The following is a 230686-nucleotide window of genomic DNA, read 5'->3' on the forward strand; positions in this document are numbered from 1 at the left end:
CTGCACGAGTTCGGCAGCGTGCCCGAGGGCACCATGGCTACGTACGAGTTCAAGTTCAAGAACACCGGCAACCAGCCCGTCGTCATTGCCAACGTGCAGGCCAGCTGCGGCTGCACCACCCCCGACTGGACCAAGACGCCGGTACTGCCGGGCAAAATCGGCATCGTGAAGGCCGTGTACAGCAGTGCCGGCCGGCCGGGCATCTTCAACAAAACCATTACCGTGACCAGCAACGCCGCCACGCCCAGCACGGTGCTCACCATCAAAGGCAACGTGCTGACCAAGGAGGAGATGAAGAGCAAGCTCACGCCCCAGCAGCTGGCCCAGTCGCCCCGCCTGACGCTGGACCGCACCACCCACGACTTCGGTAAGCTGGAAATGGGGCAGTCGGCCACGGCACGGTTTACGGTGAAGAATACCGGCAAGCAGCCCCTGGTGCTGGGCACTATTACCTCGTCGTGCTACTGCGTGGGCTACAAGCAGGCTCCGGCACCTATTCAGCCGGGCCAGAGCGCCGTGCTGGAGCTGGTGTACGCCGACCGGAAGCTGGGCCAGCTCCAGGAGCCCGTTACCATCAGCAGCAACGACCTCACCGGCGACGCCAAGCTCACCCTGAAGGCAAACATTGTGAAGGACCTGAATGCCGCCAGCATGGTGAAAGAAAGCGGCGCCTCGGTGCCGTTTAAGTAAACCACCGTCATTGCGAGGACGCAGGACGAAGCAATCCGTCCTTCTCCAAGCTCTAAACTCTGACCTACTCAAAAGCCCCTGGCGTCTGCATGACGTCAGGGGCTTTGTGTTTGTCATCTGACTGCCCTTTCCCTAAAAAAAGAGAAACTAAGGGCAAGAAGGATAAGGCTTTTGAGCAGGTCAGAGTTTTTTCCCCTGAGAAGGACGGATTGCTTCGTCCTGCGTCCTCGCAATGACGGAAGCGTAGCTTATCTTTGTCTCACTTTTTCACACCACCCATCTTCACCACCCGCATTCAGCCATGATTATCGGCGTTCCGAAAGAGATTAAAAACAACGAAAACCGCGTGGGCCTGACGCCCGCTGGCGTTGCTGAGTTCCGCAAGCACGGCCACCAGGTGTACGTGCAGGCTTCGGCCGGCACGGGTAGCGGCTTCGAGGACGCCGAGTATCAGCAGGCAGGCGCTACCATCCTGCCCACCATTGCCGACGTGTACGGCCAGGCCGAGATGATTGTGAAGGTGAAGGAGCCGATTGCCGAGGAATACCCGCTCATCAAGGAAAACCAGCTGCTGTTCACCTACTTCCACTTTGCCAGCAGCGAGGAGCTGACCCACGCCATGATTGAGCGCAAGGCCGTGTGCCTGGCCTACGAGACGGTGGAACTGCCTTCCCGCGCCCTGCCCCTGCTTATTCCGATGAGCGAGGTGGCCGGTCGTATGGCTCCGCAGGAAGGTGCCAAGTACCTGGAAAAGCCCCTGAAAGGCCGCGGCATTCTGCTGGGTGGCGTGCCCGGCGTGAAGCCCGCCGAAGTGCTGGTGCTGGGCGGTGGCATTGTAGGTACGCAGGCGGCGAAAATTGCCGCTGGCCTGGGCGCCCGCGTCACCATCATGGACATCAGCCTGACCCGCCTGCGGGAGCTGGATGACATCATGCCCAAGAACGTAGTGACCCAGTACTCAAACGAGTACAACATCCGCGAGGCCATCAAAACCGCCGACCTCATCGTGGGCGCCGTGCTGATTCCGGGCGCCAAGGCTCCCCACCTTATCACCCGCGAGATGCTGAAGACCATGAAGCCCGGCACCGTGCTCGTGGACGTGGCCGTGGACCAGGGTGGCTGCATCGAAACCTGCAAACCTACCACCCACGAAAACCCCACCTTCATCATCGACGACATCGTGCACTACTGCGTGGCCAACATGCCCGGTGCCGTACCCTACACCTCCACCCTGGCCCTGACCAACGCCACGCTGCCCTACGCCGTGAAGCTGGCCAACCTGGGCTGGCAGGAAGCCTGCCGCCGCGACGAGGCCCTGCGCCTCGGCCTGAACGTGGTAGGTGGCAAAGTAGTTTACAAAGGTGTAGCTGACGCCTGGAACCTGCGCCTGGAGGCCGTAGAATCGGTGATGGAAGAGGCGGCTGTTGTTTAATTAGTAATTGAGAATTAGTAAGTAAGAATTGGGCGTTCTGGCGGCGTGATGCTGCCGGAACGCTCAATTTTCTTTACTATCCACATTCTGACTGTCCTGATTAAGCGAAACGAATCAGCAGGTGTCAATTACTCATTATTAATTCCTACTTATTCATTCTCACATGAAAGGCATCATCTATACCGGCGGGGAGCTGACGGACTTGGTGAGCTTTGCGCGGCTTCCCTCCTACTTGCAGGCGTTTTTGCGGGAGCAGAATGGGGTGGTAGCCTACTTCGGCGGGCTGCACCTGCGGGGCTGCGTGCAGGAGCCGGGCTGGCACTCGTTGGCCCAGGCTTGGCAGGGCGCAGCCGCTTTCTGGCGCACCTACGATGCCGTGCTGGAAACCGACGTACCGTTTGCCCAGGACTGCGTGGGCAACCAGTTTCTGCTGCGCGGCGACGCGGTGCTGTTCCTGGACACTGAAACCGGTGAGCTGGCCGACCTGGAAGTGGACTTCAAGCACTTCCTGTTCGGGGCCGAGAAGTTCCCGCTGGATGCCCTGGGTATGGAGCCGCTGCGGGCATTTCAGCAGCGGGGCGGCGGGCTGGCGCCGGGGCAGCTGCTGCACCTCTATCCGCCCGTGTGCGTGGCCGTAGCCGGGCAGCAGCCGCAGGCGCAGCCTCAGTTGGTGGCGGAGCGCCTGGCCTGGCTGGCCGCTTTCTACCGCCAAATCAAAGACCTACCCAGCGGCCAGCGCATCAAGCTGGGGTAAAAAAGCTGCAAGCCGTAAGCTACAGGCTGCAAGCTGACGTTGAGACATCAGCTTGCGGCTTACAGCTAGTAGTCTATAGCTTTACTAAATGATTTCTCCGCTTCTGCGCTTGTTGCTGCACCGGTTTCTGCTGGTGCTGGGCGTGTATGTGCTGCTGCGGCTGGGCTTCTACCTGGCCAACTATGGCGTGTTTCGGGAGGCTACGGCCGGGCAGGTAGTGCTGGCGTTCTGGTACGGCTTGCGCTTCGATATTGCGGCCCTGCTGCTGCTGAACGTGCCGTTTCTGCTGCTGTCGTGGGTGCCGAAGTTCGGGCGCGGGTGGCAGGGGCTGGTGCGGGGCGTGTACCTGACGCTGAACGCCACGGGCATTGCTCTGAACCTGATTGACACCCAGTATTTCAAGTTTATCGGGCGGCGCACCAGCAACGAGCTGTTCACCATCACCGGCGACATTCAGCGGCAGGCCGGGCAGCTGGTGTGGCACTACTGGTTTCTGCTGGTGCCGTTCGGGGTGCTGTTTGGGCTGGTGTGGTACTTCTACCCCATGCCCACGGCCGCCGATGCGGCGTATTACCAGAACCCGGCCGGGCGGGGCCGGCGGGCGGCCTGGGCCGGCGCTGAGTTTGCCCTGCTGGCTGCCCTGGCGGCCTTAGGCATTCGGGGTGGCTTGCAGCTCAAGCCCCTGCGCACGGGCCACGCCTTCATGCAGACGCCGCCCGTGCTAGGGCACGTGACGCTGAACAGCACCTATACTTTCCTCAGAAGCCTGGGCTACGAGCCCCCGGAGCGCCGCGCCTATTTCGCTTCGCCCCAGACTCTGCGCCGGGCCCTGGCCGCCCGCCCGCCCCGGCCCCGCCCCGGCTCCGCCCGCCGCCCCGACAACGTGGTGATTCTGCTGGTAGAAAGCTTCTCATCGGAGTACAATGGCATCGAAAACGGGGGCGGAACGAGCTACACGCCGTTTTTCGACTCGCTGGCCACGCGGGGGCTGCTGTTTCGGCACCACTACGCCAACGGGCGCCGCTCCATTGAGGCCCTGCCGGCCGTGCTGGCGGGGCTGCCGGCTTTGCTGGAAAACTCCTTTATCACCTCCAACTTCCAAACCAACGAGCTGCATGGCCTGGGTGAGCTGCTGGGCCGAGCGGGCTACGCCACCTCCGTGTTTCACGGGGCCCAGAACGGCACCATGGGCTTCAACACGTTTGCCGGCAAAGTGGGCATTCAGCAGTACTACGGGTTGCAGGAGTACCCCGGCGGCGCCCAAAGCCCCGACTACGACGGCAACTGGGGCGTTTTCGATGAGCCGTACTTGCAGTACTTTGCCCGGCAGCTGGGCCAGCAGCGGCAGCCGTTTTTCTCCACGGTGTTTACCCTCACCTCGCACGAGCCGTTTCCGGTGCCGCCGCAGTACCAGGGGCGGTTTGCGCCGGGCCAGCTGCCCATTCACGCCTCCATCGGCTACACCGATTTTGCCCTGCGCCAGTTTTTCAAGACTGCCTCTCAGCAACCTTGGTACCGCAACACCTTGTTTATCCTGCTGGCCGACCACACCTCCCAAACCCTGCGGCCCGAGTACCAGAACACGCTGGGCGCCTACAAAACCCCGCTCCTGCTCTTCCACCCCGGCCACCCGCTGCCTGCGGCCAACGTGGAGCGCATCACCCAGCACGCCGACGTGCCCGCCACCGTGCTCGACTACCTGAACGTGCCCGCCCAGGGCCAGCTGCTGCCCTTCGGCTACTCGGCTTTCGACGGCGGCACCACCGGCCGGGCCCTGTTTCTGAGCGGCGGCAGCTACTTCCTCGTTCACCGCGACTACGTGACCGAACTCACCGCCGACAATCGGGTGCGCCTCTACCCTTACCAGCGCCACCAGCTGCCCGCCACTCCCCTCCAGAACCCCGACCCGCAAAAGCTCCGCCAGTACGGCGACGAGCTGAAAGCCTGCGTGCAGTTTTACATCAACGGGTTGGCGGATAACTCGCTGTACCGGTGAAAAAGCCTCAAGCTGTAAGCTACAAGCTGCAAGCTGATGTTCTGATAATGAGAATTAGAGCTTGCAGCTTGTAGCTTACAGCTTTAGGCTCCTGGAAACCACCGCCAGCAATTCCAGCGCCTCGGCGTAGGTGGGGATGAACGTGAGGGCCTGGGTGGTGCGCTCCAGGGAGTGCACGCGCCAGCAGCAGTGCTGCACGCCGTTGGTGGCCAGCAGCAGCGGGGCGCCTACCGTCTGGTTGTAGGTGGCAATCTGCATGGCTACGGCGGGCGTGAGAGGCACGGAGGCTGCCTTGCACTCCACCAGCAGCAGGGGGCGGCCGTCGGGGTCGAGGGCGTGCAGGTCGGTGCGCTTGCGGCGCTGGTTGTAGACGTGGCTGCGCTCCAGGCTGAGCAAGCCTTTGGGGAAGCCCAGGTGGTCGATGAGGTAATGCACCACGTGCTGGCGCACCCATTCTTCGGGCGTGCACACCACCTGCTTGCGGCGCAGCACGTCCCAGATGAATATAGTTTCGCCCGATTGCGTAAGTTTGTGGGCGAAAGGCGGCAGGTTCAAGGCTTGCATCACCTCCAAAGGTACGGCCCCCGGACTTCGTTTCCGCTTTTCACTTCCGTACCGTCGAACCCGAACCACACCGGGGCCGGCGGTTTTTTTGTATAGGAACTTAGGGTCTTGGGGGTTTAGGGACTTAGAGTTGTTCTGGCGATTCATAGTCGATTTTTAGAACGACGCTGGTGCAAAGAGACATCAGAACGCAAACTAAGACCCTAAGACCCCAAGCCCCTAAGTTCCTAACCAAGTCCCCAAGTCCCTAAAAAATGAAAACCAAATCTGACATTGTCGAAAACTGGCTGCCGCGCTACACGGGCGTGCCGCTGAAAGAGTTTGGCCAGTACATTCTGCTGACCAACTTCATCAACTACGTGCACATGTTTGCCGAGCAGTTTGATGTGGAGGTGCACGGCTACGACAAGCCCATGCAAACGGCCACGGCCAACGGCATCACCATCATCAACTTCGGCATGGGCTCCCCCATGGCGGCCACGGTTATGGACCTGCTGGCGGCCATCAAGCCCAAAGCGGCCCTGTTTCTGGGCAAGTGCGGGGGCCTTAAAAACAAAACCAAGCTCGGCGACCTGATCCTGCCCATTGCCGCCATCCGCGGCGAGGGTACTTCCGACGACTACCTGCCGGCCGAAATTCCGGCCCTGCCCTCGTTCCGGTTGCAGCGCGCGGTAAGCAGCATGATCAAGAAGCACGAGAAAGACTACTGGACCGGCACGGTGTACACCACCAACCGCCGCGTGTGGGAGCACGACGAAAACTTCAAGGAGTACCTGCGCCAGATCCGGGCCATGGCCGTGGACATGGAGACGGCCACCATTTTCGTGGTCGGCTTCGTCAACGAAATTCCCCACGGCGCCCTGCTGCTGGTTTCCGACAACCCCATGACGCCCGAGGGCGTGAAAACCTCGGAGAGCGACAAGAAAGTGACTACCGAGTTTGTACGGTCCCATCTGCAAATCGGCATCGACTCGCTGCTGGAGCTGAAAAACTCCGGCGAGTCGGTAAAGCACATGCGGTTCGAGTAAATCACAGATTGTGCAGATTAGTCTGATTGCACAGATTTCTGCGTAGCGGCATAGCGCACCCGCTTCCCGTTTCCAGTGAAAGGCACGCTTTTCAGCGTGCCTTTTTAGCTTTACCGGCCGCAGCTAGCAAACCACCTCTTTCTTGTTGCTCGTCCTTCGCCGCCAATCAGCGAAATCCATTTAATCTGCACAATCTGCGATTCTATGCTCCCCCGTCTCCGCCCGCTCCTCCCCTTGCTGCCTGTGCTTAGCAGCCTTGCAGCCTGCCAAAGCACCAACCGCCAGTCCGCCGACCTGCTCGTGTACAATGCCACGGTATACACCGTAGATTCGGCGTTCAGCAAGGTCCAGGCGTTTGCCGTGAAGGATGGCAAATTTGTGGCGGTAGGCTCGGCGGCGGAGCTGCGCGGCAAGTTTCAGGCGAAACAGGAAATCGACGCCCAAGGCCAGTTCATCTACCCTGGCTTCTACGATGCGCACTGCCACTTCTACCGCTACGCCCTGGGCCTGCGCGACGCCGACCTGGTGGGCACCGCCTCCTGGGCCCAGGTAGTGCAGCAGCTGCAACGGCAGCGGCAGCAGTACCCGCAGGCCGTCTGGCTCACTGGCCGCGGCTGGGACCAGAACGACTGGCCCGTCAAGCAGTTTCCGAGCAAAGACACCCTGGACGCCCTGTTCCCGAACACGCCCGTATTCATCGTGCGGGTGGATGGGCACGCGGCGCTGGTCAACCAGAAAGCCCTGGACCTGGCCGGCGTCACGGCGCGCACTCCCATCAGCGGGGGCGTGATTGGGCGCGACGCGCGGGGCCGCCTTACCGGCCTGCTCGTGGACAATGCCGTGGACCTGGTGTCGGGCAAGATTCCGGAGCCGACGGCCGCGGAGGCCGAAGCGGCGCTGCTGGAAGCCCAGCGCCGCTGCGTGGCCGTGGGCCTCACCAGCATGGCCGATGCGGGCCTGGAAAAAGCCAACGTGGACCGCCTCGATGCCTTACAGCAGCAGGGCAAGCTCAAAGTGCGCCTCTACGCCATGCTGGCGCCTACGAAAGAGAACAAGGATTTCTACCTACGGCGCGGCCCCGTGTTCAAGGACCGGCTTACAGTGTGCTCATTCAAGGTGTACGCCGATGGGGCCCTGGGCTCCCGCGGGGCCTGCCTGCTCCACCCCTACTCCGACCGGCCCCAGGAAACCGGTTTTCTGCTTTCCTCGGTGGCAGAGTTTCGGGCCTTGGCGAAAGAGCTGGCGGCCAGCCGGTTCCAGATGAACACCCACGCCATCGGCGACTCCTCGAACCGGCTTTTGCTCGACATCTACGGCGAAGTGCTGCGCGGGCAGAAGGACCGGCGCTGGCGCATCGAGCACGCCCAGGTGGTGAGCGGGCCCGACGTGGCCAAGTTCGGGCAGTTCGGCATCGTGCCTTCGGTGCAGCCCACCCACGCCACCTCTGATATGTACTGGGCCGGGGAGCGGCTGGGCCCGGAGCGCCTCAAAACCGCCTACGCCTTCAACGACCTGCGCAAGCAATACGGCCAGGTAGCCCTGGGCTCCGACTTCCCGGTGGAAGACATCAACCCGCTGTTCGGCTTCCATGCCGCCGTGGCCCGGCAGGACGCTAAGAACTACCCGGCCGGCGGCTTCCAGATGGAAAACGCCCTGAGCCGCCCCGACGCCCTGCGCGGCATGACCACCTGGGCCGCCCACGCCGCCTTCGAGGACCGGCAGAAAGGCAGCATCCGCCCCGGCCTCGCCGCCGACTTCGTGGTGCTGAACACCGATTTGCTGGAAGCCCCCAAGGAAAAGCTGCGCGCCGCCCAGGTACAGCAAACCTGGATAGCCGGCGAGCAGGTGTTTAAATTGAAGTGATGGGGTGATGGGGTGACGAGTAACAGGTAACAGGTAACAGGAAGAACGTCATGCTGAGCTTGTCGAAGCATCTCTACCGAGGGTACCTCTCCTCATGTGCAGACGAAACGGGAGAGATGCTTCGACTGCGGCTACGCCTTCGCTCAGCATGACAGACGTGTTACCTGTCACCTGTCACCTGCCACCTGTCACCTGTCACCTGTCACCTGTCACCTGTCACCTCTTCACACGCTGGGCGAGGCGGCCTTTGCTGCGGGTGTAGCGGCTCGGGCGTTTGGCGGGTGGGGTGATGTTGGGCTCTTCGGGAAGCGTCAGGGGCAGCAGCACCCGGCTGGCGTAGGTGCGGCGGCCGCTGCGCAGGGGAGTGGGCTTGGTCCGGCTTTGCCGGTAGGCAGCCCAGAGCCGCTTGGTGGTTTCGGCGGCCAGCGGGGCATCGGGCAGGTTCAGGGGGCGGATTTCCTTCAGGCTGCCTTTGCTGCTGAATGCCAGATCCAGCAGCAGGGGCTGCCCCGTAGCCAAAGCGCGGCGCAGGCGCGTGTGCAGAGGCTTCAGGACCAGCCGCAGGCGCCGCTCCCCACCCGGAAACGAGGGCACCACCAGGGTGCGCGGCAGTTGCAGCTCGTTGCCTTCGGGCAGCACCCCGGCGGGCCAGTTCAGGACTTTGCGCCAGTCGAGGCTGAGCGGGTAGATGGCCGGCACCTCCCGCTGGTGGTAGCGCTGCTCGGCCAGGGGCGGGGCGTGCAGCAGAATGTCGCGCAGCCGGTCGTCCACGCTGGCGTCCACGCGCGTCTCCAGCAGCACGTCCTCGATGGTGCCGTCGGGGGCGGCGAAAAGAGTGAAGATGAGCGGGCAGTTATCGGTGGCAAACTGCACCAGCAGCGTGTCTTTACGGGTTTCGCGGCGCACGTGCTCCAGAAAACCGGAGTTTAGAAACGGGTCGTGGCATTCGATGGGGCTGTAGTAAAGCACGCGCCCGTTTCGGCTGGGCGTCTGCCCCACGGCTGGCAGGGCGGCTACCACCAGCACCCACAGCCACCACAGCTTCACTTTAGTACTTTGCACAGACGCACGTAGCCACATAGTAGTACCAAAAAAGAACCGGAGAGTACAGCTTTTGCTGGGCCTCCGTTCCTAAGGTAGCAGAAATATCAATTTAGCCATCCGCCCAAACGTCAAAATCCCTGCTGCCAGCTGGCAGCAGGGATTTTGTACTATGCAACGGCTAGCGCCACACTAGCACGAGTCGCGGCGCGGCTCAGAAGCTGCCCTGCTCGTCGGCGGAGGGGCCGTAGATGCCGGGCACGGGGATGTCGAGCAGGCGCAGGTACACCGTGAGCTGGCCGCGGTGGTGGATGCTGTGGTTGAGGCCCATAATGCGCAGGGCGGCACCTTTGGGGCGGTCCATGAGCACCTGCTCGCCGCGGCGCAGCTGAAACGAGCGGGTCAACTGCTCGTCGCCGGAGGCGTGCAGAACCCGGCGCAGGTTGGCGCTGTATTGGTCGAAGCGGGCCAGTAGCTCGGCGGAAGTAGTGGGCGTGGGCGGCGGCTTGGGGGCGTTGGGGTCGAGAAAGTCGCGGTAATCGGCCTGCACCATCATGGTCTTCATGCCCAGCAGGTTCACGATGTGCGCTGCCAGCTTGATGAGGGGCATGGATTTAGGGTGGGGCACGTAGTCGAACTTATCCTCGGGCACCCGCTCCAGCACTTTGCGGGTGTGGGCCAGCTCATGGTCGAGTTCGGCGAGGATGTTTTGTTGGAGGGAGGACGTGTGCATGTTGGGTGGTGAGGAGTGAGTGGTGAGGTGGTGAGTGGAAAAGAATGGTCATGCTCCATCTGGCGTCCGCGCAGCCGAAGCATCTCTCCCGCTTCGTCCTCACGATTGAGTTAGCCAGCGCGCGAGACGCTTCGGCTGCGCGGACGCCAAACGGAGCATGACGGGCTAACGACTTACTTTATCTTCTTCGCTACTCTTCGGTTTGACAACCGGCTTGGATGACATGCCACTACCGGCCCGAGGCAGGTATGCCCACGTTGGGGGTGGCGGGCGGCGGGGCCAGCGTGGCGCCGGCGGGGGCCGGTGCTTCGCGCAGCTTTTTGCCGCGCAGGCGGAAAAGAAACAGCAGGCCCAACACGAAAAACACGATGAGCGACAGGATGCTGTTACGCATGTTGCCGGTAATCTGGGCAATGATGCCGAACACGGCCGTCCCAATCACGATGCTGAGCTTTTCAGTCACATCAAAAAAGCTGAAGAAAGCGGCCGTGTTGGGCGTGTTTTCGGGAATGATTTTAGAATAAGTACTGCGCGACAGGCTTTGGATGGCTCCCATAGTGAGGCCGATAACCGAGGCCAGGGCGTAGAAGCTCCAGCCGGCCTGCACGTAGTAGCCGGCCACGCAAATCAGCATCCAGATAAACACCGACCAGCTCAGGGCCCGGGTGTTACCGATGCGCTCCGAGAGCTTGGCAAACAGATAAGCGCCCACAATGCCCACCAGCTGCAACAGCAAGATGGTCAGAATCAGGGCCGAGCTGGGCAGCTTCAGCTCCTCGTCGCCGAAGATAGTGGCGACGTACATTACTGTTTGCACGCCCATGTTGTAGGTGAAGTAAGCCAGCAGAAACTTCTTCAGGTTGGGCAGATACTGGAGCTGGTCCCATACCTTACCCAGCTCCCGGAAGCCGTTGAGCAGCCAGCCCGAGTCGGAAACGGCGCCAGCGGGACGGCCGGGGTCGGCGGGCAAGGCGCGGAAGGGAATCTGGGCGAAGCCTACCCACCAGATACCGGTGAGCAGAAAGGCTAGCCGTGTGGCAAAGCCTTCTTCCAACCCCAAAGTTTCGTGGCCCATAATCAGCCCCAGGCAAAGTACCAGCAGCACCACCGAGCCGATGTAGCCCATGGAAAAGCCCCGCGCCGACAGCGCGTCGAACTTCTCCTCCGACGAAATCAGCGGTAGGTAGGAGTTGTAGAACACGATGGAGCCCGAAAAGCCAATGGTGGCCGCAATGAACACGAACGTGCTGATGGTGAGCGTGTCGGGGGTGAAGAAGAACAAAGCGGCGCAGGAGGCCGCGCCCAGGTAGCAGAAAATCTGCATGAACAGCTTTTTGCGCCCCGAAAAGTCGGCCAGGGCCGTGAGAAAGGGGCTAATGAGGGCAATCAGCAGGAAGGCGGCCGAAATGGCGTAGGTGAGCAGGGACGAGCCGGGCACCTGGAAGCCCAGGAAGTCCACCGGACTCTTGCCGCTGTCGGTGTTTGTGGCCTGCTTCACCATGGCGCCCCAGTAGATGGGGAAAATGCTGGACGTGATAACCAGCGGGTACACCGAGTTGGCCCAGTCGTAGAAGGTCCAGCCCTGGGTGATGCGCTTGTCGTCTTTGGGAATGTTGTCGAAAGAAGTATCGGGCACGGGGGCCGCGGCAGTTGTCATAACGCGCTAGTTGAGGTGTGACAGCAGGAAGATAACGGGATTCGCCGGATGCCGTTGCCGGGCTGGATCAACCAGTCATTACGGATTTGTTACGGCGCGAGGGCCGCACGCCGTTTGGGCGGCGCCTGCGGAACGGCTACTTTTGACAGCCGCCAGTGCGCGGCGGGGCGGGGCTACAAGTTGCCCTCCCCCGTATCCTTCTCTACGTATGCCCTCCTCTTCTGCCTCCGCCCTTCGGCACATCCCCGGCTCCCTGGGCCTGCCCGTGCTCGGCGACACGGTGGGGTTTCTGACCCGGCCCGTCGAACTATTCAACGACAAGCAGCGGCGCTACGGCGACGTATTCAAGGCCCGGCTGTTTGGGCGCACGGCCGTGTACCTGCTCGGCGCCGAGGCCAATAAGTTTGTGCTCGTGGAGCAGGCCCGGCACTGCTCCAGCCAGGAGGGCTGGCGCTTCCCTATTGGCGAGCTGTTTCACGGCGGGCTGATGCTGCGCGACGGCGAGGAGCACAAAAGCCACCGCGGCATCTTGCAAGCGGCCTTTAAGAAAGAGCCCATGCGCCAGTACCTCGGCGTGATGGCGCCCATCATCGAGCGGCGCCTGGCCGAATGGGGCCGGCAGCCCACGCTGCGGGTGTTTCCGGCCGTGAAGCACCTGACCCTGGAACTGGCCGGCAAGGTGTTTTTCGACCTCGACTTCTCCCAGGACCTGGCCCGCCTTAACCAGGCCATGGCCGACCTGGTAGCCGCCGCTACCGCGCCGGTGCCCTTCAACCTGCCGTTTACCCAGTACCGCCGCGGCATGCAGGGCCGCGGGCTGCTCCAGGAGTACTTCGGGCGCGTGCTTCAGGAGCGCCGCCAGGCCCCGGCCGCCGACATGCTCAGCCACCTCTGCCAGGCCGAGGGCGCCGACGGCCAGCGCCTCACCGACGCCGAAATCGTGGACCACCTCATCTTCTTCCTGATGGCCGCCCACGACACCACGGCCAGCACCCTCACCAGCCTGTTCTACGAGTTGGGCACCCACCCCGACTGGCAGGAGCGCCTACGCGCCGAAAGCCAGGCCGCGCACCCCGCCACCGGCCCCGTAGAGCAGGCCCACTTGGGCCAGCTAGAGCAGCTGGGCTACGTGCTCGAAGAAACCCTGCGCCTGCACCCGCCCCTGATTCTGATTCCGCGCCAGACCACCCAGGAGCTGACCTACAACGGCTTCACCATTCCGGCCAACACCCACCTGAGCGTGCTGCTCTACCACAACCACCAGAACCCCGCCTACTGGACCGCGCCGGACCAGTTCGACCCGCTACGCTTCGCGGCCGGGCGCCAGGAGCACCGCAAGTGCCCGTTCGGCTACGCGCCGTTCGGGGCCGGCCAGCACCACTGCCTGGGCTTCGCCTTCGCCGACATGCAGGTGAAGCTGGTCATGCACCACCTGCTGCGCCGCTACCGCTGGCGCCTGCCCGCCGGCTACCGCGCCGACTTCGCCAACATCCCCATCCAGCACCCCAAAGACGGCCTGCCGGTGCAGCTGGAAGTATTGCATAGCTGAGCTAGCCAAGTAAATTTATTGGTGTGGTGCTGCAAATCGCTCCAGAATTGTGGCACCGCACACCACGCGCACAGTTATTTCTGCGACTGGTTAGCTTGGCGCAGCAGAGCCGCATACGCAACCTCCGTATCCACGTCCACGGCACCGCCCGCGAAGGGTACGGTGGCTACCAGCTCGGGGTGTTGGCGCAGCAGCTGGGCGGCGCCGGCCGCGTCGGGCAGGGCGCGGAGCAGCATCACGGCCTCCTCGCTGAATAGGACCGGCACGCCCCGCACGCCCTCATACTCCGACGCTATAATCGGCCGGCCGGTGCGGGCGGCCGTGGCGTCCAGCTCCCGCAGCAGGGTCGGCGTTACGAGGGGCTGGTCGCAGAGCATCACCGTAACAGTGGTCCAGTTGGTGCACAAACTATCGAGCATGGCCAAGCCCATTTTCAGCGAAGCCCCCATGCCCCGCTCCCACCCCGCGCACCGCACCGGCGCCACCAGTAGGCCCGTCAGTTCCGGCAGCAGCTCCTCGTGCACGGCTCCGGTTACCACTACCACGGGCGCGCCGGCAGCTGCTTCCACGGCGGTTTCGGCGGCGCGGCGCAGCAGGGTTTGGCCTCGGTACGGGAGCAGCTGCTTGGGCCGCCCCAGGCGCGACGAGGAACCCGCGGCAAGCAGGATAACGGCAGAGGGCATAAGTAAAAGCCAGTGTTACAGCAGTTGCGGGAATAGTTGCAGAAACGCGCCCCTTGGCCCTCCTGCGGGTCGCGTCTCCACGTTGAACGACCTAGCACATCCTGCCGATGCGGCCGAGGAGACGCGCCTCGCAGGAAGGCCAAGGGGCGCGTTTTCTCACACCAGGCGCAGTGAATGTGGACAGGTACTGCTTAAGCGCTAGCGTTATAACCCGCATACGGCATCTACCCGCCCTTCGGCTACCAGCGGCCCGTTGGCCTGCAAAGGCGGGTGGATGGGATGCGGTGAGTCGCGAAGAAAGCCGGCGGGGCGGCCGGTGAGTACGGCCTGAATTTCGGCCACAATGGACAGGGCAATTTCCTCGGGCGTCTCGGCGCCCAGGTTCAGGCCGATAGGGCTGTGCAGGCGGGCCCGCAGCTGCTCGGCAGCGTCGGGCACTTCCTGTTGCAGGTCGGCGAGCAGACGCTCGTACTTCTTGCGCGGGCCTAACAGCCCGATATAGCGGGCCGAGGTGGCCGGCAGCAGGTGGCGCAGCACAGCCCGGTCGTAGTGGTAGTTGTGGGTCATGAGCAGGGCGAAGCTGCCGGGCTGGTGGGGCTCCTCCGCCACCTGGGCCAGGGGCAGCACCCGCACGGCGTCGGCCTCCGGGAAGCGGGCGGGCTGGGCCTGGGCGGGGCGGCCGTCGAGCACGGTCACGCGCCAGCCCAGGCCAGCCGCTAGGCGCACCAGAGGCTGCACGTCGTTGCCGGCTCCGTACACGGTGAGGCGCACTGGGGGCCGCAGAATTTCCAGGCTGACGCGCACAGCCCCAGTAGCGGCCGGGTAGTGGCGGGTGGCCGGCTGGCCGGCGGTCAGGGCGGCGCGGGCATCGGCCAGCACGGCGGCGTACAGCGCGGAGTGCTCCGGCAGCGTGCCGTGGGCGGCGCCATCGGCGGTGAGCAGCAGGCGCTGGCCTAGCCGGGCTTCGGCGGCGCCCAGACTAAACACGGTAGCCACTACGGCCGGAGCTTCCACGCCCTCGGCCCAGCGGCGCAGCAGCTCCACGGGGTTGGCGGGGTCCCGGAAGTCGAGGGGTTCGAGCAGAATCTGCACCACGCCCTGGCAGCCCAGCGCGGCCCCGAACTGGAGGTCGTCGTCGGGGTCGGTGGAGTCGTAGGTGACGACGGCGGGGCGGCCCTGCTCGATGGTGCGGCGGGCCCGCTGGCGGGCGTCGCCTTCGAGGCAGCCCCCGCTGATGGCCCCAGTCAGCTGGCCGTCGGCCGTGAGGAGCATCCGGGCGCCGGGGCGGCGGTAGGCCGAGCCCTGCACATCCACCACCGAGGCCAGGGCGCAGGCCCGGCCGGCGGCGCGGTGCTCGTCGTAAGCACGCAACAGGCGTTGGAGTTCAGTCATGGGGATAATCTGTAGCAACCCTGTACGGAACTGCACAACGACGGTTTGCGCAGATGGCGCTGAAGTTTTCGCGGAAAACGCAGCAGCGGGCTACCCGGAATCCGGCAGCGCGAAGTAAATGTGCCCCGCTAAGCAGGTTGGCGTAGCACACGGGGCCGCCCTCGTTGCGGCAGGGCTAGGCTTCGTTGCGGAAGTACCAGCAGTGGAGCCGCTGCCTGATATTGCCGCCGAGCGGGGCCGCATTGAGTACCTGCGGGGTAGCGGCGTGGGCCGTAGCCTCGGTGAGGGCCCAAAGGGCGGTGCGCAGCTCGGCGTTCCGCTCGATGGCGGCCAGCGTGACCAGGGCAAGTACGTCGAGGTGGGTGCTGTCTTTCCCGCCACCGCGGATGGCGTCGAGCTTGGGCAACTTGAGCACGTTCACTACTTAAGCGGGCGGCAACAGGTGCTCTTTCATCCACTCCAGCGAGTCCACGCCCCCGGCCTTGAGCACGGCGGCCGACTGAGGTTTGACTGAAAAAAGCACCATACTGTTCTGCCTGAGCCCCATAGTACAGAGCCTTCCTAGGCCTCATGCACACCATACTATTGCGGACGGCCTTGCTCACGCAGGCGGAGGCGCGTCGGCGGGAGAAGCAGGCACGATGGAAATGACGCCGTTGATTTCGAGGATGGCGTACTTGATTTGGGCCATGCGCTCCAGGCCGTGCGACTGGCGGGCGGCGTTCAGAATGTCGGCCTCGTCGACTTGGAGCTGGTGCAGCAAGTCGGGAACGGGTCGGCCGTGATGCACAATAACCACCGGCAACCCTTCCAGTAGGCGCTGGAGCTGCGGCGAGCGTTGCTTGAGCAGCGACAAGCCCAGAAACAGCATCGACAGCGTAACGATTTGCAGCAGGGCGTTGGTCATGGAGTTGTCTTCGCCGAGCAAGGCATTTTCCGAGACATTGGCAATAATGAGCAGCAGCACCAGGTCGAAGACCGAGCTTTGCGCAATGGCCCGTCGTCCTACCAGCCGGAAAATCAGCAGCAGTACCCCGTATACAATCACCGCCCGCAGAACCGATTCCATAGCTTTTCAGAGAATGAGTGAGAATGCCAGCCCGCACCGACCCGACCATCAGGGATAGATAAACTGCCGGATGCTGAGCGTATCGGGCCGGCCCACCAAGCCGATTTTTCCGCGCAGGAAGCCGGTTTTCTCGGTGCTGAGGTAGAAGGTGACGTCAACGGGCTGGCGGGCGTCGGTGAGCCGGAACACGAACACCACGTGGTCGGCGGCAGTGAGCGTGGCTTCGGGAATGGGCGACAGGCCGTCACCGGCCACGCGGTTCAGGTAGTCTTTGCTTACCCACAGCCGCACGCGCCCGTCGGCATCGGCGGTGCCGGGCGCCACAAATACCTTGGTGAGCAAGGGGGCGTCGAGGCGGCCAAACCGCTCGTACTCCACCCGGAGCCGGCCGCCGGGGTGGGTAGCTTGGGCGTGGCTCAGCGGCCCCGACCCAAACAAGCCCAGCAACCCGGCCACCACCACCAACGCCAGCACTACCCACGCCACCCGCTGCACCCGGTAGGAACGCCGCTGAAACTCGTCTTCCGCGTCGATTTCCAGCCCGGCGTAGCGGTTCGGCTTGTTGTGCATAGCGTTAGGTTTTCAGAGCGGATGGCAGTGCTTGCACTAACGAGCCAGGAAAGCAGCAGGTTATGCCCGCACGACGGAGCATACTTCATAAAACCAGAACTGGCGGTGAGCTGCACCCAAGGGCAATAAAAAAGCTCCTGCCGGAGCAGAAGCTTTTTGGAAGTAGCACACGTCGGCGCGGGGCCGGTGAGGCTGGCTTAGCGGTTGGCCGGCTTTTCGGCCTTCACTTTCACCTTTGCTTTTTTGCCTTTGGTTTCGGCTTTCATTTTGCCATCCTCGGTCTTCACCTTTACCTCGCTATCCGTGGCAGCCGTTTTGGTCGAGTCGCCCTGTGCCGGAGTGGTTGTCGTGGTTGTGGTGGAGGTGCTGGCCGGAGTGCCTTGGGCGGGAGTACCCTGGGCATACGCAGTGCCCGAAACCAGTGCTACAGACAGCACTACAGCAGAAAACAGGAACTTCTTCATAGGGAGTAGGTTGGTTGATGAGCCCGCAGTTTACCGGATAAATTTTTACCACGGCAGGATTTTGCGAGTAGAATACAATTCTGCTCTTCCTTCCAGTGCTTCACTTAACCAGCTAAAACCAGCCTAATCAGGCCGCAGGCTTCCCTTCCCCTACCCTATGTTAAGAAATTGTTAAGTCAATTTCGGCCCGCTCTTTTCCGCACGATACCCTATTAGACACTACAAAGCCCGGCCGCACTCGTGTGCAGCCAGGCTTTTGCTACTGTAGCAACTTCGGGCGCAAGGCCCGAGGTGGGTGAGGCTAGCGGGGCGAGGTGGTAGAACCCGTGGTGCTACCGGAGGTGGTGCTGCCACTGGTAGTGCCCGACGTAGTGGTGCCGGAGGTGGTAGTGCCGGAAGTAGTACCCGAAGTGGTGCTTCCCGAGGTGGAAGTGCCGGTGGTCGTCGAGCCCGATGTGGAGGTGCCGCTGGTGGTACCACCCGAGGTGCTGCTACCCGACGTGCTGCCGGAGGTGCTACCCGATGTAGTGCCCGTTCCCGAAGGAGAAGTGCTGGAAGTAGCGCAGGAGCTAAACAGGGCACCGGCGCAGCAAGCTACCGTGAGCAAGGGCAACGCCAAAGCAGATTTCGTGGTCTGTTTCATAGAAGTAAGGTGTAGGTGCAACATGCGCACCCGCCCCTTCAGGCCGGGTACGAGCTTCCCTTACGTAAACGTGTAGTGTTGTGGCTGGAAAAAAGCTAAAAATCTGCTTCGGCCTCCTACCCTAGCGGCGGGTAGTGCTCCACCACCGGGCCAGTTAACCTGCCCGGAAAACAGCGTTTACAAGCTCTGGACGACCATTCAGGTTGTACGCAAAAGCTGCCGGCCAGCTATCCGCGACGAATGCCCCGCGCAGTCTGTGCCATTCAGATGGGGGTGGCGCGCAGGCGCAAGGAATTGGTAAGCACCGATACCGAGCTAAGGGCCATGGCGGCGGCGGCCAGCATGGGGGAAAGCAACCAGCCCGTGAACGGGTACAGCAGGCCCGCCGCCACCGGAATGCCCAGCGCGTTGTACACGAAGGCGAAGAACAGGTTCTGGCGGATGGTGCGCATGGTGCGGCGCGACAGGCGCAGGGCCGTGACAACGCCGTGCAAGTCGGGGCGCATGAGGGTGATGCCGGCCGTTGCCAGGGCCACGTCGGTGCCGCTGCCCATGGCCACGCCCACATCGGCCTGGGCCAGGGCGGGAGCATCGTTGATACCGTCGCCGACCACGGCCACGGTGCGGCCTTCGGCTTGCAGCTCCCGCACTTTGCTGGCTTTGTCCGGGGGCAATACCTCGGCCCAGAAGCGGCTGATGCCAACCTGCCGGGCCACCTGGGCGGCGGTGTGGGCGTTGTCACCGGTCAGCATTATCACTTCTAAGCCCTGGCGCTGCAAGTCCCGGATGGCGGCGGCGCTGGTGTCGCGCACGGTGTCGGCCAGGGCCAGCACGGCAACGGCCGCGCCCCCAATGGCGGCGCCCAGCACGGTGCGGGCCTGGGTTAGCTCCTGCTCGGCCACCGCCGCCAGGGCCGGGGGCAGCACAATGCCTTGCTCCCGCAGCCACCGGACGCTGCCAATCAGCACCGGCTGGCCGAGCACGGTGGCTTCGGCCCCGCGGCCTGGGTGGACCCGGAAGCTGGTGGCTTCCCGGCGGTCAGCCCCCTGCTGCCCGGCGTAGCGAACCACGGCCGCGGCCAGCGGATGCTCGGAGAGGCGCTCTACGGCCGCCAGCCGGGCCAGCGTGTCGGGTGGGGCACCGGGGGCCAGGGTGCAGCTGGTCACGGCCGGCTCGCCGCGGGTGATGGTGCCGGTTTTGTCGAGCAGCACAGTATCGACGCGGTGAGCTTTTTCCAGGGCCTCGGCGTGGCGGATGAGCACGCCCAGCTCGGCGCCCCGGCCCGTGCCTACCATGATGGCCGTGGGCGTGGCCAGGCCCAGGGCGCAGGGGCAGGCAATGATGAGCACGGCCACGAAATTGACCAGGGCCAGCGGCAGGCGCACGGCCGCCGGAGCCGCCAGCAGCCACACCCCGAGCGTAAGCACGGCAATCAGCACCACCACCGGCACAAACCAGGCGCTGACCGTATCGGCCAGGCGTTGGATGGGGGCGCGGCTGCCCTGGGCCTCTTCCACCAGCTGCACAATGTGGGCCAGCAGGGTGTCGGCGCCCAGCTTGGTGACGCGGAAGCGGAAGGAGCCGGCGCGGTTGAGCGTGGCCCCGAGCACCGGGTCCCCGGCTTGCTTCTCCACGGGCATACTCTCGCCGGTGAGCATGCTTTCATCGAGGGCGGAGTGGCCGTCGAGCAGCACGCCGTCGGTGGGCACTTTCTCGCCGGGGCGCACCACCACCACGTCGCCCAGGCGCAGCTCTTCCACCGGAATGTCGGCTTCGTGGCCGTGGCGCACCACGCGGGCGGTTTTGGCCTGCAAGCTCAGCAGGGCCCGTAGGGCCGCCGAGGTGCGCTGCCTGGCCCGGCTTTCCAGCACCTTCCCCAGCAGAATCAGGGCAATGATGGTGGCTGTGGTGTCGTAGTAGACCTCGGGCATGAGGCCCTGGCGCATAAACCAGTGCGGGGCCACGGTGGCAGCCGCGCTGTACAGAAAGGCCGCCCCGGTGCCCATAGCCACCAGCGTGTCCATGCTGGCGGTACGGTGGCGCAGGCCGTTCCAGGCGGCCACGTAAAACTCCCGGCCGCTGTAAAGCACCACTGGTAAGGTGAGCAGCAGCAGGCCATAGTTGAGCACGGGCATGGAAACGCGCTGGGCCAGGGCCGGCCACAGCATCAGCATGCTCAGGGGCATGATGAGGGCCGCCCCCACCGCCGCCACCCCGAAGCGCCGCAGCAGCTGGCGGTAGGCGGCGGCCCGGCGCCCGGCCAGCTCTTCGTCGGCGGCCAGGGGGCTGGCGGCCGGGGCGGCGGGCTCGTGCACCTGGTAGCCGGCCTGCTCCACGGCGGCCTTCAGACCGGCGCGGTCTATGTGGGTGGGCAGGTACTCGACGGTGGCTTTTTCGCTGGCCAGGTTGACGGTGGCCCGCTGCACGCCGGGCGTGCGGCTCAGGGTGCGCTCCACAAACGCGGAGCAGGAGGCGCAGGTCATGCCCTCAATGACGAGGGTGGCCGTTTCGGTGGGCGCTGCTGGTTCGGCAGCGGCGGCAGGGCGGGTAGGGTGGGCAGGATGCATAACACGGATACTTGAGTAGCTACAGCGAGGCCCAAAGGGCCCCACCAGCATCTACAAAGAAACCCGCCGAAACATCCCTGCCCTAGCCAGGATTCGCGCCCAAAGGTGTAAGATTTCGCGCCCTGCTACCCTCCCAGCCGCTCTGGAGGCCGGCCCGGAAGTATAGCCCCGGAGTTACGCCGCCACCGGGCAGTGCCAGCTAGGCCGCCTGTAGCTCGGCTTCGTAGTAGCAGTCCCAGTAGCCGTCGTCGAGGCGGTACACGTTGAGGCGGCGCACCAAACCCGTATGCGGATGGCGGGCTTTCACCTGGCCCCGCCAGATAACGGTGCGGGCCAAAGCCGACGGCGCGGGTTGCACGGGCTGCCCTAGGGCGTACATGAAGGGCGTGGGTTCCAGGCCGCCCGCAGCAGGCACACTTGCGCCGGAGGATTTACCCTCCTGCTTGGGCGCGGCGGGAGTTGCCGCGCCGCACGTTTCTTCGTGCCACGCCAGCGGCTCGCCACAGTGCGGGCACAGGGAGGCGTCGAAGTCGGGAGCGGGGTGGGCTGCTGCCTGGGTGGCAGCGGAGTCCAGGAGGGCAGGTGCAGCAGCTTCGCCGGCCTGGGAAGTGTCGAGGACAAGAATTTGCGGGCTTTTTCTTTTGGCAGTCATACCCAACTGGCTAAAAGTTTAAGCTAAGGTAAGCAGTGCTAATTGTTTTGGCAAAGCCCTGCCTCTCAGCGGCCCGTTGCTCTCGCCTGGCCGGCTGGCTGGCCTAGCTCAGCGGCACGGCCCTGGCCTGCTTAGGGGCCTGGCCTGAACTGATGCAGGCCGTGCTTAGCCCAGGCGGAAGGCGCACGGCTCACCCGGTTCCCAAAAAAGGACTGCGCAAACTCAAAATGGGTTATACAGAATGGCTTAGCTTGGAAACTTCTCGACGGTAATTTTCTTTTTAATACCCATTACATTGTGCGTAGGCGCAAGCCGCTAGCTAGGTGTGGAGGTGGGATAGTGTGGTGAAGAGGAAGTGTGGTTTTGTTTCAACTGGTGAGTGCCCGGCCGCTTCGGTGGCCCGCGCCCTCGCTCACAAACAAGCAGGAGAATATGCGGACCCTACTGGTGGACGACGATTATACCAGCATCTTCCTAACCAAGAAGCTGGTGCAGGATGCCGGATACGAGCAGAAGTTTCGCGCTTTCCAGTCGTCGCCGGAGGCGCTGGAATACGTGCTGACAGCTGGGGAAGATGAGCTGCCCAACCTCATTCTGCTCGACTTGTACATGCCCGTGCTGAGCGGCTGGGACTTTCTGGCGGCGCTCCAGCCCTACCAGAACCAGCTCCGGGGGCGCTGCCTGGTGTACATCCTCACCTCCTCCCTGGCCGGGACGGTTGCCGACCGGGCGCGGGAGTTTTCCCTGGTCGGCGGGGTGATTCACAAGCCCCTGGATGCCTTGCAGCTAGGCGCAATCCAGGCCCGCGCCAGTAGTCAGCTAGAGGAAACGTAGCCGCCCAGCGCAAGGCTGCACTAGGCCTGGCAAAAAGCGGGGTGTAGGCTGGTCCTGCCTCATCCGGCGTCCGCCCGTGAGCTTGGCAGCGTCTTGTTGCAGGCCCTGTCTCCGCTCGGGGTGGTGTTTTGTCGCGTGCCTGCCTATTCTGCCCGCGCGGCCAGCAGGGCGGCCACGTCGGTTTCGGTAAGCGCGGGGGTAGCGCCCCGGTGCGTGGCTACCAGGGCCCCGGTGGCGCAGGCGAAGCGCAGGGCCGCGCCGGGCTCCTGGCCCGTGAGCCAGCCCCTGAGCAACGCCGCCAGAAAGGCGTCGCCGCTGCCGATGGTGTCCTGTACCTGCACGGGCACACCGGGGGCACGGTAGAGCTGGCCGTTGGTGTAGAGCAGGGCTCCGGCGGCGCCTTTCGTGACGCACACGGCCTGCAGGCCGAAGCGGCGGGCCAGCCCCGCCACGGCCGCGGACTCGTCGATTTCTGCCCCCAGCCAAGCCATGATTTCGTGCAGCTCGTGGTGGTTCATCTTCACCAGATCAGCCTTTTCAAGCAGGTGCTGCACTACTTCCGGGGTGTAGTGCGGGGGGCGCAGGTTTACGTCGAACACCTTGAAGCGGGCGTGCTCCAGCAGGCGAAACAGCGTGGCGCGGGTGGTGGCCTGCCGGGCGGCCAGGCTCCCGAACACCACCGCCGTGGCCTGCTCCACCAGAGTTTCCAGCGCGGGCGTGTATTCCAGGTAGTCCCAGGCCACGGGCTGCACAATCTCATACGTCACCTCCTGGACGTCGTCCACGTTGGCCTGCACCACACCGGTGGGGTACGCTTTGTCGCGCTGCACACCGTCAGTCCGCAGGCCTTTGGACTGGATGAATTGCAGCAGCTCGGTGCCCAGCTCATCGTCGCCGACACGGCTGATAAGGTCCACGGCCAGGCCGAGCTGGTGCAGGTGCACGGCCACGTTGCAGGGGGCGCCGCCCGGCTGCTTGGCGGTCGGCAGCACGTCCCAGAGCACTTCGCCAAAGCAGACAAGTTTGCTAGACATGAGAAGTGAGAGGTGAGAAGTGAGAGGTGAGAAGTGAGAAGTGAGATATGGGAGGTGAGATATGGGAGGTGAGATATGGGAGGTGAGACAGGAGAACCACAGTCCCAGCGGGGCGACATATCGGTAGCAACCAGCAAGCATTAGTTGTTCAAAGCCCCAGCGGGGCGACACAATTATCCGCAAACGATAGGTGCCGCTCCGCTGGGGCTTACACCGGGTACAGACCCAGATTTTCTAGATTTTCTACCGATATGCCGACCCTCCGGGGCTGCGTTTCTCCTGTCTCACTTCTCACTTCTCACCTCTCACCTCTCACCTCTCACCTCTCACTTTTCCATCAATGCAGTATCAGCGTCTTCTCGAGCTGCTCCAGGCTGGTGCCTTTGGTTTCGGGCATCAGGCGCCACACGAACAGGAGCTGGAGCACCATCATGGCGCAGAAGAAGGCAAACGTGTGGCCGCCGCCCAGCCGCTCGGCCAGGTAGGGGAAGGTGAAGGCAATGCCGGCCGCCATCACCCAGTGCGTGGACGAGCCCAGGGCCTGACCTTGGGCGCGCACCGTGTTGGGAAAGATTTCGGAGATGAACACCCAGATGACGGCGCCCTGCGAAAAGGCAAAAAAGGCAATGTAGACGAACAGCAGCACCGGCACCAGCAGGCCGCCCAGGGCGCTGAAGTCCTGGCGGTAGAAGGCTGCCGCCACCAGCCCCAGGGTGGCAATCAGCCCGTAGGAACCGATGAGCATGAGCTTGCGCCGCCCAAACCGGTCGATGAACTGCCGGGCCAGTAGGGTGAAGGCAAAGTTGACCAGTCCCAGCCCCGCCGACGACAGCAGGGCCGACCCTTTGCCCAGGCCGGTCATCTCGAAAATGCGCGGGGCGAAGTAGATGATGGCGTTGATGCCTGACACTTGGTTGAAGACGGCAAACAGCACGGCCAGCACCACCGGCCCGCGGTATTGGCGCGCAAACAAGGACCGGCCGCCTTCCCTGGCTTCGTCGGTGGCGGTGGTGGTCCGGATGGCGGCCACGTCCTGGTCGGCGGTGGCGGGGTTGATGAGCTGGAACACCCGGCGCCCCTCCTCCACCCGGCTCCGCCCAATCAGCCAGCGCGGACTTTCCGGCACCCGGAACAGGAGCAGGAAAAACACGGCCGCCGGCAGCACCTGCACGCCCAGCATCCAGCGCCAGTCTTCCGCGCCCGCGCCCGTGAGCAGGTAGTTGGACAGATAGGCTACCAGAATGCCCAGCACGATGTTGAACTGGAACATGCTCACCATACGTCCCCGCGACTCCGGCGGCGACACCTCCGAAATGTAGAGCGGCGCCGTCACCGACGAGGCCCCCACCCCCAGCCCGCCCAGAAACCGGAACGCCAGAAATGCCCCCCAGCTACTCGTCAGGGCCGCACCCAGCGCCGACACAAAGTAGAGCACGGCAATCCAGATGAGCGTCTGCCGACGCCCCAGCCTATCGGACGGAATGCCCCCGAAGATGGCCCCGAACACGGTGCCAATCAGGGCAATGGAAACGGTGAGGCCGTGCTGCACCGGCGTAAGGCCCCACACCTGCTGCACGGCCCGCTCGGCTCCGGAAATAACGGCCGTATCGAAGCCAAACAGAAAGCCCCCCAGCGCCACCACCAGGGACCAGAAATACACGCTGCGGTTTTTCATGCTGCCAAGAGTTGTGGTGAGCGGTTTGAGAAGTCGGTTAGATGGTGGCTGGCGGGCTGCGCATGGCAGGCTACCGCTCGCGCGTCAGCACGTGAGCGGCTCGCCTCCGGCGACCTTCAGATTGGCAAACGGATGCCAGATGGCGGCGGTTCTACTCGCCCGGCCGCCTGCCAGCTCCGAGGCGGGAGGCAAGCTCAGCACTAGGCCAGCGCCCTGCTGAGCACTGCTCTTCAAAAGATGCCTTACGGAACTTCTCCGCCCGCTTGCCGAGCCTGGCCGCTAGCCAGCCACCGGCCGAAACTCAACCGGAACCCCAACCGGCGGACGGCGTAGGCAAGTTTCGGCGGCGGCTGGCTACCCGGAACCCGCGCCGCCTTTCTGCCGGCCCAGGCGGCATTATCTATCCTCTGGCTCTCAGCTGCTTACGACTGCCGGGTCAGCCGCCACAAGCAGCCGGCCCGCGGCAATGGCGGCCGGGTAGCCGGCACTTGCCCAACCTATTCTTTCTATTTTTTCAACTTCTTCCATGACCCTCAACTTTGCGCGCCTCCTGCCGGGGCTGGGCCTGCTGGCTGCCTGCGGCGGCTCTGCCCAGCCGGAAAACCAGCAAGCCGCTGCCTCCACTCAGTCTGCCGCTCAGGCCACCACTGCTTCGGCGCCGGGGCAGCCCCTGCGCTTGCCGGGGCCCGACACCACGCACAAGGCCAAAAAATTCAGCCAGGTTATCGGCTGGCCGGCCGGTAAGAAGCCGACCGGGCTGGCTGGGTTTACCATTGTCCGGTACGCCGGGGAGCTGCAGAACCCGCGGTGGATTTACTAGGCACCCAACGGCGACATCTTCGTGGCCGAGTCCAACACGGTGGAGCGGACGTCCACGGCTAAAGGCGAGAAGAAACAGGGCCTGAAGCAGGCCAAATCCTTGCAGGAAAGCAGCGCCAACCGCATTACTCTGCTGCGCGACGCAAACCGGGACGGCCAGCCCGAGGTGCGCGCAACCTTCCTGACCGGCCTCAACCAGCCTTTCGGCATGCTGGTGCTGGGCAACTATTTCTATGTGGCCAACACCGATGGCCTGCTGCGCTTTCCCTACCAGGCCGGGCAAACCAAGCTGACGGGTACGGGCCAGAAAATCCTGGACCTGCCGGTGGGCGGCTACAACAACCACTGGACCCGCAACCTGCTGGCCAGCCCCGATGGCTCCAAGATTTACGTGTCGGTGGGCTCCGCTTCTAACGTGCAGGAGCACGGGGCCGAAACCGAAATCCGCCGGGCCGACATCCTCGAAATCAACCCCGACGGCTCGGCTGAGCGAATCTACGCCGCCGGCCTGCGCAACCCCGTGGGCATGGACTGGCAGCCCGGCACCGGCCAGCTCTGGACCGCCGTGAATGAGCGCGACGAGCTGGGCGACGAACTAGTGCCCGACTACATTACCAGCGTGAAGGCCGGCGGCTTCTACGGCTGGCCCTACGCCTACTTCGGCCCGAACGAGGACCCGCGCCGCCAGGGCGAGCGGCCCGACCTAGTGCAGAAAACGCTGGTGCCCGACGTGCGCCTGGCCGCGCACTCGGCCTCGCTGGGACTGGCTTTCTATGACCAAAATGCCTTCCCGGCCAAATACCGCAACGGCGCTTTCGTCGGCCAGCATGGCTCCTGGAACCGCTCCACCTTCTCGGGCTACAAGGTGGTGTTTGTGCCCTTCGAGAATGGCCGCCCCGCCGGGCCCGCCGAAGACTTCCTGACCGGCTTTCTGACCGACGACAACTCCGGCAAAGCCTACGGCCGTCCCGCGGGCGTGGCGGTTCTGAACGACGGCTCCCTGCTGGTAGCCGACGACGCCGGCAACACCCTCTGGCACGTGCGCGCCAGCTAGGACAAGCAGCCGGGCGGTGGCCCAAGCCAAGCCAGCCGCTAAAGCCGCCGCCGGGCAGCGTACGGATCTACCCGCACACCAGACCATCCTGCTTCGCCGGTGCTTAGCAGGATGGTCTGGCCGCTTTTCAGGATTTCCCGTGCAGCTTGCCCGGAGCCGAGCTAGGCGCCCTCGGCCACCAGCCGGACGGTGATGCCCCAGGGGTCCTGGGCCAGGGCGGTGCCGTCCGGTGAGTATTCTACCCGGAACCCCGCCTGGCGCACACTGTCGATGGTAGCCGCCAAGCCGGCCTCGTCGGGCAGCAGCCATTCCCAGGTGAGCAGCTTGGCATCGTCGGCGGTGGCGACGGGCGAGCGGGCCGCCCAGGTGTTGACGGCTACGTGATGGTGGTAGCCGCCCGCTGCCAAGAAGCTGGCCGTGGGCAGGCTCCACAGCGTTTGAGTCAGGCCCAGACCCGCGTGGTAAAATGCCTGAGCCTGCGCCAGGTTGCCCACGTAGAAATGCACGTGGCCGATGGTAGTGCCCGCCGGCAATCCAGCCCAGGCCTCGGAGCCTGCCGCGGCCAGCACCTGCGGCTCCTGCAAGGGCTCGATGGCACTCAGAATTTCGCCGGCCGGGCTCACCCGCCACTCGCTGCGGGGTCGGTCGCGGTACACTTCGACGGTCAGGCCGTCGGGGTCCACCAGGTAGAGGGCTTCGCTGTACAGGTGGTCGGAGGCGCCGGCGTGCACGCCCAGGGAGCGGGCATGGCGCAGCAGCCGGCCCAGGTCGGCTTGGCTGGGCAGCAGCACGGCATGATGATACAGGCCCAGCCGCCCGCCCTGGGGCACGGGGCGCACGCCCGGCTTCTCAACTAGCACCAGCAGGGGCCGCTCGTCGCCGGCCGCCCCCAGGGTAACCCAGCGTGCCGCACCGTCCGTCGAAACAGCAAGCTGCCGAAAGCCAATCACGCCCTGGTAAAAGGCCAATGACCGCTCCACATCAGCCACCTGCAACGTAACGGTCCCAATCCGCGCCGGCTGGGGCGCCTGAAAACCAGATGGGTGCCGGCCAATCTGCTCAGGGGTGCGCGACGGGTAAGGAAAAGCCGCGTCATTTCTCATGGTGAAGGCCATAGCGGAAACAGGTATCGTTACCAGAGTAGAAGGTGAAGCCGGGCCAGATGCCGCGCCAGAAGCTCCAACGGTAACTTCCCGTACACCGTTACGCCGCCACCGAATCGTCGTCGAGCACAGCCTAAACCCAGGTCCAGGTTTTCCTAAGCCAGCCACCGGCCCTACCGGGCGTACGCATTTGGTAGAAACCACCGTAGAAGAGTTGCCGGGGCGGAAAGCTGGCCGCCGGCGGCTGATGCGCACCGGTTCTGCCGGCGCGCTTCTTCCTTCCTCAAATCACCTGGCGAATCACCCGCGTGATGCCGTCGTTTGCGTCGTAATGCTATGAGTCACGAAGTAGCCCCCACTGCCCGACCCCTCAGCTCCCATCAAGACCTGAATGCCCAGGAACTACAGCGGAAAGGTTTCAAGGCGTACCAAGTCGACACGGCGGTTAACTCGGGGCCGGTGTACCGCCGCCGGGACTTCTACAAGGTGGCCCTGGTAACCAGCCCCTGCGCCGTGCACTACGCCGACCGGAGCATTGAGCTGAACGGCGCCAGCCTGATGTTTGCCAATCCGCACATTCCCTACTCTATCGAGCTGCACGCCCCGCGGCTGACGGGCTACTCCTGCCTGTTTACCGAGGCCTTTGTGAAGGAAAACGACCGGTCGGAGAGCCTGCACCAGTCGCCGCTGTTCAAAGTCGGGGGCACGCCCGTTTTCCACCTCCACGCCGAGCAGGCCACCTACGTCCAAGGCATCTTCCAGAAAATCCTGGCCGAGCAGGACACCGAGTACCTGTTCAAAAACGACTTGATCCGCACCTACCTCCAGCTGCTCATCCACGAGGCCCTGCGCATGCAGCCCACCGAAAGCTTCGTGCAGCACAGAAACGCGTCGTCCCGGATTACGGCCCTGTTTCTGGAGTTGCTGGAGCGGCTGTTTCCGGTGGAAAGTCCCGGCCAGGCGCTGCCGCTGAAAACCGCCCAGGATTTTGCCAACCAGCTCTCGGTGCACGTCAACCACCTGAACCGGGCGGTGAAGGAAGTTACCGGCAAGCCCACCACCGCCCACATTGCCGAGCGGGTCATTGGCGAAGCCAAGGCCCTGCTGCACCACACCTCGTGGAGCACGGCCGAAATTGCCTACAGCCTGGGCTTCGAGTATCCCACGTACTTCAACAACTTCTTCAAGAAGCACACGGGCACCACGCCGCTTGCCTTCCGTCGGGCTACCTGAGCGTGGGGCCGGCAGCGTAACCAGTCGGTAGCACGCGGGTGCCCAACCTACTATCTGCAAGGCCACAGAGTATACTTATCAAACCAATTAGTAAGAGTTTCAAACAATACTTGGGCTTTCGTAAAAACGGGAGTAACTTCCTCGTTGCCAGCTGGTATACTCAGTACATGGGTGCGGCACCAACGGGCCAGCTGGCGTTTCGGGCGGCGGCACCAGCATTCGGGTACCCATCCTGGTTGTCCCCGCGGTCTGCATCTGGCATGAGCTGATCAGCCAGAACAGGTCGGCTTGACTTACGCTCCCGGTCCGCCGCAGTTCGCTCCCGCCAGGCGTCGGCTGTTGGGCTCTCCTGGTTGACTTTCGTTTCTGCTATCCTCATTCGCCATGCAGTCTGATGTATTTCCCAACGCGGACCCGCCGCAGCCGGCCGACAACTCGCGGCGCTCGTTCATGAAGCAGGCCGGCGGCGCGCTCGGCCTGGCCCTGGCCCCGCCGCTGGTCGGCCAGGCCGAACGGCTGACGGCCTACGCCAAGGTTATCGAGGGCGCTACCGACATCACCCTGCGCGTCAACGGCCAGGCCCGCCCGGTACGGGTAGAGCCGCGCGTGAGCTTGCTGGATGCTCTGCGGGAGCACTTGGACCTGACCGGCACCAAAAAAGGCTGCGACCATGGCCAGTGCGGGGCCTGCACCGTGCACGTGGATGGCCGGCGCATTCTGTCCTGCCTGACCTTGGCCGTAATGAGCCAGGGCAAGGAGATTACCACCATCGAGGGCCTGGCCCAGGGCGAGCAGCTGCACCCCATGCAGGAGGCCTTCCTCAAGCACGACGGCTTCCAGTGCGGCTACTGCACCCCCGGTCAGATTATGTCGGCCGTGGCTTGCGTGCAGGAGGGCCACGCTACCACCGACGCGCAATGCCGCGAGTGGATGAGCGGCAACCTGTGCCGCTGCGGCGCCTACCCCAACATCCTGGCCGCCGTGCGTGAAGTGGCCGGCAAAGGGTAGAAGTGAGATAGAAGAGGTGAGAAGTAAGGTGTGGGCGTCAACCAGCATCGGACTTGCGAGCCTTTCACTGCCCAGTCTCGCCTCTGCCTTCTCATCCCTCACCTCTACACACCATGAACAACTTCAGCTATACCCAAGCGGCTACGGCTAAGGAGGCCACCGGCCGGCACAAGGACACGCCGCAGGCGGCTTACATTGCCGGAGGCACTACGCTGCTGGATTTGATGAAGGCCCACCTGGAAGAGCACCCCCAGCTCATCGACATCAACCAGCTGCCCTTCCGCGGCGTTGAGCAGACCAAAGACGGGCTGCGCATCGGGGCGCTGGAAAGCATGAGCGCGGTGGGCGAGCACCCGCTGGTGGTGCAGCAGTACCCGGCCGTGTCCCAGTCCCTGCTGCTGGCGGCCTCGCCGCAGCTGCGCAACATGGCCAGCATCGGGGGCAACCTCTTGCAGCGCACCCGCTGCGGCTACTTCCGCGACCCGGCCTTTCCCTGCAACAAGCGCGTGCCCGGCTCGGGCTGCCCGGCCTTGGAAGGGGATAACCACAACCTGGCCATTCTGGGCGTAAGCGAGAGCTGCATTGCCAACTCCTACCCCGGCGACCTGTCGGTAGCCCTGGCGGCTTTTGATGCGGTGCTCACGCTGGAAAACCCGAAGGGCAAGCAGCGCCGCGTGCCGCTCACGGACTTCTACCTGCTGCCCGGCAACACCCCCCACAAAGAGACGGTACTAGAACCCGGCGAGCTGATTGTGGCCGTGACCATTCCGGCCGCGGCGCACGCCACGCGCTCCACCTACCTGAAAGTGCGTGAGCGGAGCAGCTACGCCTACGCCCTGGCTTCGGCCGCCGTGGGGCTGGACGTGCAGGGCGGCACCATCCGGACGGCCCGCGTGGCGCTGGGTGGGGTGGGCGCCCAGCCCTGGCGCAGCCGCGAAGCCGAGCATGTGCTGACCGGTGCGCCGGCCACTGAGGCTACCTTCCGCGCGGCAGCGGCGGCGGCCGTGCAGGGCGCCCGGCCACGGGAGCACAACCGCTTCAAGGTAGAGCTGGCCCAGAACACCCTAGTGCGTGCCTTACAGCAAGTGGCGTAGGGGCGCGTTGTACGCGCCCACTCTTTGGTACAGCATTCCTACTCTTTTGCACGACGCTCCTGCTTGCCCCCGGCCACGGAGCCGCTGATTTGCATTTGAATTTACTCTCGTGCCTGGTCGTGCAAGCGGCCGGGCGCGTGCAACGCGCCCCTACCATGAACACCGAACCACACTTCTTTGAAACCAACGCCGCGCCGGGTGTTGTCGGGCAGCCCCTGAACCGCGTCGATGGCTGGGCCAAGGTGACCGGTCACGCCACGTATTCGGCCGAGTACAACCAGCTGCTAGGTCTGGTGCACGCCGTGCTCAAAACCAGCGACGTGGCCAAGGGGCGCGTCCAAAGCATTGATACCCGTGCGGCCCAGCGGCAGCCGGGCGTGCTGGCCATTCTCACGCACGAGAACCTGCCTAAGCTGGCCAAAACGCCCAACACGCCCGAGAACAAAGCGGCCCTGAATGCGCCGATGGGCTTTCTGCCCATGACCTCGGACCAGATTCACTACGCCGGGCAGCCCGTGGCGGTAGTGGTGGCCGATACGCTGGAACACGCCCAGTACGCCGCTGCCCTGTTGCAAGTAAGCTACGCCCCCGAGAAGCCCGTGTCCTCGTACCAGGACCCCAAGGCGCAGCTCTACATTCCGAAGAGTATCCGCGGCTACCTGCCCGGCGTCACCAAGCGCGGCAATGCGCAGGCCGCGTACCAGAGCGCCCCGGTGCAGCTGACGGCCACCTATACCCACGCCACCACCCACCACAACCCCCTGGAGCCGGGCGCCACCACCGCCCACTGGGAAGCCCCGGACCGCCTGACGGTATATGACACCACCCAGGGCGTGTCGGAAACGCAGAAGACGCTGGCTTTGATGCTGGGCCTTGCGACCGAGCAGGTGCGGGTGGTCAATAAATATCTCGGTGGCGGCTTCGGCTGCAAGGCCTGGGTGTGGCCCCACGTGGTGCTGGCCCCGCTGGCGGCCAAGGCCGTGGGGCGGCCGGTGAAGCTGGTGCTCACCCGCCCGCAGCAGTTCACGGGCATGGGCTTCCGCGAAGAGCAGGAGCAGACGCTGCGCCTCGGCGCTACCAAGGAGGGCAAGCTGCTGGCGCTGGTGCACGAAAAGACGTCTACCACCTCACCCTGGGAAGACTACGCCGAAACCAACAGCCGCATTGTTAACATGCTCTACGCCTGCCCCGCCTTTGAGGCCACCTACCGCCTGGGCCGGGCCAACGTGATGACGCCGACCTCCACCCGCGCCCCCGGCGACATGCCCGGCTCGTTTGCCCTGGAGTGCTCCATGGACGATCTGGCCTATCAGCTTGGCCTCGACCCCCTCCAAGTGCGGCTGCTGAACTACGCCGAGAAGGACCCCACCAACGGCCACCCCTGGAGCAGCAAAAGCCTGAAGCAGTGCTACCAGCGCGGCGCCGAGCTGTTTGGCTGGAAAAACCGCAACCCCCGCAACGGCCAGACCCGCGACGGCAAGCACCTGGTGGGCGTGGGCATGGCCACGGCTTCCTACCCGGTGCACAGCTCCCAAGGCAACGCCCGCGTGCGTCTCTACGCCGACGGCCGCGCCGTGGTGCAGGCCGGGGCCACCGACCTGGGCACCGGCACCTACACCATCATCACCCAGGTAGCGGCCGACGCGCTGGGTTTGCCGCCCGAAAACGTGCGCTTCGAGCTGGGCGATACGGTGCTGCCCACCACGCAGTGGTCGGGCGGCTCCACGGCCGCGGGCCGGGTGTCGTCGTCGGTGTATCTGGCGGCGCAGGAGGTATGGCAGAAGCTCATTACAGTGGCGGTGGGGGACAAAAGGTCGCCGCTGTACAAGGCCAAGCCCGCCGACATAGTGGTGGAGAAAGGCCGCCTCCAGCTGAAAGCCAAGCCGGCCGCCGGTGAGACGTTTGGCGAGGTGATGAAGCGCGCCAACATGGGCGACGTGGAAGGCAGCGCCCTGGGCCGCTACGGCAGCGCCTACGAAGGCCAACTCTCGTCGGCCACTGCCGACATGAACAAAAAGGAGGCGCCCGTCGAGCACTCCATGCACGCCTTCGGCACTCACTTCTGCGAGGTGCACGTAGACCCTGAGCTGGGCACCGTGCGCGTGACGCGCTGGGTGAGCGTAATGGCCGCGGGCCGCATCCTCAACCCTAAAACCGCCCGCTCCCAGGTCATCGGGGGCAGCATTTTCGGCATCGGGGCGGCCCTGATGGAGCAAACCGTGCGTGACCCCCACCTGGCCCGCTACACCAACGCCAACTTGGCCGACTACCACATCCCGGTCAATGCCGACATTCCCGACATGACGGTGGAGTTCATCGACGAGCATGACCCCCACGTCAACGCCATGGGCGTGAAGGGCATCGGTGAAATTTCCATTGTGGGGGTGACGGCCGCCGTGGCCAACGCCTTCTTCCACGCCACCGGCCGGCGCCTGCGCGACCTGCCCATGACGCCAGACAAGGTGCTGAACGCCCTTCGCCAACCGGCTTAGCACCATGTCACAACCCGCCTTTCGGACAACGGCGCTAGCCATATTGCTCCTGCCTTGCGTGCCGGCGCAGTTTTGGTGGTCGACGCGCTTACGGCCCGGCCGCAAGCCACCGTCACCATTTCGGCGTTAACGGCCAAGGGCGATTTACCCCGGCTGCATCACGCGCTAGGCGACGCAACGGCCCGGATGCAGGTCTGACCGTGAACGAGGAAAAGAAGTGCTGGTGTACCACGCCGCAGCCAGCGCCGCGAAGTGTGGCTTAGGCCCTCAGATGCAAACCTTCAGCTGAGCTTCCCACACGCAACCAAGCCCGCACGACCCAGACCACCCCGAGAAGCGAAACCCGGTTGCAGTAGCCGGCCCCTGCACCGTACCCCAGTAAAACAAAAACCGCGTTTCTGAACCAGAAACGCGGTTTTCAGCAGAGAGGATGGGATTCGAACCCACGATGACCTTTTGGGCCATACACACTTTCCAGGCGTGCTCCTTCGACCACTCGGACACCTCTCTGGATGCTGGGAAGTGGAGCAAAATAACACCCGATTTTTGGGATACGCAAGTTTCCGCCGCCCGCAGTCCTGATTTCGCGGCCGCACGAGTACCCCGGAGCTGGGCGCTGGCAACGGCAGAACGATTCCCAGGCCAGTCGTTCGGGCGGGCCGGGGCGGGGCTCCGGGGTACCCCTTCGTTTATATCGGGGTGATTTCGCCGCGCAGGTCCTGGCCGAGCAGGCGGCGGGTGGTGGCTTCGTCGCGCTCCAGGCCCAGCACAAACATGAGCTTGGTGATGGCCGCTTCCACCGTGATGTCGTCGCCGCCGATGACGCCCAGCTCGGTGAGATGGGAGCTAGTTTCGTAGCGGCCCTGCACCACGCGGCCCTCCTCGCACTGGCTGACGTTGAGCAGCTGCACGCCCCGCTCGCGGGCCGCGCGCAGGCACTCCACAAACCAGGGCGCCGTGGGGGCGTTGCCCGAGCCGTAGGTTTCGAGCACGCAGCCGCGCAGGTCGTCGGCGCCGAGCTGGGCCTGCACCTGGCGCTCGGTGATGCCGGGAAACAGCTTGAGGATGGTGACCCGGTCGTCGAGGCGCTGGTGGGCGCGCAGGGGCGCGGCGGGCAGCAGGCGGATTTGCTTGTCGTTGAACTCCAGCTCGATGCCGGCCTTGGCCAGGGGCGGGTAGTTTTCGGAGCGGAAGGCGTTGTACTGTTGGCTTTCCACCTTCTTGGCCCGGTTGCCGCGGATGAGCAGCTCGTTGAAGAACACGCACACTTCGGGCACGCGCACGGTGCCGGCCCTGGGGTAGCGGGCGGCAGCCATTTCGAGGGCCGTTACGAGGTTGCGGCGGGCGTCGGTGCGGATGCGGCCCACGGGCACCTGGGCCCCGGTGAACACCACGGTTTTGCCCAGGTTTTCGAGCAGGAAGCTGAGCGCCGCCGCCGAGTAAGCCATGGTGTCGGTGCCGTGCAGCACCACGAAGCCGTCGTAGCGGGTGTAATTGTCGCGGATGAGGGCGGCCAGCCGGAGCCAGTCGGCCACGGTGATGTTGCTGGAGTCGATGGGCGGGCCCAGGTTCACCACGTGTACCTGCATGTGCAGCTGGTGCAGCTCGGGCATCTTCCGCCGAATGTGCTCGAAGTTCATGGGCACCAGCTCGCCTTGCTTGTTGTACGCCATGCCGGCCGTGCCGCCGGTGTAAATAACCAGGATAGAAGTTTCGAGCAAAGTGATGGGGTGATGGGGTGATGAGGCGAAGATAAGCAGAACGTCCTGCTGAGCTTGTCGAAGCATCTCTTCCGCTTCGTCCTCCCGATTGAGATTAGCCCGCGGGAGAGATGCTTCGACAAGCTCAGCATGACGTTCCTTCTTACCTGTCACCTGTCACTTGTTACCTGTCACCCCATCACCTTGTCCAAACAGCTCCTGGGTGGTGCGGGTGGTGGCTTCGGCTACTTCTTCCACGTCCTTGCCCAGCAGCTCGGCCACGCGGTGGGCCACCAGGGGGAGGTAGGCGGGCTCGTTGCGCTTACCGCGGTGGGGCGCGGGGGCTAGGTAGGGGCAGTCGGTTTCGAGCAGCAGGTGCTCCAGGCCCACGTGGGGCAGCACCTGGTCGAGGCCGCCGTTCTTAAAGGTAGCCACGCCCCCGATGCCCAGCTTGAAGCCCAGGCGAATTACTTCCTCGGCCTCGGCCAGGGTGCCCGAAAAGCAGTGGAACACCCCGCGCAGGGTGCCGTCCTGGGCGGCCGTTACCAGGTCGGCGGTCTGGCGGAAGGCGTTGCGGGTGTGCAGCACCACGGGCAGGCGGTGCTGCCGGGCCATAGCCAGCTGGATGCGCAGGGCTTCCTGCTGCTCGGGCAGGTGGCTTTGGTCCCAGTACAGGTCGATGCCGCACTCCCCTACTGCCGCAAACGGGCGCCGGCCCAGCCAGTCTTCCACCTCGTAAAGCTGCCGCTCGAAGTGCTTGCCCACCGAGCACGGGTGCAGGCCCATCATGGCCTGGCACTGCTGGGGGTGGCGCGCTTCGGTTTCCAGCAGGGCATCAATGCTGGTGTGGTCGATGTTGGGCATGTAAATGGTCCGGACTCCGGCCTCCAGGGCCCGCAGCAGCATGGCTTCCTGGTCGGGCTTGAACTGCTCGGAGTAGACGTGGGCGTGCGAATCGGTCAGGTGCATGGGTGCAAAGGTAGTAAGCCCCACCCCTGCGGTAACTGCCTAACCTGCCGCTGGCAGCGTTATGCTGCCGCTGGCATGACGAGGGGTTCATTGCCGGGAGGGGAGGGGGCGGGCACGGGCGCTTGGAAGGAAATGCCGGTGCCGTGGCCGGGGCGGGAGCGGATGGATAGGGTGCCGCCCAGCAGCTCGACGCGGGAGCGGATGCTGGCCAGGCCCAGGCCTTGCCGGCTCTGGGTTACGTGCTCGGGCTCGAAGCCTACGCCGTCGTCTTCCACACACACGTACACCTGGCCGTCGGCGCGGCTTACCTCCACGAATACCTCCCGGGCCTGGGCGTGCTTCATTACGTTGTTGAGCAGCTCCTGCACCATGCGGTACAAGGCTATCTGGAGCGTGGCGGGCAGGGGCTCTTGCAAGCCGTGCAGGTTCAGGTCGACGGCCAACTGGTGGGGCGGAATGCGCTTTACCAGGTCCTGTAGGGCCGCTTCCAGCCCAAAGTCTGCCAGGATGCCCGGCGTCAGCTCAAACGAAATGGTGCGCGTGGCCCGGATGGCTTCCTCGAGCAGGCGCTGGCTGGCCTGCACGGGCTCGGTTGGGGCCAGGCTGGCCATGCTCAGCTTGGTGGCGTACAGCAGCTGCCCCACGCCGTTGTGCAGGCTTTCGGCAATGCGGCGGCGCTCCTCTTCCTGGGCTTTCAGAACGGCTTCCAGCACCAGCTGCTGCTGGCGGACCTTGAGCTGGGTGGCCTCGGCCTGGAGGCGGGTTTGCTCGGTTACGTCGTGGAGCACGAGCAAGGCCCCGGCGCCCTCGGGCAGGGGCAGCGGCCGGGCATAGAGGTCGAGCCACACGCCGCCGGACCGGCTGCTGTAGTAGCCCAGGCGCGCAAAGTCCTCGCCGCCCAGAACCCGCTCCACCAGGGCTTGCAGGGCATCGGGGGCCGGCTGGCCCAGCAGCTGCGACACCTCCGGGAGGCTCAGGCCCAGCACTTGCCCGGCCGCCAGGCCCGAGAGCCGCTCGGCGGCCTGGTTCCAGGCCAGCACCCGCCCCTGGGCGTCCAGGGCAATGATGCCGTCGACGCTGTGCGCGAGCAGGCCCTGGATAAGGTCCCGCTCGTGCTGCAATTGCAGGCGCCGCTGCTCCGATTCCGTCACGTCGATGGCAAACACCACGCCCTGCTGGCGCTGCTGGTCGAAGAAGCCGTAGTTCTGGAAGTACACGGCCTGGCCCTGGTACTCGGCCGAGCCCAGGAAGTTGATTTGTTGGCCGGCCAGCAGCTGGCGGGTGGGCTCGATCAAGGTCGGAAACACGTCGAACACGCTACGGCCGACCAGCTGATTGTCCTGCACGCCCACGCGGCGCAGCCCCTGCCCTACCAGCTCCAGGTACTCGCCCTGGGGCGAGAGGCGGCCCAGCACCACGGGCATGTTGGCCACGATGTGCTCCAGCAGGCGGTTTTTGTAGCTCAGCTCCTGCTCGGCTTCGCGGCGGGCCGTGATGTCGCGCACCAAGCCCAGCAGGCGCCCGCCCCGGCGAGCTTCGTCGGTGAGCACCCGGCCGGTCATGGTTACGTGGCGCACGGCCTCGTCGGGGCCCGCCAGCACGCGGTACTCGGTTTCCAGAGCCGTCTGGCCGGGGCGCAGGTTGGTTATCAATTCCAGCAGGCGGCCCTGGTCGTCGGGATGCACCCGCGCCAGTACCTCCTCCGAAGGCACGGGGTTGTTCCGGAATGGATGGCCGAAGATGGCCTGGGCCCGCTCGTCCCAGTACAGCTGGTCGGTGGTCAGGTTCCAGTCAATCACGCCCATGGCCGAGGCTTGCAGGGCATCTCGCAGGCGCTCCTGGCTTTCGCGCACCAGGGCAGCGGCCCGCTTCGGCTCGGTGATGTCGCGCCAGGTGGCGTGCACCAGGGGCGAGTTGCTGCCGGTTTCGGGAATAACGGTGAGCAGAATGTCGGTCCAGAGCTCCTCGCCAGTGCTGCGCAGCCGTACCCACTCGAAGCGGCAGTGGCCAATGCGCAGGGCCTGCTGCCAGTAGGCTTCGGCCAACACCGCCGAGTGTTGGCCGCCGGGCTGGATTTCGGGCGAGAAAGCGGTAGCCGGCTGGCCCAGCAGCCGGCTTTTGTCGGGGAGTGCCAGCAGGTGCAGCGCGGCTTGGTTGCAGTTCGCGAAGCGGTTGTCGCGCATAAGCAGCATCCCGTCGCTGTTGGCTTCAAACAGGGTCCGGAAGCGTTGCTCGCTCAGGGCCAGGGCTTGCTGGGTGCGATGCTGCTCCGTGATGTCGAGCAGGGCCAGGTTGCACCGGGGTTCTTCCAGATGAGCCGGGTTAGGCGCCACCGTGCCTTCCAGATGGGCCACGAAGGGGGTGCCATCGTCGCGGCGCATTTCCAGCACGGTGGTCTGGCGCTGCTCAGAGGTTAGCACGGCCTGCACAAAATCAGCGAAGGCGGTGCGGTGGGTCAGGTTTACGAACAAAGCCAGCCGGCGGCCCAGCAAGTGCTGGCGCACGGTGCCCAGCAGCTGGCTGGCCCGCAGGTTGAGCTGCTCGATGGTGCCATCGGGGCGCAGGGAGCAGTAGCCCACCGGCGCAAACTCGTAGAGGTCGACGTAGCGGGCCCGCGACGTTTCGGCGTCAACCTGGGCCAGCAACAGCTCCTCGTACTGCATTTCCAGCTCAATCTGGTGTACTTGCAGCTCCTGCACCAGGCGCTGTACCTCAGCCGAGACGTCGGCTGGCAGACCTTGCGTTACTAGCTGGCGGCGCTCGGCCTGCTGGCGCAGGTCGCGCAGGGCCTCGTGGGGGTTGGCGTACGGGTGCGCCGATTCGCTAGGGTCGTTGGTTGTCATAGCGGTAGGGAAAGAAGAACGGACGGCTACCTCCGGACCTTCATCCGCGACGCAGCTGGAAAATCAAATTGATTAACAGAAATATACTACGAAGCGGGATAGAAAACCGGTAGTTTGTTCTGCTGCGCAGGTGGCGCAGTACGCCAGGGTGCGCAGCCGCAGTCGAGCCGGAGCTAAGGCCGGTCCTGCTACATCGGGCGTCGACTTGTCGAGCAAAGGTCGCCGCAGGCAAGCAGCTCACGTGCTGACGCTAGAGGCTAATCGTCCTGCTTCATCTGGCGTCCGCGCAGCCGGAGGCGAAGTCGAACCGTAGGAAGGCGTAAGCCAAGCATCTCTACCGCTTCGGTGCAGTCGTCAGAAATTACCTCCAGTAGAGATGCTTCGACAAGCAGACGCCAGATAGAGCATGACAATAGCACTACAACGAAGCGGGAGAGATGCTTGCCGGCGGCGACCTTTGATTGGGCAAGCTGGGCAGGACGATACCATGTCACTCCCAGCACGCACGCCGCGTCAACGTCGTGTCGCAGGACCAGCTAGTCACTTCCACTCACTGAGGCGGCCGCCCCGAAGGCTGTACACGTTGCGTTACGGGGCCGGAGTTTTTAGGGTTTCTATGCTTTCAATGCCCAGCAGCACCCGGCCGGTGGGGCTGCCCTCGTGCAGCACGCAGCGGCCGTAGAGCAGCAGCCGGCAGCGGCCCCGGCCCGGTAGCTTCACTTCCAGAGGCAGGTGGTCGAAACTGGTAATGGTGCAGTCGGCGTCCAGTAGGCTTTCCAGGTGGCGACGCAGGTCGCGCTGGTTCCACTCCGAGCCCAGCAGCTCAATCGGCACGCCGGCCAGGGCCTCGGTGGTGGTGCCAAGGGCGGAGGCAAAGGCGCGGTTGCTGAAATAGATGCGCAGGTGCTGGCCAAAAACTACAACAGGTTGGATCAGGGTTTCCTGCATGCTGGTGGCAAAGTAGGCGGCTTCCTGCAAGCGGTTTTCCAACTCTTTCAAGCCCGTTACGTCGGTGAAGGTGATGACGGCCCCGCTGATGTAGTTGTCGAGGGTGCGGTAGGGCAAAATGCGCATAGTGTACCACTCACCGTTGGTGGTTTGAATGGTGGTTTCCAGGCTCACCAGCCGCTCCAGCACCTGCTGCACGTCCTGCACCAGGTAATTGTAGCGCAGATTGGAGGCAAAGTGGGTGATGGGCCGGCCCAGGTCGGAGGGCACCAGCGGGATAACGCGGTCCACGCGGGGCGTAAACCGCTTCACGGTCATGTCGTTGCCGAGGAAGATGATGGCTATTTCGGTGGCGTCGAGCAAGTTCTTCATGTCGTTGACCGATTGGCTCAACTCCTCGGTTTTGGCCAGGTGCTGCATGTTTAGGGTTAGCAGCTCCTCGTTCAGGCTCTGCATTTCCTCCTTGTTGGTCATGGCCTCCTCGTTGGTGCTTTGCAGCTCCTCGTTGGCCGATTGCAGCTCCTCGTTAGTGCTTTTCAGCTCCTCCAGCGAGCTGTCCATCTCCTCGACGCTGGTTTGCAGGCGCTGCTTGGTGTACTGTAGCTCTTCGTTGAGGGCCTCTACTGCGGCGTCGCGGCTCAGTTCGGCGCTGGGCACGGCCTTGCCCAGGCGTACCTTGCGCGGGGTAGGCTGGTCTTCAAAAGCCACCAGCAGCAGGCCGGCCAGTTGCTCGGGCTCGTGCAGGGGGCGCACGCACAGGCGCAGCAATTGGTAGCCACCATCGTGGCGCACCCGCACGTTGTCCACGGTTACGTCTTCGCGGCCCTGGATGGCCCGGTGCACGGCCCCGCTGATTTCAAAGTTCAGCTCCTCGCGGACCATGTCAAACAGGTTCATGCCGCTCAGGCCGGGGGCCGGCTCCAGGTAGCGGCCCGTGCGCCCGTGCACGTACAGGATTTCGCCTTTGGGGTTGATAACCACCGCCGGCGGAGTGTACAGGTTCAGCAGCAGCTTCTGGATAAGGCTGGCGAAGGTGCCGCCGTCGCGACGGGAAGCGGAAGAAGCTGGATTCATGAACAGAGGAGTAAGGGGCGCGGCCGTCGTGGCCGGGTGGCGCGACAAGCCCGACGGGAAACTGGCCAGCCGCGGCACCGTCACGGCCGCGTCGGTACGGCGCGAAATCTTCCATTTCAGGTCCAGGGGCTGAAACAAGTTCTGGAAGCCCGTCACGTTTTCGCTGGGCCCCAGAAACAGCAGGCCACTGGGGTTGAGGGCGTAGTGAAATACGGGCAGCAGGTTTTTTTGTAGCTCAGCCGAGAGATAAATCAGCAGATTGCGGCAGCAGAGCAGGTCCAGCCGGGTAAAGGGGGCGTCCTTGTTGATGTTGTGCAGGGCAAACACCACCACGTCGCGCACTTCCTTGCGAATCTGGTACCGGCCGTCGGCTTTGTAGAAGAAGCGCCGCAGCCGCTCCGGGCTCACGTCGGCCTCAATGTTTTCGGGGTAGAGGCCGGTACGGGCCGCGTCGATGCCTTCGGCCGAAATGTCGGTGGCAAACAGCTGGAGCTTGAGGTAGCGGCCGGGGTCGGCCTCCTCCAGCAGCTCCAGTAGCACAATGGCCAGGGAGTAGGCCTCCTCGCCGGTGGAGCAGCCCGGCGCCCATACCCGGATAGTGGCGTCGGTTTCCTTGGCCAGCACCAGGGGCCGCAAGTGGTTTTTGAGGCTCTCGAAGGCCTCAGGGTCGCGAAAAAACTTGGTTACCCCAATCAGCAGCTCCTTAAACAGGTGCTCCACCTCCTGGGGGCTTTCCTGGAGGTAGCGCACGTACTGGCCGAACTCCTTGATTTGGTGGGAGTTCATGCGCCGCTCGATGCGCCGGAACACCGTGTTGCGCTTGTAGAGGCTGAAGTCGTGCCCGGTTTGGGAGCGGATGAGCAGAAAGATTTTCTGGAGGGCGTGGGCCGGCTTGGTGTCCGACTCCTCGGCCAGCTCGCGCGGGGGGCGGGCCAGCAGGGGGCGCTCCACGTACTCCAGCAGCTTGGCCGGCATCTGCTCCGGAGGCAGTACAAAGTCCACAAACTCGGTGGCCAGGGCGGCCCGCGGCATGGCGTCGAAGGCGGCCGTGGCGGGGTCCTGCACCATCACCATCCCGAAGTTCTCCATGATGAGCTTCAGGCCCGTGGCGCCGTCGGAACCCAGGCCCGAGAAGATGATGCACACGGCCCGCTCGCGGGCGTCCTTGGCCAGAGTTTGCAGAAAGAAGTCGATGGGCAGGCGGCGGCCAGGGGGCTGGGTGGGCTGGAGCAGCAGCAGCCGCCCGTGCAGCACGCTCAGGTACCGGTCGGGCGGAATGACGTAGACGTGGTTGGGGCGCAGGCGCAGCCCGTCGCGGGCCTCCACCACCGGCATGGCCGTGAAGCCCTGCAACACCTGCACCAGCTCGCCGTCCTGGGCGGGCATCAGGTGGGTGACGACGACAAAGGCCAGGCCGCATGTGGCAGTCAGGTTCTGGAAAAACCGCTCGAAAGCTTCCAGGGAGCCCGCCGAGCCGCCCAGCGCCACAATGGAAAACTTGTACGCGACATCGGGCAGCCGGTCTTCGCCGGGCGCCACCAGGGCACCAGAAACGCGGGAATTGGGTGGGTCGAGGGCAGAAAAAGGCTCCATACTTCACAAAAGGCGCAACGACTACTGAACCTACGTAAAACCGCGGATGGTGCCGCCAGGTTCAGGGCCCAAAACTATCGAATTCGGCGGCTGAGTTGTGCCGTTTATAATTCGGCACCTTGCATCCAGGGCAGTTTCGGGAGCAGCCTACCCGCCCCTTGGGTCGCGCAGTGGCGAAACGTAGCCCCGGCTGCCAAGTCTACGCACGCTGCCGCACACGGCTCACAGCCCTTCCAGGCATGGCGCAGCGACGCCCCCGAAACGCCAGGGCGCGAGCAGTAGGGGCGCGGGCGGGGTGAGGGTGTGCTTGCGCACTTAGGGGTCTTTTTCCCACCGCAGGGCCGAGTGGTGCCCGACGTCGGTGCCGTTCCACTCCCGCCACGCCGCGGCCTGCCGCAGTTCGTAGACCCGCAGCGCGCCACTGCCCCCACCCGTCAGAAGGCAAAGCTTCCATACTGAGTGGAGCGGTGGCGTGCTGTGAGCTACTGTATTCTTATTCGGTGGCTTCGCAACAGAGCCAGTCAAGCTTACGACCGTCAGAGCAAGAAACTGAAAAGCGTATTGGCAGCAGAGTAAGTTTCCATACTGCGCTACACGGCTAAACGCACACAAACTTTGTGTTGGCAGGAGCAATTCTCCGCTTATCAATCCTCCGCCGATATTAGGCAGCGTGTTCTGTTTCAAACCGCTGTTTATAGGTGGCCTGCATTTCTGAAGACCACGCCGGCTGTAACGGACTAGTAAGTTGCCGCAGCAACTGGCGTAGATACGGCCCTCGCCACCGGCCCGACACGTCAAGTTGTTCCACCGCGTCCAAGAACCGCTGCCGCTCAGGCCATTGTTCAAAGTAGTACTTATTAAGGTACCGGTAGTTGTATTCGTGCAGCGGGTCGGCGGGGTCGTCGGTAAACCAATCGGTGAATATTAAGTTGGCTGGGTTTTTATAGTTTTCTATTACTGCCTCCGTGCCGCTGATATAACACGTGTGGGCGGCTTGGCGCCGCTCTCGTTCGGCCAAACGCGCCAGGGCTGCATCGTGCAGTGGGTGGGCGTCGAAGTGTTCGGTGTGGAACACGGCATCGTTGAAGATATAGAGCGGGTCGAGTTCATTGGGCACGAAATAGCTAAAGGCGACTGTGCGGGGTGAGTCGGTTGGCTCAACGGGCTGGCCGCACAGCGGGCATAGCGTTTTTCCTTCGATGTAAATTGCCATGGTAGTGCGCGTTGTTAATAATCGGAAACGGTAATCTCTGCTCCGTTTTGGTAGAGCGTCGTTCGTTGTCCGTCGTGGTAGACGTATTATTTAGATTGACCAAGAATTTCGAGGGCCTCACGGTCGGCTACGCTCGGCGTGTTAATGGCGCCGCGCGGCACCGGCGGGTGGGTGTGCCCAAACAGCACTTTCGTGTCGGCCGGCAGTATTATGCCCTTGCTCCCTCCCGACACTAAATAGGTGACGCCATCGGTGCGCTTGATAACAGCATGCTCTACGCCTTCGCTGAAAGTTAGGTATTTGGCCTCGGACACGATGCCGGCAATGGATTCGCCTTTAGTAATAATGCGCACAACCTGAGCCGGGCGCACATCCCCAGCAGCCGGAGTACCTATGATTAATTCTCTACGTCGGGATTTCTCTATTTCACTAGGCTGAGCCCGCAGCTCCTTGCTCGGCTCCACCGCCTGCACCACTTTCGGCGTGGCCTCCGCTGGCAGGTTCCACAGGCTGGGGGCGGGCAGCAGGGGCGGGGGTGGCGTCAAGGCCCGCTTGCGCACGTGGGGGTCTTTCTCCCACCACAGGGCCGAGTGGTGCTCGACGTCGGTGCCGTTCCACTCCCGCCACGCTGCGGCCCCGCTCAGCAGGGAAGATTGCCTTATGCTGGGCGGGGACGTTGGTGGACTGCCTTATTTCTGGCGGTTGACTCTGCGGCAGAGGCAGTTATGTTTCCGACGACATTAGTAAGACACCCCTTCTACTGGGCGGCCTCTACATAGGGGGTAAGCTTAGCACAGAAGTCGGCGAAGGAATCAGCGACGTAGTAGGTGTTGCCGTCCTCTTCGGTTGACTCCTCAAAAAAATGGGCGTGGTCCCAATAGTAAACACCTTTGTCTTCTCCGCTGGTGATGTAGGTTATCATTCCCCCGCCTGGATCAGTACCAATGATGACGGTTTTCTCTTGCAGTTCGTCGCCGTAATCCTTTGCCCAATAGGATAAGGTAAGAGCCCGGTTGCGGTGCGTGACTCCATAGAATACATCCATCATCACATGCTGACCAAGACCTTCGACAAAGAACCGGTCATCATCCACTCGGCCTCCATTGTTTTCGATTAGAAAGCTGCGATAATCGGCAGGCAGCGAAAAGCCAAGTTGCTGCTCTAATTCAGAAATAGCCGATTCCTCGTTTTTACCCCAGGATACAAAGGTCTTCATGGCTTCTTCTTATTTATTTTAGAACGGGTTGGTTTTGCTGGTGTCTGGCGAACGTCTTGTTTTTTTATGATGGAACGTGCCCCATAGTGGGTGAATCGTGCGTGTAAGTCCCTAGGCACTTCCTGCATAGTAGTCAAATTCTGGTGGTGATGCCACGTATTATCTTCCAGATTCCGACCAAGGGGAGCTAGTTTGTTAGCGGCTCTAAAATCGGCGTCACAATCACCGACCATATTAGGAATATCTATTTGTTGTCGTTCGTAGGAAGTAAAATCCGGAAAATGCCCCTCGTAGATAACCGAATTACACTCCCAATCGGTGTACCTCCAGTTGCCGTTGCCCAACTGTTCTATTGAACCGCCTTTACGATACCATTTAGCAACTGTGGGAGCATGTGGCGGTTTCTTCCGGGGGTTAAGGGCCGTCTTTGGTGGTTTCGGGACGAGCGGCGCGCCGGTCAGGGCGCTCAGCGCGGGGGAGGGCGGCGGGGCCTGGGGCGGGCGTGGCAGCGCCTCCGCTGGCAGGTTCCGCAGGCTGGGGGCGGGCAGCAGGGGCGGGGGTGGCGTCGAGGCCCGCTTGCGCACGTGGGGGTCCTTCTCCCACCACAGGGCCGAGTAGTGCTCGACGTCGGTGCCGTTCCACTCCCACCACGCCGCCGACAGGGCCAGCTCTAGCTCGTAAGCGGCCTCCCGCTCAGGCCGGCCGGGGCGGAAGCTGGTGCGGTAGAGGGTGCAGTGCGCATCGTAGAAGGCCAGGCGCCAGCGCACCTGCTCGCCTGCATAGATGACCAGCCAGCCGCTGCGCCGCAAGTGGCTGTCGGCGGCCCACTCGGTGAAGAAGCCGGCCATAGCGGCCAGGCCCACCAGCGTGAGGCGGATAGGCCGGTAATGCACCTCGCTGCTAGGCTGGCCGGTGTGGGCCAGGGGCTGCTCTAGGCGGCACCGGAACGTGACAACCGGCTCGGCCAGGCCGGCTACTTGGATTTCAGCATATAGCGCAAGCACGACGGATAGCATTGGTTAGCCTGCCAAAATAATCTTTTTTCTCCTGCGGGCGGGCAGGCTTCCAGAGGTTGCGCTTGGCGCAGGCCAGGCACGGTGGGAGCTGCTGGGTGGTTCGGGACGGGGGCGGCAAGCTCAACCAAAGCCTTTCTTGTTTTGCGCCCGTAGTATATTTCATGCCAGCCCTATTTCTTTTCCTTACCGGGCCCGGCTGGGCCCGCGCCGCTGGCAACGGCGCGGGTTGACTTCCTCTTCTATTTCCCTTCTCTCGTGTTGCTACCTACCCACCTCATCGTGCTAGGTGCCTCCGCCGGGGGCATGCCGGCCCTCACTCATCTGATGGGCCAACTCCCGGCCACGCTACCCGCGGCGGTGCTGGTGGTGCAGCACCTGGCCCCCGACTCGTCGGGGGAGGCGCTGGCGGCCCGGCTGGCGGCTCACTCCGCCCTCACGTGCCAGTTGGCCACCCACCTGGCCCCGCTGCGGGCCGGGCACGTGTACCTGGCGCCTCCCGACCGACACATGCTGGTCAAGGAAAACCGGGTGCTGGTGACGCGGGGCCCGCGCGAAAACAACTTCCGCCCTTCCATTGATGCGTTGTTCCGGTCGGCGGCCGTGGCCTACGGGCCCAACGTGGTGGGCGTGGTGCTGACCGGCATGCTGCACGACGGCACGGCCGGGCTGGACTTTGTGAAGCGCTGCGGGGGTATGGCCGTGGTGCAGGACCCGCACGAGGCCGAGTTTCCGAGCATGCCCGAAAGCGCCCTGCAAAGCGTGGCCATTGACTATGTGGCGCCCCTGAACCAGATGGGCGCTCTGCTGGCTGAGTTGGTGGGGGCACCCGCAGCGACGCCCTTTCTTATTCCGCCCGACTTGCAACTGGAAGCCGCTATTGCCGAACGCGTTGTGGGAAACACCGACGAAATCAACTCCCTGGGCCGCCAGGTGCCGCTTACCTGCCCCGACTGCGGTGGCGCGCTGTGGGAGCTGCCCCAAGGCCGGGTGCTACGCTTCCGCTGCCACACCGGCCACTCCTTCACCGCCGACTCGTTGCTGGACCGCTCCCGGCAGTCGCTGGAAGAAACGCTGTGGGTGGCGCTGCGCATGATGGAGGAACGCCGCAACCTGCTCACGAGCATGGCCAGCCGGGGCGAGGGGCAGTGGAGCGTGCAGCAGGAGGAGCGGGTCGAAGAAATCAAGGCCCACATCAACCGGCTGCGCGAGTTTCTGCTGAGCGGGCTGAACTCGGCCGATGACATAGCGGCCTCGTAACGGCGAGAGGTGGCGGCATCCGTATTTTCCGCAACGGGTGCGGTAAACGCGGGGTACTGCCTCCGAATAAGATGGTAATTTGTTGCTGTTAAGTTGTATTTTGATTGAGGCCGGCAACTCTGCGCTTCCGTTGTAACGTTGGAGCCAGAGCAGATGCAGGCGTGCCCGTTTGGGGCACCGGCCTGGTGCCTGCGTCTTTCTTTCCGGACATTCTGTTTTCGGCTGCTTTGGCAGCCAGCTGCCTCTTTTCCCTACCAAAACAACTTAGCCCGCTCCTTCTATGCTAACTGCTCCTCCCCTCTCCCAGGACATGCCCCTGGAACTTTCGCTCGACTCCCTCGACCTGGGTCACCTGACGTGGTGGCTGAACCACGGCCGCCTGCTGCCGCCGGTGCAGATCAACTGCCAGCAAGTGCGCTGCCGCCGCACGCTCGGTGTGGCCTACCTGGTGTCGCAGCTGCTGCGCCTGCGCGCAGCCGGCGCCACCGTGGTGCTTACCCACGTAGACGCCACCATGCGCCGCGCCCTCGACCGGCTGGCCCTCACGCCGCTGTTTTCCATCGTGGGCGCGCAGGACTAGCGCCGCGACAAGCGGAACGGATGCCGGCAGCCTCAGCAGACATCCCCGACAACAAGGCGGGCCCGCGGGCCCGCCTTGCTCGCGTTAGGAGCAGCTTGCCCCGCACCGTGCTCCGCCGGACTCGTGGCGCCGGTGCCGCTCGGTCCTCGGGCGTAAGCTGTTGCCGACCCGCGGCGCCCGTTCGGCGGCCCCGGAGGCCGTGCCTTCTCTTCCTCGCCTTCGGTCTCCTACGCCCGGTAAGCGCGGCCCTTCCACTCGAAGCGCAGCGGCAGCACCCGAAACAGCACCAGCCCCGTGCTGAGAGCCAGGGTGTACACCTCGAACAAGGGCAGCAAAGCCAGCGGCGCCCGGCGGCCCACCCTTCGGAAGCACACATGGGCCAGCAGGCCCTGCACCAGGAGCTTGCCACCCCACACCAAGGCAGCCGGCAGCGGCCCGGCCACCCAGGCCAGCACGGCCAGGGCCGGGTAAAAGCCGCCGTAAAGCAGCAGGCAGGCCTGGAGCCAGCGCGGCAGGGCCTCCACGCCCAGCAGCCAGCGCCGCCGCTGGTGCAGCAAGCCCCGCCAGGTGTACATGGGCAGGCTTTCGGCCAGCACCTCGGGGCGGTAGAGGTTGCGGTAGGTGAAGCCCCGCGCCAGCACCGCCCGAAACAGCTCGTAGTCCTCGGTGACGGAAAACGGCAGCTGCTCGTAGCCGCCCGTAGCTTCGTAGGCGGCCCGCGTCACGAGCATATTGTTGCCCATGGCCGTTACGGGCTGCCCCGCATCCGACACCACCTGCACCAGCCCCAGGGCCATGAGCCAGTCGAGCCCCTGGAGGCGGTGAAACAAACGCGGCCCCGTGACCAGCGTCAGGCCCGTGACGGTGCCCACGCCGGGCTGGGCGTGGGCCAGCAGACCCGTGAGCCAGGTGGGCGGCACGGCAATGTCGGCGTCGGTGATGAAGAAGTAGGCGGAAGTGGCGGCGCGGGCCAGGTGGGCCAGCACGTTGGCCTTGCCACGGGCCTGGCCCAGGGTAGTCGTAATGGGCACCACCCGAAATGTACCCGCGTAGCCGCGCATGGCTTCCGCGGCCACGGCCGCGGTGCGGTCGGTGGAGCCGTCGTCGCCGAGCAGCACTTCCACCAGCTCTGGTGGGTAATGCAGGCCCCGCAGGCTGGCCAGGCACCGCCCGATGGCCGCTTCCTCGTTGCGGGCCGCCACTAGAATGCTTACCCGCGGCAAGGGGGCAGGCAGCGGCCCCGGCTGGGCCCCACGCTGGCGCACGAACAGCCCACTAGATAGGAGCAGCAGGCCAAACCAGCCCGCGAAATAGAAAAGCAGCAGTGTCATGCAGGCGCAAGGTACGCACCCTGGCCGGGGACCTTACCCCCTAGCCCCTTCTCCAAAAGAGAGGGGGGACTAGTTTGTAGCTCTAGACTAGAAAGCTAAAACTAGAGTCCCTCCCTCTTGGGGAGGGGTTGGGGTGGGGTTACTAGTCCCCTCTCTTTTGGAAAGGGGGCTAGGGGTGAGGTCCACTACAGCCGCTCAAACCGAAACCCCTGCGCGGCAAAGTGGTCCAGGTAACGGGGCAGCACGTAGCGGAGGTTGCGGCTGGCTTTCAGGCTGTCGTGAAACACGACGATGGAGCCGGGGCGCGAGAGGCGGATGGCCGTGGCCAGGCAGGTAGCCGGGTTGAAGTGCTGGTCGTAGTCGCAGGTCAGCACGTCCCACATAACTACTTGGTGAGTGGCGTGCAGAGTCTGGGCCAGGGGCCGGGTGATGCGGCCGTAGGGCGGGCGCATGAGGGGCCGGACTTCGGGCTGCAGCTCATCCAGCAGGGCCTGGCACTGGGCTACGTCGCGCAGGTAGTGCGGGCGCGAGTGAGTCCAGCCGCTGATATGGTAGTAGGTGTGGTTGGCGAGGCGGTGGCCGCCGGCCAGCACGGCCTGGGCCACGTCGGGGTGGCGCCGCAGGTTGTCGCCCACGCAGAAGAACGTGCCGCGGGCATCGTAGCGGGCCAGCTGCTCCAGCACGAAGGGCGTTTCTTCGGGAATGGGCCCGTCGTCGAAGGTGAGGTAGAGGGTGGGCGGCTCGTCGGCCGGCATCTCCCAGAGGCAGTCGGGCAGCAGGCGCCGCAGCGGGGCCGGCATTTGGAACAGTCGCACGTGCGTAGCGGAATAGGGTTAGTGGCAAAGGTAGCCTGGGAAGCGGCAAGCTGTAAGCCACACGCTGCAAGCCTCAAGCTGCAAGCTTCAGGCATGGTCTAGCTTGCAGCGTGTGGCTTACAGCTTGCCGCTCACTAAACTAACTGCTTCCCACAGGGCCTGGGCGCTCTGGTCCCAAGAGAAGCGCTGCACGTTCCGGAAGCCGCGCTCCACCAGGGCGGCGCGGTACGCGGGGTCCTCATGCACCTGCTGCAGGCCAGCGGCAATGGACTCAACCTGAAAGGGGTCGACGAGGCAGGCGGCGTCGCCGGCTACTTCGGGCAGGGAGCTGCAGTTGGAGGTGATGACCGGGGAGCCGCAGGCCTGAGCCTCGATGATGGGAATGCCGAAGCCCTCGAAGTAGGGCACGTAGGCCGTGCCCAGGGCCGCGGCGTAGAGCTGCACCAGCTCGTCGTCCTGCACGCGGCCCGTAAGGTGCACGTCGTGGCGGAAGCGCAGGTGCTGGTAGGTGTCGAACATGGGCCCGGCTTTCCAGGCCGTGCGGCCCACGATGAGCAGCTTGGTGGCCGCGCCGGTCTGGGCCTTGAAGGCGTCGAAAGCCCGCAGCAGGTTCACCAGGTTTTTGCGCGGCTGCAAGGCGCCCACGAATAGGAAATACGGCTTGCCGGCGCTGAACCGGTCCCGTGTGGCCTGCTGCACGGCGGCCGGCTGGGGCCGGAACCGGGCGTCGGCGGCGTTGTACACCACGCTGATGCGGCTTTCGGGCAGGCCGTAGGTGCGCACCAGGTCCTGGCGCGTAGCTTCCGACACCGCCACCACCCGCTGGGAAGCCCGCGCAAACCGGGGCGCGAAGAAGTGGTAGTACTTGCGCTGCACCAGGCCCACGTCCTGCGGAAAATGCTCGAAGGCGAGGTCGTGCATCACCGTCACGCGGGGCACATGGGTGTTGAGCGTAGTGAAGCCGTCGGGGCTCAGGAACACGGCCGGGCGGTGGCGGCGCAGCCAGGCAGCCACGGCGCCTTCAAACCAGGCTACAAACAAAAACGGGTGCCGGGCCGGCGGAAACAGCACGTGCGGCACCACATTCGGCCCGAACAGGTAGCGCGCGTCGTAGGGCCTGTCGAACAGGAAGTGAAACGTGTGCTCCGGGTGGGCCGCCACCATGCGCCGCAGCGTCTCAAACGTAAACCGCCCAATGCCTTCCAGCTGGTCCCCCGGCAACAGAAAACGAGTATTGACGGCGAGGTGCATAGCTTGTTCGGGGCTTCGTTTTCGTGCTGTTTGCTACCAGTATCTTAAATCAGGCACCCAACTGGGTGACGTGGCTGATTTTACGCGGCGACGGTAAACAACCGTGGCAACCAGGAGTGCATCACTTCTACGCGTGGCGTGAGCCTGGAAGGGTGGATGGCTGAAGGGGTAGCTGTTGATTCTATCATTGTCATTTTCGCCGGAGCCCTTGTAGCTGCCGCAACTCGGCAGGACGCACAACGCGCACAGCCAGCACCAGCACCACGAAAAGCAGGCCAGCCAGCGCCGTTTCCACCATCCAGTGCAGGTGCGCTACGTGTTGCAGCGCATACCAGCCCGCCCCCAGCCCAGCCAGCAGGCTCAGCAAGCGGGCCAGTGTGCTCCAAGGCACCGGCACACCGGCGTGGCGCTGCACCAGCCATACATACCCCACCGATACTAAGGCCGCGCAGACTAGCGTGTTCCAGGCCGCAGCTATGGCACCAAACCGCGGCAAAAACAGCAGATTCAAGCCAATATTCAACAGGGCACTCAGGGCCACCAGGCGGTTCACGGTGCGTACGTAGTGGGTGCTGTTGAGCAAGGTTGCGTACAGGGCAAAAAACGCGTGCACCAGCACGTTGACAAACAGTACCTTCAGGCACCACGCCATGCGCGCAACCTCGGCCGCCGAGCTGTGCTTGAACTGCCAGAAGAGCACTTCGCCCCGAAACAGCACAAATACGCAGACAAACAGCATGGGTATCGTGACTATCCGCTGCCCAAACCACAGCAGTTCCCGCTGCTCGGCCGGGCGGTGCGTGGCGCCGGAGAAGCGGGCAAAAAACAAGGGCAGCACGGTCCAGAGGTACATCATCACCGCATCCACCCAGCGGTAGGCCCCGGCATAGTAGCCCGCTTCATCGGCCGAGGCCAACCGCTCCAGCATCACCATATCCACCCGCTCATTCAGGCCATACAACAAGTTCATTACGGCAAACGGCACGGTTTCGCGCAGCACGCCGCCGGCCTGCTTCCACTGCCAGCGGTAGCGGATGCGGCCAAACAGGCGCGTCATCAGCCCGTAGAGCAAGGCCACGGTAAACCCGGCCGCCGCTACCCGCACGCCCACGTAGCGCTCCAGCGTGAGGCCCAGGGGCAACAGGGCCGCCACCAGCCCCAGCAGCAGAAACTTCTCGAATACCGACAGCACGGCGTCGGTGTTGAAGCGCTGCTGGGCCTGCAAGGTGCCCCGCAAAAACTGCCCGTACTGAGTTAGCAGCAGGCTGGCACCCACGGCAGCCAGCAGGCCCAGCGTGGCGCCGCGGTAGCCCAGCATCCAGCCCAGGCCCACCATAGCCCCCAGGGCCACGCCATTCAGCGCCCCGCGCAGGGGCAGGATGGTAGGGAAATACTCCGCCAGAAAGCCCGGCTCGGCCGCCACCCGCTTCACGCTATAGTGAGTCAGCCCCAGATCCGACACCGTGGCCAGCACCAGCGTGAGGGCCGACAAGGCCGTGAACAGCCCGAAAGCCGCGTGGCCCAGGCGGTCCTGCACTACATTTTCGAGAATAACCCACCCTGGCTTTATCAGCAGGTTGAGCAGCACCACGAGGCTGATGTTTCCGAGGAAGCGTTTGATGCCGGACCAGAATTAGAGCAAGACCATACGGGCAGGAAAGCTGGTCTCCAGCCCCAAAAAACACGAAGCCAGGTGCCACGGAGGGCAAAACTACGCAAATCTGTATGGACCGAAGTCCGAACGGCCGCTCATTTTTCCTCTATCTTTGCCAGCCTCCGCACGTGGTGCTTTCACTTTCCAGGTTCGGGAGCTGTACACATCTATGTTAGAACGCACGTATTCTTTGCTGGGGTTGTGGCCCATTATTGATCGTTGGAAGAAGTTGGTAGGGACGGCACTGGCCTTGGCGCTGGTGGTCAGCCTGGTGGTGGCCCTGCTGCTGCCCAATATCTACACTTCCACGGCCGTTTTCTTTCCTACGAACCCTCAGAGCACCGACCCCGACCGGATTGTGGACGGCGAAAAGCTGGAGCTGGAAAACCGCACCGAGGACCTGGACCGCGTGATTACCATCGGCGAGTCGCAGCCAGTGGCTGAGCTGATGATCCGGCGCTTCGACCTCTACAACCACTACGGCGTAGGCCAGCCCGGCGAAGACAAGGCCGATGAAGCGGTGCTCAAGGAGTTTAGCGACAACCTGGGCATTGTGCACAATGAGCGCGACGCCATTGAGCTGACGTTTCAGGACACGGACAAGCAGCTGGCCGCCCGCATGGCCAATGCCATGGTGCAGGTTATCGACTCCATCAACCAGCAGCTGACCCTGGAAAACCGCCGCAACGTGCTGGGCCTGTTCAAGCAGCGCTACGAGTTCCTGAACGGGGAGTTTGAACGCTCGCGCCGCCAGCTGGTGCAGGCCCGCCGCCGCTACGGCATCTTTAATGAGGAGATGCAGTCGCGCTACCTGGCCCGCGAAATTATTGAGATTGAAAGCAAGCTGCGCCAGGCCGAGGGCGGCAGCGGCAACGCCGGGGCCCTGCGCCGCTCCCTGCGCGGCCTCACCCAGGCCGACGGCGGCAACGTGGTAAACCTGGAGAACTACACCCAGGGCCTCGACTCGGTGAAGATGTTTACGGCCCGCCTCGAAGACCTGCAAGCCCGCCTGGTAAAGGCCCGCGGCGACTACGAAATTGCCGATGTGGCCATCCGGGGCAAGCTGTCGTCGCTGTACGTGGTGCAAAAAGCCTACCCGGCCGTGAAGAAGAGCAAGCCCGTGCGCTGGCTGATTGTGGTGGGAGCCGTGGCCCTCACGCTGATGCTGTCGGTGGTGCTGATTACGCTGCTGGAGCTGCTGCGCCGCACGCAGCGGCCGGTTTCGCTCAGCACGGCCGCATGAACCGCCTGCTAAATCAGCTATGGCCCCCGGACACGGCCCAGCGGGTATTTGTGGGGTTTGTGCTGGTGCTGCTGGTGGGCGGTGCCGCCGCCCTGCTGCTGAAAACACCCCTGCCCCTGCTGCCCGCCGTGCTGCTTCTGGGCCTGCTGCTGGTGCTTATCGACTGGCGCCTGGTGTTCTACTTGCTCTTTGCCTCCCTGGCCTTTGCCCGCGAAATAGCCATGCCCGGCGGCCTGAGCCTCGACGTGCCCTCCGAGCCCCTGATGCTGGTGCTAACGGGCTGCGTGGGGGCCGCGCTGCTACTGGGCTACGGGCACCTGCCGCGCCGGGAACTACTGCACCCGGTTATCGTCTTGCTGCTGCTGCTGCTGCTCTGGTCTATTACGTCAACTTTCTTTTCGGTTGATACAACCAAGTCGGTTAAATACCTGCTGGCCAAAATCTGGTATCTGGTACCGTTCATTCTGGGCACGTGGCTGATTGTACGCCGCCCTACCGACCTATGGCGGGTAGCGGGGCTGTACGTGGGCAGCGCCTGCATTACGGTCATTATTACGGCCGTTCGTCACGCCTCATCAGGCTTTTCCTTTGATGGCATTAACCCGGCGGCGTCCTGGTTTTACCGTAACCACGTCATTTATGCCACGGTGCTGGCGCTGCTCTTGCCCTTTGCCCTGTACGGGGTGCGGCGCAGCCGGGGCTGGGAGCGGACGGCGTGGCGGGTGGCAACGGGCCTGCTGCTGTTTGGGCTGCTCACGGCTTACACCCGGGCTTCCCTGCTGGCCTTGCCGGTAGCGGCCGTGTTTTACTGGGTGGTGCGCCTGCGCCAGATGCGCCTGTTTCTGGTGGGTGCCGTGGCGGCGGCCCTCACTGGCTCCATCTACTTCCTGAGCGAGAATACCTACCTGCTCTACGCCCCCGATTTCGAAAAAACCGTGTTCTACGGCGACGACTTCGAGAAGCACCTGGAGGCTACCTACAAGCTGGAAGACGTGTCGGGGATGGAGCGGGTGTACCGCTGGGTGGCCGCCGTGCGCATGGCCGCCGACCGGCCCCTGGTGGGCAGCGGCCCCAGCACCTTCTACCCCGAGTACAAGCGCTACACCGTGCGCAGCTTCCGCACCTACGTGAGCGACAACCCCGAGAAATCCACCACCCACAACTACTTTCTGCTCTTGCTGGCCGAGCAGGGCTTTCCGGGGATGCTTCTGTTTATGGTGCTGCTGGTGGTGGCCCTGCTGATGCTAGAGCACCTCTACCACCGCACCCTGCCCGGCTCCGAGCTGCGCTACATCACGCTGGCTTGTGGCCTAAGCTTCGTCATCATCGTCTTTCACCTGCTGCTCAACGAGCTGGTCGAAGTCGATAAAGTCGGCTCGTTCTTCTTCCTAAATCTAGCCGTGCTGATCCGGGTAGGAACGTGGGTGAGATATGAGAAGTGAGATATGAGAAGTGAGAAGTGAGAAGTGAGAAGTGAGAGGTGAGAAGTGAGACAGGAGAACAGCAGCCCCAGCGGGGCGACATATCGGTAGCAGGTAAGAGCCGGGAGAACAGCCAGCCCCAGCGGGGCGACACCCCTCGTTGAACGGTTGTGTCGCCCCACTGGGGCTTTGCTTTTTTACTCCTCTTTTTCTACCGATATGCCGCCCCGCTGGGGCTGCCGGTCTACTGTCTCACCTCTCACTTCTCATATCTCACCTCTCACTTCTCACTTCTCACCTCTCATATCTCACTTCCCTACTTAAACCGACAGCTCAGAATCGTGATGTCATCGGCGAAGCCGGTGCCGCTGGTGTTGAAGGCTTCGATTTCGCGGAGCAGCTCACGGTGGACGGTGGGCAGCGGGGCGTAGCGGTTGTGGCGGAGCACCCGGAGTACGCCTTCCTCCCCGAACTCGTTCTGGTTGGTGTCGAATACTTCGGTGAGGCCGTCGGTGTAGGTGAGCAGCAGGGTGCGGGGCGGCACCTGGATTTCGCCCACCTTGAGCATGGGCAGCTCGTCCATCACGCCCAGCATAATGGTGCCGTCTTTGAGCACGAGCAGGGGCGCGTCTTCGCCGAGCAGCAGGGGGTCGTTGTGGCCGGCATTCACGTACTGGAGGCGGCGGGTGGCGCGGTTGTAGAGCCCGAAGAAGACGGTGATGAACTTGTCGCCGCCGGCATTGCGGAAGATGAGGTTGTTCAGCTCCTGCACCACGGTGGCTAGGTCGGCCTGCTGGCGCAGCAGGGTGCGCAGCCCAGCCTGGAAGTTCGACATCAGCAGGGAGGCCGCCACGCCCTTGCCCGACACGTCGGCCACGCAGAACAGAAACCGGTCGGCGTCGAGGCTCACCACGTCGTAGTAGTCGCCGCCCACGGCGGTGTGGGGCACGTAGGAGGCGTGCACGGCCACGCTGCTGTCGTTGGGCAGCTTGCGCGGGAAGAGCATGGTTTGCACCTCCTGGGCAATTTCGATTTCCTTGCGCATGGCCGCATCCGCCACGCGCTGCCGGGCCAGGCGGCGGTTTTCGATGGCTCCCACCAGAATATTGCTCAGGGTTTGCAGAAAGTTGGTGGCTTCCTCGCTGGCATAGTCCTCGTGCACGTTGCCGATGAACACGTAGGCCAGTACCTCGCCGTTCTGCACCACCGGAATAACGGTTTCCAGCAGCTCCCACTCGGGGCTTACCTGAAAGCTGGTCATAGGGCAGGGCACCGAGCGGCAGCCCGCCAAAACGCTGGACGGCAGCGGCAGCGTACGGAAATTGGGCAACCCGGCCCCAAACGAAACGGTGCACACCCACTGACTTTCCTCTTTCACGTAGAGCACCAGCCGCCGGATGGTCAGCTGACCCAGGAGCGTAAACTGGAATATTTTGTAGAGCGCCGCTTCGGTAGAGTCCTGGTTAATGGCCTGGGTGATTTCCAGCAGAGCGCCCAGCTCCCGCTCTTTCAAGAACAGTCGTTTTTCGGGGGTAATGGTGGGCATATGTAGAGTAGGGACTTAGGGTCTTAGAGGATTAGGAACTTAGAGGAACGTCACGCTTCATCGGGCGTCCGCTCCGTGAAGCATCTCTCCTGCTTCGTTCTCACGATTGAGGTTAGCCAGCAGGAGAGATGCTAGCCTGCGGCGACTTCCGGTTCGACTCCGGCTGCGCACCCTGGCTTGATGTGTTCCCTGCTTAGCTGGACAGTTTACTTGTTACCATTCACCACTTATCCTAGCGGAGTTTTGGGGTCGTAGGCGTCGCGCAGGCCGTTGCCCAGCAGGTTGAAGCTAAGCACCAGCAAGCTGATAGCCAAGCCCGGCAGCAGGGTCAGCCACAGGCCGGCCTCAGTGCCAAGCAGTTGGAATCCTTCGTTCACCATGAGGCCCCACGACGGCGCGGGCGGCTGCACGCCCAGGCCCAAAAAACTCAGGCCCGCCTCCAGCAGAATGGCCGCCGCAAAATTGCTGGTGGCCAGCACAATCAAGGGGCCAGTCATGTTGGGCAGCAGGTGGCGCCAGATCAGGCGGCTCTGGGGCAGGCCCAGCACCCGGCCGGCTTCCACAAAGGTTTTTTCACGCAGGCTGAGCATCTGCCCGCGCACCACGCGGGCCACGTCCACCCACATAGTCAGGCCCACGGCCACAAACGAGGTCCAGACGCCCTTGGAGTCGAGGGCCAGGGAAATGGCAATGACCAGCATAATGCCCGGAATGCTCCACACCACGGTCATCAGGCCCAGCAGCAGGCTGTCCACCCAGCCGCCCACGTAGCCGGCCACCGCCCCGATGGCCATGCCCAGCACCACCGAAATCAGCACGGCCACCAGCCCAATGCCCAGGGAAATGCGGGTGCCCAGCAGCAGGCGGCTCAGCTGGTCGCGCCCGGCTTTGTCGGTGCCCAGCCAGTAGCGGCGGTGCGTTACAGCCTGCTCGACAACCTGTTGGCGGTTTTCGGCCGGTTCTGCCGCCAGCTGCCGAAGCGCCACCCCCACCTCGGCCGGAGCCGCCGCGCCAGCCGGCCGGTAGGGCACATAGGGCCGCACGTACACCGAATCGGCGGTGACCCGGAAGCGGGGCTCGATGGGCAGGTCCTGGGTAAGGGGCGGCTGCCCGCCCCACCAGCGGGCCAGCAGTCCGCGCCGAGTGGGCCGGATGGAGTCGGGCAAGGGCACGGGCAGCACGTCCACGCGGAAGCCGGGCGGCTGTTTTTGCAGCACCACCAAGCCGTTGTTGGCCGAGGGCGAGTTGTCGGGCAACATCCAGTAGCCCAGCAGGGCTACCAGCGTGCACAGCACAATAAAGCCCAGGCCCAGCATGGCGGGCGGGTTGCGCAGCAGGCGCTGGCGCACGTAGTAGCCCGGCGGCCGGGCCGGCGGCGCGGAAGGTGGGGCCACGGGTGCCGCCATTAGCGGGTGTTGTGTTGAAGCAGGCCTTCTTTGGAGGCCAGAAAGTAACAGTCGCGCACGATGGCGCCGAAGGAGCTTTCCTCGAAGGCTAGCTCCGTGTCGGGGTCGGGCCAGAAGCTGCGGATGAGGCCCTGTTCCAGCAGGCTCCGCAGGTGGCGCTCCAAGGTGGCCGGGGCCAGGCCGGTTTTCTTGCTCAGGTCGGCGAAGGAAGTGACGAAGTACAGCTCGTCGAGAATGTCAAATTCAGCGTCGGTCACGGGCAGCGGCGGGTTTTGAGCAAAGGTAGCACTCGAGGCGGGTTGTTCGGGTGCCTGGGCCGGGTACGTGCGGGCGTTGTTTCTCGCTGAGGCTCGCCGAGAACTTCGCTGAGGTTATTCGATCAGTACATAGGTGCTTTGGGCTACAGCATGATCAGATTCTACATAGGCCAAAATCTGCTTAATTTCCCGGTCGCTCAATTGAAAGCTGGGCATTTGCTGCTTCTGGTACTGATTGAAAACTTTCACGGCGTACTCGTCGCCGCTGGCTACCATCTTACTGGAATTTTTCACCCAAGGAATCAACCAGGAAACGGGGCGGCGCTTGGTGATGCCATGCAAAGCGGGGCCTACAAGTACTTCCGTGACGGCATGGCACTGGGCGCAATTGCCTTTGAATAAAGCATCACCAGCTACGACATCAACAGGATTAGCGCCGGATGGAATTTTGGACTTGGCCTTGCTACCTAGCTCCACTCCGGTATAGGCAGATGTTGCCGCTTTGGCAGCGTCAGCTGGTTCAGGTTCCGTAAGCAGTCCGCCCACGGACAGCAGAAAAATACCCATCGTACACACCAACAACGCCAGCCCCACCGGAAACACGATTTCTAACCAGGATTTACTCATGAAATTATACAGGATTGGTACAGGATGAAGTAACAGCCCAACCTCAGCAATAGCAAGAATTTCACTGGGTTTTTCGAGCGGTCTTCTGCTGCCGTTACCGGGGCTTCTCCCCTACCCTTCGGCCCTTCCACTCGTAGCCGCCGCGCAGGCCCAGCAGCCCCACGGCCAGAGCGTAGGGCCCGTAGGCCAGCTGGAGCACCGGCACCCACCCCAGCCACCGGAGCCGCCCCAGAAACCGCAGCACCGGCCCCAGAAACAGCACATCGGCCGTGAGCTTCAGCGTCCAGGCTGCCACCACGGCGCCGCCCGGCGCGGCCCCGGCCAGCCACAGCCCCGCTCCCACCGGAAAGGTGAGGTTGCTCAGCAGCACCAGCACGGCCAGGCGGCGCGGGGCGGCGGCCTGGTAGTGGCGCCACTTGCTGGCCCAGCGTACCCGCTGCCCCAATAGCTGCCGCAGCGTAGGCTGGGCGGCGGTGCGCACCACGGCCCCGGCCCGCTGCACAAACCGGATGCTGCCCGGAAAGGCCGCGTGCAGCTTGTGCAGCAGAAACTCGTCGTCGCCGCTGGGCACGGCCTCGTTGCCGCGGAAGCCCTGCACGGCAAAGAAATCGGCGCGACGATAGGCCAGGTTGGCGCCGTTGCACATGGTGGGCCGGCCGCGGTAGATGCTGGCCGCGCCCACGCCCACCAACCCGGCCAGTTCCAGGCCCTGCAAGGCGGCTAGGGCGCCCCGCCCCGTCAGCAGCACCGGCCCGCTGATGAAGCGCGCAGCGGCATCGGTGGCTACGGCGGCGTACGCCCGCACCCAGCCGGCGGGCACGCGGCAGTCGGCGTCGGTGAGCAGCACCCAGGGCGCCCGCGCCGCCCGCACCCCCGCTTCCACGGCCGCCTTCTTGCCCGTGGGCGCCTCCGGCAGCTCCGCTAGCCGCAACAGCCGCAGCCGGAAGGGCGCTTGAGCCGCTGCTTCCAGTACCAGCGCCGCCGTAGCATCGGTGGAGTGGTCGTCGATGATGAGCACCTCGAACCCGCCCGGCACCGGCTCCTGCCGGGTCAGGTCCTGGAGTAAGTGCGGGAGGTTGGCTTCCTCGTTGCGGGCAGCAATGAGAATAGAAAAGGCGTGGACTTCACCCCCTAGCCCCCTCTCCAAAAGAGAGGGGGAACTAGAAACTAGCTCTAGCGTTCTAGCTGCCTCACCCCCCCGCCCCCCCTCTCCGGGGGAGAGGGGGGAGCCTGACGACGTGGTAGAACCAGAGCTAGTGCTTTCTAGAGCTAGTTCCCCCTCTCCCTTTGGAGAGGGGGCTAGGGAGTGAGGCGAACCAGGGCTAGGGGGTGAGGTCCACGCTTGCCGAAACCGAAGCATCTGCAGCAGATACACGGCATTAACCGCCAGCAGCGGCAAAGCCGGCAGCCATTTCAGCAGCGGCAGCATCAGGCGGCGGGCACCGGGGTGGGCCGGGCTTTTCGGCGTTTGCGCAGCACGCGTAGCCGCAATACAAACCCCAGGCCGGCGGCGCTGGGCAGAGCAATGTTGAGCACCCACAAGCTCAGGCTGGCGCTAAGCACCGGCAGCACCGGCTCATTCAGCAAACCAAACAAGTGAGTGGCCGACAGCTCCCGCACGCCCACGTCGGCCAGGGCATTGAGGGAGGGCACCAGGGACTTGAGCAGGAACGTGCCCGCCACGGCCGCCGCGCCCGGCCCCAGCGGGGCCTGGCAGCCGTAAGCCAGCAGCAGCAGCCCGAACTGCACTCCGAACACCGCGTAGCGCAGCCCCGAAATCAGCAACACGCCGGTTAACAGACGGGCCGGGTACGTGGGCATAACGGCCAGAAACGGCCGTAGCCGCCGCAGCACGGGCACTGCTGCCACGGCTCCTACCACCAGGCGCGAGTAGTACAGCGGCAGCAGAATTGCCGCGTTCAGCAGCACGGTGGCAGCCACCACGCCAGCCTGTACGGCGGGGTAGCCCGGCAAGGCAAACCGCAGCAGAAAGTACAGCAGCCCCAGCGTGCCGGCCGCCACCGTCACCACCAACTGGCAGTAGCGGCCCAGGAACACGGCCCCCAGGGCATCGAGGCGGCGGCTTTTCAGCTCCATGATGCGGCCGGCGTAGTCGCCCACGCGGTTGGGCGTCACGAAGCCCAGGGTAAGGCCCACCAGCACCGCCCGGAAGGCCCGCCGGAACGACACCGCCTCCAGATGCCGGGCCAGGCGCCACCATTTCCAGGCCTCCAGACCCCAGTTGAGCGGCACCAGGGCCAGGGCCAGCAGCACCGGCCCCCGCCCCTGCCCGCTGAGCGTGCGCGCCACCAGCCCCCGCCACGCGGCGGCCGTAGCGGCGTCGGCCACGATGGAGTGCCACAGCAGGCCCAGGGTAAGCGCGGTAACTAGCAGCTTGCCGGCCACCACCAGCCCGCGCCGCCGCGCCAGTGCGGGTTCTTCCGCGTTTTGGACGTAGTTTTGTAGGTGGGGCCTGGGCAACATGACGGCGGATTAACTAGCTTCGGCAAGTTACGCCATCAGGGGCCGAGAACAGCAACCAAGACCCCCTGAGCCCCCAAGACCCTAAGCTCCTATTCCCTTGATTCTGCCCCTTGCTTCCTCCGAACTGCTGCCCAAAGTTATTATGGGCGTCGACCCCGGCACCCAGGTCATGGGCTACGCGGTGATTGAGGTGCAGGGCCAGCGCGTAACGGTGCTGCGCTACGACGTCATCGACATGAAGAAGCTGGGCACCAACCACGCCCTCAAGCTGAAGAAAATCTTTGAGCGGATGGTGGAGCTGATTGAGGAATTCCTGCCCGATGAGCTGGCCATCGAAGCGCCCTTCTACGGGGCCAACGTGCAGAGCATGCTCAAGCTGGGCCGGGCCCAGGGCGTGGCCATTGCCGCCTGCCTTTCCCGCCAGATACCCTACGTGGAGTACGCCCCCACCAAGGTGAAGCAGTCAGTGACGGGCACGGGCACGGCCACCAAGGAGCACGTGGCCCACATGCTGCGCCAGACTTTGCAGCTGCCACCCGTGGAGCAGGCCTCCAAGTTTCTGGACGCCACCGACGCCCTGGCCGTGGCCCTGTGCCACCACTACCAGAAGGGCAACAACGTGAAGGCCGGCGGCAAAAGCTGGGGCAAGTTCCTGGCCGACAACCCCGGCAAACTGGCCGCGCCGGTGGCCGGCAAGAAAGTCCCGGCGAAGAAGAAGCCCGCAGCCTGAGCAGCCGGCTTCTTTTTGCTGATAGGAACGGTTCTTACGTCGGCCAGACGTCCGCAGTCCACCCCGAACGCCCTCGGACGCAGGGTGTTGTCGCCCGGTTCTACACTTCGGGCACCTCGATTTCGCCCCGCAGGTACGTCACGGCGTGGCCGCTCATCAGCACCCGGTCCTGGCGCAGCTCGCACCACAAGTCGCCGCCGCGGGCCGATACCTGGCGGGCGTGGAGGTGGGTTTTGCCCAGGCGCCCGGCCCAGTAGGGCACCAGCGTGGTGTGGGCCGAGCCCGTTACGGGGTCCTCGGGCACGCCCACGCGCGGCCCGAAAAAGCGCGACACGAAATCTACGCCATCGGTGCCGGGGGCCGTGGCAATAACGCCGCGGTACTCTACCCGCTCCAGCTGGGCTATGTTGGGGTGCAGGGCGCGCACCTCGGCCTCGGAGTTGAACACGCACACCAGGTCGGGGCCGGCCAGCAGGTGCAGGGGGGTGGCCCGCAGGCCGTCGAGCAGGCCGTCGGGGTGCGGGCCGAGGGGCTGGGGCGGCCGGGCCGGGAAGTCGAGCGTGAGCCGGCCGGCTTCGGCCTGGCTTACCCGCAGGGGGCCGCTTTTCGAGTGAAACACGATTTCGGGGCCGTCGAAGCCCAGATGGTGGTAGAGCACGTGGGCCGAGGCCAGGGTGGCGTGGCCGCACAGCTCCACCTCCACGGTGGGCGTAAACCAGCGCAGCTCAAACTCGCCGCCACTGTTGGCGCGGGGTACGAAAAAGGCGGTTTCAGCCAGGTTGTTTTCGGCGGCTATGGCCTGCATGGTGGGGGCGGGCGGCCACTCGTGCAGGGGGCACACGGCGGCGGGGTTGCCGGCAAACGGACGGTCGGCAAAAGCATCGACCTGGTAGAGAGGCAGCAGCATACGGCGGAAGCAGATGGCCGCGGGGCGGCGGTGGATACGTGCGTGGTGGCGAAGCTACGGCTTTGGCGGCTAGTATGCAGCGCTGGCCGGCCCCGCAAAATATTTTCGGGGCCGCGCAACCCACCCCGGAGCAGGCCGGTCATGGGGGCAGACTGCTAGGTGCACGACCTCCTTCCCGCTCCCTATCTTTCCACTCTATGGCCGAACCGATTGATGCGCTGGTCGAAGGTTGCCGGCGGGGCCGGCCCGCCGCCCAACGGGCCCTCTACGAGCGGCTGGGCTATCAGCTGATGGGGGTATGCCTGCGCTACTGCCCCTCCAGAGCCGAAGCCGAAGACGCCTTGCAGCTGACTTTCGTCAAGATTTTCACCCGCCTTGATCAGTTTCGCAACGAGGGCCCTTTTGAAGCCTGGGCCCGGCGGATTGCCGTCACTACCTCCCTCCACCTCTGGCACCAGCACCAGCGGCGCGGCCTCCACTTCGACACCCAGGAAGCCGAAGAGCTGCACCACCCCGACGGCACCCCGCTCGACCAGCTCTCGGCCGACGATATTCTTCGCCTGCTCAACACGCTGCCTCCCGGCTACCGCACCGTGCTGAACTTGTACGCCATCGAGGGCTACTCCCACGCCGAAATCGGGGAGTTGCTGGGCATTTCGGAAGGCACCAGCAAGTCGCAGCTCTCCCGGGCCCGGCGCCTGCTGGAGGAGCGCCTTCACCAACAGGCTTCAACTCCTTCATTGCCATGACCGACCACGACTCCGAAAAATTGTACGATGAGCTGCGCCGCCGGCTGGAGGGCTACGGCAGCGCGCCGCCCGAGTCCGTGTGGGCCGGGATTCGGCAGCAGGTGCCCGCCCGGCGGCCGCGGTGGCGGCCACGGGCGCTGCTTTTGCTCGTGGGCACGGTTGTTTTGGTTTGCCTCACGGTGGGCACGCGCCGCTGGCGGGAGCAGGCGGAGCGGCCCGGAGCCCGAGCCGGCGCCTCCCGCACTTTCTCAGCAGCCCCTACTGGTTCGGGTTCCGGCCTTGCTTATCCGTCTTCGCCCCCACCGGCTACTGCTTCCGCTCCAGAAATTTCTTTAGCTCCCGCTAAGCCGGCAGATGTTAGGGCAGCCAGTCCAGTCAGCCCACAGGTTTCCACCAAAGCAGCAGCCCCGGCAGCCCCGCCGGCTGCGGCCGAACAAGTCCCGGGCGGCACCTCAGCCACGCTACCTACTGCCGCCATACCCGCCATTGCTCCCACTCTGCCGTCTGGCGGCAGCCCCTCCGACGACCAACTACGCGCGCCGGCGGCCGAGGCCTTGCTTCCGGAACGGCACCCTGGCAAGCGTGTAGCTGCTGCCCGCCGCCCCCGGCGTTTCCGGGACACCAGCACGGCTGGCACCGGCCTACTGGCGTCCGCGCCGGGCCTGAAGGCTCCGCGTGCTGCGCAACTAGCAGCTGCCCGTAAAAGCCGGCTATTGGCAGAAAGCCCCGCCACCCGGCAGCGGAGCCGCGCCATTCGTGCCGAAAGCTCGTTGCCAGCTGACCGCCGCCCGTATGCTAGTGCTCCGCAAACTGCTGGCCGTGCCTGGGGTCAGCAGGAAGCCTTTAGCAACTACGAGCCGCTGGCTTTGCTCGTGGTGCGGCCTCCGCAGGCGGCGCCGGCACCGCCGGAGGTTCAGCCCATTAACCCGCCCACGAGCCGGCCTACGCGCCAGGAGCTGAACCTGCGCAACTGGAGCGTGCAGGCCGGAGCCGGGGCCGGCCTGACCTATCGGCTCCTGGGGCAGCCCCGCACGGCGCTGGAACGGCTGGAGCGGCCTGCCCTGGGCCTGACCGGGCAGCTGCTGGCCGCCTACGCCTTCTCGCGGCAGCTGACGGTGGCCGCGGGCCTGGGCTACGCCGAGTACGCTACTTCGCTGCGCTACCAGCTGAAGAAGGATTCGGTGGAAACCCTGGAGCGCCGGGAGTTTCGCAACGTGTACCGCTTCTTCACCTTGCCGGTGCAGGCCCAGCTGACGCTGCGGAGCACGCACCGGTGGCGCTACGGCCTGCTGGGCGGCGGCACGGTGGCCGTGTTTGCCGGGGCCCGCACCACCGAAGGCTCGCCCTGCAACTGCTCCCAGCGCCAGTGGAGTAGCGGGTCCGGCCCTTTCCGGACCACCAGCTTGCTGCTCACGGCCGGCGCCTTTGCCGGCTACCAGGTGGCGCCGGGCCGGTGGCTTACGCTACAGCCCCAGGGCCAGCTCTTTCTCACCTCCCTTACCGACCCGGCCACGGCCCGCGCCCCGCGCCGCCCGTGGGGCCTGGGCATTCAGGCCGGCTACAGCTGGGACCTGGCCCCGCGGGGTCGGTAGGGCGCTGTTTTGGTCTTTTTCACTTATTCATTTCTAACTGGTTATCCAATGAAACGATTCCTGCTGCTCGCTCTGCTTGCCCTGCCGTTGTTGCCCGCCTGCCAGTTTGACGCCGGCGTGGTGGCGTGTGAAGATGGCACTACCCCCGGCCCCAGCCCAGTGCCTCCCGCTACCTTGCAGGAGCTGCGCCAGCAGCTGGGCGCCCCCGCGCAGTCGTTCACCTACGACCCCACCCGCGTGAATACGTTCACCGGCGCCAAAGGCACCGTGGTAACCATTGCGGCCGGTGCGTTTCACCGCAACGGCCAGCCCGTGGCAGGGCCGGTGCCGATGCACGTGCGCGAGATTCTTAGCCGGGCCGACATGGTGCTGAGTGCCGTGCCCACGGTCTCGAACGGGCAGGTGCTCCAATCGGCCGGCGCGGTCTTCGTTGGCCCGGCCCAGGACTCCAGCTTACAGCTCGGCAGCAACTCCCAGATTCGGCTGCAAGTACCCACCCCGCCCAATGTGCCCCGGCGCGACTCCATGAGCCTGTTCGTAGCTCCGCCGGCTACAAACGCCACTGCCTGCTTTAACTGGCTGCTGAATACTACCCCAGGTTCTTTTCTTCGGCCCACGGCTGCCGGCAACGAAATCATCATCGGCAACGCGCTGTACAACCAAGGCATCCGCTGGTTCAACTGTGACCGGTTCTACGGCACTCCTGCGCCCGTTACTATTACCGTGAACGTGCCGGGCAGCAACATCGACCCACGCCGGAATACGCTGGTGTTTGCCGTGTTCCGGGCTTTCAATGGGGCGCTTCAGCTGTGCACCTTCTCCCCGCCCAACTCTTTCCAGGCCAGCAGGCTTCCGCTGGGACAACCCATTAGCGTCGTCGTCATTCGGACGGTGGATGGCAAGCTGTACTACGGCCGCCAGGATGGCACCGCCCAGGCCGGCCAGGTTTTCACCCCGCAGCTAAGCGAAACAACCACTACGGCGCTGGTAGCTAACTTGAACGGTTTATAGCCTGTTTGGCTTCCGGTTCAGCTTGGCTTACTGATAGTTGCGCTGCCACTACTTTCAAAAAAACGCCCAGAAGTTTGCGCCACTTCTGGGCGTTTTGCGTATTCCCCGAGTGAAGTACAACGCACCCGGAAATGAGCTGCTCCCCACACCTGAGGACGAATGGCCGGACAGCTCTTCAGCCGGCTGAGCTGCCGGCCCTAACGGCACAAGAGCCTGCGACGATTTGACCACAAAACGGCTCTTCTGCTATACCTAACGCCAAATAGGTAATATTTTGTGGATTAATAGGAATTAAATAAGTATTTTCTCGGAGAAATGTCCAATATTTGTGCTTCCCATCTCCTATGCCTCCCCATAGGCGCCCCAATTACGAGTGCTGCAAGAAACCTTCCTTTCTACTTTATGCCTGAAGTGATGAAAAAACTAGTACTTACGCTGGCAGGTCTGCTCGGAGCAGCCACCAGCTTGCTGGCCCAACTGCCCACCAATAGTTTCGCCGTCACGTCGGCTTGCCCCGGCAGTGCCCGGAATCCATCCGTGCTGAGCGAGGTGAATACAGATGGCACTCTCACTACTATTGGAAATATCCGGGCTGGCGGCAATAACATCATCGTAAACGGCCTGGGCTACGACAATGCTGACCCTACGGCGCTGTTTGGCATGCGGGTGATACAGCCTGTGACGCTGTCCAGCGTGCAGATTCCGCCCACACTCTACCGGATCAACCTGACTACTGCCCAGGCCGACAGCCTGGGACCAGTAACGCCGCCTCCTGCTCCCACCCTTCCCCCCGTTACCTTTCCAGAGTTCTTGATTGATGAGGTTGAGCTAACGTTCAACTTCATCGGAGACGGCGGACTTACCTCTAACTACTTTGTGGGCGGAGCTACCTTCCGCATTATCCTGGGCGCGGGCGGGCCCCGCGTCTCCGATTTGCGCTTGTACGTAGGGGAAGTGCAATTGCCCAGCGCTGGCGTCCGCGCCGTGACAGCGCCCGTGTGGCGCCAGTTGAATACGTCTGAACCAGGTACGGCAGCAGTTATTGCCGCCTATCAAGCGCAGGTGCAGGTCTTTGTTGCGGGAGGCGGCACGGGCACCGTGCCCGAGGGCGGTATTCAGGACTGGATATTCAATACGAGTACCGGAAGCTTAATCAGTTATCTAGGACAGGAAAACAAGTTTCTGACTATTACCAACCCCGGCTCTAATCCGGTAGCCATCACCACCACCCCGTCTGCTCCCATCAACCCTGGCGACAACATCGGTTCCATGTTCGCGGACCGCAACGGCAACGTCTACGCCGTATCGGCCGACGACGGCACCATTTATCGAATCGACCCCCTTACCGGCAACTTTACGGGACTCCAGTTCCCGAATGTATTGGGCTGTTACCGCGGTGATGCCGTGAGCTTGCCGGGTGCCTTGCCTCTGCCCGTACGGCTGGTTGGCTTCACGGCCCAGGCGCAGGGCAGCAAGGCAGCTCTCGACTGGACAACGGCCTGGGAGGAAAATGTGCGCGAGTTTCGGGTGGAGCGCCGCACCGATGCGCGCACCGCCTGGCAGGCAGTAGCTACCGTGCCGGCCGCCAATGCCGCCCAGGGCCGCCGCTACTCAGCCCTCGACCCCAGCCCGGAGTCAGGGCTCAACTACTACCGCCTGGCGGTTATCGACTTCGACGGCACGACCAGCTATTCGGAGGTGCGCTCTGTGGTGGTGGAAGCTGCTGGGGCGGCGCTGGCTTTATACCCCAATCCCACAGCGGGCGAGTTTACGGCCGTGCTGGGTTCCGCAGCTACGGGCCCGGTGCAGGTGCTGAACAGCCTGGGCCAGGTGGTGCGCGAACTGCCGGCTCAGGGCCAAACGGTAGTGCGCGGCACCCTCGACAACCTGCCCGCCGGCACTTACCTGCTCCGCACCACCGGCAGCCGTACCCCCACCACGCAGCGGCTGTTTCTGATGCGTTAAGTTTTGAGTTACCAGCTATAAGCCCCCAAGCTGCAAGCATGTTCTGGTAACTTGCTTGCAGCTTGGGGGCTTACAACTTGTAGTTCTACGTCCAGTACAGTACCGGGGCGTGGGGAAAGCGGCGCTGCCACTCGGCGTAGAAGAACTCCTTGAGCGTGCGCATGTCGTCGGGGCGATACACGTACTTCAGCCCCCCGAACTTATTGCGCTTCACGGCGCGGGTGCTTTCGTCGAAATCGAGGGCGTGGTTGGGGTACCACTCCTGGAGCACGTCGCGGGAGCCGGGCGTGAAGCGGTGGGTGATAAACTCCACGGTCAGGTCGCACGGGAAGTCGAGGGCCGCGGCCAGCTGGTCGAGTAGCTGGGTGTAGTGGGCCCGCCACTCGGGAATGGGCATGATGGGAGCCAGTACCACCCCCACCGGGTAGCCGCCCCCGCCCTGCTCCCGCGGCAGGGCCAGCTGGCGCAGGGCCTGGATGCGGGCCGCCACCGGCGCCGTGCCGCCCTCCATGCGCCGGGCCACGGGCTCGGCGTTGAGGCTGACGCGGGCCCGCGTACGGCCCTGGTGGGGAAGGTTGAGCAGCTGCTCTACGTGCTGGTACTTGGTTACGAAGCGCAGGTGCGCCCCTTGGCGCGGCCCGAAGTAGCGGATGCACTCGGCCAGGCTGCCAGTCAGGTGCTCGATGCCCAGCACGTCGGTGTAGCAGCTCACCTCGAAGGAGGTGACGCGGCCGGGCTGCTCGTACTGAGCCGTGTTCTGGAGCAGGCGGGGCAGGTTGGCAAACACCTTCACCACGGGCGGCCCTTGCAGGCTGCCGGCCAGGTAGCAGTACTGGCAGTGGGCCGGGCAGCCCTCGGCCAGGTTCATCTGCCAGTCGGCGGAGGGCGGCGTGGGCTGTAGGCGCAGGGCCCCGGCCGGGGCGTTGACCACGGCCAGCGTGTTTTTGGCGTTGCGGTACGTTTCGCGGGCGTCGGCGCCGCGCAGGCCGGTAAGGCGGTTGGCCTTGAGCACTTCAACGGGCAGGCCGTGGTCCTGCACCCGCGCGTAGATCTGCTGGCCAAACTCCTCCTGCAAAGCATCGGGCGTGAACAGCACCCGCTTCGGCAGCCACAGCTTGCCGGCTGGCGGCAGGTTCGGCGCGGAAGCCGGTACCACGGGCGGCGAATTCAGCACGGGAATCGGGTCAAACAACGAGGGAGTTTCCGGAGCGGATACCAGCATCAAAACGGCAGAAGTAGTGTCGGCTGGATAACACCCGCGGCTCTGCTTTAGGTCCTTCTCTTGACGATAATACCTGAGTTTTTCGGCATAGAAACGCATTTTTTACTGGTGCAGCTTCGCTGAAAGGGCTACCTGGCTGGCAGCTACTGGCGCGAGTTTAGCGCAGCGTAACTCGTGCCGACTATGCCGGGAGGCTGTGCCTCCCCACGCCAGAACGACCGACGCCTGCCCCCAACAGCCCGGTTCCGGTTTGCCGCTGGCGCGGCAGTGGAGGCTCAGCCTCCACCTCATGCGTAGGCACGAGTTACGCTGCGCTAAACTCGCGCCAGTCAAAACTGCTGTAGCTGGCGTGGCCTATCCTGCGTACAGGCTGACAGTCCACACTCTTTCGCCTGTGCCTGTATCCCTCTCCTCCATCTCCGCCCCGCTGATTCTGACCCTGCGGCTCGACCCGGCCGCGCAGGCTCACTTCGACGAGCTGCGGCAGCGCCACTTTCCGCCGGAGCGCAACTTCCTGGCCGCCCACGTCACGCTGTTCCATCATTTGCCGGGTGAGGAAGCGCCGGCCATTACCCGGTTCCTGACTGAGTGGGCCGCGAACCTTGCCCCCCTGACCCTGCGCGTGGCGGGCCTGCGCTTCCTGGGCCGCGGCGTGGCCTACGACCTCGCCAACGACGAGCTGCTGCGCCGGCACCGGGAGCTGCAAACCGCCTGGGCCGCTTGGCTCACGCCCCAGGACCAGCAGCGCCTGCGGCCCCACGTAACCGTGCAAAACAAAGTAGCCCCCGACGTGGCCCGCACCCTGCACACCCAGCTGGCCGCCGACTTTCAGCCCTTTGAAGTGCAGGCCACCGGCGTGCAGCTCTGGGCCTACCGGGGCGGCCCCTGGGAGGCGCTGCGAGAAGTTGCGTTTGGCCAGCCGGCTCCGGCCACCACCACAAGCAACAACTAAGGCTTCTTCGCCGGGGCAGCCGGCTTGATGGTGTGGGCCAGGGCTTTGAACTGAGCCACCGTAACGTCCCCGTTTTCCGGGGCAGCAATGCCTTGCAGCACCACGGCCGAAGACCCGATAATCGTCACCTGCTGATACAGCAGCACCGGGCGCCCCTGCTGCCGGGCCGGGCCCTCGGTTTCAAACGTTACCAGGTCGTTGACCTTAACTGAGGAGGTGCGGCGGGCGCGGTAGTCACTCAGGCCCGCCATCCGTTCCAGCTGCTCCTGGCTGATGTCGGCGGCCGTGCGGGAAGGATGGTAGGGCACGGTGCGAACGACAAGCACGGGGCCGCTGGCCGACTCAGCACTTCCACTCAGCGCATACTCGTAGCGAGTGGCACTGGCTTTTTTCAGCGTGAAGCCGGCCTTCTTCTCATCCAGCACAAATACGGCTCCGGCCGAGGGGGCAGCAGCGTTTTTCTCGTACGCCGCCGACAGCAAAGCCTGGCGCACGGCCGCGCCGGTGGCGGCGTCGGGGGCGGGGTAGCGGCCTACCAGCAGAGCGGCGAAGGTGGAGTCGCCGAAGAGCAGCTGCACCGAGGAGGGCGCCCCGGCCTGCTCCAGCTGTACCAGCCGCGCCGGGTAGCCTTGCACCGTTAACTCCTGAAAGTCAACCACCCGGGCTCCGCGGGCCTCGAAGCGGGCCTTGCCAAACCCGGCCGCGTGCTGGTAGAAGCTGGTGCCCGCCAGGTCCATCACCTGCACCACGGCCTCGCCCTTGCGCAGCCCCGTAAGCCCGGCCGATGGCCCAAAGCCCACCGGCGGCACCAGCCACACGTGCGTGCCCGCCACCTGCCGGTGCGCGGCCGAGGGCGCAGCCGAGGCTTGGGGTTGGGCCTGAGCCGCGGCAGCAGAGCCAGCCAGCACCACCATCCCGGCCACGCGGGCTATCCATGCTGCCTGTATCATCGGTTGTTTGTTTTGCCCTGGCCTGCCGCCCCCGCGGCGGCGGGCCGGGGCGCAAGGTAGGCAGCGGGGCGGGGCCGGGCAACTACCACGGCATGGCGGCCTGCTCATTCACAAACGACCTGAGCAGGTTGGCCAGCTCCTCGTCGCAGCCGCGGAAGCGGGAGGCCAGCTCCTCGGACTGTTGCAGGTCGAGGTAGCCCCGCACCCGCGTAAAGGCGGCTGGCTCCAGCGGCACGTACCCCATCGACCACTCCGTGAAGCAGCGCTGCGGAATGGGGCCATCGGCCAGCTTGACTACGTGCACGTGACGGTAGTTGCGCTCAATCCGCTCAAACAGGGCCTGCACTTCGGCCTCTCCGCCTTCGATTATCTGCAAAAACTGCCCTTCCGAGTACAGCAGAATGCCCGTAATGCCCTGGCTGTGGTTGTAGGCCCGCCAGTGTTGCAGCAGTTGCCGCAGCTCGGCGTCGGATAGAGGGGCGGTTTCGGCGCTTTGGTAGATGATGTGGTGCATAGCGTGACGAGAAAAAATAGGGGTGAACAGCCTGCTTACCTGGCTCCGCTCCGTTCTTTCTCGCCCGCAAGTTGTTCAGCCACATTCGGCGGCAATACTATATAGTTCTATTTTTTGTTTTATCAAAGCAATTTCAACGGCCGGATATGCAACGCTTCTGCTGGCCGCCTGCCGGCTCTGGCTTGTTCTGCGCGGCCGGCCGGCGGTACGGGGCGGGTTTGCGCGTTTTGGCTCGTACTTTTCGGGCTGATTATCCGGTTTCACCTCTGCTTCGTATGCGCGCCCTGCTCCTGATTGACGTTCAACCCGACTTTATGCCCGGCGGCGCCCTGCCCGTGGCGGGCGGCCACGAGATTCTGCCCCTGGTAAACGAGCTGCAAAACCAGGCCGAGCTGGTGGTAGCTACCCAGGACTGGCACCCGGCCACCCACCAGAGCTTTGCCAGCCGGCACCCCGGCCGCCAGCCCTTCGACCACATCAGCCTGCACGGCCTGCCCCAAACCCTCTGGCCCGACCACTGCGTGCAGGCCACGCCCGGCGCCGCCCTCCACCCCGGCCTCGACCAGCACCGCATCGAGGCGGTGTTCCGCAAGGGCATGAACCCAGAAATCGATTCGTACAGCGGCTTTTTCGACAACGGCCACCGCAAAAGCACCGGCCTGGCCGACTACCTGCGCGGGCGCGGCGTGCGGGAAGTGCACCTGGCCGGCCTCGCCGCCGACTATTGCGTGTACTACTCGGCCCTGGATGCCTTGCAGGAAGGCTTTGCCGTGGTGCTGCACGAGGCGGCCACGCGGGCCATTTCGGCCGAAGGCTACGCCCAGGCCCGGCAGGACCTGCTGGCCCGCGGCGCGCAGGTGCTATAGCAACAGTAAGACAGCGCCGGGCTATGCTTCCTCCGGTTCTGCTCCGGCCCGGCTTTTGTTTTCGCTGCTGAAACCCGGATAGTGAAGTAGGATAAAATCCGTTGCCGAAGCCCGGCAATGGCGAAGTATCTTTGCGAAAGTTGCACTTCGGCGGCAGGGAGTATGTTTTCCCTTTTTGTCTGAAGTTGCTTTTCTGTATATGATTCGCCTCGAATACTTCACCGCCACTGATTTCGACCAACTGATTTCCTGGATTGATTCGCCCCGCCTGCTCATGAACTGGTCGGGGCCGATGTTCAACTTTCCCCTCACTCCCGACAAGCTGAGCTGGTACCTCGACGGGGCCAACGACCTGGGCTCCTCGGAAGTCTTCGTTTTCAAAGCCGTGGATACAACCACCGGCGCCGCCGTGGGCCACATTTCCCTGGGCAGCCTGAGCCCGAAAAACCGCTCGGCTCGCATCAGCCGGGTGCTCGTGGACCCCGCCACCCGCAGCCGCGGCATCGGGCAGCAGATGCTAACCCAAGTGCTGCGCTTCGGCTTCGAGGAGTTGGGCCTGCACCGCATCGACCTGGGTGTGTACGACTTCAACGAGGCCGCCCTGCGCTGCTACACCCGCGCCGGCCTGCAAGCCGAAGGCCGCTCCCGCGACATCCTGCGCTACGACGACGAGTACTGGAGCCTGGTGGAAATGAGCATGCTGGAACACGAGTGGCAGGCCCGCCAAGCCGCCGTGGCCTAACCTGCGCCGCAGCAACGGGAAGCCACGTAGAGCACTGGCCGCTTGGCACAAGCGGCAGCACGGCCAGCCCCGGCGGGGCGGCATATCGGTAGAAACAAGCAGACGATATTCGTTCAGAGCCCCAGCGGGACGGCACCCATCGTCTGCGGACGGCTGCGTCGCCCCGCTGGGGCTTTCTATATCTTGGATGTTGGCTCTAGCTACCGACATGCCGCCCCGCTGGGGCTGGTTAGGCGGCAGCCGAAGGTAAACTACCGCCCCCAGAAAGCGTAGTACGGGCTACAGCCGCCTCGCAGCGGCGGCACGAAACGCGGACGGCCAGTGTTTCATGCCGCCGCTGCGCGCCAGCCGCTCCGCCTGGGAGGCCGCCGTGCCTGGGGCGCCAACATCTACACCTTCTCTGGGTTTGCCCGTTCTTTGGACGCCCTTTTTTCGACTACCGCATGAGCACTACCGAACCTTCTGCTCCCCTTTCCGCCGACGTGGTGCTGATTGGGGCCGGCATTATGAGCGCCACCCTGGGCATGATGCTCAAGGAGTTGCAACCCGACCTGACCATCGCCATTGTGGAGCGGCTCGACGTGGCCGCCGCCGAAAGCTCCGACGCCTGGAACAACGCCGGCACGGGCCACTCGGCCTTTTGCGAGCTAAACTACACTCCCGAAAAACCCGACGGCAGCATCGACGTCAGCAAGGCCATCAGCATTGCCGAGCAGTTCGAGCAGTCCAAGCAGTTCTGGTCCTTCCTGGCCGAGCAGTACCAGGTAAAGGAGCTGAGCCGCTTCGTTAACCACATTCCCCACCTGAGCTTTGTGTGGGGTGAGAAGAACGTGAGCTTCCTGCGCAAGCGCCACGCGGCCCTCACCCAGTCGCCCCTGTTTCAGGGCATGGAGTACTCCGAGGACCGCGCCACCCTGCACCACTGGATGCCGCTGGTGATGGAGGGCCGCGACCCGCAGCAGCCCGTGGCCGCCACCCGCATGGACCTGGGCACCGACGTCAACTTCGGTTCTTTGACTCGCGGCATGTTTACTCTGCTCCAGGGAAAGCCTGGCGTGAGCTTCCACTTCCACCACGAGGTAGAAAAGCTGCGCCAGAAGGAAGATGGCCTCTGGCGCGTGAAGGCCAAGAACCTGGCCACAGACGAGACCTTGAAAATCCGGGCGCCGTTTGTGTTTATCGGGGCCGGGGGCGGGTCGCTGCCGCTCTTGCTGGCCTCGGGCATTCCGGAGGGGCAGGGCTTCGGGGGCTTCCCCGTGAGCGGGCAGTGGCTGAAGTGCGTCAACCCCGAGGTTATTGCCCGCCACCACGCCAAGGTGTACGGCAAGGCCGCCGTGGGCTCCCCGCCCATGTCGGTGCCCCACCTCGATACGCGGGTGATTAACGGCAAGCAGGAGCTGCTGTTTGGGCCCTACGCTGGCTTCAGCACCAAATTTCTCAAGCAAGGCTCCTACCTGGACTTGCCCCTATCGGTGAAGCTGAGCAACATGCGGCCCATGATCATGGCGGGCCTCAAAAACATGCCGCTCACCAAGTACCTCATCAACCAAGTGCGCCAGTCGCCCGCCGACCGGCTGGCGGCCCTGCGCGAGTACCTGCCCCAGGCCCGGCCCGAAGACTGGCAGCTCGAAATTGCCGGGCAGCGCGTGCAGGTTATCAAAAAAGACGAAAAGGAAGGCGGCATCCTGGAGTTCGGCACCGAGGTGGTATCGGCTAAGGATGGCTCCATTGCGGCCCTGCTGGGCGCCTCGCCGGGTGCCTCCACCGCCGTCAGCATCATGGCGGGCCTGATTCAGCGGTGCTTTCCGCAGCGGGCCGCCTCGCCGGAGTGGCAGGCCAAGCTGCGCGAGATGATACCGTCCTACGGCCGCTCCCTGCACCATGAGCCGGAGCTGCTGGAGCAAGTTCGCAGCCACACCAGCGCCGTGCTCGGCCTCACGGCTCAGCAGCCGGCGTAAGGGCTTCGCTTTTTTCTTGCAGAGAACAAGCCTCAGCCTCCGTGCTGGGGCTTGTTTGCTTGTGGCGTATTGCTGGGGCCGGGCGGCAAGGGGCTGTACCATCGGAGCGTGTTCTACCTTTTCTCATCAGCTTTCACCAAAAGCTTAACATCATGGTAACACGGTAAATACGCCCGAAGCTGAGACAACGGAGTATCTACTTACCTATGCTGAAGGCGGGCCGCCGTACGGTTTCAGCGTAGCAACCTTGCGTGTTGGCACAGAGGAGACGGCGTAACGAAGTGAGGTATGTTTTCCCAACACAAATACGAGCAGCTGCTCCACCGCAACAACCTGATTGTGTACCTGCTCATGGGCACCGCCGCCGCTGGGGCGCTGTGGTACGCCGTATCGGCACACGCATTCTAAGCAGACTGTTTCCTGCTGGCACCTGATGACGCGGAGCTGCGCCCCGTGCCGCCTATGCGGGAGGCTCCGGCCTCCCTCGCCAGAACGAGACGCCTGCCTGTAAAGACGTGACCCTTGGCTACGCCTTCCTACGGTTCGCGTCTCCTCGTTGAATGACTAATGCTAGTGGCGCGGACGACGAGACGCAAAATCTTGCGTCTCTACACCTCGTCTTAGCGGCACGGACGAATGTAGGCCGGAGTTCCGCGCTATTGGGAGCGGGCTACTCACGCCCGCGCCACCACAGCATAAAGCGGGTCGGAGCGGCCGGGGGGCTGGGGGCTGCGGTCTAGCAGCTCGATGCTGTGCCAGCCGCCGGCAGCCTCCAGATACGTGCGCACCAGGGCCAGGTGGCCGCGGCTGTCGAGGGCGTGCCAGGCGGCAATGGCCTTGCTGGGAAAGCAGCGGTTGGAGAAGGTAACGACCACCGGTGCCCCCGGCTCCAGCACCCGGCGCAGCTCGCGCAGCACCTCCACGGGCTGGGTCAGGTAGTCTATCGACACGCAGATGGCGGCCCCGTTGAACTCCGCATCCTGGAAGGGCAGCGCGTGCTGTTGGTTGAGGTCCTGTACCACGTAGCGGCTCAGGCGCGGGTTGGCGCGCAGCTCCTGCTCGTTCATGCCCAGGCCCACCACGCGGCGGTACGCTACCTCGGGCGGCAGGTGGCTCACCCAGCTGCTCATCAAATCCAGCAGGGCGCTTTGGGCCGGAAAATATTCCCGGTACAGCTGCGTGACGGCCGCAATGGCCCGGTCGTCGATGTGCGTAACAAAGCGCGGCTGGCGGTAAAACTCGGCATCGGGCGTTTCGTCGAGGCGGCGGAAGGCGCCGGGAGGCAGATCAGGCGGCAAGGACTGACTCATGGAGGGTGCATAGGAGGTGGCTTGGAGTGTACTGCCACCCGGCTTTGAAAGATACGTTCTGCCGGAGCTGGCGTATCCGTGGGCGGCCGTTTTGGACCTGGCCAGCCAGCAAGAAAAAAGCCCCCTGCGCGGACAGGAGGCTTTTCGGGGTTCATGCGTGGTTACGGTCTGGCTTTGCCAAAAAACCACGACGGGGTGCGTGCTGCAACGGCGCTATAAAGCCTCGTACGTGTAGGTGTACACGTTCTTCTTGGTGGAAGCCACCACGCCCTTGTCCAGGAACACAATGTCTTCGGTTTTCTTGGTTACGTAGCCGGCGCTGTTAAGCTCGTAGGTGTACGTCTTGTTGGTCTGGTAGCGGTTGGTGCGGTCCTTGGCCGGGTCGGTTTCCTCGACGGTTTTCGACAGCAGGTTGCGACTTTCCGTACCCTTGTCCACGAACAGGTTGAGCACGTCCGGCACGGGGCGGCGGTTGAGCTTGGTCAGGTCGTAGGTGGCGCTGATGCGCGAGTTGTAGAAGTTGGGAGTTAAGACCCGGTTGCCGGCGGCATCGTAGCTGAAGACGCTGATGCGGGTGCTGAAATCGTCAATCTGCTCCCGCGTAATTTGGCCCGCGGCGTTGTAGGTGTAGGTTTTAACGCCAATTCCCTTCACGTCAATAATCTGGCTAGCGCGCTGGCTGCTGGCGCCGGTGCCCAGCACGTACTTTACCTCAGCGCCCACGCCATTCGTAAAGGCCGGGTTGCGGGCCACCACCTGCCCTGGCTGCGAGTAGTCGTAGTCGATATGCTGGTGGTAGGTACTGCCCTTGGCGACATAAAACCTAGACCCGTCGGTGGAGGCCAGCTTGCCGTCGGGGCGGTAGGTGAAAGCCGTGGTGTAGGTAATGGGGTAGTCAGTCCCGATACCTTCTTCCAGCTTGTAGGATGTCAGCCGGTAAGCGCCTTCCTGAGCCGCGGCTTGCGTCACAGCTTTCGGCTCGGCGGGCAGGTCTTGCTGCTGGCACGACCAGAGGCTGGTGGCGGCTACTGTGGCCAGCAAGGTGTTGCGGAAATGCGTTGTTTTCATAGTTGGGGTTTGATTGTGAGGTGATGAAAAAGAACGAGCACGTGTGAGCGGGGCCAAAGCCCTGTATCCGGCCACTCGGAGCATGGGCGTGAATGGTTGCCTACCCAGCAAAAAACTTTCCGCCCACCGGACTGCCAGGCCGAAGGAACATTCGCGCCCACAGCAGCACACCAGCCAGCTCGTTCAGCGGCAGGTCGGGAGTCCGGCTTTTCATCAGGCCAATGAAAGCGGGCCTGCCGATTCCCCATCAGCAGGCCCTTTTTCGCAAGGATGGCTAGAAGGCTACTCCCGCACCAGCTTCCACACGAAGTTGATGCCCTTGGCCTGGTCAGTTTGCAGGTCGAGGGGCCGGGTTCTGGATGGGGCGGCTTGCGGGGGCTGGTAGGGCTGCTGTTTGCCGTCGGCCGCCACGGTTACCAGGCTGCCGTAGGGGATGAACACGTACACCTGGTCGCCGGGCCGGGCAGCGCGAAGCAGGGGCGTTAGGTCGGCCTGGGGCTGGGTGATGAGCAGGGCCGGCAACACGGGCCGCCCCTGGCGGACAAGCGTGGCCTGGGCCTGCCTGAACCGGTAGCTGGCCGGGCTGGGGCAGCCCGGCTCAGCAGCTACTTGCAGCGTCACAGTTGGGGCAGGGGCGCTGCCGGTGGCGGGAATTTCCTGGCCGTTGCGCAAAAGCTTGAGAACAGGTACCGCGCACTTGGTTTGGGCAGCGGCCACCGAGGCGCAGGCCAGCGGCAGGAGTAGCAAAGGCTTTTTCAGCATACGTGGGTAGTGAACAGATATAACGATGAAAGGCGCCCGGCGCGTGTCGGGCAGAGTCGGCAGAGCGGCGGCAGTTGCGCCGGGTTGTGGGGGTTCAGCGCGGGCAGGCCGGGCCCGGCGCCAAAGCCACTAGTGTTGCGGATGAGCAGCCATCAACTCCCGATTTTTTTTGAACTAAGAATCATCTTATTCAACGTCGTAAATGAGTTTTCGTGGACTGCCAGACCGTGTTCATCGAATAATAACAGGTAGTTAATAGACTATTTTTCGGTTTCGCCGTATCTGCGCATGCATCGGCCGCCAGGTGTGCCGCTGTGGTTTTCCTTTGTCGAGTTTTATGCGCCGCTTTTCTACCCTTTTTCGTTTTCTGTTGCTCTTTTTACTGCTGGTAATCGGAGCTGCCAACCGTCGTCAGTCGTTCCCGAGCCTGCCCGAAGGCTTCTCCTTTTTCTCGTCTCCTCAGGCCCCGGCTCCGGCTCCGGTTAGCAGCTGGGAGGTACCGGTGCGACAGGTTAGCACCAGCCCTTCCCCGGCGTATTCCACCTCGGCGCTGTAAGCCCAGCCACCAGCCTTGGCAGCCAGAAGCTTACCTATTCTAAAACATACTCATTCAAGGGCTTGCCTGGCATGGCAGGCCCTTGGCGTGTAACTCAATCTGTGACTAGAAGAAGGTAGTGGAGCGCGGATATGGCCAGGCCGTTCTGCTTGATTCGGCGTCCGCCGGGCGGGGCCAGACGGCTGCTTTGGTAGCGTCGGTACGCGGGCAGAGCGTTTTGCCGGGCTTCTTGTAGTCTCCTGAACAGTTCCACCCAAATCTGTGCTATCCTATCAATCTGCCCAATCTGCGATTCACTTTTCACTCCGATTCGCGTAGAGTGGTTTCAACCTATTCTGAACGTGTATGAAACAAGTTGCCACTGGCGTCCACCAGCTTTCTATTCAGCGCTTCGTGAATGTGTACTTCGTCGAAGTGGGGCTGGCCGGCGAGTGGGTGCTGGTTGACTCGGGCCTGCCGGGGTCGGAGAAAACCATCATCGAAGCCGCCGACAAGCTGTTCTATCCCGGCACGCATCCGCAGGCCATCCTGCTCACGCACGGCCACATGGACCATGCCGGCTCGGCGCAGGCCCTGGCCGAGCACTGGAAGGTGCCCGTACTGGCTCACCCGCTGGAGCTGCCTTTCCTGACGGCTCAGGCCGTGTACCCGCCCGCCGACCCCACCGTGGACCGGGGCGGCTCCCTGGCTTTTGTGAGCCGGTTTTTCCCGCCCCAGTCGTTTCAGCTGCGCGACGTAGTGCAGGCCCTACCCACCACCGACGCCGACCAGACCGTGCCCTACCTGCCCGAGTGGCGCTGGCTGCACGTGCCGGGCCACGCGCCGGGCCAGGTGGCCCTGTTCCGGGAGTCGGACCGCACCTTGCTGGGGGCCGATGCCTTTGCCACCACCAACCACGAGTCGGTGCCGGCGGTGCTGCTGCAACAGGCCGAAATCAGCGTGGCCGGTGCCCCGTTCAACTACGACTGGCAGCAGGTGCGCCAGTCGGTGCAGCTGCTGGCGGCGCTGCGCCCTCAGGCCATTGGCTGCGGGCACGGCCCCGTGGTACAGGGCCCCGAAGCCACGGAGGGCCTACAGCGCCTGGCCGAAGCCTTCCCCATGCCCGCTCACGGCCGCTACGTGCACGAGCCGGCCCGCCTCGATGCCAACGGCGTGGCCTACCTGCCCCCCGCCCCCACCGACCCGCTGCCGGGCCAGCTCAAGGTGGCCGCGGCCGGGGCGTTGCTGTTGGGCAGCGCGGCGCTGCTGCTCCAGAAACAGCGGCGGCGCAACCAGAACAAGTACCCCCAGCCCCAGCCGCGGGAACCGCGCGTGAGGCGCACGGGTAAGGCACCGCAGTAAAGCCCCACAAGGTTACACCGGGCCGCGAAGCTTTGCTTCGCGGCCCGTTTTGCTTCACTCGGCTGCCGGTTCCGGGGGCGGGGTGCTGCCGGCCTGCTGCACCTGCACATTCCCGTTGGTGGTGCTGGCCCGGAGCAGGGCTCCGCCTTTGCCCAGGGTGGCTGTCAGGCTGCGGGCCAGCACCTGCTTGCGGGTGGTGGGCAGCTCGGCCGTCACCCGGCCGCGGGTGGTGCGGGCTACTACCGTGGCCGAGTACGTAGCCGGCAGCAGCCAGCTGATGTCGCCGGTAACGGTGCTGACGTCGAGGCCAGGGCCTTCCCAGGCCGGGCCGGTGAGGCGAATGACGAGGGCGCCGGTGGTGGTTTTGCCCCGCACGTCGCCGCCCACGCCCGTGAGGTCCAGCCGGCCGGTGGTGGTTTCGCAGCGCAGGTTGCCCTGCACGTTTTCCAGGCTGATGCCCCCGGTGGTAGCCAGCAAGGTGAGGCTGGTACGGGTGGGCACCAGCACCTCGTAGCTTACCTCCCAGCCCTCGGTTGAGGCATTGGCCCGGCTGGCGCGCAGGGTGTGGTGGGGGGTGCCGATGCGCACGGCAGCGGCCAGGGCTTTGGCGGCTGCGGCGGTGGCAGCCCGCCCCACCACCCGCGCCCTCACCCGCACGGTGGTGCCGTTCCAGCCCCGCACAGTGATGCTCCCGCTGGGGCAGGCGTCCACGGTGAGCGGGGTGCCGGCGGGCGGGGCGGGCAGGCTCAGCTCCCGGATTTCACAGTGCCGCTTCTGCAAGGAGCTTGGCGGAACGAGGCCGGTGCAGGTAAGCGTGTAGCCCGGCTGCTGGGCCAGGGACGCCCCCACCGACGCCAGCAGCAGCCAGCTAAGAAGCAGCCAGAACCTCAGAAACGCAGCCTCGCCACCCCGGTGTGCTGGAAGCGCGGCGCCTGGGAGGGGCGTGGTAGTAGCGGAACAAATCGGCTCGGGCGGGAAAGTCGGCATAAGCGAATATAAGATGCCACGGCCGCTTCTGGGTTTGTCGGGGCCAGTTGTCAGGTGGGCCGGCGCCGCGGTGGCTTGTAGCGGCGTGGTGGGAGAAGTACCTTGCAGGATGCCGTACCGTTTTCTTCTCGTCGTTGCCTTCAGCCTGAGCAGCCTGGCCAGCGTGGCCCAACGCGCGCCGAAAGCCATTCCGCGCCTGGCGCCTTCCTTTTTCACCACCTATACCTACCTCACCTACACCATTCTCGACAAAGGCACCAGCCCCGAGCCGATGGCCGCCTCCGGCGTGGGCGGCACGCTCACCCTTCGCCCCAACGGCACCTACCAGAAGCGGCTGGTGCTGGCCGGCAACGGCGGCTCCATACGCTTCGACCAGGACGGGCGCTACACGTTTGCCGGCAACCGCATCAGCTTCAGCTACACCACCAAGCAAGGCCAGGCCCGCACCGACCAAGGCACGTTCCGGCTGCGCAACGGCCTGCTCACCCTGACCCTGGAAGGCTACCCCGCCGGCAACCAGAGCACCTACACGCTGAAAGCGAATGAGTGAATGTGGAAATGAGTGAATGAGTGAATGAGTGAATGTGGGAAATGTAAGAGGCGGTTGGCGCTGGCTACAAGTAAGTCAGTGCGGTGTAGAGACGCTACAGCAACCTCGGCCAACCGCTTTCAAGGAATGTGGAGCTGTGGAGACTGAGGTGCTGTATGTTCTTGCGTTGCGCCCGGCCGGGCATTCTGCTAACTTGCGGCCCCTTTCGGCCCCACCCCGCCGACAGAAAACTCACTCATTCTCTCATTCACTCAATCACTCATTTCATAGATGGGACGCGCGTTTGAATTCCGCAAAGGCCGCAAAATGAAGCGCTGGGACCGGATGTCCAAAGACTTCACCCGCATTGGCCGGGAAATCGTGATGGCCGTGAAGGAAGGCGGCCCCAACCCCGACGCCAACGCCCGCCTGCGCACGGCCATGCAGAACGCCAAGGGCGTGAACATGCCTAAAGACCGGGTGGAAGCTGCCATCAAGCGGGCCAGCAGCAAAGAGGAAAAAGACTACAACGAGGTGGTGTATGAGGGCTACGCGCCCCACGGTGTGGCCATCGTCATCGAAACGGCCACCGACAACCCCACCCGCACCGTGGCCAACGTGCGCATGTACTTCAACCGCGGCAACGGCGCCCTGGGCACGGCCGGCTCCAGTGACTTCACCTTCACCCGCAAGGGCGTGTTCAAGCTGGCCGCCGACGGCCTCGACCGGGACGAGCTGGAGCTGGAGCTGATTGATGCCGGCGCCGAAGACGTGTACGAGGACGTGGAAGAAGACGAGCAGGGCAACGAAAAGCGCCTCATCGTGGTCGAAACCGCCTTCACCGACTTCGGGCAGATGCAGAAGGCACTGGAAGAAAAAGGCCTCAACGTCATCAGCGCCCAGCTTCAGCGCATCCCCAACGCCACCGTGCACCTGGAGGGCGAGCAGCTGGACGAAGTGATGAACCTGATTGAGAAGTTCGAGGACGACGACGACGTGCAGGCCGTGTACCACACGCTGGCCTAAGTGTCATTCCGAGCAGCGCGAGGAATCTGGGTCAAGTAGCAGAGGCTAACTTAGATTCCGCGCGCTGCTCGGAATGACAGGCAGCAGCGGGCCGCTCCGGGTGGGGCGGCCCGCTGCTGTTTTCGGGCGGGCAGGACAACGAGACCCTGATTTAGTGCCATCTTGCCGGCTGGTTGCTTCGTTTACCGCTTCGTTTCCGGCTCTATGCGTATTCTGCTGCTTGTCCTTGTATTACTGTGCAGCTTACCCAGCCGGGCCCAGCAAACCGAGCTGGCCGACCTGCTCCGCCAGAAGCACGTGCCGGGCATTCAGCTGATCTACACGAAGAGCGGCAAGTCTACGGCGTACGTGCTGGGCTCCCGCCACAACGGCGCCGCAGCTGCCGTCGATGCGCACACCACGTTTCAGGCGGCTTCCCTGGGCAAGGTGGTGCTGGCCTACACTGCTCTGCGCCTGCACGACCAGGGCCTGCTGGCCCTGGATAAGCCGCTGCTCAGCTACCACAACTACCCGCGCCTGCGCACCCAGCCCCAGGCCGGCCGCATCACGGCCCGCCTGGTGCTGACGCACACCTCGGGGCTGCCTAACTGGGCAGAAAACCCGCTGGGCAGCGGCTGGAGCACCTCGGAGCTGCGGCTGCGCTTCCCGCCCGACAGCTGCTGGAACTACTCGGGCGAAGGGTTCGTGCTGCTCCAGCAAACCCTGGAGCACCTGACGGGAAAGTCGTGGGAGGCCCTGGCCCAGCAGGAGGTGTTTGGGCCGCTGGGTATGCGCGGCAGTAGTTTCGAGTGGCAGGCCCGCTTCGCCCAGAATGCCAGCTTCGGGCACGACAAAACGGGTAAGCCCACCGAAATCCGGCGGTTTACGCCGGCCAACGCCGGATTCACGCTGCTCACCACGGCTGCTGACTACAGCCGGTTTGTGCAGGCCCTGCTGATGGGCACCGGCCTCTCTGCTGCTTCTCGGGCGCTGCTGACCACTCCGCTGACTGCCGCCGACCGGTGCCGCCGGCCCACCCGCCCCACCGACCCGTTTATTGCCTGGGCTGCCGGCGTGGGCCTGGCCACCACCAGCCGCGGCCCCGCCCTCTGGCACTGGGGCGACAACGGCGACTTTCAGGGCTTTTTCATGGCCTTCCCCGCAACGCAGGAAAGCGTGGTGTTTTTTACTAACAGCGCCAACGGCCTCCAGCTCACGGACGACGTGCTGCGGTTATTTTTCGGGCCGGGCCAGTACCGGGCCATGCAGTGGCTGGCCGAAGACAACTAAGCAGCGGCCGGGGCAGCTGGTTCGGGGCGGGAAAGATGGTGGCTGGTTTGTCGGAAAAACCCAGCAACTTAGGTAGCGTCTTTTCTGGTTTTCCTTTTCTCGTGCTGGTTATGCTGACACACGTACGCTACGCCCTGCTGCTGCTACTCACGGCCGCCTGCTCCTCCCCCAGCCCTGAGCAGGCGGCGGCCCCCGCCCTCACCGCCTACTTCCCGCCCGCCGACACCACGCGCCTGCAAACCGGCGGCGTGCAGCTGGTAGCCGTGAGCACACCCAAAGGCAAGTTCAACGTCTGGACGAAACGCATTGGGAATAATCCGCGCATCAAGCTGCTCTTGCTCAACGGTGGGCCGGGCGCTACGCACGAGTATTTCGAGTGCATGGAAAGCTTTCTGCCCCAGGAAGGCATCGAGTTCATCTACTACGACCAGCTGGGCTGCGGCAACTCCGACAACCCCAAGGACACCAGTATGTGGAGCCTGCCGCGCTACGTGGAGGAGGTGGAGCAGGTGCGCCAGGCCCTCCAGCTCGACAGCAGCAACTTCTTTCTGCTGGGCCACAGTTGGGGCGGCATTCTGGCCGCCGAGTATGCCCTCAAGTACCAGCAGCACCTGAAGGGCCTCATCATTTCCAACATGATGATGAGTTGCCCCGCCTACGACAAGTACGCCGAAACGGTGCTGGCCAAGCAACTCAAGCCCGAAGTGCTGGCCGAAATTCAGCAGCTGGAAGCCCGCCAGGACTTCCAGAACCCGCGCTACATGGAGCTGCTGATGGCTAACTTCTACACCGCGCACGTGCTGCGCCGCCCGCTGGACCAGTGGCCCGAGCCCGTTAACCGCTCGTTCAGCAAGATGAACCAGTCCTTGTACGTGACCATGCAGGGCCCCAGCGAGTTTGGCATCAGCGGCAAGCTGGCCCGCTGGGACCGGACCCACGACCTGCCCAAGCTGCAAGTGCCCGTGCTCAGCATCGGCGGCCAGCACGACACCATGGACCCCGAGCACATGCGCTGGATTGCCACCCAGGTGCCGCACGGCACGGCCCTTATCTGCCCCCGCGGCTCCCACATGAGCTTCTACGACGACCAGCCGACCTACATGCGCGGCCTAATCACGTTTTTGAAGGGCGTGGACAAGGGCCAGAAACAAGTGAAGCTGTAGTATCTGTTTATATCTATTTATCACGCATGGTAAATAGCGCGACTTGACTATTTTGCAGCGTATTCATTCTCCTCTCTTACTTCTATTACTTATGCGTATTCCCTCCCACCTCCTGGTCTTCGTACTGTTCTCCTTAACATTGCTGTTAGGAGCCTGCAAGAAAGAGGAAGCCGAGCCTCAGACCGGCAATCTGGTAATAAGCTTTAAGTTCAACCAAAGCCTAAGCCAGGCTTACTACCGATTGTATACTGAGCAGGGATGGGCCAGCAACCGCCCGGTCAGCCCCCTGCGGGAAGGGCAGCTGGGGGTGGCGGCTCCCAACACGACAACCACTGCCAAGGTAGAATTAAACGACCTGAACGCAGGCAACTATGTTTTTGTGCTTGGTTCCAACCAATGGTCGGTGCAGGTGACAGCGGGCAAGACCAACAACGTATCTAAATAAGGCCAGTTGCGGTGGGCCGGGCAGCCGTTAGCCCGCTTTTCTGGCGGACTGCCCGGTCGAAGCAAGCGGCCGTGCTGGCCGGCGGCGGTAGTGCTGAACGATTGCTGTTGGGTGTTGATAAGGACTGGAAGCAGGTGGCGTTATAACAAGAAAACACCAGGCCGTCGGGATGAAAAATACAGTGATAGTAGCCGGGGTAATAGCCCTGAGTTCTTGGGGGTTTGCTGCCCAAGGACAAAACCGCCACACTGTTTTCAAGGACGCTGCGGGCAATGCTACCACCTACATTGCCCACTACGACGCCGTGTTTCGGGGCACGCACAAGAGCATCTACGACAAAAAACACAACACCCGTACGCTGGTGCCGCTGCCGGCCGCCGAGTTTGCCCAGGAAAAAGCCCGGACTGCCCAGCGCATTTTGTGGACGCAGAACCTAGGCCGGCCTTTTCCTCCTTTCGTAGCCACCACTTACGCTGGCCAGCGCATCAGTTCTGCTGAATTGCAAGGCAAGGTGCTGGTGCTTAACTTCTGGTTTGTGGGCTGCTCAACCTGCGAGATGGAAATGCCGGAGCTGAATGATGTGTACGCCACCTACCACGGGCACCCCGACGTCGTATTTCTGTCGCTGGTACGCAGCAAACCCGCGGTGGTCACCTCGTTCTTGGCTGCAACCCCCTTTCACTACCCCGTCGCGTCTTTGACTCCGGAACTGCTCACGCAGCTCAAGCCCCCGGCTTTTCCTACCAATGTAGTGGTTGACAAGAGCGGCCAGTATTCATTCGAGAGTGTGGGCGGCGGAGTTGGGGGCGTAGGCTTGCTGAAACGAGCTATTGCGCAGGCACTCCGCTAAGTATGTTTTTGGTGGGAGGCCAGTTGGGGTCGCGGCCCGGCTTTGCGCTTCCGCGTATCTTTGCGGCCCGCCAGCACTTGCTGGCGGGTCGTTTTTTGCTTTTAAACCCGCCCGCATGCCCACCCGACTTAATAAATTTATCAGCGACAGCGGCCTGTGCTCCCGCCGCGAAGCCGACCGCTACATCGAGCAGGGCCAGGTGACGGTGAACGGCAAGCGCGCCGCGGTGGGCGCCCAGGTAACGGATAAGGACCGAGTGCTGGTAAACGGCAACCTAATTGAGCCTCAGGCTCAGGCAGAGGCCGTGTATCTGGCTTACAACAAGCCGCCCGGCGTGGTGACGACCACCGCGGCCGGCGTGCGCAACAGCATTTTGGGTGCCATCCACTTCCATGGCCGCCTGCTGCCCCTGGGCCGGCTCGACAAGGACGCCCAGGGCCTGGTACTGCTCAGCACCGACGGCGAGTTTGTGAACCGGGTGCTGCGCTCGGGCCGCCTGGAAAACGAGTACATCGTGATGGTAGACAAGCCCATCAGCGAGCCGCTGCTGGCGGGCGTGGCGGCGGGCGGCGGCCAGCCTGGCGCGGCCGCTCAGCAGATTCGCGCTCAGAAAGAAACGCCGTACATCTTCCGCATCACCCTGCTGCACGACTCGGTCCGGCAGATTGAGCGCTGGTGCGAGCAGTACGGCTACAAGGTGGTGCAGATGGAGCGCATCCGCGTGCTGAACGTGGAGCTGAAAGGCCTGGGCCTGGGCGAGTGGCGCGAGCTAAAACCCCGGGAGCTGCAAGCCCTGCTCGAAACCGCAGGGCCAGCCAGCAGCCCGGCCCCGCGCCGCCGCAAGCCCGCCAGCACCGCCGCGCCTGATGCCGAACAGCCGGCCCCGGCGGCCACCGGCAAAGCCCGCCGCCCCGCCGCCTCCCGTCCCGAAGATGCGTGGCTGGAGCTGCCCACTGAGCCCCGCAAACCCCGCAAATCCAGCCAGGCCCGCCCCTCGGGCCAGCGCCGGGCGGGTGCTCCTGGTGCCGGCCCCGCCGGCCCGCGCAGCGCGGCAACACGTAAAGGCCCCGCCAGCGGCAAACCCCGCCGCACCGGCACCACTCGCCCCGCCGCCGCGTCGCCCAAAGGCAAAGCAACCGGACGGAGCCGAGGGAAGAAGTAGTGAGGTAATAAGGTAAAGGGTGACAAGGGACAGGAAAACCGTCCTGCTTCATCTGGCGCCCGTTTATCGAACCGAAGGTCGCCAGATGAAGCAGGACAATACCACTTGTACAACAGTACGCCGGATGCTTGCCCGCTTTACTTTATCTGCTCATCTTTATTTCTGCCCGTGCTTACCTCTGACCAACTACTCGCCCAGCGCCTTCAGAATCAGCAAGTAGCGGCCAGCCACTGCACCCAACCTGCCGAAGTGGCCGCGCGGCTGGGCGGGCTACAAGCGCAGGAGTACACCCAGGTGGGGTGGGCATTTGGCGTGCGGCTGCCTGGTGCCCAGGCCGCCGACATCGAGCACGCGTTTGCGGCGGGCACCATCGTGCGGACCTGGCTGCTGCGCGGCACTTTACACGTGGCGGCTGCGGAGGATGTGCGCTGGCTACTCGCGCTGCTGGCGCCGCGCCTTGTCCGGATGGCCGCGACGGTGAACACGCAGCGCGAGCTGGACGAAGCCATGCTGCGCCGAAGCCAGGATATCGTGAGTCGGGCTCTGGAAGGCAGGCGCCACCTTACCCGTGGCGAGCTAACGGCTGCCCTGGCTCAGGCCGGTATAGCGGCCACCGGGCCGCGGCTGGCGTCTATTCTGCTACGGGCGGCTCTTGACCAGGTTATCTGCTTAGGTCCGCGCCGGGGCCTCGAAGCTACCTTCGTCCTGCTGGATGAGTGGGTGCCCGGCAGCCGCCCGCGGCCACGGGAAGAGGCCCTGGCTGAACTGGCCCGGCGCTACTTTATCAGCCACGGCCCCGCCACCGTGCCAGACTTTGCCTGGTGGGCCGGCCTGACGCTGGGTGAGGCCCGAGCAGGCTTAGCAGCTGTACAAACAGCTCTCCAACATGCCCGCCTCAACGGCCAGGAGTATTGGTTTCCGGCAGTATCAGCCGCGCCCACGGCTCCGAAGGCTTATTTGCTGCCGGGCTTCGATGAGTATTTTCTAGGCTATAAGGACCGGACCCTGTTGCTCGATGCAGCTTACATTCGGCGCGTGGCTTCGAGCAATGGCATATTCAGTCCGCTTATCGTGGTGGATGGCCGGGTGGTTGGTATCTGGAAGCGGACTGTTAAAAAGGAGGCTGTGGTCGTGGAGTTGCAGCCGTTTCAGCCGCTGGGCGTAACCGAGCAGGAGGCTATTGCCTTAGCAGCGGAGCAGTACGGGCAGTTTTTGGCAAAAAAGCCGCAGGTGCTGACTGCTGCTGGCGTTTAGGCAATTCTTCAGCCGTGAGCTGACGCACAGTAGTGGTGCTTCGTAGTGAGAAACGAATTTTCGGGCTACACTTTCGCCCCCATTCTTATTCTGGCTGGCTGCCGATGCCGCCTGAATCGGCTTCTCCCGTATCTTGCGGCTCGCCGCGCAGCTGTAGGCTCCGGCGGGCCGCCGTCGTTTCGACCGGCTTCTTTCCACTGCTATTTCGCCACCGAACCTCCCACCCATGCTCCGTACCGACTGGACCCTCGACGAAGTAAACGCCATCTACCACCAGCCCGTGTTGGAGCTGGTGACGCAGGCAGCGGCCGTGCACCAAGAATTTCAGGCTACCGGCGAAGTGCAGGTGTGCACCCTGCTGAGCGTGAAAACCGGCGGCTGCCCCGAAGACTGCGCCTACTGCCCCCAGGCCGCCCGCTACCACACCGGCGTGCAGGCCCACAAGCTACTGCCCGACGCCGAAGTGCTGGCTGCCGCCCAACGAGCCCGCGACGCCGGCTCCACCCGGTTCTGCATGGGCGCCGCCTGGCGCGAGGTGCGCGACAACCGTGACTTCGACCGGGTGCTGAATATGGTAACCGAAGTAAACAACCTGGGCCTGGAAGTGTGCTGCACCCTGGGCATGCTGAACGAGTACCAGGCCGAGCGCCTCAAAGAAGCCGGCCTCTACGCCTACAACCATAACCTCGACACCAGCCGCGAGAAGTACGACGACATCATCACCACCCGCACCTACGACGACCGGCTGAACACCCTGGAACACGTGCGCAAGGCGGGCATTTCGGTATGCTCGGGCGGCATCATCGGGCTGGGCGAGACGGATGAGGACCGCGTGGCCATGCTGCACACCCTGGCCACCCTGCCCCAGCACCCCGAGAGCGTGCCCGTGAATGCCCTGGTGCCCGTGGAAGGCACGCCCCTGGCCCAGCAGCCCCGCGTGAGCGTATGGGAAATGCTGCGCATGATTGCCACGGCCCGCATCCTGATGCCCCGCACCATGGTGCGCCTCTCGGCTGGCCGCCAGGAAATGCCCGTCACCGAGCAGGCCCTCTGCTTCCTGGCCGGCGCCAACTCCATCTTCTCAGGCGAAAAGCTCCTGACCACCCCCAACCCCGACTTCGACGCCGACAAGCACATGTTCGACCTGCTCGGCCTCAAGCCCCGCAAGTCGTTCAAGGACGTGCCCGAGGGCGCTGTAGTACTGGGCCGGGAGCTGGTGTAGCCCCACCCCAACCCCTCGCCTGTAGGGAGAGGCTCCAATTCTGGCTTTCTAAAAAACTAGCTTTTAGAGCTAGAGCCCCCTCTCCCTTTTCGGAGAGGGGGTTGGGGGTGAGGCAACTAGAGCCCCTCCCTACCGGATTCTGCGCAGCAAGCGGCGTGGATTGGGACTAGCCTACCTGAACTCAAAACCTTCTTGCCGCATGCGTTACCTGCGCTTTCTTCTCGTCGCATTGCTGCTTGGGCCGGCAGGGTGTTGCTTTGGGGCGCGGGTAGATACGCTGGACATTCCCAGTGCGGTGATGGGCAAGACCTACCGCGCCACCGTGGTGCTGCCCGCCGCCTACGCCAAGCAGAAAAAGGCGGTGTTTCCGGTGCTCTACCTGCTGCACGGAGCCACCGGGCACTTCTCGGACTGGCTGACGAAGACGCCCGACAAGCTGCTCGTGCACCGCCTGGCCGACCAGTACAACCTGTTGGTGGTGATGCCGGAGGGCGAAACCTTCGGGTGGTATCTCGACAGCCCCGTCAACAAAGGCAGCCAGTTTGAAACCTACCTGACCCAGGAAGTCATCCAGAAAATCGACAACACCTACCGCACCGTGCGCCGCCGCGAAGGCCGCGTTATTACGGGCTTGTCGATGGGCGGGCACGGGGCCCTGTACCTGGCCACCCGTCACCCCGACCTGTACTGCGCCGCCGGCAGCATGAGTGGCGCGGTTGACATCAACACGGCCAAGTGGCGGCTGAATCCGGAGGAAGGCAAGCGGGTCGCGGCGCTGTTTGAGCCGATTTTGGGTCCGCTGGGCCCCACACCCGCCGCTACGCTGGCGCCGTTCACCGTGCTGCCTCTGGTGGATAAGATGAGAAGCAACGGCCTGCCGCTCATTATTGACTGCGGAGTGGATGATTTTCTTATCGAGCCCAACCGGGAGCTGCACCGCCGCCTGGTGTACAACGGCACCCCGCACGAGTACACGGAGCGCCCCGGTGGCCACACCTGGGAATACTGGCAAAACTCCCTGCCCTACCACGTGTTGTTTTTGCATAAAGTATTACAAGCCAACGCCGTTACCGTTCCTTAAGCCTTCTTCCTGCGTCGTAGCCAGCTTTCTTTAGCACGAACGGCCTGTGCTGCTTCTGGCGGGTAGCTGTAGCTGTTGATTTTCTCTGGTTTGGCGCGGCGGTTTTTCTGTTGATGTCTACTTCTCCCCTCTACCAGCGCCTGGCCCGGCACCTCGCCCAGCGCGAAGCAGAGGGCACCCGCCGCCGCCTCACGCTACCCGCGGCCGGGCTCGTCGATTTCAGCTCCAACGACTACCTGGGCCTGAGCCGCCACCCGGCTGTGCACCGGGCGCTGCTAGCCGCCACCCAGCAAGCGGCCGGCAGCAGCGGCTCCCGCCTGCTCACCGGCAACTCAGCGGCGGCCGAAGCCCTGGAAACGCACCTGGCCCACTTTCACCGCGCCGAAGCAGCCCTGCTGTTCAACTCCGGCTACGCGGCCAACTTGGGCTTTTTCGCCGCCGTGCCCCGCCGCGGCGACACCATCCTGTACGACGAGGCCTCCCACGCTTCGGTTAAGGACGGCATCCGGGCCTCCTTTGCCACGGCCTTCAGCTTCCGGCACAACGACCTGGCCGACCTGGAACGGAAGCTCAGCCGGGCTTCGGGTGCCGTGTTTGTGGCCGTGGAGGCGCTGTACTCCATGGACGGCGACACGGCCCCGCTGCCGGAGCTGGCCGCCCTGTGCCGGGCGCGGGGGCTGCATTTGGTGGTGGACGAGGCCCACACCAACGGCCTCTACGGCCTGGCCGGGGAAGGCGTGGTGGCGGCGCTGGGCCTTGAAAACGACGTGTTTGCCCGCATTCTCACCTTTGGCAAAGCCCTGGGCAGCCAGGGCGCCGCCGTGGCCGGCCCGGCTCTGCTGCGTGACTACCTGCTCAACTTCAGCCGCCCTTTCATCTACACCACCGCCCTACCCCCGCTCACGGTGGCCGGCCTCACGGCGGCGTATCAGTTGCTACCGGGCCTGCAAGCCGAGCGGCAGCGGCTGTTTGCCCTGTCCGACTATCTGAAAACCCGCCTCAATGCCGTACCTGGCCTGCACGTACCGCCGCAGAGCCACGTGATTCACCCGGTTTTCTTCACTCACTCGCCCGGCCCCGCCGCCGTGCGCCAGGTGGCCGCCACCGCCCAGCAAGCCGGTTTCGACGTGCGGCCCATCGTGGCGCCCACCGTGCCCGCCGGCACCGAGCGGCTGCGGCTCATCGTGCACAGCTTCAACACGGAAGCGGAAATTGACGGGCTGGCGGCGCTAGAGGCGGCGCTGTAACAGACGCTGAGTATGGTTATTGCGCAGTGTATGGCGGTTTCGCGAACCGTGTATCCACCGACTGCCTGTAGAGACGCGACCCTTCGCGTCTCGTCGTCCGCGCCGTTTGCCCGTTCATATTCAACAGGGGCCATTCAACGAACGGACGCGAAGGGTCGCGTCTCTACAGGCTGGGTATACTGTTCACAAAACTGCTGTAAGAAGAGCACATAAAATTTTCTGTCATCAATAACTAGATTTTTAAAACAATGAGATTTCAAAAAATCAGGGGCATTAAGAGAAGAAACAGAAGTATTCGCAAGTGGGTGAGCAACAACCTAACCTGTCGATTTGATATACTGGAAAAATATCACGAAGACCATTGCGACATTGTAGTTCATCCCTGGTGCGATATTTCACTAATTAATAGTGCGATTCCCGTACCTCGTGGAGCAACCAAGCTTCTGATGTTGAAGGGTTTGATCGAAATATACCATGCTTGGAAGCAGCAATTAAATACGTATGGCGAACCTTATTACTTGAAGATATGGCTGTTTGAACCCAGGTTTGAGCTTTCAAGAGTTATGTGTGCTATTAATAGGATAAAACAGCAACGGGAATCAGAAATTACTGGCTTTCAGATAGGTGCATTGCCAAATAATGTTTTTACTTCTGCACAGCCCTATCTAAAAGATTTCACTTGGTCTCGTATAGACGACCAGGATTTTCACAGTAATGACGACCTGGGGACACCGGATAATTATGTGAGTTTTGACGCTTATTTAGAAGATAAAAAATGGATAGAAAAAATCATGAGCAGAACTCCACATACCATTACTAAACGCCAAAACAGTAATGGTACAATTAGCCTAATCTACGGTTTTCGCCGGGGCAGCTTGTGGGTAGGCGAGGCATAGCAGCGTACTCAAACAAACGCCGGTACCCACCCCACCATTTCACTATTCCCTTGGAAAAGCTCTTTATCACCGGCATCGGTACCGACGTGGGGAAAACCTTCGTCTCAGCCATTCTTACCGAAGCCCTGCAAGCCGATTACTGGAAGCCCGTGCAGGCCGGCCTGGAGCCCAGCACTGATGCCGGCACCGTGCGCAGCCTGGTCCAGAACCCTGTGAGCCGCTTCTGGCCCGAGCGGCACCGGCTGCACCTGCCTGCTTCGCCCCACGCCGCGGCTGCTGCTGAGGGCCTGACGTTGCAGCCGGTCGATTTTGAATTGCCCGCCACCGAAAATCACCTGCTGGTAGAAGGCGCGGGCGGCCTGCTGGTGCCCCTGGCGCCGGGTTTCCTGATTGCCGACCTGATTCAGCAGCTCGGGCTGGACGTGGTGGTGGTGTCGCGCAACTACCTGGGCTCCATTAACCACACCCTGCTCACGCTGGAAGCCCTGCATAGTCGCGGCATCCGGGTGCGGGGCCTCGTGTTCAATGGGGAGCCGACACCGGCCACAGAAAGCTTTATTCAACAACACACCGGCGTGCCACTACTGCCCCGCGTGCGGCTGGAAACCGACGTGTCGCCGGCCGTAGTGAGCCGCTACGCTGCGGAGTTCCGACAGTGGTTCAAGGAAATGTAGTTTTCTCGCTGAGGTGCGCGGGGGATGCGCTGAGGTGCGCTGAGTTGTTCTGATAATCTATAAGAACAGCTCAGCGCATCCCTCCGCGAACCTCAGCGAGAAATGGCGTCGGGGTTGGTTGTAGCTTTGTGCGGCACTTTCCTTTGCTTATGCCTACTCTTTCCGAACGGGACCACGCCGTGCTGTGGCACCCTTATACCCAGATGCAAACGGCCCCGCTGCCCATTCCCATAGTAAAGGGTGAAGGCAGCTGGCTGGTGGCCGAGGACGGTACCCGCTACCTCGACGGCATATCGTCGTGGTGGACCAACCTGCACGGGCACGCCCACCTGCACATTGCCCGGCGCGTGAGCGAGCAGCTGCACACGCTGGAACACGTGCTGTTTGCCGGCTTCACTCATCCGCCCGCCGTGGAGCTGGCCGAGCAGCTGCTGGCCCTGCTGCCGCGCAACCAGGCCCGCGTGTTCTACTCCGACAATGGCTCAACGGCCGTGGAAGTGGCCCTGAAAATGGCGTTGCAATACTTCCACAACCACGGCCAGCCCGAACGGCGCACCTTTCTGTGTTTTCGTGACTCCTACCACGGCGACACCTTCGGGGCCATGGCCGTGAGCAGCCGCGGGGTTTTCACGGCGCCGTTTTGGCCTTTACTGTTTGCGGTGGAGTTTATCGACGTGCCGGTGCTGGGCCGGGAGGCCGAGGTGCTGGCCCAGCTCGACGCCCTGCTCACGCGCCCCGATGTGGCGGGCTTTATCTTCGAGCCCCTGGTGCTGGGCACGGCGGGCATGGTACTGTACGAGCCAGAAATTTTAAGTGAAATGCTGCGCCGCTGCCACCACCGCGGCGTACTCTGCATTGCCGACGAGGTGATGACCGGCTTCGGCCGCACGGGTCCGCTGTTTGCCTCGGAGGAGCTAACGGAGCAGCCCGACATCATGTGCTTTTCCAAGGGCCTGACCGGTGGCACCCTGGCCATGGGCCTGACCACTTGCGCGGCTCCCATCTACGAGGCCTTTCTGAGTCAGGACAAGATGAAGGCCCTGTTCCACGGCCACTCTTACACCGCTAATCCCGTGGCCTGCGCCGCCGCTCTGGCGAGCCTGGAACTGACGCGGGCTGACGAATGCACCGAGCAGCGCCAGCGCATAGCGGCGGCCCACGCGGCGTTTCACCGGGAAATAGCAGGCCAGCCGGGCATCCGGGCTGTGCGGCACCGGGGCACCATCCTGGCCGTGGAGTACGACCCTGGCGAGGGCACCAGCTACTTCAGCCGCCTGCGTGACGCCTTCTACCAGCTGGCCCTGGACAAGCAGGTGGTGCTGCGGCCCCTGGGCAACGTGGTGTACCTGCTGCCGCCCTACTGCACTACCAATCAGGAGCTGGAGCTGCTCTACGCCGTGCTGCGCCGCATGCGGGAGCTGGTGCTCGACTTCACCCCCGCCCCCACCCTGCCCGAGTTTCTGCATGACTAGTGCCGACGAGGTGATTCTGATTCGGGGTCGGGGCCGGGTGTCGGCGCTGGGGTGGCGGCCGGTACCGGACGCTCCGGCCGTTTCGCCCTTCACGGCCCATTCTAGCGGCTTGGTGGTGGCCGCTTTGCCCGCCGCAGCCGAAACGGCTGTGGCCGAGCTGCGCCGGTCTCAGCCAGCTTACCGCCAGCTCGACCGGACTGTGCTGCTGGCCCTGCTGGCTGCCCGCCAAGCCGCGGCCGAAGCGGGGTGGCCGGCAACGGTGGCAGAAGCTGCTGCTGCCGTCTCACCTCTCACCTCTCACTTCTCACCTCTCCCACTGGCCGTCAGCATCGGTAGCAGCCGCGGCGCCACCGGCCGGCTCGAAGCGTTTCACACCGAGTTCCTGGCCGATGGCACGGTGTCGGCCGCCGCTTCGCCCCTTACCACCCTGGGCAACGTGGCCAGCTGGGTGGCCTTCGATGCCGGGGCGGCGGGCGGGGCCGCCCTCAGCCATTCCAGCACGTGCAGCAGCGCCTTTCAGGCTTTGGGCAATGCCGTAGCCTGGCTGCGGGCCGGTATGGCCACGCGCTTTCTGGCCGGCGGCACCGAGGCTCCGCTTACCGATTTCACCCTGGCCCAGATGCGCGCTTTGGGCATCTACTCGCCCTTTCCGGCTGCCGAGTGGCCGTGCCGGCCGGGCGCGGGCCGGCCGTCTACGTTCGTGCTGGGTGAGGGCGCGGCCGTGTTTGCGCTGGAGAAAGTTGGGCGGGAGCAGTTGGACCAGGAGCTGGTGGCCGGTCTGCGGTTTGTGTTGGAAGCCGTAGGCTTTGGGTTTGAAACCATAGCCAGCAAAACCGGTCTTTCCTCCGACGGCCAACACTTTCAGCAGGCCATCCGGCAAGCCCTGACCCAAGCCGGCCGCACGCCCCACGACGTAGACGCCGTGGTGCTGCACAGCCCCGGCACACCCGCCGGCGACGCCGCCGAGCGGGCGGCATTGCGGGCCGTGTTTGGCGCCGAGTTGCCGCCGCTGCTGTCGAATAAGTGGCTGCTGGGGCACACGCTGGGCGCTTCCGGCGCCCTGAGCCTGGACTTCGCTTTGCACGTGCTCGAAACCCAGCAGTGGCCCGCCGCGCCCTTCACTACGGACCTGGCGCCGGGCTCATCCCGCCCGATTCAGCGGGTGCTGGTGAATGCAGCGGGGTTTGGGGGCAACGCGGCCAGCGTGCTGGTAAGCCGGCTGCTGTAGAGACGCGGCCCTTGGCTACGCCTTCCTACGGTTCGCGTCTCCGCGTCCGCGCCGTTAGAACGGTACCAGCCGTTCAACGACAAGACGCAAGACGCAAGATGTTGCGTCTCTATACCGCCCTGTCGATTTGCGCTAAGCATCAATTCGCTACACAGCCTATCTTCAGGGCCGCAACGGTGCGGCTGCTCCTTACGTCTCTACCCCGTCACAACCAACCTTCCTATGCGTCGCGCTACCTTCTCTCTGCTGCTTTCCCTTGGCCTTGCAGCTTCGGCACTGGCCCAAACCCAGCCGGCTTCTACTCCTGACCCGCTTATCCGACAGATGGTGGAGGAAATTTCGGAAAAGAACCTGCGCGACGACATCGACAAGCTGGTGAGCTTCGGCACGCGCCACACCCTGAGCGACACCAAAAGCAAGAAGCGCGGCATCGGGGCGGCCCGCAACTGGGTGCAGCAGGAGCTGGAGAAGTACAGCAAAGCCAGCGGGGGGCGCCTGAAAGTAGTGCAGGACACGTTCACCATTAAGCCCGACGGCCGCCGCATCGACCGGCCCGTGCTCATGGCCAACGTCATGGCCACCCTGCCCGGCACCGACCCCACCGACAAGCGCGTGTTTATCGTGAGCGGGCACATCGACTCGCGGGTGTCGGACGTGATGAACGCCACGGCCGACGCCCCCGGCGCCAACGACGACGGCTCAGGCACGGTGGCCGTGATGGAGCTGGCCCGCGTGATGAGCAAGCAGCAGTTTCCGGCCACCATCATTTTCGTGGCGGTGCAGGGCGAGGAGCAGGGGCTCTACGGCTCCACCCACCTGGCCAAGCGGGCCAAGAAAGAAGGCTGGAACCTCGTGGCCATGCTCAACAACGACATCATGGGCAACTCCACCGGCCACGACCCCGAAATCAAGGCGCCCACCAAGCTACGCGTGTTCAGCGAGGGCGTGCCCGCCGCCGAAACGCCCGACGAGGCCAGGCTGCGCCGCACCCTGAGCAGCGAAAACGACTCGCCCAGCCGCAACCTGGCCCGCTACGCCCGCACCGCCACCCAGCTCTACGTGCCCGGCCACGAGGTAGTGCTGGAGTACCGCCCCGACCGGTTCCTGCGCGGCGGCGACCATACGCCCTTCAACCAGCAAGGCTTCACGGCGGTGCGCTTTACGGAGATGAACGAGGACTTCCGCCACCAGCACCAGGACCTGCGCCAGGAAAACGGCACCGAGTACGGCGACCTGGCCAAGTTCATGGACTTCGCCTACCTGCGCCGCAACACGGGCGTCAATCTGGCCATCTTGGCTAACCTGGCCCTGGCCCCTCCTGCTCCCGAAAACGTGGGCGTGCTCACCGCCGAACTTACCAACCGCACCCAGCTGCAATGGCAGGCCCCCGCAGCCGGCGAAAAACCAGCCGGCTACTACGTGCTTATGCGCGAAACCAGCGCCCCGGAGTGGCAGCAGAAGTTCTTCGTGACGGACACCAAAGCCGAGTTGCCCTTCAACAAGGACAACTACATCTTCGGCGTGGTGTCCGTTGACGCCCAGGGCCACGAGAGCCTGCCGGTGCTGCCCAAGCCGGTGCGGTAGAAAGCAGACGTATCCACTTCTTGTTCACTGCAAGGCGCAACCATCAGGTTGCGCCTTTTCGCTGTTGGAGCCTGGCCATCAGCTCTGGGGTCTGGCGTGTTCAAGGGTAGCTCATGCACAACAGCTTTCTGACCAGTGTAAACCAAGGTTACTGTGTCGTATCCTCCCTCCTCACTGAGAGAGCAAAAGGAGATAAGCTAGTGGACTTTTCAATTTTTATGTTCTTATATCAATATTTATTTGACTTAAATGAATACTAAGCCTACTTTCACGAGGGTCGTTTGTCTGCTGAAAATATCTACTCTCCACTAAGGCAACCTTTCTAGGCTAAGGGTGCTCACCCATACAGTGTTCTGTTTCACTTTCTATAATCCTTTTCTTTCTATGAAAAAAACTGTACTTACCGCGCTTAGCGTGGTCTGCCTGAGCTTGAACGCCTGGGCTCAATGGGTAAACCAACCGATTACTTTCGCTAACCGCCGGGCAGTGCCTCTGCTGTTGAGGGTGGTGGATAACTCCACTGTGTGGACTGTCGGTGAACCTGTGGAAGAGGGGTATGCAACTCCGCAGCTAGCACGCACAACGGATGGCGGCCAAACCTGGACGGTCACCACCTTGCCCGTAGATGCAGCAAACCGGGAAAGCGTTACCGGTCTTAGTGCTATCAGCGCTTCTACCGCTTGGGTGGTTACGTCCATTATCGACGGTAATGGCGGCCGAATTCTGCACACCACCGACGGCGGCCAGACCTGGACTCCGCAGGGTACGGGTACGGCATTCGTTAACTCTAGGAGCTTTCCGGGCTTTGTTCATTTCTTTTCGGCTACCGAGGGCGTAGCAGGCGGAGAGCAGCTTACCGCAACCGGCAGCTTTGAGCTATACCGCACCACCGATGGCGGCCAGACCTGGACACCAGTAACCGGGACTCCCCCGAGCCTGGAAGATGAGAGTTTAAGCGTGTTTAAACCCACGGTGGCTGGCAACTCCATCTGGGTTCTTACGGATGAAGGCCGGGTACTTCGTTCCCCCGACCGGGGCCTTACCTGGACCATCACGCAAGTGCCGGCAGCAGGTGAGCCCACGGGACTGGCCTTTCGGGATGAGCAAAACGGGCTACTCTCAGTTCTCGACGAGGACGGTACCCAACACGGCCTGTTTAGCACCACTGATGGCGGCCAGACCTGGACGCAAGTCACCTACACCGGACCCCTGCACGGCATAGGCCTGAGCGCTGTTCCTGGCACCAACCAATACGTTTCTACGGGCAGCGACCTTGGCAATGACGACCAAGGCTCGTCCTATTCTCGTGACAACGGGCAGACGTGGGTGGCGCTGGAGAACACCATCAACCACCTGACGGTAAGCTTTATCAGCCCCACAGTAGGCTGGTCAGGTAGCATTGGTTTTGAGAATGATGACGATATCGTAGGCAATGGCGTAAACCGGTTTACGGGCACGGTCCTTACTACTCGGTCGGGGATTGATGCTGCGCTTCAGGCCAGTTTACAGGTAGTTCCCAACCCGGCCTTGGGCGGCCACACGACGCTACGTGCGCCCCGGCCGCTGGGTGGTCCGGCCCAGGTGCGGGTACTGGACGTAACCGGCCGCCTGGTTCGTACGAATACCTGGACCGGCACTGCTGCCCTCGATCTGGACCTTAGCCGGGAGAAGGCAGGCGTATACCTCTTGGAAGTAACAACCAGCGCCGGCACGGCCCGCCAGAAGCTGGAGGTTCAGTGAAGCGTCGCCACCTCGCGGCCACTTTTCGCACTAGCCCTGCTCCCGCCCTGGAGCAGGGCTTTTTCTTGTTTGTTGCCGCCCGGAAATGAGTTGTTGGGAATGCCGCTCTAACTTAATTCATGGGGTACGCATCAATTTTTTAGGGCGACTTTTGGAAGTAAGGGCCAGCGCACCCGTACTTGCGCCCGCAAATCCGGCTAATTGGCTGACCGTTTTTCACCCAATGACCTGCTCTGTACGCTCTGCTGTTGCTCCGTTGTGGCCGATACTGGCTGGTGGGGCGGGCACGTGTATGCTGGTCAAGAAATGCAAGAAACGGTTTCCGGCCTGACCGTCGCACCTGCTTGTTGCATCCTTAACTGCTTCAACTGAACCTCCTAGCGCCGGTCCTGACCCAGGGCCGGCGCTTTTTCTGTACTCTCTACCCCTATGAAAGTTCTCAAGTTTGGCGGCACGTCCGTCGGGTCGGCGCAGCGGATGCGCGAGGTGGCCGGGCTAGTTCATGCCCCGCAGCTGGGGCGGCGCATCGTGGTGCTGTCGGCCATGAGCGGCACCACCAACGCCCTGGTAGACATTGCCCGCCTGCTGTATGCCCAGGACGTGGCCGCCGCCACGGCCGGCATCGAGGCCCTGCGCCAGCGCTACCATGACGTAGCCCAGGAGTTGCTGCCAGGCGGCCACGCGCCGGCCGCCATTGGGCAGCTTGACCAGCACTTTCAGACCCTGCTGGACCTGACCACGGCCCCGCTGTCCAGTGACGGGGAGCGGGTGATTCTGGCCCAGGGCGAGCTGCTGAGCACCCTGCTGTTTCACCGCTACGTGACCCAGGTACTGGGCCACCCGGCCGTGCTGCTGCCAGCCCTCGACTTCATGCGCCTCGACCAGGATGATGAGCCCGACGCGGCTTACATCCGGGAGCACCTGGCCGCTACGCTGGCCCCGCACGCGGCCCAGCAGCTATTTATTACCCAGGGCTACATCTGCCGCAGCGCCCAAGGCTCCATCGACAACCTCAAGCGCGGAGGCTCCGACTACTCGGCTTCGCTGATTGGAGCGGCCGTGGAGGCCGAGGAAATTCAGATCTGGACCGACATCGACGGCCTGCACAACAACGACCCGCGGGTGGTGCCGGGTACCTATCCCATCCGGGAGCTGTCGTTTGATGAGGCGGCCGAGCTGGCCTATTTCGGGGCCAAGATTCTGCACCCCAGCTCGGTGCTGCCGGCTCGTCAGCACGGCATTCCGGTGCGCCTCCTGAACACCATGCAGCCCGATGCGCCCGGCACGCTGATTTCCTCGCGCACGGGCTCCGAAGCCATCAAGGCGGTGGCCGCCAAGGACGGCATTACGGCCATCAACGTGAAATCAAGCCGCATGCTGCTGGCCCACGGCTTCTTGCGCACCCTGTTCGAGGTGTTTGAGCGGTACCGCACCTCCATCGACATGATTACCACCTCAGAAGTGGCCGTGTCCCTGACCATCGACGACCCGGCCCGCCTGCCCCAGATTCTGGAGGAGCTGCGCCGCTTCGGCACAGTAGAGGTGGATGAAAACCAGACGATTATTTGCCTGGTTGGCAATCTGCTGCAAGATGCCCACGGCGCCGCCCACGCTGCTTTTGCGGCGCTACAAGACATTCCGCTGCGCATGATCAGCTACGGCGGCTCACCCAACAATATCAGCCTGCTGGTGAACACCGTGGATAAGACTCGGGCGCTGCTAGCGCTGAATGAAGGGCTGTTTCGGAAGCCCAGTCCCTAGCTGTAGTCGCCTCACCCCCAACCCCCTCTCCGAAAGGGAAAGGGGGCTCTGGTTCTAGCTTATAAGGCTAGAGGCCCTGGGGTGGTTGACAATCATCCGCACTTCTTCTCTACTTTTTTACCTCTAAACTTCAACCACCTCCATACTAGCTCTAGAAAGCTAAAAACTAGTCCCCCTCTCTTTTGGAGAGGAGGCTAGGGGGTGAGGTCCACGTCATATGCCCTTTCAGCTACCCCAGGAGCTTGCCTCCACTCCTACCCCGTTTTACTTCTACGACCTGGCCCTGCTGGACCGAACCCTGGCGGCGCTGGCTGCGGCTGCCCGGCCCGGCGGCTACCAGGTGCATTACGCCCTCAAGGCCAATTCTAACCTGCCGATTCTGGAGCGCATCCGGGCGGCGGGGTTGGGGGCCGACTGCGTGAGTGGCGGCGAGGTGCAGCGGGCCCTGGACGCCGGTTTCGCGCCGGGCCACGTGGTGTTTGCGGGCGTGGGCAAGTCGGATGCGTCGGTTAACCTGGCGCTGGCGGCTGATATTTTCTGCTTCAATGCCGAGTCGGTGCAGGAGCTGGAGGTGCTGGGTGAGCTGGCCGGCGCCCAAGGCCGCAGGGCGCGGGTGGCCCTGCGCATCAACCCCAACGTGGACGCCCTGACTCACCCGCACATTACCACGGGCTTGGAGGCCAACAAGTTCGGCATCAGCCTGCAAGACCTGCCCGCGGTGATTGACAAGCTGGCCACGCTGCCGCACGTGGAGCTGGTGGGCCTGCACGCCCACATCGGCTCCCAGATTACGGAGCTGCCGGTGTTTGGGGAGCTGAGCCGCCGCCTCAACGAGCTGCAAACCTGGCTCGAAGACCGGGGCCACCGCCTGCCCCACCTCAACGTGGGCGGGGGCCTGGGCATCAACTATCAGCAGCCCGACACAGAGCCGATTCCCGATTTCGCGGCCTATTTTGGCACGTTTGACCGGCACCTGGTGCGGCGGCCGGGCCAGCAGGTACACGTGGAGCTGGGCCGGGCCGTGGTGGCGCAGTGCGGCACGCTCCTAAGCCGGGTGCTCTACGTGAAAGAAAGCCAGCAGACGCGCTTCGCCATCCTCGACGCGGGCATGACCGAGCTGATCCGCCCGGCCCTGTACGGCAGCCACCACCACATCCAGAACCTGAGCAGCCAGCTGCCCGCCCAGCCCTACGACGTGGTGGGGCCCATCTGCGAGTCGTCGGACACCTTTGGGCGGGCCGTGCTGCTCCCCGAAACCCGCCGCGGCGACCTGGTAGCCATCCGCTCCGCCGGCGCTTACGGCGAGGTCATGTCTTCAGCCTACAACCTACGCGACAAAGCCGAGGCGGTGTATCGGTGAATGAGTGACAGGTGACAGGTAACAGGTGACAGGTGACAAGAAGAACGTCATGCTTCATCTGGCGTCCGCTTGTCGAAGCATCTCTACCGCTTCGTTGCTGATGCCTGCTTTGAGGCTAACGATTGAGTTAGCCAGCGGGAGAGATGCTTCTACTTCGCCTCCGGCTACGCTCAGCATGACGTTCCTTCTTACCTGTCACCTGTTACCCCATCACCCCACCAGTTCACCACTTCCAGAGCACCGTCCATTTGCCTAGCTTCTCCTGCTTCTGGAAATGCTGAAGCAGCCAGCGGCGCTCTGGCTTCAGCTCCCCTTTCACGAGCAGCACGGGGTGCTGGCGGAGAAGAGAATCGAGGGCGGGACGCTGGGTGGAATCCTGCAAGTCGAGCAGGGTGCGGCGCCAGGCGGGGGTGGCCTCGAACTGGGTTTCGCGCCGCAGGTTGTGGTTGCCGTCGTGCAACGACACGGGCAGTTGGCCCAGCTCGAAGGCCAGGGACGGCAGCAGCTCATCGTAAACCAGCACCGGGCGGCCCGTGAGGTGGTGCTGGCGCAGCAACTGGGCCAGCGGGCGGCTGCCGTTGAAGGCCAGCTCGTTTTGCTGCAGAATAGGCTTGACGGACAAGAGCAACAGCCCCGTGAACAGCACTGTAGCCACCAGCAGACGCGGGGCAATGCGCACCTGGCCCCAGAGCGTGAGGGTGAGCACCAGCAGAATAACCCCGGCCGCCGGCCAGGCCGCCGTGCGCGGGTGCACCTCGAAGCCTAGGTCCAGCACCGTGGTCAGGATGGGCAGCACGCACAGCGCCGCCAGCAGCAGCCCATAAAACGCCACGATGCCCACGTACCAGCGGTGCAGCGCGGCCTCGGTGCAGCGGCCCAGGTAGTACACCGTGAGCAGAGCCAGCCCTGGAAAGATGGGCAGCACGTAAAGCAGCAGCTTGGAACTGGATAGCGAAAAGAACACCAGCGGCACCAGCACCCAGAATACCAGCACGTTCTGCCACGGCCGGGGCACCGAGGCCCAGGGCGTGCGCGCGGCCCGCGCCACCAGCGCCACCGACCACGGCAGCGAAGTAGTCGGCGCCAGCACCACGTAAAACCACCACGGCTTGCTGCGGTTGAACGTGGCGGCGTTGGCAAACCGCTCCACGGTGTGCTCCACCAGGAAGTAGCGCACAAACGCCGGGTTTTCGGCCGCCAGGTAGAGGTACCAGCTCAGCCCTACCAGCACAAACAGCCCGAAGCCCAGCACGTGGTGCACCGTAAACGGCCGCCGCGCCTGCCCCCGCCGGAAGTAAAAGCCGAGCACCGCCATCAGCGGCAGCACGAAGCCCACCGGCCCTTTGGTCAGAAATGCCAGCCCCAGCCCCACCCAAAACAGGTACAGCCACCGCGCCCCGCCCGTATGGTAGTAGCGCAGGATGCCGTAGGTGGCCGCCAGCTCCAGCGTGGCCAGGTACACGTCGGTAGTCACGTTGAGGGCCGAAATAAGCACTACGGGCAACGTGCCGTACAGAACAGCCGCGGCCAGGGCGCGGGCCCGGTCGCCTTGAAAAAGCAGCAGACCCAGGCCATATACCAGCACCACCTGCACGAGCACGGCCAGCACCGGCAGCAGCCGCACGCCCAGGGCGCTTTCGCCGGCCAGGCCCAGGCCCGCAGCCGTCAGCCAGTACGTGAGCGGGGGCTTATGAAAGTGCTGAATGCCCAGCAGGCGCGGGTGTAGCCAGTCCTGCCCGCGCAGCATTTCCCGCCCGATTTCAGCGTAGCGGGCCTCGGAGGTTTCCAGCGGCCCCCAAGTGCCCAGCTGAAACAGGAAGGCCCCGCCCAGCACCAGCAGAAACAGCCAGAGCCAGCGGCGCGAGGTCATCGGAAAGGGCATAGAAAAGAAGAGTTGCAGCCGAAGAAACCGCCGCGAAGGTAGCCAGAAAGCGGGCTTACGGCGTTTCGGCCGGGGGTGGCCCTGGAGGCGTATCGGACGGCGGCTCTTCTACGCGCTTACTGCCCAGCACAATGAAGACGACTCCGATACAAATAAAAGCCACGCGCTTAGTGCTGGTAATTCCCAGAATAAGCCAGACAATACCCACGTAAAACAGCGGCGTGAAGCGGAAGCGGCGTGATGTCGACATACGCCAAGATACGGCTACGCAGCTGACTTTGAGCATCTATCCGATATCTGACGGCCTATCAGGCTGTGTTTTTGCAGAAGCTGCGCAGAATTCAGGTGTCCACACGATGCGCAACTCCGCAAGAAATCGGCAGGCCCGTGGGAAGTGCCGCGGATACCATCGACCTGCGCCAGCTGCTCCCCGGACGACAGCACCGCCGGCTTGGAGTAAGCTGGCTGGCTTCTTGCCCCGGCGGCTGGGCTGGGTGCCCGTAACGGTATTCGCTGGAGCCCTTTCATTTTATCATCTTTGAAGGCCTGCCTGAAACCCTGGTGTGCAGTACGGAGCCGCGCCCGGTTTCCGCTGTGCAGTCTTGGTCAGGTTGTTCAGGCTTATACATTGGCTGACTATGCTGAAATTCTTACTTGCGCTCCTGCTGCTGACTCCGGCGGCCACGGCGTGGGCCCAAACCGCTGCGCCGGCCTCGGGGCGCACTCTGCTCGTAGCCAGCCTGGGCCGGGCCTCCTATACCAACCATGGCTGGCCTGGCACGGCCGTAAGCTTTGGGGTCGAGCGGCGCCTGTCCGGGCAGTCCTGGTTCAGCGTGCAGCCGCGGCTGGGCGGCTTCTGGACCGACGCCGCCAGCCGGGAGCCCGACAAACGCCCCGGCGAAAAATGCGCGGTGGGCTTCATCGAGGCCGTAGTGGCGGTGCGCACGAGCCGCCGGCCGGAGCGGGTGGCTTTCCGGGCCGAAGCCGGGCCGGCGTTTTTGGTTGGCCGCGAAATCAGCGTGTACCGCTACCCCGGCAGCTACCTGAACCCCGACGGCCTTACTACGACAGTCGTTACCGAAACCCAGTTTGAGCGCCGCCGCATCCGTCATCCTGGTTTTACGCTCGGGGTAGGGGTAGATGCTACCGTGCAGCAGCGCCTGTACCTGGGCGCCGGCATCGAAAGCCGCACCTACTCCTACTTCCCCGGCGACCTGCTCAGCGCCACCGTGCGCGTGGGCTACGTACTGCCCTGATTTACCGGCATGAAACTACTTTTTACGGCTGGCTTGCTGTTGCTTGCCTCCATGGCCAGGGCCCAGGCACCACCCGGCCCACCTACCCGCACCGCTCGCAACCAGCTACTGCTGCTTGGTGGCGGCGTAGCGGGCCGGGTGCCGGGGGCGTTTCGCTACGCGGCGGCCGGCCTGGGCCTGGCCCGCACCAGCCAGTGGCGCTACCCCAACGCCGAGTACGACTCCGATTTTACGATGGGCCTGCGCCTAAGCCTGGGCCGGCAGCAGCCTCGCCCCGGCGCCTCTCCCACCCAATCTGGGTGGGGTCTGAACCCATACGCCGCTTCCGATGGACGCTTCTTCGGGCTGAGCTTGGGCGTTTGGCTGGGCCGGCTGGGTGACTTCCGGGCTGAGGGCACCCGGCTGGCCCGGATAGTACCGCAGGTGCGGGCCCGCGCCGGGCAGCTCGGCAGCTGGCACGGCCTGCTCAGCTACGCCGACCACTTCACGGGCCTAGGCAACCCACCTGTGCTGCTGGGCGGTGGCTATGGCGGCCTGTGGCGGCAGCGCCTTACACTCCGAGCCGGGGCAGCCGTGCCTACACTGGCGCCCATGGGCCAAGAGGTGCAGCTCTACACTGAGGCGGGGTTGCGGCTGGGACAGGAAGGCACCGTGGCCTGCCTGGTGCAGCCGGCCTTGTCGGCAGCGGCTTCCGGTCAGGTGCATCTATACGTTGTATGGCCTTTATAAATTATAGTATAAAGCCCATTAATTCATTCTTTACTTTCTGTAAGTAAGATAGTTACGTAAATAATTTCTCACTCAAAAAGTCTGACCACTCTGTGTTTTGGTTGGACAAACAGCACACTGACCTTGTACTTTAGCAGTGTTATTTATGGGCCGCTCTTACCGCGGCCAGTATACTAAGTTGATTTTATGTGTGCATTGTAATTGGTGTATTCAAGTGATGCCCGCTGCCGTTTGGCGGCGGGCATCCTTGTTTTTGAAGCGGTTGAGGAAGTCATCTAAAACATACCGGACCGTCATGCTGAGCCCCGCGAGCATCTTTACCGCTTCGTTGCAGTCGTCAGAAGTTAGCCAGAGGTAGAGATGCTTCGGCTGCGCTCAGCATGACGATCCGGTATGTTTTAGATGACTTCCTCAACCGCTTTTTTGCCTCCTCCTAGCCTTTGTTGCTTCTGATAGCTTGTTGTACTACGTCGAAATGCAGGCATTTCCAGGCCGCGGATGCAGCTCAAAGCAGTTTACAGCACACAAAGACTACCGCCCATTACTATCAATCAAGCTCCTTTGAGCTGCATTCTGTGCCGAAGGGAAGAGCCTGTCTGTGAAGAAAACCACAACAGGTTCTACACTTTCTCCGGCATGAGAATGTGGTCCTCGAAGTTGCCGCGCAGGGTTAGCTCGTTGCCCTGGGTGACTGCCTCCACTAGCAGACTCCCGCCTACGAAGGCGCCCTTCCACGACTCGCCCAGCCCGCCGAACACCTCTTCCCGGTCGCCGCGGGAGCGGAGCTGGTTGATGCCCACTTTGAAGGCGCGCACCTCTTTGGCTGTGCGCCGGACCCACTGCTCGTCGTCACTGGCTACGGCGGCTACCAGGGCGCCATTCGAGATGTTCATCTCGCCCACCAGCTCTTCCACCCGGTCTACCAGCACAATAGAGTCGATGGGGCCGAAGGGCTCTTTGAAATACAGCTCGCTCTGGCGGGGCAGGTTTACCAGGGCCCGCGGGGCGCGGTAGGCGGCGCGGTCCTGATCGGGCAGAAACAGGCTGTCGTCCAGCTTACCTTGCAGCAGGGGCGTAGCGCCGGTTTTCAGCGCATCATCGTAGAGGCGGTCCAGCTCCTCGGCCTGGCCCCGGTGGATAACGGGCCCGAAAGCCAGCTCCGGCAGCTTATCGTCGGGGCTGTCCACGAGGGTGGGGTTGCCCACTTTCAGGTGGCGCACCGTTTCCCAGTACGTTTCCAGAAACTGCGGAAACAAGCGCCGCTCCACCACGAAGCGCACGTAGGCCGTGCAGCGCTGCTTGCCGTAGTCGTAGCCCTTTTTGAGCTGGTCGGCCAGGGCGGGCCAGTTGGAGAAGTTCCAGATGCCGTAGGTGTTCACGCCTTCCATTTCCAGCATGTAGCGTTTCTGCTTCTCGCTAAGGGCGTCGGCAATGTTGCGGCCGTTGTAGCGCCCACCCACGAAGCTGAGGCAGTCCACCGCTTCGTGCTTCACCAGTACGTCGCTCAGCTCGCCGCCGGGGCCGCTTACCAGCGTCACGGGCAGGCCGCAGCGCCGGGCCACGGCAAAAGCCAGGCTCAAGGAAATAAAGCCGCCGTCGGTAGGAGTTTTGGCAATAACGGAGTTGCCGCACAGCACCTGCACCAGCACAGCGTGCAGCAGCACCGACATAGGGTAGTTCCAGGAGGCAATATTACTGACCAGTCCCAGCGGCTGGCGCTGGCCCAGCATGCCTTCAATATGGTCCACGTACCACTGCACGCCGTCGATGGCCCGGTCGATGTCGGTGAAGCCTAGCTTGTAGGTTTTGCCGATTTCCCAGATGAGCAGCTTGCCGATCAGGTCGGCCTGGGGGCGCAGCTGGTCGAGGCAGTCCTGCACTTTGGCGCGGCGCTCATCGAGGTCGGTGGCGGCCCAGGTGGCGGCTTCCTGCTTGGCAAAGATGACGGCCCGCAGGGCAGCCTCGTGGTTGAGCATGGGCAGGCTGCCCAGCTCGGAGCCGTCCACCGGGGAGCGGAACGGGCGCGGCTGGCCGGGCTCCTGCCAGCGGCCTTCTAGCAAGTTGAGGAAGCCCGCGCCGTCGGGCGTAAAGATTTCGGGGGTAACCTGCTTGGCCTGGCGAAGCAAAACGTCAAATTCTACCTGAGGCGAAACGATTTTAGGCATGGTTGAGGGAAAGCGGATAGAACAGAACCTGTCCGCGCCTGGCGCGGACCCAAAGGGTATAACTCCCACCGGCCCGAATGGTTACGCCCGGCGCTGGCGCCCCGGCAGCTACGGCTGGCCCCGGCACAACCACCAACAAAAAAAGAGTGCGGGCCGGCCCGCACTCTTTTCCCAGGCTACTTTTGTGTGTCTGCGCACCCTACTATCTGCGGGCAGACCTGCACTCAGGTGTGGAGGCTCAACTGACCGGATTAGGATTAAATGGAGTTGAGGAAGGAGAGCAGCGCGTCGCGCTCCTGCTTGCTCATTTCGGTTACAATCTTGCGGGAGTTGGCTCCTTCGCCGCCGTGCCACATAATGGCTTCCAGCACGTTGCGGGCGCGGCCGTCGTGCAGCAGGTTGGTGTGGCCGTGCACGGTTTGCTGCAAGCTCAGGCCCCACAGCGGGGCCGTGCGCCACTCGCGGCCCGTGGCCAGAAAGTCGGGGCGGTTGTCGGCCAGGTCCGGGCCCATGTCGTGCAGGAGCAGGTCGGTGAAGGGAGCAATCAGCTGGTTCGACACCTCGGGGCGGCCGGGCAGCGTACCCGTTCGCATGGCCGGCACGTGGCAACTGGTGCACTCGGCCTTCACAAATAGCTGGGCACCCAGCTGCGCCTCGGGGCTGTTGTTGTTGCGGATAGCCGGCACGCCCATCGTCTGGGTAAACACGGTCAGGTCCTTCAGCTCCTGGTCACTCATGTTGGGCAGGCCCGAAACCGCCGTTTCGCCGGGCTCAATCGGAAATACGGTAGTGGTGATGCCCATGTCGCCGTTGGCGGCGCCGGCGTTTTGCTGGCGCAGGCTGGGCTGGTTGGCCTTCCAGCCAAAGCGCCCCAGGCGGGTCATGCCCAGCTCTTCGTCCCACACGCGGTTAGGCCGGCCCGATACACCGTTGTTGGTGTTGTTGCGGGCAAAGGCCAGAATCGTGGCTTCCGGCACGGCTTCCAGCAGGCCCAGGCCGGTTACCTGGGAACCCGTGCGGGGCGACACCAGCGTGCCGGCCGGCAGGTCGCGCGTGGTCTTCACGAAGGTGTAGGTGGGCCGGCGCAGGCTCACCGAGGTACCGTCTTTGAAGCGCAGGCTGGGCTGCTCGGTGTAGCGCACAATGAAGTTGCCTTCGTCGCTGGCGCCGCGCACATCATCCTGGGCGTCTACGCCTTCCACTACTTTCAGGGGCTGGATTTGGTCGCCGAAGCCGGGCACGGGCATTGGCTCACCGTGGGGGCCGGTGACGCCGGGCACGCTCACGCGGAACAGTAGCTGCGGCGTCAGCACGCCGGTGGTGGCATTCACGCGGGGCAGGCCGGCACGGCCGCCGCCCAGGTGGCAGCTTTCGCACCGTACGTTATTCCACAGCGGGGCTACTTCGTGCAGCGTGAACGTGCGCTGGAAAACCGCCTTGCCGTTCATGTGCTCCGTCAGGGCGGCGCCGGCCAGGTTGGCCGCCGGCTGAATCAAGCCGAGGCTGGTGAAGTTGCTGACGGTGGTGGCCCCCCCGGCGGCAGTGAACGTAGGAAATGCCGCTGCCCAGTCTATCTGGTCATCATCATCCTCGTCGTCATCCTCGTCATCGTCGTCTTCATCATTAGCCGACATAGCTACCTTCAGCGGTTCCGGCTCCTCTAGCTCGGGTTTTTCGCAGGCAGTAACAGCGGTCAGAACAGCAACGCAACCGGTAAGCTTCCAGAGAGTAGGGGTTTTCTTCATACAAACGTGCTAGGGTAAAAGAAGAGCGAAAGAGAAGCACCTTATTATTCTATTGAAACAATATTAGATAAATTATAAATGCGCTACCAACTATGTAAAACTAAACTTCCTGCTTACATCGAAAGACATCTATTGAACAAATCTGTCATCCAAGACCTGTTGCCCCTTGCCAGGCTTCACTGTTATCCAAGCGCGTCAAGTGCAATAAGACTGCTCTGCTTTTGCTCACGGTAATTACTGCCTACGAAGGCCGGGTAAATTTCTACAAAGCAGCTGAGCGCGCAATTGGACAAAGCCAACAAATCCGACACTCATAAGGCCGGCCGCCTGCGCTACCAAAAGCCAAAATGTTGTAGCTTCTTACACGTAGTCACTCAGCCGCCGCACCAGCCATAGCACGGCGCTCAGCAACAAACTCACCAGCAGCATAGAGGCCAAGGGCGCGTAAAAACGAAAGCCCGGCCGCTCCACGCGAATGTCGCCGGGCAGGCGGCCAAACCAGCTGAACAGGCTGCCACCTCCCAGCCACAGAAAGGCCCCCAGCGCCACGAGCAGCAGCCCCAGCAGGACCAGTAGTTTTCCAGTTTGCATGGCAGATTGAACGGCGACCGGCGCGAAATGATGCCTTCCGGAAAATGTTGCGCCTCCACGCTCAACCGCTGAATGCCTGGGCTTGGCGGCCGAGAAGACACTTCATGCAGTTTTGCGCAAGGGGTAGGCTCCGGTCCGGCTGCTTTTTCCGCCGCCAGACCGGCGCGTGTACTGGCTACGAACCGGCTCTACCAGTAGCTCATTGCCGTTACAGCTCTGCCTGCCTCCCACATCCTGGAGCTCTGGTGTGACATGTCACCGAATCGGGAAGGAAGTGGCACCGGCTGCCTGCGTACATACCTGCCAATGTCTAAGTTAATCCGTTGTTTATAAGCACATTGAAGCCCCATTGACTTCACTCAGGCCCTCTGGCATAGCTGTTGAAAATCGGCCTTACCCAACCTAACCCACCACAGTTATGAAACACAACTCCACCGCTTTTCTTGTTGCTGGCTACTTCCGGCAGGCGCCCAGCCGCCTGGTAGCTTGCGTCGTCCCGGCCGGCCAGCGCCGTGCCGTACAAGCCAGTGCCGGCCCAGGTCTCAGCAGCAGCTTCTGCCTGGTTGCCGGTGCCCGGCTCGGCTTGCTGCTGCTGCTGCTTACGCTCGTTGGGCTGGTTACGGCCTCGGCCCAGACCACTTTCCAAAACCCGGTTAAAAGTGACGCGGCCGACCCCCACATGACGTATTATGAAGGGCATTACTACCTGACTTACACCCGCGGCAACAGGATTGCGGTTTCCAAGGCCCGGAGCGTGGCGGGGCTGGCTACGGCTCCCGAAACCACCGTGTGGACTGACAACACCCCAGGCCGGTGCTGCAACATATGGGCCCCCGAGCTGCATTTGCTTAATGGCCCCAATGGCCGGCGCTGGTACATCTATTACACGGCCGACGGCAACGACGGCAATTACCATCAGCACCGGATGCACGTGCTGGAAAGCAGCGGTACCGATCCGCTAGGCCCCTACCAGTACAAAAACCGGCTGTACGACCCCAATGCCGACGACTTTGCCATCGACGGCACGGTGTTTACCAAGGATGGCACCCTGTATTACGTATGGTCGGGCGGGTGCTGCACCAGCGACCATATCTACCTTGCCCGGATGAGCAACCCCTGGACGCTGGGCAGCCAGCGGGTGGAGCTGGCTGCTGTGGCCTACGACTGGGAGCGTCACTGGGGGGCCGTTGTGGAGGCCCCGGCGGTTATACAGCGCAATAGCAAAACCTTTATCACGTACTCGGGCAGCCCGTGCTGGTCGCCGAACTACACGCTGGGCCTGATGACCAACACCAACGGAAATATACTGGACCCCGGCTCCTGGGCGCGGTCGAGCACGCCGGTCTTTGGGCGCTCGGACCGCAACGGGGTGTACGGGCCGGGGCACAACGGCTTCTTTAAGTCGCCGAATGGCGCCGAAGACTGGATAGTGTACCATGCCGTTGCCGACCCCAACGGCGCCTGCAACCCCAGCCGCACCGCCCGGGTGCAGCAAATAACCTGGCGGGCCGACAACACCCCTGTTTTTGGGGAGCCTGTCACAACCTCAGCGCTTCTACCCCTGCCGGCCGGCGACCCCGGCACTGCCAACGGCATCGTATCGGGTGGCACGTACAAGCTGACGCACAAGGGCACCAACCAGTGCCTGGACGCGGTAAACAACAACCGGGAGCCCGACGACGTGATTCAGTACACCGACAACGGCAACGACGCCCAGCGCTGGATTATCACGCTGGAAGCCGACGGCCACTACAAGCTGCGCCACAAGGGCACCAGCCAGTGCCTCGACGTGCTGAACAACAGCCCGGAGCCCACCGACGTGGGGCAGTACTGGGACAACGGCAATGATGCCCAGCGCTGGCGCATCGACGACGTGGGCGGCGGGTTCTACAAGCTGACGCACAAGGGCACCAACCAGTGCCTGGACGTGTACAACAACTATCCTGACCCCGGCACCAACGTTATCAAATACTACGACAACGGCAACGACGCCCAGCGCTGGAAGCTGGAGCTGCTGGAGCTGCCGGCAGGAGCCGCCCGCCCGGCCCTGAGTACCGCTTCGGCAGCTGCTTCGGCAGCCAGCAGCCGGCAGCTGGTGGTTTCGCCCAATCCTGCCACGCAGCGCATCACGGTTAGCCTCCCGTTCAGGGCCGGCTCCCCGGCGGCCATCACCCTGCGCGACGTGCTGTCGAAGCGAATCATACAGCAGGAGCACCACTTGCCAACGGCCGCCGCGCCCCTGGAGCTGAACCTAAGCGGCGTGAAACCTGGCGTGTACCTGCTTCAGGTAGAGCACCTAGGCGTGCTAAGCAGCCAGAAAGTAGTGGTTCAGTAGTGCAGGAAATGAGGTGAACGGTAACGGGTGACAAGTGACAGGTGACGAGGTGGTAAGCCGGTTAGCCCCAGCGGGGCGGCATATCAGTAGAAACCGCGGGTAATGATAGCTGAAAGCCCCAGCGGGGCGACACCAAGTTGTGCTGACATCAGGTGCCGCCCCGCTGGGGCTTTGCCGGTCTAGTGGGCAGACTGTACTACCGACATGCCGCCCCGCTGGGGCTACCCGGCACCTGTCACCTGTTACCTGTTACCTCATTTCCTGCACTCATTCACCAGCCCTCACTTACGCGAATTTCTTCCAGCATTTTGTACACTCTGCTCAGCTCAGGAGTGCCTTGCAGGCCGTAGTCACGGATGCGCTTGACGCTGCCGTTGGCGTAGGTGATGGTAAGCGTGGCCGTTTGGTCGTCGGTCCACGGTACGTCATACGAGTCGCGCAGGGCCGGGAAGTTGGCGTAGTTGAGCAGTTGGGTGATGTCGTTGATGGTTTTTGGGGGCAGCGTGGCTTGCGCCTGGCCTTCGCGCCGGGTGAAGCGCAGGCCGGTGAAGTCGGCTTTTCGGCTGGTCACGTCAAGGGCCAGCTGGTACGCCGGGCAGGTGCCGAAGCAGCCGGTGGTTTCGTAGTGCAGGCGCGTGATGCGGTAGTCGCGCGGGGCGGGGTTATAGTTTACAAAGGCGCCGAAGCGGTACACCAGCGTATCCGGCGGCAGCCAGCTGTTCTGGCTTCTTTCTCCGGTGGTGTCGGGCTGCTGCTCCCGGTGCAGCAGCACCGGCTGCCGGCCGAGCATAACTAGTCTGGTTTCCGAGCAGCGGGCAGTGCTTGTGCGGGTCAGAAAGGTAATCTGGGGTGGGGCCTGGCCGGCATTGATGAGGCCCAGGGTAACGGGCCGGTGCCACCGTCCAAACACCAGCAAATCAAGTTTGCCGTCCTGGTTGAAATCCTGCTTTACCCACGCCGGCTGGGTGGCCCCGTACGGGCGGTTGCCGCAGGCACGCCGGGCCCAAGTTAGAGAATCGTCAACGGCAAACTGACTATCAAACGGCTTGAGGCTCCGCACCAGCGCCTCCACTTCCCGGTTGGTTTGCACAGTCTCGATGCGAAGCTGGGGCGGGAGGCCGGTAGCCGGCGCGGCGGTAGTGCCAGAGGAAGAAGGCAACGCAGCGCGGCGGGTGCACGCCAGCCCCGCACCGAGCAATAGAAGAAAAAGCAGCGTATGTGCCTGCATGTCAGTGGTAAGTGTTGAAGCTATTTAGGAAGTCAGTAGACCGTCCTGCTGAGCGCAGCCGGAGGCGAAGTCGAAGCATCTCTCCCGCTTCGTTGCAGTGCTATTGTCATGCTGAGCTTGTCGAAGCATCTCTACCGCGGGCTAACTCAATCGTTCAACGAAGCGGGAGAGATGCTTCGGCAAGCGGACGCCAGATGAAGCATGATGTTCCGGTATGTTCTTTCGACTTCCATAAACCGCTTTACTATCTGCTGCTGATGCGCGCAGCCCGCGTCTCCCCTACCCTTTCCCGAACACCGGCTCAATCCGGCCCTCTGTTCCTACCTGCAACGCGGCTTCGTACCGCTCGCCGGTGCGGCTGGAAATGAAGCCGCGGATGACGCCGGTTTTTCCTTTGCGCAGGAGCTGCTGTAGCTGGGCGTCGGTGAGGGTTTTGCCGCCCCACTCAAAGGGCACCCGGAACTGGCAGTCCTCGCGGAAACGGGAGCAGCCCCAGGCACTTTTGCCGCGCAGCATCTGGCCCAACCGGCACACCGGGCACGGAATCTGGCCGGGGTCGGAGGGCGTGGTAGGCTTGCTTTCGGCGGCGCGCAGCAGCTCGGGCTGGTGCTGGGCATTGAGGCGGATGGCGGCGGCGAATTTCTGGCCGCCATCGTCCAGAAAGCCCTGCATCACCTGGGTGCGGCCTTTTTTCAGCAGGTCACTTACTTGCTTGTCGGTGAGCTTCTTGCCTTCTACCTCGGCGGGCAGGCGGAACAGGCAGCCCTCTTTCCAGCGGGAGCAGCCGAAGGCCGACTTGCCCCGCAGCACGTGGCCGCTGCCGCAGGCCGGGCACGGGCCCAGGCCTTGCGTGGTTGAGTGGCTGTTGGTTTTTAATTGATGGGTATTGGTGCCAGTGGTGCCAAGCGTCGCGGCGGGTTTGCCGGGCCCTGCTACCGGTATTGCCGCCGAGGCCACCGTTACGGCCCGGCCCGAGCCGTCGTGCTTTACTTCCAGCACCATTTCGCGCACCAGCTGCTTCAGCTCGCCCAAGAACTGCTCGGGGCTGAGCTGGCCGCCTTCAATCTGGCGCAGCTTCCGCTCCCACTGCCCCGTCAGCTCCGCCGACTTCAGCGTGGGGTTGCGAATGAGGCCAATCAGCTCGACGCCGGTGGGCGTGGGCACAATTTTTTTCTTGTCGCGGCGGATGTAGCCGCGCTTAAACAGCGTCTCGATAATGGCGGCGCGGGTGCTGGGGCGCCCGATGCCGTTTTCCTTCATGGCCTGGCGCAGCTCCTCGTCGTCCACGTTGCGGCCGGCGGTTTCCATGCCCCGCAGCAGCATGGCCTCCGAGTACTCGCGCGGGGGCTGGGTCATTTTGGCATCGAGGCGGGGCTTATGCGGGCCGCTTTCGCCTTTCTCGAAGCTGGGCAGCACGGTATTTACTACATCGTCTTCCTCTGGTTGTTGGTTGTTGGCTTTTGGTTGTTGGCTGGGGGCCTGCTGCTTCTCCGGGTCGCCGTACACCACGCGCCAGCCGGGGTTGAGGATCTGGCGGCCCCGCACCCGAAAGATGCGGCCGGCAGCCTCGGCCGTCACGGTCGTGTTCGAGACTTCACAATCGGGGTAAAACGCGGCCAGGAAGCGTCGCACGATGATGTCGAACACGCTCTGCTCGGTGCCGTGCAGGCCGCCGACGCTGGCACCGGTGGGGATGATGGCGTGGTGGTCGGTGACTTTCTGGTTGTTGAACACCTTGGTGCTCTTGCGGATTTTGGCGGCCAGCAGCGGCGCCGTGAGGCCCGCATAGCCGCCCAGCCCGCGCAGGATGCCCGGAATCTTGGGGTATTGGTCGTCGGGCAGGAAGGTGGTGTCTACGCGCGGGTAGCTCACCACCTTCTTCTCGTAAAGGGCCTGCACCGTCTTCAGCGTGTCCTCGGCCGAGAGGCCCAGCTGGTTGTTGCACTGCACTTGCAGGGAAGTGAGGTCGAACAAGGCGGGCGGGGTTTCCAGGCCTTTCTTGATTTCGACGCCCGTTACTGTGAGCGGCGCGTCTTTCACCTGGGCCAGGGCGGCGTCGGCTTCCTCCTGAGTCACGAAGTAGCCGCGGGCCTTCAGGCGGGCTTTTTCGTCGGGCTCATCGTCGTCGGCTTTGCCTTTCTTGGGCGGGGCCACGTGGCTGAACAGGGTGCCGCGGTACTCGGTGCGCAAGACCCAGTAGGGCTCGGGCCGGAAGTTCTGGATTTCGTGGTAGCGGTCCACGAGCAGGGCCAGCGTGGGCGTCTGCACCCGCCCGATGCTGAGCACCTGGCGCTGGCCGGGGGCATATTTGAGCGTGAACAGGCGCGTGGCGTTCAGACCCAGCAGCCAGTCGCCCACGGCCCGGCTTTTGCCGGCCTGGTAGAGCGTATCAAACTCCGAGCCCTCGCGCAGGTTCTGGAAGCCCTGGCGAATGGCTTCTTCCGTCAAAGACGAAATCCAGAGGCGCTTAATGGGCTTGCGGTACTTGGCTTCCAGCAGCACCCAGCGCTGAATCACCTCCCCTTCCTGCCCGGCGTCGCCGCAGTTGATGACTTCCTCGGCCGAGGCCAGCAGGTTTTTGATGACGTTGAACTGCCGCACCACGCCGTCGTCGCGGCGCATGAGCTTGATGCCGAACTGCTCGGGCAGCATGGGCAGGTCGTGGATGCTCCAGCGTTTCCACTCGGGGCGGTAGTCCTCGGGCTCCCGCAGCTGGCAGAAATGCCCAAACGTCCAGGTGACCTGGTAGCCGTTGCCCTCGAAGTAGCCGTCCATCTTGCGGGAGGCGCCCAGCACCTGGGCTATTTCGCGGGCCACGCTGGGCTTTTCGGCAATGCAAACCTTCATCGCAGATTGAGCGGATTAAGCAGATTACACGGATTTTAGTTTTCCGCGCGGTGGTGAATCAACAAAGATAGGCCAGGAAAAGGTCGGGCAGGGAGAGGCGGCAACCTGATCTATGGCTGCTCTGACGGCGGCGCCTCTGTTTCCGAAGCTCAAGGGGCCGGCCTTTCTTTTTAAACCTGAGGCAACCCTTTCGGCGGCGGCGCCGAGTAGCCTGGGGCAGGCGCTCCGCTGCTTGGGCGCCGTGGGTAGTTGCTGGCCGCCTGCTTCCTCCTACTGGTTCACCCTCCTTCTCCTCTGCCACTGAAAACAGACCTCCTCCGCATTGCCCGCCCCGGTGGTGCAGGCCTGGCGTCAGGCCGTTGACCTGCCCTGCTCACCACAACCTGAAAAGCAAGCTTGCTCACTCACTCTTTCCTCATCATCACTTCCCTCACTTCGGTATGAAAACCAACTTCCCTGCCTTATCGAGAAATCTGAGCTTCGCCCTGCTGGCCGGCTTGTCGCTGGCGGCCTGCGAAAACACCGAGCCCCGGCCCGCTGCTTCCGCCACCGCCCCGGCCTCGGCCGATGCCCGCCTGAGCCGCCCGGTTCGCCCGCAGCGCAACTCCTTCGTGCCGGGCCACTACCGCGCCGAGAGCGTGCTAAAAAACGAGCCCACCCAGATTGTGCTGGGGCTGACGACCAAAGCCAACACCCCCGACGTAACGCAAGCCCTGGAATCCGCCATGCAGCAGTACAACAGCCTGAACCTGAACATCACCTTCGTCCGCCAGGGCGCCGCCTCGGGCGCGGGCCAGCAGTACTTCGTGACCATCGACGACCAGAATGCCCCCGTCATCAGCAACAGCGGCATCAGCTTCTCCAACTACAGCGCCGATGCCACCACGGGGGACTTTATTTCGGCCAGCCAGTTTCCGTTTCAGATTAACGGCAACCCCGACAACGTGGAGCCGGGCCGCACGCTGCAAGTCAATACGACCTACGCCCTGGCCAAAGGCGGCAGCTACCTGATCAACCTCTTCCTCAAGGAGCTGGGCCACGTGCTGGGCGTGGAGAATACCGACATCCGGGGCTCCCGCATCCGGGGCACCGACATGATAGACGTCAATTACACGGCCAACGGCATCCGCTACCAGAAAAACCAGCTCAACGGCACCCCCGTGCTCGTGCCCGAAACCCGCTCCACCACCGCCGACCCCACTTCCGTGTTCACCGTGGGCGGCTCTACCTATAGCCCGGCTCCGGCTAGCCTCAACGCCAAAGACCAGCTGGTGCTGCGCCTGCTCTTCGGCAAGTAAAAGCACCAATCAGTAAAACCGGACAGGCCCTCCTCTACCCTTTCCAGCGGGTACGGGAGGGTTTGTTTGTTGGGTGGTGCCTCAGTTCCCGTACCTTCGCTGACCTCACGCCTACTGCTATGCTGAACTCTCTGCGCATTCAAAACTTCAAGTCCTGGAAGGATACCGGCGACATCCAATTCGGTAGCATCACCGGCTTCTTCGGCACCAATTCATCCGGCAAGACCAGCATCTTACAGTTTCTTTTGATGCTGAAGCAGACCGTGGAATCGTCGGATAGAGCACAGATTTTGAATTTGGGAGACGAGCGTTCATACGCAGAGTTAGGGACGATGCATGATATTATTCATAATCATGAGAGCCACGATTACATAGAATTTAAAATAACTTATAATAGCTCTTACCCTGTATTACTTCCTGCCGAAACAGAGCTTGACGGTGTACATATTGGAGATATTGAATTTAAAGCAATTATTGAAAAAAGTGATGATGAGACATCTCTTATTCAATTTCAGTACCTGTTAGATAACAAGTCATTTGGCATCTCTCAAGACCAATCTACAAATGAATTTTATGTAGATATACATGGTATAGAAATGGAAGAAAATGAACATATATTTCCTAACATAAACGACCCTTATAAATTCTATGGCTTTCCAAATATATTATCATTTTATTACAATAAAGGAAATGTTTTTAACGATCTGCCAAGCAGCCTACAGATGCTATTTGACAAATTTTATTATTTAGGCCCCCTTCGTGATTACCCTAAACGCCTATACACCTGGGCTGGAGAAAAAACACAAGGAGTTGGTAATCGTGGTGAAAGAGCTATTGCAGCTTTGCTAGCTTCTCGAAATCACCCCCGATTGTCTTGGATAAGCATGGGGACTGGGAAAGTACGTCGCTCTTTAGAAGAGCACATAGCCTACTGGCTCAAAGAACTCGGCCTCATTCACTCCTTCGCCGTTCGCCCCATTGCCCCAAACCGCAAGGAATACGAAGTACGCATCAAGCGCACCGCAGAATCCGCCGAGGTATTTCTGACCGATGTAGGCTTTGGCGTTTCGCAGCTGCTGCCGGTGCTGGTGCTGCTGTTTTATGTGCCGGAGGGCTCTACGATTATTCTGGAGCAGCCGGAAATTCATTTGCACCCTGCGGTGCAGGCGGGCTTGGCCGATGTATTTATTGACGCTATCAAGCGGCGTAACGTGCAGATTATTTTGGAAAGCCACAGTGAGCATCTGTTGCAGCGCTTGCAATTACGTATGGCGGAGAAGGGCCTCAATCCTGAAAAGGAATTTGATTCAACTAAAGCAAATCTGTATTTCACATCCATAGAACAAGGTGAGTCTAAGCTTACGCCTTTACAGCTGGATGAATATGGAAATATCAATAATTGGCCCGACGGCTTCTTTGGTGATACGCTGGGCGAAGCCGCCGCCATGATGAAAGCTGAAATGAAACGTAAAATGCATCAGTAGAAAACCGATGCATTACATTATTGATACGAACGTACCTGTTACAGCAAATGGAAAATCTGATGCAGGCCCGGCTTGCGTTAAGGCCGCAGCGGAGCGACTTGAGCAGCTTAAGGCTGGCGAAATACTGGTGCTGGATACTGCATTTATCATCCTCAATGAATATGACAGGAACCTGAACTCCATTGGTCAACCAGGCCCAGGAGATGCTTTCTATCTATGGGCGTTACGCCAGCGCAACAATCCGGCACGCTGTGAGCAGGTCCCACTACAAACCGACCCCGACGGCAGCTTCACCGCCTTCCCCACCGACTCTGACCTAGCCGGTTTCGACTCCTCGGACCGCAAATTTGTGGCGCTGGCCCTTACCCATCCGGCCCGCCCGGCCATTGTCAACGCCACCGATACCGACTGGCATAAGGACCTGGCGGCACTGCAGCGCCACGGCGTGACAGTAGAGTTCATTTGTCCGGAAGAGATGAGCCGTCAGCGTCTTTGAGAAAACCTACTTCCGCACCAGGCGCACGGTGGCCACGCAGCGGAAGCCCAGCCAGTTTTGCGGGCCCTGGTAGGGCTGACGGCTGCGGAGGGTGAGGCCCTGCACTGAAGTTTTGAATGAGCCACCCTTGGCCAGGCCGGGCGTGGCCGTCATTTCGGCCACGTTGCCGATGACGTGCAGCACGCCCAGGCCGTTGGGCGGGCCGCTGGTGGCGGCGTGCAGCGGAAAGGTTTCCCTGGCCGGGGCGCAGAAAAACACCTGGTTGGAGCCGGCCAGGTAGTAGTTCTCTTTCAGATTGAAGGGCAGCTCGTAAGCGGTTTCCGCGGCCGGGTGCGGCAGGTGCTGAGCGTCGAGGCAGGCCACGAGGTCGTCGGCGGCGGTTAGGGGCAGAGGTTTGGACTTGCGCGTGGGCCGGGTCTGGACTAGCTCAAACGGGCGCGGGCCGGGCGGCAGGCCCCCGGCGGCGGCTTGCTCCCACTCGGCTTCGGTGGGCAGGCGGTACTCCACGGTCACGGTGTAGTCGCGCAGCTCGGGGTGCTGCTTGCGGAAGGCGGCGCTCTGGAAGTAGCCGCGGCTGACTACGGCGCTGCGCCAGCGGCAGTAGGCGCGGGCCTGCTCGTGGGTAATGTTGGTTATGGGGTTGGTACGGTTAGTTGGAATCCAGAAAAAAGGCTGTACTGCTTGCCCCGTGTCTACGCTTGTTGAAACCCACTTTGTAGTATCAGGCAGTTGACTGCGGAAAAACTGCGCCGAGGAGTCACGGCGGATGAAGTGCAGGTACTCCAGCCAGTGTAGGTTGGCTACCTCGGCTTCGTCCACGAACAGGTTATCGGCCAGGCGTACCGTGCCGGGCGGCTCGGGCAGCGGTGGGGTGGTTTGGGCGCGGCTGAAGTCCGGCCCGCTGACCAGCAGCGCCGCGCCGACGGCGGCAGCCCGGTAAGGCAGGTAGTTGGGTAGTTTCATGCAGAGGCGGGCCAGGCAGCAGCGGCGGCTTGCGCCGGAGCAGCCGGGAAATCCGGCCCCGAAGATACGCACGGCCGCGCCAGCCACCAGGCACGTTTCCGGCGGCGGCCGGCGTTGTTACGTAGGTCTGAACTCATTCTTTTTCCTGATTGCGGCATGTGGTGGATTTTCTCGTTGCTGGCAGCCGTGGCGGCGGCCGTGGTGGTCACGTTGTCGAAAGTGGGCGTGAGAAACGTGGAGCCGAGCGTGGCGTTTGCCGTGCAGTCGGTGCTGATTGTGGCGGTGGCCTGGGGCGTGGTGGCCTGGCAGGGGCACCTACCGCAGGTGGCCCAGATGGAGCGGCGCACCTGGCTGTTTCTGGTAGCGGCCGGCGTTATTACCTGTCTGTCGTCGCTGCTTTCCTTTCAGGCTCTGAAGCTGGGGCCAGCCTCGCGCACCTCATCGTTCGACAAAATCTCCCTGGTGTTTTCCATTGTGCTGGCGGTGCTGTTTCTCAAGGAGAAGATTACCTGGCAGGTAGTGCTGGGCGCTGCCCTGATGGCTGCCGGCGCCCTGCTCATTGCCTTCACCCGCCCGGCAGAGTAAGCACTTTCCTGGCCGTATTTTCCTCAGCCAGCCATTGCTACAACCCGCTTCCGGCGCCCGGCTGCCCTGCTCTGCCAGGTGGCGCAGCAAGTGTTGGTTGGTGGCGTGGGGCCGTTGTCGTTTTTGTCCCGCGCCCTCCGCCCAGGCAGCGGGGCGGCTTGCTCGTGTCTGCTTTCTGCTCATAGGCGTTTCAAGAGGTTGCCCAAGGCGCCTTGGCAGAACATGCTAGTGAACTCCCCCACAGCTTCTTGGCCGAAAGCGCGGCTCTGACAATATGCAGCAACAAGAATAATTATAATATTTCAATTTTTATTTTCACTTTCAGTTGAAAGCAGTGTGTACCACCTAATGCTACTACTCCTGAAATCTGCCTGCCACGTAGCAACCGTTTAGCCGAAGCAGCTCGCCCTTTTGATTCAATGCCAAAAAGTTACACCTCTACGGTATGCAAACTAGGGCCTGGGTTGGCGGCGGCTGGCTACCTTTAAGTTGCTCCTCACCGGCTTGTACCCATCTGTTAAAAGTTATACTACAGCTTGGGCATCTGCCGACGGGGCTTTCTGCTCTTCCATCACCAACCAACCGCATGAAGCACCGTTTCTTTCTCCTCCTGCTGTGGCCCTGGCTATGGCTGTTGCCTGGCCGGGGGCAGGCTCAAACCACCGTGTACCCGGCCGGCGCAGGCGTGGTAAACGTGAAAGCAGCCCCCTACAATGCTAAGGGCGACGGCACCACCGACGACACCCAGGCCCTGCAAAAAGCCATTACTGATAACCTGGGCCGCACGATTTACCTGCCCGCGGGCACCTACCTGGTCAGCAACCGCCTCGAAGCCAGAAGCGCCGACGGCAAGTGGAACTGCGGGCTGCGCCTGATTGGTCAGAGCCAGGCCAGCACCATCATCAAGCTGAAAGACAATGCCGCGGGCTACAACGCCCCAGCTACGCCGCGGGCCGTGGTGTACACCGCCTCGTCGCTGTTTGTGGAGCAGCCCTACGGTGGTGGCAAGGACTATCCCGGCCTGGGCGAAGGCAACGAAGCCTTCAGCAACTACGTGCAGCACCTGACCGTGGATGTAGGCCAGGGCAACGCTGGCGCCATCGGCCTCGACTACCTCTGCAATAACGTGGGCGCTGTGCGCGACGTCACCATCCGGGGCAGCGGCTTCACGGGCCTGAGCTTGCTGCGCAAATGGCCGGGCCCCTGCCTGGTGAAAAATCTAACGGTGCAAGGCTTCGAGTACGGCATTCAGGCCGACCACTTTCAGTACAGCATCACCCTGGAGCACATTACGCTCAGCGGCCAGAGCAAGGCGGGCATCCGCAACGTCGACAACGCCTTGTTCATCCGGGATTTGCGCAGCACCAACTCGGTGCCGGCCGTGCTCAACAACGCCGGGGGCAATGGCTTCGTGGTGCTGGTTGATGCGGCCCTGCAAGGCGGGGCGGGCGGCGTCAGCGCCATTGAGAATACCGGCAAGCTGCTGCTGCGCAACGTGCGGGCCGCCGGCTACCGCTCGGCGCTGGCTTCGGGCGGCGCCGTAGTGCCGGGCGTCACCCTGGCCGAGTACACCTCGGAGCCGGCCCGCACGCCGGGGGCCGGCGGCTCGGGGGCCACGCTGAACCTGCCGGTGCAGGACACGCCCGAGTATGACGAACCCACCCTGACCAACTGGGCCAATGTAGTGGACTACGGCGCCAACCTTAGCTCCAGCGACTGGAACGACGACTTCCAGGCCGTGCAGGCGGCGCTGAATTCGGGCAAGCCAGTGGTGTACCTGCCGGCCGGGCGCTGCTTTATTTCGGGTACGCTGCTGGTGCCGCCCACGGTGCGCAAGGTTATCGGCTTCGGCACCACGCTGGCTCCCACCTGGGCCGCCTTTCCTGATGCGGCCAACCCCAAGGCCCTGTTCCGGGTGCAGGGCGCGGCGGCCACTCCGGTTATCTTCGAGGGCTTTGGCATCGACAAGCTGCACCAAGGCTCGCCCCAGCCTGGCCTCGTGGGCTGGGAAAACGCCACCACGCGGGCCGTGGTGCTCAAAGACGTGAGCGTGGGCGAAAGTAAATATGCCTACCGCAGCCTGCCCGGCGCCGGGCCCCTGTTTATCGAAAACGCCGTAGCCGGGCAGTGGTACTTCGGGCCGGGCCAGCAGGTGTGGGCCCGCCAGTACAACGCCGAGGGCGGGGCCCAGAAAATCACCAACGACGGCGGCCGGCTCTGGATTCTGGGCTTGAAGACCGAAGGCGGCGATACGGTGATTGAAACCAAAGGCGGGGGCAAAACCGAGCTGCTCGGCGGCCTGCTGTACCCGGCAACCAACGTAAGCAGTGCCGACGTAGCCTTCACCTCGACCGATTCGGAAGTGTCGCTGTCGTTTGTGACGGTGGCCTATTCCGCTGGGGCCGACTACGCAACCCACATTCGCGAAACCCGCGGGGGCAGCACGTACACGCTGGGCCGCGGCCAGCTAACGGGCCGGGGCATTGGCGTGGTTGTGCCGCTGTACAGCAGCGCCCGGTCTACGCCGCTGGCGGCCACCACCGCCACCCCCGCCGCTGCTGCTCTGGCCTTGTACCCTAACCCGGCCCGCGAAACTGTGCACCTGCGCGACGCCCCGGCTCTGACCGACGTGACCCTGCTCGATGGCCTGGGCCGGGTGGTGCGCCGCTACCCCACCGGCACCCCCTACCTGAGTGTGCGCGGGCTGCCCACCGGCTTGTATGTGCTGCGCGCCACAGCCCAAGGCCGGCCCCTAAGCCGCCGCCTCGTGGTGGAGTAAGCACCAGCCGCCACAAAAAACCGCCGTAACCAATGGCTACGGCGGTTTCACAGTAAAAGCGTATTCTTTCCGGCACTATCCCCTGCTGATGGCAGCGGCGTGAAAGCCAGCAAAGAGTATCCGATTTTGGCGCCGCCTCTTCCCGGAAGTCAGCTTCTTGTAAATCAGCTTCGGGCTTTCTACCCTTGCGTGGTGGGCTGCTCGGCTTCGGTGGCGTAGATGCGCTCTATATCGGCCAGCACCTCTTCGGCATCGGTTACCAGCGCCTTTAGAAGACCCTCCTTGAGGTCGTAGACGAGGCCATGAATCTGGGGCGGGTTGGGGCCTTTGCGGGCGTTCTGGATGATGTTGGTTTTGGTCAGGTTGCGCACCTGCTCCATGACGTTCAGCTCCACCAGGCGGCGCAGGCGCTGCTCTTCATCGTCGATGGCTTGCAACTCGGCATCGTGCAGGCGCACCACGTCGCGGATGTTGGTCAGCCAGTTGTCGATGAGGCCGTGCTGCTTGTTGCTGGCCGCCGCCGCTACGCCCCCGCAGCCGTAGTGGCCCACTATCAGAATAACCTGCACTTTCAGCACCTCCACGGCGTACTGCACCACCGACAGCAGGTTCATGTCGGTGGGCACTACCAGGTTGGCAATGTTGCGGTGGGTGAACATTTCGCCCGGCACGGTGCCGGTAATGGCGCTGCCCGGCACCCGCGAATCGGAGCAGCCGATGTACAGGTAGCGCGGCTTCTGACCCTGGGCCAGCTTCTCGAAATACTGTGGGTCCTCGGCCCGCTTGGACTCTACCCAACGGCGGTTTCCTTCCAGAATGTGTTGCATATTATTGAATGAGTGGGAAGTAAGTGACGTGAACAATGAAAAACCCTGGCTCAGCTGCCGGGCTGGCGGCCGGCTTAGTGGCCCAGCACTTCCACCTGCGGAATGCCGCGCAGCTCCAGGGTGATGCCCCGGCCGGGCGCCGACAAGCGGAAGTTCTCAATAGCCTCCAGCACGTCGTAATCGATAAAGGCTGAGCCGGTGCCGTCGATGACTACGCGGGAGTTGGCCGGCAGCTCGTTCAGCACCTTAATGATGCTGGCCTTATTCAGAAACGATACCTGCTCGGAAAGCTGAAGCCGGATGGTGTCGGGCTGGTCGGTGGCCGCCTCGTGCAGGTAAAACGCCGACTCGTAGTTGGCCTTCAGGATGTAGAAGATGCCGATTACCAAGCCAATGGTGACGCCCTTGAGCAGGTCGGTGAAGAGGATGGCAATGATGGTGACGATGAAGGGCAGAAACTGTTGCCACCCCAGGCGCCACTGGTTGCGGTACAAAGCCGGCTTGGTGAGCTTGTAGCCCACCACCAGCAGCACGGCCGCCAGCGCCGACAGCGGAATTTCGTTGAGCAAGGGAGCCAGAAACAGCAGACTGGCCAGCAGGAGCAAACCGTGGATGAAGGCGGAAAGGCGGCTTTGGGCCCCGGCGTTGATATTGGCCGAAGAGCGCACAATAACGGCCGTCATGGGCAGGCCGCCCAGCAGGCCGCTGCACAGGTTGCCCACTCCCTGGGCCAGCAGCTCCCGGTTGGTGGGCGTCACGCGCTTCTGCGGGTCGAGCTTGTCCACAGCTTCCACGCTGAGCAGGGTTTCCAGGGAGGCCACAATGGCAATGGTGAGGGCCACGGTGTAGGTGGCCGGCCGGGCAAAAGCCGACCAGTCGGGCAGGGTGAAGATGGTCAGAAAATCCTGCCAGGAATTAATATCCGGCAGCTGCACCAGGTGCTCGGGCCGGATGCGGATGGTGGGCACCACCGAGCCCAGCAGGTGGTTGAGCCCAATGCCCAGCACCACGACCACCAGCGCCCCCGGTACCAGCCGCAGAAAGCCGCGGCTTTTCCCAGCCGTTCTTTCCCACACCAGCAGCAGGCTCAGCGACAGCAGCCCCACCAGCGCCGAGCCCCAGCTGATGGCTTGGGCGGCGGAAGCAATGGCCGTAAACGTGTTCTGGCCGTTGAACTCCAGAAAGGAAATATCCTCGAAGTAGTCGGTATCAGCCCCCAGTAGGTGCGGAATCTGCTTCAGGATAAGAATGAGGCCGATGGCAGCTAGCATCCCCCGGATAACCGACGACGGGAAGTACAGCCCGATGATGCCGGCTTTGGCCAGGCCCAGCCCGATTTGCACCGCCCCGGCAATGACGGTGGCGGCCAGCACGGCCTCAAAGGAGCCCAGGGTTTGGAGGGCACTGACCATGATGGCCGTGAGGCCGGCCGCCGGCCCGCTCACGCTCAGCGCCGAGCCGCTTACCCACGACACCAGCACCCCGCCTACAATGCCGGCAATGATGCCCGACAGCAGCGGCGCCCCCGACGCCAGGGAAATGCCCAGGCACAGCGGCAGCGCCACCAGAAACACCACCAGGCCGGCCGGCGCGTCTTTGCCCAGCGTTTTCCAGAATGGACCGGGCGCTGATAGCCCGGTCGGGGGCGAGGCCTCGGAGGCCGGAGCAACTTTCAACATACAGGAGGGGAATTGGAAGGAGGGAAAAGAACGGAAAGCCTGCCCGGCCCAGCCGAAGGCTGGTGCTGGAGGTATACCAAGCCTTTGTAATATCGGGGAAAAGCTGGTGGAAGAGGTGCAGCTGATTAAGAAGTCACCAGCTGCCTTGGGTAAAAGGCACGCTTACTGGTTTAGGTTTCAGTGGTTCGGCTTTCTTTGCTTTGGCCTCATCCTCAGCCAACCAATAGCTTCATCGGCACTCTATACGTAAATCTTCTGCCCTAACGTGGCAACTGAAGAGCCAGCCCGGCGAAAAGCACCGAACAGCAGCGGTGAAACACCGAAAGCCCCCGCCGGGCGACACCCCTCGTTTCTGAACGTCAGGTGCTGCCCGGCGGGGGCTTTCAGCAAAACAGGGAATGGCGCCCGTAGCGGTGTGTTGCCCTATTGGGGGCGTAGCTCCCGCCTTTCCTGGGGCGGCCGGGCCGGCGGCTTACATGCCGAATGAGCCCAGCGAAGGCCGGTTGGTGGGTTCCAGCAGGGTAAGTACGCCCCGGTAGGCGGTAGTAGCCGCAATTTGCAAGAGGCTGAGCAGGCCGCTTTCCGCCAGCTTGTCCCGCACCACGGCCGGGATGCCGCACCAGTACACCACCACGCCCTTGGTCCGGGCCAGCTGGTCGGCGTTCAGCAAGGCCCGCTGGCCCTGCCAGGTCAGGCTTTCCAGCTGCTCACAGTCAATCCAGACCTGGGTGCCAGGGGTTTCCGTAAGCACCTGCTGCATAGCTTCCTGCAAGTACGCTGCATCTGTGCCGTTGCAGCACTGGCCCTGCAGCCTCAGGGCCGCGGTGCCGCGGTGTCCGCCCGCATAGATTTTCAACATCCTCGTCTCCATGACTTTCCCGTCAGTTGTGGGTTGCCCCTCATCTGTCCGGTAGTAAAGCTACGAGCTACTGCTGGCTTTATCACCCTCTGAAACGCGGAATTGCAGGTGCGATTTATCCGTATTTTTTCTCCGTATTTATCTCGCGCCGTGCACATTGCGGCGGGGCCCGGCAGTGCGGGGCGCCGCTGCTGCTCTTCACGAAATCAGGCCCTGAGTGACGGCGTATTTCACCAGCGCGGCGGTGTTTTTGACCTGGGTTTTCTCGATGATGTTCTGGCGGTGGGTTTCGATGGTACGCTTGCTGGTGAACAGCCGGTCGGCTATTTCGTTGGTGGTGAGGCCTTCCGCAATCAGCTTGAGCACCTCCGTTTCGCGCCTCGACAGCAGGCCGGGCGGCTTCCCTTCGGGGTTATGGTCGCTCGTATTGTGCAGCGCGCGGAGCTTGTCGAGCAGGGTCAATCCAATTTCCGGACAGAGGTGCTGGCGCCCAGCGGCCACCGTGCGAATGGCGTAGACAATTTCGTCGCGGCCCGCGCTTTTGAGCACGTAGCCGGCGGCCCCGGCTTCCCGCATTTGCCGCACGTACTGCTCGTGGTCGAGCATGGACAGTACCACCACGCGCACGTTTGGGTAGCTTTGCTGCAAGCGGCGGGTGGTTTCAAAGCCGTTCATTTCGGGCATGTTCATGTCCATCAGCACCACGTCGGCGCTGGTGTGGGCCAGCAGCTCCAGCAGCTCCAGACCGTTGCCCGCCTCCCCCACCACCGTCAGGTCGGCTTCATCTTGCAGCAAGGACCGGACTCCGTCTCGAATGATAGCGTGGTCATCCACCAGAACTACTCGAATCATACAATAGGGCAATAGGGCAAAGCAAAAGAAGCCTTCAGTGAAGCAGCTCAGGAAGTCGGCCAAAACGTGCCGGCACAGCCTGCCGCCGAGCACAGCCGAAGCATCTCTGCGGTTTTTGGCGGCGCGGAGGCTGGATGCAGCAGGACGGTCTTTCAACTTTCCAAACAGCTTCCCTACCAGCTTGACGCGGCTCACCCCAAAAAGTTAGGTTCAGCTTAGCCCGGCAGGCGTATTTTCAGCACCGGCGCCCTGGGCAAATACGGGGCCAGCCTGCCCGGCTCGACCTCAGGGGAAGGGCCGGGCAGGCGGAGCAACGCTGTGGGGGCCGCCGGCTGGCGGCTAGCTGGCCGCCGGCAGCGTGAAGTGGAAGGTGCTGCCCGCGCCCAGCTCACTTTCCACCCACAGGCGGCCGCCCTGGGTGGTGATGAACTCGCGGGCAATGCTCAGGCCCAGGCCCGAGCCGCCCCGGTAGCCGGCCGGGCCGGGCACCTGGGCGAAGCGCTGGAAAATCCGGTCGTGGTGCTCGGCGGCAATGCCGGGGCCGCGGTCCTGCACGCTCACCTGCACCACGCCGCCAGTGGCGTCGGCCCGCACGGTCAAGAATTCCTCCGGGGGCGAGTAGCGGATAGCGTTGGCCAGCAGGTTGATGAGCACCCAGGTGGTTTTCTCGACGTCGGCGCGCACGGCGGGCAGGGTGGCCGGCAGCTCCAGGGCCAGCCGGATGCGCTTGTCGTCGAGCTGGGCGCGCACGGTGGCCGTGGCAAAGCGCACCACTTCGGCCAGGTCGGTGGGGCGCAGGTCGAGCTGGATGCCGGCCCCGGCGTCGAGGCGGGCCACGTCGAGCAGTTCGCCCACCATGCGCTGGAGGCGCTGCACCTCCTGCCGGATGCTGGCCGCCACGCGCTGGCGCTCCTCGGCGGGCAGGCGTTCATCCTGGAGCAGGCGCAGGTTGATGTTGATGCTGGACAGGGGCGTTTTCAGCTCGTGCGACACGGTAGCCAGGAAGTTCGACTTGGCCTGGTCGAGGCGCTTGAAGTCGGACACGTTGCGCAGCGTCAGGATGGAGCCCACGAACTCCATCTTGTCCAGGGCCTGGTTGAAGCTCACCACGTCGTTGATGGCCAGGCGGTAGTACACTTCCTCGCCGTTCTGGGCCAGCGTGAGCAGGGGCGCGGCCTCCTGGGCGCGGCGGGCGGCCGGCACGTCGAGGTGGCGCAGCAGCTCCCGCAGCAAGTCGTTTTCCTGGGCTAGCTCGTCGGCGGGGCGGCCCACCAGGCGCTCCACGGGCAGGGCCAGCAGCTGAGCCGCCACGGGGTTGGCCAGCAGCACGCGGCGGTGCTCGTCAATCAGCACCAGGCCCTCATCAAGGTTGTTGACGATGCTGGCCGCGCGGTTGCGCTCGGCCAGGAGCTGGGCCAGCGTGGAGGCGCGGTAGTCCTGGAGCTGCACCAGCAGGCGGTTGAAAGACCGGGCCACGGCCCCAAACTCGTCGTGGCTTTCCGTCGGCACCGAGGCCGAGAAGTCCTGACGGGCGGCGTTGTCGATGCTGGCCGAGAGCTTGCGCAGGCCGCTGACGGCGGCTTCGGGCACGCTCAGCACAAACATCAGGGACACGAGCAAAGCAAACGTGAGCATGGCCAGCACGTAGCGGCTCTGCTGGGTGGCGGCACGGTTGGCCGCTTCGTTTTTGCGGGTAAGGGCCTGGGTATTTACCTCAATCATGCGGTAGGTTTGGCCGCGCAGCCGGCCCGCCAGCGCGGGGCCGGGATTCCGCTCATAGGCCGCCAGGGTGGCCGTGAGGCTGTCCACCACTTCCCGCTCGCCGGGCTCGGTGATGTTGCCGGCCTCGCGGGTGAGGGCCGCGCGAAACTGCGGCAGCCCGGCCGGCGGCGCGGCGGCCATCCGGTCCAAGGCGCGCAGCATCTGCTGGCCCAGGTTCACGGAGTAAAAGTTGTCCTGGAGCACGTTGCGCGAGCTACGGTCGAGGCGGTTGAGCGAGTACAGCGTGTACGCACTCACGCCCACCAGCAACAGCAGCATGGTTAGAAATGCCAGCGTGATTTTGGTTTTGAGGGACATTTTTTAGGGACTTAGGGTCTTAGGGGCTTGGGGACTTAGAAGTTGGGGGTTAGGGAAATTTCATTGGCTCTGTCACGGTGAATAAAGGCCAAGTCCTTAAGCCCCCAAGTCCCTAGGCCCCTCCTTCAATAACTCACCAGAAACACGTCAATGTCGAGGCCGGAGCGGGCTGCGGCGCGCACCAGGTCCTGGGTGACGCCGCGGCGGGTGACTTTCTCCCACAGGCTTTTCTCGCCCGTGACGCCGCACACCAGCAGGTTGGCCTTTTTCTCCTGGGCTACGCGCATGATTTCGTCCACGATGGCGCCCTGGGCTTTCACGCGCAGGATCTGGCCGCCCAACTCCGTAGCCAGCTGCAAGTTGTTGAGCAAGTGGCGCTGCTGGGCCAACCCGATGCGGTCGGCGGCTTCCCGGGGGCGCTGCACGTAAAGCACGTACCAGGCCGCCACCGAAAGGCGGTCGGCGAGGCGGGAGGTTTTGCGAATGATTTCGCGGGCGGCCGGGGCGTTGGCATTGATGCAGGCCACCAGGCGGTCCTGGTTGCGGCGCTCGGGGGCTATGGGCTGGGCACCACCGGCATCAGTTTCAATCTGGCGGCCGAGCAGGTTGGCGACTTCGCGCACGGCCAATTGACGCAGCTGGAGCAGGTTTTCGGCCCGGAAGAAGTTGTTGAGAGCGGCCGGCACCTTCTGCGGGTCGTAGATTTTGCCTTCTTCAAGGCGGGCCCGCAGCTCACCCACGGTCAGGTCGACGTTCACCACCTCGTCGGCTTGGCGCAGCACCTGGTCGGGCACCCGCTCGGTTACGTCCTGGCCCGTAATCTTCAGCACTTGGTCGTGCAGGCTTTCCAGATGCTGCACGTTCACGGCCGTAATCACCGAAATACCGGCCCGCACCAGCTCTTCCACATCCTGCCAGCGCTTCTCGTTCTTGGAGCCCGGCACATTGGTGTGGGCCAGCTCATCGACCACCACCACGGCCGGGCGGCGCTGCAAAATAGCTTGCGGGTCCATTTCTTCAAGGGCGCGGCCCTTGTAGTACAGCGTTTTGCGGGGCACCGTGGGCAAGTCGCGCAGCTGGGCCACGGTTTCGGAGCGGCCGTGGGTTTCCACGTAGCCCAGCACCACGTCTACGCCGTGCTGGCGCAGGTCGCGGGCTTCTTGCAGCATACGGTAGGTCTTGCCCACGCCGGCAGCCAAGCCCAGATACACCTTGAGCCGGCCACGGCGCCGCTCCTGCACCAGCCGCAAAAACCGCTCAGCCGACTGGTCGCGCACGTCTTCTTCGGCTGAGGTCATGGGGAGGTGATGAGGTGAATGGTGATGAGGTGAATGATGCCAAGCAGAACGTCATGCTGAGCGCAGCGGAGCGGAGTCGAAGCATCTCTACCGGGGGTAACTCCTGACGTGAGGACGAAGCAGTAGAGATGCTTCGACTCCGCTCCGCTGCGCTCAGCATGACCGTTCTTGGCGTAACCTGTTACCTGTCACGTTCTACCTGTCACCTCATCACCATCCACCCCATCACCTCCTATCCTAGAACGTCAGGCCCAGCAGGCCGGTGAGGGTGGTGTTGGTGCGCACTAGGTTGTCCTGGCGCTCAAAGGCTTGGTTGGGGGCGCGGAACTGCTTGCCTTCCAGGCGCAAAATCACGCGGGGCACGGGGTAATAGTCGAAGCCCAGGGAGTAACCGGTGGTGCGCAGGCCGCCGGCCGGCGTAGCCGTGAGCACGCCGGCCGGGTCGTGGTAGTATTCGAGGCGGCCTACGGTGGCGGTTTTCCGGCCCAGGCGGCGGCGCACAATCAGGGCGCCGCCGTGCCAGCGACGGTAGCCGCGCCGGCCCTGGCCCTTTTCTTCCCAGCCCACGTCCACGGCGCCGGCCAGCTTCCACTTCTCATTAGGGTCGTAGGTCAGGTAGAAGTCGTGGAAGTAGCGCAGGCGCCGACCGATGGAATCGGGCTCGTTGCGGCCCTCACCCAGGAAGGTACTGGCGTTGAGCAGCCACTTGCTGGTGGGCCGGAACTGCACCTGGGTGCCCACGGCCATGTTCTGGTTCTGGTCGCGGATAATCTGCCAGCCGTTGAGCACCAAGGCCGAAAACAGCCACTTCTTCTCCGTGTCGTAGGTGAGCTTGGCCCCGGCCTCGTAGTAGGGCGAGTTGTCGGCCATGATGGAGCGGGTCAGCGTCAGGTCGTCGCGCGAAATAGGCCCTTCCAGCCCGATATGGGATAGAAAGATGCCCGCGTCGAGCCAGAGGCTGTGGTTTTTGACCAGCTTCACCCCGCCCCAGGCCTCGTAGATGTTCTTGAAAATCTGGGGTTCGGGGGCGTAGTTGGCGTCGGGGTAGGAGCCGGTTTGGATGGCGAAGGTGCCGCGTACCCGCTCGCCCTGGTAGCGCGCCCCCAGCAGGGCAATGTTGACGGCAATCTGGTTGTGCAGGTTTTCGGAGTAGATGAAGCCCGGCCGGCGCAGGTCGGCGGGGTTGTTGAAGTCGTAGCCGTAGTACACGCCCACGTAGCCGAAAAAGTCGGGCTTGGCTTCGGCCTGGGTGGTGGCGGGCGGCACAGGGCTCACGGCGCGGGCCGTATCGGGGGCCGGCACCTGCTGGGCCAGGGCCGGAGCGGCAGTCGTGAGGAAAAGAGAAAGGGCGAGTACATGTAGCTTCATGGCCGCCAAGATACACCGTGGACCGGGGTGGGGTTAGTCCCGCTGCAACTGTAGCTCCGGGCGGGGCGGCATGTGCAGCGGCACGTTTTCTACGGTGTAGGTGCTGTTATCGAGGCCGAAGCTTTCGGTTTCGGAGGAGCCCAGGCGCTTAAGCCAGCCGTGCAGGCGCAGGGCCAGGCGCTGCCAGCCGTGGAGCAGGTATTCGTAGGGCAGGGTTTTGTTGAGGATGATGAACTGGAAGTCGCCGGCCATGTCCTGGCCGCGCAGGCTTTCGTAGCGGGAGGTAATGTCCACTTCCTTGTTCTGGACCAAATCCGTGACTACCTGCCGGAACATGTAGTTCAGGGCGTGGTCGACGCGGAAGCCGAGGTAGAAGTCGATGCGCACCAGCTCGTTGGGCAACATGTGTGTGACGTGGTAGCGGCGGGTGTAGGGGTCGTCGGTGGTGTGCACGTGCACGAGGTAGTAGACGTCGGCCCGCTTGGGGCGCTTCTTGAAGATGCTGTGGATGATGCCGTTTTCCACCCGGCGCGGGTCATCGGACTTGGTGAGGTACACCAGGTGCGTGGCGTACTTGGGCACGGTCTGGTCGTTGCTCAGCTCTTTGAGCAGGGGCAGGTACTCGGCCAGGGACGTAAACTCGGTCAGCTCGTTGCGGATGCGCTGGCCGGCAATCCAGCTCAGCATCACCACCAGCAGCACGCCCGCCAGCAGCACGCTCAGCCAGCCGCCGTGGGTGAACTTGGCCAGATTGGCCACCAGGTAGGCGCCCTCAATAACGAGGTACAGCCCAATCAGCCCCGCAATCCACACCCAACTCACGCGCTGCATCATCAGGTAGTAGGCCAGTAGCACGGTGGTCATGAGCATGGTAATGGTAACAGCCAGCCCGAAAGCGGCTTCCATGTTGCCGGACTCGCGGAAGTAGAGCACCACGCCCACGCAGCCCGCGCACAACAGCCAGTTCAGGCTAGGCACGTAAGCCTGACCGCGCAGCTCGGTGGGGTAGTTGACCTGCACCTTGGGCCAGAACCGCAGCCGCAACGCTTCAATCACCAGCGTAAACGAGCCCGAAATCAGGGCCTGCGAAGCAATGATAGTGGCCAGAGTGCACAGGATGATGGCCGGCAGCAGGGCCCACTCCGGGATGAGCAGAAAGAACAGGTTTTTCTCGCCCAGCGGGGCGCCCTGGTGGCGCAGCAGCCAGGCACCCTGGCCCAGGTAGTTGAGTAGCAGGCAAATCTTGACAAAGGTCCAGGAGCCGTAGATGTTTTTGCGGCCCACGTGGCCCATATCGGCGTACAGGGCCTCGGCGCCGGTGCTGCACAAAAAGATGGATCCCAGCAGCCAGAACGCACCCGGCACCTGCGTGAGCATCTGCAAGGCGTAGTGCGGACTGAAGGCGCGCAGGATGCTCGGCTCCTGCACCAAATGGGTAATGCCCAGCACGGCCAGCATGGTGAAAAACACGGTCATCACCGGCCCGAAAAACCGGCCGATAATCTGCGTACCGAACTGCTGAAACGCGAACAGCGCCACCAGAATGGCCACCACGATGGGCACCGTGTCGAGGTCGGGCTTGAGGATGCGCAGCCCTTCAATGGCCGAGGCCACCGAAATAGGCGGGGTGATGATGCCATCGGCCAGCAGGGCCGCCGCGCCCACCACGGCCACCAGGTAGAGGCGGCGCGTGGGCAGGCGCCGCAGCCGGGCGTACAGGGCCAGAATGCCGCCTTCGCCGTGGTTGTCGGCGCGCAGGGCAATCAGCACGTACTTTACGGTGGTAAGCAGCGTGAGCGTCCAGATGATGCAGGAAATGGTACCCAGCACCACGGTTTCCGTTACGGGCTGCTTCACGAACACGCCCCGCACGGTATAGAGCGGCGAGGTGCCGATATCACCGTACACGATGCCCAGGGCCACCAGGGTGCCGGCCGCTGTAAGACGGGTGTGCAGGGTAGATGAGGAGCCAGGAGTAGATTGTTGCATGTAAAAAGCGGGGATACTTATAATCTGCGCAACCAACATAGGCAGGCAGCCGACCGGAGTATCCGGCTCTAGCTGGTACCCGGCGCACTCGCGCCACGCTGCAGCAGTTCGGCCGTACGTTGTAACTGCCGCGACTGTTGGAGCAGCTGTTCTACTAGGCGGCGCTGCTCAGCATCGGCGGGTGCGGCAGCGGCCGAAGCCTGGCCTGGGCGCTGGTGGCTGGTTACTACTTCCAGAGGGCCTTGCGCGGTGAGACGCGGCGTGCCATCGGCGGTTTCGTAGCCTTCGAGGCGGTTTACTAACTCGTTGAAAGCCTGTGCCACGGGCGCAAACTCGTCGTTGGGGCGCACAGGCAGGCGCTGGGCGTAGTCGCCGCCGGCCACGCGCCGAATGCCGGCCGTCAGCTCCTCCACGGGGCGGGCCAGGTAATCGGGGAAAGAAAAAATAAACGAAAGGGTAATCAAAATACCCACGGCCGCCAGCAGCCCCAGCGTGCCGATGGTGCGGTTGGCAATGCGGCGGGTGGCGGCGCTTCGTTTCTCAATGGCCTGCAGGTTCAGGGTGGCCACACGGGCTATGTGCCGGCGCAACTGCTGGTAGCCGGCAGCCTCGGCGCCGGGCGCCGCTTCGTACTGCCGGAAAGCAGTGGCCAGTGAGTCTACCAGTTCCCGCTCACCCGGCTCAGTGATGTTGTTTTGCTCGGCGGCCAGGTAGCGCGTAAACGTTTGGCGGGCCTGCGCATAGGCCGGCGACGCCGGCTGGCTGCCGGCGGGCCGGGCCTCGCGCATGTCGGCCAGGGCGTCGGCCATGTAGCGGCTGTAGGCCACGGAGCGGTAGTTGTCCTGCAGCGAAACTTCCGAGCTGCGGGCCAACTGCAGCAGGAAGTAGGCCCCTACCCCGCTCAACAGCAGAATAATCACAAACAGAAAACCCAGGCCCAGCCCGAGCTTTGATTTGAGCGTGCGTGCCATATGATAACGGGTTGAAACAGTGAGCGAATCGAAGGGCCTACTTGCTCACCGGCACCTGCCCGCGGAGGAGCCGGCGCCGGTGAGGCAGGCAGCAGTTACAGGCGGAAGTTGACCGAGCCGATAATGCGGTTCTCGGTTTTGCGCAGGTCAGGCTGCCAGTTGGCGGGCAGGGGCTGGTCCACGTAGCCGGTAGGCGAGGTGGTGCCGCCGCGGCCCGTAAAGTAGGGTACGTTGGCGCGGCGGTGCAGGTACTCCAGGCGGAAGGTCACGAAGTCTGAAGGCATGATGTCCAGCGTGCCGGTGGCTTCGCGGGCCGTCAGCTTGCTGATGTCAGGGTCGGTAAAGCCCACCACCGAAGGATTAAAGCTCAGGTAGCGCGAGGGGTTGGTCACGAAGCCCACGCGGGCGGTGAAAGCGGCCTTATTCTTGGCAAACCACACCCGGTTGGCCAGCGACGAGCCGAACATGTAGGCGTCTTCGCGTGGCAGCCCGCCGCCCCCGTCCTCGAAGCCGTAATGCGTGTTCAGGCTGAAGCCCGCCTGCGTGATGCCGCGCAGCTGGCCGGCCGGCTTCTTGTAGTAGCGCGCCACGATGCTATTGTCGTGGTGGAAGCGCACGCGGCGCGGGTAAGCGGCGCGACCTAAACTCAGCGAGTCGGTGCCGGGCCGCGAGTCCTTGCCCAGGTAGAAGTTGGCCACCAGCTGCAGGTTTTCAGAGGGGCGGTAGTAGGTGCTGGAGCCCACGCCGGGGCCGCGGTTGAAGGAGTTGTAGGTCTGCCAGCCATTCAGAATCCAGATTTCCTGCTTCAGGTTTTTGGTGGGGAAAGCCTGAATGCGCGCACCCTGGAAATAGAACGGCGTGAAGTCGCAGACCATGCTGCGCTGGTAGTTCCAGTTTTCCTGCATCACGTAGCTTTCCAGCCCGATGTAGCTCATGAAAATGCCCAGCTCTACGTTGATGCCGTACCACTTGTTAAAGTGGTAGCCGGCGGCGGCTTCGCGGATAAACTTCAGGTTGCCGGTGCCCGTGTTGCGCCCGCGCAGCACCGAGCCGTCGGTTTCCTGCACCACGTGCAGCATGGAGCCGGTTTGCAGCCACAGGCGCCCGATGGCGTTTTTGTAGTTCGACTCGATGCCGATGGTAGCCAGAGCCAGGGAAAACTCCTTGTGGCGACCGGTCACGGCCGAAATCGTCTGGGTGTTGTCAATCGGGTTGGCGAAGTTGTAGTTGAAGTAGCCATCCACGAGGGCCACGCCGGTGAGGATGGTTTCGCCGTTCTGGTCTTTAAGCTGGAGCGGAAAGTTGCGCTGGCGGTTCTGGCCGTTCACCCAGGTCAGGTCGTAGCCGTCGAAGGGCACTTTGGCGGGCGTGGCCGTGGTGGTGTCGGCGGTGGGGCGCTGGGCACCGGGGCGGGTTTCGGTGGTTTGGGCCAGGGCCGGCAGGGCAGCACCCGTCGCCAGCAGCAGGGCAGTCAGCTTTTTACCGAAGGCGGCAGGTTGGGAAACGTGTTGCATAGAGAAGGGAGAAGAGAAAAAAGGGATATTCTAAAAGGAAGCCAGTACGGCCAGCTCCAGCAGCAGCCAGAGCACACCCAGCAGCAGAAAAAGGTAGACGGGCCGGAAAGCGCGGCGGAAGTGGCGGTGCGCCCGCAGCCGCAGACGTGCGGTAGTTGGCATAGAAAGGAGGTTAACGGGTGGAAAGCTGGTCGAGCGCCAGGTTCAGGCGCAGCACGTGTACGGTAGCTGGACCGAAAGCGCCACCGCTCGTATGCTGCGCCACCAGCTCCCGCACCCGGCCGGCCTCCAGGCCGCGGGCCCGCGCCACCCGCGCCACCTGCACCAGCGCCCCTTGAGGCGAGAGGTGCGGGTCGAGGCCGGAGCCGGAGGCCGTGAGCAGCTCGGCTGGCACCTGGGCCCGGCTCACGCCGGGGTTCTGCCGCAGAAACGTATCCAGCCGGGCCTTCACCGTGGCCAGGTACTCGGGGTTGCTGGGGCCTTTGTTCGAGCCCGCCGAGCCGGCCGCGTTGTAGTCCACCGCCGACGGGCGGGTGTTGAAGTACTCGGGCCGGCTAAACTTCTGGCCCACGTTGGCAAAGCCCACCACGCGGCCCTGGTGGCTGATGGTGACGCCCGCCCCGGCGCCGGGCGCCAGCTGGGCGCCGGCCCATACCAGCGCAGGGTACACGATGCAGCACAGCACTAGCAGAGCCAGGGTAAGGCGGAAAGCAGGGAGCAAATGGTTTTTCATGGTAGTGTTATTTTGAAAGGCGGTCATGCTCCATCTGAAGTCCGCGCAGCCGAAGCATTTCTACTGAGGTAATCAAATACTAATGCAACGAAGCGGTAGAGATGCTTCGGCTGCGCCTCCGCTCAGCATGACGTTCCTATTGTTTTTCAACCCGTTACAAAAACAGCCCTACCAGCAAGTCAATGACCTTGATGCCGATGAAGGGCACGATAACGCCGCCCAGGCCGTAGACGAGCAAATTGCGGCGCAGCAGGGCGGAGGCCCCGATGGGCTGGTAGGCTACGCCCTTGAGGGCCAGCGGCACCAGGGCCGGGATGATGACGGCATTGAAAATCACGGCCGACAGAATGGCTGACTGCGGCGACTTCAGCCCCATGATGTTCAGGGCGCCCAGGCTCGGAATGGCCACCATGAACAAGGCCGGCACAATGGCAAAGTACTTGGCCACGTCGTTGGCGATGCTGAAGGTGGTGAGCGTGCCGCGGGTCATGAGCAGCTGCTTGCCGATTTCCACCACTTCGATGAGCTTGGTAGGGTCGTTGTCCAGGTCTACCATGTTGCCGGCTTCCTTGGCGGCCTGGGTGCCCGAGTTCATGGCCACGCCCACGTCGGCCTGGGCCAGGGCGGGGGCGTCGTTGGTGCCGTCGCCCATCATGGCCACTAGGCGGCCCTGCTGCTGCTCGCGGCGGATGTAGGTCATCTTGTCCTCGGGCTTGGCTTCGGCAATGAAGTCATCGACGCCGGCCTTCTCGGCAATGAAGCGGGCCGTGAGCGGGTTGTCGCCGGTGACCATCACCGTTTTGATGCCCATGCGGCGCAGGCGCTCAAACCGCTCCTGAATGCCGGGCTTGATGATGTCCTGCAGCTCCACCACGCCCAGAATCCGGTCGTTTTCGCTGACCACCAGCGGAGTGCCGCCGTTCGAGGCCACGGCATCGACGCGCTGGGTGGCTTCGGACGGGAAGGCCTGGCCGGCGCGCTGGGCCAGCTGCCGGATGGCGTCGGAGGCGCCCTTGCGGATGCGGGTGCCATCGGCCAGGGTCACGCCCGAGGAGCGGGTTTCGGCCGTGAACTTGATTAGCTCAGCCCCTTGCAGGCGGCGCTGCTGGGCGGCGGCGTCGAGGCGGCGGGTTTCGCCGGCCAGCTCCACAATGCTCTTGCCTTCGGGGGTTTCGTCGGTGAGCGAGGCCAGGGTGGCGGCTTCCACCAGCTGCGCCTCCGTAATGCCCGGCGCGGGCCAGAAGTGGGTGGCTTTGCGGTTGCCGATGGTGATGGTACCGGTTTTGTCGAGCAGGAGCACGTCCACGTCGCCGGCCGTTTCCACGGCTTTGCCGCTTTTGGTGATGACGTTGGCACGCAGGGCGCGGTCCATGCCCGCAATGCCGATGGCCGAGAGCAGGCCGCCAATCGTGGTCGGAATCAAACACACGAACAGGGCAATAAACGAGGCAATGGCCAGGGGCGCGTGGGCGTAGCGGGCAAAGGGCTCCAGCGTCACGCACACAATGACGAACACCAGCGTGAAGCCCGCCAGCAAGATGGTGAGGGCAATTTCGTTGGGCGTTTTCTGCCGCGAGGCGCCTTCCACCAGCGCAATCATCTTGTCCAGAAACGACTCGCCCGGCTGGGTAGTGACGACGACCCTGATGCGGTCCGACAGCACCTTGGTACCGCCCGTGACGCTGGATTTGTCACCGCCCGCCTCCCGAATCACCGGCGCCGACTCGCCCGTAATAGCCGATTCGTCAATCGTGGCCAGCCCTTCGATGATTTCGCCATCAGTGGGGATAATCTCGCCGGCTTCCACCAGGAACACCTGGCCTTTCTGGAGCTGGGAAGAGGAAATGGTGCGCACCGTGCCCCGCTCGTCCACCACGCGGGCGGGCGTTTCCTCGCGGGTTTTGCGCAGGCTTTCGGCCTGAGCCTTGCCGCGGGCCTCGGCAATGGCCTCGGCGAAGTTGGCAAACAGCAAGGTCAGAAACAGCACCATGAATACGGTGAAGTTGTACCCGAACGAGCCCTGGGCCGGGTCGGGATTTATAAGCAGGCCCAGCGTCACCAGCAGCATTACCACCGTCCCAATTTCCACCGTGAACATCACCGGGTTGCGGAACATGGTGCGCGGGTCGAGCTTCACGAAGGCCTGCTTGATGGCTTCGGAAACCAACGCGGGCTGGAAAAGGGACTGTTCTTTTGTAGACATGAGAAGTTCTGTCGGGCGCCTCACCCCCTAGCCCCCTCTCCGAAAAGGAGAGGGGGAACTAGCTTTTAGTTTTTAGAGCTAGTTCGGAGGGTGTACTTGGCGAAAAGACGAAGACTAAAAAGCTAGAGCTAATCCCCCCTCTCCTTTTCGGAGAGGGGGCTAGGGGGTGAGGCGACTAGAGCTAATACAGGGAGAAATGCTCGGCCAGGGGGCCCAGGGCCAGGGCCGGGAAGAAGGCCAGGGCGGCAATGATGACGATGACGGCCAGCACCATCACGCCGAAGGTGGCCGTGTCGGCGGGTAGGGTGCCGGCGCCTTCGGGCACGTACTTCTTGCGGGCCAGCAGGCCGGCAATAGCCACCGGGCCGATGATGGGCAGGAAGCGGGCCAGCAGCAGCACCACGCCGGTGCTGATGTTCCAGAACGGGGTGTTGTCGCCGAGGCCCTCGAAGCCGGAGCCGTTGTTGGCGGCCGAGGAGGTGAATTCGTAGAGCATTTCGGAAAAGCCGTGGTAGCCGGGGTTGGCCAGCCAGCCGGCGTACGCCTGGGGGTTGCCCACGTAGGTGTGGGCCGCCAGCGCCGTGCCGGCCAAAATCAGCAGCGGGTGCAGCAGCGTCACGATGACGGCAATTTTCATTTCGCGGGCTTCGATCTTCTTGCCCAGCAGCTCCGGCGTGCGGCCCACCATGAGGCCGGCAATGAACACGGCAATAATCAGGTAGGCGAAGAAGTTGAGCAGGCCCACCCCGCAGCCCCCGTAAAAGGCGTTGGTCATCATGCCCAGCAGTTCCATCATGCCCGTCAGGGGCATGTGCGAGTCGTGCATGGAGTTCACCGAGCCGCAGCTGATGACGGTATTGGTGATGCCCCAATAGGCCGAAGCCGCTGCCCCAAAGCGCATTTCCTTGCCTTCCAGGGCGCCCAGCGTTTGGTCGATGCCCAGGGCGCTGATGGCGGGGTTGCCGTGCAGCTCGTAGTACACGGCCGGGGCCAGCAGCGCCAGGAAGCCCACGGTCATCACCCCGAATACCATGTAGGCCAGCCGGGGGCGCCGCAGGTAAAAGCCCAGGGCAAACACCATCGCCACCGGAATGATGACGAGGGCAATGTTCTGGACGGCGTTGGTGAGGAAGTTGGGGTTTTCGAGCGGGTGGGCCGAGTTGGCCCCGAAGAAGCCGCCGCCGTTGGTGCCCAGCTCCTTGATGGCCACCATGGCCGCCACCGGCCCGCGGCTCACCGCCACCGAGTCGCCCTGCACGGTAACGAGCGGCTGCTTGCCTTGCAGGGTCATGGGCGTGCCGTTGAAGGCCAGGAGGAGGGCCACCAGCAGGGAACCCGGCAACAGCAGGCGCGTCAGGCTTTTTACAAAGTAGTCGTAGAAGTTGCCCAGCCGGTCGGTGGCGCGGGTTTGCAGGGCGTTGAACACCACCACGGCCGCCGCAATGCCGGTGGCCGCACTCACAAACTGCAAAAAGGTGATAACAAAGAGTTGCGAAAAATAGCTGAGGCCGGTTTCGCCGGAGTAGTGTTGCAAGTTGCAGTTCACCAGAAAGGAAATGGCCGTATTAAAAGCCAAGTCCGGCGTCATCGAAGGGTTGTGGTCGGGGTTGAGCGGCAGGCTGCCCTGGGTGCTCAGCACCAGCATGGCCAGCAGAAACCACACGAGGTTGATGGTGAGCAGGGCCACCAGGTGCTGCTGCCAGGTCATGTCGCGCCGGGCGTCGATGCCGCTGAGGCGAAACAGGCCGCTTTCCAGGGGCCGCATAAAATCCAGCAGGTTCTTCTCGCCCCGGAACACGCGGGCCAGGTAGCGCCCCAGCGGCAGGGCCAGCACCAGCGTGAGCAAGTAAATAGCGCCGATGCTGAGTAGTTCGTTGAGCATGAGTGGAAGTTGAGCCCCACCCCAACCCCTCCCCTGCGGGGGAGGGGCTCTAGTTTTAAAAACTAGTTTTCTAAAAAGCTAGAACTAAGAACTAGAGCCTCTTCCTACCGAGGAGGAGTTGGGGTGGGATGATTAGAATTTTTCGGGCTTGAGCAGCACGTAGCAGAGGTAGCAGAACGTGACCACCGACAGCGCAAACAGGGCAATCATCATGGCGGAAAGCAGGATAGGCGGAGGGTCAGATTCGCTCGAAAAAATCAACCGATTTATAGAAGAGCCAGAAACCGGTGCAGCCGGCGGCGGTCAGGAGCAGGGTCGTCAGCATGGGCAGCGGGAAGGCTGAGTGAAGGGCTGGGGCCGTTAGGGCAGCATGTTGGCGTGGGGAGCATGGTAGGCCCGGTACAGGCGGGCGGGCATCAACTGGCGGGCCAGCTGGGTGTGGTGGGTGCTGCCGTCGAGGTGGAGGCAGTGCAGGTACACGTTTTCCACGGCCCGGCTCAGGCCGGCGTCGCACCGGTCGAGCAAGTGGTCGGCCGTTTCGAAGCAGCGCCGCAGCAGGGCCAGGCGCCCCTGGTGGGCTGCGGTGCGGGTGAAGGCCGCAAAGCAACCGAGCTGCTGGTACACGCTTGCGGCGGTAGTTGGAGTTTGCAGTTCCGGGCCCAGCTCGGGCAGGCTTTCCAGCAGGTAGGTCGCAGTTTCGGCAGGAGAAATCATGGGGTGTTGGTTAGGTAAACGCCCCCGGCGCGCGGCCGAGGCCTTGCCAGGCGCGGCTGCGCCGCGGCAAGGCCAGCCGCAATCTGGCTGCGCGCCAAATTGCCTGAAGGCTCGTGCCTGCCCTACCCAACCGTTATGCCAGCGTGGAGCTGCGAAGCGCAGCGTATTGTACGTCAACCACCTACACTGCCCTGCCCGCCCTCCCGCAAAACGCAACCGAGTCATTCTGACCCGGTGCGTCGGTCAGAATAACTCGGTTTGGAGAAGCCTTGCGGGAGCTGCAAGCTGCTGTTCTGACGAAAAGCTTACAGCTTGTGGCTTACAGCTTGCAGCTTCCGCAGGGGAAAGGGTTACAGCCCGTACTCCTGAATCTTGCGGTACAGGGTTTTGGTGCCGATGCCCAGTTGGCGGGCGGCTTCCATCTTGTTGCCGCCGGTGTCGTGCAGCACCTGCCGAATCTGGCGCTTCTCCATGGTGCGCAGCGACTTATCGGCGGCTTCGTCCAGGCCCGCGTCGGGCGTGAAGTAGTGCAGCTCGGCGGGCAGGTCGTCCACGGTCAGCGTGTCACCGTCGGCGAGAATGACGGCGCGTTCGAGCACGTTTTTCAACTCCCGCACATTGCCTTTCCAGTCGTAGCGTTGCAGCTCGCGCAGGGCGGCGGCGTCGAGGCCGCGCAGGCGGCGGCGCAGCTTAGCGGCGTAGAACTGCAGAAAGTACTGGGCCAGGGGCTCGATGTCGGCGCGCCGCTCGTTGAGGCCGGGCACGGGCACCGTAAACACCGAAAGGCGGTAGTACAAGTCGGGCCGGAAATGGCCTTCGGCGGCTTCCTGGCGCAGGTTACGGTTGGTGGCGGCCACGATGCGCACATCCACTTGCACAGGCTTCACGTCGCCGAGCTTGGTGAAGGTCTGGGTTTCGAGCACCCGCAGGAACTTGGCCTGCACATTCAGCTCCAGCTCCCCGATTTCGTCCAGGAACAAGGTGCCGCCGTGGGCTTCTTCCAGCAGTCCGCGCTTGTCGGCCAGGGCCCCCGTAAACGCGCCCTTCCGGTAGCCAAACAGCTCCGATTCCAGCAAGTCCTTCGGGAAAGCCGAGCAGTTGACGGCCACAAACGGCTTGCTCCGGCGCGGGCTAGCCTGGTGGATGGCCTGGGCAAACAGCTCCTTGCCGGCGCCGGTGGGGCCTTCCAGCAGCACGGTGCTGTCGGTGGAAGCCACGCGCTGGGCCAGGCGCTTGGCCTCTTGCAGGGCCTGGGAGTGCCCAATCATGCTCTCGAAGCTGTACTGGGCACCCACTTTCTTTTCCAGATCGGCCACGCGGCGCTGGAGGCGGGCTTTTTCGGCGGCGCGGTCTACCACTACCACCAGCTGGTCGTCGGAGTCGCCTTTGGTCAGGTAGTCGAAGGCACCTTGCTTCATGGCCCGCACGCCGTCGGCAATGGTGCCGTAGGCAGTCAGCAGGACGACTTCGGCCAGCGGGGCCACTTGCTGGTAGCGCGGTAGCAGGTCGAGGCCGTGGCCGTCGGGCAGCTTCACGTCGCTCAGCACCACCAGCACCTCGTCGGCGTGCTGGCGCAGTTCCTCCAGGCCGCGGCGGGCGTCGGGGGCCGTCAGCACGGTGTAGCCTTCCAGCTCCAGCATGCGCGCTATGGCCTGGCGCAGGTGGGTTTCGTCGTCGATGAGCAGCAGGGTACCGGTGGGCATAGGCAGAGCTTGGCAGCAAAGGTGCTGTAATCAAACGAAAAACCCGCTCTACAAGATGTAAAGCGGGTTTTGATGGGCCTACATAGTGGAGTATCGAACTTTTTGCCCAAAGATAACGAGCAAGAACTGGGAAAGTATTGGCGCCAGGATTTAGAGGCTATTGCATTTTTTAGCCGGGCGATAGATCTAGAACTTTATACCACTTCGCCGGAGGAGGGCGCCGCACAATGAAGGCTGCCGCTACCTCCCCTTCTACCAAGTCGCGTGCCCTCATCGTACCGGCTGAGGTACTAGCGCTGGAAGACATTACCCTCACGGCCAAACTCATCTTGGCCGAAATAATCGACCTCTACAAAGTCAGGAAACACGTCTTTGCCAGCGACGAGCACTTCGCCACCCGGCTCGGCATCGGCCTGCGCACCGTCGGTGACGCCATCAAGCAACTGCACGAACACGGCTTACTAGGGTGTGTCTGAAAAGTGCTGGTGCTTAAATTAGGGGATGGCAGCACGATACGAGTTGAATGACGGGCAGTGGGCGGTAGTAGCGGCCGAGTTGCCGCCGCAGCGCACGGGTCGGCCGCGACGCGAGGACCGGCTGGGGTGGAACGCCTTGCTGTGGATCTTGTGCACGGGCGCGGCGTGGCGGGACTTGCCGGCGCGCTACGGCCCGTGGCAAACGGCCTACGAGCGGTTCCGCCGTTGGTCAGCCGACGGCATGTTTGAGCAGGTGTTGGCCGCCCTGCGCTTGTGCCTGGACGCAGACGGGCTGCTCGACCTGGACACGTGGCTGGTGGACTCGACCACGGTGCGCGCCACGAAAAGCGCGGCCGGCGGGGCGAAAAAAAAGCCCGCTGCCCCGGGCGCAGTCGCGGCGGGCTGCCCAGCAAGCTGCACGTGGTGTGCCACGGGGCGGGCACGCCGCTGGCGCTGCAACTCTCGGCCGGGCAGCGCCACGACGCGCCACAGTTCCAGCCCTTGTGCGAGCAGGTACACGCCCGCCGCGCCAGCTCATTGCCGACCGCGGCTACGACGCCCGGTACATCCGCCGCTGGCGGCGCCGGCGCCGCATCCGCGCCGTCATCCCGCGGCGCCGGCCCGCCACAGGACAGCATTGCCGCCGGCGCGGACGGCCGCCGCACATCGAAGCGCAGCGCTATGCCCGTCGCAACGTGGTGGAGCGCTTCTTCGGCTCGCTCAAAGAGCACCGCCGCGTGGCCACCCGCTACGACAAACACGACCAGCACTTCCTCGACATGGCCGTGTTGGCCTGTATTCGCCGCATTTTGCAACGCCACTTTTCAGACACTGCCTAGGTAGTACATGGCCTCTTCGTAGCAGCAGGGGACAAAATGACGCTAACCCCTGCCAGCACCCGCCGCGCATCAGCTCAAATCAGGGCTTCCACACAATAGGCACGTCGCGCAGGGTTGCGGTAACCTTGCGCGCTAGGCGACCCTTCCCTAGGTCCGATAAGAAAGCAAAGTTGGGGGGTACTAAACGCGTATGGGGCCCAGGAAACGGAGAGTACGGCACGCCAGGGCCTGACAATGGCGGTAAGAACTAGGAGTTGGAGTCTCGCAACAGTTAGGGCCACAAGCAACTCGGGTGGGCGGCCCTTGGCGGGGCGGGGCAGTCGGGGGCGTTTCCCCCCGAAGGCTACCGGTTCGGCTGAAGCGACGGGAAGCGAATCTTGCACGGCCCCCCCCGAGGATTTGCCGGCAACTGCGGTTTTACTTCTACTTTTAACTGATTTCGCTCCGTCTCTTTCGTCGTGCCGAACGTGCCGGCCCCCGGCCGCTGCGAGCGGTTCGTTCCATCCGCTGCCCTTGCCCATGCTTACGCCTGCCGCCGCTGCCATCGCGCCCGCCGACACCCTCCTGCGGGACCTACTCGCCGTCTCGCTGACCGGCATCATCTTCTACACGCCCCTTTACGACCCGGCCGGTTCGGGCGACATCGTCGATTTTACCTTCGAGTACCTCAACCCGGCAGCCCAGCGCATGATGGCCATGCCGGAGGTGCCCACCGTGACCCACAACCAGCAGTGGCCCCACAGCCGGGCCCACGGCACGTTCCAGTTTCACGTCGAGGCCTTTGTCTCGGGCGAGCCCCGGCACTACGACATTAACTACCAGGCCGACGGCTACGACAACTACTACCGCCTCGCCGCCCGCCGCTCCGGGGCCGGGCTGCTGGTGAGCTTCACCGACACGGCCGACCAGCCCCGCACGCCCGTGGAAGCGGCCCTGCGCGCGAGCCAGGCTGCCGAGCAGGCCGCCCGCGCCGAGGCCGAGCAGCAGCGCCAGCGCTTTTACGACCTGCTCATGCAGCTGCCCGCTCAAGTGGCCGTGCATGAAGGGCCCGACCAGGTGTTTACCCTCGTCAACCCTGGCTACCAGCGTCTGGCACCGGGACGCGAATTAGTGGGTTTGCCTATCCGCGAGGCTTGGCCTGAGCTGGTCAGCCAAGGCATCCTGGATATGCTCGACCACGTCTACCAGAGTGGCGAACCGTTTAGGGGCCGGGAGCTGCCTTTCCGGGTCGATGTTGCGCGTACAGGCCAACTGGAGCTGGTTTACTTCAATGCCTTTTTTCTACCCCTGCGCGACGCCCAGGGCCAGTTGCACGGCGTACTCAATTTTTCCTACGACGTGACCGAGCAAGTGCAGGCCCGTGAGCAGCTGCAACAACTCAACCAGCAACTGGAACTCCGGGTGCAGGAGCGCACCCGCCAGCTCAGCGAGCAGCAAGCCCTGCTGCGCCAGATTCTGAGCCGCGTGCCGGCTTACATCGCCACCCTGAGTGGTCCCGAGCACCGCTACACCTTCTTCAACGACGCCTACAAAGCCCTCTCGGGCGGCCGCATCACGCTAGGCGCGCGCGCAATCGACGTGTTTCCCGAGATTGTGCCCCAGGGCTTCCTGGCGCTGCTCGACCAAGTCTACGCGAGCGGCGTGGCGGTGAGCGGCACCGACACGCCCGCCCAGCTAGTCAACCCTGCCACCGGCCAGTTGGAGCCTCTCTACGCCGATTTCTTTTACCAGCCCCTCTTCGACGAGCACCAGCAGGTATGGGGTATTCTGGCGTATGTGCAAGATGTCAGCGAGAAGGTGGAGGCTCGCCAGCAAGTGCAGGCCCTTAATGAGCAACTGACGGCCATCAACGAGGAGCTGAACGAGAGCAACCGCCAGCTCACGCGCACCAACGTGGATCTGGACAACTTCATCTACACGGCCAGCCACGACCTGAAAGCGCCCATCACCAACATTGAGGGCCTGCTGCTGGCCCTGGAGCAGGAGCTGCCCGCCGCGGCCCAGGTCGGCGACGTGCCCGAGATGCTGCACCGGATGCAGGGGGCCATCGAGCGCTTCAAGCGCACCATCGCCCACCTGACCGACATCTCGCGCCTGCAAAAAGAGCACGGCCAGCCCAGCGCCCCGGTGCCGCTGGCCGCCCTTATTGAGGAAGTCTGCCTTGACCTCACGCCCCTGCTGGCCGAAACGCAGGCCCGCCTCAACGTGGACGTAGCGGCGTGCCCGGCCGTCACCTTCGCTGAAAAAAACCTGCGCAGCATCGTGTACAACCTGCTCAGCAATGCCCTCAAGTACCGCTACCCCGACCGCGCGCCCGAGGTGCACATCCGCTGCCGCGCCGAGGCGGGCTACCAGGTGCTGGAAGTGCAGGACAACGGCCTGGGCTTGGACCTGTCTCAAGGCCAGGAGCGGCTGTTTCAAATGTTCCAGCGCCTGCACACCCACGTCGAAGGCACCGGCATCGGCCTCTACATGGTCAAGAAAATCGTGGAAAATGCAGGGGGCCGCATCGAAGTGGAAAGCCAGCTCGGCCAGGGATCTACCTTCCGCGTGTATTTTCTCCGCTAACGCCGGCGCGGCCCCCGCCGGCCCGTACGAAGCCCAACCGTGCCCAAACTCCCCTGCGTGCGGCTGGTCAACGACGACCCGACCACCAACTTCCTCAATTGCAAGCTGCTGCTGCGCCTCGGTGTCCCCGACCACGTGCTCGTGGCCCGCCACGGCCAGGAGGCCCTGGACCGGCTGCACACCCAGTGCCGGGCGCAGCCGGCCGACTGCCCGGTGCTCATCTTTCTGGACGTGAACATGCCCGTCCTGAACGGCATCCAGTTTCTGGAAGCCTACCAGCAGCTGCCGCCCGGCCAGCGGCGGGCCGTGGTCGTAATCATGCTCACCTCCTCAGTCAGTCCCCGCGACCAGCGGCGCATCGACCATTCACTGGACGGCGGGGGTTCGTTTGGTGGGTGTGCGCTTTTTTCCTCACACTTTCGCTTGTTTCGCGCCCCACGGTTTGGCGATACAGGAATTGAACGACCAAACGGTGGAGGTCGCCGCGCTGGGTTCCGCGTTTCAAGCCGTGGCAGCTCAGCTCGTCGATTGCTGCGACCCCATGGCGGCCATCGCACGGTTGCAACGCTATTTCCTGGCTCACTTGCGCCATCACCCCCCGGCAACCTTAGGCCAGCAGTACTTAAGCGCTGCCGTGCCCTACATTCTGGCCAGACAGGGCCGGGCTGACCTGGACAGTCTGGTGCGCAAGCTGGGGGTCAGCCACCGCTACCTAGAACAGTTGTTTGCCTGCCGGGTAGGCGTCAGCCCCAAATACTTTTGCCGCATCATTCGCTTCCAGCAAACGTTCCGGTGGCTGGCGCGGGAGCCTCGGCTCACGGCGGTTGCCCTGGCCTGTGGGTATTACGACCAAGCGCATTTTATCCGCGACTTTCGCCACTTCACCGGGAGTACCCCTTCCGCCTTCGTGCGAAATGCAGGCCCCATCAGCAAACAGTTGCGTAAAGCCTTTTTGCTCAAGCTGCATTCCCAGCTGAACAATACCCAATTGGTAGCTTGGCTTCGCAAGCGCGGAGTAGGACTATCGGAAAAGCTACTAACCCAAACCTTTCGCAACTCATTTTATTGCGGCCTAATCAGCTCCAGTCTGCCGGATGGTGAAGTGGTGCAAGGACGCCATCAAGGGTTGATTAGCGAGGCGCAGTTCCTTCAACTCAACCAGCTGCGGCAACAGCAGGAACACGGACATGCGCACGCTAAAGAAGTGCCCACCGTTCCGCTAAAGCATCATGTGCGCTGCCACCGCTGTGGCAAGTTCCTGACGGGCTACGAAGTGAAGAAGAAAGGGCTATGGTACTACAAATGCAACACCATGGGGTGCAAACTCAACATTGGCGCCCGGCAGTTGCACCGTGCATATCACGATTTGCTCCAAACGTACACGTTGCCTACGCACTTAGTAGCGCCGCTCAAGAGCATTACCGCAAGCCTTTTTCATCAGCTGAACCAGGAAGGCGCGCAGAAACGCAAAGCACTACATGCGGAGCTGAAGAAAGTCCAGCAGAAGTTAGAGAAAATGGAAGAGCGTTACGCCATTGGCGAACTCGACCCCAATGTCTACGAGAAGTTTCGCCGCAAAATTACAGCCGAAGAACTCCTGCCCGTGCAGCTCGAGTACCAACGCCTGGCAACAGATGTATCGAACCTCGAAGCGTACACCAATTTCGCCGTTGAAACGGCAGCTGACTTACACAGTGTGTGGACCAAAGCTGATTTACTTACTCACCAACAACTACAACAGATGATCCATCCAAATGGAATAGCCTTCGCGCCCGAATCAGGACTTTATCGAATCGGTAGAGCCAATGTCATTTTTGACACAATTGCCTCACTTACAGCGCGTAGCACCAAACAAAAAACCGGACTTACCACCTCAAAAGATGATAAATCCGGTTTGGTGGGCCCAACTGGAATCGAACCAGTGACCTGCTGATTATGAGTCAGCTGCTCTAACCGATTGAGCTATAGGCCCAGTGCGAAACTTCCCTTTTGGCGGTTGATTTCGACTAGGCAAACTTCGACTTTTGCCGGCGGATTTGCAAGCTGGTGCCCGCCGGCTCGCCCTGTTTTTCTACGAAACCGGCGTCGCGCGGCTGTACCGGGCGCGTGCGACGCGCCCCTACTATGCCTAAACTGCCCAATCTGCTTTTCGACTTCGGGGGCGTCCTCATCAACATCGACTATAGCCTCACGCTGGCGGCCATGCGGCGGCACGGCAGCACCATTGAGTTTACGCAGGCGGCCCAGGCTGAGCTGTTCGACTTGCTGGAAACCGGCCGCCTTACGCCCGAGGAGTTCCGGGCGGGGCTGCGCCAGCACTACGGGCTCAGGGCCACCGACGAGGAGCTGGACGCGGCCTGGAACGCCATGCTACTCGATGTGCCAGCCGAGCGCCTGGCCCTGGTGGCCGAGCTGCGGGCCCAGGGCCACCAGACGGCTTTGCTGTCGAATACCAACCAGATTCACATCGAGGAAATCAACCGGCGGCTGAAGACGCAGTATGGCTTCGGGCACGGCATTGCTGATTGCCTGGACCGGGTGTTTTATTCGCAGCAAGTAGGCCTGCGCAAGCCGGGCGAGGAAATTTTCCGGCACGCCCTGCGGGAGATGAACTGGAAGGCCGAAGAAACGTTGTTTATCGAAGACAGCCCCCAGCACATTGCTACGGCCCGCCGGCTGGGGCTGCGTACCTTGTTTCTGACTCCGCCCCTAACCCTGCAGGACGCCCTGCCCGCCGCGCTTCGTGCCTTTCCGCAAGAATACTCCGCCCCCACTCCAGCCTGATGCTCCGGCGCCGGGTTTCTTTTCTGAAGACGACCAAGCCGCCGCCGACGCGGCCTTCACCCGCTACGAGCGGCCCGCCCGGCCCCGGTGGCTGCGCTACGGCCTGCACCTGCTGCTGTTTCTGGCTACACTGCTCACCACCACCTTGGCCGGCGTGACCTTGACGGCGGGCACCGTGGATATAGTGCCATTTCAGGTGTTGCTGCTGCCGGCGGCCCAGCGGTGGCAGGTGCTGGAGCCGGGTCTATGGTTTTCAATTCCCTTCCTGGGCGTGCTGACGGTGCACGAGTTTGGGCACTATTTCGCGGCCCGCTATTACCGCATCCGCGCCACGCTGCCCTACTTTATTCCGATTCCGCTGGGTATCGGCACCTTCGGGGCGGTGATTCGCATCAAAGACCGGTTTTTTTCGCGGCGGGAGGTTTTCGACGTGGGCCTGGCCGGGCCGCTGGCGGGACTAGTGGTGGCCGTGGGCGTGCTGGTGTACGGCTTCACCCACCTGCCGCCGCTGGAATACCTCTACAGCATTCACCCCGAGTACCGGTTCTACGGCACAGACTATGCCCGACACGCCTACCAGGCCGGGCACCCGGTGGTGCTGGCTCAGCCCTTGCTGTTTCAGGGCTTGGCTGCTTTGTTGGCCGACCCGGCCCGCCTTCCCCATCCCGACGAACTGCTGCATTACCCGGTGCTGATGGCCGGGGTGCTGGCTTTGTTCTTCACGGCCCTCAACCTGCTGCCCATTGGCCAGCTCGACGGCGGCCACATCGTGTACGGGCTGCTGGGGCTGCGCCGGGCGGCGCGGGTGTCGGTGGCCTTATTTATCGGCTTTATTTTTTACGCTGGACTAGGGTTGTTTACGCTGCGTTCCGACACCGACACGTGGCTGTACGGGGCGCCGGCTTACGCGCTCTACCTATTTCTGGTGTTTCGGCGGACGGTGCCCACCGTGCGGCGGGCCTTGCTGCTGGGTGGGGGCGTGTGGCTGGGGCAACTGGCGTTGGCCTCGGCTGTGCCGAGCCTGGAGGGCAACCCCGGCTGGCTGTTGTTTGGGCTGCTGCTGGCCCGGCTTACGGGCATCTTTCACCCGCCTGCCCCCGACGAACGGCCACTTTCCCGAGGCCGCCGGATGCTGGGCTGGCTGATGCTGGTTATTTTTGTGCTCTGCTTCGCCCCGTCGCCGCTGGTTTTTCGCTAATACCTTATCTGCCTGCCGGCCACTGCGCCGGGCCAGGCTCTATAGATGACCGTTTCGCAATTTTCTCAGTCTCAGTCTCTGCGCGGCTCTACGCTGCTGTTGTTGCGCCAGCACGGCCTGTACGTGAGCCAGCGCAACCGCCGCGGGGTGGCCTGGCTGGAAACTGAAATTCCCTACGAAGAGCTGCTGCCCATTGGGCTGGAATACGCGGGCCCGCCGCCGGCCGCGCTGCCGCGGCCCCTGTTCTGGGTGTTGGGCTGGCTGCTGATTCAGCTGATTCGCGCGGCGCTGCCAAACCGTCCAGCGGCTCCCGACCTACCCGTGGCTCTACTGGTGGGGGGCACTTTGCTGGTGGCCGTGCTGGTAGCCTATTGGTGGCGGCTCCGTAGCCGCACGGTTACGCTGAACACCAACCGCATCCGCCTCACCCTGCCCGACCGGCCCGGCCAGCGCCCGGCCCTGGAGGCTTTCACCGACGAGCTGCGCCGCCGCGCCCACGGCTACCTGCGCGAAGAATACGCCCAGGTAAACCCGCTGGGCCCCATCGAGCTACAACTGCACCGCCTGCACTGGCTGCACCGCCTTCAGGTGCTCAGCCCCCAGGAGTTGCAAGCCCTCAGCACCCGCCTCACCGGCCGCCTCTCCCTTGACCCGCTCAAGCTCATGGGCCAGGACTTGGAAACGCCGTATGTAAATTAAGTGTAGACCTGAGACCGTGAGAGGTGAGAAGTGAGACTCTGTTCAATGCCTCACTCTTTTAACCCACTTTCTGCTCACAACAAAAAAGACGCTCTGATGAGCGTCTTTTTTGTTGAAATAGATTGTCAGAACGAAGTCTCACTTCTCACCTCTCACAGTCTTAGGTCTACTCTAGCGCCGTCACGCCGGGTAGCTCTTTGCCTTCCATGTATTCGAGCAGGGCGCCGCCGCCGGTGCTGATGTAGCTTACTTGGTCGGCGAAGCCCAGCTGGTTGACGGCTGCCGCTGAGTCGCCGCCGCCGATGAGGCTGAAGGCGCCTTGCTGGGTGGCTTCGGCAATGGCCTGGGCTATGGCCTCGGTGCCTTTGGCGAAGGCCGGCATTTCAAACACGCCCATGGGGCCATTCCAGAGGATGGTTTTGGACTGGCGCACCACCTCGGCAAACGCCTGAATGGACTCGGGGCCCAGGTCGAGGCCCATCCAGCCGTCGGGAATCTGGTCGTTCGGGGCCACGCGGGTTTGGGCGTCGTTGGCAAACTTGTCGGCAATGACGCTGTCGGTGGGCAGTACCAGGTTTACGCCCTTGGCTTTGGCTTTTTCAATGAGGCTGAGAGCCAGCTCCTGTTTGTCGGCTTCCAGCAGGGAGCTGCCGATGCTGCCGCCCTGGGCTTTGGCAAACGTGTAGGCCATGCCCCCGCCGATAAGCAGATTGTCGACTTTATCGAGCAGCTTTTCGATGATGAGAATCTTGTCGGAAATCTTGGCCCCGCCCATGATGGCCGTGAACGGCCGCTCGGCTTGCTCCAACACGCGCTTGGCGTTGTCCAGCTCGCCCTGGAGCAGGTAGCCGGCCACCCGGTCTTCGGGCGCGAAGCTTTCGGCCATAACGGCCGTGGAGGCGTGCTTGCGGTGGGCCGCCCCGAAGGCATCGTTCACGTACACCTGGCCGAGCTTGGCCAGTTGGCTGGCAAAAGCAGCGTCGCCCTTCTCCTCTTCCCCGTAGAAACGCACGTTCTCAACCAGCAGCACCTGGCCGGGTTGCAGGGCCTGAGCTTGGGGTTCGGCCCGGAGGGCGTCGTCGGCGAACTGCACCGGCTGGCCATACTCCTGGCTAAGGCGAGTTACCAGGTGGCGCAGCGAATATTTGTCCTCGGGTCCACCTTTGGGCCGGCCCAGGTGGGAAAGCAGCACCACCGAGCCCCCATCCTGCAGAATCTTCTGAATGGTGGGGGTGGCCGCCCGGATGCGGGTGTCGTCGGTGATGGTAAAGCTCTTGTCGAGGGGCACGTTGAAGTCTACGCGCACCACGGCCCGCTTACCGGCAAAGTTGTACTGGTCGAGGGTTTTCATATGCGAAGGAGAAGTTGAGTATGGCCTTGTACGGCGCGAATGTAGCGCGAAGTCCGGCTTCGCGCCTACGGCCCACCTTCCGGCGGCTCGTTGGCGCCGCCTGGTTCTTACCGCTCCTGCCCCACCAGCAAGGCTCCGAACCGGCTGGCTCCGGCCGCCGGGGTGAGGCGCAGCACGTGGTAGCCAGCTGCCACTAGGCCCAGGTCCAGCGGCAGCTCGTTGGCGCCGGCGCGCACCGTGGCCGTGCGCGTCAGCACCACCCGGCCCAGGGCATCGAGCAGCTCCAGGCGCACCGGGCCCGCGGCGGCGGCTTCGTAGCGCACGGCCGCGGTATGGGCAGCCGGGTTGGGAAACACCTCCAGCGCCGCGCCCTGGGCAGCCGGGCGGCTAGTGCCCGTTACGGTGCCGGCCGCGTGCTGGCGCAGCAGCACCACCGACGAGTACGGGGCCAGCGTGAGGCTGCCGCTGTAGGCTGCGTTGCGCACGTCCACGTACCGGGCCCCGGCGGGCAGGCTCACTGTGCGCGGGGCAGCCGTGGCGTTGTACTCGAACCGGATGGAATCGGCTATGCTGGCCGCGGTAAGCGTGGCTTCCTGCACGGCTACGTTGTCGAGCCACACCTGCTGCGGGTTTTCAACCACCGTGAAGGCAAGGTTGGCCGTGGGGTCGTCGGCAGTGGGCACCAGCGCCACCTCCACTTGCTGCTTGGCGGGCGTGAGTTGCACCCGGGTGCGCGGGGTCAGGTCGGCGTAGCTGCCGGCGCCGCGCTTGAGGTAGACTTCCACAATGCGGCTGCCGGCCGAGCAGGCGGCCTCAAAACGCACGGCGTACCTTTTGGCCTGCTGCACGGAGCCAATGCGCGTTTCGGCCGTCAGGATGGCATCGGCCTGCCCCGAGGCGGTGCCGAAAGCCAAGCGCAGGCTGCCCCCACTGCCGAGGCGGTTGGTGTTGTCCCAGGTGAGCTGCCCGTTGCCGGCCGAGCTGTAGCCACTCCAGCCCGCGCTGTTGCTGCCAAACTCCCCGTTGCTCAGCAGGTTGGGGCCGGTGCGGGCATCCACCCGAAAGGGCCGAAACGTGACGGGACTGTTGTGGGAGCCGGCATCCTGCCCAAAGGCAGCCTGCCACTCCGCCAGCGTGTAGGTGCGGTTGATGTGCGGCCCGGTGTTGGGGCCGTTGGGCGCGGTGCGGTACGAGGTGCCCACTTTCAGCAGGTCGTCGAAGGGCCGGGCGTAGTAGTTGCCGCCGAACGTGCCCAGCGTAGCCAGATTATTCGTCGACGTTTCGTACCAGGCCACCCGGTTGCCGGGCAGGGAGCTGAACAGGATGTTACTGCGCACCTGCAAGCCGCTGAAGCCGCAGCTGCCCGCCGGGGCCAGCAGCAGCTGGGTGCTGTTGTCGATGCAGGTGTTGTCGTGGACGTTGATGCTGGTGGTGCCGTGCAGGAAAATGCCGCTGCTGCGGCAGTAGGCCACGGTGTTGCTGCCCACTTCCACGTTCATCGTGCAGTCGTCGAGGTAGATGCCGTGGCCGGGAATGTAGCTGAGGTTGTCGGTGCCTTCGGGGGCTCCCACGGCGTTCAGCACCAGGTTGCCCAGAATACGGGCGTTGAGGTTGGTGCGCGGGGGCGAGCCGCCGTTCCAGGTGTAGATGCCGCCGCCATCGTCCTTGGTCATGGCAAAGTTGCGGATGACGTTGTTACGGATGGTGATGTTGTCGGTGAAGTAATAGGACAGGCCCACGTAGCCGCAGCTGTCGAGGGTGTTGTTTTCGAGCAGGGCGTTGGTGCTGCTGCCCACGTTGAGGGTAAAGTACTGCCCGTCGCCGCTTTTGCCCCGGCCGGCCACCAGGCCCGTGTTTTGGAGCGTGTTGCCGCGCAGGGTTACGTTGGTGTAGCCACTCACGCTCAGGGCGTTGTTGTTGGTGTGGTTGATGAGGCAGTTTTCCAGCAGCACGTCGGCGCCAATGCCGTTCAGGCGCACGGCGTCTTCGCCCGCCCCCACCACCGCCACCCCGCGCAGCATAAAGCCCGACACGGTTTCGGCGTCCAGGTTGAAGTTGAGCCCGTGAGCAATGGTGAGGTTTTCGAGAGTGATAAACCTCTGATTATGAATGCGCACCACCACCGGCGCCACCGTGGCTTCCACTGCTCCCGCGGCCGGGCTACTGGGGCTGTAGAGGCGAATTTTGCGGGTGGCGGCGTTGTAGTACCACTCCCCGGCCTGGTCGAGGGTAGCCGGGTGGTTCTGAATGAAAAAGCCCCACCGGTCCTTCAGGCCGTAAACCGGAGCGGCGGCCAGCGTGAGCGTGGTACCGCTCTGGGCCGTAATGGCGGCCCGGTCCAGTATCCACCGCTCGGTGCGCAGCACGGCTTCGCCCCCACTCCAGTTGGTGCCCGCCGCGCCCGACAGCTGGGCGCTGCTGAACTGGGTGGCGCTGGCGTGAGAGTCCACCGTCAGGTAGCCCTTGTTGGGTGCGCTCAGGTTGGGGTAGCGCCCCAGGGGCAAGGCCCGGCCGCCCGCCACCACGCTCGTAACAGTGGGGCCGCAGCTGGCGCAGGAGGCTTCCCAGAGATTGGTGCCCACGCTGGTCCAGCCCGACAGCGGCGCGGCCCCGCTGAGCACGGGCGCCACGCCGGTACCGTAGGCCCCAAACGTAAGCGGGGCGCCGCTGTTACCGGAGCGCGTGATGGTCAGCGCCCCCCGAAACACGTCGCCGCGCCGAAAGAGCACCTGGTCGCCGGGTTGCAACTGGCTCATTACGGCGTTGAGCTTGGTCAGGCTCTGCCAGGGCGTGGCAGCGTTCTGGGCCTGAGCGCCGGTGCGGGCATCGTCGCCATTGGCCGCGAAATAGTACGTTGCGGCGAGGACTTGCACGCCTTGCATCAACGTCAGTAGCGTAAAAAGCAGCTTTTTCATGATTCACACTCAGTTATAAAAAGGCAAGAACACTTACACATACCTTCCTCACTAGCGTCAAATGTAATTATGGCAAGCTACCCGCTTAGCAATGGCAAAGCAGAAGCGTAAATTTTATACTGAACCTCTCCACCAGAACGCACCGCCTGCTTGCTGTAGAGACACAACATCTTGCGTCTCCTCGTTGAATGACACCGCCGGAATAAGCGTGCAGACGACGAGACGCAAAATGTTGCGTCTCTACAGCAAGCAGGCGTAGGATGGATGCTCGCACTGCCAGTCTATGCGTACCCTTTGCAGCCGCTCAGCTTACAAGTTGGCTGAACACGCACGGCACAAGCTCCAAAGCCTACAAAGCGTATGCTACATCCCCGTACCTTTGCGGCATCTATGAAAATTGGCATCTTCTTCGGCGGCCCCTCGCGCGAGCGGGAAATTTCCTTCGCGGGCGGCCGCACCGTATACGATAACCTGGACAAGGCCCTATTTGAGGCCGTGCCGGTGTTTGTGGACAGCCGCGGCAACTTCATCCTGCTCGACTGGCACTACATCTACAAAGGCACCATCCGCGACTTTTACCCGCCCGTGTCGGCGCTGCCGCGCACCGAGCTGCCGGTGCAGATGTACCTGGAAAGTTTGGGCGAGCTGAGCTCGGAGGAGCAGGACCGCATCATCTCGGAGGTAGGCCGCCAAATTCAGCCCCAGGAGCTGAGCAGCCTTGTGGACTTCGCATTCCTGGCCCTGCACGGCCCGGCCGGCGAGGACGGCGCCATTCAGGGCCTGCTCGAATGGTACGGCATCCCCTACTCTGGGTCGGGCATTCTGCCTTCGGCATTTGGTATTGATAAGATTGCCCAAAAGAAGCTGCTCAAGGCCCTGGGCCGCCCCACGCCCGATTTCCGCCTGCTCACGGCCGAGGAATGGGACGCTGCCGACCTCCAGGCGGCTCTCGGTTACCTGGTGCGGGAGCTGGGCTTGCCGCTGGTGTTCAAAGCCCCGCGCCAGGGCTCCAGCATCGGGGTCAGCATCCTGCGCCAGGCCGATGTAGCCCAGTTCCAGGCCGCCGTGGAGCGCAGCCTGTTCCGCAAAACCGTAACCCGCCCGGAGTGGCAAAGCCTCACGGAAACCCAGAAAATCCAGTGGCTCCAGCAGCTTGTGGACATCCGGGAAGGCATCGGGTTGCCGGTCGTGCTAGAGGGTAGAAGTGAGAGGGTAGAAGTGAGAGGTGAGAACTTCACAGACCACAACGAGCCAAAAACCGAAAACCACCAACCAAAAACCACTCAGCTCATCTACCAGCCCGAGCACCTGCTGCACGCCCTGAACGAGCGGCTGCAAACGGCCGAAGCCGTGCGCCTGACCAGCACGGAGGGCGAGACGCAGGTGCTGGTGGAAAGCTTCGTGCAGGGCCGGGAGTTTTCGTGCATTGTGGTGGAAGACCCCGACGGCAACCCGCTGGCCCTGCCGCCCACGGAGATTGTGAAGGGCGAGGAAATGTTCGACTACCGCTCGAAGTACCTGCCCGGCCTCTCCCGCAAAATCACCCCCATCGACCTACCCGAGGCCGACATCCAGCGTATCCGCGAGGCCTGCGAGGAAATGTTCCGCACCTTCGGCTTCCAGGTGTACGCCCGTCTCGATGGGTTTATTTCAATGAAGAATGAAGAATTAAAAATTAAAAATTATCCGGGTGAGGCAGAAGAGCAGCCAACAACCAATAGCCACCAACCACCAACCACCCAGATTTTCCTCAACGACCCGAACACTACCTCGGGCATGTTGCCGGCTTCGTTCTTCTTCCACCAGGCGGCGGAAATCGGGCTGAATCCTTCGCAGTTCCTGACCTACCTGATCCGTACCTCGCTGGCGGCGCGGCGGCGGGCGGGGCTGCGGCCGGTGAAGCTGGCGCAGCTGCTGGCGCGGCTAGATGCGGCCGTAGCGGCCCGTGCCCACGAGGAACGCACCCGCACCAAGGTGGCCGTGATTATGGGCGGCTACTCCTCGGAGCGCCACATTTCGGTGGAAAGCGGCCGGAATATCTACGAGAAGCTCAGCTCCTCGGTGAAGTACGAGCCGATGCCGGTGTTCCTGACTGGCAACAGCCAGGGCTTCCGCCTCTATGTGCTGCCCATCAACGTGATGCTTAAGGACAACGCCGACGACATCCGTGAGAAAGTGGAGCACCTGGAAGCCGGCCACGGCCTGCACCCGATTCTGGAGCGGATTCGGCGCGAAGCCCAGGCCATTACCAGCACCTACGCCGGACAGCCCACGGCTCAGCCGCGGCGGGTGTCGTTCGAGGAGCTGGCCGGGATGGTGGACGAAGTGTTTATTGCCCTGCACGGCCGCCCAGGCGAGGACGGCGCCCTGCAACGGGAGCTGGAGAAGTACGGCCTGCCCTACAACGGCTCGGGCGTGGAGTCGAGCAGCATCACCATCAACAAGTTCGAGACGAACCGCCGCCTGCGCCAGGCCGGCCTGCGCGTGGCTGAGCACCGCATGGCCAGCCGCCTGGAGTGGCAAGCCGACCCCGAGGGCTTCTACCGCAGCCTCGAAACCCAGTTCCGCTACCCCTTCATTGCCAAGCCCGCCGACGACGGCTGCTCCTCGGCCGTGAAGAAAATCAAGAACCGCGCGGAGCTGGAGGCCTTCACCCGCCTCATCTTCCGCGACCAGGAAGACCTCACGCCCCAGGAAGCCACCACGCTCAGCCTGGGCTTTAAAGAGGAATTTCCGCGCAAAGACGCCTTCCTGGTCGAAACGCTGATTGACCGGGACGGCGCGGCTCACTTCCTCGAAATTACGGGCGGCCTGCTCACGCACTGGAGCGAAAGCGGGGAGTTGCAAATTGAGGTGTTTGAGGCCTCCGAAGCCCTGGCCACGGGCGAGGTGCTGAGCCTGGAGGAGAAGTTTCTGGCCGGCGAAGGGCAGAACATTACGCCCGCCCGCTACGCCCCGGAGCCCGCGGAGCGCCAGCGCATTTCGGAGGAAGTGAAAAAGGAGCTGCGCCGGGTGGCCGAAATCCTGAACATCCAGGGCTACGCCCGCATCGACGCCTTCGTGCGGGCGCGCCAGAACGGGGCCGTGGAGGTCATTATCATTGAGGTAAACTCCCTGCCCGGCATGACGCCCGCCACCTGCATCTTCCACCAAACCGCCCTGGCCGGCTACACGCCCTACGACTTCATCGACCAGATTTTGGAGTTTGGGAAAGAGAGAAGTGAGAGGTTAGAAGTGAGAAGTTAGAAGTGAGACAGAAGAAGCGAGAAGTAAGACTTGTTCTGCTTTTCGCACATTCACTTCTTCCGTCGCCCCTCTGACCTCTAATCTCTGACTTCTCCCGTCTCACCTCTTACTTCTAACCTCTCACTTCTCCCATAGAATGTCTTTTCTGCGCTCTGATACGCCCGTCGACCTGCTCAAGCACGTGCTAGTGATGCTGCTGGCAGCGGCCCTGCTGGTATTCGGGTTTTTTTACGTGTACCTGCCTATCACCACCAACCACGGCGAAACCATTGTGGTGCCCAAAATTACGGGCATGAACCAGGCCGACCTGGATGACTACCTCGACGAGCGAAGCCTGGCCTACTTCGTGGACGACAGCACCTACAACGCCGCCATTCGGCCCGGCACAGTGCTTACCCAGGAGCCCCGCCCCGGCGACAAGGTGAAGGAAGGCCGCAAAATCTACGTTTCGGTGGCTATGAAAAACCCGCCGGTGATTAAGATGCCCAAGCTGACCGACGGCTCAGTGAAAAACGCCCAGATGATTCTGAAAAGCTACGACCTGGTGGTGGGGCAAATCAAGCTGGTGCCCAACATCCAGCAGAATGCCGTGCTGAAACAGTCGGTGGGCGGCAAGGAAATAGCGCCCGGCGCCCCCATTGCCAAAGGCACCCGCGTGGACCTGGAAGTGGGTGACGGCCTGGGCAACCAGGAATTCCCGGTGCCCAATCTCGTGAACATGCCCGCCGACGAAGCCATGACCCTGCTGGCCGGCCAGGGCCTGACCGTGGGCGAGAAATTCTACCAGCCCGCCGAGGAAGGCCAGGCCGAAGGCACCGTGGTGCGGCAGCGCCCCGCCCCCAGCCCCGGCACCACCATCCGCATGGGCCAGCTCGTGGACCTCTGGATTGCCGGCAAAGAGCCCGTGGGCGCCGTCGAATAGCCACTAGCCACTGCTCGTGCACTATCATCAGGAAAGGTTCGTTGTGTGTCGCAACGAACCTTTTCCTTTGAACGAGTGAAGGTAGGCTCTGGCTTACGTGAACTGTCATTCCGACGCAGGAGGAATCTGGGTTACTCACTAGATGTCAAACCCAGATTCCTCCTGCGTCGGAATGACAGTTCAGATGGTTTGTTCTGGCGGGCCGGGGTCCAGTTTCCGGGCACTCGTTTACTTCCTTGTCTTTACTTTGCTGGCATGTCTTCTTTTTCCCGTTATCTGCTGAGTCTGCTGGGTGGCCTGGCCCTGCTGGCCGGCACCGCGGCCCCGGCCCAGGTGCTGGTACGTCCCTTGGGGCCTGAGCCTACGCCCGAGCCGGCGCCCACGGCTGGTACTGCGCGGCGGCCTACCGCGCTGGCCTTGCCTTTCTTCGATGATTTCAGCAGCCAGCGCGAAGGCCGGCCCAGTGTGCAGCGCTGGGAAACCGGGGGCGGCACCCTCGTCAACAGCCGGTTTGCCCGGCGGCCCCCGTCGCGGGGCGTGGCCACCCTGGATGGTCTCGATGCCGCCGGCCGCTCCCGTGGCCCCGTGTCGCTGATTGGCGACGCCGACTCGCTGGTGTCGCAGCCGCTGGACCTGAGCCAGCTGGGGCCGGGCAACAACGTCTACCTCAGCTTTTACTGGCAGGCTGGCACGCTGGTGGGGCCGCCCGCCCCCAGCGGCACGCGCCCCATTGCCTTGTACGTCGATTTTCTGGACCGCAGCGGCTTGTGGCGCGAGGTGTGGCGGCTTAACAGCCGCGGCGACACCACCAACTTCCGCTTCAAGGCCCTCCGCCTCGACCAGACCAGCTACTTCCACAACAGCTTCCAGTTCCGGTTCCGAACCACCGGGCAGCTCTACAACCGCCGCGACGCCTGGAGCATCGACTACGTGCGCCTGGACCGCAACCGCACCGCCACCGACTCCACCTTCCGCGACATTGCCACCAGCCGCCCCCTGCCCAGCGCCCTGCGCCGCTACGCGGCCATGCCCGCTACGCAGTTCAACCGCAACCCCGCCCAGGAGCTGGCCACGCGCACGGTTACCACCATCAACAACTTCGACATTGGCCCGGCACCCACGCCCATTACCTGGACCGGCACGCTGGAGGTGCTGCCGGGCGGGCCGCGCACCCAGTTTCTGGCCGGTGGCCGCTCCCTCGACGCCAATGCCCGCCAGCAGCCCGTAATCGGCAACCCCAGCACGGCCGCCGTGCCCACTACGGCCACGCCCAAGGTGCTGCGCCAGCGCATCACCCTGCTCACCAACGAAACCAACCCGCTCACGCTGCCCAACGACACCATCACGCGCCTGACGGAGCTGAGCGACTACTACGCCTACGACGACGGCACCCCTGAGGCCACCATCACCCTGCCGCCCACGTCCACGGGCCCGCCCAGCTACCTGGCCCTGGGCTTCGACCTCAACCAGCCCGACCAGGTGCGGGCCATCCGGCTGTATCTGGTGAGTGCGGCGGCGGGCCGCACCATCACGGTGAATGTGTGGGACGATGCCAACGGCCAGCCGGCCGCCACGCCCAAAGCCACCCAGGCCGTCACTATTCCGGCTAATCTGCCGGCCGGGCAGTTTCTGGAAGTGGCCTTCCGGCAGCCCGTGCCCGTGAGCGGACGGTTTTATGCCGGCTTTGGCGAGGCCCCCACTCAGCAGAACGTGGAGCTGGGCTTCGACCTGAACAACGCCACCCCGGTGGGGAGTCTGTTCGTCAACTCGTTGGGGGCGTGGTCGGTAGTGCGCACGGCTTCTGCCACTAGCCCCGAGGGGTCTATGCTGCTGCGGCCGGTGCTGGGCAGCACCACCACGTCCGTAGCCCCTGGTGCAAACACTACGGCCGGGCCACTGCTCTACCCCAACCCCACCCCCGATGGCCGGGTGCAGGTGCGCGGCTCCTACGTGCACGCCACCGTGCTCGACGTGCGCGGCCGCGTGGTCTGGACCCAACCGTCTGCCCAAGCCGGCCAACCTACCCTGGAGCTGCCCCGCTTGGCTGCCGGCGCCTACTTCGTGCGCCTGCGCCTGCCCGACGGCCGCCAAGCCACTAAGCCGCTGCTGATTGGGTGGTAAAATGAGCGGGAGTGGGGAGGTAAATCGTGGTCTTGATCTGGTGTCCGGCGCTAGCCGAGCCCAAGGCCAGCGAAGCCAGGGCTTTTTTGGCGCCTGAGCACCCACACCGGAACAGCTACCGCATGGACGGTGGCTGCCCAAGCCGCTGGCCTGATGCGCCACATGCTACAGCCGACAGCTACCTTTGCGACACCTTTCACCGCACTACCCCATCACCTTCTTATGAACGACATCACTTCTGCCGAGCTGAAAGAGCGCCAGGCGGCCGGCACCGCCCCGGTCATCATCGACGTGCGCGAAACCTGGGAAAACGCCGAGTCCCGCATTGAGGGCAGCCAGAACATCCCGCTGGGTGAGCTGCCCGGCAAGCTGGAGGACCTGGAAGAGCTGAAGGACCGCGAAGTAGTGGTGCATTGCAAGGCTGGGGGCCGCTCCGCCTCCGCTAAAGCCTTCCTTATCCAGCAAGGATTCCAGAACGTGCGCAACCTGCTAGGAGGCATTCAGGACTACCAGCAGGCGTAAACCTGTGCGTGGCTTTGTGCTTATCTTATAGCCTCTACATTGTGTCCATGCCGCTCTTCGCTTGCCGAGAGCGGCATTTTGCTTTTCAAGAATAAGTGCTTTAGGATGCTGGAAAGGCAATTTGATTGCTTGCAATTGAATTGCCGGAAATAATCCTTACGTTTGCGCGCTCCTATGACTTCTCCTGCCTCCTCTGACGCCAGCCTAGAGCTACTCAAACTGGACAACCAGCTTTGTTTTCCGCTGTACGCCGTGTCGCGGCTGATGACCAAGGCCTACCAGCCCTTCTTGCAGGAGCTGGACCTGACCTACCCGCAGTACCTGGTGTTGCTATTGCTCTGGGAACACGGCGAGCTAACGGTTAAAGCCCTGGGCGACAAGCTTCTGCTCGATTCCGGCACGCTCACGCCCCTGCTAAAGCGCCTGGAGCAGAAGCAGTGGATCAGCCGCCGCCGCGACCCGCAGGATGAACGGTCCGTCATCATCAGCCTGCAGCCGGCCGGCCAGGCTATGCAGGCGCAGGCCTGCCAGATTCCCGAGCAGATTTTTGCTAAGCTCGGCATGGAGCACCCGCAGTTTGAAGCCCTCCGCACTCAGCTCCGCACGCTGCTAACTCAGCTGAGTTAGGCGTACTTCGCTTTTCCCCATTTCCTCTTATATGAAACTCGTCGAAAAATTCTTCACGGCCCAGGCCAAAGCCACCGGTGGCCGCGACGGCCACGTAACCACCAACAACAACGTGCTGGACGTGGACCTGAGCACGCCCAAAGAAATGGGCGGCCCCGGCAAACCCGGTGCCACCAACCCCGAGCAGCTGTTTGCGGCCGGCTACTCGGCCTGTTTCGAGGGGGCGCTGGCCGTAGCGGCCCGCCAGGCCGGCGTGAAGCTGCAGGACGTAACGGTAGAGGCGTTTATTGGCTTTGGCAAAATGGAGGATGCCGGCTACGGCATCTCCGCCGACCTGCACGTGAATATTCCGAACGTAGACCAGGCCCAGGCCGAGCAGCTGGTGCAAGCCGCCCACGGCATCTGCCCCTACTCGCGCGCCACCCGCGGCAACATCGAGGTAAACCTCAGCACTACAACCAATCCGGCCTAGCTCTGCTCTTCTGCTCGTTTTCACACACCTATGCCAACGGCAGCTCCACCTGGGGCTGCCGTTTTTGTTTCAGCGGCCCCCTCACCGCGCCAGACACTCCAGGCGGCCATCGGCGGCGTAGCGCAGCGTCCCCAGCTCCACCAGCTCCCGCAGCAGCTCCGTAACAAGGCTGGCTTGGCCGGGCGCGAACTGGGCCAGTACCTCGCGGGGCGTTTGGGGGGCGGCGCGCAGCAGGTGCAGCAGCTGCTCCCGGAGTGCGGCCGGCGCGGGAGCGGCCTGGGTGGCTTTTTTACGGGCCAGGCATAGGTCGCACACCTTGCAGGCGGGGGCATCCAGCTCCCCGAAATACTCCAGCAGCAACTGCTGGCGGCAGCGCCCCCCGGCGGCGTAGCGAATAACGGCTTCGGTTTTGTGCAGGGCCAAGTCGCGGGCCTGGTGGAGGCGTTTCTGCTCCAGGGGCAGCTGGGCGGCGTCGTAGCGCGGAGTGGTGAACAGGGCCTGGGGCGAGTCGTGGCGGGGCTGGTACTGGATGATGCCGGAGCGGTGCAGAAACAGCAGCATCTTGCGCACATCGGCCACGCTCAGGCGCAGGTACTGGGCCAGGCTGTTTTCCGAGATGCGCTGAAAACCCGCGAACAGCTCGCCCCCGTGCATCCGCAGCAGGCTTTTGATGAGCTGGTCGTGCTGGGCATTGGCCACCTGAAACTTGTACAGGTCGGTGTGGTCGATGGGAATGTGCACGCGGGCGGGGCTGTTGACGGCCTCGTTCAGCTGCACAAACCCTTCGCGCTCCAGCAGGCGCAGGGAGTTGTGGGCGTCGAGGGCCCGGATGCGGTAGGTTTCGGCAAACTGCTGCATGTCGAAGTCGAAAGCCACCAGCTCGCCCCCGCCCACGGCCGTGCGCGAAAAGTTAGCCAGAGCCTGGTACACACGGCGCACCGTGTCCAGGGGCGGATAGCTCTGCTGGGTGCGGCGGCGCAGCTCGTCGGCGTCGGTGGGGCCTTGCAGCAGCACGGCAAAGGCGTATTTCTCGTCGCGGCCGGCGCGGCCCGCTTCCTGATAGTAGGCTTCGAGGTTGTCGGGGGCGTTGAGGTGCACCACCAGGCGCACGTCGGGCTTGTCGATGCCCATGCCGAAGGCGTTAGTGGCCACCATGCAGCGGGTGCGGTTCTGCATCCAGTCCTGCTGGGTGCGGGCGCGCTGCTCGGCGGGCAGGCCAGCGTGGTAGGCAGCCGCCTTCAGCCCGTGCTGCTGCAAGAAGGCGGCCGTGTCTTCGGCCAGCCGGCGGGTGCGGGCGTACACAATGCTGGTTTTTTCCGGGCCCACCCCGCGCACCACTTCCAGCAGGCGGCGCAACTTGTCTTCGGTGTACAGCACCGAGTACGACAGGTTGGGCCGGGCAAAGCTCTGCTGAAACACGCGGTGCGTGGGCCCGAAGGCCAGCTTCTCCACAATATCCTGGCGCACCTGCTCAGTGGCGGTGGCCGTGAGGGCCATGCAGGGCACGCCTGGCAGCAGCTCCCGCAGCTCCCGGATGCGCAGGTAGGGTGGCCGGAAGTCGTAGCCCCACTGCGAGAGGCAGTGCGCCTCGTCCACGGCCAGCAGGCGCACTCGCATCTTGGGCACCCGCGCCCGAAACATGTCGGTAAGCAGGCGCTCCGGGCTTACGTACAGGAACTTCACCGGCCCGTACACGCAGTTGTCCAGGGTCTGGTCGATTTCCTGGTGGCTCATGCCCGCGTACACGGCTTCGGCCTTGATGCCGCGGCGGCGCAGGTTTTCCACCTGGTCCTTCATCAACGCAATCAGCGGCGACACCACCAGGCACAGCCCCTCCCGCGCCAGCGCCGGCACCTGAAAGCAGATGCTCTTGCCCCCGCCCGTGGGCAGCAGGGCCAGCGTATCCTGCCCCGCCAGCACCGCCCGGATAATGTCTTCCTGCAACGGCCGAAACCGGGTGTGGCCCCAGGTTTGGCGCAGTATGTGCAGGATGTCGTCGGTGGGCTGAATCGTCACGGGAAGTAGGCGTACATCGGCCGACGAAGGTACCATCCAGCTACCACAACCATAGGTCGGTTTGCGCTACGTGCGGCTTTTTCTATCAATCTACTGATACTCTGCCGGATAGTTCAGCTATATATTCGATATATCGAACATAACTTATGATTAATTGAAATAAAAAAAGATGTTATGACTATTTTTCTATTTAAAACTTCCTATATTATCGCAAAATCTACCAACCGTCCATCTATCTCACCTTTCACAACCATCTGCCACTTGCTTTAAACTCACACCTAGTTCACTTACGCATGAGCTTACAATTACTCACCGAAGGTACTACCTTGGCTCTGTACCACGACACTGAAAACGGCTGGCTCTACGCCGATTGGCAGGGCGAGCTTACCTTACCTACCGTGCAGGAAAACTGCCTGACTATTGCCCAGTATTTCTTGCAGGGAGATTACCGCCAAGTATTGAATGATAACACCAACGTGGTGAGTGTCAGCGCGGATATTTCGCCCTGGCTGGCCTCGGAGTACCTGCCCTACATTGTCTTGGGCGACGTCGACCACATTGCCTGGGTGTACTCGCCCATCCTGAGCGCCCAGTGCTACACCGATTTGGCCGTGTACGCTCTCAACTCGCCCGTCGTGGCCTTGTTCTCGGACATGGACGCGGCGTGCAGCTGGCTGAAAAGCGCCCGGTTCCGGCACCCGACCTCCGCCGACGACCAGGGCCCGAACATGGAGCGACTCGCGCGGCTACTCCAGTCCCGGCACGACACGGCCTCGCTGATTGAGGTAATGGGAACCCGAGGCATTCACCTCTACCCCACCGAAAACCTGTAACGCACAAAAAAGCCCGGTCCTGACAGGAACCGGGCTTTGTGTTTAACACGCCAGCAGCTTAGGCGGCTGCGGCAGTCTGACCGTTTTCACGGTCTTCGATGGCCTTCTTCAGCTTGGCAATGGCCTGCGTGGCACGCTCCTCGTCCAGACGGTTGATGTTGAGTAGCATCTTAGTCTTCTCGGGACGGGTGATAACCGGGTGGTTGAGCAGGCGGATAATTTCCTCCTTCTGCGATGTCGTGGCGTAAGCCGTAACCGGAGCTTCGGCCGGAGCAGGCTCGGCGGGCACGGCCTTCATGGCCGGAGCAGAAACTACGTCAGCCACGGGAGCCGGAGCCGGCGACACGGTGAGGGCCGGCTGGGCAGCGGAAGTGTTGCCGCCGTACTCCATTTCCTCAGCCGGAGTAGGCTCGTAGCCGGCAGCGCGAATAATCCAGGCCAGGATGTTACGGTACGCCTTGCCGATGGCGCGAGTCTGGGCCATGCTCATGATGGCAAACTCCTGGTAGAACTTCTTGCCCTGCTCTTTATTGGAGCAAATAGCGAAGCCCGCACCCACCGTGTGGCCCGACTTAATGTCGAACAGCGTCACTTTGGCCTGGTACTTAATCTCGGTGTCGTTCGACACGTTAATAACGTGGTCGACGATGGGCACGATGCCCAGGCGCGAGCCGGCGTACTGCCAGCCCTCCACGTTTACGTAGTCTTTGCCCTGCACCGAAGTGCTAAGCTTGTTCTCCTTGATGAATTTGGCAAGGTCCGTCGCCAGGTGCAGCGTCTCGTCGGAGCGCGAGATGTCATAGCTCTCCACTTTGGTCTTGCGAACCTGCTCTTTGGTGGTCTTGATTGCTTCGCTCATGGCGTCTTTCCTTTAGTGTCCTGTAGTACCGTTGTATGTTCTGGATGTATAACCTTTCACGCGCGCGAAAGGTGCAAAACATAGCCGGTTTTTGATGATTTTTTCACGTTGATTATCAATCTATTACAAAACACTTTTCCAAAAACAATAGCCAACTAAGTTTCTTGGAAAACAGCCTTGTATGTAAGACGTAAACGCAGGGCATTTTAGGCTGGTTTCTGAGTAGGAACCTATATACAGGTAACGCGAAGTTGTACTTCGCGAGGCGTCCGCGCCGTGTGGTTACTACCCCAACGACAATGTTCGAACGCCTCGCGAAGTAGAATTTCGCGTTACATCTTTTGGCAAGTGGTGGTGTGGCTTCTCCCTCAAACAAAAACCGCCGCTGAAACCAGGTTTCAGCGGCGGTTTTTCAACTTGTCAGCTCGGTTTACTGGCCTTCCCAGATGTTGCCGTCCTTCATGGTAATCTTGCGGTCAGCCATTTCGGCCAGCTGGTCGTTGTGGGTGACGATGACGAAGGTTTGGCCCAGCTCTTTGCGCAGCAGAAAGAAAATCTGGTGTAGCTCCTGGGCGTTCTGGGAGTCGAGGTTACCGCTGGGCTCGTCGGCAAAAATGATTTCGGGGGAGTTGATGAGGGCCCGGGCCACGGCCGTGCGCTGCTGCTCGCCTCCGCTCATCTCGCTGGGCTTGTGGTCGGCGCGACGCTCCAGGTTGAGCATGCCCAGCAGCTCGCGGGCCCGCACGCGCGTTTCTTTCTCGGAGCGCCCGGCCAGGTAAGCCGGCAGGCACACGTTTTCGAGGGCCGTAAACTCGGGCAGCAGGTTATGAAACTGGAAGATGAACCCGATGTGGCGGTTGCGGAACCGGGCCAGGTCGGAGCGGCCCAGGGAGCTGACCGAGTGACCATCAAACAGCACCTCGCCCGAGTCGGGGTTGTCCAGGGTGCCCAGAATGTGCAGCAAGGTGCTCTTCCCTGCCCCCGACGACCCAACGATGGACACGATTTCCGACTTCTCAATGGTTAAGTCGATGCCTTTGAGAACTTCCAGCGTGTTGTAGCTTTTGCGGACGTTGATGGCTTGCAGCAAAACGGAGCGAGGGTGAAGTGAGCTGGGAAAGGGAAACAAATCTACAAGTTGCCCGCAAGATTTCGTCAGGCGGATACGCGTAAACCCGGCTGCGTGGCTGGCTGGTTTCCCCAATAAAAGGGCCTGACCCGTTGCTGAACGTAACCACGGCCGCCCCGAGCAGCCCGCTAAAGCGGCCTTGCCAGGTGCCTGAGGGGGGCCGCTGCGCCGCAGCCAAACTAGGCAGCGGCACTTTGGCAAGCCAGTGCTGTTTACGGAAGCTGGCTACAACGCTACGCCCGATGCTGCCACCCAGCGCTAGAATCATCAAGCCGCGCTGTTGCCCGCCGGCACATTGACTTCACTCCGCAACGCAAGCCCGCGGGGCGGGCTATGGCGCGCTGATACGGGGTGTTATTTAACTGATTTTGAGGTGTTATTTATCTGCGGCCCTGCGGCCCTCGCTCATTTCCCAGCTCCTGATTTTGACAGCTTTCGGGGTAAAAAAGTTGTGATTATTCGTGTAAATCACTTCATAAGTAGTTTATAGTCAGCACTTACTATAAAAATACAATGGTGATTTAGTTCTACATTTCGGCCGTCTACAGTGGTAGCGCGGTGCCGTTGCTATGCCCGTAGCGCAACGTTCAGGTAAGCCGGACTCTGCCGGGCTGCTCTTCCGCACCTTCTGCATGTTCACCCAAACACACAACCATATGAAAACACTCTTCACTACGCACCGGGGTACCAGCCTTGCTCCACCCGTTCGCAGCAACCGATTGGTTGCGCTACTCACGCTGTTACTGGCATTCTTTGCCCATCACGCCTTTGCGCAAACCGCCTGTGCGCCGGCCTGGAATTCTTCCGCTGTTTACTTGAACGGTGCGCAGGTTTCCAAGGATGGCAATAACTACACGGCCAAATGGTGGACCCAGGGCGAAGACCCCGTTGCCAAAAGCTGCCCCGACTGTGTGTGGCGGCTGGTGGGCCCCTGCGGCACCGGCTCACCCAATACCCCGCCCTCGGTAAGCCTGACCGCCCCGAGCAACGGCGCTTCCGCTACGGCGCCGGCTACCATTACTATCGAGGCCAATGCCACCGATAATGTTTCGGTGGCGAAAGTGGAGTTCTTCAACGGCACCACCAAACTGGGTGAGGACACCTCTGCCCCCTACACCTACAGCTGGGCCGCCGTGGGGGCGGGCACGTACTCCATTACGGCCCGCGCCACCGACAACCAGGGCGCCACGGCCACCTCGGCGGCCGTAAGCGTGACCGTAGCCAATGCGCCAAGTACCGCACAGGCCATTCCGGGCACCATTCAGGCGGAAAACTACGCGGCTATGTCGGGCATCGACACCGAGCCCACTACCGACACCGGCGGCGGGCGCAACGTAGACTGGTTTGAGACCGGCGACTGGGTGGAGTATGCTGTCAACGTAGCCACGGCCGGTACCTACACCGTCGGTTTCCGGGTGGCCAGCGCCACGGGCGGCGCCACCTTGCAGCTGCGCAACAGCGCCGGCACCAGCCTGGGCAGCGTGAACGTCGAAAACACCGGCGGCTGGCAAAATTGGGTGACGCGCAGCACCACCGTGACGCTGCCAGCCGGCGCCCAAACCCTGCGGGTGTACGCCGCCGCCTCCACTGGCTGCAACCTCAACTGGATATCTTTTGCTACCGGCAACACCACCAACCCGCCACCTACGGTCAGTTTCACGGCCCCGGCTACCGGCGCCACGTTCACGGCCCCGGCCAGCATCACGCTGCGCGCCAGCGCCTCGGACGCCAACGGCAGCGTGAGCAAGGTGGAGTTTTTCAACGGCACAACCCTGCTGGGCACGGCCACGGCTGCGCCCTACACCTATACGTGGACGGGCGTAGCGGCCGGCACCTACACGCTCACGGCCCGCGCCACCGATAACCAGGGCGCCACTTCTTCGGCTACCGTTTCCGTTACGGTGAACAGCGGCGGTCCGACGACCAGCGGCCTGCCCTCGCACATCATGTCGGGCTACTGGCACACCTGGAACGGCGGGGTTCCGTTCATCAGGCTCCGCGACGTGAATGCCGGCTGGGATGTCATCAACATTTCCTTTGCCGAACCGGTAGTTCCCGGCAGCACCGACGGCCGAATGAAGTTTGTCATCAGTGGCCTGACGGTCGACTACACCACGGCCGACTTCAAAGCCGATGTAAAGGCCCTGCAAAGCCGGGGCAAGAAAGTGGTGCTGTCCATTGGCGGCTACGAAGGGTTCTTCTCGCTGGGCTCGGCCGGGGCCGTAACGCAGTTTGTGAACGACATCAAGGGCATTGTGAACGAGTACGGCTTTGATGGCATCGACATTGACACCGAGCAGTCTTCTGTCACGTTCAACGGCGGCGCGGACCCCGATTTCAGGAATCCGACTTCCCCGAAAGTCGTCAACATGATTTCGGCCATCCGGCAAATCGTTGACGCGTATCCTTCGACCTTCATCTTGTCGTGGGCGCCCGAAACGTTCTACTTCCAGATGGGCCGGCAGTGGTACGGCGGCAGCAACGGCAACGTGGACACCCGCAGCGGCGTGTACATCCCGATGATTCATGCCCTGCGCGACCGGACCACCTACGTGCAGGCCCAGCTCTACAACTCCATGCAGATGCAGGGCAACGACGGCGTGATGTACTCGATGGGCACCGTGGAAGGCATCGTGGCCATGACCGAAATGGTCATCCAGGGCTTCACCGTGGGCGGAGGTCCGCTTTTCCCCGGCTTGCGCCCCGACCAGGTAGTTATTGCAGTGCCGGCTTCGGCGGGCGCCGCGGGCAGCGGCCAGATTGCCAACGCCGGGTTGCAGGAAGCCTTCCGCCGGGTCAACAGCAAATATCCGGGGCTGCGCGGCATCATGACCTGGTCCATCAACTGGGATGCCTACCAGAACAACAACTCGTTTGTGACCAGCAACGGCGCGTTTCTGCGGAGCCTGCCCACCTTCACATCGGCCCGTAGCCAGGCCGGCACCCGCGCGGCGGCGGGCAGCAGCACGCTAGTCGCCGAGTCGACGGTGTATCCCAACCCGGTGCTGGCCGGCAACCGGCTGGCCGTGGACCTGGGCGCCCAGTACCGCACGGTGCGGGTGGTCTTGACGGACCTGGCCGGCTACGAGCTAGCGGCGTACGACCTGCGCCACGTGCGCCGGGCCGAGCTGGTGTTGCCAGCCTACAAAGGGGTGGCGCTGCTGCGCGTGGAGGCCGACGGCCACATCACCACCAAGCGGATTTCAATCAACTAGCGGCCGGAGCCGTGGGTAGCTGCTAGCAGAGAGGGGGCCTTGTTGCGCAGGGCTCCCTCTTTTGCTGATGCTTCAAGCGGTTTCACTTCTTTCCAACCACCTCTACACCTTCTTCAGCTATGAAAACTACCCACCGGCCCAAACGGGCCGCCCGCCCCCCACGAACGGCGGGCAGCCGTGCTCGGGTGGCTTACTCCGGCCACGCCAAGACCCTGACCAGAAGCCTGCTGCTGATGCTGGCCTTGCTGGCCGGAGTGCCCTGCCGGGGCGTGGCGCAGAACAAGCCGTTTCCGCAGCAGCTGACGTATCCGGGGTGCATCAAACCCAACCACGTACCGCAGGCCACGCTCAACGCCGACGTGCTGGCCTACTACACCTACTGGAAAGGCAAATACCTCAAGCAATCAGGGGTGAATGCCGCGCACTACTACGTGGCCGCGGGCAGCACCGGGGGCAGTGCCAGCGCCGTCAGCCAATCGGAAGCGCACGGCTACGGTATGGTCATTACGGCCCTGATGGCGGGCGCGGACCCCAGCGCCAAAACGTACTACGACGGCTTGTACCGCATGTACGACACCCACCGCAGTGTGAACAACCGCCACCTCATGCAGTGGCAGCTGTTTGCCGACGGGCGCAGCGCTCCTATTGGCTCGGCTACCGACGGCGACATGGACATTGCCTACTCGCTGCTGCTGGCGCACTACCAGTGGGGCTCGGCGGGTAGCATCAACTACCTCGACGCCGCCCGGAAAATGATTACCAATGGCCTCGAAGCCAGCTGTGTGTACAGCAGCACGCTGCGCTTGGGGCTGTCGGATGACCCGACCAGCGACTTGCTGAGCACCCGGCCCTCCGACTGGATGTTTGACCACATGCGGGCGTTCCGGGCGCACACCAACCGGGCTATCTGGGACCAGCTGGCCGCCAATCTGTACTCGGTTTACAACACGATATACGCTAACCACTCGGCCAACACCGGGTTGATTTCGGACTTCGTGATGTATGACCCGCCCCGGCCCGCGCCTCCGGGCCAGCCGCAGGCCGACGAGGGCAGCACCACCGGCGACTATTACTACAACGCCTCGCGGGTGCCGCTGCGGCTGGTACTAGACCTTGCGCACTACGGCACTGCGGCGCCCAAGCCGTTTCTGAGCAAGATGGTGGCGTGGGCCAAAACCACCACCGGCAATGACCCGACCAGGCTTCAGGCGGGGTACAAATTGACCGGCGCTCCGCTTCCCGGCGCCAACTACCCATCGGCCGTGTTTATTTCGCCCATGGTGGCGGCCAGCGTCATTGACCCCGCCAACCAGCAGTGGCTGAACAGCGGCTGGAACTACATGAAGGCCGCCAAGGAGGGTTATTTTGAAGACAGCTACAACATGCTGTGTGTGCTGTTCGTGTCCGGCAACTGGTGGGTGCCCACTGCCACAACCGCTCCTGCCAACCAAGCTCCGTCGGTTGCGCTGGCGGCGCCGGCTACCGGGGCCACGTTCACGGCCCCGGCCAGCATCACGCTGCGCGCCACCGCCACCGACGCTGATGGCACGGTTGCCAAAGTAGAGTTCTTCCAGGGCAGCACCAAGCTGGGCGAGGACACGAGCAGCCCGTACACGTTCAGCTGGACCAACGTGCCGGCCGGCAGCTACTCGCTCACGGTTCGGGCCACTGACAATCAAGACGCTACCACCTCTTCGGCGGCCATGACGGTGACTGTAAGTGGCGGCAACTCGTGCACTGCCCCCGCGTGGTCGGCCACGGCCGTGTACGTGAGCGGCAACCAGGTGGCGCGCAATGGCAGCCTGTACACGGCCAAGTGGTGGACCCAGGGTGAAGACCCGACTACCGCCAGCTGCCCCGACTGCGTGTGGCGGTTGGTGGGGCCCTGCGGCGGGGCTCGTTGGCAGGCAAGCGCCGGCGCGGTGGTGAGCGTGTACCCCAATCCGGCAGCCGCCCACCACCGGCTCACCGTGGATCTGGGTACTATTCGTCCGGAAGCGCAGCTGGTACTTACCGACTTGCAGGGCACCCAGCTAGCCACGTACTCTTACCACCAAGTGCGCCGCGCCGAACTGCCGCTGCCCGCTGCGTCCAGAGGCCTGTTGCTGCTGAAAATAATTACCGGGCAGGAGGTTGTTGTTAAGCAGGTTGAGGTCAGGTAGGCGGCGTTTGAGGAAGCGGTGTGCTACGTAGAGCACGGCCAGCTGCTATGAGCTGCCGGACGCCTAGGCAGCGGTTGGCGCTCCGCTATTGGTTGGCTGGCCGATGTAGAGACGCGCCCCGTCTGGCCTCTCGACAGGTAGCGTCGTCAACTCTTACAGAGGCTATGGCGCTGCTACCGTGCAAGGAAGGTGAAGCAGGCCCGGTTGTAACACTGGGCCGGAAGCGGCGTGGCGCAACCAGCCGGCACGCTCCGCCGACGGCGCACACCGCCGGGCCTGTTCGTATCCCCACCAATTTTCCCTACTTTCGCAGCCAGAAACGCTAGGAAAGCGCAGCTAAAACCCACCCCCAACCCAGACCTCATCACTGACCTCTATGAACATTCACGAGTATCAGGGCAAAGAAATTCTGAAGCGCTACGGTGTGCGCGTGCAGGAAGGCATCGTGGCTGACACGGCCGAGGAAGCCGTAGAAGCCGCCAAGCAGCTGACCGAGCAAACCGGCACCAGCTGGCACGTCATCAAAGCCCAGATTCATGCCGGTGGGCGTGGCAAAGGGGGCGGGGTGAAGCTCGCCAAAAACCTGGACCAGGTGCGGGAGCTGGCCGGCAACATCATCGGTATGCAGCTCGTGACCAAGCAAACCGGCCCCGAAGGCCGCAAGGTGCACAAGGTGCTCATCGCCCAGGATGTGTACTACCCCGGCCCCTCGGAGACCAAGGAGTTTTACATGAGCGTGCTGCTGGACCGCGCCTCCGGCCGCAACGTCATCATCTACACCACCGAGGGCGGCATGGACATCGAGGAAGTAGCCGAGGCGCATCCCGAGAAGATTCACAAGGAGTACATTGATCCGCGCGTGGGCTTGCAGGGCTTTCAGGCCCGCAAAATTGCCTTCAACCTGGGCCTGGAAGGTGAGGCCCAAAAGGAAATGGTGAAGTTCGTATCGGCCCTGTACAAGGCCTACGACGACACCGACTCGGCCATGTTCGAAATCAACCCCGTGTTGAAAACCTCGGACAACAAGATTATGGCCGTGGACGCCAAGGTAACTCTGGACGACAACGCCCTCTACCGCCACAAGGACTTCGAGGCCCTGCGCGACACCAACGAGGAAGACCCGCTGGAAGTGGAAGCCTCGGCCTCAAACCTGAACTATGTGAAGCTCGACGGCAACGTGGGCTGCATGGTAAACGGCGCCGGCCTAGCCATGGCTACCATGGATATCATCAAGCTCTCGGGTGGTGAGCCGGCCAACTTCCTCGACGTGGGCGGCGGCGCCAATGCCCAGACCGTGGAAGCCGGCTTCCGCATCATCCTCAAGGACCCGAACGTGAAGGCCATCCTCATCAACATCTTCGGCGGCATTGTGCGCTGCGACCGGGTGGCCAATGGCGTAGTGGAGGCCTACAAGAACATCGGCGACATTAAGGTGCCCATCATCGTGCGCCTGCAAGGCACCAACGCCGAGGAAGGTGCCCGTATCATCGACGAAAGCGGCCTGAAGGTGTACTCGGCCGTGCTGCTGAAAGACGCCGCTCAGAAGGTGAAAGAAGTGCTGGCAGCGCAAGGCGCTTAAGAACCGAGAAATAGAAAGTAAAAATTGGCTGTTCAACGATTCCTAAGTGGGGCGTTGAACAGCCAATTTTTATTTTAGCAAGACAGAGCTGTACAATTCGGCATGCGGGCAGGCGCCTGGCTGGCTTAGCTTCAACTCAATTATACCTTGCTTATGAAACTCTTGCTTGCAAGCCTGCTGGTTTGGAGCTTGCCACTCGGTGCGGCAGCGCAGCTTTCGACGCCAACTGAAGCGCTTTCCTTCGCCGCCGAACCTGATGCGCGAGGTCCGTTCTTGTTTCAACGGAGCACGCCCGCCGACGACTACCTGACCGCGCTGCGCACCACGTATCGCCTGGATTCGGTGGCAGCGGGCGCAACCACCGACTTGGCGCGGGTGCAGGCGTTGTGCGCGTGGGTGAGCCGGCAGTGGAAGCACAACGGCACCAACGAACCCAGCAAGTCCGACCCGCTCACCATTCTGCGGGAAGCTGCTCAGGGCAAACAATTTCGGTGCGTGGAGTACGGTATTGTGCTGAGCGGGGCGCTGGCGTCGTTGGGAATACCGGCGCGGGTGCTGGCCCTGAAAATGGCTGATGTGGAAACGCGCAAAACAGGCGCTGGCCATGTGCTGACCGAAGTGTGGTTGCGCGACCAGCAAAAGTGGGTGCTGGTAGACGGGCAGTGGGACGTCATTCCGTTTTTGAACGGAGTACCACTCAATGCCGTGGAGTTGCAAAAGGCATTGGCCGAGCGGGCGCCGGGCTTTACGGTCCAGTCGCCGCGCGGCACTACAGCCCAGAAATACGCCCGCTGGATTCAACCGTACCTCTACTATTTCGACATCAATTTTGACCAGCGTTTCGGCACCAAAACCGAACGAGGTGCGCTAATGCTAGTGCCGGCCGGAGCCAGCAACCCGACGGTGTTTCAGCGCAAATACCCACTGAAACACCTGACGTACACCAATTCGGTAGCCAGCTTCTACGCGTCGCCGGTGAAGCAGTAAAGAGTAAGCGCTGGGCCGTTCGACCACCTTCCACTGGAAAGTTGCTGAACGGCCCAGCGCTTATTCTTTACTTAACTTAGACAGATGCGGCGTTCTGCGTTTCCTGCACGCCGCCTTTGTCGGCTACGCCGGCGTTTTCCTGGGCATCTACCGAAATAGCCTCGCCTTGCACGCGCAGCTCCACTTCCATGTTGCCGCGGGTACCCACTGAGTAAGGACAGATTTTGTGGGCCTGGCGCACCATTTCGATGGTTTTCTGCTTGTCGAAAGATTTCAGGTCCACGTCGAGGATGGCGGCGAGGCCGTAGCCTTCCCCTTCCTGGAACAAGGTTACGCTGCACTTGACGGAGGTTTCGGGGTCGAGCCGGTCGCCGGCACGCTGGGCAATGACTAGCAGAGCCTGCTGGAAGCAGGAAGAGTAGCCAGCTGCAAACAGCTCTTCGGGGTTGGTGGCGCCTTTTTTGCCGCCAAGGCCTTCGGGCACCGACATGTCGAGGTCGATGATGCCGGTGCTGGAGCGGACATGGCCGCTACGGCCGCCAACGGCTTGCGCTTCAGCGGTGTACAGGTTTTTCTTTTCAGTCGTAGCCATATGCTATGGATGTGAGGTTCAGAGTATGCTAGGGTAAACTACTTTCCAGGGGCGAAGGTTACGCTCGGCATTTCCAAGAAAATGGCGCTCCGGGTTTGGCGGCCCTAGTTTTTCTGTCTAGTTTTGCCGCTCACTACCGGTGGCGTAGTACAACGGATAGTATGGGAGTCTCCGAAGCTCTTGATCCAGGTTCGATTCCTGGCGCCACCACACCTTGAACCCTTCAGCGGCTCGCTGAAGGGTTTTTTGTTGCACCAGCGGGGTAAGTAGCAAAGCACAAGGACGAGTTTACGGATGGTGAAATCTTAACGCCAAGAACCTTCGTATATGGCCCAGTTCTCTCAACTTTTGCATTTCAACCCCCCTCTCCCATGAACAAGTATCTGCTCTCTACGCTGGCTTTGTCGTTTGCCCTATCGGCTGGCTCAGCCACCACCGCTCTGGCTCAGGGCCGCACCAAGACCAAATCGGACGACGAAAAAACCAAAGTGAAAGAAGACGGCATGACCACCAAAACCAAGGTGGAAGATGACGGCAAAGTAAAAGTGAAGGCGGAAGCCGCCGACGGCAGCAAGCTGAAATCCAAAACCAAGCCCCGGGAAGGCGAAAAAGGCCGTGGCATGAGCAACGCCAGCATGGGCGCCTCGGCTGGGGTGATGGTGGGCGGCGCCATGATGACGCCCGACAAGGACATCGTGGACAATGCAGTTAACTCGTCGGAGCACACCACGCTGGTAGCGGCCGTGAAAGCCGCTGGCCTGGTCGAGACGATGAAAGGCGCGGGTCCTTTCACGGTATTTGCCCCCACCAATGCTGCTTTTGACAAGCTGCCCGCCGGCACCGTCAACACGCTGGTGATGCCCGAAAACAAGCAAAAGCTCACCACCATTCTGACCTACCACGTAGTGCCCGGCCGCCTGATGGCCAACGACCTGAAAGATGGCCAGACGCTGACCACCGTAGAAGGCGAAACCCTGATGGTGCACCGCAAAGGCAACACCGTAATGCTGCACGACGCCAAAGGTGGCATGGCCAACGTGACCATTGCCAACGTGGTATCGAGCAACGGCGTCACGCACGTTATCGACGCGGTGCTCATGCCCACCAAGTAAGCTTGTAGCCTGCCACTAGGCAGCAGTAAGTGCATAGAAAAAGCCGGTCTACGCGTGGTAGACCGGCTTTTTTGTGATTAGCGGAAGTTGCTTACGCGGCCAGCAAGGACTGGTATTCGGGGTGGCGCTGCACGTAGCCGGCCATAAACTCGCAGCTGGTGCGCACCCGCAGCTGCTGGTCGCGGGCGTAGGCCAGGGCGGTGCGGGCCAGCTCCTGGGCTACGCCGCGGCCGCGCAGCCCTTCATCCACGTAGGTGTGGTTGAAGTCGATGACGCCGGGGGCCGGCAGGCTATAGGCCAGCTCGGCCGTGTACCCATTGCGCGTTACTGAAAACTGCTGCTCGTCGGGCTGATGCATGATGGAAGAGGACATGGGAAGGAAGGTAGGGCAGGGTGAAATAAGGTAATCAGGCGTAGGGCAGTATACGGCCGCCACATTTTTTGGCTGCCAGCTTAACCGTAAACCGGCCGGCCTGCGTATGCAGGGGCACTGCCGACGCCACAGGGTGTCGGCGGTAGCGTATTCCCCACTTCATTTTGCCTGTATCATGTCTGCTACTTCCCCCACCAACAACTTTTCCGGTGACCAGTCCGGCAACGAAAACGGCGACAACCAGCACGCCCCCAACCGCCGCGAGGGAGACCAGCCGGTGGCGGGCCAGCAGGCCGGCGCCGACGCTGCCGTGCCCAACACGGCCTCTGGCACCCCTCAGTACGGCGACTTCGGCCACGCTCCTACTTCAGCCACTTCCGCCCAACAGAGCACGCCCGCGCAGCCTTCGTTTAACACCTCTAGCGCCGAGGGAGCGGCGGCGCCGTCGGTGGCGTTTCCGGAGCAGCGCGGCAGCGTGCCCCAGAACCTGGACCCCGCCGGAGCCCGCCGCGTAGCCGACGCCGAGTACGAGGAGCAGCGCGAGGGCTGGGCTAAGGACGACCCGCGCTACGGTGGGGGCACCCGCAACTGGGCCACCAACGAGCCCGCCAACCGCAGCACCGGCCCCGCCAACGACGACTACGACTCGGAGCGCGACAACCCCAACGACGGCAGCAACGACAACCCCGACGAGTTCAGCTCCCTGCGGCCCGACGAAGGCCGCGGCATTCCCGGCAAATAAGCTTTTCGCCACCTCTTTACTAGTTACCTTATGGCTACCGAACCCAACCAGGACCCCGCCGCTGCCCTCGACCCCAACTCCGGGGTGAACCTAACGGAGGAGCAGCGCAAACACCGCGAGCAGCTGTACGGCTACAAGCGCGACGAAGAAGGTACCCTCGACACCTCAGCCCGCCTGGAGCAGGAAACCATTGGTATTCCGACGGACAGCCGCACCACCGGCCCCGACCCGGACTCCGAGTCCCGGCCCGATGAGCTGCTGATTCCGGGCTTCAATAACCCCATCGACGACAACAACCGCTAGCTCTCAGTTGCCTAAAGGCGGCAGAAGCCCCAGTGAAAGCCCCGGCTGCGCATCAGCAGTCGGGGCTTTTTGCGCAGCTGGGCTACTGGCCACAACTACGCGGTGGCTTATCTGCGCACCAGTGATTTGGGGGGCGGCGGCCGGCCCTGGCACGGTCCGAATGTAGCGGCAAGCCGCATTTCGTCGTATACTACTGCTGCAATCTGCCCTTCCTCTCCTCCGCCTCACTCCTACCTTTCGCCCATGCCTGCTCCCTTCCTCGTTCTGGCCGACTTCACTCCGGCCGCCGACAATGCCTTGGCTTACGCAGCGGCGCTGGCCGCTACGCAAGGAGCACCGCTGGTTTTGCTCCACATTCGCCGCGAATCCCTGCTCGACCCGGACGCCTTCACCGGCAGCATTCGCCACCTGAGCGAGGGGCAGGTGGCCGCCGCCCTTGCCGAGCGCACCCGCACGCTACCAGTGCCCGCAACGGTGGAGTCGGCCGTGGATGGGATTGAGGCAGCCGTGGACGACGCCGTTCGTCGCCATGCCCCGGCGCTGGTGGTGCTAGGCAAACCCGACACCGAATCGACGCCCGACGAGCTGGTGAGCAGCACCACGCTAAAGCTGCTGCGCGCCACGCGCACGCCCCTGCTCGTGGTGCCGGCCGGCAGCACCGCCGCGTCCGTACCGCCCCGCCGCATCACGCTGGCCGCCGACAACGAGCCGTTTGACCTGAAGTCCCAGTTGCAGGGAATGCACGAGCTGCTGAACCACTTGCAGCCCCAGCTGACGGTGCTTCATGTGGCGGCTCCCGAAGACGACGACACCTGTGTTCCGGCCCTGCAAGCGGTACAAGCCAGCGGCCTGCTCAACGGCCTGCCCGCGGCCCAGGGCCACAGTGTGCGCCACCGCCGCCTGCCCGAGGGCATTTTGCAGGGCGCTGCCGATACCCGCGCCGACTTGCTCCTGCTTATTGCCCGCCGCCGCAGCTTTCTGGGGCAGTTGTTCAACCGCAGCGTCACCGCCCAAGTTATCCTGCACGGCCGCCTGCCCATCCTGCTGCTGCCGGCGTTGGACTGAATGGAATGAATAAATGATTGCTGTTGGCGACGACGATGCTATCTGACAACCAATCCGCCGCCAGACTGAGCCACGTAGCCGGGCGCATGCTGTGTAATAACATGGCCGGCGAAGAAGACCTGCACGACCTTGGCACCATCCCGGCCATTTGCCAAGCTGCCCGCACCGGCGGGAATGCAGCTTAAGTGCGCTATATGCTTGCAGCTTGCGGCTACCAGCGTGTAGCTTTCGGTATGGATGCTTCTTTGATTTCAGCGTTGGGCCTGCTGGCGGCTTCGCTCACAACTATTGCCTACGTGCCCCAGGTGGTGCAAACGTACCGGGCCCGGTCGGGGGCGGGTTTGTCGCTGCCCATGTTGCTGCTGTTTTCTACCGGGGTGCTGTGCTGGCTGCTGTACGGCTTGCTGCGCCACGACTGGCCGGTGATTCTGGCCAACGCCGCCACCCTGTCGCTGACCGTGCCCCTGCTGCTGATGAAGCTGCGCTTCAAATAGCCTCTGAGCCGCTACAGGCGCGGCCGGCGTGCGGGGCAGCTTCGCGCTATAGTGCCACGGCAGCCTGCACGCCGCCGTAGAAATTGCGGCCGGGCGCGGGCTGAAAGTAGCGGCCGCCGAAGGCGTTGAGGTCGTTGCCGAGGCTGTAGCGGCGGTCCGTGGCATTTTCCACGCCCCCGAACACGTCGAGGCCCAGGCGGCCCAGGGTGCGGCGCCAGCCGGCGCGGCTGCCAAGGGTCCAGTAGCCGGCGGCGTACTCGGTATTGGCGTCGTTGAGGGGCAGGCGGGCTTGGTGGTTGATGGTGGGGTTGAGGTAGACCCCCCGCGCCTGGCTGAAGTCGAGGCCGGCGGTGAGCGTGTGCGGGGCGGTGCCGGTGAGGCGGTTGCCGCTGAAATCCTGCCCGCCGCTTTCGTAGCGCCCGAAACGGTAGTGGTTGTAGGCGTAGCTGGCCCAGGCCCGCAGGCCGTACGTGCCAGCATCAACCGCGGAGCGGGCAGCTTGCGGCTTGGAGCGTGGAGCTACCATCTGCCACAGCCAGGCACCCACGGCGGCTTCCAGGCCCCGCTGCCGGGTGGTGCCGGCGTTGCGGAACAGCTGCACGCCCTGCTCGTTGGTGTAGCTGGTAATAGTCTGGCGCTGGCGCAGGTCGTAGAGGGCCAGGTCGTAGGTTAAGCGCTGCTGCCAGAGCTTGCCCCGGGCGCCCACCTCGTAGCTGGTGCCGCGCTCGGCCTGCAAGGCCCGGTTCAGGGAGCCATCCGAAGGCCGGATTTCCTCGTCGGTGGGCGGCGAGAAGCCGGTGCTTACGCTGCCGTACACGGCCAGAGTCGGCCCAAATTCGCGCAGCACCGCCACCCGCGGGGCCAGCTGGGGCCGGAAGTCGCGGCGCAGCTCGTAGCCCTGGGGCCGCGCCGCCGCATCCGACACCCGGCCGATGCGGTAGCGCAGGCGGTTGTAGCTGGCCCCCACGGTCAGCAGCAAATCGGCGGGCAGCTCGTAGTCGGCCTGGGCAAAGGCAAAGCCGGTGCTGGTCCGGATTTCATCGTCGTAGCGCAGGGGGCCGGGCGTGCCGGCGCGGTTCTGGTAGTTGCGGGAGTTTTCAAAGCCGGTCTGGCCCTCGGCGCCGGCTTGCAGGCGCAGGGTGCGGCCGGCCAGGGCCGTACGGTAGCTGGCCACTACGCGTCCGCCCCCGCCCAGCAGGGTGTTGCGCTCAATATCTATCAGAAACGGCGTGCGCACCACGCTGCCCGTGCCGTATAGTGTGGAAGCCAGTTGCAGCCGCTCCGAGAAGCGCACCGTGTGGGTGCCGCCCACCAGGGCCGTGCGCGAGGCGTAGCCGGCCCGCTGCTCCACGGTGCCCGGCGCGGTGGCCGTGGCGGGGCGAGCCTGACGGGGGTTCTGCTCGAACTGGGCGCGGGTGAGGCTGCCCGGAATCTGGTAGTCGAGGTCGGTGTAGAGCAGGTGCAGGGCCAGGGTGTGCCGGTCGGCGGGCTGCCACTCCCCGTCCAGGGCCAGCACGCCGCGGCGCAGGGCGCTGTTTTGGCGGTAGCCGTCCTGAAGGGTTTGGCGGGCATACTGGGCCCGTACGTAGCCGGTGGCGGTACCCTGCTCCACGGCGGCCGTGGTGCGCCGCAGCCCGAACGAGCCAGCTGTGAAGCCCACCTGGGCGCGGGCTTGGCCGGGAACGGGGCGGCGGCTTTCCAGCAGCACGGCCCCGCCGGTGCCGGCCCCGTACACGCTGCCCGCTGGCCCTTTTATCACCTCCAGCCGCCCAATCAGACTGGGGTCGAGCAGGTTGAGGGGTGTGGTGCCCCCGGCCTCGGTGAAGGGCAGGCCCTGGTAGTACACCTTCACGTTGCGCACCCCAAACGGCGAGCGGAGCGTGCTGCCCCGCACGCTAAGGCGGTAGCTGGCCGTGGCCCGCTCCTCCAGGCGCACCCCCGGCAGCGTGTTTACGGCTTGGGTCAGGGCGTTCTGCGGAAACCGTTCCAGCACGGCCGCGTCTATCACGCCCACGGCCGCTGCGGTGCGCCGCAATGGCAGCTGCTGGCCGTAGCCCGTCACGGTGGCTTCGGACAAGGCTACGGGCTGGCGTAGAGTATCGGGGGCCAGGGCCGAAAGCGGCGGGGGCGTTTGGGCCAGGACAGCCGCGGGCAGCATCAGAAAGGAAACGACAAGGCAAGGACGCATCAGCATACACAAGGAGTTGAGGAGGCTAACCGCAAAACAGCCTTGCGGGTTAGGTTGAGCTGCCATGTAGCGCGGGCTTCCGCCCGCCGCTCGGTGGTGTCGTAGTAGATGGCTGCCTTGTGGGGGCTGCGGCTTACAAGCCGCGCTACTTCCAGCTCTGCCGCTTATTTTTCAGCTACTATTCCTACTGTGCTATGCTTTACATTCCAATCCCCCGCCGCTCCCGCCGCCGCTTGCTGTTTCCGCCGGGTCTGCTGGCGCTGGCGTGGCTGCTGTGGCTGGGCTGCGCGGCGCTGCCGCAGATGCGGGGGATGGAGCGAACTTATGTGCTACAAATAAGGATACCTAATTCTAGTATTTGCAATCTGTTTACAAACAACCCTTTAATTACACGAGAAGGCATTGATCCTTTCTGTTACTCGCAGAAAAGATTGGACAGTCTATTCAAACTTAATGGTTACAATCTGTTTTTGTCTGGCAACTTATGGCAAGACTATTACCATTACCGATTAGCCAGCAACCTGGCCGTCCAACCTACCAATAGGGACATTTATATCCGATTACATTTTCCTCAAATAACTACTTATTCCCATTTCGTGCAGTTTTTTGATCAGCTGACGGTGAATGATTTAAATCATTATTGGTGTGACATGCGCCAAGATTCAATTCTCTTACATATAGTCAACCTAAGACGATACCATGTTAGAAATACGAATGCGTTCCTAGATACAACTCGACTAGCACCCATATTGGGGTGCGGAACGGCTGTTGATATTGAAGGTGGGAGGCAACCACGCATCGTGCTTACTTTAGAGAAGACGTTATCGACCCTAATTCTCTCCCCCGACTGGCGCAATTCTACGCTGCTGTTGCTGCTGATGGGTCTTTTGTCGCTGAGGCAGTTGCGGCGTCATGGGTTGTAGAGACGCGACAGTTGGAGTCTCCCCGTTGAACGACACCGCCTGAACAAGCGTGCAGACGGCGTAGACGGCGAGACGCAAGATGTTGCGTCTCTACACCTATTACAACGCCCAATGACAACCTCAACCAATAAAACGCAGTTGAACAGATTTTCCCATTCTGTTCAGCTATGCACCTGCTTTCAACCTCCCTCGCAACTTCCTTCCTGCTGCTCGGCAGCCTGGCCGCTTCAGCCCAAAACGAGTACAAACAGACCGTGAAAGACGGGTACGCCGTCAACGTGTTTAAGCCCCAATCCGTGGAAGCCACCGACGCCCGCGTGGCGGGGCTGAAGGTGCCGGCGGGCTTCACCGTCAGCAAGTTTGCCGAGAAAGTGGGCAAGCCGCGCATGCTGGTGGTAGCCCCCAATGGCGACGTGTACTTCTCGGACCGCGACCAGGGCACGGTGACCCTGCTACGCGACACCAACCGCGACGGCCGCGCCGACCAAACGGTCGAAGTAGCCCGCCGCCCCGACCTGCACGGGCTGGCCCTGCAAGGCAACCGGCTCTACCTCACCTCCATCCGGGAGCTGTACGCGGCCGACATCAAGGCCGATGGCACCTTGGGCGAGCTGAAAACCATCTACCAGGACCTGCCCGACGCCGGCCAGCACCCCAACCGCACCATGCACTTCGGGCCCGACGGTAAGCTCTACCTCTCCATCGGCAGCACCTGCAACGCCTGCGACGAGCGGAACAAAGAGCAGGCTACCCTGCTGCAAGTAAACCTTGACGGCTCGGGCCGGCGCGTGTGGGCCAAGGGCCTACGCAACACCATCGGCTTCGGGTGGCACCCGCGCACCCAGGCCCTGTACGGCTTCGACCACGGCATCGACTGGCTGGGCGACGAAGACCAGCGCGAAGAGCTGAACCAGCTGCGCGAAGGCGCCGACTACGGCTGGCCCTACGTGTACGCCGACGGCAAAATTCCGCCCCATCCCCAGCCCGCCAACGAAACGCCCCAGCAGTACGCCGCCAAAACCGCGAAGCCCGTGCAGCTCTACGACGCCCACGCCGCCCCGCTGGATATGCTGTTCTACACCGGCAGCCAGTTTCCGCAGGCCTACCGCCACGATGCCTTCGTGACCATGCACGGCTCCTGGAACCGCGCCCAGCCCAGCGGCTACAAAGTGGTGCGGGTGCGCTTCAACGAGCAAGGCCAGCCCACCGGCTTCGAGGATTTCCTGACCGGCTTCCTGGTCGACAACAACAAAGCCCAGTTCGGCCGCGTCTGCGGCCTGGCCCAGCACACGGATGGCTCCTTGCTGATTACGGACGACTCCAACGGCATCATCTACCGCGTGGCGTATGCTGCGCCAAGTGGCAAGAAGCGCGGGTAGGACCTCACCCCCTAGCCCCCTCTCCAAAAGAGAGGGGGAACTAGTTGCTAGTTTGCTAGAGCTAAAAGTTAGCTCCCTTGCTCAGCTGAGGAGGTACCAGGGGTGGTTGATATTGTTAGAACGTCAGCTAAAAACTAAAAGCTAGAGCCCCTCTCTTTTGGAGAGGGGTTGGGGTGAGGCGAACTAGAGAAAGCCAGAGCCTACTCCCTTTTCAGAAAGCAGCCAGCGTGAGAAACGAACTACCGCTATTTTGCGGCTTGTTCGCGCTAGGCATGAAAAAACTCTCCCGCAACCTGACCGTGCAGGTGCTTACGGCCATTGCCCTGGGTATTCTGGTGGGGGCGCTGTTTCCGGCGGTGGGGGCCAGTCTGCAGCCGGTGGGCGACGTGTTCGTGCGGCTCATCAAGATGCTGATTGCGCCCATCATCTTCCTGACGGTGGTGCTGGGCATGGGGAGCATGGGCAGCCTGCGGCAGGTGGGGCGCGTGGGTGGTAAGGCCCTGCTGTACTTTGAGCTGGTGACGACGCTGGCCTTACTCATCGGGGTGATGGCGGCCAACCTGCTGCAACCCGGCACGGGCATCAACACCCGCGGCGTAGCCTCGCAAGCTGCCGCCGCCCAGCAGTACGCCCGCCAGGCCGCTGGCATGGACTGGGGCGCCTTTTTCCTGCACATCATCCCAGAAAGCTTCGTGGGCGCCTTTGCTCAGGGCGACGTACTGCAAGTGCTGGTGGTGGCCGTGCTGGTAGGGCTGGCCCTGAGCCGCACCCCGCCCGCGGGCCGCGCGGCCCTGCTGCCGGCTCTGGAGCAGCTCAGCCACTTGTTTTTCGGGGTGCTGGGCCTGGTCATGAAGCTGGCTCCGCTGGGTGCTTTTGGGGACTTGGCTTTTACCATCGGCACGTACGGCCTGGCCGCCCTGCTGCCTCTGGCTAAGCTCATGGGCACCGTCTACATCACCATGGCTGTGTTTGTGTTTGGGGTGCTGAGCGGCATTGCCTACCTGTACCGGTTTAGCTTGTGGCGGCTGCTTACTGCTCCGATTTTTCCGTATGCCTACTCTCTCCCCTGACCTGCGCAAAGCCCTGCTGCAACTGCCGCAAAAAGAAAAAGACCAGCTTCTCACCCGCCTCGTGGCCCAGGATGCCGTCCTGACTGAGCAGCTCAGCTTCCGGCTGCTGGAAGGCGACGATGCCCTGGAGCAGCGCCGCCTGCGCCTGCGCCAGCAGATTGACGACCCCGTGCGGGGCTTTCACCAAACCCCCAACGACCTACTGGTCATTGTGCGCCAGCTGCACGCCCGCCTCGCCTACCACGCCAAAATCACGGGCGACACCCTGGGCGAGTTGGAGCTGACTATCCGGCTGCTGCTGCACGTGTTTCGCCACCAGCCCGAAGCCGTAGCCCGCCTGCACGGCCCCACCCAGCCCCTGCTCCAGCACCTGGCCCGCCGCACCCAGGAAGTGCTGCGCCAAGCCGATAAGCTCCACGAAGACTACCACGTAGAATTCGCCCAGTCTATCAACGAGCTACTGACCCTGCTCTACGCCTCCGCCGCGGCGCCCCTAGCTAGAGAGCTAGGTGTTCCGAGGCAGTGGTGAGTAGTAGAGGTGGTGAGTAACAGAACAGTCATGCTCCATCTGGCGTCCGCTTGTCGAAGCATCTCTCCCGCTTCGTTGCAGGTGTACGTTTTGATGCTGACAATTGAGATTAGTTAGCGGTAGAGATGCTTCGGCTGCGCTCAGCATGACATTCTTCCTGTTACCTGTCACCTTCTCACCATCTCACCGCAACGCCCGAAACTCGATAGGCAGGGCGTAGGAGACGCGGATGGGCTGGTCTTGGATGGTGCCCGGCGTCCACCAGGGCATAATGCGGACCAGGCGCAGGGCTTCCTCGTCGAGGCCGTAGCCGACGCCTTTGATGACTTCGGCGTCGCGGATGCGGCCTTTTTCGTCCACCACGAAGCGCACGTGCACCTTGCCGGAAATGCCCTGCTGCAAGGCCTCCTCCGGGTACTTGGTGGAGCTGCGCAGAAACTTCTGAAAGCCCGCTTCGCCGCCCGGAAACGACGGCATCACGTCGGCCGTGAAGTACACCTGCACCGGGGCTGGCGCGGCAGCAGCGGCGGCGGTGGGTTCGGGCTGGAGGCTGGTATCGGCCAGCACCACGGCGGGGCCACTCTGGGCGTGGGCGGCACTCCAGCACAGCAAGCAGTTGAAAACCAGAATGTAAAAACGCAGCATAGACCGGGATTAGTGAAGGGACAAACAAAGCTAGTTGCCCGGCTCAGCGCCATGGTAAAGCCTACGTGAAGCTTGCGTTATGCCTGTGTTGCCCGTGCAAGCAGGTATCCTTTAAGCACAAAAAGCAGTACACAGAAGAGTCATTTCCCCTTTTGCCCAACCCTTGTCCGCTATGTCTTACACGCCGACGCCCGAACATATGCGCGCGCCCCATCACCTCTCCGACGCCGAGCTGCGCCAGGCTCTGGAGGAGCTGGACGCCAAAATTCAGACCCTGCGCAACCGTGCTCACGCCACTACCGCGGGGTCCCAGAACACCTACCACCAGCACGCCGACGCCCTGGAAGCCAAGCGCGCCCGCCTGGCCCAGCAGCTCGGCCCCTCCCGCTCCGCCGACACCCCCGCCTCCGACTCGGAGCGCAGCACCTGGGGCGAAATCTGGCGCGGCATCGAAAACCTGCGCAACGACTTGCGCAATATCATCTGAACCACGGATTACCCGGATTCCGCGGATTTAGGTGATGGCTCGGTTTATCACCTCAACGGGGAAGGCTCGTCAACAGGCGAGCCTTCCCCGTTTTTCGGTCTACTGACTGCCTCATCAGGTTGGCTGCCGGGAAATGGGTGTTTGGGAATAGATGCCTGGCTGATTGGCGGGAATTACCGAACTGGCTCCGGCTGGCTACCAACTTCCGCCACTACAGTCCGACGTTGCAGAAGGCGCCATCACCAAAATCTGCGAAATCCGGGTAATCCGTTCAATCCGTGGTTCAGACCGTTTGGCTGGGAATTTTACCGTTCGCTGAAAAGCTGTTTACGGGGTCTAGAGGCAGGAGTAGGTTTGAGCATTCTTTCACTGCTCAACCTACTTTCTGCCATGAACTTGACTACCGCCCTTCGCCCCTTGTGCGCTGCCCTGCTGCTGGCTGGTGCTACTGCTCCAGCCGTAGCTGCTTCGGCTGCTACGCCTACATTGGCCACCCGCCCGGTTGCCGACAACCCCGCCGCGCACCCCCACTTCCAGGTGCGGGTGGTGGGCAAGGGCCGGCCCATGCTGCTAATTCCGGGCCTGACCTGCCCCGGCGCGGTGTGGGACGAAACCGTGGCCCGCTACCAGCGCCAGTACGAGTGCCACGTGGTGTCTTTGGCCGGCTTCGGGGGCGTGGCGCCGGCCAGCACTACTGATTTGCTGCGCACCGTCCGTGACGAGCTGCTGGCTTACATCAGCGCCCAGAAGCTGCGCCAGCCCATCGTCGTGGGGCACAGCCTCGGCGGCTTCCTGGGGTTGTGGCTGAGTGCGACCCGCCCTGAGGCCATTGGCCCGCTGGTTATTGTTGATTCCTTGCCTTTCCTGGCGGCCATCCAGAACTCCAGCCTCACGGCCGAAACGGCCCGGCCCATGGCCGAAGGCATGCGCCAGCAGATGAGCCAGGGGGCTATGCCCGCGGCCCAGCGCCGCCAGGTGCTGGCTTCCATGATAACCGACACGGCCCGCCAAACCCAGGCCGGGCGCTGGGGCCAGGCCTCCGACCCCGCCACCGTGGGCCAGGCCATGTACGACCTCTACACCACCGACCTACGCCAGAACGTGGCCCGCATTCAGCAGCCGGTGCTGGTGCTGGGCGCCTGGGCCGCCTACCAGCCCTACGGCGCCACCCTGGAAAGCACCCGCGCCATCTTCGCCCAGCAGTACGCCCGGCTGCCCCAGCACCGCATCGAAATGTCCCAGGCCGGCCGCCACTTCCTGATGTGGGACGACCCGCAGTGGTTTTTCCAGCACACCGACGCTTTCCTGAAGCAGCACGCCGTGGCCAAAAAATAGAAGACAACTATCCACTTATTTAGCGGCCCCGCACACCGGCCCGAGATGCTGATTTTCAGGTCTGACTATCGTTGCCCAGCCCTTTTTCCCTTATGTCTCCTCACCAAACCATTGACGCGCTGCGTCTGGAGCTGTCCGTAAAAGCCAAGAACGGCCTCGATTTCATCGTAGCCGCCAGCGTGGTGTGGGCCGCCATTGCTTTCGTCTGGACGCTGCCCAACTCCCCAGGCCTGAACGGCTTCATCACCTTCTTTGTGGGCACCCTTACCCTGCCGCTGGCCTGGCTGCTGTCGAAGGTATTCGGCACCACCTGGACGCTGCCGCACAACCCGTTGCAGCCGCTGGGCCTGTGGCTGAACTTCGCGCAGCTGTTCTACTTCCCGTTTCTCCTGTTTATGTACAGCAAGTATCCGCAGCACTTTCTGATGACCTACGGCATCATCACCGGGGCCCATTTCTTTCCCTACGCCTGGTTTTACCGGGCCCCGGCATTTGCCTTCATGGCCGGGCTGATTCCGGTGGGCTGCCTGGTGCTGGGCCTGCGCCTGACCCCCGCCGACCTGTACCTGATTCCGGTGTTCATCTCGGGGGCTTTGCTGGTGCTGGCGGGGTGGCTGTGGCTGGTGTACCGTAACCGTCAACCCGCGGATGCCTCGGTTGTCGCCAGAGAGGTTGCGTAAGGCGGGCCGGGTGGCAGTGCCGCGCCCCAGCCGGGCATTTTGGGTGTGCCAGCTCGTGGGCTGGACGCTGTACGGCGGGTTCAACCTGGCTTTGTTCGCCGTGTTTGTTCGGTTTTCGCGGGATGCGGTGCTGATTAGCGGCGTCATTGCCGGCACCTTGCTGCTGCTCAGCCACGGGCTACGCTACTTTATCCGGGCGCGGGGCTGGGAGCAGCTGGCGCCGCTGCCCCTGCTGGGGCGGCTGCTGGGGGCCAATCTGGGCCTGGCCGTGCTCAGCCAGCTGCTCATCTGGGCGCTGATTATCTGGGTGGTACGGCCGGCCCCTACCGGGCAGCCTTACGGCTGGGGGCAGTTTCTGGGCTACGTGCTCAACGTCAACTTCGTGCTGTGGCTGTGGTGTGGCTTCTATTTCGGCTGGCACTACCTGCGGCGCTTCCGCCAGGCCGAGGTAGACCAGTGGAAGCTGGCCGCCGCCGTGCGCGAGGCCGAAATGCGCACCCTCAAAACCCAGCTTAACCCGCACTTTCTGTTCAATGGCCTCAACAACATCCGGGCCCTGGTGCTGGAAAACCCCGCCCGCGCCCGCACTATGATGACGCACCTGTCGGACTTGCTGCGCTACTCCATTCAGCTCAGCAGCGCCGAGCAGGTGCCCTTGCGCCGGGAGCTGGAAATTGTGCGCCACTACCTGGAGCTGGAAAGCCTGCAACTGGAGGAGCGCCTGACCTACTCGCTCGACGTGGACCCGGCCGCCCTCGACGTGCTGCTGCCGCCCATGACCTTGCAGCTGCTGGTCGAAAACGCCATCAAGCACGGGCTGGCCCCGCGCCCCGCGGGCGGCACCATCCGGCTGGCGGCCCAGCTCGACGAAACCGGGGCCCTGCGCGTAACCGTGCGCAACACCGGCCGCTACCACCCCCAGCCCGGCCACGATGGCGTGGGTGTCCGCAATGCGCGGGAGCGGCTGGCCCTGCTCTACGGCCCCGCCGCCCGCCTCGACCTCCACAACTCCCCCACCGAACCCGACACCGTAGAAGCCCAGCTTTGCGTGCCTGTTACGCCCTTGTCACTTTGAGCTTGCCAAGGACCTTCTCACGACAGCACGAGTCGTTCGACAAGGTGTTAGCCCGCAGAGGACGCAGAAGGTTGCGCGGAAGGCGCTGAGCTGTTCTGGTGTGGTCGTGCTGACGTAAGAAGGCCCTGCGCAAGCGCCCCAGATAAAGGACGACAAACGTGTTACTTGTCACCTGTCACTATTCACCTTATCGCCCATCACCTCTCCCGTGAAGGTTTTACTTGTTGATGACTCCCGGCTGGCCCGGACCGAGCTGCGCCACTTGCTGCGGGCGTTTCCGCAGGTGGAAGTGGTGGGCGAGGCCCGCCACGCGGCCGAAGCCCGCGCCTGCCTTGCGGAGCTGCGCCCCGACGTGCTGCTGCTGGACATCCACATGCCCGGCGAAACCGGCTTTGAGCTGCTGGCTTCACTGGAAACGGCCCCGCACGTCATCTTCACCACGGCCTACGACGAGTACGCGCTGCGGGCATTTGAGGTCAACGCCCTCGATTACCTGCTGAAGCCGGTGCAGGAAAGCCGGCTGGCCGCGGCCCTGGCCAAGGTGCAGCCCCTGCTGGCGCCAGTCGCGCCGCCCGCCCCGCCTACCGCCGAAGCGGCTGCCCCGCTCACCGAGCACGACCAGGTGTTTGTGAAGGATGGCGAGCAGTGCTGGTTTGTACGCCTTTCGGAGGTGCGCCTGTTTGAAATCAACGGCAGCTACACCCAAATCTACTTCGAGCAGCACCGCCCCCTGATTCCGCGCACCCTCCAGCACCTGGAGCAGCGCCTCGACCCCAAGGTGTTTTTCCGGGCCAACCGCCAGCAAATCGTCAACCTGAAGTGGATTGCGCGGATAGAGCCCTGGTTCAGCAACACGCTGAAGCTGCACCTGCGCGGCGGACCCGAGGTGGAAGTGTCGCGCCAGCAGTCGGTGCGGTTTCGGGAGCTACTGAGTTTGTAATCAGGGAATATTCTTGCACTTTGCCGCACCTTTTTCAGGGCAGAAGCAGTACAAGTCCCATTCGCCATCCACCACGGATGAGGTGGCTTTTGGAAACCGTTTTACGCTCTGCTTCTGATGAATTTTCTACGCCTGTTTGCCCTTCTCAGCTTCCTGTTGTCGGCCGCATCCTGCTCGCAGGATGCCATGCTGGAAAAGCCCCGCGAGTACCGCACCGTTACCGCCAAGCCCGAGCGGCGCTCCAACGACAAGTCCCGCTTCCGCAAGGAGCACCACCGCATCGGCCTGGGCATCGACCTGAATGCCCGCAACCCCTATAAATACCGCACCGTCAACGCCCCCAAGCCTTACAAATACAGCCGCCCAAAGTAGTAGGGTAATGAGGTGAGCTGGTGAGTAACGTGGTGATGAATAAAAAATACTTTTGCTTCATCTGCTGCCCGCTTGTCGAACCACAGCATTTCGCACCGGTTCTCGCCACAGCGGTTTCCTGGGCTGCTTTATCAACTGACACAGCAAGAACGCCCGCTTTTCCATGATGGAGAAGCGGGCGTTCTTGCTTCGTCTGGCAACCTTACAGCCGCTGCTATTTGCCCAGGTAGAAGCCCAGGCCAATATCCCAGGTGCGGTTGCGGCGGTAGTTGTTGTCGTCGCCGTTGGCCTGCACGTCTACCAGGCCTAGGCCGTAATTTCCCACCAGAAAAATCTGGTCGGTAAACTCGTAGCCGGCCTGGAAGTTGACGCCGGCGTCCAGGGACTTGTAGTCGTCGGCTTCGTTGTTGCCGATGGCAATGTCGCGGGTGCGGCTACCGCTGACGCCCAGTACCGAGCCGGTTTCTTTTCGCCGCCCGCCCAGGAGAAGGCCCGCGTATGGCCCGGCTCCCACCAGCACTTTGCCGGGGCCAAGCTCCGCTTTGAAAGCCAGCGTCACGGGTAGGGTTAGGTAGGAAAGCCGGTCTTCCGTATCGAAAGTCACCACGTTAGGCAGCGCCGCCGAAAAGTTGGAGCCCTTGCGCGAAAACAGCAGCTCGGGCCGCAACGCAAAATTGTCGCTCAGCTCCAGCTCCGACGTGAGCCCCACGTGATACTGTGTAATCTGTTCGTTTTCAACATTTTGACCAAAAATGCGCTGCTCCTGATTAGCCAGGTTGACGCCGCCCCGGACGCCGACGCGCTGGGCCTGAGCCGTGCCCACGCCGAGGGCCAGCACGACGCCGGCCAGAAGTAGTTTTTTCATAGGAGTAAGGAAGAAGGGAGAGATGAAAACAAATGACGGGCAAAAATAGGGCTGGGGCCGTTCCCGCGTGGCTTACTGAATCTGCACGGTGCGGGGCAGGGCCTGGTAGCGCCCGATGCGGGAGCCCCCGGCGCTGCTCCCCTGCTGCAACGGCAGGATTTGGGTGCGGTTCATGAACGCCTTGCCCTCTCCGCTCAGCACCTGACTAATTTTGTTGGCCTCCAGGATGAGGCTCGTGGCGCCCGGCACGGTGGTTTGGAAATACTGGAGCGGGTCGCTCTGGCCGGGGCCGTCCAGAATTACGTCGAGTATCTCCGGGGTGCGCAGGGGCTGCCCGTCCCAGGTTAGGGTATAGGCGCTGGTTTTGCTGAGGTTGGTGAAGGAAGTCGGAAACTCGGCCGGCAGCAGCCCGCTCACGGTGTTCACAAACGAAGTGCCGGCCACGTCTTTGTACGTGAACGTAGCCTGGGCGCGCTGGCCGGCGTACTGCTTCTCGTAATAGTTGAGCAGGGGCACGAAGGCCAGGGCATCACCATCGACGGTGACGGTGGCAGGACCGGTCAGTTGCAGGGCCGTGCCGGCCGCATTGCCGAATTTGAAGGCCGCGCGGGCGTAGGTTTTGTCTTCGGCCCGGTCGTACACCAGCGAGTACTCCGTGTAGATGCGGTCCTGGTTGACGTTTTCCGAGTCTTCGGCCTGGCAGCTGGTAAGGACGGGCGCGGCGGCCAGGCTCAGCAGCAGAGCGGTCAGGAGGCGGGAGAACAAGTGTCGTGTTGCTTTCATGGTGGGCAAGGAAAAGGTGCGAAAGGTGGATGATGGCAGCGCCTTTGCCAAACTTGGTGCCACATCTGCGCCCCTGCTTCCCAAACGGTGCCCCCTACCTGCTCCCGCCCAGCCTGGGGCAGCTTGCCTGTTCAGCCTACTTGTTATCTGGTACTACGGCGGGAAGATGTACTTTTTCCAACTCTTTTATCTTAAAATCATACATTTAGCCTGCCTCCTTTCCTGTACCGCGCCTACGTTCCGTGAAAAAGTATTTCCCCTTTATTCTAGCCCACTACCTGCTGAGCGGGGCCCTCCTGACCGGCCCAACGGCCGCCACTGCTTCCGACATTGTGGAGGTGTTGCCCCTCACCAACCGCGTGCTGCTGGTGCATTTCGACGACGGCACCGTGCGCCACCACCAGCGCGGGGAGCAGCGCACCAACGAGTGGGTGCTGGCTCCTGCTCCGCTGAACCTTGCCCTGGCCACTGCTCCCGGCACCTACTCCCTGGCCAGCCCCGATGACGGGGCCTACGCCCCGGCCAAAGCCCCCACGCAGGTAGGCCGCAAAACCAAGGGCACTCAGTTTGCCTGGCTGTGCCAGGCCTACAACAACGGCTGCCTCAACACCAGCCCCGACCGCGCCCACGAGCATTGGCTGTACCTGACCCTGCCCACGCCCTTGCAGCCCGGCCGGCGCTATACCCTGAGCACGGGCGCGCTGGCCACCAACGGCGCCACCTGGAGCTTCACCTACGACGACACCCGCCTGCGCTCCGAGGCCGTGCACGTCAACAACGTCGGCTACGCGCCCGAGGCCCCGGCCAAGTACGCCTACGTGTACCACTGGATGGGCACGCAGGGCGGTCTGAGCCTAGCTGGCTACGCCGGGCGGCCCTTCCGCCTGCTCGATGCCGCTACCCGCCAGGCCGTGTTCAGTGGCACGCTGGCCTTCCGCAAATCGGCCACCAACGAGGAGTTTGCCTACGCTGGTCAGTCGCCCAACGGCAACCTGCTGGGGGCCGAGGTGTACGAGTGCGACTTTTCGGGCTTCCGCACGCCGGGTGAGTACGTGGTATCGGTGGAAGGCGTGGGCTGCTCATTTCCGTTCCGGATTGCGGCCGACGCCTACTGGGAGCCGTTTTACTGGACCATGAAGGGCATCTACCAGCAGCGCAGCGGCCTGGCCCTTACGGCGCCCTACACCGACGCGCCCCGGCCGGTGCCCCACCACCCCACCCTCACGCCGGGCTTTGCCGGCAAGCTCAAGTACACCACCACCCGCCACTACGACCTGACCAGCTCCGACGGCGTGGCGGCCGACAAGCCCACCCTGGAAGCCGGCCTCAAGGGCAACCTCACTACCTGGGGCTGGTACCAGGACGCCGGCGACTGGGATGCCTACTTCCAGCATGCCAAGGTGCCCTCCTACCTGCTGTTTCTTTACGAAACCAACCCCGCCCGCTTCACCGACAACCAGCTCAACATCCCGGAAAGCGGCAACGGCCTGCCCGACCTGCTCGACGAAGCGGCCTGGCTGATTCGCTTCTACAAGCGCACGAAAGACGCCATCCGGACGGCCGGGTACGGCACCGGGGGCGTAGGCGGGGCGCGGGTGTTTGGCGACCTGTGGGGCGAAGACACCCGCCCGGACGGTACCACCAAGGCCTCCTGGGAAGACACCGACCGCCAGTGGGTGATAACGGGCGAAGACCCGTTTATGACCTACAAGTACGCCGGCCTGGCCGCCCACCTGGCCTACCTGCTCCATACCCAGGGCCTCACCGACCCCGAGGGCGTAAACTGGCAGCAAGAGGCCCTGGACGCCTACGCCTGGGCCAGCGCCCACGTACGCCTCGGCGACGAGGTGCCCAAGTTCGATTACAACCTGCGCCAGATTCGGCTGTACGCCGCGGCCAGCCTGTACCGCCTCACCGGCACGGCCAGCTTCCATCAGCAGCTGCAAACCGACGTGGCCGCCGCCCAGTGGAACAGCACCACCGTGCTGGAGGGCGACTGGCAGTTTCCGGCCTGGGTGTACCTGCGCCTGCCGGCGGGCCGCGCCACCCACGCCCCCACGCTGGCCGCCACGCTGGCCGCTTTCGTGCGCACCGGCGACTTTCTAATGCTCGACTTCGTGGACCGACGGGCCTGCCGCTGGGCCGGCAACTTCTGGCAGCCCATGAACACCGGCCAGTCGACCACGCCACACGCGGCGGCGGGCGTGATGGGTGCCGCCACGCTGCCCACCACCGACGCCACCCGCGCCGCCAACTACCTGAAGTACACTTACACCACGGCCGACTACTTTCTGGGCACCAACCCGCTGAACACCACCTGGATAACCGGCGTGGGCGAGCGGCACCCAAACGAGATATTTCATCTCGACTCCTGGTACAGCGGCACCGGCAAAACACGCAAGGGCGTGGTGCCCTACGGGCCCTGGCAGCGCGACGTGGCGCTGGGCCCGCCCGGCCCCTGGAACAACACCTGGCCGTACTCTACCCTGGTTCCGGCCATCGAGCAGTGGCCCGGCCACGAGCAGTGGTACGACCAGCGCAGCTCCCCGCTGTCGGCGGAGTTTACGGTGTGGCAAACCAACGCCCTGGCAGCCTTCACCTACGGCTTTTTGTGGGCCCAGGGCACGGGTGGCACCCGGCTGGCGGCCAGCCCTGCTGCACCCGCCGCGCCGGCCTCGGCGCTGCGGGCTTACCCTACCGTGTTCGGTGCCTCGCTCACCGCTGAGTTTGCCGCACCTAAGGCCGGAACAGTGCAGCTGCGCCTGCTCGATGCCCTGGGCCAGCCCCGCTGGCGGGGCCGCTACGCCGCCACGGCCGGCCCCAATACCTGGACGCTGCGCCTGCCGGCCGCGGCCAGTGGCGTCTACATTCTCGAAGCCGAACAGCACGGGCGTATCAGCCGGCAGCGGGTGGTGCGCGAGTAGCGGGCTGCTGAGGAGGTACCGCTTCTGCGCTGGGGCCCGCCGCAAGAAAAAAGCCGTCAGATATGCTCTGACGGCTTTCCTTTTGCTAAATAAGCTACTCAGGCTTACGCTACCGGCTCGCGGAAGCCTACCCAGGTAAAGCGCTTAATCACAAACTCGGGGTTGGTGAAGGAGGCGTTGCCGGCGGGGTTGCCGCCCGTCACGTGGAAGTCGGAGAAGCCGGCGTTCTGGTTCACGTAGATGCCGCCGGTCAGGTTGAAGCTCACGGGCGTGCCGGCCAGGCTCATTTCGTCCATGATCTGCTCCTTGATGTCGGGGTTGGTGGTGTAGGCCCCGCAGCTGATGGCGCCGTGCTCCCGGGCCAGCTGGGCGGCCAGCCGGATGCTTTCCTGGGTGTCCTTGGTCTTAATCACCAGCATAATCGGCCCGAACAGCTCCTGGCTGAACTGCTCCACCTTGCTCGAGTCGATTTCGTGGATGCTGGGCGAGCAGGTGCGGGCGTTTTTGAAGGTGGGGTTTTCGACGGTGCCGTGGGCCAGGATGCTGCGGCCACCGTCGAGGGCCAGCTGCTGCACCCGCTCCTGGGTGGCTGGGTTCTGGATGGCCCCGAACACGTGGGGCGCGGCCTTGGGGTTCTGGGCCAGCCCCTGCACGGCCTGGGCCAGCTTCTGCACCACTTCCTCATAGGGCACCGGCTGGCCGGCCACGGTGATACCGCCTTCCGGAATGAAGAAATTTTGCGGGGCCGTGCACATCTGCCCCGAGTACAGGCTCACCGAGAAAGCCAGGTTCTGCACCACCTTGTCCAGGTCGTCGCAGGAGTCGAGGATGATGGAGTTGACACCGGTTTTTTCAGTAAACACCGTCTTGCCCTTCAGGCTTTCGATGTAGTCGCCGAACTGGGAGCCGCCGGTGTAGTCAATCAGCTTCACGGCGGGATTTTCGGCCAAGTCTTTGGCGATGAGCCGGTCGTCGGCGTCCACGGCCAGCTGGCAGATGCGCGGGTCGAGGCCGTGCTCGGCCAGCACGCGCTGCACTTCGGCCACTACAATGGCAATGGGCAGCACGGCTTTGGGGTGGGGCTTCACGATAACCGGGTTGCCGGTGACCAGCGAGGCGTACATGCCGGGCACGGTGTTCCAGGTCGGGAAGGTGGAGCAGCCGATAACCAGGGCTACGCCCTTGGGCACGGCCCGCCAGGTTTTGTGCAGGCTGAGGTTGTACTTGCCCATGGGCTTCTCCCAGCGGGTTTCCTCCGGGAAGCGGGTTTGCTCCTCGTAGCCGGCCGCAATGGCCTCCAGGGCGCGGTCGGCGGCGTGGGGCCCCGAGGCCTGAAACGACATCATGTAGGCCTGGCCGGTGGTGTGCATGGTGGCGTAGGCAATTTCAAAAAACCGCTGCCGCATGCCCTCCAGGCTTTCGGTGAGCAGGGCCGCGCGCTGGGCGGGCTTGAGCTTGCGCCACTCTCCAAATACCTCCTGGGCGTTGCGCACCAGGGTTTCGGGCGAGTAGAACGGGTAGGTGATGCCCAGCGGCGCCTGCTCGTAGGGCGACTCTTCCTGGCCCACCCAGGCTTCGGGCTCACCTTGCTGCAACTCGGCGAAGGGCTGGCTGCGGCGGGCTTCAAAGGCCGCGCGGCCCTGGGCGTCGGCGTCGGCGCCGTAGATGTCGGGGGAAGGGTTTTCGGGGAAGGCGGCGTAGAACGTGCGCCCGTGCAGGGCCTGTACGGCGGCCTCGAGGGTGGCCTGGTGTTTCTGGGTGGTTTCGGTCATAGCCGGTGGGGAAGAAACAGGATGAAACGGGTGTAGCGTACGGCAGGGCTAGCCGAAAAGCTCGGCGGCGGGGTGGCCCTGGCGTTTCAAGAGTGGCTAAATTTACGCAATCAGCCCCGAACCGCCCGCACGGCTGCCCCGGCGCGGACGGCGTGTTTGGCGTTGTTTTGGCTTGTTGCCTGACTTCCTGAGCCGTTACTGGCTTCCTTAGCCCTGCCTATGCCGCATTCTTTACGTTGCTTTTTGTTTGTGCTGGGTGCTTGCTGGCTGCTGAGCGGGCTGCCGGCGGCGGCGCAGGCCCCGGCCGCGCCGCCCACCGTGCCGGGCCGCCTGGTGTTTAAACTCCGCCCGCCCTACATCGAGCCGGCTCAGGTGCCGGGGCTGCCGGCGGCCTTGCAGCGCCTGGGCGCCGGCCAGCCTCAGCCCAAATTCCCGCGCAGCCAGCCGCCCGGCCCCGACCAGCCTGGCGCCGTGAACCTGCGCCTGGTGTACCAGGTGGAGCTGCCGGCCGGTGCCTCCGTAGCTGCCGCCTGCCGCCGCCTGGGCCTGCTGACCGAGGGCGTGGAGTATGCCGAGCCCCTGTACGTGCGCCAGCCCCTGCTCCAGCCCAACGACCCCCTGGCCGACTCCCTGCGCGCCGACGGGCAGTACTACCTGAAAAACATTCAGGCCTACCGGGCCTGGGACATCACTCAGGGCGACACCAGCCTGGTCATCGGCATCGTGGACGGGGGCACGCGCTTCACCCACGAAGACCTGGCCACGCAGGTGCAGCTCAACCGCCAGGACCCCATCGACGGCCTCGACAACGACCAGGACGGCTACGTGGACAACTACCGCGGCTGGGACTTTGCCGACCAGGACAACGACCCCTCCCGCGACGCCAGCACCGTGCACGGCATTCTGGTGGCGGGCTGCGCCGCCGCTGCCCCCGACAACGGCCGCGGCATTGCGGGCGTGGGCTTTCGGTGCCGGTTTCTGCCCCTGAAAATCTACCCCAGCACGCCCACGGGCACGTTTGGGGGCTACGAGGCCATTGTGTACGCCGCCGACCACGGCTGCCGGGTCATCAACCTGTCGTGGGGCGGGGTGGGCGGCCGCTCCCGCTTCGAGCAGGACGTTATTACCTACGCCGCCGTGAACCGCGACGCCGTGGTGGTGGCCGCCGCCGGCAACACCCCCGCCGAGCTGGACTTCTACCCCGCCTCGTATGAGCACGTGCTGTCGGTGGCCACGCTCACGCCCACCGATGAGCGCAGCCCCAGCGCCACGTTCAGCCGCCGCGTCGACTTGTCGGCGCCCGGCACGGGCATCCTGACCACCCGCGGCAACACCGACTCCGACTACGTGGCCGTGGGTGGCTCCTCGTTTGCCGCGCCCCTGGTGGCCGGAGCCGCGGCCCTGGTGCGCACCCGCTTTCCGCAGTACACGGCCGCCCAGGTAGCCGCCCAGCTGCGCCGCACCTGCGACAACATCGACGCCCGGCCCGGCAACGTGGCCTACGTGGGCCGCATGGGCGCCGGGCGCCTGAACGTGCGCCGGGCCGTAGCCGAAGCCGGGCAGGTTTCGGCCCAGGTAATCAGCCAACGCCCGGCGCCGGCCCGCCCTGGCTACTCCCCCGGCGACACGCTGCGCCTGACCGTGGCCGTGCACAACCTGCTGCGGCCCGTGGCGGGCCTGACCGTGACGCTCACTTCCCTGTCGGCCCACCTCACCGTGCGCCAGGGCGTGTTTGCGGTGGGCAGCCTGGCTACGCTGGAGCAACGCAGCAACTCGGCCGCGCCGTTTCGGCTGGTGGTGGCGGCCGCCGGCGTGCCCCTGAACACCCGCGCCGTGCTGCGCTACCGCCTGCACGATGCAGCCACCGGCTACCAGGAAGACCAGTACGAAACCATCCTGCTCAACCCCGATTTCGTGGTGCTGGACGCCGGCGACCTGCACCTGACCCTGACCAGCCGCGGCCAGCTGGGCTACGACGGCCCCGACCTGGGCGCGGGCGTGAGCTACCAGCCCTACCGCAACGGCGCGCCTCTGCTCTACGAAGGCGGCTTGCTGGTGGCCACGCCCCCGGCGCGGGTGTCGGACAACCTGCGCAACGACCGGCGCAGCCTCGACCAGGACTTTTTCGCCTTGGCCCAGGTGCAGCGCCGCGCCCCCGCCGCCCGCGCCGACCAAGAGGCCTTCGGAACCTTGCGCGACTCCCTGCCCTCCCTCACCCAGGGCCGGACCGTGGGCGTGCGGGTGCGTCAGCGGGCCCTGGCCTGGGCCGCGGCCCCGCACCGCAACTACGTAGTGCTGGAGTACACGCTCACCAACCTCACCGCTGACACCCTGCGCCCCCTGCACGCCGGCCTGTTTCTGGATTGGGACCTGCCTCCCGACCCCGGCCATAATGTGGTGGCCTGGGACTCGGTGCGGCGGCTGAGCTACGTGCACGCGGCCACGGCCCCCGGAATCTACGCCGGGGTGCAGCACCTGGCCGGGGGCCAGCCCACCGTGTACGCCCTCGACAACCAGGCCCCAGCCGGCACCGCCGTGCGCCTGGCCGATGGCTTCAGCGCCGCCGAAAAGCTGCTGACCCTGAGCAGCGGCACCCGCCAGGCCGCGGCCGGCGGCTCCGCGGGCACCGATGTGTCGCAGGTAGTGGGTGCCACCCTCCCCCGCCTTGCCCCTGCCGATTCTGCCGTCGTGGCCTTTGCCGTGCTGGCCGCGCCCACGCTGGCGCAGTTGCAGACGTCGGCCCAAGCCGCTCAGGCCCGCTACCAGCAGGTGCTGGAGGTTTCCGGGCCTCGGCGGGCAGCGGTGCGCTTGTACCCCAATCCGGCAGCCGATGTGCTGCATGTAGAGCTGCCGGTGGCAGACACAGGCGTAGTACAGCTGTTTTCACCGCTGGGACAGCTGCTGCTAGAGTGCCGCGCGGCGGCGGCTCCGCTCACGCTGCCTTTGAGCGGCTATCCGGCTGGCTTGTACATCGTGCGCGTCCTGACTGCGGCCGGTACTAGCACCCACCGCGTGGTGCATGTACCCTAGTTGCGTGCAGCTTACGCCCACCTTTCACTCTGTTTGCAGACCAGTTGCAGGTAGGCGTCAACTAGCATCGGTAGGGAATAAGGCTTTGCAAGCCATCTGAGCTATGGCGTGCTGAGGTGACTCGACTGGGCTTGCTGAAGCATGATGCCCCGACGGTTGCTACTTCACCTGCCACAGCTCCTCCCAGCACGTGGTGTAGGCCGGCGAGCAGTGCGCCTTGCGGCCAGCCCAGGCTGCTATGGGCGGGCCGGCCACGGCGTAGCGCACCGTGTTGCGGCCGAAGCGGCGGTTTAGGCCGTCCAGGGCCTGCATCAGCCGCTGCTGCTGTTGCAGCCGGGCAGGGTCAGCGGGGTTGAACAACGTAAGCTGGGGCTGGCCGGCGGGCTCCAGGCCGCTGAGCACCACGCCGGCCCGGACGTAGGCCGTGCCGGGCCGCCACAGTTGGCGCAGGCCCCGTAAGGCGGCGTGCAGCAGCTCCCCCGTGTCGTCGGTGGCCAGCGGCAGCGCCACGACGGAGGTATGAGTGGCGGGGCCTCGGCGGGCAGCGGCAAACCGGTCGGTGCCCAGCAGCACAGTGAGCAGGTTGGCGCTAAGCTGCTGGCGCCGCAGCTTTTCGGCGGCCCGCGCCGAGAAGGTGGCTACTGCTTCGCGCAGGGCGTCCCACTCGCGCTGAGGCTGCCCAAACGAGCGGGTGCTGGCCACACTGTGCTGCACCAAGCCTGGGGCGTCGTCGTCATCCTCGGCCGCCGGCTGCCACTCCAGGCAGGGCTGGCCGCGTAGCTCCCGCCACAGCCGCACGCCCACTACCCCACCCAGCTGCCGCCGCACCCAGCCCTCCGGAGCCGCGGCCAGCTCGGCGGCCGTGCCGATGCCAGCGGCCAGCAGCTTCGGAGCCAGGCGCCGCCCGATGCCCCACACATCGGCGACGGGCGTGGCGGCCAGGGCGGCAGCGCGCTCGGGCTCCGAGGCCAGCACCAGCACCCCGGCCGGAGTGCGGCGGGCCAGGCGGTTGGCTAGCTTGGCCAGGGTTTTGGTAGGCGCCACCCCTACGCACACCGGAATACCCACCTGCCGGCGCACGGCCTCCCGCACCGTGCGGGCCAGTTCCGCCAGGCGGTCGGCATCAGTAGGCAGCCCGCCCAGGTTCAGAAACGACTCGTCAATGGAGTACACCTCTACCTCGGGCACCACTTGGCTGAGCACCAGCATGACGCGGCGGCTCATGTCGCCGTACAAAGCGTAGTTAGAAGAAAATACCTGCACGCCGTGCTGGCTCAGCAGGGGCTTTACCTTAAAGTACGGCTCCCCCATTTTCAGTCCCAGCGCCTTGGCCTCGTCGGAGCGCGAAATCAGGCAGCCGTCGTTGTTGCTGAGCACCACCACCGGTACACCGCACAGCCGGGGCCGAAACACCCGCTCACACGAAACATAAAAGTTGTTGCAATCAACCAGGGCGTACATGGAAATGAGCAAATGAGTAAATAAGTGAATGAGTGACTGGGAGACTCGTTGGGGAAGTGACGGAGCGGGGCCGAAAGTCAGGACTGTCACTGTCCTGCTGAGCGGCGCCGAACTAGGCGCCGAACCGAAGGTCGCCGCTCAGCAGGACCTCTCTCAGTGCGCTCAATCCCTTATTTCGTCTGGCGCCACTCCCGCAGCGACACGGCAGCGGGCCGGCCCTCCAGGGCGTGAATGACGTGCGTGACGACACCCCACACTTCCAGCCGGGCGCCGGTGTGCAGCTCCAGGGGCGCGTACCGGTCGTTTTCCGCCTCCAGCCAGGTGCGGCCCGGCTGCTGGCGCAGGCGTTTCAGCGTCTGCTCCCCATCCAGCACGGCTACCACAATGCTACCGTCGCGGGCCGGCTGGGCGCGGTCTACGGCAATCAGGTCGCCGGGGTAGATGCCGGCGCCCGTCATGGAGTCGCCGACGACGCGGGCCAGGAAGGTGGACGCCGGATTACGGAACAGGTGGCGGGTAAGGTCGAGACCGGGCTCCTGGTGGTCGTCGGCGGGGGAGGGAAAGCCTGCCGGCACCGGACAGCCGTACAGGGGCAGCTCCGCCGGCAGCAGGTCAGCGGCGGGAATCGGGTATAGTAAGACAGCACTCATCGGCAAAATACCGGCGTCAGTAAACCGGTGCTGCTATTTACTAAATTATTTAGCAAATATACAAATCAAGGCTAACAAGCGAGCCAAAACAGGCAATACTAATCCAGAAGTTAGACCATCCTAAAAAACAGTTTAAATAACTCAAAAAGCCTGATTTAACGCCTAACTGAAGCCCAAATTTTCTACCAATTTTTTTAGTCAATCAGGCTACATATCCGTATCTTTGGATATGTCAAACGTCAAGCTTCCTTTCCCGCTTCCCGTGCAGCAATATGCCCGCTGCGTAGACACCAGCCGCCGTCCCGCCGACCACATCGGGGACTGGCCGGAGCTGGGCCATGTGTACCCCGTGCAGGTGCGTCGCAACGTGCGCACTGGTCAGCCGCAGGTACACGTGCTGGGGTTCTATGCCGAGCAGCCGTACGGCGCTTTTGCCCGCCACCGCTTCGAGCCAGTGGCGCAGGTGTGGCTTAATTAGAGCCATCCGTTTCCCGTTCGTCTGGTCCCGGCTGTTTCCGTCGTCAAGCGCGGAGACGGCCGGGTTTTCTTTTTCGAGCCCAACTCCGAACTGTGGTGAAGACCCGGCAGTGTAATAGCGCCAGGAGGTCGTCATAAGCTGTTCAAGAAGCTGCCACAACATACCGAACCGTCCTGCTTCATCTGGTGGCCGCTTGCCGAAGTAGAATAGACTTTACGCATCGGCCGCAACGGTGCGGCACCGCTGCCGCCAGTGCCAGCCCAGCAGGCCCGCCGCCAGCACCAGCAGCACCCAGTCGCCGGGCTCCGACATGCGCTGCTCATCCTCGCCAGCATCGAGGGCGGCGTGGCCGGCCAGCAGCTGCACTTGTTTGCGGCGCAGGGCGGCTTTTTGGGCGTCGTTTTCGAGGGCCAGGTAGGCGGTCAGTGGAGTGAGGATGCCGGCCCGGAAGCTGTGCTGCACAAGGCGCAGGCCGGCGGCTTCGGTGGTTTCGGGGTGGTGAAGCTGGGCCCGCCACAGGCCGTGCAGAAGCAGGCCGGCACGCCAGCTGCGGCGTTGAATGGTAGTTTCGGCTGCGGAAGGCTGGGCGGCGGTGAGCACCACGTCGGGCTGGTGGCTGGCGGGCAGGTAGGCCACGGGACGCTCGGCAGTAGGCCAGGCCACCACGGGGCTGGCCGCGGCGGGCCGGGCCACGGGCGCCTGGCGGGCGGCGGAGTGTTGCCAGAGCGAGTGCGGCACTAGCCGGCCGTTTTCGGTCAACTCGTAGAACTCGTCGGTGTCGGGCAGGGCGTGGCGCAGGTCGGCAAAGTCGGCGGGCAGGATGGCTTGGTCGAAATCAGCCGACACCACCACGAAGACGGGGTAGCGGGCCTGGGGTTGCTCGGCGGCCCGCACGAGCGTCTGCCGAATGGCCCGGTCGAGGTAGAAGCCGCCCGCAAACCGGTAGGCAGCTGCATGTTGTTCCAGCATTCCAAGGCTGTTGAGCGTGATTACTTCGGCGCCGGTCAGGCTGTATTGCGTATGCTGGTTGTTGGCCCCGTGCTGCTGTAGCAAGGCACTCATGCGCCGCCGGTAACTCTTCCACTGCGCTTCTTTGCCCGCCGACATATCCACGATGAAATGCAGGTAGGGCTGGCGCCGCGTCACGGGCAGCGCGGCCTTTTCGGCGGCACTCACGTAGGCCACGCCCTCGACGGCGGCCGGCCTCGACGCTCCTGGTTTCAACGGCTGGCCCAGCTGCACAGCGCGGCCATCCAGGGTGAAGGTGAGCGGGTCGCGGTGCAGGAGCTGAATGCCAGTGCGGCGCACCTCGCGCGGCCCGAACGGAAACACCCGCAACGCTAGGCGGTTACCGCTCAGGTAGTGCAGCAGGCCAGGGTCCCGGTTTTCGTTGCGAATCTGCGAGTACACCCAGGCCGCGGCCCGCTTTTCGGCCAGGATGCCCGGCTCGCGCCGCCCCTGCATGTCGAGGTAATAGTTGCTGACGAAGCAGCCGGCCGGCAGCTCGAAGGTGGTAGTATACTCGCCGAACTGGCCGATGGTGTCGGCGTTGGTCACGGTCAGGTCTACCCAACTCACCCAGGCGTGCTGGGCGGCATCGTAGTAGCTGCGGGCCGCGAGGCCGGTGAGCGTGGGGCCGGCTTCGGGGGAGCGAATAGCCAGGTTGGTGGTGGATGTGGCCACCGCAGCTACGGGCGAGGCGGTGAACCGGCGAGGCGCTTGGTTGAAAAACACCTGCGCCAGCGTACCGATTTTGTCTTCTGATAAGGTCAGGTTGTCGAGCACCAGCCAGTTGAAATAGGCCGACAAATACGGCAGGTGGGCGCCGGTGATGGAAGCGCTGCGGTTTTCCTTGTGCTGGCGCACCACGGCCAGCGTCTGGTGCAGGGCCACCGTATCGGGCAGGGTGGCGGGGCGCGTGTAGTTGGGGGTGTACACGTAGTCGAGGGCCTGGTGCAGGGCCGCGTGGTGGCGGCTGTAGTGCAGCGTGACAATCAGTGGCAGCACGGCCACGGCCGCCGTCAGGCCCAGGGCCAACTTGCGGCCCCCGAAAAACGGGCGCAGCGCGGCGTAGTCGTGGGCTAGCTCGCGCACGTGCACCACAAATAAGGCCAGCGGAGTCAGCAGTAGAAACCCCACCCCTGCCGCCACCACGGCCACCACTGACAGCGGTAGAAACGGCAGAAACACCAGAAAGAAGTACAGCGTGTAGGCCAGCAGCACTCCCCGGCCCAGGTACAGCGCCAGCCGTCCGCTTGGCCGGGCCGGCGCCGGCAGTAGCAGCAACACGGCGTTCAGTGCTGCCAGCCCGTACCACCATGGCCCGGTGAAGTCGCCAAAAAGGCCGCCGTCTCGCCAAAGCGAATCCCCTTTAAACAGCAGTCCGTTGTTTACAGCCAGCCCCAGCAGTGGCAGCACACCGGCAATCAGCAGCTTCCACACCCACTGGTAGCGCGCCCAATGCCCCGCCCGCCGCGCGGCCACAATGTAGACGCCGCGGGCCAGGGCTAGCAGAAATACCAGCGTGCCGGCAATGAGCACCACCACCAGCACGTGCCCCGAAAGCCGATGGTAGCCGCGCCACAGCGGCAGCACCACCTGCGCAAACCCGTACCAACCCACCGGCACGGCCAGCGCCACCCCGAAGCTGGGCAGCGCCCGGTGCGGCCGGTCGTCGGGCGTGAGGCGCAGCACCAGCACGGCCGCAGCATGAGCCAGCGTGGGCATCAGGAAGGTGCCGGCGTAGAAGGGCAAGTCGCCGGCCACCAGCCAGCGGGGCAGGCTGAACGGCAGCAGCTGGCCAAGAGAATGCCCGTACGCATACAGAAACGCAATGTAAAGGCCCAACGCTGCCAGGGCGTAGGCACTGGTCAGGCGGGCCCGGCGGCGGGTCAGCCAGGCGGCGTAGGCAGCGTGCAGACTGGCCAGCCCCACTAGCGCGGCCCCAAACCATTGCCAGAGCAGGCGGCTTTCGGGCGGCAGCTGGGTGCGGATGACGCGGTACTCGGCGCCAAGCAGCGCCAGCAGCACCAGAATGGGCAGGGTATTCAGCAGCCACAGCCACCGGGGATTAAGCAACGTGCGCACGGGACGAGGAGGAGTTGGAGAGCAGGAATAAAAGCCCGAAGTGGCTGACTACCAGAAAGAACAAGTACACCAGAGCGCCCTGGGCCTCGTGCAGCCACGCGGGCGGCGCCCCAAACGGCCAGGCTTGGGCCACGGCCACGGCCCCCACAATGCGGGCGGTATTCACCAGCACAGTCAGCCCCAGGTTGGCGGCCGGCAAGGCCAGCAGTACCGCCGCGCGCGGCGGCCGAATACTTTGGTGCAGGTAGTCGAAGGTGAACAGCAGCCAGCTTAGCAGCCAGAAGTTGCCCCCGGCGCACGACTTGTCGATGACAATGCGCAGGCCGGCGTGTACGTAGCCGCGGGCCGGCTCAAACTCCGAAGCCGAATTGAGCAGCAGGGACACCAGCGCATTGGTGGGCGCCAGCAAAAACCGCACGTCGGCGGTGCTGGCATGGGCGTAGAGTAGCTTGGCCATCAGAAAAACAGCCAAGGCAGCTGTAAAGAGAAGCCAGCGCGGAAATGAAAGCATACAACCAGCCAATGCTTATGCCCCAGCTCGACAAACATATATCAAAGCACTTTGTATTTCAAAGTTTGTGGACAATAATTTTACAGCAAACCCTCAGTAAAGGCCATGCATCCGTTTGAAGCTGTCCAGAAAGTCTTTCAGTACACATCAGCCCGTTATGCTGAGCGAAGGCGCAGCCGCAGTCGAAGCATCTCTACCTCTGGCTAATCTCAATCGTGCGGACGAAGCGAGAGAGAGGCTTCGGCAAGCGGACGCTAGATGAAGCATGACAGTTACCACTCCTGCGTTAGCACGCGAGATGCTTCAGCTCCGCCCAGCATAACGGTCTAGTGACTTGCTAAGCAGCTTCTTTCCAATCCATATGCAAAACTACTGTCCTACCGGACGGGGCTGCCGGCTTTTCGCTTTACCAGTGAGCTGGGCCACGGCTTTTTTCAGCGGGGCCGGCTCCAGTTCGGGGTAGTGCCAGAAGATGCCGTTGTCGAAAGGCGTCCAGAAGCAGGCGCGCTGACGAGCAGTTTTCAGGCCGTCGTTGGCCCAGCTGTTGCAGGTGTAAAAGAGGTTATAGGTCCGCTCGGCTTCGTAAAAGGCATCGTGGCGGCCGTAGCTGTGGCCCCTAATGTGCTGGGCCTCCCCCTGAGTACCGGGGCAGAAGCTGGTTTTGATGAAGTCAATCAAGCGGCCGTATTCCTCGCGGGTCAGGTAGAAGCGGGCGCACTCGGGGCCCTCCTCGGGGCGGTGGTGGAAGGTGACGTGCATGGCCGTAGTGCTCAGCCAGAACATGGCCCGGATGGCGGTGCTGGGCTTCAGCTCGGCCCAGGTGGGCGTGTTCAGGTAGAATCCTTTGTCGCCCCACCCAAAGCCCACGAACTGCATACTGCTGTCGGCGGCGGGCGTATCGGCGTAGCGCACGTACTGGCTCCAGTCCATCTGCTCGGTGCGCACGGGCACTACCAGGTCGGTGTGCACACCATTGGACAAGATGTACGCCTCGATTTTATCGGGGCCGGGCTGGCTTCGCTCCCCTACCGGAATGGCCGAGAGCACCACGGCCGCCACCCCGTACAAGGCCACGGCGCCCAGCAGGCCCCCGACGGTGTAGGCGGCTCCTTTGGCTATTTTCCGAACAATCTTGCGCATGGCTACGGCGGGGCTTGGGGTAAAATACGCCCTCATACGCAGAGCGGCGGAAAAAGCCGCATCGGACTTGTCTTTGCAGCTTTAGCTGCCATTACGTCCCGACCCAACGACCAGACCTGTTCTATTCTGGCCTCGCACCGTTATATCCAGAAAAACCCGTGTGTGGGGCGGCGTCACGGGCAAGTACCTAGCGCTCATTTCATCTCTTACCGATCTGTTGATCCTGTTATACTGCTTGGTACAACGGCTACAGAAGCCTAAGCTAGAGCAGATAACGGCTTAATAGTAATGTCAGCGGCATGTTCGGTAAGAATATTTACTTGCCCAACGCCTCAACTCTTGTAAGAACTGCCTGCCGCTCATAAGGGGTTTGTAGCTTTGTGGTAATTCTAACCCGATACTCCCCGGCCCGAAAGTTTCCGCTGTCACTCTGCGGGAGCCAAGTGGCCGGAATATCTGCCACAGCTTTGAGAAGTACTTTTTCGTAGCGGCTCGGATTGGAATTGCTGGCCAGCGTCAGGTTTGTTAACTGCCCAGTGCCGTCTATACTAAAAACAAATTCCGCTACATTATTCCGGCCAATAGCTACGATGGTAGCTATAACTTTATTCATGCTGTGATAAATTTCTGCTTCCAGCTGACTCTTACCGCCCACATACAGCACAGGGTGCGTATCAGCTGCTGAACCGGCTAGCTCTACTCCGTCAGCTTGTCGCCAATATAGAAGTTGATTGGTGAAATGATTTACCTTTTGTACTACCTGCTTCCGTGTATCATAGTACGTCCAAAGACCAATTCGCTTGCCCAGTGCATATTGACCATAGGCTTGTATTACAGCGCTGGTGTCCGTGATGTTGACCAAATACCCTGTGTTGGCATTGGCCGCACTCACTGTCGTTTGAGATAAGCCAGCAGAGTTAGGGGGCAAAAGCTGGTAATACGTCCACCAGCCTTCGGGCTTTCCCGCATGATAATTTCCTTTACTTATCAGTTTGTTCCAAGGACTATACTCACGAAATACCAGCCACTCGCCTTCCTTTTGGCCTTGATCGTAAGTACCTGACTCAAACATGACAACTCCAGCAAATACATTCTGCTGATACCGTGCATAGGGACCGTGCCGGATGTCTTTGTTAGTTATGAGCACACTGTACTCTTCTATATCTCTAGTCGTTGGATTCCGCCGAATTACTGGAATCGTTTCCACTTGGGCCGCAGCAGTTGCTGCCTCAAAAATGCTTAGCACAATTAACTGGAAAGAAGTTAATAGTCGTCTCATGCGTTGGCGTATAGTTTCTCTGCCCCAAACTACACATAAAACCGGCCGCCTCCCTTACAGGAAGCGGCCGGTTTCACTGGAAGCTGAAGCCCCGGTTACTTCTGCGACATCATGGCGCCGCCCGATTCTTTCATGCGAATCAGGTTCAGGGCCGAGCCGGCTTTAAACCACTCAATCTGGCCCTGGTTGTAGGTGTGGTTTACCGTAATAAGGTCCGTGTCGCCGTCGGCGTGGTGCAGGCGCACCTGTAGCGGCACTCCGGGGGCGAAGGTGGTCAGGCCGAGGATGTCGATTACGTCGTCCTCTTCCACCAGGTCGTAGTCGGCCTTGTTGGCGAAGGTCAGGGCCAGCATGCCCTGCTTCTTGAGGTTGGTTTCGTGGATGCGGGCAAACGACTTCACCAGCACGGCGCGCACGCCCAGGTGGCGGGGCTCCATGGCGGCATGCTCCCGCGACGAGCCTTCGCCGTAGTTTTCATCACCTACTACCACCGAGCCAATGCCCAGGGCCTTGTAATTGCGAGCCACCTGCGGCACCGGTGAGTAAGGAGTGCCCTGGGTGAGCTGGTCTTTTACCGCGTTGGTCTGGCCATTGAAGGCGTTGGTAGCCCCGATCAGCATGTTGTTGGAGATGTTGTCGAGGTGGCCGCGATACTTCAGCCAGGGGCCGGCCATGCTGATGTGGTCGGTGGTGCACTTGCCCTGGGCCTTGATGAGCAAGCGCAAGCCCAGCAGGTCGGTGCCTTCCCAGGGCTTGAAGCCTTCCAGCAGCTGCAACCGGTCGGAGTTGGGGTCTACCAGCACCTGCACGCCCGAGCCATCTTCGGCTGGGGCCTGGTAGCCGGCATCTTCCACGGCAAAGCCGCGCGGGGGCAGCTCGATGCCGCGGGGCTCTTCGAGGCGCACCTGCTGGCCGTCTTTGGCCGTCAGCGTGTCGGTGAGGGGGTTGAAGGTCAGGTCGCCGGCAATGGCAAAGGCCGTCACGATTTCGGGCGAGGCCACGAAGGCGTGGGTATTGGGGTTGCCGTCGTTGCGCTTGGCGAAGTTGCGGTTAAACGAGGTGATAATGGAGTTGGGCCGCTTCATGTCGTCCATGTGGCGGGCCCACTGCCCAATGCACGGTCCGCAGGCATTGGCCAGCACCACGCCGCCCATCTGCGCGAAGGTGTCCAGCAGGCCGTCGCGCTCCACGGTGTAGCGCACCAGCTCCGAGCCGGGCGTTACGGTGTACTCGGCCTGCACCACGAGGCCCTTGTCGGCGGCCTGCTTGGCAATGGAGGCAGCGCGGGTAATGTCTTCGTAGGAGGAGTTGGTGCACGAGCCAATCAGGCCTACTTCCAGCTTGGCGGGCCAGTTGTGCTCCTTTACGGCGGCGGCAAACTGCGAAATCGGCCAGGCGGCGTCCGGGGTGAAGGGGCCGTTTACGTGAGGCTCCAGCGTGCTCAGGTCGATTTCGATGAGCTGGTCGTAGTAGGCTTCAGGATTGGCGTACACCTCGTCGTCGGCGCGCAGGTGCTGGGCTACGCCCTGGGCCATGTCGGCAATGTCCTGGCGGCCGGTGCCACGCAGGTAGTCGGCCATCTTCTCATCGAAGCTAAACACCGAAGTGGTAGCCCCGATTTCGGCGCCCATGTTGCAGATAGTGCCTTTGCCGGTGGCCGACAGGGCGTTGGCGCCGTCGCCAAAATACTCGACAATGGCACCCGTGCCGCCTTTCACGGTCAGGATGCCGGCTACTTTCAGAATTACGTCTTTGGGAGCCGTCCAGCCCGAGAGCTTGCCGGTCAGCTTTACGCCAATCACCTTAGGAAACTTCAGCTCCCAGGCCATGCCCGACATTACGTCCACGGCATCGGCGCCGCCCACCCCGATAGCAACCATGCCCAGGCCGCCGGCGTTGGGCGTGTGCGAGTCGGTGCCGATCATCATGCCGCCGGGGAAGGCGTAGTTTTCGAGCACCACCTGGTGAATAATACCGGCGCCGGGCTTCCAGAAGCCAATGCCGTATTTGTTGGAAACCGAAGCCAGGAAGTCGTACACTTCCTTGTTTTCGGAGTTGGCGACGGCTAAATCCTGGTCGGCGCCGCGCTCGGCCTGAATCAGGTGGTCGCAGTGCACGGTGCTGGGCACGGCCACCTGGGCTTTGCCGGCCTGCATAAACTGGAGCAGAGCCATCTGGGCGGTGGCATCCTGCATGGCCACCCGGTCGGGAGCGAAATCGACGTAGGAAACGCCCCGCTCATACGCCTGCGAAACAGTGCCGCCGTACAGGTGAGCGTACAGGATTTTTTCCGTCAGGGTGAGCGGACGGCCAACGGCAGCGCGGGCCGCTTCGATGCGGGAGCCCATGCCAGCGTACACGGCCTTGATCATTTCTAAGTCAAACGCCATAATGCGAAAGGGAAAATTGTGGAGAGAACGGGCCTGTTGAGCACAGGTACGCAAATATAGGTGCCGGGTAGCGCGCAGCCCAAACTTTGTAGCGCATGCTTTAGCTTGCGCCGGCACCAGCCAGGTGGCCGGTGCTACCCACGCTTTTCAAACCAAACCGCCGGAACTGTAGTTTTGGCTCGAATCCATCAACGCTTTTCGATATGTCTTTCGTTTCCCTTTCACATACGCCCGCCACGCTGGGCCTGGGCCTGCTGCTGACGCTGGCCGCCTGCCAGCAGAACTCTTCTTCAGAAAAGAAAGCGGCTGCTTCGGCGGGTGCGAGCAGCGCCTCGCCCCTTACCGTGGGCACCTGGCGCGGCGTGCTTTCGGCCCAAGACCAGGAAATCCCGTTTCTGTTTGAGGTAGACGAAGCCGGGGGCGAACCAGTCGTGACGCTGCGCAACGGCGAGGAACGGCTGCTGCTCAACGAAATCAAAACGGCCGGCGACTCCACCACCATCCGCCTGGGCGTATTCGATGCCGCCCTGGTAGTGCGCCCCGCTGGGGAAGGCAAGCTGCAAGGTGCCTGGGTGAAGTACGACGGCAAGGAGCCGTACCGGGTGCCGTTTGCGGCTACTAAGGGGGAGCAGCCGTTGTTTGGCGGTTCCGAGGCGCAGCCGCAGTCGTTTGCGGGCACGTGGCGCGTGGCATTTAAGGGCGACGACGGCAAAACCTACCCGGCCGTGGGCGTTTTTGAGCAGCAAGGCAGCAATGTCACGGGTACGTTTCTGACTTCTACTGGTGATTACCGGTATCTGGCGGGCCAAGCCGTGAGCGACAAGCTTAACCTAACTACGTTTGACGGCAGCCACGGCTTCCTGTTTACAGCGCAAAAGCGTGGCAATGGCCTTAACGGCCACTTCTACTCCGGCAAGTCCGGCCACGAAACCTGGACGGCGACCCTCGACCCCAACGCCAAGCTGCCCGACGCTAACGCCCTCACTGGTATGAAACCCGGCCAAAAGAAGCTCGACTTCCGGTTCCCGAACGTGTACGAAGGCGGCTCCATCTCCCCTTCCGACCCCAAGTACCGGGGCAAAGTGCTGGTGGTGCAGATTCTCGGCTCCTGGTGCCCCAACTGCATGGACGAAACCAACTTCCTGGCGCCCTGGTACGAGAAAAACAAAGGGCGCGGGGTAGAAATCATCGGCCTGGGCTTTGAGCGCACCTCCGACCAAAAGGTTGCGGCCCAGAAGCTCCTCAAGATGAAGGACCGCCTGAACGTGGGCTACGACCTGGCCGTGGCCGGCGAGGCCAGCAAAGACGCCGCCAGCGCCGCCCTGCCCCAGATTCAAAAGGTGCTGGCCTTCCCCACCACCATCTTCCTCGACAAGAAAGGCGAGGTGCGGAAGATTCACACTGGCTTCTCGGGCCCAGGCACCGGCAAATATTACGAGCAGGAAGTGGCCGAATTCAACCGCACCATCGACCAGCTGCTGACCGAGTAGACCACGGATGTAAACGGATTTTGCGGATTGGTCGGATTTTGTGGATGGCTGGAAAACCAAAGGGCTTGCGCCAGCAAGCCCTTTTCTACGTCTTCGGGGTAGGTGTATCGGAGTGCCGGAGCTGTTGGGGTGCCGGAGCCAACACCACGCTCACGGCGCAGAATCCGTCGAAGCTGCGCCGTCCACAAAATCCGTGAAATCCTAAAAATCCGCTTACATCCGTGGTTTGGTTCGCTCCAACAGCACAATCGGCTCGTTGCGGTAGGTGGTGCGGGCAAACTCCTGAAATCCGGCCTTGTGGGCTACCCGCAGGGAGGCCACGTTGTCGGGGTCGATGATGCAGGTCATACGGGCGGAGGGAAAATGAGCACCGGCCCAGGCCAGGGCGGCTTGCACGGCTTGGCTGGCGTAGCCGCGGCCATGCACGCGCGGAGCCAGCGTCCAGCCGGCTTCGAGGGTGCCTTTGATGGAGGGAGTCAGGTCGCGCTGAAAGTCGAAGAAGCCCACGTTGCCAATAAAGCGGCCGGTAGCTTTTTCCTCTACCGACCACGCCCCGAAGCCCAGCAGCGCCCAGTGCCCCTGCTGCGCCAATAATCGGCGCCATACTTCCTCCTCATTCTGGGGCTGGCCGCCCAGGTAGCGGTAAAACGCCGGGTCTGCGGACATGCTGGCAAACTCAGGCAAATCAGTGACGTGCGGGCCGCGCAGCAGCAAATCGGCTGTTTCCAGCTGCGGTACGTGGCTGCCCGCGGACGATACTAAACTCAGGGGCTGTGTCATGCGGCAAAATAGCCAAACCCACGTTGCAGAGCCCTAACTGAACAACCCAGTGGCCAAAAATTCGGGCGAAGTGGCCGCGGCTCTGTAGCTACTTGCTGTTCTGCTACCCTAGTAATCGTAGAGAAGCCCCGGCGGGGAAGCATAGCGCCAGGCGCTCAGCGGCGCAGCCGGAACCGCACCCGAAAATCATGGCGGGGGCGCAGGGTAATCAGGGGCTGTAGCTCCACGGGCGGCTGGCCCTCCACCCACTCCACCTCGAAGCGGCGGACCACTTCCAGCAGCAGCAGTTGCATTTCGGTGAGGGCAAACTGGTTGCCGATGCACTGGCGCGGGCCGCCTCCGAAGGGCACGTACGCAAAGGGTGGCTGGGCGCCGGCTTCGGCCCCAAACCGTTCGGGACGGAATACCTCGGGGTCGGGCCAGAGCTGGGCGGCGTGGTGCACGCCGTAGAGGTAGGACGAAATCAGCGTGCCTTTCGGAATCGGGATGCCCTGGTATTCGTCGGCGGCGGCGGCCTGGCGGTCCATAATCCAGACGGGCGGGTACAGCCGCATGGTTTCCTGCACCACGTGCAGGGCGTAGCTCAGGCGCGGCAGGTCGGCGAAAGTGGGCGAGCGGGAACCCAGCACCTGGTTTATTTCGGCTTGCACCCGGCTCACCACCTCCGGGTGCTGGGCCAGCAGCAGCCACATCCAGGCCAGGGCGTTGGCGGAGGTTTCGTGGCCGGCCACCAGCAGGATAACCGCCTCGTCGAGCACCTGGGTTTCGGTCATGGCCTCGCCGCTGCTTTCGTAGCGGGCGTCGAGCAGCATTTGCAGCAGGTCGTCGGGGGCGGGAGTGGCCGGGTCGGCGGCCTGGCGCTGGCGGATGTAGCCCAGCAGAAGCTGGCGCAGCTCCTGGGCCAGCTGGTCGTGGTGGCGGAAGCGGCCGGCCAGGGCAAACCAGGGCCGCAGGTAGGGCTGCCGCACGCTGCGCACGTAAAACGCCTGCACGGCCGTGAGCAGCTCGGCCATGCGCTGCAATTCCGGCTCGGGCAGGTAGGAGCTGAACACCGACCGGGCCACAATGCGAAACGTCAGCCGGGTCATCAGCTCGTGGGCGGCTACCTCCACGGCTCCGCCCTGCCGGGCCGCCTGCTCCTCCAAAGGCCGCAGTCCGTCTTCGATGACGCTGCTCATCAACTCGGTAAGACCGGCTACGCGCTGGCGGTGGAAGCCCGGCTGAATCAGACGGCGCTGCTGGAGCCAGTAGCCGCCCTCGCTGGTCAGCAGCCCGTGCCCCAGGTAGCGGGCAAACCCCAGCGACAACGGGGACTTGGGGTAGTTGCGGTGGTTTTTCTGGAGCACGTGCTGAATCAGGCCGGGGTCGCGGGTGAGCAGGGTTTTGCGCACCCCGCCCAGGTACATCACCAGCGTGTCGCCGTGCTCGTCGAGGTAGCGGTTGAGCACCGGAATGGGGTTGGCGGCCAGGCGCAGGGAGTTACGCAGCGACGTGGCGCGGGGTATAACGGGCAACGAGCGGGAAGCGGCAGCAGGCATAGAATGCGGAGCATTGGGATGGAAGCCGTAAGGTACGGACAGGCCGCGCCCGCCACACCTTTTCGGCGCTTCGTGCGTACACCTTGCCGAGGCTGGCTCACGCTGGCCTTGGTATAGCTCCCCAACTTCCTTCTCCCAATAACCAACCCTGAACGCACATGTGGATTCAGCAACAGCCTAATACCCCCGCCCCGCTCGACGAATTGCAAGGCCGCACCGTGGGCCTCAAGTTTGAGTGCAACCAGTGTCAAACCGAGGTGTTTACCGACCTTATCGGCGTGCCGGCCCCCGACCACCTGGCCAACTCTATGGAAGACGACGGGCAGTTTGAGAAAGAAGAAATCAAGTGCCCCGGCTGCAATATGATCCACGAAATCACCGTGAAAAGCACCTTCGATGGCGTGTCATTCGATATATCGGAGGTGAAGCCGGAGAGCGTGGCCTACCAAGTACAGGTCTGAATCGCGGATTACGCGGATTTCCGGATTACGCGGATTTTGGTGACGAATACGTGCCGTGCTATGCAATTCGTGCTTTGCAAACAACGAGAGCTTGCCACAGGCAAGCTCTCGTTGTTTGCAGCCGCAGACCAAGCAGGTCGGTTATACTCGTCACCAAAATCCGGAAATGCGCGTAAGCCGCGATTCACTTTTCCCGCTCGATGGTGTAGTTGATGAGCTGTTCCAGCGAAGTGCGGGAGGGCGAGGCCGGGAAGGTATGCAGCACGGCTAGGGCTTCGTCGCGGTAGTGCTCCATGGTGCGGATGGCGTAGTCGAGGCCCCCGGATTTTTTCACGAAGTCAATCACCTGCTGTACCCGGTCTTTGCGGCCGTCGTTGTTTTTGACGTTGAAGATGACGCGGCGCTTGGTGAGCCAGTCGGCTTGCTGTAAGGCGTAGATGAGGGGCAGAGTCATCTTCTTCTCCTTGATGTCGATGCCCACAGGCTTGCCGATTTCGGCCGTGCCGTAGTCGAACAGGTCGTCTTTGATCTGGAAGGCCATGCCCACTTTCTCGCCAAACAAGCGGGCCCGCTCCACGGTGGCGGCATCGGCGCCGGCCGAGGCGGCGCCCACGGCGCAGCAGGAGGCAATGAGCGAGGCCGTTTTCTGGCGGATGATGTCGAAGTACACGTCCTCGGTGATGTCGAGGCGGCGGGCCTTTTCGATTTGCAGCAGCTCGCCTTCGCTCAGCTCCCGCACGGCGTTGCTCACAATTTTCAGAAGCTGGTAGTCGTCGTTTTCGAGGCTGAGCAGCAGGCCCTTGCTCAGCAGATAGTCGCCGACGAGCACGGCAATCTTGTTTTTCCAGAGGGCATTGATGCTGAAAAAGCCCCGCCGGTAGTTCGATTCATCCACCACGTCGTCGTGCACCAGGGTGGCCGTGTGCAGCAGTTCGATGAGGGCTGCGCCCCGGAACGTGGCTTCGGGCAGCGGGTCGCCGCCGCTGATTTTGGCCGTGAAAAACACAAACATGGGCCGGATCTGCTTGCCCTTGCGCTTCACGATGTAGCCCATGATTTTGTCGAGCAGCAGCTGCCGGGTTTGCATGGACTGGCGGAATTTCTGTTCAAATTCCTCCATTTCGGCGGCAATGGGCGCCTGTATCTGGTCCAGCGTAACGGTCATGCGGGTGTATTGGGCGCTGCAATGATACGGGGAATGAGTGAATGAGCGAGTGAGTAGATGAGTGACTGAGTGAATGCGTAGCCCCAGCGGGGCGGCATATCGGTAGAAAAGCGCCACCTCTTGTGTAAACCAAGTCCCAGCGGGGTGACACCCATCGTCAGCGGACGGGAGGTGTTACCCCGATGGGGCTTTAATCCATTTATGTTTGGCTGGTTTCTACCGATGTGCCGCCCTGCTGGGGCTACCCGTCACCTGTCACCTCATCACTTCATCACTTCATCACCTTACCGCGTATCTTCACCAGCATGTCTTCGCAGCTTACTTCCGTTGATTTCCGGCTAACGTGCAGCCGGCACAGGCGGCCGTTTATGGCCGATGCCCGGTTCGTGGCCGATGGGCAGCCTAAGCCGGTGGTGGTGTTTGTGCACGGGTTCAAGGGATTCAAGGACTGGGGGCACTTCAACCTGCTGGCCGACTACTTCGCCCGGCAGGGCGTTGTATTTGTCAAGCTCAACCTCTCGCACAACGGCCTGGTGGTGGGCGGCACCGGCGACCTGGAAGACCTGGAAGCCTTCGGGCGCAACAACTTTTCCCTGGAGCTGGACGACATCGGCGCCCTGCTCGACTGCCTGCACCAGCCCGGCCCAGTGGGCGTGCCGGCCGCAGAAATGGACCTGAGCCGGCTGGCGCTGGTGGGCCACAGCCGCGGGGGCGGCTTGGTGCTGCTCAAAGCAGCCGAAGACCCGCGCGTGCGGGCCGTGGCTACCTGGGCAGCCATCAGCAACGTGAACCCCGGCTGGCCGGAGGCGCTGCTGCAGCAGTGGCAAGAGCAAGGCGTGTTCTACGTCGAAAACAGCCGCACCAAGCAGCAGCTGCCCTTGTACTTTCAGATAGTAGAAGATTACCACCAGAACCGCCTGCGCCTCGACATCCGCCACAACCTGCGGCGCAAGCTGCGCCAGCCCCTGCTCCTGCTCCACGGCGACCAGGACGAAACCGTGCCCGTGGCGCGGGCCCACGAGCTGCACGGCTGGAGGCCTGCCGCCGAGCTAGTCATATTGCCTGGCGTGACGCACAACTTTGGTGGCGCCCACCCCTGGGCCAGGCCGGAGCTGCCCACTGAGGCCCGGCAAGCGGCGGAAATAACGGTGGAGTTTCTGCGGCGGGTGTTGTAGCAACAGCTTTAGCTCCGCTGACCTTGGGTTGTGCCGTCCGGTGGGTGTACGGTCAACCGGTTAGAGCGCGCTGCACACTTCCCACTACTTTTACCTTAGCTTATGTTAGTAGGTAGCCTGATCATGCAGGCGGCGAACGGCACAAGCTGAAGCTTAGCTACGCTGACCTCCGGTTGTGCCACATGCCTACTGCCTACCTCCTGCTCGGCTCCAACCTCGGCGACCGGGCCACCATCCTGCACAACGCCGTGCACCACCTGGCCGCCACGGCTGGCTCGGTGGAGGCAGCGTCCAGCTTGTACGAAACAGCCGCCTGGGGCCTCGAAGACCAGCCTGCTTACCTAAACCAGGCTGTCAAGCTCCGCACTTTCCTCTCCCCCACCGACCTGCTCACCGCCTGCCTGGCCACGGAGCAACGCGCCGGCCGCACCCGCCGCACCCGCTGGGGCGCCCGTACTCTGGACGTGGACATTCTGCTCTACGACGACCTTCTTCTCAACACGCCGCAGCTCCGGGTGCCCCACCCGCGCCTGCCGGAACGCCGCTTCGCCCTCACGCCCCTCGCCGAAATTGCCGCCGATGTAGTGCACCCGGAGCTGGGCCGCACGGTAGCGGAATTGCTAGCGGCGTGTCCGGATGAGCTGGCGGTGCGGCTCTATTTTCCGTCGTAAAGCCAGAGCGGACCCGCAGCCTTATGCTACGGGTCCGCTCCGGCTTTCTTCCTGACAGTTATTTACACCGCCGCCGAGCTAACCGCCATTTCCGGGGCAATCTTCTTTACCAGGCCTTGCAGCACCTTGCCAGGGCCGCACTCCACAAATTCGGTGGCGCCGTCCTGCACCATGCGCTGCACACTCTGGGTCCAGCGCACGGGGGCCGTGAGCTGGCGCACCAGGTTTTCTCGGATTTCGTCCGGGTCGCGGTGGGGGGCGGCGTCCACGTTCTGGTACACGGGGCAGATGCCGGCCGCGAAGGTGGTTTTGGCAATGGCCTGGGCCAGCGCCGCTTCGGCCGACTGCATCAGGGGCGAGTGGAAGGCTCCACCCACCGGCAGCGGCAACGCCCGTTTGGCCCCAGCGGCCTTCAGCTGCTCACAGGCCAGCTCAATGCCGCGCTGGGAGCCCGACACCACCAGTTGGCCGGGGCAGTTGTAATTGGCGGCCACCACCACATTGCCGGCGTCGGTGATTTCCTGGCAGATGCGGGCCGTGGTGTCGTCGTCGAGGCCGAGGATGGCGGCCATGGTGCCGGGCTGTTCCTGGCAGGCGGCCTGCATGGCCTGGGCCCGCTGCGCGACTAGTTGCAGGGCATCTTCAAACTTGAGCACCCGCGCCGCTACCAAGGCCGAAAACTCGCCCAAGGAGTGGCCCGCTACCATATCGGGCCGGAAATCGGGCACCACGGCGGCCAGGGCTACGGAGTGCAGGAAGATGGCCGGCTGGGTTACGTCGGTGCGGCGCAGGTCTTCTTCGGAACCCGTGAACATGCTGTCGGTCAGCGGGAAGCCCAGAATTTCATTGGCCTGCTGCATCAGGCGCTGGGCCGTGGGGTGCTGCTCGTACAAGTCGCGGCCCATGCCGCTGAACTGGCTGCCCTGGCCGGGGAAAATAACTGCTTTCATAAAGTGCAGGCTGTGCAAATGAAGTGGATTACGCAGATGCTATGCCGGCCACATGCTGCATTCTATGCTGCTGGCCCGGTTTGACTTTGGGCCGCAAGCTGCACAAATCAGCCGGTATGCCCAAAAATTAGTCTGCCACTCGTATCCCACGCAAAGCAGTTCCTAGCTGTAGCACCGGGGCATGTAGCGCGAAGCTTCCGTTTCGCGCTACAAGTCAAAAGACAAACAGAGCGACCCGTGTACACGAGCCGCTCTGTTTCAATTATTCCTTAAAGAAACCTTATCGGTTCAGTTGCACCCAGCCTTTGAAGGTGCGCTTCGTGCGGTTGGCGTCCCGGAACTCTACTTCTGCTTGGTAGAAGTACATGCCGTCCGACACCTTCGTGCCGCGGCCACCCTCGGAGGTACCGCCGCCGTCCCAATTGATGAGCGGGTCTTTGTCGCTCTCGTACACCTTGGTGCCCCAACGGTTGAAAATCTTTACGTTAGTCCGCTCAACGGGGCTGTACACCTTGGGCCGGAACGTGTCGTTTTTCTGGTCGCCATTTGGCGTGAAGATGTTGGGCAGCAGGAACAGCAGGCAGTTATCGTTGCAGGCAATGTTGGAGCGGGCACTGCGTACCCCGTTCACGTCCACGGCCTGCACCGCGTAGCACCCCTGCGCCGACTCTAGGCCGGTATGAGCATACGTGGTTTGGGTACCGGGCACCGTCGTCAGCACCCGCAGCGAGTCGGTGGCATTGGGGGCGTAGTACAGAATGTACGAGGCAATGTCACGGCCGCAGTCGGCGACGGGCTGGTTGCTCAGCGTCCAGCTCAGGAAATTCGTGAACCGCTGCCCGCCGGGCGGTGTGGCCGGCAGCTCAAACAAGCGGCTGGCCAGACTGTCGCAATTCGTGGGCCGCAGGGTCAGCACCGGCGTGCAGGGCACCGACTGCAAGGGCACGCACAGCTCTTGGCTCAGGTTGATAAGCGAGTCGGGCAAGGCGGCGTTGTAGGTGCCGTTGGTCTTCACGTAGTAGCAGTACACCCGGCCCTTCACCAGCGGGCTGGCCGTGGTGCCCCGGTCCGTGAAAGTGCCGCTGGTTGTCGTACCCGTCACTTTCGCCACCGGTACAAACTGCCCATTAGGCTCCCGGCGGTACACGGTGGTAGGCCGGCGCGAGTTGTCCCAGGGTACGTTGTAGGTCCAATTGAGCGTGATGGTGTTGCTCAGGGGTTGCGGAGTGGCATTCAGCCGGATACTGGAAGCCGGCCCGGCATTTTCCACGAGCACCGGTGAGCCGGGCGTAGGCAGCGAGTTGCTGAAAAACTCCAGCCGGTATGCATAGGCCGTCGTCAGGGTATTGACGCCGGTGTCCACGAAGGCCGTGTCGTTCAGGTCGGCGGTGGTTTTCACTTGCACGAAGGCCGCAGCGGCCGGCGACTGGCCTGGGGCCCGGAACAACCGGTAGCCCAGCGGGGGCAGGAAGCCGCCGCTGCTGGTGGGCTTGGTCCAGCGCACGGTAATCTGCCCGGCCGTAGCCGTGCGGTCTACTGTCACGTTGGTGAAGCGCGCCGAGCGGCCCGACAGCGTTATGCAGGCTTCCTGCGAGGCAATGCTCTGCCCCCCAGCCGGCAAGGCAAACTGCACGAAGATGCGGTAGCAATACGTCTTGCCTCGCTCCAGACCCTGGCCGGCCCGGTCGTCAATAAAGTTGCGGGTGCCTACGGGCACCGTCCCAATCTGCACGTAGCCCGCTGAGGCCGGAATACCCGTTTCGCAGGGGCCAGGAGTGAAGTTGCTGGGTCCTTCGCGCCGGAAGATTAGCATCTGGGCCCCAGGATTGGGGCAGCTGTAGGCGTCCCAGTTGAGCACGGCCGTGTTGCCCGACTGCGCCGCCCGCAGGTTGAGCGGTGGCGGCCCAATCACCCGAATGCTCAGCAGCCGCTCGTCAATCAACGCGGCCCCGCAGTTGTTGGCTGGCCGGTCTTCGGCCTTAAACAGTACGCGGTGCGGTTCCTGGCGGATGTCGAGGCAGCCCGGCGTCCAGCGGAACACGCCGCGGGCCCTTGCCGGACCAGTCTGCGTCTGCACGAAGCTGGCCGGCTGGGGCAGCATCCCGCCGAAGGCTAACAAAGTAACAGGATTATTCTCGGGGTCGGTGGCGGTAATAACCTCCTCAATGGGCGTGCCCGCTATTACGCAGCGCTCTGCGGGCACCGTAACAGTGGGACGCAAGTTGTTGTTCGGACCCACGGTAATCTGCATGTCCCGCGTCACGATACCGATACGTTGGGGCCGGCCGCCCGGTACTCGGCGCCATTCTTCCACCACAAAGGCAATGTTATAGTCGCCAATCTGCGAGGGTGCGTTCCAGACAATCTGGCCCGTGCGTGCGTCCTGCTGGAAAATGGCGGCTTCGCCCGGCCGCCCCACCGGCGGCCCCGCGTACGGCACCTGCACCGACCCAAAAAATGGGTCGTCGGGGTAGCGGAAGCTGATGGTTGTCTGGGGCTGGGGGCGGTTTACGTTGGGCGTCGTTTGCAGCAGCACGGCATCCACACCGCCGGGCACGTGCTGGCTGGGCACCAAACGAAACGCCAGAGAGTCGCCGTCGGCATCGGAGGCGGCGGGGTTGTGCAGAAATACCTGGCTGCGGCTGGCCCGGTCAAAAGCCGGGGCGTTGAGTACCGGGGAGCGGTTGATGCCCAGCGAGGGGTCGATGGTGATGCGGGTGGAGATGTAGAACGACTGTGTTTCAGAGGCGCTCATGTTCTTCACCCCGATGCTGCGGTTCTCCCCAATGTAGTGCACCGTGTAGGAGCCGGGTGCGTTGTAGGTGTGCTCAAAATAATACACGTTGCGAAACGTGGTACCATCACAGCCCACCGACGTCTTGCTAAAGCGCTTAACGGCCCGTACGCCCGAAAACTCCCCGTCCCCGAAAAAGATGGTCACGGCGTCTTCGTCCACGCTGGTGTTGACGTTGCTCTGGTAAAGCACCATCTTGAAAAAGATACGCCGGGGGTTGCGGGCGGCCGTGGTGTCGGTCTTAGCCTGAATGTCGCCGGCGCGCAAGTGCGTGGCTTGCGCAGCGGGCAGCATGGCCCCCCAGGCTAGTGCCACCAGCAGGAGCAACAGCAGGTATTTTCCCGCGCGGAGAGGTAGCGGAAGCATCATGTAGTCAAGTTATCGGAAAGCCGGAGAATTACCAGAACAACGACCTAATTAAAAACCCACAAGTCTTAACAAATTGTCCTTTTAATGGGTTATTAGATCAATGCTAGGTAACTAACGGAGTTGGCAAGGGATAGATTCACTGGAACGTGAAACTGCCCCGTAGATTGTTTCCTTCGCGGTTGGCACCTACCTTTGGCCGGTACAACCGACCCACCCAAACATTTCAATAGCTCTCTATGAGTTGGATTACCAAAACCTTTTCCAGCAGCATCGGCCGCAAGGTTATCGTAGCCATTACGGGCCTGTTTTTGTGCACCTTCCTGGTAGTACACTTGGTCGGCAACTTGCAGTTATTCAAGGATGACGGCGGTTTGGCCTTCAATACGTACTCCCACTTCATGAGCACCAACGGCCTGATCCGGGTGGCCGAAATCATCTTGGTAGCTGGCTTCGGTTTTCACATCTACGAAACCATCGTGCTGACCCGCCGCAACCAAACGGCCCGCAGCAGCAAGTACGTCGTCGACCACATCGAGCAGAATAGCCCCTGGAGGTCCCGCAACATGGGCCTGCTGGGCTCCATCATTCTGGTCTTCCTCGTTATTCACCTCTACAACTTCTATTGGCGCTTCCACTACGGCGAAGTCGGCCTGGATGCCGGCGGCAACAAAGACCTCTACGCCATCGTGGCTGAGTCCTTTAAGGTGTGGTGGTACGTGGCCCTGTACGTGGCGGCCCAGGCTGCTTTGTGTTTTCACCTGCTGCACGGCTTCGCCAGCGGCTTTCAGACTTTGGGGCTTACTCACCGCAAGTACACGCCCCTCATCCAGAACGTAGGCTATGCCTTCTCCATTCTGGTGTGCGCGGGCTTCGCTGCCATGCCGCTGTACTTCTTCTTTTTTAAATAAGTCCTAACCTCGTTTCTGCGATGATCCTGGATTCCAAAATTCCCGAAGGGCCGCTGGCCGAGAAGTGGGAGAAGCACAAGTTCAACGTCAAGCTCGTCAACCCCGCCAACAAGCGGAAGTACGACGTGATTGTGGTGGGCACGGGCCTGGCCGGCGCCTCGGCTGCCGCCTCGCTGGCCGAGTTGGGTTACAACGTCAAGGCCTTCACCTACCACGACTCGCCGCGCCGTGCCCACTCCATTGCGGCGCAAGGCGGCATCAACGCGGCCAAGAATTACCAGAACGACGGCGACTCTATCTTCCGCCTGTTCTACGACACCATTAAGGGTGGGGACTACCGGGCCCGCGAAGCCAACGTGTACCGCCTGGCGCAGGTATCGGTGAATATTATCGACCAGTGCGTGGCTCAGGGCGTGCCCTTCGCCCGTGAGTACGGCGGGCTGCTGGCCAACCGCTCGTTCGGGGGTGCCCAGGTGAGCCGCACGTTTTACGCCCGCGGCCAAACGGGGCAGCAGCTGCTGCTGGGTGCCTACTCGGCCCTGAGCCGGCAGGTAGCTTATGGCAAGGTAAAGCTGTATACCCGCAGCGAAATGCTGGACCTGGTAATTGTCGATGGCAGAGCCCGCGGCATTATTACCCGCAACCTGCTTACGGGCGAGATTCAGCAGCACGCGGCTCACGCCGTGGTGCTGGCTACCGGTGGCTACGGCAACGTGTTCTACCTGAGCACCAACGCCAAGTACTGCAACACTACCGCCATCTGGCGGGCCCACAAGAAGGGCGCCTTCTTTGCCAACCCCTGCTTCACCCAGATTCACCCCACCTGCATTCCGGTGTCGGGCGACTACCAGTCGA

Annotated in this window: 186 protein-coding genes, 3 tRNA genes and 4 pseudogenes (2 of these 193 cut by a window edge); 101 read left to right on the plus strand and 92 right to left on the minus strand. The window is 63.2% G+C overall.

The window, feature by feature from the left end; genetic code table 11:
* From OIS53_RS07185 to OIS53_RS07200, 4 genes are all read left to right on the plus strand, one after another.
* A protein-coding gene (locus OIS53_RS07185) for a DUF1573 domain-containing protein (protein ID WP_264681718.1) crosses the window boundary here: on the plus strand, positions 1–690 show its 3' portion. It extends 84 nt beyond the left edge of the window; the window shows 690 of its 774 coding nt (coding positions 85–774); the start codon falls outside the window, past its left edge; it ends in the stop codon at positions 688–690.
* Between the two features lie 301 nt (positions 691–991).
* Positions 992–2122, plus strand: a complete 1131-nt coding sequence (ald, locus tag OIS53_RS07190) for an alanine dehydrogenase (RefSeq protein WP_264681719.1) — start codon at positions 992–994, stop codon at positions 2120–2122.
* A 163-nt stretch (positions 2123–2285) separates the two neighbouring features.
* Positions 2286–2876, plus strand: a complete 591-nt coding sequence (locus tag OIS53_RS07195; protein WP_264681720.1) for an SMI1/KNR4 family protein — start codon at positions 2286–2288, stop codon at positions 2874–2876.
* Between the two features lie 88 nt (positions 2877–2964).
* Positions 2965–4872: an LTA synthase family protein gene (locus OIS53_RS07200; protein ID WP_264681721.1), complete on the plus strand. Its 1908-nt coding sequence runs from the start codon at positions 2965–2967 to the stop codon at positions 4870–4872.
* A gap of 75 nt (positions 4873–4947) precedes the next feature.
* On the opposite strand, the gene OIS53_RS07205 is transcribed toward OIS53_RS07200, so the two are convergent.
* On the minus strand, positions 4948–5436 hold the full coding sequence (locus OIS53_RS07205) for a type I restriction enzyme HsdR N-terminal domain-containing protein (RefSeq protein ID WP_264681722.1): 489 nt from the start codon (positions 5434–5436) through the stop codon (positions 4948–4950).
* Between the two features lie 254 nt (positions 5437–5690).
* Between OIS53_RS07205 and OIS53_RS07210 the strand changes: the two genes are divergently transcribed.
* Together OIS53_RS07210 and OIS53_RS07215 are read left to right on the plus strand one after the other, a co-directional pair.
* Complete coding sequence (locus OIS53_RS07210; protein WP_264681723.1) at positions 5691–6464, plus strand: AMP nucleosidase; 774 nt, start codon at positions 5691–5693, stop codon at positions 6462–6464.
* A 204-nt stretch (positions 6465–6668) separates the two neighbouring features.
* The gene (locus tag OIS53_RS07215) at positions 6669–8327 is read left to right on the plus strand and encodes an amidohydrolase (protein WP_264681724.1); all 1659 of its coding nucleotides are present in this window, start codon (positions 6669–6671) and stop codon (positions 8325–8327) included.
* 216 nt (positions 8328–8543) lie between these two features.
* Here the strand turns inward: OIS53_RS07215 and OIS53_RS07220 are convergent, their stop codons facing one another.
* From OIS53_RS07220 to OIS53_RS07230, 3 genes are all read right to left on the minus strand, one after another.
* Entirely contained in the window at positions 8544–9389 is an 846-nt protein-coding gene (locus OIS53_RS07220) for a hypothetical protein (RefSeq protein ID WP_264681725.1), read from the minus strand.
* 193 nt (positions 9390–9582) lie between these two features.
* A complete protein-coding gene (locus tag OIS53_RS07225) occupies positions 9583–10101 on the minus strand; it encodes a DinB family protein (RefSeq protein ID WP_264681726.1) in 519 nt (172 codons plus the stop codon).
* Positions 10102–10330: 229 nt separating this feature from the next.
* Positions 10331–11758 (minus strand): MFS transporter, encoded by a 1428-nt coding sequence (locus tag OIS53_RS07230; RefSeq protein ID WP_264681727.1) that lies wholly within the window; start codon positions 11756–11758, stop codon positions 10331–10333.
* A gap of 208 nt (positions 11759–11966) precedes the next feature.
* Between OIS53_RS07230 and OIS53_RS07235 the strand changes: the two genes are divergently transcribed.
* Positions 11967–13307: a cytochrome P450 gene (locus tag OIS53_RS07235; protein ID WP_264681728.1), complete on the plus strand. Its 1341-nt coding sequence runs from the start codon at positions 11967–11969 to the stop codon at positions 13305–13307.
* Positions 13308–13381: 74 nt separating this feature from the next.
* Here OIS53_RS07235 and OIS53_RS07240 read toward each other — a convergent pair whose 3' ends face one another.
* From OIS53_RS07240 to OIS53_RS07265, 6 genes are all read right to left on the minus strand, one after another.
* On the minus strand, positions 13382–13990 hold the full coding sequence (locus OIS53_RS07240) for a nucleotidyltransferase family protein (protein WP_264681729.1): 609 nt from the start codon (positions 13988–13990) through the stop codon (positions 13382–13384).
* A 204-nt stretch (positions 13991–14194) separates the two neighbouring features.
* Positions 14195–15382, minus strand: a complete 1188-nt coding sequence (locus tag OIS53_RS07245) for an XdhC family protein (protein WP_264681730.1) — start codon at positions 15380–15382, stop codon at positions 14195–14197.
* 175 nt (positions 15383–15557) lie between these two features.
* Complete coding sequence (locus OIS53_RS07250; RefSeq protein ID WP_264681731.1) at positions 15558–15797, minus strand: FAD binding domain-containing protein; 240 nt, start codon at positions 15795–15797, stop codon at positions 15558–15560.
* Positions 15798–15983: 186 nt separating this feature from the next.
* Positions 15984–16451 (minus strand): DUF421 domain-containing protein, encoded by a 468-nt coding sequence (locus OIS53_RS07255; protein ID WP_264681732.1) that lies wholly within the window; start codon positions 16449–16451, stop codon positions 15984–15986.
* Positions 16452–16499: 48 nt separating this feature from the next.
* Positions 16500–17021, minus strand: a complete 522-nt coding sequence (locus OIS53_RS07260; protein WP_264681733.1) for a hypothetical protein — start codon at positions 17019–17021, stop codon at positions 16500–16502.
* Positions 17022–17218: 197 nt separating this feature from the next.
* A complete protein-coding gene (locus OIS53_RS07265; RefSeq protein WP_264681734.1) occupies positions 17219–17485 on the minus strand; it encodes a hypothetical protein in 267 nt (88 codons plus the stop codon).
* Positions 17486–17799: 314 nt separating this feature from the next.
* Between OIS53_RS07265 and OIS53_RS07270 the strand changes: the two genes are divergently transcribed.
* Positions 17800–18204, plus strand: a complete 405-nt coding sequence (locus tag OIS53_RS07270; RefSeq protein ID WP_264681735.1) for a hypothetical protein — start codon at positions 17800–17802, stop codon at positions 18202–18204.
* 187 nt (positions 18205–18391) lie between these two features.
* On the opposite strand, the gene OIS53_RS07275 is transcribed toward OIS53_RS07270, so the two are convergent.
* Positions 18392–20695 (minus strand): heavy metal translocating P-type ATPase, encoded by a 2304-nt coding sequence (locus OIS53_RS07275; RefSeq protein ID WP_264681736.1) that lies wholly within the window; start codon positions 20693–20695, stop codon positions 18392–18394.
* Between the two features lie 199 nt (positions 20696–20894).
* On the minus strand, positions 20895–21347 hold the full coding sequence (locus tag OIS53_RS07280) for a hypothetical protein (protein ID WP_264681737.1): 453 nt from the start codon (positions 21345–21347) through the stop codon (positions 20895–20897).
* A gap of 432 nt (positions 21348–21779) precedes the next feature.
* On the opposite strand from OIS53_RS07280, the gene OIS53_RS07285 reads away from it, so the two are divergent.
* Complete coding sequence (locus OIS53_RS07285) at positions 21780–22181, plus strand: response regulator (RefSeq protein WP_264681738.1); 402 nt, start codon at positions 21780–21782, stop codon at positions 22179–22181.
* Positions 22182–22324: 143 nt separating this feature from the next.
* On the opposite strand, the gene OIS53_RS07290 is transcribed toward OIS53_RS07285, so the two are convergent.
* Both OIS53_RS07290 and OIS53_RS07295 read right to left on the minus strand, forming a co-directional pair.
* Complete coding sequence (locus tag OIS53_RS07290) at positions 22325–23215, minus strand: carbohydrate kinase family protein (RefSeq protein ID WP_264681739.1); 891 nt, start codon at positions 23213–23215, stop codon at positions 22325–22327.
* Positions 23216–23552: 337 nt separating this feature from the next.
* Complete coding sequence (locus OIS53_RS07295) at positions 23553–24890, minus strand: sugar porter family MFS transporter (protein WP_264681740.1); 1338 nt, start codon at positions 24888–24890, stop codon at positions 23553–23555.
* A 526-nt stretch (positions 24891–25416) separates the two neighbouring features.
* On the opposite strand from OIS53_RS07295, the pseudogene OIS53_RS07300 reads away from it, so the two are divergent.
* Positions 25417–26763, plus strand: a pseudogene (locus OIS53_RS07300) (PQQ-dependent sugar dehydrogenase).
* Between the two features lie 161 nt (positions 26764–26924).
* On the opposite strand, the gene OIS53_RS07305 reads toward OIS53_RS07300, so the two are convergent.
* Positions 26925–27878, minus strand: coding sequence for a VOC family protein (locus tag OIS53_RS07305; protein WP_264681741.1), 954 nt, complete (start codon positions 27876–27878; stop codon positions 26925–26927).
* A gap of 324 nt (positions 27879–28202) precedes the next feature.
* Here OIS53_RS07305 and OIS53_RS07310 point away from each other — a divergent pair, with 324 nt between their 5' ends.
* The 4 genes from OIS53_RS07310 to OIS53_RS07325 all read left to right on the plus strand — a co-directional run bounded on the left by OIS53_RS07310 (position 28203) and on the right by OIS53_RS07325 (position 33693).
* Positions 28203–29099 carry a helix-turn-helix domain-containing protein gene (locus tag OIS53_RS07310; protein WP_264681742.1) on the plus strand — a complete coding sequence of 299 codons (897 nt, stop codon included), beginning with the start codon at positions 28203–28205 and terminating at the stop codon, positions 29097–29099.
* A 384-nt stretch (positions 29100–29483) separates the two neighbouring features.
* Complete coding sequence (locus OIS53_RS07315; RefSeq protein WP_264681743.1) at positions 29484–30107, plus strand: (2Fe-2S)-binding protein; 624 nt, start codon at positions 29484–29486, stop codon at positions 30105–30107.
* Positions 30108–30220: 113 nt separating this feature from the next.
* Complete coding sequence (locus OIS53_RS07320) at positions 30221–31201, plus strand: FAD binding domain-containing protein (RefSeq protein ID WP_264681744.1); 981 nt, start codon at positions 30221–30223, stop codon at positions 31199–31201.
* A gap of 155 nt (positions 31202–31356) precedes the next feature.
* Positions 31357–33693 carry a xanthine dehydrogenase family protein molybdopterin-binding subunit gene (locus tag OIS53_RS07325; RefSeq protein WP_264681745.1) on the plus strand — a complete coding sequence of 779 codons (2337 nt, stop codon included), beginning with the start codon at positions 31357–31359 and terminating at the stop codon, positions 33691–33693.
* Positions 33694–34115: 422 nt separating this feature from the next.
* On the opposite strand, the gene OIS53_RS07330 is transcribed toward OIS53_RS07325, so the two are convergent.
* The 9 genes from OIS53_RS07330 to tssD form a co-directional block, all read right to left on the minus strand.
* Positions 34116–34203 (minus strand) — tRNA-Ser (locus tag OIS53_RS07330).
* Between the two features lie 179 nt (positions 34204–34382).
* Positions 34383–35414: an asparaginase gene (locus tag OIS53_RS07335; RefSeq protein ID WP_264681746.1), complete on the minus strand. Its 1032-nt coding sequence runs from the start codon at positions 35412–35414 to the stop codon at positions 34383–34385.
* A 156-nt stretch (positions 35415–35570) separates the two neighbouring features.
* A complete protein-coding gene (locus OIS53_RS07340) occupies positions 35571–36362 on the minus strand; it encodes a TatD family hydrolase (protein ID WP_264681747.1) in 792 nt (263 codons plus the stop codon).
* A 59-nt stretch (positions 36363–36421) separates the two neighbouring features.
* Positions 36422–39205, minus strand: a complete 2784-nt coding sequence (locus OIS53_RS07345) for a PAS domain S-box protein (RefSeq protein ID WP_264681748.1) — start codon at positions 39203–39205, stop codon at positions 36422–36424.
* Between the two features lie 588 nt (positions 39206–39793).
* Positions 39794–42820, minus strand: a complete 3027-nt coding sequence (locus OIS53_RS07350; RefSeq protein WP_264681749.1) for a CheR family methyltransferase — start codon at positions 42818–42820, stop codon at positions 39794–39796.
* Positions 42821–43481: 661 nt separating this feature from the next.
* Positions 43482–44033: a hypothetical protein gene (locus tag OIS53_RS07355; RefSeq protein WP_264681750.1), complete on the minus strand. Its 552-nt coding sequence runs from the start codon at positions 44031–44033 to the stop codon at positions 43482–43484.
* An 86-nt stretch (positions 44034–44119) separates the two neighbouring features.
* A complete protein-coding gene (locus OIS53_RS07360) occupies positions 44120–44578 on the minus strand; it encodes a hypothetical protein (protein WP_264681751.1) in 459 nt (152 codons plus the stop codon).
* A 212-nt stretch (positions 44579–44790) separates the two neighbouring features.
* The gene (locus OIS53_RS07365; RefSeq protein WP_264681752.1) at positions 44791–45249 is read right to left on the minus strand and encodes an SMI1/KNR4 family protein; all 459 of its coding nucleotides are present in this window, start codon (positions 45247–45249) and stop codon (positions 44791–44793) included.
* Positions 45246–46253, minus strand: a complete 1008-nt coding sequence (gene tssD / locus OIS53_RS07370; RefSeq protein WP_264681753.1) for an HNH endonuclease — start codon at positions 46251–46253, stop codon at positions 45246–45248. The genes OIS53_RS07365 and tssD overlap by 4 nt, the downstream gene beginning before the upstream one ends.
* A gap of 267 nt (positions 46254–46520) precedes the next feature.
* Between tssD and OIS53_RS07375 the strand changes: the two genes are divergently transcribed.
* Both OIS53_RS07375 and OIS53_RS07380 read left to right on the plus strand, forming a co-directional pair.
* Positions 46521–47522, plus strand: a complete 1002-nt coding sequence (locus tag OIS53_RS07375; protein WP_264681754.1) for a chemotaxis protein CheB — start codon at positions 46521–46523, stop codon at positions 47520–47522.
* Between the two features lie 280 nt (positions 47523–47802).
* The gene (locus OIS53_RS07380) at positions 47803–48102 is read left to right on the plus strand and encodes a hypothetical protein (RefSeq protein WP_264681755.1); all 300 of its coding nucleotides are present in this window, start codon (positions 47803–47805) and stop codon (positions 48100–48102) included.
* A 227-nt stretch (positions 48103–48329) separates the two neighbouring features.
* On the opposite strand, the gene OIS53_RS07385 is transcribed toward OIS53_RS07380, so the two are convergent.
* From OIS53_RS07385 to OIS53_RS07400, 4 genes are all read right to left on the minus strand, one after another.
* A complete protein-coding gene (locus tag OIS53_RS07385) occupies positions 48330–49433 on the minus strand; it encodes a glycosyltransferase (protein ID WP_264681756.1) in 1104 nt (367 codons plus the stop codon).
* 185 nt (positions 49434–49618) lie between these two features.
* Positions 49619–50248 (minus strand): polysaccharide deacetylase family protein, encoded by a 630-nt coding sequence (locus OIS53_RS07390; protein ID WP_319805482.1) that lies wholly within the window; start codon positions 50246–50248, stop codon positions 49619–49621.
* A gap of 117 nt (positions 50249–50365) precedes the next feature.
* Complete coding sequence (locus OIS53_RS07395; protein ID WP_264681757.1) at positions 50366–51499, minus strand: glycosyltransferase family 4 protein; 1134 nt, start codon at positions 51497–51499, stop codon at positions 50366–50368.
* Positions 51500–51689: 190 nt separating this feature from the next.
* Positions 51690–53090 (minus strand): oligosaccharide flippase family protein, encoded by a 1401-nt coding sequence (locus OIS53_RS07400; protein WP_264681758.1) that lies wholly within the window; start codon positions 53088–53090, stop codon positions 51690–51692.
* Positions 53091–53322: 232 nt separating this feature from the next.
* On the opposite strand from OIS53_RS07400, the gene OIS53_RS07405 reads away from it, so the two are divergent.
* Together OIS53_RS07405 and OIS53_RS07410 are read left to right on the plus strand one after the other, a co-directional pair.
* Complete coding sequence (locus OIS53_RS07405; protein ID WP_264681759.1) at positions 53323–54396, plus strand: GumC domain-containing protein; 1074 nt, start codon at positions 53323–53325, stop codon at positions 54394–54396.
* Positions 54393–55838 (plus strand): O-antigen ligase family protein, encoded by a 1446-nt coding sequence (locus OIS53_RS07410; RefSeq protein ID WP_264681760.1) that lies wholly within the window; start codon positions 54393–54395, stop codon positions 55836–55838. The genes OIS53_RS07405 and OIS53_RS07410 overlap by 4 nt, the downstream gene beginning before the upstream one ends.
* Positions 55839–56133: 295 nt before the next feature.
* Here OIS53_RS07410 and OIS53_RS07415 read toward each other — a convergent pair whose 3' ends face one another.
* From OIS53_RS07415 to OIS53_RS07440, 6 genes are all read right to left on the minus strand, one after another.
* Positions 56134–57363 (minus strand): PP2C family protein-serine/threonine phosphatase, encoded by a 1230-nt coding sequence (locus OIS53_RS07415; RefSeq protein WP_264681761.1) that lies wholly within the window; start codon positions 57361–57363, stop codon positions 56134–56136.
* Positions 57364–57590: 227 nt separating this feature from the next.
* Positions 57591–58757: an ABC transporter permease gene (locus tag OIS53_RS07420; RefSeq protein WP_264681762.1), complete on the minus strand. Its 1167-nt coding sequence runs from the start codon at positions 58755–58757 to the stop codon at positions 57591–57593.
* 11 nt (positions 58758–58768) lie between these two features.
* The gene (locus OIS53_RS07425) at positions 58769–59026 is read right to left on the minus strand and encodes a helix-turn-helix domain-containing protein (RefSeq protein ID WP_264681763.1); all 258 of its coding nucleotides are present in this window, start codon (positions 59024–59026) and stop codon (positions 58769–58771) included.
* A gap of 114 nt (positions 59027–59140) precedes the next feature.
* The gene (locus OIS53_RS07430) at positions 59141–59653 is read right to left on the minus strand and encodes a c-type cytochrome (RefSeq protein WP_264681764.1); all 513 of its coding nucleotides are present in this window, start codon (positions 59651–59653) and stop codon (positions 59141–59143) included.
* 94 nt (positions 59654–59747) lie between these two features.
* Complete coding sequence (locus tag OIS53_RS07435) at positions 59748–60800, minus strand: glycosyltransferase (RefSeq protein ID WP_264681765.1); 1053 nt, start codon at positions 60798–60800, stop codon at positions 59748–59750.
* Between the two features lie 281 nt (positions 60801–61081).
* Positions 61082–62137, minus strand: a complete 1056-nt coding sequence (locus OIS53_RS07440) for a flippase-like domain-containing protein (RefSeq protein ID WP_264681766.1) — start codon at positions 62135–62137, stop codon at positions 61082–61084.
* A 97-nt stretch (positions 62138–62234) separates the two neighbouring features.
* On the opposite strand from OIS53_RS07440, the gene ruvC reads away from it, so the two are divergent.
* A complete protein-coding gene (ruvC, locus tag OIS53_RS07445; protein WP_413775181.1) occupies positions 62235–62867 on the plus strand; it encodes a crossover junction endodeoxyribonuclease RuvC in 633 nt (210 codons plus the stop codon).
* Between the two features lie 100 nt (positions 62868–62967).
* Here the strand turns inward: ruvC and OIS53_RS07450 are convergent, their stop codons facing one another.
* Positions 62968–63774: a PhzF family phenazine biosynthesis protein gene (locus OIS53_RS07450; protein WP_264681767.1), complete on the minus strand. Its 807-nt coding sequence runs from the start codon at positions 63772–63774 to the stop codon at positions 62968–62970.
* 197 nt (positions 63775–63971) lie between these two features.
* Here OIS53_RS07450 and OIS53_RS07455 point away from each other — a divergent pair, with 197 nt between their 5' ends.
* From OIS53_RS07455 to OIS53_RS07470, 4 genes are all read left to right on the plus strand, one after another.
* Entirely contained in the window at positions 63972–64523 is a 552-nt protein-coding gene (locus OIS53_RS07455; protein WP_264681768.1) for an RNA polymerase sigma factor, read from the plus strand.
* Entirely contained in the window at positions 64520–66115 is a 1596-nt protein-coding gene (locus OIS53_RS07460) for a hypothetical protein (RefSeq protein ID WP_264681769.1), read from the plus strand. Before OIS53_RS07455 ends, OIS53_RS07460 begins: the two co-directional genes overlap by 4 nt.
* Before the next feature lie 48 nt (positions 66116–66163).
* Positions 66164–67126: a hypothetical protein gene (locus tag OIS53_RS07465; protein ID WP_264681770.1), complete on the plus strand. Its 963-nt coding sequence runs from the start codon at positions 66164–66166 to the stop codon at positions 67124–67126.
* 414 nt (positions 67127–67540) lie between these two features.
* Complete coding sequence (locus OIS53_RS07470; RefSeq protein ID WP_264681771.1) at positions 67541–69091, plus strand: T9SS type A sorting domain-containing protein; 1551 nt, start codon at positions 67541–67543, stop codon at positions 69089–69091.
* 85 nt (positions 69092–69176) lie between these two features.
* Here the strand turns inward: OIS53_RS07470 and OIS53_RS07475 are convergent, their stop codons facing one another.
* A complete protein-coding gene (locus tag OIS53_RS07475; protein ID WP_264681772.1) occupies positions 69177–70313 on the minus strand; it encodes a spore photoproduct lyase family protein in 1137 nt (378 codons plus the stop codon).
* A gap of 394 nt (positions 70314–70707) precedes the next feature.
* Between OIS53_RS07475 and OIS53_RS07480 the strand changes: the two genes are divergently transcribed.
* On the plus strand, positions 70708–71265 hold the full coding sequence (locus OIS53_RS07480; RefSeq protein ID WP_264681773.1) for a 2'-5' RNA ligase family protein: 558 nt from the start codon (positions 70708–70710) through the stop codon (positions 71263–71265).
* On the opposite strand, the gene OIS53_RS07485 is transcribed toward OIS53_RS07480, so the two are convergent.
* Together OIS53_RS07485 and OIS53_RS07490 are read right to left on the minus strand one after the other, a co-directional pair.
* Positions 71262–72215, minus strand: coding sequence for a hypothetical protein (locus OIS53_RS07485; protein ID WP_264681774.1), 954 nt, complete (start codon positions 72213–72215; stop codon positions 71262–71264). The genes OIS53_RS07480 and OIS53_RS07485 overlap by 4 nt on opposite strands.
* A gap of 82 nt (positions 72216–72297) precedes the next feature.
* A complete protein-coding gene (locus OIS53_RS07490) occupies positions 72298–72729 on the minus strand; it encodes a BLUF domain-containing protein (RefSeq protein ID WP_264681775.1) in 432 nt (143 codons plus the stop codon).
* A gap of 275 nt (positions 72730–73004) precedes the next feature.
* Here OIS53_RS07490 and pncA point away from each other — a divergent pair, with 275 nt between their 5' ends.
* The 3 genes from pncA (at position 73005) to OIS53_RS07505 (ending at position 76295) form a co-directional block, all read left to right on the plus strand.
* Positions 73005–73595, plus strand: a complete 591-nt coding sequence (gene pncA / locus OIS53_RS07495) for a bifunctional nicotinamidase/pyrazinamidase (protein WP_264681776.1) — start codon at positions 73005–73007, stop codon at positions 73593–73595.
* Positions 73596–73794: 199 nt separating this feature from the next.
* Positions 73795–74337, plus strand: coding sequence for a GNAT family N-acetyltransferase (locus OIS53_RS07500; RefSeq protein WP_264681777.1), 543 nt, complete (start codon positions 73795–73797; stop codon positions 74335–74337).
* Positions 74338–74780: 443 nt separating this feature from the next.
* A complete protein-coding gene (locus tag OIS53_RS07505) occupies positions 74781–76295 on the plus strand; it encodes a malate:quinone oxidoreductase (protein ID WP_264681778.1) in 1515 nt (504 codons plus the stop codon).
* A gap of 674 nt (positions 76296–76969) precedes the next feature.
* Here the strand turns inward: OIS53_RS07505 and OIS53_RS07510 are convergent.
* The 3 genes from OIS53_RS07510 to OIS53_RS07520 form a co-directional block, all read right to left on the minus strand.
* Positions 76970–77605, minus strand: a complete 636-nt coding sequence (locus OIS53_RS07510; protein ID WP_264681779.1) for a class I SAM-dependent methyltransferase — start codon at positions 77603–77605, stop codon at positions 76970–76972.
* Positions 77606–77818: 213 nt separating this feature from the next.
* Positions 77819–78673: a hypothetical protein gene (locus tag OIS53_RS07515; RefSeq protein WP_264681780.1), complete on the minus strand. Its 855-nt coding sequence runs from the start codon at positions 78671–78673 to the stop codon at positions 77819–77821.
* A 282-nt stretch (positions 78674–78955) separates the two neighbouring features.
* Positions 78956–79435: a hypothetical protein gene (locus OIS53_RS07520; RefSeq protein ID WP_264681781.1), complete on the minus strand. Its 480-nt coding sequence runs from the start codon at positions 79433–79435 to the stop codon at positions 78956–78958.
* A gap of 370 nt (positions 79436–79805) precedes the next feature.
* Here OIS53_RS07520 and OIS53_RS07525 point away from each other — a divergent pair, with 370 nt between their 5' ends.
* A complete protein-coding gene (locus OIS53_RS07525; RefSeq protein WP_264681782.1) occupies positions 79806–79991 on the plus strand; it encodes a hypothetical protein in 186 nt (61 codons plus the stop codon).
* Positions 79992–80336: 345 nt separating this feature from the next.
* A complete protein-coding gene (locus OIS53_RS07530) occupies positions 80337–81332 on the plus strand; it encodes an MBL fold metallo-hydrolase (protein WP_264681783.1) in 996 nt (331 codons plus the stop codon).
* Between the two features lie 54 nt (positions 81333–81386).
* Here OIS53_RS07530 and OIS53_RS07535 read toward each other — a convergent pair whose 3' ends face one another.
* A complete protein-coding gene (locus OIS53_RS07535; RefSeq protein WP_264681784.1) occupies positions 81387–82319 on the minus strand; it encodes a DUF4097 family beta strand repeat-containing protein in 933 nt (310 codons plus the stop codon).
* 109 nt (positions 82320–82428) lie between these two features.
* Between OIS53_RS07535 and OIS53_RS07540 the strand changes: the two genes are divergently transcribed.
* The 19 genes from OIS53_RS07540 to lysA all read left to right on the plus strand — a co-directional run bounded on the left by OIS53_RS07540 (position 82429) and on the right by lysA (position 104282).
* The gene (locus tag OIS53_RS07540; RefSeq protein WP_264681785.1) at positions 82429–82869 is read left to right on the plus strand and encodes a hypothetical protein; all 441 of its coding nucleotides are present in this window, start codon (positions 82429–82431) and stop codon (positions 82867–82869) included.
* Positions 82870–83139: 270 nt separating this feature from the next.
* Positions 83140–83874, plus strand: coding sequence for a YebC/PmpR family DNA-binding transcriptional regulator (locus OIS53_RS07545; protein WP_264681786.1), 735 nt, complete (start codon positions 83140–83142; stop codon positions 83872–83874).
* 204 nt (positions 83875–84078) lie between these two features.
* Complete coding sequence (locus OIS53_RS07550; protein WP_264681787.1) at positions 84079–85143, plus strand: serine hydrolase domain-containing protein; 1065 nt, start codon at positions 84079–84081, stop codon at positions 85141–85143.
* A 110-nt stretch (positions 85144–85253) separates the two neighbouring features.
* A complete protein-coding gene (locus tag OIS53_RS07555; protein WP_264681788.1) occupies positions 85254–86306 on the plus strand; it encodes a proline iminopeptidase-family hydrolase in 1053 nt (350 codons plus the stop codon).
* A 91-nt stretch (positions 86307–86397) separates the two neighbouring features.
* Complete coding sequence (locus tag OIS53_RS07560; RefSeq protein ID WP_264681789.1) at positions 86398–86751, plus strand: hypothetical protein; 354 nt, start codon at positions 86398–86400, stop codon at positions 86749–86751.
* 169 nt (positions 86752–86920) lie between these two features.
* The gene (locus tag OIS53_RS07565) at positions 86921–87601 is read left to right on the plus strand and encodes a TlpA family protein disulfide reductase (RefSeq protein ID WP_264681790.1); all 681 of its coding nucleotides are present in this window, start codon (positions 86921–86923) and stop codon (positions 87599–87601) included.
* Between the two features lie 115 nt (positions 87602–87716).
* Entirely contained in the window at positions 87717–88763 is a 1047-nt protein-coding gene (locus tag OIS53_RS07570) for a S4 domain-containing protein (protein ID WP_264681791.1), read from the plus strand.
* A gap of 168 nt (positions 88764–88931) precedes the next feature.
* Positions 88932–90017, plus strand: coding sequence for a winged helix DNA-binding domain-containing protein (locus tag OIS53_RS07575; RefSeq protein ID WP_264681792.1), 1086 nt, complete (start codon positions 88932–88934; stop codon positions 90015–90017).
* A 226-nt stretch (positions 90018–90243) separates the two neighbouring features.
* Positions 90244–91239, plus strand: a complete 996-nt coding sequence (gene bioB / locus OIS53_RS07580) for a biotin synthase BioB (RefSeq protein WP_264681793.1) — start codon at positions 90244–90246, stop codon at positions 91237–91239.
* A gap of 199 nt (positions 91240–91438) precedes the next feature.
* A complete protein-coding gene (locus tag OIS53_RS07585) occupies positions 91439–92320 on the plus strand; it encodes an alpha/beta hydrolase (RefSeq protein ID WP_264681794.1) in 882 nt (293 codons plus the stop codon).
* A gap of 113 nt (positions 92321–92433) precedes the next feature.
* Positions 92434–93567, plus strand: a complete 1134-nt coding sequence (locus tag OIS53_RS07590) for an aminotransferase class I/II-fold pyridoxal phosphate-dependent enzyme (RefSeq protein ID WP_319805483.1) — start codon at positions 92434–92436, stop codon at positions 93565–93567.
* A 248-nt stretch (positions 93568–93815) separates the two neighbouring features.
* Positions 93816–94463, plus strand: coding sequence for a hypothetical protein (locus OIS53_RS07595; protein ID WP_264681795.1), 648 nt, complete (start codon positions 93816–93818; stop codon positions 94461–94463).
* Between the two features lie 50 nt (positions 94464–94513).
* On the plus strand, positions 94514–95137 hold the full coding sequence (gene bioD / locus OIS53_RS07600) for a dethiobiotin synthase (protein WP_264681796.1): 624 nt from the start codon (positions 94514–94516) through the stop codon (positions 95135–95137).
* A gap of 149 nt (positions 95138–95286) precedes the next feature.
* A complete protein-coding gene (gene bioA / locus OIS53_RS07605; protein WP_264681797.1) occupies positions 95287–96609 on the plus strand; it encodes an adenosylmethionine--8-amino-7-oxononanoate transaminase in 1323 nt (440 codons plus the stop codon).
* A complete protein-coding gene (locus tag OIS53_RS07610; protein ID WP_264681798.1) occupies positions 96602–97837 on the plus strand; it encodes a beta-ketoacyl synthase N-terminal-like domain-containing protein in 1236 nt (411 codons plus the stop codon). The genes bioA and OIS53_RS07610 overlap by 8 nt, the downstream gene beginning before the upstream one ends.
* Positions 97838–98059: 222 nt before the next feature.
* Complete coding sequence (locus OIS53_RS07615) at positions 98060–99421, plus strand: M28 family metallopeptidase (RefSeq protein ID WP_264681799.1); 1362 nt, start codon at positions 98060–98062, stop codon at positions 99419–99421.
* Positions 99422–99805: 384 nt separating this feature from the next.
* Positions 99806–101161, plus strand: a complete 1356-nt coding sequence (locus OIS53_RS07620; RefSeq protein ID WP_264681800.1) for a VPS10 domain-containing protein — start codon at positions 99806–99808, stop codon at positions 101159–101161.
* Positions 101162–101590: 429 nt separating this feature from the next.
* On the plus strand, positions 101591–102922 hold the full coding sequence (locus OIS53_RS07625; protein WP_264681801.1) for an aspartate kinase: 1332 nt from the start codon (positions 101591–101593) through the stop codon (positions 102920–102922).
* A 217-nt stretch (positions 102923–103139) separates the two neighbouring features.
* Entirely contained in the window at positions 103140–104282 is a 1143-nt protein-coding gene (gene lysA / locus OIS53_RS07630) for a diaminopimelate decarboxylase (RefSeq protein WP_264681802.1), read from the plus strand.
* A 223-nt stretch (positions 104283–104505) separates the two neighbouring features.
* Here lysA and OIS53_RS07635 read toward each other — a convergent pair whose 3' ends face one another.
* Together OIS53_RS07635 and OIS53_RS07640 are read right to left on the minus strand one after the other, a co-directional pair.
* Positions 104506–106164: an ArnT family glycosyltransferase gene (locus OIS53_RS07635; protein ID WP_264681803.1), complete on the minus strand. Its 1659-nt coding sequence runs from the start codon at positions 106162–106164 to the stop codon at positions 104506–104508.
* A gap of 55 nt (positions 106165–106219) precedes the next feature.
* The gene (locus OIS53_RS07640; RefSeq protein WP_264681804.1) at positions 106220–106414 is read right to left on the minus strand and encodes a hypothetical protein; all 195 of its coding nucleotides are present in this window, start codon (positions 106412–106414) and stop codon (positions 106220–106222) included.
* A 388-nt stretch (positions 106415–106802) separates the two neighbouring features.
* On the opposite strand from OIS53_RS07640, the gene OIS53_RS07645 reads away from it, so the two are divergent.
* Entirely contained in the window at positions 106803–107420 is a 618-nt protein-coding gene (locus OIS53_RS07645) for a hypothetical protein (protein WP_264681805.1), read from the plus strand.
* A gap of 9 nt (positions 107421–107429) precedes the next feature.
* Complete coding sequence (locus OIS53_RS07650) at positions 107430–108149, plus strand: hypothetical protein (RefSeq protein WP_264681806.1); 720 nt, start codon at positions 107430–107432, stop codon at positions 108147–108149.
* A 620-nt stretch (positions 108150–108769) separates the two neighbouring features.
* Here the strand turns inward: OIS53_RS07650 and OIS53_RS07655 are convergent.
* From OIS53_RS07655 to OIS53_RS07665, 3 genes are all read right to left on the minus strand, one after another.
* Positions 108770–110314, minus strand: a complete 1545-nt coding sequence (locus tag OIS53_RS07655; protein ID WP_264681807.1) for an aldehyde dehydrogenase family protein — start codon at positions 110312–110314, stop codon at positions 108770–108772.
* A 257-nt stretch (positions 110315–110571) separates the two neighbouring features.
* Complete coding sequence (locus OIS53_RS07660) at positions 110572–111948, minus strand: di-heme oxidoreductase family protein (protein WP_264681808.1); 1377 nt, start codon at positions 111946–111948, stop codon at positions 110572–110574.
* Between the two features lie 471 nt (positions 111949–112419).
* Positions 112420–112650 carry a DUF2905 domain-containing protein gene (locus tag OIS53_RS07665; protein ID WP_264681809.1) on the minus strand — a complete coding sequence of 77 codons (231 nt, stop codon included), beginning with the start codon at positions 112648–112650 and terminating at the stop codon, positions 112420–112422.
* A 418-nt stretch (positions 112651–113068) separates the two neighbouring features.
* Here OIS53_RS07665 and OIS53_RS07670 point away from each other — a divergent pair, with 418 nt between their 5' ends.
* The gene (locus OIS53_RS07670; protein ID WP_264681810.1) at positions 113069–114985 is read left to right on the plus strand and encodes a family 43 glycosylhydrolase; all 1917 of its coding nucleotides are present in this window, start codon (positions 113069–113071) and stop codon (positions 114983–114985) included.
* 271 nt (positions 114986–115256) lie between these two features.
* Here OIS53_RS07670 and OIS53_RS07675 read toward each other — a convergent pair whose 3' ends face one another.
* Both OIS53_RS07675 and OIS53_RS07680 read right to left on the minus strand, forming a co-directional pair.
* Positions 115257–116144: a DUF6438 domain-containing protein gene (locus tag OIS53_RS07675; protein WP_264681811.1), complete on the minus strand. Its 888-nt coding sequence runs from the start codon at positions 116142–116144 to the stop codon at positions 115257–115259.
* Between the two features lie 348 nt (positions 116145–116492).
* Positions 116493–119060, minus strand: coding sequence for a type IA DNA topoisomerase (locus OIS53_RS07680; RefSeq protein ID WP_264681812.1), 2568 nt, complete (start codon positions 119058–119060; stop codon positions 116493–116495).
* Between the two features lie 440 nt (positions 119061–119500).
* Between OIS53_RS07680 and OIS53_RS07685 the strand changes: the two genes are divergently transcribed.
* The 3 genes from OIS53_RS07685 to OIS53_RS07695 all read left to right on the plus strand — a co-directional run bounded on the left by OIS53_RS07685 (position 119501) and on the right by OIS53_RS07695 (position 122338).
* Positions 119501–120358 (plus strand): zinc-dependent metalloprotease, encoded by an 858-nt coding sequence (locus OIS53_RS07685; RefSeq protein ID WP_264681813.1) that lies wholly within the window; start codon positions 119501–119503, stop codon positions 120356–120358.
* Between the two features lie 119 nt (positions 120359–120477).
* Positions 120478–121842 (plus strand): DUF3696 domain-containing protein, encoded by a 1365-nt coding sequence (locus OIS53_RS07690; protein WP_264681814.1) that lies wholly within the window; start codon positions 120478–120480, stop codon positions 121840–121842.
* A 7-nt stretch (positions 121843–121849) separates the two neighbouring features.
* Positions 121850–122338: a hypothetical protein gene (locus tag OIS53_RS07695; protein ID WP_264681815.1), complete on the plus strand. Its 489-nt coding sequence runs from the start codon at positions 121850–121852 to the stop codon at positions 122336–122338.
* Between the two features lie 6 nt (positions 122339–122344).
* Here the strand turns inward: OIS53_RS07695 and OIS53_RS07700 are convergent, their stop codons facing one another.
* On the minus strand, positions 122345–123301 hold the full coding sequence (locus OIS53_RS07700; RefSeq protein ID WP_264681816.1) for a formylglycine-generating enzyme family protein: 957 nt from the start codon (positions 123299–123301) through the stop codon (positions 122345–122347).
* Between the two features lie 156 nt (positions 123302–123457).
* Here OIS53_RS07700 and OIS53_RS07705 point away from each other — a divergent pair, with 156 nt between their 5' ends.
* Both OIS53_RS07705 and OIS53_RS07710 read left to right on the plus strand, forming a co-directional pair.
* A complete protein-coding gene (locus tag OIS53_RS07705; protein ID WP_264681817.1) occupies positions 123458–123886 on the plus strand; it encodes an EamA family transporter in 429 nt (142 codons plus the stop codon).
* A gap of 586 nt (positions 123887–124472) precedes the next feature.
* Positions 124473–126665, plus strand: a complete 2193-nt coding sequence (locus OIS53_RS07710; RefSeq protein ID WP_264681818.1) for a glycosyl hydrolase family 28-related protein — start codon at positions 124473–124475, stop codon at positions 126663–126665.
* Between the two features lie 179 nt (positions 126666–126844).
* Here the strand turns inward: OIS53_RS07710 and OIS53_RS07715 are convergent, their stop codons facing one another.
* From OIS53_RS07715 to OIS53_RS07795, 17 genes are all read right to left on the minus strand, one after another.
* The gene (locus OIS53_RS07715; RefSeq protein WP_264681819.1) at positions 126845–127492 is read right to left on the minus strand and encodes a carbonic anhydrase; all 648 of its coding nucleotides are present in this window, start codon (positions 127490–127492) and stop codon (positions 126845–126847) included.
* Between the two features lie 74 nt (positions 127493–127566).
* On the minus strand, positions 127567–129171 hold the full coding sequence (locus OIS53_RS07720) for a SulP family inorganic anion transporter (RefSeq protein WP_264681820.1): 1605 nt from the start codon (positions 129169–129171) through the stop codon (positions 127567–127569).
* A gap of 472 nt (positions 129172–129643) precedes the next feature.
* Positions 129644–130042 (minus strand): STAS domain-containing protein, encoded by a 399-nt coding sequence (locus OIS53_RS07725; protein WP_264681821.1) that lies wholly within the window; start codon positions 130040–130042, stop codon positions 129644–129646.
* A 186-nt stretch (positions 130043–130228) separates the two neighbouring features.
* A complete protein-coding gene (locus tag OIS53_RS07730) occupies positions 130229–130882 on the minus strand; it encodes a response regulator (RefSeq protein ID WP_264681822.1) in 654 nt (217 codons plus the stop codon).
* A gap of 339 nt (positions 130883–131221) precedes the next feature.
* Positions 131222–132961: a HAMP domain-containing sensor histidine kinase gene (locus OIS53_RS07735; protein WP_264681823.1), complete on the minus strand. Its 1740-nt coding sequence runs from the start codon at positions 132959–132961 to the stop codon at positions 131222–131224.
* A 125-nt stretch (positions 132962–133086) separates the two neighbouring features.
* Positions 133087–134259 carry a sensor protein KdpD gene (locus OIS53_RS07740; protein WP_264681824.1) on the minus strand — a complete coding sequence of 391 codons (1173 nt, stop codon included), beginning with the start codon at positions 134257–134259 and terminating at the stop codon, positions 133087–133089.
* A 237-nt stretch (positions 134260–134496) separates the two neighbouring features.
* Positions 134497–135627, minus strand: coding sequence for a porin (locus OIS53_RS07745; protein WP_264681825.1), 1131 nt, complete (start codon positions 135625–135627; stop codon positions 134497–134499).
* A 33-nt stretch (positions 135628–135660) separates the two neighbouring features.
* The gene (locus OIS53_RS07750) at positions 135661–137616 is read right to left on the minus strand and encodes a KUP/HAK/KT family potassium transporter (RefSeq protein WP_264681826.1); all 1956 of its coding nucleotides are present in this window, start codon (positions 137614–137616) and stop codon (positions 135661–135663) included.
* A gap of 68 nt (positions 137617–137684) precedes the next feature.
* Complete coding sequence (locus OIS53_RS07755; RefSeq protein ID WP_264681827.1) at positions 137685–138587, minus strand: HAMP domain-containing protein; 903 nt, start codon at positions 138585–138587, stop codon at positions 137685–137687.
* A gap of 95 nt (positions 138588–138682) precedes the next feature.
* On the minus strand, positions 138683–140101 hold the full coding sequence (locus tag OIS53_RS07760) for a porin (protein ID WP_264681828.1): 1419 nt from the start codon (positions 140099–140101) through the stop codon (positions 138683–138685).
* Between the two features lie 30 nt (positions 140102–140131).
* Complete coding sequence (locus OIS53_RS07765) at positions 140132–140263, minus strand: hypothetical protein (protein ID WP_264681829.1); 132 nt, start codon at positions 140261–140263, stop codon at positions 140132–140134.
* Between the two features lie 10 nt (positions 140264–140273).
* Positions 140274–140834, minus strand: a complete 561-nt coding sequence (gene kdpC, locus OIS53_RS07770) for a K(+)-transporting ATPase subunit C (protein WP_264681830.1) — start codon at positions 140832–140834, stop codon at positions 140274–140276.
* 154 nt (positions 140835–140988) lie between these two features.
* Positions 140989–143037: a potassium-transporting ATPase subunit KdpB gene (kdpB, locus tag OIS53_RS07775; RefSeq protein WP_264681831.1), complete on the minus strand. Its 2049-nt coding sequence runs from the start codon at positions 143035–143037 to the stop codon at positions 140989–140991.
* 181 nt (positions 143038–143218) lie between these two features.
* Positions 143219–144919, minus strand: a complete 1701-nt coding sequence (kdpA, locus tag OIS53_RS07780) for a potassium-transporting ATPase subunit KdpA (RefSeq protein WP_264681832.1) — start codon at positions 144917–144919, stop codon at positions 143219–143221.
* A gap of 132 nt (positions 144920–145051) precedes the next feature.
* On the minus strand, positions 145052–145180 hold the full coding sequence (locus OIS53_RS07785) for a potassium-transporting ATPase subunit F (RefSeq protein WP_264681833.1): 129 nt from the start codon (positions 145178–145180) through the stop codon (positions 145052–145054).
* Between the two features lie 99 nt (positions 145181–145279).
* The gene (locus OIS53_RS07790; RefSeq protein ID WP_264681834.1) at positions 145280–145633 is read right to left on the minus strand and encodes a DUF7674 family protein; all 354 of its coding nucleotides are present in this window, start codon (positions 145631–145633) and stop codon (positions 145280–145282) included.
* Between the two features lie 350 nt (positions 145634–145983).
* Positions 145984–147336 (minus strand): sigma-54-dependent transcriptional regulator, encoded by a 1353-nt coding sequence (locus OIS53_RS07795; RefSeq protein WP_264681835.1) that lies wholly within the window; start codon positions 147334–147336, stop codon positions 145984–145986.
* A gap of 227 nt (positions 147337–147563) precedes the next feature.
* Here OIS53_RS07795 and OIS53_RS07800 point away from each other — a divergent pair, with 227 nt between their 5' ends.
* The 6 genes and pseudogenes from OIS53_RS07800 (at position 147564) to OIS53_RS07815 (ending at position 153152) form a co-directional block, all read left to right on the plus strand.
* Positions 147564–147812 carry a helix-turn-helix domain-containing protein gene (locus tag OIS53_RS07800; RefSeq protein ID WP_264681836.1) on the plus strand — a complete coding sequence of 83 codons (249 nt, stop codon included), beginning with the start codon at positions 147564–147566 and terminating at the stop codon, positions 147810–147812.
* 25 nt (positions 147813–147837) lie between these two features.
* Positions 147838–148131 (plus strand): annotated as a pseudogene (locus tag OIS53_RS20450) (transposase); the annotation flags it as partial.
* Positions 148122–148651, plus strand: a pseudogene (locus OIS53_RS07805) (IS5 family transposase). The pseudogenes OIS53_RS20450 and OIS53_RS07805, both read left to right, overlap by 10 nt.
* Positions 148652–149170: 519 nt before the next feature.
* Positions 149171–151219: a PAS domain-containing sensor histidine kinase gene (locus OIS53_RS07810; RefSeq protein ID WP_264681837.1), complete on the plus strand. Its 2049-nt coding sequence runs from the start codon at positions 149171–149173 to the stop codon at positions 151217–151219.
* Between the two features lie 57 nt (positions 151220–151276).
* A pseudogene (locus OIS53_RS20455) lies at positions 151277–151549 on the plus strand (response regulator); the annotation flags it as partial.
* A 67-nt stretch (positions 151550–151616) separates the two neighbouring features.
* Entirely contained in the window at positions 151617–153152 is a 1536-nt protein-coding gene (locus OIS53_RS07815; protein ID WP_264681838.1) for an AraC family transcriptional regulator, read from the plus strand.
* On the opposite strand, the gene OIS53_RS07820 is transcribed toward OIS53_RS07815, so the two are convergent.
* Positions 153115–153191 (minus strand) — tRNA-Ile (locus tag OIS53_RS07820). The two genes, OIS53_RS07815 and OIS53_RS07820, sit on opposite strands and share 38 nt — an antisense overlap.
* A 152-nt stretch (positions 153192–153343) precedes the next feature.
* On the opposite strand from OIS53_RS07820, the gene OIS53_RS07825 reads away from it, so the two are divergent.
* Genes OIS53_RS07825 through OIS53_RS07835 form a run of 3 tightly spaced genes read left to right on the plus strand, consistent with a single transcriptional unit; the run spans position 153344 to position 155900 of the window.
* Positions 153344–154003: an HAD family hydrolase gene (locus OIS53_RS07825; RefSeq protein WP_264681839.1), complete on the plus strand. Its 660-nt coding sequence runs from the start codon at positions 153344–153346 to the stop codon at positions 154001–154003.
* Positions 153963–155201, plus strand: a complete 1239-nt coding sequence (locus OIS53_RS07830) for a site-2 protease family protein (protein WP_264681840.1) — start codon at positions 153963–153965, stop codon at positions 155199–155201. Before OIS53_RS07825 ends, OIS53_RS07830 begins: the two co-directional genes overlap by 41 nt.
* A 45-nt stretch (positions 155202–155246) precedes the next feature.
* Positions 155247–155900: a hypothetical protein gene (locus OIS53_RS07835; RefSeq protein WP_264681841.1), complete on the plus strand. Its 654-nt coding sequence runs from the start codon at positions 155247–155249 to the stop codon at positions 155898–155900.
* 166 nt (positions 155901–156066) lie between these two features.
* On the opposite strand, the gene OIS53_RS07840 is transcribed toward OIS53_RS07835, so the two are convergent.
* Entirely contained in the window at positions 156067–157251 is a 1185-nt protein-coding gene (locus OIS53_RS07840; protein ID WP_264681842.1) for a phosphoglycerate kinase, read from the minus strand.
* 107 nt (positions 157252–157358) lie between these two features.
* Positions 157359–160166 (minus strand): right-handed parallel beta-helix repeat-containing protein, encoded by a 2808-nt coding sequence (locus OIS53_RS07845; protein WP_264681843.1) that lies wholly within the window; start codon positions 160164–160166, stop codon positions 157359–157361.
* A 390-nt stretch (positions 160167–160556) separates the two neighbouring features.
* Between OIS53_RS07845 and OIS53_RS07850 the strand changes: the two genes are divergently transcribed.
* The 6 genes from OIS53_RS07850 (at position 160557) to OIS53_RS07875 (ending at position 168076) form a co-directional block, all read left to right on the plus strand.
* A complete protein-coding gene (locus tag OIS53_RS07850) occupies positions 160557–163412 on the plus strand; it encodes a D-alanine--D-alanine ligase family protein (RefSeq protein ID WP_264681844.1) in 2856 nt (951 codons plus the stop codon).
* Positions 163413–163548: 136 nt separating this feature from the next.
* On the plus strand, positions 163549–164334 hold the full coding sequence (locus OIS53_RS07855; protein ID WP_264681845.1) for a PASTA domain-containing protein: 786 nt from the start codon (positions 163549–163551) through the stop codon (positions 164332–164334).
* A gap of 255 nt (positions 164335–164589) precedes the next feature.
* Positions 164590–166455 carry a T9SS type A sorting domain-containing protein gene (locus OIS53_RS07860; RefSeq protein WP_264681846.1) on the plus strand — a complete coding sequence of 622 codons (1866 nt, stop codon included), beginning with the start codon at positions 164590–164592 and terminating at the stop codon, positions 166453–166455.
* A gap of 222 nt (positions 166456–166677) precedes the next feature.
* Positions 166678–166977 carry a rhodanese-like domain-containing protein gene (locus OIS53_RS07865; RefSeq protein WP_264681847.1) on the plus strand — a complete coding sequence of 100 codons (300 nt, stop codon included), beginning with the start codon at positions 166678–166680 and terminating at the stop codon, positions 166975–166977.
* A 174-nt stretch (positions 166978–167151) separates the two neighbouring features.
* On the plus strand, positions 167152–167604 hold the full coding sequence (locus tag OIS53_RS07870) for a MarR family winged helix-turn-helix transcriptional regulator (protein WP_264681848.1): 453 nt from the start codon (positions 167152–167154) through the stop codon (positions 167602–167604).
* 31 nt (positions 167605–167635) lie between these two features.
* Positions 167636–168076 carry an organic hydroperoxide resistance protein gene (locus OIS53_RS07875; protein ID WP_264681849.1) on the plus strand — a complete coding sequence of 147 codons (441 nt, stop codon included), beginning with the start codon at positions 167636–167638 and terminating at the stop codon, positions 168074–168076.
* An 81-nt stretch (positions 168077–168157) separates the two neighbouring features.
* Here OIS53_RS07875 and OIS53_RS07880 read toward each other — a convergent pair whose 3' ends face one another.
* A complete protein-coding gene (locus tag OIS53_RS07880; RefSeq protein ID WP_264681850.1) occupies positions 168158–170128 on the minus strand; it encodes a RecQ family ATP-dependent DNA helicase in 1971 nt (656 codons plus the stop codon).
* Positions 170129–170385: 257 nt separating this feature from the next.
* On the opposite strand from OIS53_RS07880, the gene OIS53_RS07885 reads away from it, so the two are divergent.
* A complete protein-coding gene (locus OIS53_RS07885; RefSeq protein WP_264681851.1) occupies positions 170386–170925 on the plus strand; it encodes a hypothetical protein in 540 nt (179 codons plus the stop codon).
* A gap of 58 nt (positions 170926–170983) precedes the next feature.
* Here the strand turns inward: OIS53_RS07885 and OIS53_RS07890 are convergent, their stop codons facing one another.
* Both OIS53_RS07890 and OIS53_RS07895 read right to left on the minus strand, forming a co-directional pair.
* The gene (locus tag OIS53_RS07890; RefSeq protein ID WP_264681852.1) at positions 170984–171784 is read right to left on the minus strand and encodes a hypothetical protein; all 801 of its coding nucleotides are present in this window, start codon (positions 171782–171784) and stop codon (positions 170984–170986) included.
* Positions 171785–172214: 430 nt separating this feature from the next.
* A complete protein-coding gene (locus OIS53_RS07895; RefSeq protein ID WP_264681853.1) occupies positions 172215–172874 on the minus strand; it encodes an ABC transporter ATP-binding protein in 660 nt (219 codons plus the stop codon).
* Between the two features lie 695 nt (positions 172875–173569).
* On the opposite strand from OIS53_RS07895, the gene OIS53_RS07900 reads away from it, so the two are divergent.
* The 4 genes from OIS53_RS07900 to OIS53_RS07915 all read left to right on the plus strand — a co-directional run bounded on the left by OIS53_RS07900 (position 173570) and on the right by OIS53_RS07915 (position 180856).
* Positions 173570–176128 (plus strand): Ig-like domain-containing protein, encoded by a 2559-nt coding sequence (locus OIS53_RS07900; protein WP_413775182.1) that lies wholly within the window; start codon positions 173570–173572, stop codon positions 176126–176128.
* A 119-nt stretch (positions 176129–176247) separates the two neighbouring features.
* The gene (locus tag OIS53_RS07905) at positions 176248–178290 is read left to right on the plus strand and encodes a glycosyl hydrolase family 8 (RefSeq protein ID WP_264681855.1); all 2043 of its coding nucleotides are present in this window, start codon (positions 176248–176250) and stop codon (positions 178288–178290) included.
* A 376-nt stretch (positions 178291–178666) separates the two neighbouring features.
* On the plus strand, positions 178667–179869 hold the full coding sequence (gene sucC, locus OIS53_RS07910) for an ADP-forming succinate--CoA ligase subunit beta (RefSeq protein WP_264681856.1): 1203 nt from the start codon (positions 178667–178669) through the stop codon (positions 179867–179869).
* A gap of 153 nt (positions 179870–180022) precedes the next feature.
* The gene (locus tag OIS53_RS07915; RefSeq protein ID WP_264681857.1) at positions 180023–180856 is read left to right on the plus strand and encodes a transglutaminase-like domain-containing protein; all 834 of its coding nucleotides are present in this window, start codon (positions 180023–180025) and stop codon (positions 180854–180856) included.
* Positions 180857–180932: 76 nt separating this feature from the next.
* Here OIS53_RS07915 and OIS53_RS07920 read toward each other — a convergent pair whose 3' ends face one another.
* Positions 180933–181448 (minus strand): Ohr family peroxiredoxin, encoded by a 516-nt coding sequence (locus tag OIS53_RS07920; protein ID WP_264681858.1) that lies wholly within the window; start codon positions 181446–181448, stop codon positions 180933–180935.
* Positions 181449–181586: 138 nt separating this feature from the next.
* On the opposite strand from OIS53_RS07920, the gene OIS53_RS07925 reads away from it, so the two are divergent.
* Both OIS53_RS07925 and OIS53_RS07930 read left to right on the plus strand, forming a co-directional pair.
* A tRNA-Arg gene (locus OIS53_RS07925) sits at positions 181587–181658 on the plus strand.
* 410 nt (positions 181659–182068) lie between these two features.
* Positions 182069–182560: a fasciclin domain-containing protein gene (locus OIS53_RS07930; protein WP_264682321.1), complete on the plus strand. Its 492-nt coding sequence runs from the start codon at positions 182069–182071 to the stop codon at positions 182558–182560.
* Between the two features lie 91 nt (positions 182561–182651).
* On the opposite strand, the gene OIS53_RS07935 is transcribed toward OIS53_RS07930, so the two are convergent.
* Positions 182652–182933: a GNAT family N-acetyltransferase gene (locus OIS53_RS07935; protein WP_264681859.1), complete on the minus strand. Its 282-nt coding sequence runs from the start codon at positions 182931–182933 to the stop codon at positions 182652–182654.
* Between the two features lie 175 nt (positions 182934–183108).
* On the opposite strand from OIS53_RS07935, the gene OIS53_RS07940 reads away from it, so the two are divergent.
* The 4 genes from OIS53_RS07940 to OIS53_RS07955 all read left to right on the plus strand — a co-directional run bounded on the left by OIS53_RS07940 (position 183109) and on the right by OIS53_RS07955 (position 185537).
* A complete protein-coding gene (locus tag OIS53_RS07940) occupies positions 183109–183675 on the plus strand; it encodes a hypothetical protein (protein WP_264681860.1) in 567 nt (188 codons plus the stop codon).
* A 30-nt stretch (positions 183676–183705) separates the two neighbouring features.
* Positions 183706–183978, plus strand: a complete 273-nt coding sequence (locus tag OIS53_RS07945; protein ID WP_264681861.1) for a hypothetical protein — start codon at positions 183706–183708, stop codon at positions 183976–183978.
* Positions 183979–184221: 243 nt separating this feature from the next.
* Entirely contained in the window at positions 184222–185043 is an 822-nt protein-coding gene (locus OIS53_RS07950; protein WP_264681862.1) for a universal stress protein, read from the plus strand.
* Between the two features lie 233 nt (positions 185044–185276).
* Positions 185277–185537, plus strand: coding sequence for a SemiSWEET transporter (locus OIS53_RS07955; RefSeq protein ID WP_264681863.1), 261 nt, complete (start codon positions 185277–185279; stop codon positions 185535–185537).
* Positions 185538–185583: 46 nt separating this feature from the next.
* Here OIS53_RS07955 and OIS53_RS07960 read toward each other — a convergent pair whose 3' ends face one another.
* The gene (locus OIS53_RS07960) at positions 185584–187725 is read right to left on the minus strand and encodes a TonB-dependent receptor family protein (RefSeq protein ID WP_264681864.1); all 2142 of its coding nucleotides are present in this window, start codon (positions 187723–187725) and stop codon (positions 185584–185586) included.
* A gap of 194 nt (positions 187726–187919) precedes the next feature.
* Between OIS53_RS07960 and OIS53_RS07965 the strand changes: the two genes are divergently transcribed.
* From OIS53_RS07965 to OIS53_RS07980, 4 genes are all read left to right on the plus strand, one after another.
* Positions 187920–188648, plus strand: coding sequence for a hypothetical protein (locus tag OIS53_RS07965; RefSeq protein WP_264681865.1), 729 nt, complete (start codon positions 187920–187922; stop codon positions 188646–188648).
* Positions 188649–188815: 167 nt separating this feature from the next.
* Entirely contained in the window at positions 188816–190027 is a 1212-nt protein-coding gene (locus tag OIS53_RS07970; protein WP_264681866.1) for a PQQ-dependent sugar dehydrogenase, read from the plus strand.
* A 272-nt stretch (positions 190028–190299) separates the two neighbouring features.
* A complete protein-coding gene (locus tag OIS53_RS07975; protein WP_264681867.1) occupies positions 190300–191097 on the plus strand; it encodes a cation:dicarboxylate symporter family transporter in 798 nt (265 codons plus the stop codon).
* Entirely contained in the window at positions 191078–191626 is a 549-nt protein-coding gene (locus tag OIS53_RS07980; protein WP_264681868.1) for a hypothetical protein, read from the plus strand. Before OIS53_RS07975 ends, OIS53_RS07980 begins: the two co-directional genes overlap by 20 nt.
* Positions 191627–191809: 183 nt before the next feature.
* Here the strand turns inward: OIS53_RS07980 and OIS53_RS07985 are convergent, their stop codons facing one another.
* On the minus strand, positions 191810–192271 hold the full coding sequence (locus OIS53_RS07985) for an energy transducer TonB (RefSeq protein ID WP_264681869.1): 462 nt from the start codon (positions 192269–192271) through the stop codon (positions 191810–191812).
* 172 nt (positions 192272–192443) lie between these two features.
* Between OIS53_RS07985 and OIS53_RS07990 the strand changes: the two genes are divergently transcribed.
* The 6 genes from OIS53_RS07990 to OIS53_RS08015 all read left to right on the plus strand — a co-directional run bounded on the left by OIS53_RS07990 (position 192444) and on the right by OIS53_RS08015 (position 197160).
* Positions 192444–192758: a sll1863 family stress response protein gene (locus OIS53_RS07990; protein WP_264681870.1), complete on the plus strand. Its 315-nt coding sequence runs from the start codon at positions 192444–192446 to the stop codon at positions 192756–192758.
* Between the two features lie 390 nt (positions 192759–193148).
* Positions 193149–194093: an alpha/beta fold hydrolase gene (locus tag OIS53_RS07995; protein ID WP_264681871.1), complete on the plus strand. Its 945-nt coding sequence runs from the start codon at positions 193149–193151 to the stop codon at positions 194091–194093.
* A gap of 92 nt (positions 194094–194185) precedes the next feature.
* On the plus strand, positions 194186–194773 hold the full coding sequence (locus OIS53_RS08000; protein WP_264681872.1) for a DUF7010 family protein: 588 nt from the start codon (positions 194186–194188) through the stop codon (positions 194771–194773).
* Positions 194742–195848 carry a sensor histidine kinase gene (locus OIS53_RS08005; RefSeq protein WP_264681873.1) on the plus strand — a complete coding sequence of 369 codons (1107 nt, stop codon included), beginning with the start codon at positions 194742–194744 and terminating at the stop codon, positions 195846–195848. The genes OIS53_RS08000 and OIS53_RS08005 overlap by 32 nt, the downstream gene beginning before the upstream one ends.
* Before the next feature lie 208 nt (positions 195849–196056).
* Positions 196057–196788 carry a LytR/AlgR family response regulator transcription factor gene (locus OIS53_RS08010; RefSeq protein WP_264681874.1) on the plus strand — a complete coding sequence of 244 codons (732 nt, stop codon included), beginning with the start codon at positions 196057–196059 and terminating at the stop codon, positions 196786–196788.
* Positions 196789–196905: 117 nt separating this feature from the next.
* Positions 196906–197160, plus strand: a complete 255-nt coding sequence (locus OIS53_RS08015; protein ID WP_264681875.1) for a hypothetical protein — start codon at positions 196906–196908, stop codon at positions 197158–197160.
* A 214-nt stretch (positions 197161–197374) separates the two neighbouring features.
* Here OIS53_RS08015 and OIS53_RS08020 read toward each other — a convergent pair whose 3' ends face one another.
* A complete protein-coding gene (locus OIS53_RS08020; RefSeq protein WP_264681876.1) occupies positions 197375–198025 on the minus strand; it encodes a porin family protein in 651 nt (216 codons plus the stop codon).
* 72 nt (positions 198026–198097) lie between these two features.
* The gene (locus OIS53_RS08025; protein ID WP_264681877.1) at positions 198098–198808 is read right to left on the minus strand and encodes a hypothetical protein; all 711 of its coding nucleotides are present in this window, start codon (positions 198806–198808) and stop codon (positions 198098–198100) included.
* 242 nt (positions 198809–199050) lie between these two features.
* On the opposite strand from OIS53_RS08025, the gene OIS53_RS08030 reads away from it, so the two are divergent.
* Entirely contained in the window at positions 199051–201732 is a 2682-nt protein-coding gene (locus OIS53_RS08030; RefSeq protein WP_264681878.1) for a glycoside hydrolase family 9 protein, read from the plus strand.
* Positions 201733–201836: 104 nt separating this feature from the next.
* Here the strand turns inward: OIS53_RS08030 and paaN are convergent, their stop codons facing one another.
* Entirely contained in the window at positions 201837–203504 is a 1668-nt protein-coding gene (gene paaN / locus OIS53_RS08035) for a phenylacetic acid degradation protein PaaN (RefSeq protein ID WP_264681879.1), read from the minus strand.
* A gap of 219 nt (positions 203505–203723) precedes the next feature.
* Here paaN and OIS53_RS08040 point away from each other — a divergent pair, with 219 nt between their 5' ends.
* Positions 203724–206534, plus strand: a complete 2811-nt coding sequence (locus tag OIS53_RS08040) for a S8 family peptidase (protein WP_264681880.1) — start codon at positions 203724–203726, stop codon at positions 206532–206534.
* Positions 206535–206693: 159 nt separating this feature from the next.
* Here OIS53_RS08040 and OIS53_RS08045 read toward each other — a convergent pair whose 3' ends face one another.
* Positions 206694–208007, minus strand: coding sequence for a Y-family DNA polymerase (locus OIS53_RS08045; protein WP_264681881.1), 1314 nt, complete (start codon positions 208005–208007; stop codon positions 206694–206696).
* Between the two features lie 158 nt (positions 208008–208165).
* A complete protein-coding gene (locus OIS53_RS08050; RefSeq protein ID WP_264681882.1) occupies positions 208166–208645 on the minus strand; it encodes a LexA family protein in 480 nt (159 codons plus the stop codon).
* Positions 208646–208874: 229 nt separating this feature from the next.
* Between OIS53_RS08050 and OIS53_RS08055 the strand changes: the two genes are divergently transcribed.
* Positions 208875–209123 carry a hypothetical protein gene (locus tag OIS53_RS08055; protein WP_264681883.1) on the plus strand — a complete coding sequence of 83 codons (249 nt, stop codon included), beginning with the start codon at positions 208875–208877 and terminating at the stop codon, positions 209121–209123.
* 213 nt (positions 209124–209336) lie between these two features.
* Here the strand turns inward: OIS53_RS08055 and OIS53_RS08060 are convergent, their stop codons facing one another.
* The 5 genes from OIS53_RS08060 to OIS53_RS08080 all read right to left on the minus strand — a co-directional run bounded on the left by OIS53_RS08060 (position 209337) and on the right by OIS53_RS08080 (position 217530).
* A complete protein-coding gene (locus tag OIS53_RS08060; protein ID WP_264681884.1) occupies positions 209337–212210 on the minus strand; it encodes an MSEP-CTERM sorting domain-containing protein in 2874 nt (957 codons plus the stop codon).
* Complete coding sequence (xrtK, locus tag OIS53_RS08065; RefSeq protein WP_264681885.1) at positions 212194–212721, minus strand: exosortase K; 528 nt, start codon at positions 212719–212721, stop codon at positions 212194–212196. Before xrtK ends, OIS53_RS08060 begins: the two co-directional genes overlap by 17 nt.
* A gap of 369 nt (positions 212722–213090) precedes the next feature.
* On the minus strand, positions 213091–213861 hold the full coding sequence (locus tag OIS53_RS08070; RefSeq protein WP_264681886.1) for a TIGR02117 family protein: 771 nt from the start codon (positions 213859–213861) through the stop codon (positions 213091–213093).
* A 316-nt stretch (positions 213862–214177) separates the two neighbouring features.
* Positions 214178–215140: a toxin-antitoxin system YwqK family antitoxin gene (locus OIS53_RS08075; protein WP_264681887.1), complete on the minus strand. Its 963-nt coding sequence runs from the start codon at positions 215138–215140 to the stop codon at positions 214178–214180.
* 95 nt (positions 215141–215235) lie between these two features.
* Positions 215236–217530, minus strand: a complete 2295-nt coding sequence (locus OIS53_RS08080) for an aconitate hydratase (RefSeq protein ID WP_264681888.1) — start codon at positions 217528–217530, stop codon at positions 215236–215238.
* A 203-nt stretch (positions 217531–217733) separates the two neighbouring features.
* On the opposite strand from OIS53_RS08080, the gene OIS53_RS08085 reads away from it, so the two are divergent.
* Entirely contained in the window at positions 217734–219020 is a 1287-nt protein-coding gene (locus OIS53_RS08085; protein ID WP_264681889.1) for a TlpA disulfide reductase family protein, read from the plus strand.
* A 213-nt stretch (positions 219021–219233) separates the two neighbouring features.
* Here the strand turns inward: OIS53_RS08085 and OIS53_RS08090 are convergent, their stop codons facing one another.
* Together OIS53_RS08090 and OIS53_RS08095 are read right to left on the minus strand one after the other, a co-directional pair.
* Complete coding sequence (locus OIS53_RS08090; protein WP_264681890.1) at positions 219234–219800, minus strand: GNAT family N-acetyltransferase; 567 nt, start codon at positions 219798–219800, stop codon at positions 219234–219236.
* Positions 219801–219955: 155 nt separating this feature from the next.
* Entirely contained in the window at positions 219956–221338 is a 1383-nt protein-coding gene (locus tag OIS53_RS08095) for a cytochrome P450 (protein WP_264681891.1), read from the minus strand.
* Between the two features lie 158 nt (positions 221339–221496).
* Between OIS53_RS08095 and OIS53_RS08100 the strand changes: the two genes are divergently transcribed.
* The gene (locus OIS53_RS08100; RefSeq protein ID WP_264681892.1) at positions 221497–221799 is read left to right on the plus strand and encodes a hypothetical protein; all 303 of its coding nucleotides are present in this window, start codon (positions 221497–221499) and stop codon (positions 221797–221799) included.
* A 184-nt stretch (positions 221800–221983) separates the two neighbouring features.
* On the opposite strand, the gene OIS53_RS08105 is transcribed toward OIS53_RS08100, so the two are convergent.
* Complete coding sequence (locus tag OIS53_RS08105; RefSeq protein WP_264681893.1) at positions 221984–222964, minus strand: polyprenyl synthetase family protein; 981 nt, start codon at positions 222962–222964, stop codon at positions 221984–221986.
* A 305-nt stretch (positions 222965–223269) separates the two neighbouring features.
* Between OIS53_RS08105 and OIS53_RS08110 the strand changes: the two genes are divergently transcribed.
* Together OIS53_RS08110 and folK are read left to right on the plus strand one after the other, a co-directional pair.
* Positions 223270–224139, plus strand: a complete 870-nt coding sequence (locus OIS53_RS08110) for an alpha/beta hydrolase family protein (RefSeq protein WP_264681894.1) — start codon at positions 223270–223272, stop codon at positions 224137–224139.
* Between the two features lie 182 nt (positions 224140–224321).
* Positions 224322–224810: a 2-amino-4-hydroxy-6-hydroxymethyldihydropteridine diphosphokinase gene (gene folK / locus OIS53_RS08115; RefSeq protein WP_264681895.1), complete on the plus strand. Its 489-nt coding sequence runs from the start codon at positions 224322–224324 to the stop codon at positions 224808–224810.
* Between the two features lie 62 nt (positions 224811–224872).
* On the opposite strand, the gene fabD is transcribed toward folK, so the two are convergent.
* Together fabD and OIS53_RS08125 are read right to left on the minus strand one after the other, a co-directional pair.
* The gene (gene fabD, locus OIS53_RS08120) at positions 224873–225760 is read right to left on the minus strand and encodes an ACP S-malonyltransferase (protein WP_264681896.1); all 888 of its coding nucleotides are present in this window, start codon (positions 225758–225760) and stop codon (positions 224873–224875) included.
* A gap of 280 nt (positions 225761–226040) precedes the next feature.
* Positions 226041–228923, minus strand: a complete 2883-nt coding sequence (locus tag OIS53_RS08125; protein WP_264681897.1) for a gliding motility-associated C-terminal domain-containing protein — start codon at positions 228921–228923, stop codon at positions 226041–226043.
* Positions 228924–229159: 236 nt separating this feature from the next.
* Between OIS53_RS08125 and OIS53_RS08130 the strand changes: the two genes are divergently transcribed.
* Complete coding sequence (locus OIS53_RS08130) at positions 229160–229831, plus strand: succinate dehydrogenase cytochrome b subunit (RefSeq protein WP_264681898.1); 672 nt, start codon at positions 229160–229162, stop codon at positions 229829–229831.
* A gap of 20 nt (positions 229832–229851) precedes the next feature.
* Positions 229852–230686, plus strand: the beginning of a protein-coding gene (locus OIS53_RS08135) for a fumarate reductase/succinate dehydrogenase flavoprotein subunit (RefSeq protein ID WP_264681899.1). The gene runs 1100 nt beyond the window's last position; 835 of the gene's 1935 nt are visible here — the first part of the coding sequence; its start codon is at positions 229852–229854; its stop codon lies beyond the right edge, outside the window.

The organism is Hymenobacter sp. YIM 151500-1 (assembly GCF_025979885.1).
Taxonomy (GTDB): Bacteria; Bacteroidota; Bacteroidia; order Cytophagales; family Hymenobacteraceae; genus Hymenobacter.

What these genes read in the sequence shown, in the direction of transcription:
- ald (WP_264681719.1), top strand. Translation starts at nt 992, where the DNA reads ATGATTATCGGCGTTCCGAAAGAGATTAAAAACAACGAAAACCGCGTG.
- OIS53_RS07195 (WP_264681720.1), top strand. Translation starts at nt 2,286, where the DNA reads ATGAAAGGCATCATCTATACCGGCGGGGAGCTGACGGACTTGGTGAGC.
- OIS53_RS07200 (WP_264681721.1), top strand. Translation starts at nt 2,965, where the DNA reads ATGATTTCTCCGCTTCTGCGCTTGTTGCTGCACCGGTTTCTGCTGGTG.
- OIS53_RS07205 (WP_264681722.1), bottom strand. Translation starts at nt 5,436, where the DNA reads ATGCAAGCCTTGAACCTGCCGCCTTTCGCCCACAAACTTACGCAATCG.
- OIS53_RS07210 (WP_264681723.1), top strand. Translation starts at nt 5,691, where the DNA reads ATGAAAACCAAATCTGACATTGTCGAAAACTGGCTGCCGCGCTACACG.
- OIS53_RS07215 (WP_264681724.1), top strand. Translation starts at nt 6,669, where the DNA reads ATGCTCCCCCGTCTCCGCCCGCTCCTCCCCTTGCTGCCTGTGCTTAGC.
- OIS53_RS07225 (WP_264681726.1), bottom strand. Translation starts at nt 10,101, where the DNA reads ATGCACACGTCCTCCCTCCAACAAAACATCCTCGCCGAACTCGACCAT.
- OIS53_RS07230 (WP_264681727.1), bottom strand. Translation starts at nt 11,758, where the DNA reads ATGACAACTGCCGCGGCCCCCGTGCCCGATACTTCTTTCGACAACATT.
- OIS53_RS07235 (WP_264681728.1), top strand. Translation starts at nt 11,967, where the DNA reads ATGCCCTCCTCTTCTGCCTCCGCCCTTCGGCACATCCCCGGCTCCCTG.
- OIS53_RS07240 (WP_264681729.1), bottom strand. Translation starts at nt 13,990, where the DNA reads ATGCCCTCTGCCGTTATCCTGCTTGCCGCGGGTTCCTCGTCGCGCCTG.
- OIS53_RS07245 (WP_264681730.1), bottom strand. Translation starts at nt 15,382, where the DNA reads ATGACTGAACTCCAACGCCTGTTGCGTGCTTACGACGAGCACCGCGCC.
- OIS53_RS07255 (WP_264681732.1), bottom strand. Translation starts at nt 16,451, where the DNA reads ATGGAATCGGTTCTGCGGGCGGTGATTGTATACGGGGTACTGCTGCTG.
- OIS53_RS07260 (WP_264681733.1), bottom strand. Translation starts at nt 17,021, where the DNA reads ATGCACAACAAGCCGAACCGCTACGCCGGGCTGGAAATCGACGCGGAA.
- OIS53_RS07265 (WP_264681734.1), bottom strand. Translation starts at nt 17,485, where the DNA reads ATGAAGAAGTTCCTGTTTTCTGCTGTAGTGCTGTCTGTAGCACTGGTT.
- OIS53_RS07275 (WP_264681736.1), bottom strand. Translation starts at nt 20,695, where the DNA reads ATGCATCCTGCCCACCCTACCCGCCCTGCCGCCGCTGCCGAACCAGCA.
- OIS53_RS07280 (WP_264681737.1), bottom strand. Translation starts at nt 21,347, where the DNA reads ATGACTGCCAAAAGAAAAAGCCCGCAAATTCTTGTCCTCGACACTTCC.
- OIS53_RS07285 (WP_264681738.1), top strand. Translation starts at nt 21,780, where the DNA reads ATGCGGACCCTACTGGTGGACGACGATTATACCAGCATCTTCCTAACC.
- OIS53_RS07290 (WP_264681739.1), bottom strand. Translation starts at nt 23,215, where the DNA reads ATGTCTAGCAAACTTGTCTGCTTTGGCGAAGTGCTCTGGGACGTGCTG.
- OIS53_RS07295 (WP_264681740.1), bottom strand. Translation starts at nt 24,890, where the DNA reads ATGAAAAACCGCAGCGTGTATTTCTGGTCCCTGGTGGTGGCGCTGGGG.
- OIS53_RS07305 (WP_264681741.1), bottom strand. Translation starts at nt 27,878, where the DNA reads ATGGCCTTCACCATGAGAAATGACGCGGCTTTTCCTTACCCGTCGCGC.
- OIS53_RS07310 (WP_264681742.1), top strand. Translation starts at nt 28,203, where the DNA reads ATGAGTCACGAAGTAGCCCCCACTGCCCGACCCCTCAGCTCCCATCAA.
- OIS53_RS07315 (WP_264681743.1), top strand. Translation starts at nt 29,484, where the DNA reads ATGCAGTCTGATGTATTTCCCAACGCGGACCCGCCGCAGCCGGCCGAC.
- OIS53_RS07320 (WP_264681744.1), top strand. Translation starts at nt 30,221, where the DNA reads ATGAACAACTTCAGCTATACCCAAGCGGCTACGGCTAAGGAGGCCACC.
- OIS53_RS07325 (WP_264681745.1), top strand. Translation starts at nt 31,357, where the DNA reads ATGAACACCGAACCACACTTCTTTGAAACCAACGCCGCGCCGGGTGTT.
- OIS53_RS07340 (WP_264681747.1), bottom strand. Translation starts at nt 36,362, where the DNA reads ATGCACCTGACCGATTCGCACGCCCACGTCTACTCCGAGCAGTTCAAG.
- OIS53_RS07345 (WP_264681748.1), bottom strand. Translation starts at nt 39,205, where the DNA reads ATGACAACCAACGACCCTAGCGAATCGGCGCACCCGTACGCCAACCCC.
- OIS53_RS07350 (WP_264681749.1), bottom strand. Translation starts at nt 42,820, where the DNA reads ATGGAGCCTTTTTCTGCCCTCGACCCACCCAATTCCCGCGTTTCTGGT.
- OIS53_RS07355 (WP_264681750.1), bottom strand. Translation starts at nt 44,033, where the DNA reads ATGGCAATTTACATCGAAGGAAAAACGCTATGCCCGCTGTGCGGCCAG.
- OIS53_RS07365 (WP_264681752.1), bottom strand. Translation starts at nt 45,249, where the DNA reads ATGAAGACCTTTGTATCCTGGGGTAAAAACGAGGAATCGGCTATTTCT.
- OIS53_RS07380 (WP_264681755.1), top strand. Translation starts at nt 47,803, where the DNA reads ATGCTAACTGCTCCTCCCCTCTCCCAGGACATGCCCCTGGAACTTTCG.
- OIS53_RS07385 (WP_264681756.1), bottom strand. Translation starts at nt 49,433, where the DNA reads ATGACACTGCTGCTTTTCTATTTCGCGGGCTGGTTTGGCCTGCTGCTC.
- OIS53_RS07395 (WP_264681757.1), bottom strand. Translation starts at nt 51,499, where the DNA reads ATGCACCTCGCCGTCAATACTCGTTTTCTGTTGCCGGGGGACCAGCTG.
- OIS53_RS07405 (WP_264681759.1), top strand. Translation starts at nt 53,323, where the DNA reads ATGTTAGAACGCACGTATTCTTTGCTGGGGTTGTGGCCCATTATTGAT.
- OIS53_RS07410 (WP_264681760.1), top strand. Translation starts at nt 54,393, where the DNA reads ATGAACCGCCTGCTAAATCAGCTATGGCCCCCGGACACGGCCCAGCGG.
- OIS53_RS07415 (WP_264681761.1), bottom strand. Translation starts at nt 57,363, where the DNA reads ATGCCCACCATTACCCCCGAAAAACGACTGTTCTTGAAAGAGCGGGAG.
- OIS53_RS07430 (WP_264681764.1), bottom strand. Translation starts at nt 59,653, where the DNA reads ATGAGTAAATCCTGGTTAGAAATCGTGTTTCCGGTGGGGCTGGCGTTG.
- OIS53_RS07440 (WP_264681766.1), bottom strand. Translation starts at nt 62,137, where the DNA reads ATGTTGCCCAGGCCCCACCTACAAAACTACGTCCAAAACGCGGAAGAA.
- OIS53_RS07450 (WP_264681767.1), bottom strand. Translation starts at nt 63,774, where the DNA reads ATGCTGCTGCCTCTCTACCAGGTCGATGCTTTTGCCGACCGTCCGTTT.
- OIS53_RS07455 (WP_264681768.1), top strand. Translation starts at nt 63,972, where the DNA reads ATGGCCGAACCGATTGATGCGCTGGTCGAAGGTTGCCGGCGGGGCCGG.
- OIS53_RS07460 (WP_264681769.1), top strand. Translation starts at nt 64,520, where the DNA reads ATGACCGACCACGACTCCGAAAAATTGTACGATGAGCTGCGCCGCCGG.
- OIS53_RS07465 (WP_264681770.1), top strand. Translation starts at nt 66,164, where the DNA reads ATGAAACGATTCCTGCTGCTCGCTCTGCTTGCCCTGCCGTTGTTGCCC.
- OIS53_RS07470 (WP_264681771.1), top strand. Translation starts at nt 67,541, where the DNA reads ATGAAAAAACTAGTACTTACGCTGGCAGGTCTGCTCGGAGCAGCCACC.
- OIS53_RS07475 (WP_264681772.1), bottom strand. Translation starts at nt 70,313, where the DNA reads ATGCTGGTATCCGCTCCGGAAACTCCCTCGTTGTTTGACCCGATTCCC.
- OIS53_RS07485 (WP_264681774.1), bottom strand. Translation starts at nt 72,215, where the DNA reads ATGATACAGGCAGCATGGATAGCCCGCGTGGCCGGGATGGTGGTGCTG.
- OIS53_RS07490 (WP_264681775.1), bottom strand. Translation starts at nt 72,729, where the DNA reads ATGCACCACATCATCTACCAAAGCGCCGAAACCGCCCCTCTATCCGAC.
- pncA (WP_264681776.1), top strand. Translation starts at nt 73,005, where the DNA reads ATGCGCGCCCTGCTCCTGATTGACGTTCAACCCGACTTTATGCCCGGC.
- OIS53_RS07500 (WP_264681777.1), top strand. Translation starts at nt 73,795, where the DNA reads ATGATTCGCCTCGAATACTTCACCGCCACTGATTTCGACCAACTGATT.
- OIS53_RS07505 (WP_264681778.1), top strand. Translation starts at nt 74,781, where the DNA reads ATGAGCACTACCGAACCTTCTGCTCCCCTTTCCGCCGACGTGGTGCTG.
- OIS53_RS07510 (WP_264681779.1), bottom strand. Translation starts at nt 77,605, where the DNA reads ATGAGTCAGTCCTTGCCGCCTGATCTGCCTCCCGGCGCCTTCCGCCGC.
- OIS53_RS07515 (WP_264681780.1), bottom strand. Translation starts at nt 78,673, where the DNA reads ATGAAAACAACGCATTTCCGCAACACCTTGCTGGCCACAGTAGCCGCC.
- OIS53_RS07520 (WP_264681781.1), bottom strand. Translation starts at nt 79,435, where the DNA reads ATGCTGAAAAAGCCTTTGCTACTCCTGCCGCTGGCCTGCGCCTCGGTG.
- OIS53_RS07530 (WP_264681783.1), top strand. Translation starts at nt 80,337, where the DNA reads ATGAAACAAGTTGCCACTGGCGTCCACCAGCTTTCTATTCAGCGCTTC.
- OIS53_RS07535 (WP_264681784.1), bottom strand. Translation starts at nt 82,319, where the DNA reads ATGCCGACTTTCCCGCCCGAGCCGATTTGTTCCGCTACTACCACGCCC.
- OIS53_RS07540 (WP_264681785.1), top strand. Translation starts at nt 82,429, where the DNA reads ATGCCGTACCGTTTTCTTCTCGTCGTTGCCTTCAGCCTGAGCAGCCTG.
- OIS53_RS07545 (WP_264681786.1), top strand. Translation starts at nt 83,140, where the DNA reads ATGGGACGCGCGTTTGAATTCCGCAAAGGCCGCAAAATGAAGCGCTGG.
- OIS53_RS07550 (WP_264681787.1), top strand. Translation starts at nt 84,079, where the DNA reads ATGCGTATTCTGCTGCTTGTCCTTGTATTACTGTGCAGCTTACCCAGC.
- OIS53_RS07555 (WP_264681788.1), top strand. Translation starts at nt 85,254, where the DNA reads ATGCTGACACACGTACGCTACGCCCTGCTGCTGCTACTCACGGCCGCC.
- OIS53_RS07560 (WP_264681789.1), top strand. Translation starts at nt 86,398, where the DNA reads ATGCGTATTCCCTCCCACCTCCTGGTCTTCGTACTGTTCTCCTTAACA.
- OIS53_RS07565 (WP_264681790.1), top strand. Translation starts at nt 86,921, where the DNA reads ATGAAAAATACAGTGATAGTAGCCGGGGTAATAGCCCTGAGTTCTTGG.
- OIS53_RS07570 (WP_264681791.1), top strand. Translation starts at nt 87,717, where the DNA reads ATGCCCACCCGACTTAATAAATTTATCAGCGACAGCGGCCTGTGCTCC.
- bioB (WP_264681793.1), top strand. Translation starts at nt 90,244, where the DNA reads ATGCTCCGTACCGACTGGACCCTCGACGAAGTAAACGCCATCTACCAC.
- OIS53_RS07585 (WP_264681794.1), top strand. Translation starts at nt 91,439, where the DNA reads ATGCGTTACCTGCGCTTTCTTCTCGTCGCATTGCTGCTTGGGCCGGCA.
- OIS53_RS07590 (WP_319805483.1), top strand. Translation starts at nt 92,434, where the DNA reads ATGTCTACTTCTCCCCTCTACCAGCGCCTGGCCCGGCACCTCGCCCAG.
- OIS53_RS07595 (WP_264681795.1), top strand. Translation starts at nt 93,816, where the DNA reads ATGAGATTTCAAAAAATCAGGGGCATTAAGAGAAGAAACAGAAGTATT.
- bioA (WP_264681797.1), top strand. Translation starts at nt 95,287, where the DNA reads ATGCCTACTCTTTCCGAACGGGACCACGCCGTGCTGTGGCACCCTTAT.
- OIS53_RS07610 (WP_264681798.1), top strand. Translation starts at nt 96,602, where the DNA reads ATGACTAGTGCCGACGAGGTGATTCTGATTCGGGGTCGGGGCCGGGTG.
- OIS53_RS07615 (WP_264681799.1), top strand. Translation starts at nt 98,060, where the DNA reads ATGCGTCGCGCTACCTTCTCTCTGCTGCTTTCCCTTGGCCTTGCAGCT.
- OIS53_RS07620 (WP_264681800.1), top strand. Translation starts at nt 99,806, where the DNA reads ATGAAAAAAACTGTACTTACCGCGCTTAGCGTGGTCTGCCTGAGCTTG.
- OIS53_RS07625 (WP_264681801.1), top strand. Translation starts at nt 101,591, where the DNA reads ATGAAAGTTCTCAAGTTTGGCGGCACGTCCGTCGGGTCGGCGCAGCGG.
- lysA (WP_264681802.1), top strand. Translation starts at nt 103,140, where the DNA reads ATGCCCTTTCAGCTACCCCAGGAGCTTGCCTCCACTCCTACCCCGTTT.
- OIS53_RS07635 (WP_264681803.1), bottom strand. Translation starts at nt 106,164, where the DNA reads ATGCCCTTTCCGATGACCTCGCGCCGCTGGCTCTGGCTGTTTCTGCTG.
- OIS53_RS07640 (WP_264681804.1), bottom strand. Translation starts at nt 106,414, where the DNA reads ATGTCGACATCACGCCGCTTCCGCTTCACGCCGCTGTTTTACGTGGGT.
- OIS53_RS07645 (WP_264681805.1), top strand. Translation starts at nt 106,803, where the DNA reads ATGCTGAAATTCTTACTTGCGCTCCTGCTGCTGACTCCGGCGGCCACG.
- OIS53_RS07650 (WP_264681806.1), top strand. Translation starts at nt 107,430, where the DNA reads ATGAAACTACTTTTTACGGCTGGCTTGCTGTTGCTTGCCTCCATGGCC.
- OIS53_RS07655 (WP_264681807.1), bottom strand. Translation starts at nt 110,314, where the DNA reads ATGCCTAAAATCGTTTCGCCTCAGGTAGAATTTGACGTTTTGCTTCGC.
- OIS53_RS07660 (WP_264681808.1), bottom strand. Translation starts at nt 111,948, where the DNA reads ATGTCGGCTAATGATGAAGACGACGATGACGAGGATGACGACGAGGAT.
- OIS53_RS07665 (WP_264681809.1), bottom strand. Translation starts at nt 112,650, where the DNA reads ATGCAAACTGGAAAACTACTGGTCCTGCTGGGGCTGCTGCTCGTGGCG.
- OIS53_RS07670 (WP_264681810.1), top strand. Translation starts at nt 113,069, where the DNA reads ATGAAACACAACTCCACCGCTTTTCTTGTTGCTGGCTACTTCCGGCAG.
- OIS53_RS07680 (WP_264681812.1), bottom strand. Translation starts at nt 119,060, where the DNA reads ATGAAGGTTTGCATTGCCGAAAAGCCCAGCGTGGCCCGCGAAATAGCC.
- OIS53_RS07685 (WP_264681813.1), top strand. Translation starts at nt 119,501, where the DNA reads ATGAAAACCAACTTCCCTGCCTTATCGAGAAATCTGAGCTTCGCCCTG.
- OIS53_RS07690 (WP_264681814.1), top strand. Translation starts at nt 120,478, where the DNA reads ATGCTGAACTCTCTGCGCATTCAAAACTTCAAGTCCTGGAAGGATACC.
- OIS53_RS07695 (WP_264681815.1), top strand. Translation starts at nt 121,850, where the DNA reads ATGCATTACATTATTGATACGAACGTACCTGTTACAGCAAATGGAAAA.
- OIS53_RS07700 (WP_264681816.1), bottom strand. Translation starts at nt 123,301, where the DNA reads ATGAAACTACCCAACTACCTGCCTTACCGGGCTGCCGCCGTCGGCGCG.
- OIS53_RS07705 (WP_264681817.1), top strand. Translation starts at nt 123,458, where the DNA reads ATGTGGTGGATTTTCTCGTTGCTGGCAGCCGTGGCGGCGGCCGTGGTG.
- OIS53_RS07710 (WP_264681818.1), top strand. Translation starts at nt 124,473, where the DNA reads ATGAAGCACCGTTTCTTTCTCCTCCTGCTGTGGCCCTGGCTATGGCTG.
- OIS53_RS07715 (WP_264681819.1), bottom strand. Translation starts at nt 127,492, where the DNA reads ATGCAACACATTCTGGAAGGAAACCGCCGTTGGGTAGAGTCCAAGCGG.
- OIS53_RS07720 (WP_264681820.1), bottom strand. Translation starts at nt 129,171, where the DNA reads ATGTTGAAAGTTGCTCCGGCCTCCGAGGCCTCGCCCCCGACCGGGCTA.
- OIS53_RS07725 (WP_264681821.1), bottom strand. Translation starts at nt 130,042, where the DNA reads ATGGAGACGAGGATGTTGAAAATCTATGCGGGCGGACACCGCGGCACC.
- OIS53_RS07730 (WP_264681822.1), bottom strand. Translation starts at nt 130,882, where the DNA reads ATGATTCGAGTAGTTCTGGTGGATGACCACGCTATCATTCGAGACGGA.
- OIS53_RS07735 (WP_264681823.1), bottom strand. Translation starts at nt 132,961, where the DNA reads ATGTCCCTCAAAACCAAAATCACGCTGGCATTTCTAACCATGCTGCTG.
- OIS53_RS07740 (WP_264681824.1), bottom strand. Translation starts at nt 134,259, where the DNA reads ATGACCTCAGCCGAAGAAGACGTGCGCGACCAGTCGGCTGAGCGGTTT.
- OIS53_RS07745 (WP_264681825.1), bottom strand. Translation starts at nt 135,627, where the DNA reads ATGAAGCTACATGTACTCGCCCTTTCTCTTTTCCTCACGACTGCCGCT.
- OIS53_RS07750 (WP_264681826.1), bottom strand. Translation starts at nt 137,616, where the DNA reads ATGCAACAATCTACTCCTGGCTCCTCATCTACCCTGCACACCCGTCTT.
- OIS53_RS07755 (WP_264681827.1), bottom strand. Translation starts at nt 138,587, where the DNA reads ATGGCACGCACGCTCAAATCAAAGCTCGGGCTGGGCCTGGGTTTTCTG.
- OIS53_RS07760 (WP_264681828.1), bottom strand. Translation starts at nt 140,101, where the DNA reads ATGCAACACGTTTCCCAACCTGCCGCCTTCGGTAAAAAGCTGACTGCC.
- OIS53_RS07765 (WP_264681829.1), bottom strand. Translation starts at nt 140,263, where the DNA reads ATGCCAACTACCGCACGTCTGCGGCTGCGGGCGCACCGCCACTTCCGC.
- kdpC (WP_264681830.1), bottom strand. Translation starts at nt 140,834, where the DNA reads ATGAAAAACCATTTGCTCCCTGCTTTCCGCCTTACCCTGGCTCTGCTA.
- kdpB (WP_264681831.1), bottom strand. Translation starts at nt 143,037, where the DNA reads ATGTCTACAAAAGAACAGTCCCTTTTCCAGCCCGCGTTGGTTTCCGAA.
- kdpA (WP_264681832.1), bottom strand. Translation starts at nt 144,919, where the DNA reads ATGCTCAACGAACTACTCAGCATCGGCGCTATTTACTTGCTCACGCTG.
- OIS53_RS07790 (WP_264681834.1), bottom strand. Translation starts at nt 145,633, where the DNA reads ATGATTTCTCCTGCCGAAACTGCGACCTACCTGCTGGAAAGCCTGCCC.
- OIS53_RS07795 (WP_264681835.1), bottom strand. Translation starts at nt 147,336, where the DNA reads ATGCCCACCGGTACCCTGCTGCTCATCGACGACGAAACCCACCTGCGC.
- OIS53_RS07800 (WP_264681836.1), top strand. Translation starts at nt 147,564, where the DNA reads ATGAAGGCTGCCGCTACCTCCCCTTCTACCAAGTCGCGTGCCCTCATC.
- OIS53_RS07810 (WP_264681837.1), top strand. Translation starts at nt 149,171, where the DNA reads ATGCTTACGCCTGCCGCCGCTGCCATCGCGCCCGCCGACACCCTCCTG.
- OIS53_RS07825 (WP_264681839.1), top strand. Translation starts at nt 153,344, where the DNA reads ATGCCTAAACTGCCCAATCTGCTTTTCGACTTCGGGGGCGTCCTCATC.
- OIS53_RS07835 (WP_264681841.1), top strand. Translation starts at nt 155,247, where the DNA reads ATGACCGTTTCGCAATTTTCTCAGTCTCAGTCTCTGCGCGGCTCTACG.
- OIS53_RS07840 (WP_264681842.1), bottom strand. Translation starts at nt 157,251, where the DNA reads ATGAAAACCCTCGACCAGTACAACTTTGCCGGTAAGCGGGCCGTGGTG.
- OIS53_RS07845 (WP_264681843.1), bottom strand. Translation starts at nt 160,166, where the DNA reads ATGAAAAAGCTGCTTTTTACGCTACTGACGTTGATGCAAGGCGTGCAA.
- OIS53_RS07850 (WP_264681844.1), top strand. Translation starts at nt 160,557, where the DNA reads ATGAAAATTGGCATCTTCTTCGGCGGCCCCTCGCGCGAGCGGGAAATT.
- OIS53_RS07855 (WP_264681845.1), top strand. Translation starts at nt 163,549, where the DNA reads ATGTCTTTTCTGCGCTCTGATACGCCCGTCGACCTGCTCAAGCACGTG.
- OIS53_RS07860 (WP_264681846.1), top strand. Translation starts at nt 164,590, where the DNA reads ATGTCTTCTTTTTCCCGTTATCTGCTGAGTCTGCTGGGTGGCCTGGCC.
- OIS53_RS07865 (WP_264681847.1), top strand. Translation starts at nt 166,678, where the DNA reads ATGAACGACATCACTTCTGCCGAGCTGAAAGAGCGCCAGGCGGCCGGC.
- OIS53_RS07870 (WP_264681848.1), top strand. Translation starts at nt 167,152, where the DNA reads ATGACTTCTCCTGCCTCCTCTGACGCCAGCCTAGAGCTACTCAAACTG.
- OIS53_RS07875 (WP_264681849.1), top strand. Translation starts at nt 167,636, where the DNA reads ATGAAACTCGTCGAAAAATTCTTCACGGCCCAGGCCAAAGCCACCGGT.
- OIS53_RS07880 (WP_264681850.1), bottom strand. Translation starts at nt 170,128, where the DNA reads ATGGTACCTTCGTCGGCCGATGTACGCCTACTTCCCGTGACGATTCAG.
- OIS53_RS07885 (WP_264681851.1), top strand. Translation starts at nt 170,386, where the DNA reads ATGAGCTTACAATTACTCACCGAAGGTACTACCTTGGCTCTGTACCAC.
- OIS53_RS07890 (WP_264681852.1), bottom strand. Translation starts at nt 171,784, where the DNA reads ATGAGCGAAGCAATCAAGACCACCAAAGAGCAGGTTCGCAAGACCAAA.
- OIS53_RS07900 (WP_413775182.1), top strand. Translation starts at nt 173,570, where the DNA reads ATGAAAACACTCTTCACTACGCACCGGGGTACCAGCCTTGCTCCACCC.
- OIS53_RS07905 (WP_264681855.1), top strand. Translation starts at nt 176,248, where the DNA reads ATGAAAACTACCCACCGGCCCAAACGGGCCGCCCGCCCCCCACGAACG.
- sucC (WP_264681856.1), top strand. Translation starts at nt 178,667, where the DNA reads ATGAACATTCACGAGTATCAGGGCAAAGAAATTCTGAAGCGCTACGGT.
- OIS53_RS07915 (WP_264681857.1), top strand. Translation starts at nt 180,023, where the DNA reads ATGAAACTCTTGCTTGCAAGCCTGCTGGTTTGGAGCTTGCCACTCGGT.
- OIS53_RS07920 (WP_264681858.1), bottom strand. Translation starts at nt 181,448, where the DNA reads ATGGCTACGACTGAAAAGAAAAACCTGTACACCGCTGAAGCGCAAGCC.
- OIS53_RS07930 (WP_264682321.1), top strand. Translation starts at nt 182,069, where the DNA reads ATGAGCAACGCCAGCATGGGCGCCTCGGCTGGGGTGATGGTGGGCGGC.
- OIS53_RS07935 (WP_264681859.1), bottom strand. Translation starts at nt 182,933, where the DNA reads ATGTCCTCTTCCATCATGCATCAGCCCGACGAGCAGCAGTTTTCAGTA.
- OIS53_RS07940 (WP_264681860.1), top strand. Translation starts at nt 183,109, where the DNA reads ATGTCTGCTACTTCCCCCACCAACAACTTTTCCGGTGACCAGTCCGGC.
- OIS53_RS07945 (WP_264681861.1), top strand. Translation starts at nt 183,706, where the DNA reads ATGGCTACCGAACCCAACCAGGACCCCGCCGCTGCCCTCGACCCCAAC.
- OIS53_RS07950 (WP_264681862.1), top strand. Translation starts at nt 184,222, where the DNA reads ATGCCTGCTCCCTTCCTCGTTCTGGCCGACTTCACTCCGGCCGCCGAC.
- OIS53_RS07955 (WP_264681863.1), top strand. Translation starts at nt 185,277, where the DNA reads ATGGATGCTTCTTTGATTTCAGCGTTGGGCCTGCTGGCGGCTTCGCTC.
- OIS53_RS07960 (WP_264681864.1), bottom strand. Translation starts at nt 187,725, where the DNA reads ATGCGTCCTTGCCTTGTCGTTTCCTTTCTGATGCTGCCCGCGGCTGTC.
- OIS53_RS07965 (WP_264681865.1), top strand. Translation starts at nt 187,920, where the DNA reads ATGCTTTACATTCCAATCCCCCGCCGCTCCCGCCGCCGCTTGCTGTTT.
- OIS53_RS07970 (WP_264681866.1), top strand. Translation starts at nt 188,816, where the DNA reads ATGCACCTGCTTTCAACCTCCCTCGCAACTTCCTTCCTGCTGCTCGGC.
- OIS53_RS07975 (WP_264681867.1), top strand. Translation starts at nt 190,300, where the DNA reads ATGAAAAAACTCTCCCGCAACCTGACCGTGCAGGTGCTTACGGCCATT.
- OIS53_RS07980 (WP_264681868.1), top strand. Translation starts at nt 191,078, where the DNA reads ATGCCTACTCTCTCCCCTGACCTGCGCAAAGCCCTGCTGCAACTGCCG.
- OIS53_RS07985 (WP_264681869.1), bottom strand. Translation starts at nt 192,271, where the DNA reads ATGCTGCGTTTTTACATTCTGGTTTTCAACTGCTTGCTGTGCTGGAGT.
- OIS53_RS07990 (WP_264681870.1), top strand. Translation starts at nt 192,444, where the DNA reads ATGTCTTACACGCCGACGCCCGAACATATGCGCGCGCCCCATCACCTC.
- OIS53_RS07995 (WP_264681871.1), top strand. Translation starts at nt 193,149, where the DNA reads ATGAACTTGACTACCGCCCTTCGCCCCTTGTGCGCTGCCCTGCTGCTG.
- OIS53_RS08000 (WP_264681872.1), top strand. Translation starts at nt 194,186, where the DNA reads ATGTCTCCTCACCAAACCATTGACGCGCTGCGTCTGGAGCTGTCCGTA.
- OIS53_RS08005 (WP_264681873.1), top strand. Translation starts at nt 194,742, where the DNA reads ATGCCTCGGTTGTCGCCAGAGAGGTTGCGTAAGGCGGGCCGGGTGGCA.
- OIS53_RS08015 (WP_264681875.1), top strand. Translation starts at nt 196,906, where the DNA reads ATGAATTTTCTACGCCTGTTTGCCCTTCTCAGCTTCCTGTTGTCGGCC.
- OIS53_RS08020 (WP_264681876.1), bottom strand. Translation starts at nt 198,025, where the DNA reads ATGAAAAAACTACTTCTGGCCGGCGTCGTGCTGGCCCTCGGCGTGGGC.
- OIS53_RS08025 (WP_264681877.1), bottom strand. Translation starts at nt 198,808, where the DNA reads ATGAAAGCAACACGACACTTGTTCTCCCGCCTCCTGACCGCTCTGCTG.
- paaN (WP_264681879.1), bottom strand. Translation starts at nt 203,504, where the DNA reads ATGACCGAAACCACCCAGAAACACCAGGCCACCCTCGAGGCCGCCGTA.
- OIS53_RS08040 (WP_264681880.1), top strand. Translation starts at nt 203,724, where the DNA reads ATGCCGCATTCTTTACGTTGCTTTTTGTTTGTGCTGGGTGCTTGCTGG.
- OIS53_RS08050 (WP_264681882.1), bottom strand. Translation starts at nt 208,645, where the DNA reads ATGAGTGCTGTCTTACTATACCCGATTCCCGCCGCTGACCTGCTGCCG.
- OIS53_RS08055 (WP_264681883.1), top strand. Translation starts at nt 208,875, where the DNA reads ATGTCAAACGTCAAGCTTCCTTTCCCGCTTCCCGTGCAGCAATATGCC.
- xrtK (WP_264681885.1), bottom strand. Translation starts at nt 212,721, where the DNA reads ATGCTTTCATTTCCGCGCTGGCTTCTCTTTACAGCTGCCTTGGCTGTT.
- OIS53_RS08070 (WP_264681886.1), bottom strand. Translation starts at nt 213,861, where the DNA reads ATGCGCAAGATTGTTCGGAAAATAGCCAAAGGAGCCGCCTACACCGTC.
- OIS53_RS08075 (WP_264681887.1), bottom strand. Translation starts at nt 215,140, where the DNA reads ATGAGACGACTATTAACTTCTTTCCAGTTAATTGTGCTAAGCATTTTT.
- OIS53_RS08080 (WP_264681888.1), bottom strand. Translation starts at nt 217,530, where the DNA reads ATGGCGTTTGACTTAGAAATGATCAAGGCCGTGTACGCTGGCATGGGC.
- OIS53_RS08085 (WP_264681889.1), top strand. Translation starts at nt 217,734, where the DNA reads ATGTCTTTCGTTTCCCTTTCACATACGCCCGCCACGCTGGGCCTGGGC.
- OIS53_RS08090 (WP_264681890.1), bottom strand. Translation starts at nt 219,800, where the DNA reads ATGACACAGCCCCTGAGTTTAGTATCGTCCGCGGGCAGCCACGTACCG.
- OIS53_RS08095 (WP_264681891.1), bottom strand. Translation starts at nt 221,338, where the DNA reads ATGCCTGCTGCCGCTTCCCGCTCGTTGCCCGTTATACCCCGCGCCACG.
- OIS53_RS08100 (WP_264681892.1), top strand. Translation starts at nt 221,497, where the DNA reads ATGTGGATTCAGCAACAGCCTAATACCCCCGCCCCGCTCGACGAATTG.
- OIS53_RS08105 (WP_264681893.1), bottom strand. Translation starts at nt 222,964, where the DNA reads ATGACCGTTACGCTGGACCAGATACAGGCGCCCATTGCCGCCGAAATG.
- OIS53_RS08110 (WP_264681894.1), top strand. Translation starts at nt 223,270, where the DNA reads ATGTCTTCGCAGCTTACTTCCGTTGATTTCCGGCTAACGTGCAGCCGG.
- folK (WP_264681895.1), top strand. Translation starts at nt 224,322, where the DNA reads ATGCCTACTGCCTACCTCCTGCTCGGCTCCAACCTCGGCGACCGGGCC.
- fabD (WP_264681896.1), bottom strand. Translation starts at nt 225,760, where the DNA reads ATGAAAGCAGTTATTTTCCCCGGCCAGGGCAGCCAGTTCAGCGGCATG.
- OIS53_RS08125 (WP_264681897.1), bottom strand. Translation starts at nt 228,923, where the DNA reads ATGATGCTTCCGCTACCTCTCCGCGCGGGAAAATACCTGCTGTTGCTC.
- OIS53_RS08130 (WP_264681898.1), top strand. Translation starts at nt 229,160, where the DNA reads ATGAGTTGGATTACCAAAACCTTTTCCAGCAGCATCGGCCGCAAGGTT.